Origin of the sequence: Pseudomonas sp. GM17, from assembly GCF_000282175.2 — a bacterium.
Classification (GTDB): Bacteria; Pseudomonadota; Gammaproteobacteria; order Pseudomonadales; family Pseudomonadaceae; genus Aquipseudomonas; species Aquipseudomonas chlororaphis.
The window spans coordinates 3,258,695-3,489,380 of the sequence record NZ_CP124732.1 but is presented as its reverse complement, the minus strand read 5'-3'; the positions used below and the strand labels follow the sequence as shown (position 1 = coordinate 3,489,380).

The window sequence follows — 230,686 nt, the reverse complement described above, 5'->3', positions numbered from 1 at the left end:
CTGACCAGGGTCAGGCAGAGGGTGCTGAGCACTTGCATCAGCAGTGGCGAGTCAGGTTCGAAGCGCAGCAAAAACAGCATCAGCAAGGCATTGCCGAGGTTGTAGCCAGCGGCCGTCAGGCAGAACCGCAGGGCCTGATCCGCCCTGGCCTGGCGGTCCGCCCGGGAGAAGGTCCAGCGCCGGTTGCCCTGGTAGCTGACCCAGGTGCCCAGGCCGGCCCCCAGCAGGCTCGCCAGCAGCGCCGGCATGCACGCGAGCAGGGCCAGGAACAACGCGTAGTGACTCAAGGTGGCGAGAACGCCGACCAGGGCATATCGGGAAAGTTGCTGCAGATAATGATTGAAGGAGGTTTTTAATGATTGCGACATCGACAATTCCCAGAATGGCGAGCCCGTTAATTCTTCGAGGAGTTGTGTCGAGGTTAAGTGGGGTTTTTGTGAAAATATTGTTTGTCGGGTCGGGGAAGATATTTCACGAAGTAACCTGACAAATAAGACATTATTTGTACGGCGTCAGTAAAGTCGCGGTGTTGCCGGAGTTGGAAACAACTAAGCTTACTGCAACATGTCGTGGCTGTTATCCAGCTGTCAGCTTGTCATGGTCAGTCCCGGGCAAGAGTTGAAAACCTGGTTCGATGGCCGAGGCTCGTTACAATGGCGCTCGACTTTCGTGACCCAGAGGCAACATGGACATCGACCTGGCCCGCACCTTTTTGCAAATCGTCCGCAGCGGCAGCCTGATCGCCGCGGCCGAACGCCTGCACCTGACCCAGACCGCGATCAGCGCCCGGGTGCAGAACCTCGAAGGCCAGCTCAACTGCAAGCTGTTCGTGCGCAACCGCGCCGGGGCCCGGCTGACGGCCGACGGCGAGGCGTTCATCGTCTACGCCAACCAGCTGGTGCAAACCTGGGAAGCCGCCCAGCGCGACCTGCCGCTGCTGGCCGGTTATCGCAACGTGCTGCACATCGGCGGTGAAGTCAGCCTGTGCAACCCGCTGATGCTCAACTGGGTAAGGCGCTTGCGCCAGGCGATTCCCAGCCACGCGGTGCGCAGCCAGATCGCCGAGGGCGCGAGCCTGCAACGCCAGCTGGAGCTCGGTGTGCTGGATGCCGCGCTGGTGTTCCAGCCGGTGTACGGGCCGGGGTTGCAGGTCGAGCAGTTACTGGAGGAAAAGCTGATCCTGGTGCGCCTGGCCGGCAAACCCGAGCCTTATGTGTACATCGACTGGGGCGAGGATTTCCGCCGCCAGCACGACGCGGCGCTGCCGGACCAGGCCAAGGCCGCGGTGGGTTTCAACCTCGGGCCGCTGGCCTTGCAGTTCATTCTCGAAGGCGGTGGCAGCGGCTACTTCCGCACCCGGGTGGTGCAAAGCTACCTGGACAGCGGCGTGCTGGAACGGGTGGAAAAGGCCCCGGAATTCAACTTTCCGACCTACCTGCTGTACGCCCGCGAACGGGATTCGGCGCAGCTGCAGCAGGCCTTCGAGGTGCTGCGCGAAGTCATCGCCAGCGACACCGACTGGTCGCAGCGTTGGGATCCGATGATCTGAGTCGTAAAACGCGGCGCCTGGATTTACGACCGCTTCGCGGTCGAGCGCAGCCTGCGGCAGCGGCTACAGGGATCGCGGAGTCTGTGTAGCCGCTGCCGAGCCCGCGAGGCTGCGATCGACAACGCAGTTGCCGCAAAACCTGGGTTCGCGATCTGTCCGGATAACCCGATCACACCCGCGGCGCCAACACCTCGCCAATACTGCGCCGGCGCGCATGGGCCTCACTGGCGTGGATCAGTTGCTCCAGATCTTGCGGGGTGACGTCGAAGAACTCCTGCATTTCATCCAGCGCCAGCTTGAGGTCGGCGGCGGTGATGGCCTGGGTATCGCTCGGCGGATGGTCGGCGGGCAGTTGGGTCGCGGGTTCGCTCTGGCCCTTGGGGTAGCGGATGCGGGTCAGGTTGTTGTAGGCCAGGGCGCTGAGCAACAGGCACAGGGCCGCCAGCATCACCGGGCCCAGGGCCTGCCAGTCGAGGGCGATGGTGGCCGGGTCGGCCAGCACCATCGTCAGGGCCACGGCGCCGGCCGGCGGATGCAGGCAGCGCAGCCAGCACATCAGCACCAGGGACATGCCGGCGGCCAGGCAGGCGCTGCCCAGGGTGCGCCCGAGCACATGGGCCACCAGCAACGCCAGGACCGCGGCGCACAGGTAGCCGCCGAGGATCGACCAGGGTTGCGCCAGCGCCCCCGACGACACCGCGAACAGCAGCACCGCCGAGGCCCCCAGCGGACCGATCAGGTGCAGCGCCACCTCCATGCCGAACACCCGGCCGCACAACCAGACACTGAACAGCGTGCCCAAGGCCATGCCGATCGCGGCGCGGCTCCATTCCGAGGGGCGGGTATTGATGGCGGCGGGTTTCCAGCGAGCGAGCATGACGAAGCGATCCAATTCCGGTTTTGCGGGCAAAAAGAAGGGCTTGTCTGGAGCACCAGAAAGCCCTGAAACGTTCCAACAGTTGGGGGGAGGAACCGGCACAGTGTGCCGATCAAACCAAGCGCCTACAAATTCATAATAATGCTGTTTAAGTGCATTATTTTTGTACTGTGGCGGCCTGGGCCACCCGCCGTCCGCTCATGAAACACAGCAGGCCGCCCAAGGCGGTCAAGCTGCTCAGGGCATAGAACATGGTCGGTGCCGGGGTATGCACCAGCAGGTAGCCGCAGATCACCGGGCTCAAGGCGCCGCCCAGGGCCGCGAGGTTCTGCGCGCCGTAATAGCTGCCGCGCAGGGCCTCGGGGGCCAGGGTGTCGATGAACAGGAATTCCGCCGGGTAGATGATCATCTCGCCAAGGGTGAAGACGAACATCGCCAGGCACCAGCCCAGCAGGCTGTCGGCCAGGCTGAAGCCGATCAGGCCGAGGATGAACAGGCTGGTGCCGACGGCGATCCAGTAGCGCAGCTGTTCGCGCTTGAGGAAACGGCCGATCTGGTACTGCAGCAGGATCACGCTGATGGCGTTGCAGGCCAGCAGGGCGGCCATGGTGTCGAGGGCGCTTTTCGCGTCTTCGGTGACCAGCAGGTACTGCGACAGGTACAGGGTGAAACGCCCGTGGACGATGGTGCTGAGCAGGCAGCCGCAGGTGAACATGATCAGCGTGCGGTCGTTTTTCAGGGTCACCAGGGTGTCGAGGAAACTCTGCGGTTTGCTCAGCGAGGGCAGGCCCGTCGTGGCTGGAATGCCGCGCATCAGCAGGGTGCTGAGAAAGGCGATAGCGCCAGCGATCAGGAACGGCGCCAGCGGCAGCTGCCCGGCGATCACCACGCCGAGCATGGGGCCGGTGGCGTAGCCGATATTGGTCAGGGTGTAGCGCAGGGAGAACACTCTGGCCCGCTGACTCACCGGCAGGTTTTCGCTGATGATCGCCTTGGAGCCGATCAGGAACAGCGCCGAGGCGGTTTCGGTGATCACCAGGATCGCGGTGGTCAGGTAGAGGTTGTGGGCGAAGGTCAGCAGTACAAAGCCGATGCCGCTGGAGAGCATGCTCAGGATCAGCAGCCGGCGCTTGTCCAGGCGATCGAGGATGTAGCCGCCATACAGCGCGAGCAGCGTGGCGATGAACACCGCGACCCCCAGCAGCAGGCCGACGTCCTGCTGGTCGAGGCTGAGTTTTTCGCTGAGGAACAGGGTGAGCAGGGGACTGGTGATGGCGCGACTGACGACAATGGTCAGCGAGCAGATCATCAGGCGGCGGATAACCAGCGAGTAAGTGGCCACGGTGGTGCACGAGTCCTTGTTGTCTGAGTGGGCGACAATCCCTAGCGATCCTGCAGCCCCAGGCTTGCCATCCTCTGACAGTTGCGCGAGCACTTCAAGACAGGCCCGCACCCCATCTCAAATACCGCACCCATCTTCCGTAGGAGCGAAGCTTGCTCGCGATAAGGCCGGCACATTCAACGGCGGCGATGTGGCCTGTCAGGCCGTCATCGCGAGCAAGCTTCGCTCCTACAGTTGCATGGGGTGGGCAGGCAGTATCAGGCGCATGGCGCAGCGCCGGGCCGCCGGCAGGCCATGGCGAGCTTCCTCGGCCAGCACCTGCCGCAGGCGCGGCCCCAATTGCTCGGCGTCCAGGGTGACGAAACCGCAGCGCTGGTAGAAGGGTTCATTCCACGGCAACTGGCGAAAGGTGCTCAGGGTCAGGGCGGTAAACCCCTGCTGGCGCGCCTGTTCGCCCACCGTCTGCAGCAGGCGACGGCCGATGCCGCGTCCTTGGGCGGCGCTGGCGACCGAGATCTCCCAGATATGCAGCGCGTCAGCGCAGGCTTCGGCGTCGAGGAAGGCGCACACCTTTTGGTCGAGCACCGCCACCCACACCCGCTGCTGGCGGATATGTGCGCGGTGCTGCGCGGCGTCGGACACCTCGGCGTCGGCCAGCCAGGCCAGTTCGGGGTCGCGGCGAAACAGCGCGGCGGCGCTGCGTTCGATGGCGGGGAGCAGGGGGGCATCGGCCTCTGTGGCCAGGCGGATTTGCAGAGTCATGGGGCGCGAGTGTAAGGAGCCAGGGCGCGACCGATCAACCGTTCAGGGGGGCGTGGTGGCGGGCAGGTGCAGCATGACGTAGTCGTTCTTGTCGAAACGCCCGCCGAGCACCGGGGTCAGTCGCGCCAACGGCGTGGCCTTGAGCGTCGCCAGGTCGCTTTGATCCATGATCACCCAGGCCGGGCCTGGTATGGCTGCAAGGGCTTCGGCGCGCTCGGTGAACAGCGGCTGCAGGTCCTGGTCGAGGTGGACCATGAACTTGATGGCCTTGGCGTCCTTGCCCATATGATGCAGTACCACTGGGGCCGGGTCTTGCTCGATCAGCTTCCAGGCGGCCAGGGTGAAGGTGCGGGTGTCGTAGAGCTGCCGGGCCAGCGGCTCGAACCCAAGGATATAGGCGCTCCAGACGGCCAGTACGGCGCCCAGGGCCAGGCCGCCAATCCGCCAGCGCGGGATGCGCAACAGGCCCAGCGCCGCCAGTTGCAACAGGCCGAGCAGCACCAGCAGAGGACTCAAGCCGGCCAAGGGTTCGGCGAAGCGCCGTTGCGCCACCAGCAACGCGGCTATCAGCAATCCGGGTGTCAGCAGCCACAGGCCCTGGATACCCCGGCGCAACCAGGCCAGGCCGCGGCCCTGGACGTCGTGGAAGGGATAAGCTGCGACGATCGCCAGCATGGGCAACATCGGCAGCAGGTAGCGGGCTTTTTTCGCCTGGGGAATCGACAGACCGATCAACACCAGCAGGGCCGCGGCGCTGCACAGCACCAACAACCTGCGCGCGGGGGCCTGCCGTTCGCGGGGACCGAGCCACACCGCCAGCCAGGTCAGGATCGCCAGCGGGTAGGCCAGGGCATAGTTGCCCAGGGAGCTGCTGAAGTAATAGAACGGGCCGCTGCTGCCTTCGCTGCCATCCATGCGCCCGGTGAACTGCATGCGGATCACCTCCTGCATGAAGGTTGGGCCGCCACTCAGCCGGGCCAGCCACAGCAACAGCGCCACGCATGCCAGCAACAACAGCAGGGCGCTGCCACCGAAGACCAGCATGCGTCGCCACTGGCCTTCGAGCAGGTAATAGCTGCACAGCATGCCGCAGGGAATCACCAGGCCGATCGGCCCGCGAATGGCGAACCCTGCGACCAGCAACGCGAAGATCAGCCACAGGCGGCGCGGCGCGGCGAAGTGATCGTGGGCATACCCCAGGTAGAACACCGCCAACGCCAGGGCGGCGAGTATCTGGTCCAGGGACACGGCGCGGGTTTCGCAGATAAAGGTATTGCTGAGCAGGAGCAGGGCGACACTGAGCAGGGCCCAGGTTCGGGAACAGGGCGCCAGCAGTCGATAGATCAGGCTGACTATGGTCGCCGAAGCCAGGGCCGTGGGCAGCCAGGCGCTCAGGCTGACGACCCGGCCGAACGGCAGCGAGAACAGATAGATCAGCAGCGTCGAGGCGCTGCTGTAGTCGGCATAGGGCTGGCCATAGGTGGTGGGGAAGAACCCCGGCCCATGGCGCAGCATTTCCTTGGCGAACAGGACGAACCTGGAGTCGAAACCGGTCACCGCCTGCTGGTAGACCCCGGCACAGAACAGCAGCAGGGCCAGCAGCCCCAGCCCCAACGCTTGCCTGTGCAGTGTCTGGGCGGGGACGGCGCGCGGGATCACTCAGGCTTCAACCGGTATGCCGGCCCATTGCCGATGAGGAATCGGCAGCTGGCGCGACTCGCCGCGGCCGATCGGGAAGTAGGTGAAGCCATTGCGAGCCAGGCGCTCGGCGTCGTACAGATTGCGCCCGTCGAAGATCACCGGGGCCTTGAGGCGCTGTTGCAGCAGCTGGAAGTCCGGCGCCTTGAACTGCTGCCACTCGGTGCAGATGATCAACGCGTCGGCGTCGTTGAGCACCGATTCCGGGGTGCCCATCAGCATCAGCTTCGGTTCGTCGGGGTACAGGCGCTGGGTTTCCTGCATGGCTTCCGGGTCGAAGGCGCGCACATTGGCGCCGGCGGCCCACAGCGATTCCAGTAGCACCCGGCTGGGGGCATCGCGCATGTCGTCGGTGTTGGGCTTGAAGGCCAGGCCCCAGAGGGCGAAGGTCTTGCCTTTCAGGTCGCCCTTGTAGAAGGCGTTGATGCGCTCGAACAGCTTGTGTTTCTGCCGTTCGTTGATGGCTTCCACCGCTTGCAAAAGGTCGCTGGAGCAATGGGCCTGCTCGGCGCTGTGGATCAGCGCGCGCATGTCCTTGGGGAAACACGAGCCGCCATAACCGCAGCCCGGATAGATGAAGTGATAGCCGATGCGCGAGTCGGCACCGATCCCCAGGCGCACCGACTCGATGTCGGCCCCCAGGTGTTCGGCCAGCTCGGCGATCTGGTTGATGAAGCTGATCTTGGTCGCCAGCATGCAGTTGGCGGCGTACTTGGTCAGCTCGGCGCTGCGCAGGTCCATGAACATGATGCGGTCATGGTTGCGGTTGAACGGTGCGTACAGGTCGCGCATCACGTCGCGGACTTCTTCGCGCTCGCAGCCGACGATGATCCGGTCCGGTCGGCGGCAGTCGGACACCGCCGAGCCTTCCTTGAGGAATTCCGGGTTGGAGACGATATCGAATTGCAGGGCGCGCCCGTCCAGGGCCTTTTCGATGTGCGCTTTCAAGGTGTCGCCAGTGCCTACCGGCACCGTGGATTTCTCCACCAGGATCACCGGCTGTTCACGATGCCGGGCCACGGCGTCGCCCACCGACAGCACGTAGCGCAGGTCGGCCGAGCCGTCCTCGCTGGACGGCGTGCCGACCGCGATAAACAGCACCTGGCCATGTTGCACCGCGAGCTTTTCGTCGCTGGTGAAACTCAGGCGCCGGCTTTCCAGATTGTCGCGCACCAGGCTCGACAGCCCGGGCTCGAAGATACTGACGTGCCCCTGTTGCAGCTGCTGGACCTTGTGTTCGTCAATGTCCATGCAGATGACATCGTGGCCGACTTCGGCCAGCACGGCGGCCTGTACGAGGCCGACGTAACCACTTCCAAATACGCTGATTTTCATGGGGTATTCCTGGGACTTGTCGCGGGAGCAGGTCGTGAGTTGATGGTAATGACGCCGAGGATGACCAGCGCCACCCCCAGGGTTTTCGAGAGACTGAACGGTTCGTTGAACAGTGGCAGGCTGGCGGCCAGCAGGTAGACCAGGGCGTAGCTGACGCTGAGCAGGGAATAGGCCCGGCCCAGTGGCAGGTCGCGCAGGGCCAGCAGCCAGCAGAGCATCGACAGGACATAGGCGAGGATCGCCGCCAGCACCACGCCCAGCGCCAGCAGGTCGACCTGGCCGCCGGACAGCGCCGCCAGCCAGTCCACGGGTACCGGCAGGCGGGTCATGCTCCAGCGCATGCCCAGTTGCGCGGCGCTGACCAGCAGCACGCTGCCCATGGCGAAGGTGAAGCCCAGAGCCCGGCTCATGCGTGGCGACTCAACAGCAGCACGCCTGCCAGTACCAGCGCGACGCCCAGCCAGTGGCGGCGGTCGATGGCTTCATGGAAGACGAAGCGGGCGATCAGGGTGATCAGCACGAAGTTCAGGCTCAGCATCGGGTAGGCGATGCCAACCTCGACCCGCTGCAGCACCAGCAACCACACCAGCAAGCCCAGGCCGAGGCTGGCCAGTGCCAGCCACAGCCAGGGCGAGTGCAGTTTGGCGAGTGCGCCGGAGGGCTGGCCACGCCAGCTTTCCACGGCGAACTTCTGCGCGATCTGGCCCAGGCAGGTCAGCAGGCAGGCGGCGAGCAGCAGCAACAGGCTCATGGCTGGCTCTGAGGGAAGATCAGGATCACGAGATTGCCCTGGTCATAACGTTTGAAATCCTGCGGCAACAGATCGATTTCGTAGTGCTCGTCGCCATTGACCCGCATCACCACGCCCACCTGGCCTTGCTTGCGGGCCTCGGGCATCCATTCGCCGACCTTGCGCAGGTCGATATAGCGATGCTGGGTGTCAGGATAGGCCAGGCCATATTTCACTTCGCCTGTCGTGTTGTACAAGGCGATATCCGGGCGCTTCAGGCGCCAGGCCAGGGCCGAGGCGGCGCCCAGGTCGTTGCTCACCAGGGTGTGGCTCTTCGCGAGTTCCTCGGCGTGATCGATGATGAATTGATCCGGCATCTTGTTGTAGACCACCGAGTTCGGCAGGCCGGCCGGCAGCAGGGCGATGAACAGCCAGCTGCCGAGCGCCGGCGCGGCCCACAGTTGCAACGGGCGGAAGGCCGGCAGCAGGTTGCTCATGTTCCAGCCAAGCAGGGCCAGGAACACCAGCACCAGATGCCCGGGCTCGTTGCTGTACAGCGGCTTCTTCAGTTGGAAGTACACCAGCGCCAACAGCAGCAACAGGCCCAGCACCAGGTTGAGCACAGCGTTGAGGCGGATGAGCCGGGTTTGCCCGGCGTGCAGCCGGTCGCTCAGGCTATTGCCCATCAACAGCGCCAGGGGCAGCAGGCACGGCAGGATATAGGCCGGCAGCTTGCCCTTGCTCAGGCTGAAGAACGCCAGCGGCAGGATCAGCCACAGCAGCAGGAAACCGATGCTCGCCTGGCGCCGGGTCTGCCAGGCCTGCTTCAAGGCACCGGGCAGCACCAGGACCCAGGGCATGCTGAACGCCACCAGCAACGGTAGGTAGTACCACCATGGCGAGGCGTGCTGGGCATCGTCACCGGCAAAGCGGCGGATGTGTTCATGCCAGAAGAAGAACCGCCAGTAATCCGCTTCCTGGGCATGTACCGCCAGGGCCCACGACAGGCTCACGACAATCGCCACCAGCACCGCGACGCCGCCGTAGATGAACAGTTCGCGCAGGCGTTTTTGCCAGAACATATAGGGCAGGGCGATCAGCACCGGCAGCAGCCAGGCGAGGAATCCCTTGGTCATGAAGCCCATGCCACAGGCGAAACCCAGGCCGGCCCAGGCCAGCAGGCGGCCGCGCAGTGTCTGGTTGTCCAGGGCGAACCACAGGGCCACCAGGCTCAGGTTGACCCAGAAGGTGAACTGCGGGTCGAGGTTGGCATAACCGCCGGCGCCGACCACCACGCAGAAACTCATGTACAGCAGGGCGCAGACCAGGCTCTTGCGCGGGTCGTTCCACAGCCGCCTGGCCATCAAATAGACCAGCAGTACGCTCAGGCCCATGCTCAGGGCCGAAGCGACCCGCACGCCGAACAGGTTCTGGCCGAACAGCGCCTGGCTGAGGGCGATCATCCAGTAGCCGGCGGCCGGCTTCTCGAAATAACGGATGCCCATGAAATGCGGCGATGCCCAGTGGCCGGTCAGAAGCATTTCCTGGCTGATCTGCGCATAGCGGGTTTCATCGGGAATCCACAAACCGTGGGTGGCCATCGGCAGCAGGTAGAACAGGCCGAAGGCAATCAATAGAAGAGGCAGGGCCCAGCGTCTGGTCATGCGCCTTGCACCCCCAGCCAGCCTTCGCGACCCTCGAGGGCGCCACGAATGACCTGCCCTTGGGGCAGGCTCTGCAAGGAGGCGGGCAACAGGTTGCCCAGGGTAGTGAAATGAATGTCGCGCTGGCGGGCTTGCGCCAGCAGTTGACGAAAATCGTTGGCCATCAGAATCCCTTCGACCTCGGCGTGAATGGTGTAGACGTTGAGCCTGTCGGGGCTGAACCGGTCCAGGATGAATGTGTTGAAGTCGTGGGCCGCGACGGCGGGCCCGACCACTTCGTCGAAGGTCGGCAGGTCGACCGGAATCTGCGGGGCGCCCAGGCCGCCATCCGCCAGCCGGGGCTGGAAGATCGACGTGCCGCGGCAATCGCTGTTGTAGCGAAAGCCGAAACCCTGCTTGGCCTCGATCACACGCTCGTCGGCGCGCCAGCCAGCGGCGGCCGAGCAGTCGACGCGCTGGCCGAGAATGTCATTGAGGGTGTCGACGCCCTGGCGGATCTGCTCGATCAGCTGCGCCTGGTTCCAGCGCCCGGCATTGGCCTGCCAGCCGTGGTGATCCCAGGCGTGCAGGCCGACTTCATGGCCGGCCTCCCGGGCCTGGCGCATCAGGTGCCCGAGGTCGCGACCGATCGGCTTGCCCGGCCAGGCGGTGCCGGCCAGCAGGATGTCCCAGCCATAAAGACCGGCGGCGTTGGAGCGCAGCATCTTCCACAAAAACTGCGGGCGGATCAGGCGCCACAGGTGGCGCCCCATGTTGTCCGGGCCGACGCTGAAGAAGAAGGTGGCCTTGATCCCGGCCTCGTCGAGCAGTTCCAGCAACCGCGGCACCCCCTCACGGGTACCGCGATAGGTGTCGACATCGATTCGCAGACCTGCCTGCATCAACATGCTTCTTCTTTAGAGTGCTCCGCGATTTCGAGCATGGCTTCGCGCAGGAAGAAGTCCAGCGTGTTGCCGATGGTTTCCTTCATCTCGACGGTCGGCTCCCAGTTCAGCAGGCGCTTGGCGTTGGCGATGCTCGGCTTGCGGTGTTCCACGTCCTGGTAACCGGCACCGTAGAAGGACTTGCTCTCGACCTCGCGGAAACCGGCGAACGGCGGGAAGTTGCCACGCAGCGGATGGGCCTCGAACTGACGCAGCAGCTCTTCGCCCAACTGGCGGATGCTGGCTTCGTTGTCCGGGTTGCCGATGTTGATGATCTGGCCGTTGCACGCGTCATTCTCGTTGTCGACGATACGCGCCAGGGCCTCGATGCCGTCGGCGATGTCGGTGAAGCAGCGCTTCTGCTCGCCGCCGTCGAACAGGCGGATCGGCGTGCCTTCCACCAGGTTGAGGATCAGCTGGGTGATGGCCCGGGAGCTGCCGATGCGCGCCGAATCCAGGCGGTCCAGGCGCGGGCCCATCCAGTTGAACGGACGGAACAGGGTGAAGTTCAGGCCCTTGCTGCCGTAGGCCCAGATCACCCGGTCCAGCAGTTGCTTGGACACTGAGTAGATCCAGCGTTGCTTGTTGATCGGGCCGACGATCAGGTTGGAGCTGTCTTCATCGAAGTTCCGGTCCTGGCACATGCCGTAGACCTCGGAGGTCGACGGGAAGATCACGCGCTTGTTGTATTTGACGCAGTAGCGGACCAGCTTGAGGTTCTCTTCGAAGTCCAGTTCGAACACACGCAGCGGGTTGCGGGTGTATTCGATCGGGGTGGCGATGGCCACCAGCGGCAGGACCACGTCGCACTTCTTGATGTGGTACTCGATCCACTCGGAGTGAATGCTGATGTCGCCTTCGACGAAGTGGAAATGCGGATGGTTGCGCAGGCGCTCGATGGCGTCGCAGCCGATATCCAGGCCGTAGACCTCGTACTTGTCGTCACGCAGCAGGCGCTCGGACAGGTGATTGCCGATGAAACCGTTGACGCCGAGGATCAGCACCCGGGTGCGCCGCGGGGCACGACCGGATTCGGCGCCGCGCAGCAGCGAGCCATCCACCAGGCCCAGCTCGTTGGCCAGTTGCGGGCCGCTGAGGTACAGGCCGTTGTCGTTGCGCTGGCCGGCGTTGATCAGCAGCGAGTCTTGGCCGCAGGCGATGCGCAGCGGGTCGACGCTGATCACCCGCCCCGGGGCCTGGCCTTCGTTGCCCTTGATGACCTCGGCGCTCCAGACGATCAGCTTGTGCTCGCCCACGGCGCAGAACGCGCCCGGGTAAGGCTTGGTCACGGCCCGCACCAGGTTGAACAGTTGCTCGGCCGGCTGGCTCCACAGCAGCTTGCCATCCGCCGCGGTACGGCGACCGAAGTAGCTGGCCTTGGATTCGTCCTGGGCGGTTTCGCTGACCTTGCCTTGCGCCAGGGCGGGCAGGGTGTCGCGCAGCAGGCTGGCGGCGGCATCGCGCAGCTTGCCGTGCAGGCTCAGGGTGGTATCGCTGCGCTCGATGGCCACCCGCTGCTGGGCAACGATCGCCCCGGCATCTGGGCGCTTGACCATGCGGTGCAGGGTCACGCCGGTTTCGCTTTCGCCATTGACCAGCACCCAGTTGGCCGGCGCGCGGCCACGGTAGCTCGGCAGCAGTGAACCGTGCAGGTTGAAGGCGCCCTTGCTGACGGTGGCCAACAGCGCTTCGCTCAGCAGGTTGCGATAGTAGAAGGAGAAGATGTAGTCGGGGTTGAGTTTGGCGATGCGCTCGACCCACAGCGGGTGGTTGGCGTCGTCCGGGGCATGCACCGGGATGCCCTTGAGCGAGCACAGTTGGGCCACGGAGCCGTAGAAGGTGTTTTCCTTGGGGTCGTCGGCATGGGTGAAGACCGCGCCGATTTCATAACCCGCGTTGAGCAGGGCTTCGATGCCCGCGCAGCCGATATCGTGGTAGGCGAAGACAACAGCTTTATGACTCATGGCGAAACCTGATCGGAGAGAGTGGAAGTTAGACCGTCGACGGTGACAGCGGGAGCAGGGGCGGCAGGCTGGCTGCGCAGAACTTTTTCAATGAAGAAGCGTGGGCGGGCGCGTACATCGCTGTACATGCGGCCCAGGTATTCGCCCAACAGGCCCATGCCGATGAACTGGCCACCGGTGAACACGAACAGGATGGCGAACAGCACGAACATACCGTCGCCGGCCCATTCGGAACCGAACACCAGGCGCAGGAAGATCAGCATCAGGGCGAACAGCACGCCGAGGCCGGCCATGCTGAAACCGATGATGCTCAACAGGCGCAGCGGCGTGGTGGTCATGCAGGTGATCAGGTCGAACATCAGGTTGATCAGGCGCATCGGGCTGTACTTGGAGTCGCCGTGTTCACGCTCGGCGTGGTTCACCAGCACCTCGGTGGTGTGGCGGGCGAAGCTGTTGGCCAGGATCGGGATGAAGGTGCTGCGTTCGCGGCAGGCGAGCATGGCGTCGACCACGCTGCGGCGGTAGGCGCGCAGCATGCAGCCATAGTCGTTCATGGCCACGCCGGTGGAGCGCTGCACGGCGAGGTTGATCAGCTTCGACGGCCAGCGGCGCCAGGCGGAGTCCTGGCGGTTGTTGCGCACCGTGCCGACCACGTCGTAGCCCAGCTCGGCCTGGGCCACCAGGCGCGGGATTTCTTCCGGCGGGTTCTGCAGGTCGGCGTCCAGGGTGATGACCACGTCGCCACGGCACTGCTCGAAACCAGCCATGATCGCTGCGTGCTGGCCGTAGTTGCGATTGAGGATCACCGCCACCACCGGGCTGCCTTCGCGGCCGGCCGCTTCCTCGAGGATCTGTGCCGATTCGTCGCGGCTGCCATCGTCCACCAGGACGATCTCGAAATCGTGCTTGAGCTGGCGGCAGGCCGCTTCAGTGCGCCGCAGCAGTTCGGGCAGGCTTTCTTCTTCGTTGTAGACCGGAATGACGATCGACACGAACTGGATTGGATAAGGTTTCAAGGTTTCAGTCCAGACAGGTTTTGATGGCGCCGACGACCCGCTCGACATCGTCGAGGGTCATGTCGGGGAACAGCGGAATCGAGCACAGGCGTGCCGAGTTCCATTCGGTGTTGGGTAAATGCACATCCGGGAAGCGCTGGCGGTAATAGCTGTGCAGGTGAGTGGCGACGAAGTGGATGCCGCTGCCGATATTTTGCTCTTGCAGGGCCTTCATGAAGCCGTCGCGATCAATGCCGCAACGCTCGGCGTCGATGCGCAGGATGAACAGGTGCCAGGCATGTTGCTGCGGATACTGCGGCAGGTGCAGCGGTTGCACCGGCAGGTCGCGCAGTTGCTCCAGATAGGCATTGGCCAGGATCTCGCGCTGGCGATTGATTGCGTCCAGGCGCTGCAACTGCACCAGGGCGATGGCGGCATTGATATCCGCCAGGTTGTATTTGAAGCCGGGCTCGATCACCTCGGCCTGGGGCTTGCGCCCGTGGGTCAGGCGGTCATAGGCATCGACGCCCAGGCCATGGAACTTGAGCATGCGCACCCGGTTGGCCAGGGCCTCGTCGTCGCTGACGAACATCGCGCCTTCGGCGCAGGTCATGTTCTTGATCGCATGGAAGGAAAAGATCGCCGTGCCCCGGGCGCCGACGGGCCGACCGCGATAGGTGGTGCCAGCGGCGTGGGCGGCGTCTTCGATCACCGCGATGCCGTGTTTGTCGGCCAGGGCGTACAGCGGATCGAGGTCGAAGGCGGCACCGGCGTAATGCACCGGGATGATCGCTTTGGTCCGCGGTGTGATCGCCGCTTCAATCGTGGCGGCATCGGTCATCAGGGTGTGCGGATCGACATCGACGAAGACCGGCGTCGCGCCCAGCAGGCAGATCATGTTGGCTGTGGAAACCCAGGTCTGCGAGGGGGTGATCACCTCATCGCCCGGGCCGACGCCCAGCGCCAGCAGGGTAATGTGCATGCCGCCGGTGGCCGATGACAGCGCCACCGCGTGCTGGCAGCCGACCCGCGCGGCGAATTGCTGCTCGAGCTCCTGGTTTTTCGGTCCGGTGGTGATCCAGCCAGAGCGTAGAACCTGCTCGACCGCAGCGATCTCTTCATCGCCAATACTCGGGCGCGAGAAAGGAAGGAAAGCCTGGTTCATTGAGACCTCGGGGGAAAAGGATTTCAGCAATCGAAAGGAGAAAAAGCGCCTGTGCCACAGCTGGGACTATTCAAAAAAGGCGTTTTTGGTTCGGTCATTGAAGCGCGTCCATAAGTGAGGTCGGTGTGGTCGTCCATGCCTGATTGCAGTAAAGACCATGCAGGGTAAAAGTAAAGCCAGATCAGTGTGTTAGCTTTTGTTTCAATTAGATGACCTGACTGATTCCCTGCGTCTATGAATGGATTCAGGTTAAGCGGAAAAATGTGAAACGAACATGAAAAAAAGGCCAACAGAGCGTTTATCTTTCACCTAGACAGCCAGTGTTCAGACTTCGCCACTAGTTGATCGGGAATCCCCCTGTTACAGCATCCCCAAGGTGTTTTTTTTCGCGGATAACATGGATGAAAGTCGCTTGACCGAGAGAGGTTTTTTGCCTTTGCAGATACCACTGTTTTTCAAGCACCACCTGAACCAAGGAGCATCCGTTTGCACGCCACCGATCCGTGGACGCTCTATCTTGCTGCCTTGACACCTTCGGGGCGCTCGACCATGGCGACCGATACGACCTTTGATAGGACCGTGGCGTTCCCGTCGTATACTCCGTCGGGCTTGTAGCGGCGCTCGATCGTTTGCCTGAAGTCAAACAATGTGGAAAAAACCGGCGTTATTGTCGGCGGAATCCGGGAGAGGGAAGGCGCTGGCAATAACACGGCTCTCATTCACCGCTGAATAACCACCGGCATTCAATAACGAATAGAAGCCAACAAGAGGCTCGTTGTGTGATTGACAGAACACCCGCCAAAGGCGTTTTTCTTTGCAGCCTGTTGTTACTGCCGCTATTCCCGGGAACGGTTCCTGTGCTCGAGGCGCACGAAGCCCTCGAGTTTCTGATCCCGGACGCGCCACCCCTGACCATGGTCAATCAGGGCGATCGTCACGGCATAGTCGGCGACATTGTTCTGCGGGCGCTGAACAACAGTGGATATGCCAGCGAGCCCAGAACCCTGCCGTGGGCGCGGGCGCAGAAATACGCCCTCGAAAAGGACAACGTCCTGATCGCGCCGCTCAGCCGCACACCCGAGCGGGAAGATCGCTACACCTGGATTGCCCCGATCATGCCGATGGATCGGGCGTTTTTCAGCCTCGAGCATAAAGTGACGAGCTTCGAAGAGGCCCGGCGGCGTTTCAAGGCCATCGCCGTGGGGCTGGGCAGTGCCCAGGAAGAAATCCTGCGTAGCAAAGGCTTCGCCCCGGAGCAGATCTATGCGATCAAGATCGGCGAGAACCCCGCGCAATTGTTGTTGAAGGGCAGGGTCGATGCCTGGTTCAACGGGGTTCAGGAAAGTCGGTATATCTGGAAGCACGTCTCCAGCCGGCCGCTGTTGATGAGCCCCCCCATGGTGAGTCATGAGCTTTACCTCGCCTGTTCCAAAGTGTGCGACGCCGAGGTCGTGACCCATGTTGCGAAGGCCATAGAGGCCATGCGCCGTGATGGTTATATCGAGAAAGTCAAAGACCGCTATCTGAATAACGCCCCTTTGATAAAGTCTGGCAATTTATAATTAGCCGCTTCAGGTTTACCGACCCAGGTAGTAATTAGAGTCTGTCCGGCGAGCAAGAAAAGTTTATTCGGACAGCGCATCCTCGTTGAGCCGAATGACCTCGTTGAGGCTTCTAAGGGTGTTGTTGAAGTTGTCCTTGGCATGGTTGAGTTTCTTGAATTGCTCCGCCAGCTCCCTGGTTTTTTGCTGCAATGCTTCTTCGCGTTTATCCAGTTCGCACTGACGCGCTTCTTGTTGCGCCCGTACCGTGCTGTCGGATTGCCGATCTTCATCAAGTTGCCGTTGCAGTTGCTGTAACTGCTCTTCCTTCTGTTCGAACGCGCGCTCTTTCTCCTGCAGTTGGGACTCTCTGGAGTCCAGGGTCTGCTGTTGCGCCTGGCTTTGCAGTTTCTGTTGCTTGAGCCGATTGGCGATGCTGGAAAACTCCATCAGGCTCGCCTCGACATCCTGCAGGAAGTGCTCGGGGTCGGTGCCCGGGAAAGGCCAGGCTTCATCCAGGGGTTCGACCGGGGACTGCTGTTCGTCCGGTATTGGCAGGGGGCCGGCATCGGAGTAGCGAATTTCGGCTTCGGGCGCATCTGGCTGGGGGCTTTGCGTTGCGCAGCTGCCCGCAGCCGCGGTGGATTCGTGGTGTTCTTGCTCGGCGCTGTCGTTTGCCTGTTCGTCGAGCTGCGCCAGGGCAGCGTCGAGTTGCTGGTCATCGATGGCTGTGGGCAAATGCTCGGCCGCCGGGCCGAATTGAGCCGAATTCTGAAAGCTCAGCAGCTTGGCGATCCACTCTTTCTTGGTGCTCAACAGGCGATGGTCCGCGGCGGCGGCAGGGGGTAACTGTTGTTTGTTCAGGTCCAGCAGATGGTAGGGCACATCGCTTTCACGGTGTTCGCCGGTGGCTGCCTCGCGCAGGATCTGGCTGAACACGCGAATCGCCAGCTGCCCGTCCTCGTCCGAGTCCAGGGCGCCCAGGCAGTAATTGCCCCCTTCGTTGAACAACAAGGCGATATAGACGCGCAGATTATCGTCATCAAGGCTTTCGTTCAGGCTATAGGCGAGAAAGTTTCGACCTGCTTCTGGAACAGAAAAACTGCAGAGCAAAGCCGCTGTCAGCATTTGCTGCTCTTTGTTTTCAATGAAGATAGTGCGTAAGAGCATATGTCACCCAGTAAACTCAAGTAAAAAACATGAGCGCTAGGATACTAGGAAATAATGTCAGCTGGCGTTAAGAGCAATACTCCGATTGCATAGGATAAATCTTATAATTCTATTGAATAGTCTTATTCATATGGATTTATACCCTCATTAAAAATACCAGCGTGTATTGTATTGCGCCCATTCCGGCACAACACAGCTGTTGATCCTGTTGCAACTATCCAATCTCAACCCCCTGCTGAATATGAATGGCTTTTAGCTGTTCACCTCAGACTTCTCTTGCTGAACCTGGAAGCCATGATCGAAATATCCAAACTAACCAAGTCTTTTTCCGGGCAGGTCGCGGTCGACGATCTGTCCTGTCATATCGGCCCGGGAGAAGTTCTGGGGATTCTTGGGCCAAACGGTGCAGGCAAATCCACCACGATGAAAATGCTCACCGGCTTTCTGGCGCCGACCTCCGGCACCGCGAGCATCCTGGGGTTCGACATCCGCACCCAGACCCGTCATGCCCAGCAGCAGATGGGCTACCTGCCGGAAGGCGCGCCCAGCTACAGCGACATGGCGGTACAGGGCTTTCTTGAGTTCATTGCCAGTGTTCGCGGCTATCGCGGTGCGCAGAAGCGTGAACGGGTGGACCGGGTGATCGACCTGCTGGAGCTCGGTGACGTCCGCCGGCAGACCATCGAAACCTTGTCCAAGGGCTTCACCCGCCGGGTCGGCCTGGGCCAGGCGATCCTCCACGATCCGCGGGTGCTGATTCTCGACGAACCCACCGACGGCCTCGACCCGAACCAGAAGCAACTGGTTCGCCAACTGATCCAGGACTTGGGCCAGGACAAGATCGTGATCATCTCGACCCACATCCTCGAAGAAGTCTCGGCCGTCTGTAACCGTGCCCTGATCATCAGCAATGGCCGCTTGCTGGCCGACAGCACGCCGTATGAGCTGGAGCGCAGTTCGCGCTATCGCCAGGCGGTGACCTTGCAGGCCGACGAGCCGCTGGACCTGCTGGCCCTGGTGGTCTTGCCGGGCGTGGCGGGCGTCGAGGAGAACCCCGCCGAGGGCAGCCTGACGCTGCTGGCGCGGCCCGGTGAGGTGATTTTCCCTCAGGTCAACGCGCTGGTGACCGCGCGTGGCTGGAAGATGAAGCGCCTGGAACTGGAGCAGGGCCGTCTTGACGAGGTCTTCCAGACCCTGACCCGGGGAGAGTCGGCATGAGACAGTTACCGGTAATTTTCAAACGTGAGCTGGGCAGTTATTTCGCCACGCCGCTGGCCTTCGTGTTCATCGAGATCTTCCTGGTGCTCTCGGGCGTCTTCACCTTCTACCTGGGCAGTTTCTACGAGCGCAACCAGGCGGACCTGGCGCCGTTCTTCGACGTCCATCCCTGGCTCTATCTGTTCCTGCTGCCGGCCCTGGCCATGCGCCTGTGGTCGGAGGAGCGCAAGTCCGGCAGCATCGAATTGCTGATGACCCTGCCGGTGAGCTGTTTCGAAGCGGTGGTCGGCAAGTTCCTCGCCGCCTGGGTTGTCGCCGGCATCACCCTGTTGCTGACCCTGCCCATGGTGCTCACCGTGAATTACCTGGGGAACCCGGACAACGGCGTGATACTGACCGGCTATCTGGGCAGTTGGTTGCTCGCCGGCACCTACCTGGCGATCGGCTCCTGCATGTCGGCCATGGCCAAGAGCCAGGTGATCGCCCTGATCCTCGCCTTCATGGTGTGTTTCCTGTTCGTTGCCTGCGGTTTCTCCCTGGTGCTGGATGCACTCAACCCGTGGGCACCGCAATGGCTGTTGGACTTGCTGGCCTCGCTGAGCCTGCTGACGCATTTCGGCGCGATCAGCAAAGGACTGATCGATCTGCGCGATCCGCTGTATTTCCTCAGCGTGATCGTCGCCTGGCTGATGGCCACGGTGGTGACGGTCAACCTGAAGAAAGCCGAGTGAGGACGATTCGATGAAACGCATGCTGTATTCCACTTCCGGTCTGTTGCTGATTGCCTTGCTGTTCCTGGCCTTCAACCTGGCGACCGGGCTGCTGCTCACCGGTGTCCGGCTCGACCTGACCCAGAACAAGCTCTATTCCATCAGCGCCGGCACCCGGCAGATTCTCGCGGAGCTGAAACAACCGCTCGACCTGTATTTCTACTTTTCCGACAGCGGCTCGAAGGAACTGGTGCCAATGCGCGGCTATGCCCAGCGGGTCCAGGAACTGCTCAAAGTCTACGAGCGTGAGGCCGACGGCAAGATCCGCCTGCATGTCATCGACCCGCTGCCGTTTTCCGCGGAAGAGGACAAGGCCGCCGAGTTCGGCCTGCAGGCCGTGCCGCTGGGGCAGGGCGGGGCGCCTGTGTATTTCGGCCTGGCCGGTACCGATGAGCAGAACAACGCCCAGGCGATCGAGTTTTTCGCGCCGGACCAGGAAGAGTTTCTCGAGTACGACATCAGCCGCTTGCTGCAGACCCTGGCCAACCCCAAGCGCCCGACCCTGGGCCTTTTGAGCAGTCTGCCGGCCAACGGTGGCTTCGATATCCGCACGCAGAGCAAGACCGAGCCGTGGATGCTGCTCCAGGAGCTGCGTCGGGAGTTCGATCTGCAACAGCTCAAGCCCGATACCCAGGACATCCCGAAAGACGTCGACATCTTGATGTTGCTGCACCCGAAAAAACTCTCGCAGCCGACCCTGTACGCCATCGACCAGTTCGTGTTGCGCGGCGGCAAGCTGGTGGCCTTCATCGATCCCTACAGCGAACAGGACTCCGGCGAGGAGTACTTCGGCATCCAGAGCAAGGACAAGTCCTCCAATCTCGAGCCATTGTTCAAGGCCTGGGGCATTCATATGCAGCCGGGCAAGGTCCTGGGGGACAACCTCTATGCCTTGCTGGAGAGTTCCGAGGAGGACGGGCGTCCGCTGCCGCGGCCGTTCACCCTGGGTGTACCGCAAGCCGCCTTGAGCCAGCAGGACCCGAGTACCGCCGGGCTGGAGTTCATTGCCCTGACCACCGCCGGCATCCTCGAACCGGTGGCCGGCGCCAGCACGCGCTTTACCCCGCTGATGTACAGCTCCGACTCGGCCAAGGCCTTCGAGGCGGACCGTTTCGACAAGCCAGCCGACCGCAAACAGATGTTGCGCGACCAGGAACAGCCCAGCCAGCGTTACGTGATCGCCGCCCGGGTGCAGGGCCCGGTAAGCACGGCCTTTGCCGACGGCATCGAGGGTCGCAAGGACGGCCTCAAGGAGGCGCAGCAGGTCAACCTGGTGGTGGTGGCCGATACGGACCTGTTGAGCGACCGGATGTGGCTGGAAATGCAGGACGTCAACGGGCGCCCGGCAGCACGGCCATGGGCCGACAACGCCTCCTTCGTGCTCAATACCCTGGACAACCTCGCCGGTTCGGACGCCCTGAACAGCCTGCGCTCGCGCGGCCCCTACAGTCGTCCGTTCGTGGTGGTGGAGCAATTGCGCCGCCAGGCCGAAGCCAGCTTCCGCGCCAAGCGCTTCGCCCTCGAGGAGAGTCTCGAGGAAACCGAAGGCAAGCTGCAGCAGTTGCAGGGTTCGCCGGACAAGGGCGAGACCCTCAGCGCCGAACAGCAGGCGACGGTGCGCCAGTTCATGCAGGAGAAAACCCGCATTCGCAAGGAACTGCGCGAGGTGCAATACCAGCTGAACGCCGATATCGATGAGCTTGGAAGGACCTTGAAGATGCTCAATATCGCCGCGGTTCCGCTGCTGTTGAGCCTTGGCATGCTGCTGGTCTGGGTCGTGCGCTACCTGCGCCGGAGCAAGGACCTGTCGCGCAAGCCTGCGCCGCTCGGCAAGGTAGCCAGCTCACGGTGAGCGTAAGTGACCAGGGCCCGACCTGCCATTCATGCGCCAGGTCGGGCCAGCGCCAGGGCGAGGCGCTGCTACGCTGGGAGCAACTCCCCGACCTGTGACCCCGACATGACTGACCCGCTCCCGCCCACGCCTGCTTGCAGCGCCCGACAACTGCTGACCGCCCTCAATCTGGAACCGCACACGGAAGGCGGTTACTACCGCCGGACCTTCCAGACGGACCAGCGGCCGATGCTCGCCAGCGCGGGCGGGCAGCGGTACTTGATGAGCTCCATCTATTACCTGCTGACCGGGGATTCGCCCATCGGTCACTTTCATCTGAACCAGTCCGACATCCTGCATTACTTCCACCTCGGCGATGCCCTCGAATACTGCCTGGTGTTCCCGGATGGCCGCCTGGAAACCCGGGTGATGGGCAGCGACGTGCGGGCCGGCCAGTGCTTGCAGCTTCACGTTCCCGGCGATGTATGGAAGGCCTCGCGGCTGCTGCCCGGCGCGGCGGGCTACGGCCTGATCAGCGAAGCGGTGTGCCCCGGGTTCGACTACGCGGACATGCAGCTGGGCTGCAAGCACCAGCTCAGCGAACGCTTCCCGCGGCACGCCAAATTGTTCGAGCAGCTCTGCCAGCCCTGAAGAAAGCCAGCACGCGGATTGCTCGTTGCGATCAGTCAAGTGTCACTTGCGATCATTGTTGCGCGCGGCGCCCGGCGCTTATGGTGGCTCGGTCAATCGCCGTCGAACGACAGCTCCCCGATCCACCCCTTGCAAGCGACAGGAGAACACCATGTCCGATCTGAAACTGCATCCCCAGGCTGCCGCCTCCCTGCAACGCTGGCACGCCATGCTGGCCCAGGGTGACCTGGGCGCCTTGCCTGACCTGCTGGATTCGAAAGTGGTATTCCGTTCGCCCATGGCCCATACGCCTTATCCGGGTGCGCCGGTGGTCTCGACCATCCTCAATACCGTGTTCAAGGTGTTCAGCGACTTCGCCTATCACCGTCAACTGGTCACCGCCGATGGCCTGAGCGTGGTGCTGGAGTTCAGCGCGCGGGTTGGCGAGCGGCAGATCAAGGGCATCGACCTGATCCGCTTCGACGAAGCCGGCAAGATCGTCGAGTTCGAGGTGATGGTCCGTCCCATGAGCGGCCTGCAGGCCCTCGGCGAAGAAATGGCGCGCCGCCTGGCGCCCTATCTGGCGGCGAGCAAGGCGTCTGGCTGAGCGGCGGCGAGAGCTGGGCCGCCCTGTGGAGGCCGGATCCTCGACTAGACTCACGCGATCGATGAAAGCGAGCATGAGGTTCCGGTCATGGCAAAAAACAAAAAGGGTGCCACCAAGGGTGCTCCCGCTGAACCCGCAAAACTGAGCAAAAAAGACTACGAGGACCAGTTGCGCCGCTTGCATGTGGAGCTGGTCAAGCTGCAGGAGTGGGTGCGCGAAAAAGGCATCAAGATCTGCATCGTCTTCGAGGGACGCGACGGCGCCGGCAAGGGCGGGACCATCAAGGCCCTGACCGAGCGCCTGAGCCCGCGGGTGTTCCGGGTGGTGGCGCTGCCGGCGCCGACCGATCGCGAGAAAAGCCAGATGTACCTGCAACGCTACCTGCCGCACCTGCCGGCGGCGGGCGAAGTGGTGATCTTCGACCGCAGTTGGTACAACCGCGCGGGTGTCGAGCGGGTGATGGGCTTTTGCAGCGAAGAGCAGGCGGACGGCTTCCTCAAGGCGGTGCCGCTGGTGGAGCGGGCGATCGTCGATTCGGGCGTGATCCTGCTCAAGTACTGGCTGGAAGTCAGCCAGGAAGAACAGACCCGCCGCCTCGAAGCACGGATCAAGGACGGGCGCAAAATCTGGAAGCTGACGCCCATGGACGTCAAGTCATACAGCCGCTGGTATGACTATTCCCGTGCCCGCGACGCGATGTTCAAGGCCACCGACACCGAACATGGGCCCTGGCTGGTGGCCGACTCCAACGACAAGCGCCGCGCGCGTCTCAATATCATCAGCGACCTGCTCAGCCGCATTCCCTACAAGGAAGTACCACGGGAGAAAGTGGTGTTGCCCAAACGCCAGAAGCCGGGCGGCTATCGGGAATCGGACCATCCGTTGCGACGGGTTCCGCAGAAGTTCTGAGCACCAGGCATAAGCCCATCTACCCGCCAAGGCCAGTGTCCGATGAACCATTCGGGGTCTTCTCCGCCCGTCCCGGAACCTGGCCGGATTGCCCGCCGGGACGCCGGCGACGAACAGCATCGCTGGAGCCGCTGGCTGCCGGGGCTGCGTATGCTGCGCGAATACCGCGTGGCCTGGTTGCGTCACGACTTCGTGGCCGGGCTGGTGCTGACCACGGTGCTGGTGCCTGTCGGCATTGCCTACGCGGTGGCGTCGGGGCTGCCCGGCATCTATGGCCTCTACGCGACCATCGTGCCGTTGCTCGCCTATGCGCTGTTCGGCCCCAGCCGGATCCTGGTACTGGGGCCGGATTCTTCGCTGGCCGCGGTGATCCTCGCCGTGGTCCTGCCACTGTCCGGCGGTGACCCGCAGCGCGCGGTCGCCCTGGCGGGGATGATGGCGATCGTGGCCGGGGCGGTGTGCATCCTGGCCGGCATCGCGCGCCTGGGGTTTGTCACCGAGCTGCTTTCCAAGCCGATCCGCTACGGCTACATGAACGGCATCGCGCTGACGGTCTTGATCAGCCAACTGCCGAAGTTCTTCGGTTTTTCGGTCGAGGCCAACGGGCCGCTGAGCAACCTGTGGGCCATTGCCACAGCAGTGCTGGAAGGCAGGACCAACTGGGCCGCCTTCATGGTCGGCGCGGCGACCCTGGCGGTGATCCTGCTGTTCAAGAACAGTAAGCGGGTGCCGGGCATTCTGATCGCCGTCACCGCGGCGACGGTCGCTGTCGCTGTGCTGGACCTTGCGGCAACCGCCGGTGTGTCGGTCCTGGGTTCTCTGCCACAAGGCCTGCCGGCGTTCGCCATCCCCTGGATCAGCCGCGCCGATATCGGCCCGGTGCTGATCGGCGGCTGCGCGGTGGCCTTGGTTTCGTTCGCCGATACCAGCGTGCTGTCCCGTGTCTACGCGGCGCGGACCCGCACCTACGTCGACCCGAACCAGGAGATGGTCGGGCTTGGCGTGGCCAACCTGGCGGCCGGATTTTTCCAGGGCTTTGCCATCAGCAGCAGCTCGTCGCGCACCCCCGTGGCCGAGGCCGCTGGCGCCAGGACCCAGGTGAGCGGAGTCATAGGCGCCCTGGCCGTAGCCTTGCTGCTGATGCTGGCCCCGAACCTGCTGGAAGATCTGCCCACCAGCGCCCTGGCCGCGGTGGTGATCGCATCGGCCATCGGCCTGATCGAAGTCAGCGACCTGCGGCGGATTTATCGCATCCAGCAATGGGAGTGCTGGCTGTCCATCGTCTGCACCATCGGCGTGGCCGTGCTGGGCGCGATCGAGGGCATCGGCCTGACCATCGTGATCGCCGTCATCGAGTTCCTGTGGGATGGCTGGCGCCCTTACTCGGCGGTCCTGGGCCGGGCGGAAGGGGTCAAGGGTTATCACGACATCACGCGCTATCCCGACGCGCGCCTGATCCCCGGCGTGGTGCTGTTTCGTTGGGACGCCCCGTTGTTCTTCGCCAATGCCGAGCTGTTCCATGACCGGGTGCTGGACGCCGTGGCGGCCTCGCCAACGCCGGTGCGCTGGCTGGTGGTGGCGGCGGAACCGGTCACCAGCGTCGACGTGACGTCCGCCGACATGCTGGCGGAACTGGACGACACCCTGCACCAGGCCGGCATCAAGCTGTGCGTGGCCCAGATGAAAGACCCGGTCAAGGACAAGCTGAAGCGGTTCGGGCTGTTCGCACGCTTCGGCGAGGCGGCGTTCTTCCCGACCATCGGCGATGCCGTCGACAGCTACCTCGCGCAGCATCCGCTGGAGGGGGAAGGGCGCGAGGATCGCTGAGCGGCAGTGGCGCGACTCAGTGGCTTGGTAAGGCCACGGGTGATCAGGTCCTGATCTTGACCGGGGCCTCGTCTTCCAGGGGCGACTCAGGCGAACCGCATTGACAGTTCCACGTCGCCGCCGAAGGGCACGGACAGGTAGCCACTGGCGGGCGAACGGACCCGGGCCAGGTAGTCCGGGCAATAGTCCGTGTTGTCGGCGACGATCAGCGCGCCCGGCCGCAGGCGGCTTTCGACCAGGGCCAGGATATCGGCATACAGCGCCTTGGCGCCGTCGAGCAGCAACAGGTCGATGGACTCGGGGAGGTCGACCGCCAGGGTCTTCAGGGCATCGCCCTCGCGGATTTCCACCAGGTCGGCCAGGCCACCTTCGAGCAGGTGCTGGCGCGCCCGCTCCACCTTGGACGCCTCGAACTCGCTGCCGATCAGGCGGCCGCCGCCGTTGTCGCGGATGGCCGCCGCCAGGTGCAGGGTCGAGATGCCGAACGAGGTGCCGAACTCGACGATGTGCCGGGCCCGGGTGCTGCGCGCCAGCATGTACAGCAGCTCGCCGGTCTCGCGGGAAACGGGCAGCCAGAGGTCTTTCAGGCGGCCATAGAAATCCAGGTATTCGGTCTTGCTGTGCATCAGGCGCTCGCGTTCCTCGCGGGAGATGCCGGCGACGGCCGGGCTGGTCGCCGTATCGGCCTGCTCGAACAGGCGATCGAGCAGGGGCGCGAGTGGGGAGGTGGTCAATGTGCTGGTCATGGGGGCATCCCGTCCGAAGTTGACGCCTTGCGGCGCGTGGCTAAAATGCGATCAATTCGTCGCATTCAGAGGATATGAGCAAGTGACCCCCTGCGCTATTCGCATTGGCTGCGGCCCTGTCGGGCCATCATGAGCAACCGCCGGACCCCGCAGGTTTCCTCGCGCAAAGCGCCTAAACAGGCACGCTCGACGGAGCTGGTGGCGGCGATCCTGGAAGCCGCTACTCAGGTTTTGGCCAAGGAAGGCGCGCAGCGTTTCACCACCGCGCGGGTGGCCGAGAAGGCCGGCGTCAGCATCGGTTCGCTGTATCAATATTTCCCGAACAAGGCGGCGATCCTGTTCCGCCTGCAAAGCGATGAGTGGCAACAGACCACGCAGATGCTGCGCGGCATCCTCGAAGAGGGTGGCAAAGCCCCGCTGGAGCGGCTGCGGGTGCTGGTCCGGGTGTTTATCCAGTCCGAATGCGAGGAAGCCAGGATGCGCGTGGCGCTCAACGACGCCGCGCCGCTGTACCGCGACGCCCCCGAAGCGCAGGCCGTGAAGGCGCAAGGGGAGCGGATCTTCCAGGCTTTCATGGAGGAGGCGCTGCCCGAGGCGCCGCAGGCAACCCGCGCGCTGGCCAGCGACTTGATCACCGCCACGCTCAGCAGCGTGGGCAAGGACTTTTCAGAAAGCCCGCGCACCGCCGCAGAGATCCAGACCTACGCCGACGCAATGGCAGACATGTTCTGTGCCTACCTCACGCAACTGGCGCGCCGCGCGGGCTGACTGACTGGTAAAGCCGCGAGGTGGCCGGCCTGGCGCGCGCGGGCAAGCATCCTGACAAGGGCGTTATTCAGCCATCAGCACCTGGGGCGACACCACCCATGCGCTGCAAGGCAGCTGGTACAGCAGCTGCTCCGCCGTGCTGCCGATCAGGCGCCCCAAGCCGCCGCGATGGCCAACCCTGCCCATGACAATCACGTCGATGTCATAGGCTGCGACGTAACTGGCAAGGACCTTGGCCGGGCTGCCCATGATCATGTGCTGGCGTTCCGGCGCAATGCCGTTGCGTTCGGCCAGTTCGTCGAAGGCTGCGGCCTGTGCGTCGAACAGGGTCTTGGCCTTGCTTGTCGAGAAAAACGTCGAGCTCTGGTCGAAGTTGAATTCGTCCGCGCCGATGGAGGACAGGTCATGGGCATAGATCACGTCGAGCTCGGCGTTACAGGCGCTGGCCAGTTTGGTCGCCTCATGCAGTATCCGGTCGTTGAAGTCCTGGTACTGGTCATCGCGATGGAACGGGTCGACCGCTGCGACGATCTTGCGTGGCAATGCGTGCTGTACATGGCTGACAAAATGCAGGGGCACGGGGCATTCGCGCAGCAAGTGGATATCCAGGGGAGTGAACATTACCCGCGACAGCAGCGATTCGTGTTGCAGTGCCTTGATCAGCAAGGCCATGGGCTGCTCCTTGAGGTGGATCAGGATTTCCTGCAAGGGCCTTTCGACCCAGACGACTTCAGTGGTGACGGTCAGCCCCAGTTTGCGCATCGGGCGGGCCTGTTCCTCGAGCCATTGGCGATGGCGTTCGACATAACCCAGGCGCATCTGCTCCAGGGCCTGTTCGTTGACCAGGCTGGCCGTGGCCAGGCCTTCCAGGTAGTCGAAGGCGACGATGTGCAGGGCTGCGTCTTCGGCCCTGGCCAGGGCGGCGGCCCGATCGAAGGCGGGGCTGTTCTCCATCAGCGGCGAGGCGACCAGCATGAAACGTGATTGCTCGGACATGACGACTCTCCCAGGGGTAATTGACGGCAACGCGTCTTTGGCCGTGAAACCCTCTGCGATCCTGCCTGCGGCCAGCAGTGCGCGCTTGATCTGTATCAACCCGTCCGGCAGTGGAGCGGGCCAGCTGACGTGTGGTCAGTCGCGAGGGGCCCATTGATGAATTATTGATCATGATCAAGCCCAGGCCCTTGCTCCCGGCGCAGCCTGAAAGCCTTGCCGGGCTCAGCGCGGGCTCAAGGTTGGAGGATCGTCATGGCCACCATGAAAGCGGCAATTTTCGTTGAAAAGAATCGGATCGTGCTCGATGAAAAGCCGATCCCCGAAGTGGGGCCGCTGGATGCCCTGGTGCGTATCACCACGACGACGATCTGCGGCACCGATGTGCACATCCTGCGGGGCGAGTACCCGGTGGCCAAGGGCCTGACCATCGGTCATGAACCGGTGGGTATCATCGAGCGGCTGGGCTCGCAGGTGCGCGGTTTTGTCGAGGGACAGCGGGTGATTGCCGGGGCCATCACGCCCAGCGGGCAAAGTTATGCCTGCTTGTGCGGTTGCGCCTCCCAGGACGGCCCGGACACCCGCCATGGCTTTCGCGCCATTGGCGGCTGGAAGTTCGGCAACAGCATCGATGGCTGCCAGGCCGAGTACGTGCTGGTGCCGGATGCCCTGGCCAATCTGTGCCCGATCCCCGACGGCCTCAGCGACGAACAGGTGCTGATGTGCCCCGATATCATGTCCACCGGGTTTTCCGGGGCAGAGCGTGGCGAGGTCAGTATCGGCGATACCGTCGCGGTATTCGCCCTGGGGCCGATCGGCCTCTGCGCGGTAGCCGGTGCGCGGCTCAAGGGTGCCAGCCAGATCATCGGCGTGGATGCCGTGGCCGAGCGCATGACGGTCGCCAAACGCCTGGGAGCCACCCAGGTGGTCAACTTCAAGGGCGGTAACGTGGTCGAGCAGATCATGGCGCTGACCGATGGCCGTGGCGTCGACGTGGCCATCGAAGCGCTGGGCACCCAGGGCACCTTCGAGTCCGCCTTGCGCGTCTTGCGGCCAGGCGGGCGGTTGTCCAGCCTCGGTGTCTATTCCAGCGACCTGCACATTCCCCTCGACGCCTTCGCCGCCGGGCTGGGCGACTACAGCATCGTCAGCACCCTGTGCCCCGGCGGCAAAGAACGCATGCGCCGCTTGATGGCGGTGGTGCAAAGCGGCGGGGTCGATCTGTCGCCCCTGGTGACCCACCGTTTCAAACTCGACGATATCGAAGCCGCCTATGAGTTGTTCGCTCACCAGCGGGACGGGGTCATGAAGGTGGCGATTACCCCGTGATGCCCGGCCGGGCGACGCGGGTGCTTGAGCGGAGGCGATCGATGATCATCGACATCACAGCGAAACCGACAGGCCACGGCTGGCTCGTGCACATGGATGCCCTGACAGTGGGCTTCAGCAGCCTGGAAGCCGCGACGGCTTTCGTCGGTCAACTCCGGGCGCGCATCGATGCGCCGCACCCCTGGCCGACCAGCCCTGGCCAGACGGAGGCCTCCCCTCGGACAGCCGGCGACCGATCCGCTCCGGCTACCAGGAAGGGGGCTTGCCCTGGCCTGCTGAAGTGACCCTCGTGGCCAGGGCGGCAAGGTTCGTCCGCAGGGAGGCTTTATGAGCGCGACCCTTGGCCTGGAAGGCGCGGCGGCTGCGCTGGGAATCGGCTTGCTCATCGGTCTGGAGCGCGAGCGGCACAAGGGGCGAGGAGACAGCCGTGCCTGTGCGGGGTTGCGCACGTTCGCCATTACCGCGCTGCTGGGGTATGTGGCGATGCAGGTCGGTGGTGCCCTGTTGCTGGGGATCATGGCTATCTGCCTGGCCTTGCTGATCACCGTGGCGTATTGGCGAAGCCTGGGCAGCGACCCGGGCGTGACCAGCGAAGTGGCGTTGCTTACGGTGCTGGCGCTGGGGGCTATGTGCAGTACGGCGCCGGAATTGGCGATTGCCATTGGCGTGGTCATGGCGGGGCTGCTGACGTATCGACAAAAGTTGCATCACTTCGCCCGCAGTCAATTGAGCGAAGCGGAAATGCGCGACGGGCTGGTACTGCTGATCGCCGCACTGGTCGTGCTGCCGCTGGCGCCGGATCGTTACATCGGGCCTTATGCCGCCATCAATTTGCGCACCATCTGCACCCTGACCGTGTTGCTGATGGCCGTGGGTGCGGTCGGGCATATCGCCGTTCGCACTCTGGGCACTCGTTACGGTTATGCGATCAGTGCCATCGCTTCGGGGTTCGCCTCCAGCACGGTGACCATCGCCGCCATGGGGCATATCGCTGCCAGAGAGCCGGACAACATCAAGGCCCTGGGCGCGGCGGCGTTGTTCTCCAACCTGGCCACCCTGACCCAGGTGGGCCTGATCCTGGGCGCGGTCGATACCGGTCTGCTGCACCCTATGTGGGGGCCGCTGTTCGCCGGCGCTGCCGCCACGGCATTGTATGGCCTGTGCCTGATGTTCCCCACGCCGGCCCAGGGCGCCCACCAGCCGATCAAGGTCGGCGGCGCGTTCAACCTCAAGCTGGCCTTGCTCGTCACGCTGGCCATGACGGGTATCACCTTCCTGTCGTCGGTGATGCTGAGTCACTTTGGCGAAGTCGGGGTGATGGTGACCGCGACCCTTAGCGGCTTTGCCGACGCCCATTCCTCGACAGCGTCGATAGCCTCCCTGGCCAAATCCGGCCAGTTGCCGTTCCAGGCCATCGCCGCGCCCGTGCTGATCGCGGTCAGCAGCAATTCCCTGAGCAAATGCCTGGTGGCCTGGGTCAGTGGCGGGCGTCGCTTCGCCGCCTATGTCATTCCCGGCCAGGTATTGCTGACGCTGGCGATGTGGGCCGGCATCTGGCTGTACTGAAACCTGTCGCTTCGGGTAGCTGACAAAGATCAAGTCACCCGGCCCGGGAACGCTCAATCTGCAATTCCATTCCGTGTTCTGAGATGGCCGCGTGCCGAGGTGCCTTATGTCGCAGACCCAGCGTTTACTGCTCATTGCCCCTCCCGCCATGACCCGCACACCGGCATTCGACCGCGCCGCGGCGTTGGCCCGGGCGATGCAGTTACCCTTGCATATCGTGGCCTTCGATTATCTGCAGGCGCTGGCGGTGGCCGGCCTGTTCGCGCCCGAACAGATCGCCCAGGCCCGGGACGGGTATCTGCAAAGCCATCGGCAATGGCTTGACGAGCAGGCTTGCTCGATGAGCGAACAGGGGATCGAGGTCACCCGCGAAGTGCTCTGGGTGCAGCATCCGTTCGAAGAAATCCTGCACTTCGTCAATGAGATGCCCCTGGCCCTGATCGTCAAGGATGCCGAAGAAGAGCCTGCCTTGAAGCGCGTGTTTTTCACTCCCCTGGATTGGCAGTTGCTACGGGACTGTCCGGTACCGGTGCACCTGGTGACCAATGCTCTCAACCCACGGCCACGCAACGTACTGGCCATCGTCGATGTGCTGCGCAGCGATGAGCAGGACAGGGTGTTCAACGACCAGATTATCGACGCCGCGGTAAAGCTGGCCGGGCAATGTGCCGCGGCACTCGAGCTGGTGCATGTGTATGACTGGGCCGCGGTGTATGCCCAGGACATGGGGGTTGGCGTGCTGCCGCTGAGCGTCGGGATCTACGAAGTGTTGGGCGAGGCGCAATTCGAGGCATTCGCAGCGCTGGCCGAACGCCATGGCGTGCCTCCAGAGCGTCGCCATTTCATCGAGGGTACGCCGCTGTCGTGTATCTGTGACTTTGCGACTGCCCACCGGACTGACGTCATTGTCATGGGAACCGTGCAGCACAAGGGACTGAAAAAACTCTTGGGCAGCACCGCCGAGCAGCTTTTGCACCGGGCTCCGTGCAGCGTGCTGGCGATAAAACCGGACAAGACGCTTTGATTGAGGATTGAATCGCCCGTGGCGGCCCGCTGGCCGGTACGCCACGGGGCGCTGGTTTACAGGTGGAGGCGATGGATGACCTGGCGGCTGTCGTCGGGATCGTGACTCCGTTCGAAACCCAGGGCCTTGGCCAGGTCGCGCATGGGCGCATTGCTGGCGGCGTCGATCGAATACATCTGGCGAAAGCCGTTCTTGCGGGCAGCCTCGATCAGATGCTCCATCAATAAGGTTCCCAGGCCCAGGTGCGTCCATTCGTCGGCGACGGTTACCGCGCATTCGCATTCGTGCTCGCCCGTGGCGGCGTAGCGGCTGATACCGATCTCGATCAGTTGTCCGTTCTCGTGAGCCAGCGCGACGTAGGCCATGTGCTGCTTGCCATCGGTGTACATCAACTGATCGAGCAGGGCGCCACTGGGGTCGTTGATCTGGGCGAGGAAACGCATGTGCCTGGATTCGGGAGACAGGCGCCTGATAAAGGCGTACTCCCGCTCGCGGTCCTTTTCCGCCAGTGGCCGGATCAGCACATGATGGCCATCCTTCAGCGTTTCGATCCAGTGTTCTCCGGGGACCGCGGCGTAGACGGCGGCGGCCCGTTCGTTGTGGTTTTTGACAGTGAGCATGATGGGGTTCTCCATACGGCCGAAAGGGGCCGCGCGGCAGGGCACACGCGGTTCGCTTCGTTTTACCCCGCTGATGACAGGCGGATCTGATCTGGATCAGACACCGGCGACAGGCGTCGCTCATCGAGTGGGATCTGATGTACATCAAGGCGCTTGCCGGCGGACAAGGCGCACTCTAGGTCTATGCCGGCCTGTTCGACCGGTGCCTGAGCGAGGTGTGTGATGGGGCATTACCAACGTTTGCTGCTGATCGCCGATCCAACCCTGCATCAGTCGCCAGCCTCGCTGCGGGCTGTCGCGCTGGCCAAGGCCAGCGGGGCTGCGCTGCATGTACGCGGTTTCGCCGAGCCGGCGCCGGTGGTGCATCTGTGGGAAGAGAGAATCGACGAGGCGGGCTATCAGCGTTATCTGCGTCGCCATCGCCGATGGGTGGCCGAAGAAACCCAGCGGCTCGGCGACCTGGGGCTGGAAGCGACGGTCGACGTGTTGTTCACCACCCATCCGCTGCTGGACATCCTGAAGACGGTCGAGGAGCTCGGTCCGGACCTGCTGATCAAGGATGTCAGCCTGGAACCGCTGCTCAAGCGAGTATTCATCACGCCCCTGGATTGCCATCTGCTGCGTGAGTGCCCGATCCCCGTGCATCTGGTCAATCAGGCCCGTTACGGATTGCCGCACCGGGTCGTGGCGGCGGTGGACCCATTCGATCCACCGACCCAGATCAGCGGCCTGAACGACACCATCATCCAGACGGCCAACGTCCTGGCCCTGCAATGCGATGCGCCACTGCACCTGCTGTACGCCTATGACCTGTCGCCGGCCTTCAATGGCGATGCACCGCTGGTCAGCGGTGGCTGGGGCATGGACGTCGTCGAAGAGCTGCGTGAGTCCTTGCACCTGGCGTTTGTCACCCTGGCGGAGCGCTACGCCATTGCGCCGGAACGCCGGCACTTCGTGTCGGGCCCGCCGGTGCCTGCGATCGGCGATTTCGTCGAGCAGTACCTGGCCGATGTGGTGGTGATGGGGACTGTGCATCGGGTGGGGATCGACCGCTTGATCGGCAGCACGACCGAACGGGCGCTGTACTCGGTGCCGGGCAGTATTCTGGCGGTCAGGTGAACGGTTCGGGCGTCACGGAGTGAGCACGATCGCCCCGTTGAACTGACCGGCCCGCAGGCGCTCCAGGGCTTGATTGGCATCCTCCAGGGCGAAGCAGGTGACGTCGCAGTGGACGGGGGTGTGCTGCAATTCTGCGAAAAACGCGCTGCCGTCTTCACGGGTCAGGTTGGCCACCGAGCGCACGCTGCGTTCGCCCCAGAGCAGTCGGTAAGGGAATGCCGGGATGTCGCTCATGTGGATGCCGGCGCAAATCACGCAGCCGCCCTTGACCGTGACGGCCAGCGCCGCCGGCACCAGCGAGCCGACGGGGGCGAAGATCAGGCTGGCATCGAGCGGGTGCGGCGGTGCTTGATCCGAGGGACCGGCCCAACGGGCCCCCAGCGAGCGGGCATAGTCCTGGCCCGCGCGGTCATCGGGCCGGGTGAAGGCATACACCTGCTGCCCCCGGCCCAACGCCACCTGAATCGCCAGGTGCGCTGCCGCTCCGAAACCGTAGAGGCCCAGGTGGCGCGCGTTCCCGGCCATCCGCAGCGCCCGAAAACCGATCAGCCCGGCACACAGCAACGGCGCGGCCTGGGTGGCCGGGAGCGCTTCGGGAATCGGCAGGCAGAAACGGGCGTCGGCGACCGTGTAGTCGGCGTAGCCGCCGTCCAGGTGACAGCCGGTAAATTGCGCCTGGTCGCACAGGTTTTCCCGGCCGGTGCGGCAGAACGCGCATTCGCCGCATGTCCAGCCGAGCCATGGAACGCCCACTCGCTGGCCGATCCAGCCGGGCGCGACGTCTGCACCCACCGCGGTCACCTGGCCAACGATTTCATGGCCGGGCACCCGTGGCAGCAGCGCCTGGGGCAACTCGCCATCGACCAGGTGCAGGTCGGTGCGGCAGACGCCGCAGGCCAGGACTTTGATCAGCAGTTGCTGGGGGCCGGGTGTCGGGACCGGGCGTTGTTCCTGTCGCAGCGGCTCGCCGGGGGTATGCAGGACCATAGCGCGCATGACGATTCTCCGGACGTGCAGGGTCAGCGCAGGGCCGAGCGGTGGCAACCTGCGACCAATTGCTTGAGCCCCTCCAGGTTCAGGACCTTGACTTCCCGCCCGGAAATTTCCACCAGCCCCTGGTCCCGCAGGTGCGCGATGCCCCGGCAAATGGTTTCCAGCCTCAGCCCCAGGTAGGAGCCGATCTCCTCGCGGCGCATTTTCAGGATGAAGTCCCTGGACGAGTAGCCTCGCAGGCTCAGGCGTTGCGACAGGTTCAGCAGGAAGGCCGCCAGGCGTTCGTCGGAGTTCATATTGCCCATCAGCATCAACATGCTGTGATCGCGGACGATTTCTCGGCTCAGGAGTTTGTTCAGGCTGTGTTGCAAGGATGGCAAGTCCTGGGCGAGTTTCTCCAGTTGAGCGAAGTGGATGGGACAGACTTCGCTGTCCTCCAGGGCGAACGCGCTGCAGGCGTGTTCGTCGGCACTGATGGCATCCAGACCAAGCATCTCACCCGATATCTGAAAGCCGGTGACCTGTTCACGACCGTCGATTGAAACCATGCTGGTCTTGAACGAGCCTATGCGGACCGCATACAGCGAGCGCAAGGGATCGCCGGCGCGATAGAGGGCGACGCCTTTCCTGACCTTGAAGCGTTGCACGATCAGGGTGTCCAGGCGCTCGATCTCCGCCCCGCTCAGGCCCAGCGGCAGGCACAGCTCCAGGACGCTGCAGTTGGCACAGGCAGCCTTGAGATGAGGATTGGGAGACGCTCGGGTGTCTGGCATGCCATGAGACCCCTTTCCAGATGGGTGAAGCATAGTTCCTGTGCCTTGCCAGGGCGGGCCGCTCGGCTGCTGGCGAAAAGCAGGCGACGAATGGGAAAAACACCTGCCCCCTCATCGAGCTCAGGCAGGACGCGCCAGGGGCGGGTCCTCAGGTTTATCTGCGCAGGGGCGCTTTTCGGCGCCTCGCGCGGGGATCTGACATAGATCAGAACCCTGGAGGCGCGCAGGGAGGAGTCTGGGTCGACACTGATGCCGATCCCGCGAGGGCGCAGCGGCTGCCTTCATCAACGGGCACCTGGCATCGAAGCCCACCTGTCTGGAGGTCGATCATGAGCCAGTACCAACGGTTGTTGCTGATCATCAACCCGGCTCAACGCCATTCCCATGCCATAGATCACGCCGCGGCCCTGGCCCGGGCCAGCGGCGCGAGCCTGCATATCGCGGCCTTGATGAGGTCGCTGGATATTCTGTGGTTGCTCGAAGAGGGCGATCGCCAACAGGCCCGGGAAAGCTACTTGCAGGACCATCGCGACTGGCTCAAGGCCCAGGTAGAAGACTTGCACGGCCAGGGGCTGGCCGTGACGATGGAGGTGGCATGGGTCGATGACATGCAGCAAGGCATCCTCGACCATGTCGTAGAAATGCAGCCCGACCTGTTGATCAAGCAGATAGAGCATGAGCCGCGGCTCAGGCGCGCGCTCTTTACCCCCCTGGACTGGCACTTGCTGCGCCATTGCCCGATACCGGTGTACCTGACTGGCGGGAATGGCAGCCTCTTGCTGCGCAAAGTCGTGGCCGCGGTCGAAGTGTCGGACACCAAGCCTGCGGACAACGAACTCAATGAGCGGATCATCCATGAGGCTTCCAGTCTCGCCTTGCAGTGCGATGCCGATCTGCACCTGCTGTACGCCTGTGATATCTCCGCGGCCTTTCTGGAAAATATGAGCGGCGTCGGTCTGACCCTGGCGGACCTTACCCGCAAGCTGCGCGAGGATCTGGAACAATCCTTCCTCGCACTGGCCGAGCGCTTCGGCGTGCCTGCCGACTGTCGACACTTCATCAAGGGCCCACCCGTCTCGGTGCTGAGCGAGTTTGCCCACGCCCAGGATGTGGATGTGATCGTGATGGGCAGGAACCAGTCCCGCGGGCTGGCCAAGCTGGTGGGCAGCACGATCGAACATATTCTGTATCAGGCGCCTTGCAGCGTTCTGGCGGTCTAGGGGAGGGCACCGGAGCGGGCTGCGGGCAGAGCAAGGGCAGAAGGGCGCGGCCCTGGCCGGGATCGGGCGCCGCGCATCGCCGATGACCCATCGGCAAGGGTACCAAGGCTCCGGCAGGAAGCCGGGCTTGCGGTAAGGCAGGTGAAGCGTTACCAGGACGAGGTGTGCGATGTCGAGAATCCAGCGTTTATTGCTCATTGCCCCAATCGAGATGACCCGCACCCCGGCATTCGACCGGGCGCAGGCGCTGGCCAGCGCAACCGGTGCGATGTTGCACATTGTCGCTTTCGATCATGTCAACGCGCTGGCGGTGGCCGGCCTGTTCGACCACGACGCCATGAGCCAGGCCCGGGAAGGTTACCTGCAGGTGCACCGCCACTGGCTTGAACAGCAGGCGCGCTTTCAACGCTGCGAGGGCTTGCGGGTGACCACTGAAGTGGTCTGGGCCAGGTTGAGCCCGGCCCACGTGCTTGAGTACGTGAACGACTTCCACCCGGACCTGGTGATCAAGGATGTGCAACGGGTGCCGGCACTCGACCGGGTCTTCCATCGGCCTCTGGACTGGCTGTTGCTGCGTGATTGTCCCGCTTCCTTGCACCTGGTCAGCCGCGCGGAAAACCCCAAGCCGCTGAAGATCCTCGCCGCCATCGACCAGTCCCACCTGGAAGCGCTGACCCATGGGCTCAACGAACGGATTCTCGACCTGGCCTCGACGCTGGCAACGTCCTGCGGTGCGACCTTGCACCTGCTCAATGTCAGCAACTGGTCGGTGGTGGGTGACGCGGTGACGAGTGTGCCGACCTCGAGCCTCGACACCAGCTTGCGGGATGCGGTCAACGATGCCCAGCAAGAGGCCTTCGATCTGCTTGCCGAGCGTTATGGCATCGAGGAGGGCCGCCGACATTTGCTGGCCGGCATTCCCCATCAGGCGATCGAGCATTTTGCCCGCAGGAACGCCTTCGACATGGTTGTGCTGGGCACGGCCTGCCGCCACGGCGTCGAGATGTTCGTCGGCAGTACCGCCGAGCGCCTGCTGCGCCATGCCCCCTGCAGCCTGATGCTGGTCAAACCGCCCGCCGAGACCGGCTGAAATGACCGTGGGCACAGCCACGGTTGATAAAAGTCAACGGTCGCCAGGGCGAAAGGAGCGATCAATAGCCCTCCCATGAAGGTTCAAGGAGACAGCCATGCGAATGTCATTTCTCGGCGCGGCTGGCACAGTCACCGGCAGCAAGTACCTGCTGGAGCATGAAGGCCAGCACGTGTTGATCGATTGCGGCCTGTTCCAAGGCTACAAGCAGTTGCGCCTGCATAACTGGGACCCGTTCCAGCTACCGGTTCGCGAGCTGGACGCCATTGTCCTGACCCATGCCCACCTGGATCACAGCGGCTACCTGCCGGTATTGGCGCGCAACGGTTACCGAGGCCCGGTGTATGCCACGGCCGCCACCTGTGAGCTGGTGAAAATCCTGTTGCGCGACAGTGGCCGCCTGCAGGAGGAAGAGGCTGAGTTCGCCAATCGCCATGGTTACTCGAAACACACCCCGGCGCTGCCGCTCTATACCGAGCAGGACGCGGAACGTGCCCTGAAGCTGCTGCGGCCGCTGGAGTTGCACCATCGGGTCGATATCGTCCCGGGTATGAGCATCCAGCTGCGCTGCGCCGGGCATATTCTTGGCGCGGCCACGGTGGAAGTCGTGGCCGGCGGCGTCACGCTGGTGTGCTCCGGGGACCTGGGGCGACCCAACGACCCTTTGATGTTCGCCCCGGAAACCATCGAACAGGCCGATTATCTGCTGGTGGAATCGACCTACGGCGATCGTCGGCACCCTGTCGAGTCGCCGGAGGAGCAACTGGCACAGGTCATCACCCGCACCGCGATGCGCCGCGGCATCACGCTGGTACCGTCGTTTGCGGTCGGGCGCGCGCAATTGCTGATGTATCACCTGTACCGGCTGCTGCAGAAACGTGCGATTCCCGACCTGCCGATCTACCTCAACAGCCCCATGGCCACCGATGTCACGCGCCTGTACCAGCGTTTTCGCAGTGAGCACCGTCTCTCCCAGGAAGAGTGTGAAGGCATGTGCCATGTCGCGCATTTCGTGCGCACGACCCAGGAGTCGATCAACCTGGATCTGCAACGCACGCCCGCGGTGATCATCGCCGCCAGTGGCATGGCCACCGGTGGCCGGGTGGTTCACCACCTCAAGGCGCTGGCCCCCAACCCGATCAATACGTTGCTGGTGCCGGGCTTCCAGGCCGGTGGCACCCGCGGCGCGCAGATAGTCGCGGGCGCCGAGTCGGTGCGTATCCACGGCAAGGATGTGCCAATCCGCGCCGAAGTAGTGCCGATGGAAACCTTGTCCGCGCACGCCGACGCCGATGAAATCATGCAGTGGCTGCGCGGGTTCAAGCGGCCACCGAAGCACACCTTTGTGGTGCACGGCGAACCCAACGCCTCGGACGTGCTGCGCCGGCGCATCAGCCAGGAGCTGGGATGGTCGGTCTCGGTGCCGGAGTATCGCGACAGCGTCGAGCTTTCCCTTATCGACCAGCCCCCACATCTGCCGTCCTGACAGCAAAAAGCCCCTTGCCGGTTTCCCGGCAAGGGGCAAACTGGCCCGGCTTCAAGTCGCCCCAGCCGTCCTGCCGGATTGTTTCGCCACCTTCAGATTCCGTTAAGAAACGCCACCGATACTCCTCCCGAACTTACCCAGGGAGGCATCCATCCATGCCTGATCACGACTGGCACATCGCTCTGCCTTTGCACTTCGGCCAAATCGAAGCGCCGCCGATGTGTCTTGCCAGGGCCTTGCCGGACGAGCCTCAGCGTCCGCTTTTCGAAGCCTTTATCCAGCGCCGTTTTCGCAAGGCCCACGGTGCCGACATCCGTCATTTCATGCCACAGCTGTTTGGCATGAGCAACAACGCATCGGGCGAGCTCTGTGCAGTGGCCGGCGTGCGCCTGGCAGGTCATGAGCAGCTGTTCCTGGAGCGCTATCTGGACGATCCGATCGAGCCATTGATCAGTGCAGCCGCCAATCGTGCCGTGGACCGGGCGGGCATCGTCGAAGTCGGCAACCTGGCCGCCAGCGACACGGGCAGTGCACGGCTGAGCATCATCGCCATGACCTATTTGCTGGCCATGGGGGACCTGGAATGGGTGGCGTTCACCGGCAACATCGGCCTGGTGAACAGCTTTCATCGCCTGGGCCTGAAACCCGTGACCCTCTGTGCCGCCGACCCACAGCGGCTGGGTGATGAACGGCACAGCTGGGGCAGCTATTACGAGAGCAAGCCTTGGGTACACGTCGGCAACATTCGCGCCGGCTTCATTCATCTGCGCAACATCGGGATGTTCGATCGCCTCGGGTTGCCGTCGTCTTTTGCGCAGGCCAGCCATGTCGCATGAAAAGGAACGCTTCAAGCAGGCGCTACGTGACCATGCCAAGCACCGGCCCAATGCCGTTGCCTTGTGGGGCGATCACCTGAAGCTGGACTACGCCACGCTGTACGCACAAGTGATGCAGCGCCAGCAGCGTTTGCGCGACGAAGGCGCCAAGGTGGTTGCCCTGGCCCTGGACAACGGCGTCGAAGCCATGCTCTGGGACCTGGCCGTGTTGTTCGAAGGCTTGACTTGCGTGCTATTGCCGCCGTTCTTCAGCCCGGCCCAACGGGCCCATTGCCTGGAACAGAGCCAGGCCGGGTGGGTGATTGCCGAGCCGGAGCTGGAAGCCGAGCTGAAAGCGGCCGGATACGTGCAAACCGCAACCTTCTGGCGGCGCGCTTTCAGTGGCCCGGACCGGATGTTGGAAGGCACCGCCAAACTGACCTTCACCTCGGGCACCACCGGCACCCCAAAAGGCGTGTGCCTGAGCGCCGAGAGCATGCTGCGGGTCGCTCGCGAGCTGGATCGGGCCAGCAAACCGGCAGATCCGCAGCACCACCTTGCGCTTTTGCCGCTGGCGATCCTGTTGGAAAACCTCGGTTGCTATGCCGCCTTGCACGCCGGCGCGACCCTGAGCCTGCCCAGCCAGAAAACCCTGGGCATCCAGGGCGCCAGTGGCGTCGATGTACCGCGCCTGCTCGGTTGCCTGGCCAACCGTGCGCCGCAGAGCCTGATCCTGGTGCCGCAGCTGTTGCAGGTGCTGGTCGGCGCCGCCGAGCACAAAGCCTTCAATCCCGCCGCGCTGCGTTTCGCCGCGGTGGGTGGGGCACGGGTTTGTGCTGCGCTGTTGCAGCGTGCGCAACGCCTCGGCCTGCCGGTCTATGAAGGCTATGGCCTGTCCGAATGCGCATCGGTGGTCTGCCTTAACCGCCCGGAGGCGAACCGCCCCGGCAGTGTCGGCCAGCCATTGCCCCATGTGCAGGTCTGCCTGGCCGAAGACGGTGAAGTGCTGATCAAGGGTTCGACCTTGCTCGGGTACCTGGGTGAAACGCCGCACGCCGATAAATGGTGGCCCAGCGGCGATCTTGGCGAGTTCGATCCCGATGGCTTTCTTTACCTCAAGGGGCGCAAGAAGCATCAGTTCGTCACCAGTTTCGGCCGCAACGTGAACCCGGAATGGGTCGAGGCCGAGTTGACCCAACGCCGCCATATCGCCCAGGCCTTCGTCTACGGCGAAGCCATGCCGCGCAATCATGCTCTGCTCTGGCCCCATCGCCCGGATTGTACCGACGACGAGCTGGCCGCCGCCGTGGCCGAGGCCAACGAGGCCTTGCCTGATTATGCCCAGGTCCACCACTGGTCCCGGCTGGATCAACCCTTCACCTTTGCCAATGGCCTGCTGACCGCCAATGGCCGACCGCGCCGCGACGCCATTGTCGAGCGTTACCGGGCGCAACTGACTGAACCCGTACTTTCCGAGGAATCCGCACCATGAGTTTTTTTGACCGGCTGCAAGAAGCTACCCAGCAGGAACGCAACGAGCTGTTCAACCTGCCGATCATTCTCGATGCCCTGCAGGGCCGGGTCAGCCTGGAAAGCTACCGGGCCTTCCTGGCGCAAGCCTATTACCACGTGCGTCACACCGTGCCCTTGATGATGGCCTGCGGCGCGCGCCTGCCACTGCGCCTGGAGTGGTTGCGCAAAGCGGTGTGCGAGTACATCGAGGATGAGTATGGCCATGAGCAATGGGTGCTCGATGACATTGAAGCCTGCGGTGGCGACAGGGACGAGGTGCGCAACGGTCGCCCCTCCTTGCCAATCGAGTTGATGGTCAGTTTTCTCTACGACCTGATCGCCCGGGACAATCCGGTGGGGCTGTTCGGCATGGTCAATGTGCTCGAGGGCACCAGCATCGCCCTGGCCACCCATGCCGCTGGCAGCATTCGCCAACGCCTGGGCTTGCCGGAAAGCGCTTTCAGCTACCTCAGCTCCCATGGTTCGCTGGATATCGAGCATATGCAGACCTACCGCCGGCTGATGAATACCCTCGACGATCCGGCCGACCAGGCTGCGGTCGTCCATGCCTCCAGGGTGGTGTACAGGCTTTACACCGACATGTTCCGCGGCTTGCCCCGCGGCGGGGAGAGCCTGCATGCGCCTGTCTGACGCTCGCGTAGTGCTGACCGGGGCCAGCGGCGGCATTGGCCTGGCCATCGCCAGCGACCTGTGCGCCAGTGGCGCCAAGGTCCTGGCAGTGGCGCGCCGACGCGAGCCCCTGGAGCCTTTGCTCGCCCGCTATCCCAGCCAGCTGTGCTGGGTGGCGGCGGACCTGACTTTCCTCGCCGACCGGCGCAAAGTGCTGACCGCTGCACAGGCCATGGGCGGCATCAACCTGCTGATCAATGCCGCCGGGGTCAATCACTTCGCCATGCTTGACCAGCTCGATGACAGCGACGTCAATGCGATGCTGGCGGTGAACATCGGCGCTCCGGTCTGTTTGACCAAGACCTTGCTGCCACTGCTCAAGCAAGCCGAGAGCGCGATGGTGGTGAACGTCGGCTCGACCTACGGTTCCATCGGCTACCCCGGTTACGCCGTCTATTGCGCCACCAAGTTTGCCTTGCGCGGGTTTTCCGAAGCCCTGCGCCGGGAACTGGCGGACACCCGGGTCGGAGTTCTGTATGTCGCGCCACGGGCCACCCATACGAGCATGAATAGCCCCGCAGCCCGGGCCTTGAATGACGCGCTCAAGTCCAATGTCGACGATCCGCAGACCGTCGCCGCGGCGGTGATCCATGCCATCGCCGGTGACCGCCGTGACCTGTACCTGGGCTGGCCGGAGCGCTTTTTCATGCGCCTCAACAGCCTGCTGCCCAATCTGGTGGACCGAGGCCTGCGCAAACAGTTGCCGCTGATCCGTCGCCTGAGCCACAAGCCCGATAACGAGCATCTCAAACCATGAAAAAACTCATCACATGCCTGCTGCTGGGGGCCTTGAGCCAGAGCGTCTGGGCGCTGGACCCCGCCGACCAGCAACGCCTGAACGGCATTCAGCAAAGCTGGGCACACATCCAATACGAAATCCCGGAAGGCCAACGCACCGCCGCGTTCGAACAACTGGCCAGCCAGACTTCTGCGTTCACCCGGGAGCGTCAATCGCTGGCCGAAGCCTGGATCTGGTCCGGCATCGTCACCAGCAGTTGGGCCGGCGCCCAGGGTGGCCTCGGCGCGCTGAGCAAGGCCAAGGCGGCGAAAGGCTATCTGGAGCAGGCCATGGCCCTGGACCCCAAGGCTCTGCAAGGCTCGGCCTACACGAGTCTTGCCGCACTGTACGACCGGGTGCCGGGCTGGCCCATCGGTTTCGGCGACGCGGAAAAAGCCGAGCAGTTGCTCAAGCAGGCCTTGCAGGTGAACCCCGATGGCATCGACAGTCTGTACTTCTGGGGTGATCATCTCTACCGTCAAAAACGCTACGGCGAAGCCCGCGACGCACTGCAAAAAGCCCTGCGGGCAGCCCCGAGACCCGGCCGGGAAACCGCCGACGCCGGACGTCGCAAGGAGATCGAGGCACTGCTGGTGGACGTGAACAAGAAACTCAACTGACAGGAGTCCGTGTGCGCTTATTACTGATTGAGGATGACGTGGCCCTCGGCGAGGGTATCCAGCATGCCCTGGAACGCGAGGGCTACACCGTCGACTGGCTGCAGGACGGCGGCAGCGCCTTGCATTCGCTGCTCAGCGAAACCTTTGATCTGGCGGTGCTCGACCTCGGCCTGCCGCGCATGGACGGCCTGGATGTGCTGCGACGCCTGCGTGACAGTGGCTCCAACCTCCCGGTGCTGATCCTCACCGCCCGGGATGCCACGGAAGACCGCATCGCCGGGCTCGACGCCGGGGCCGACGATTACCTGATCAAACCCTTCGACCTGGCCGAACTCAAGGCGCGCCTGCGCGCCTTGCTGCGGCGCAGCGCCGGCCGCGCCCAGATGCTGATCGAGCATGCAGGCATCAGCCTGAACCCCGGTACCCAGCAAGTCAGCTACCAGGGCGAACCGGTGGCCCTGACCCCCAAGGAATACCAACTGCTCCACGAATTGTTGTCGCCGCCTGGCCGCGTGATCACCCGCGATCACCTGATGCAGTTGCTCTACGGCTGGAGCGAGGAAGCGGAAAGCAACACCCTGGAAGTACATATCCACCACCTGCGCAAGAAGTTCTCCAGCCACCTCATCCGCACCGTCCGCGGCGTCGGTTACCTGGTGGAAGGCCGCCCATGACCTCTATCAGGCGTCGTACCCTGACGTTGATCCTCGGGCTGCTATTCCTTGGCCTGTTGATCATGACCGTACTCAACCTTCACGACAGCAATCATGAAATAGACGAGGTCTACGACGCCCAGCTGGCTCAGAATGCTCGCCTGCTGCAAGGGATCATGCGCATGCCGATGGCCAGCAAGGAGCACGCCGAGCTGTATCAGGCGTTCAACCAGGCGCTGGGCCAGGCCGTCCCCCAAGTCGATGGCCACCCCTATGAAAGCAAGATCGCGTTCCAGGTCTGGAACGCCCAGGGCGAGCTGTTGGTTCACACCTTGAGCGCGCCGGTCTTTTCAGCGGCGTCGGCCGCGCCCGGCTTCAGCGACGTGACTGATCCGAATAGCCGTAAATGGCGGGCATTCACCCTTGATGACACGCAGTACGGCCTAAAGATATGGGTCGGCGAGCGGGACGATGTACGCGCCGACCTGGTTGACCGGATTGTTCGTCACACCGTCGTCCCTAATCTGCTTGGCAGCCTGATGCTCGCTGCGGTGATCTGGCTGGCAATCGGCTGGGGCTTGAAACCACTGGTGGATATGGCGGCGACGCTGCGCGCGAGGCATCCCGGTTCTCTCGAACCGTTGCAGTTGATGCCGTTGCCCACGGAGCTTGAGCCCATGCAGGCGGCCCTCAACCGGGTGCTGGCACAGATTCAGGAAGTCATGGGCCGTGAACGGCGTTTTATCGCTGACGCCGCCCATGAAATGCGCACCCCATTGGCGGTACTCAGGGTGCATGCGCAGAACCTGATGGAGGAGGGGAGCGAGCAGGATCGCCGCGAATCGCTCGAGCATTTGATTGCCGGCGTGGACCGAACCACTCGGCTGGTCAATCAGTTGCTGACGATGGCGCGTATTGAACCGCAAACGGACACCCCTGCAGCACCCTGCATCGATCTGGCGGCGACGGTTCGCGAAAGCCTGGTCCAGCTGACGCCCTGGTTGTTGAACCAGGGGCTCGAGCTGGCTTTCGATGTCGACGAAGGCATCGGCCGTGTCAGAGTCAACGCGGCGGCCATCGACATCGCCTTGAACAACCTGGTGACCAATGCAGCAAACTTTTCGCCGCCCCACGGACTGATCACGGTGCGGCTGGCCAAGAAACAGGAACACTACGAACTGTCCGTCGAGGACCAGGGGCCGGGAATCGATGAGACTGAACGCGAGCGACTCTTCGAGCGTTTCTATAGTCGCGGAAATGCTCAGGGAGCAGGGTTGGGGCTGACTATCGTGCAGGCCATTGCAGCGCGCCTGGGCGGGCAGATCAGATTGGAGAATCGCCACTCTGGCGGGCTGCGGGCGACGTTGGAGATTCGTCGCTTTTAATGCGACGGCCGATTGCTCTGTATCTCTGATGAATGATTGCCGTGAGCCATTCAATGGATGCAAGACCTGTGCTAATGCATGCCACACTGGCTAGTTAACGCATCTGAAGGGACGGGGCTACCGTCCCTTTTGATATAGCTAGCTGAGCGGCTTTCATCGTCATGCCAATGATCACATTCCCCAAAATTGCCCAGGACTTGGTCTGGTACTCAGGATCAAGGCCTGCCGTCTCTCTGTCTTTGTAGGCTCTGGTATCGAAGCGTTTGGCCCATTGCGGTTCGCGGGAATGGCTCACCAGTGAATCAACCAAGACGTGTGTCTTGGCCGACAGAGTCATCAGGCCACGGACACCTCTTGCTCGCGGGCTTGCTTGGCATTCGAAATGTCGACGGCGTGGGGCAGGGCGACGCTGTTCTTGGCGGCAAGGATCTCGGCCATGACGCTCACGGCGATCTCGGCGGGGGTCTTGCTGCCGATGTAGATGCCGATGGGGCCGTGCAGGCGCTGGAGCGAGGCTTCGGTTTCACCGAAGTGTTCGATCAGGCGCTCGCGGCGCAGCTGGCTGTTGCGCCGCGAACCGATGGCGCCGATGTAGAAGGCCGGACTGTGCAGGGCCTCGAGCAGGGCCAGGTCGTCGAGCTTGGGGTCGTGGCTGACGGCGACGATGCAAGTGCGCAGGTCCGGGGCGAATTCGCGGACGATGTCGTCCGGCATGCCGACCAACTGCTCCACGCCCGCCACGCTCCAGCCGCCGATGTATTCGGGGCGGGGGTCGCAGACCACGACCTGGAAGCCGTTGAACAGCGCCATGGTCGCCAGGTATTCGGCCAGCGCGCCGGCCCCGATCAACAGCAGGCGGTAGCCGGGGCCCAGGGTGTTGACCATCTGCCGGCCATCGAAGATGAACTGCTCTGGGGTAGCGCTGATGGTCAGGGATACCTGGCCGCTGCCCAGGTCCAGGCTGCGGCGCACCAGCTTGCCGGCGTTGAGTCGGGTCAGCAGCCGTTCGAGGGCATCCCTCGAGGGGGTTAATTCGAGGATCAGCTCCAGCGTGCCGCCACAGGGCAGGCCGAAGCGGTGCGCTTCGTCGGCGCTGATGCCGTAGCGCACCACCTGCGGCGGCCCGTCCGGGAGGCCATTGCCGCCATAGGCGTTGGTGTAGCGGTGGATCAGGTCGTCCTCGATGCAACCACCCGACACGCTGCCGACCACCCGACCATCGCCGCGCAGGGCCATCATCGAGCCCACGGGGCGAGGCGAGGAGCCCCAGGTACGGGCCACGGTGGCGAGCAGCACGCGGTGACCGGCCTGGAGCCAGTCATGGGCGGTGCTCAGGACCAGTAGATCGATGCTTTCCATGGGGACCTCGGTTGTTCAGGGGAGGGGCGGCTGGCGGATCCGCTCCTGGCCAAGGGGATCGCCAGCACCTCGCTCCTTTTTTCAGCGCATGTGCAGGATGATCGGGCTGCTGCTGGCCGGATCGGTATGCCCGCGCAGCTTGCCGACCGCTTGCGCGTCGACCGCGCCGCCCGAATTGCCCCAGGTGCCGCGCACGAAGCTCAGGACCTCGGCGATTTCCCGGTCCGACAATTGCTCGCGAAAGGCCGGCATGCGGTAGGCATCCGGCACGCCGGCGGCGACCACGCGCTGCGAGCCGTTTAGGGTGATGTTGATCGCCGACGCGTTTTCCTTGGCCAGTGCCGAAGTGGCGCCCGCCAAAGGCGGCATCCACTCGGCCTGGCCCTGGCCGTCCAGGCCATGGCAGGAGGCGCAGCGGGTCACGTAGGTATGGGCTCCGGGGCTGTCCAGGCGGGTGGCGGCGGACACGGCCTGGTACTGCCAGGGCGCGCCGTCGCGCTGCGGATCGCCGGGCAGCGACTTGAGGTAGCGGGCGATCGCGGCCAGGTCCTCGTCGGCCATGAACTGGGTGGAGTTGTTGAACGCCTCGGTCATCGAGCCGTAGACCACCGCGTGCTGGTTACGCCCGGTCTTGAGGAACTGCACGATCTGCGGCTCGCTCCAGCGGCCCAGGCCGGTGTTGGAGTCCTGGCGCAGGCTCGGCGCGTACCAGCCGTCGAGCAGGGCGCCGGCGAGGAACGGCGCGCCGGACTCGTCCAGGGCCTGCTCGTTGAACGCCAGGCCGCGCGGGGTGTGGCAGCTGCCGCAGTGGCCCGGCCCCTGGACGATGTAGGCGCCGCGGTTCCACAACGCATCCTGCGCAGGCTTGGCCGCGTAGGGCGTGCTCGGGGCGAACAGGCCGTTCCACAGCGCGATGGGCCAGCGCATGTTCAGCGGCCAGGGGATAGCGCTGGGGACGTTGGGCTGGCTGACCGGTTGCACGCCTTTCATGAAGAACGCGTACAGCGCGCGCATGTCATCGTCGCTGAGCTTGACGTAGGACGGGTAGGGCATCGCCGGGTAGAGCCGCCGACCGCCCGGGGCGACGCCATGGCGCACGGCGCGGTCGAAGTCGGCCAGGCTGTAGGCGCCGATGCCGGTGTCCCGGTCGGGGGTGACGTTGGTGGCGTGGATGGCGCCCAGCGGCGTGGCCATTTCCAGGCCGCCGGCGAAGGGCGCCTTGCCCGGCAGGCTGTGGCAGGCCACGCAATCGCTGACCCGGGCGACGTACTCGCCGCGGCTCACCAAGGCGGGGTCGAAGCGGGTCGCCGCGGCCTGTTCCTGCTCGAAGGGCGAGGCGGGCTCGCGGGTGACATACCAGGCCAGCAGGCCTGCCGCGACCAGGCACGGCAAGGCCAGCCAGCCTGCGGTTCTTGCGAATCGGCGGTTATTCATGGGCAGTCCTTGTCGGTCAGCTGAAGGTGTATCGGCTCAATGGCAGGCTACGGATGCGCTGGCCGGTCAGCCGCGCCACCGCGTTGGCCACCGCCGGCGCCACCGCGGGCAGCGGTGGCTCGCCGACGCCGCCCATCTTTTCGCCACTCTCGACAATCCGTACATGCACCCGCGCCATGCGTGACGGCGGCAGGATCGGGTACAGGTCGTAGTTGCGCGCCCGGGGCTTGCCGTCCACGTAGACCGCTTCTTCCACCAACGTCTGGGACAACCCCAGGGCCACGGCACCATTGACCTGGGCCTCGACGATCGCCGGGTTGACGATGCTGCCCGGGTCGATGGCCTGCCAGATGTCGTGGACCTTGACCTGGCCATTTTCGATCGACACTTCGGCGATCGCCGCCGTGTGCGAGCCGAACGGCGAGGCCATGGCCACGCCGCGGGCGCGGCGAGTGCCGTCCTCGGCGGTGAACGGGCCGCGCTTCCAGCCGCCGGACAGTTCGCCCACCGCCTGCAGCAAGGTGGTCAGGCGCGGGTTGTCGCGCAGCAGGTGCTGGCGTAGCTCGTACGGGTCGCGGCCGCCTTTGTCCGCCAGTTCGTCGAGGAAGGCCTCGTAGAAGAAGTCGTTGAGCGAATTGCCCACCGAGCGCCAGTAGCCGAGCATGGCCGGCCCCTTGACGTAGATCTGCGCGATGCGCTTGTTGGCAATGGCGTAGGGCTTGCCCGACAGACCTTCAAGGGCCGAAGGGTCGAGTTTCTCGCCCTGTTTGCCGGCGATGGCCTCGGTGGGGCCTTCGGTGGCGCTCACCGCTTCGATCGCCACCGGCAGCCCTTGGGCATCCAGCGCGGCCTGGAACTTGACCACGGCGACCGGACGCAGCACGTCACGCAGGAACTCTTCCTCGCGGCTCCAGATCAGCTTGACCGGGCGGCCGACGGCCTTGGCCAGGGCGATGGCCTGTGGGTAGGGACAGGCCGAGTCATAGAGGAAATGCCGGCCGAAAAAACCGCCCAGCAACGGCGAGTGCAGGGTGATCCGCGAGGGATCGAGACCGGTGCGCTTGGCGATGTCGGCGCGGAACATGTCCGGCGCCTGGTTGGGCAGCCAGACCTCCAGCGAACCGTCGGGATTGAAGCGCGCCAGGGCCGAAGGGGGCTCCAGCTGGGCGTGGTTGAGGTACTGGTTGTGGTAGGTGGCCTCGACCCGGGTCTTGGCACTGGCCAGGGCGGCGGCCACGTCGCCTTCGTTTTCGTCGTCGCGGGCCGGGCCTTGCTGGGCGGCGAGAAAGTCGCGGAACGCATCGCTGGAAAAATCAGCGGGCATTGGCCGCACCTTCGAGTCGGCGGACGCTTCCTGCCAGTCGACCTGGATGGCTTCCACCGCGCGCTTGGCGTGCCACCAGCGTTCGGCGACCACCGCCACCGCGCCGGGCAACTGGTGAACGGAGTGCACGCCTTTCATGGCCTTGACCTGGGCCTCGTTGCGCAGGCTGCCCACGCTCATGCCCAGGCGCGGCGCGTGCTGCACGGCGGCGTGGAGCATGCCGTCGACCTTCAGGTCAATGCTGTACAGCGCCTTGCCGGTGGATTTCTCATAGGCATCGACGCGCCGCACCGGCTTGCCGATCCAGCGGAACTGGCTCGGGTCGCGCAGGGTGATGCTGGCCGGATCGGGCACCGGCATGTCCAGGGCGCGACCGGCCAATTCACCGTAGCCCAGCGAACGACCGGAAGCGGCATGCAGCACCCGGCCAGGCTCGGTGGACAGCTCGGCCAGCGGTACGCCCAGTTGCTCGGCGCCGGCCTGCAGCAGCATGGCCCGCGCCAGGGCGCCCAGGCGGCGCATGGTCGGGTAGCTCATGCGCACCGACATGCTGCCGCCGGTGATGCGCATGCCGTTCTCCATGACCACGTAGGCTTCGCCGGGCGGCGCGGCCTCGACCACGAAGGTGGCGGGGTCGGCGTCCAGCTCTTCACCGACGATCTGCGCCATGGCGGTGTGGGTGCCTTGTCCGCCTTCCATGAAGGGGCTGAGCAGGCGCACGCTGCCATCCGGGCGAATCTCCAGGAACGCCGGCACCTGGGTCCCGCGTTCCGCGGTGCTTGCCGTGGCGGCCAGGACCCTGGCCGAACCCAGCGGCAGGCCGAAACCGAGCACCAGCGCGCCCACGGCGGTGCCGGTCAGAAAGCGCCGGCGGGACAGGTTGACCGGTTCGTCCAGCGGCAGGTCCAGGAGGTCTTCAGCGAAATCGATGGGCTTGTTCATCAGGCGCTTTCCTTCTTGGCAGGCTGGGCGGCCAGGTCATGCACGGCGGCATGGATGGCGTTGTAGGTGCCGCAGCGGCACAGGTTGACCATCGCCGCCTCGATCTGCTCATCGCTGGGCGCGGGGCTGTGCTTGAGCAGCGCGGTGGCCGCCATGACCTGCCCGGACTGGCAGTAGCCGCACTGGGCCACTTGGTGCTCGACCCAGGCGGCGACCACGCGCTTGCCGACTGCGTCCGCCTCGATCGCCTCGATGGTGGTGACCTCGCGGCCGACCACACCCGCCACCGGGGTGACGCAGGCGCGCACCACATTGCCGTCCACCAGCACCGAACAAGCGCCGCACTGGGCCAGGCCGCAGCCGTATTTGGTGCCGGTCAGGCCCAGGTCATCGCGGATCACCCACAGCAACGGCGTGTCGGCGTCGGCATCGACCTGATAGGTCTTCTGGTTGATTCGTAGTTCCATGGCTCACCTGCTGATCATCGGTTGGTGTGTCGTTGTTTTTTCTTCAGGAGGCGCCACGAGGCGCGTCCTTGCTCAAGAAACGCGGGTAAAGGGGCGGATACGCCAATCCGCTGCCCCGTGCGCCGGGCTGGCCGCGAGCACGTCGGAGTGGGCCGGAAGGTCCAGCGAGAGAAAATGCGAGGAGGTGTCGAGGGTGTGTGCCAGGGGCGATGCCTGGCCGGCGCGGGCTTGGGTCATGGCAGCTGGCTCCTAGTGATCGGACTCTAGCCCAGGGGCCAAGGGTTTCCTATCCGATACCCGGCAAGCTCAGAGGATCAGGCAAGTATTCCAGAGGAATGCGCAATAACGCGGGGATGGGAGGCGTCTAGCAACTGCAACGAGTGACAGACAAGGCGGGGTTTATGGGCTGGCTACGGCTTGGGGGGAGGGCTTGGAAGGAGAGCGTCGCGATGAACCGTCGGGCCGCGCAACCTGTGCGCGACCCGACGGATTTGATCCCCGCTTAGATCCGGTGGATCTGGGTGATGTGCGGCTTGCCTTTAATAGGCGCGTAGATTTCCACTACGGCCTGCCAGCTGTCCGACGAGCCAGGCACCGTTGCTTTCGACAGATAACGATAGTTCGTGCCGTTGACGACTTGGGTCGAAACTTTTTCAGGGGTGTAGTGCACACCCACGAACCCGGCCAGGGCCTCTTTGAATACTTCCCGATCCTTTGGAGTCAGTTCGTGGTAAGGAGTCCATCCGCCAACAAAGTTCTCTTGAGCCGACATACGATATATCTCCATATATAAGTTCCTACTCGTCTGGCTTTTCGGAGTCCGCCCCGTTTATTGAATGGTTTCCGGGATCCATTGTGCCGAGTGGGTTTCCCAAACGCCTGCTCATCGTGAAACAGGGTATTGGGGAGAACACCGGCACGTACTGCACAAGTCGCGCACTGCAAGCCATCAAGTGGCGGGCGCGAACCGCTGGTCATGGAGGATGAGGTGGTCACCGGCTTCAGATCCTTGTGCCTGATGGAAACAGCCTTCGATGAATGATGACTGCCAGACCTCCGTGTCTTGCCTGCAGCAGCTGTGCTTATAGGGCATGCCGCTGGATGGCCTTAAGCTATCAGGCGGCAGTGAAAAGTATGTCCGCATTTGGCTGTGTGAGATGTAAGGCGTTGGCTATTGGCTACGAGCGGCCAGAGCCCTTGAACCTGCTATCAATATTGAGGTTTATCGAAGGGCACAGTGCCGTTATCGAGATATCGGTTCACCGAACGCGACTGTTTGGCTGAGAAGCAAGCCGAATGAAGACGCTTTAAGGGGTTAGCCTGTAGCCTTGAACGATTGCAACCTGCGAGTTTCTGTTTTGGCTAGAAGTGTAGATAGGCGCGACTATGAAAATGTAGACCGTCCCATCGTGGTCATGGCGAAGGACTACCCGGCCGCATATGCCGTGGCGCCGCATGCCCATTCCTGCGGGCAGCTCATCTACGCGGTTTCCGGCGTCATGGAGATCCGGACGGGCACGGGCCTGTGGCTGGTGCCGCCGCAACGCGCCTTGTGGATGCCCGCGGGAATCTCCCATGCCATGCAGACCCGAGGCAGCCCGGTGGCATTGCGCACAGCCTATGTTCGCCAGGATCGCTATCCCACTGATGCACCCCTGCACCCCGGCGCGGTACGGGTTTCGAACCTGCTGCGCGAACTCATCCTGCGTGCGGCGACGATTGCCCTTGATTATCCAGAGGACAGCCGGGATGGCCGCATCCTGAGCCTGATCCTCGAAGAGATTGCCTGGTCGCCGGAACAAGGGCTGCATTTGCCCACGGGCCGCGACAAGCGCTTGGTGGCCACCTGCGAAGCGATCCTGGCCAACCCACAGGATAATCGCACGCTGAACGACTGGGCCGGCCAGCATGGCGCGACAGCGCGCACACTGTCGCGGCTGTTCACTGCCGAACTCGGGGTGCCGTTTCAAGTGTGGCGACAGCAGGCCCGCGTGATGGCGGCGTTGCCGCGCTTGGCCGCGGGCGAGCCCGTGACGACTGTGGCGCTGGACATGGGCTACGACACGCCGGGCGCGTTCTCGGCCATGTTCAAGCGGCTGCTTGGAGCATCGCCCAGCCGCTACTTTGCGTAGTTGACCGGGCGTGCGCTTGTCCTGTTTGACGCAGAGGTTGTCTTTCTGCGCGAAGCGTGACGAGAGGCGGGGCAACACACTATCAAGTGATTCGGCGGCCTACTGTCCGCCGCCACGATTGATAGGGCCTCCATGGACTCGCATGCAGCACAACGGCGCTTTCTCCTGCTGATCCTCAGCTCCACCTTTCTGCAAGGCTCGTCCTTCGTCGCCAGCAAGATTGTCCTGAGTGAATTGCCGCCGCTGTGGCTGGCGGCGCTGCGGTTTTTCGTGGCGGCTCTCTCGCTGCTGCCCTGGTTGTGGCTGCGCCACCGTGCCCGGGTCGCTGCCGGCACAGCGGTTCCGGTCAAGGCCATGCCCTGGCTGCGACTGACCATCATCGGCCTGTTGCAGACGACCGGTGTCATGGCGTTCCTGACCATGGGCCTGACGCAGACCAGCGCATCCAAGGCGGCAATCCTGATGGCCAGCAATCCGCTGGTGGTGGCGCTGCTGGCCGGCATCCTGCTCAAGGAGCGGGTACGCCCCCTGGCCTGGCTGGGCCTGCTGCTGGCCTTCGCCGGAGTGGTGGTCTGCATCGGTGTGCAGTCGGTGATGAGCGGCGCGATCGGCCCCGCGGAAGCGCTGGTCATGGCGGGCTCGACCTGCTGGGCTCTCGCCACGCTGGCCAGCAAGCGCTTTCGCTTGGCCGTCGATACCTGGACGCTGGCGTTCTGGCAGATGCTCATTGGGGCGGTCGCGCTCGCGTTGCTGGCCGCCTGGCGTGGCGAGTCCTTCAGCTTGCCGGCCCAAACGATGGTTGCGTTCCTGTGGCTGGCCATTCCCGCTTCGATGGGGGCCATGGGATTGTGGTTCGCGGCCCTGCATACGGGCGGCGCCGTGCGCACCAGCGGCTTCCTGTTTCTGTGCCCTTTCTTTGCCGCGCTGATCACCTTCGCCATCAGCGGCGACATGCTTTCCACCCACGAAATGCTGGGTGGCGTGATGATCGCCGTAGGCATTGTCTTGCTGTCCCGGACACCGGCCGCGCGGCCGGCCAGCCATTCCTCGCCCCGGGAAACCTCTTCATGACCCCCACAAATCCGCGCTGCTGGTGAAGGGGAGGAGGGCATGGCTGCTTTTGGCCAACCTGTGGGGCAACCCAGTGTGGGCCGCGGCAATTGCCTGTTCGTTGACCCGACACGCCGTCGACGATAGTTCATCATTTTTATTGTGGCTCTTAAGAGCGTTTAGTTTTAGAAAAGTGGCATGGCACCGATCACCATTGACATCTTTGTTCACCCACTGGATGAATTTGATAAAGGGTGGATCGAAGCTATCCTCACCAAGGACAGTGAGCTTAATTATTTCCAAATACGTGTTAAATATCTGGGCAGGAGCCAAGAGACATGACAGGGGAAGATCTGATCAGGGCTATAAACAACAACACAACACTCATGGAATTGAAGAATTGTCCTGGTGTGCCAGCTCAAATGAGCTGCGCTGTTTACGGGAAGGTGCAAGATGATGTTGGAAATGATGTCATCGAAAACAATGCGAGCATGAAGTACCAAATCGAACAAGCACTTTTATTTCGTGGTGATCACTCGCAGACAGCTGTTTGGCACTTTCTTATTACGGGATCAGCGGTTCATCACTTTGTCGTTATCCCTTGGTACAAGCAGTCAGTCGGGACAGTGTATACGGTCTTTATGGCTTACGAGCATAAAAAGGGCGACGAGTATGGGTACTCGGTGGATAAGTATGTCAAGCATATCCATCCAGCCCCTGGCGAGATTAAAGGCTACAAGGCAGTTTGGACGGCAAGCGACCTAAGTACCATGCTCTCTGACTTGCTAACTAAGAGTAACGCTTGGGAAGAGTATTTCGGTAATGTTGGACCCGCTCAGGCAGATACAATCCGCTACTATCAATACAAAGCAACAGCACTAAACTCTGCAGTTTCCAACGTGAATCAATACAGAGAGCTCTGTCGGTAGGCTACTTGGCCATCCTGGCACTTGGCCCGCGGTTACCCAAAGCCCACTTTCAGTGCCTCGATGTGCAGGTGGGCCTCGGCCAGCAGCTTCTTGAGTTGGCATTCTCCGGCTCGATCTTTAGGCTCTGGTGCGCGCTTATCACGCAAGTCACGCACCAGGCCCGTCAATAATTACCATTGGCCGCTTATGAGACAGCCGACGATTTCCCAACCGCTGTATTCCCACCAGGAATATCGTTCATCGGAGCAACTTCTGGCCAGGCTGGCCATCTGGATTTCGCCAGCTTTTTGATGGGTTCCGAAAGGAGTGTCAATAGAAGCTGTCACCTGATTGACGGTCTGGGGAGACTTGATGGTGGTCGGATGCACGGAAGCGTTCGCGACAGTTGCGGTGAGAGCGAGCGTCGTGGATACGGCCAGAGCAGTTATGGACTTTTTCATGTTCGAATCCTTTCAGTAATCTGACATGCGGCTTATACATCGACCTGACCTGCCTTTATCCAATATCTGAACAGATCGGGCACTCGCGTAGTGTGGCGCCATGAAAGCCTATCATCGCACTGCCTCCCGGACAGTCGCTCAACAACACTATTGACAAGCTGGCAAAAGGCTGGATTTTTTCTGTGGAGAGAGCTGTCCAAGAGTTCGCGATTTCTATCGGTATGGCGCCAATTGCTGTCGTCATGGTTTGAGGCGGAGGGATGCCAACGGCGTTGTTTCTGAGGACGGCATTCAAGTGTGCAGCGGTAACCGACGCCACACCGTGCATGATTACGAGAATGGAGGCTTTGCCAGGCTGAAAATTTGGTCAACCCTAGCCTCGGCTCTGCATACGATGATTCGCATAATGTATATTATGTTAAACGACAGGTCATGTCATAGATGTTCATGAGCTGCCTAAGCGACTGATGGACTGCCCCCGCCCCCATAGACATTTTCCAGCCTCTACGTCGGTACGGACCATGTCACGGGTTTTGTAGATCCTCTTGCGGATACGTTCTTTTTTCAGGCTACTGAAAAAAGACTCCGCCACGGCATTGTCCCAGCAGTTTCCTCGGCGGCTCATACTCGGCTCGAGGTGGTTGGCCAGACAAAAACGTTTCCAGTCATCGCTACCCTGATCCGAATGCACGATGACTCTGGTTTTGGGTTTACGGCGCCATACCGCCAGCAGCACGTCCAGCGCCAGCTCCTTGCCTAGCGCTGGCTTCATTGACCAGCCGACCACCTTGCGAGCGTAGAAATCCAGTACGACGGCCAGATATAACCATCCCTGCCACGTTCGGATGTAAGTGATATCGGTCACCCAAGCCTTATTAGGGGCATCGACAGTGAAGGCCCGGTTGAGTCGATTGGGGGCAATGATCGATGGCCTCCCTTTGATTGCGCGCGGGGCTTTATATCCTCTGAGCGCCTTGATTTTATTGGTGCGCATCAATGCTGCGACACGGTGCTTGCCGCAACTTTCTCCAGCCTCGCGCAAGTCAGCAAACACCCTCCGTGCGCTAGGCTGGAGATGTCTACGGTGACGGGGGCAGTCCACTCACGACACTCACCGTTTTCTGTGTGGGTCGATCAGCTCCATGAGACTACTTATCGCTATACGACTCGGAGGACTGGGGACCTTCCTGATGATCCGTGAAGACGTCCAATCTATTTCTGTTACATCAAAAGTTTGGTCATCGTAGATCAAGGTATGGCGAAGGTTGGGGCTATTACGACAGAAGCCATCAAGATTGAAACCATCTATCATCCCATCGATCGAGCCGCCATGCATGACGACAAGATCAAAAGCCACGAGTGAGTACTCCACTAAATGAAGAAAATCGGCAAAGGCTGCCACCGGCGCTATACGATAGTAACCCTGTTCGTTCAGTAACCTTTCGACTTCCAGTCGTTGAGAATGACATTTGTCGAAAATCATAATTCGCAAGGCCTTTGTAGGCATGATCATATTCCATGAGCAAAGCTGCCATGCCTCGCTGCTTCCGGCGTTAGGCAAACAGTTTTATTTCTAAATCGAACAAAGCATACGAGTCACAAGAGAATTGATTAGTTATTTGCTTGGCGAATAGTTCTCTCAGAAGTCAGCGCATCCTTGATGCCTCCATTGCCTTGTTAAAAGGCTTGATCAGATAGCCCAATACGTTTGGAGCTGGACTTTATCTCCACCGTCGCGCTCATCCGGGGAGGATCGAAAACAGCTTACCGCTCGTGTTCGTTAGTTAGCGATAGTCTGTTTATACGTGTTTCGATCAATGGCTGGTTATCCACCCGGTTGACCAATGACCTGCGGTTCTCCAGTGGCTAGATCGAGCGCGCCGACGGCAGGTGGAAAGTATCGGGGCTTAGGGTTCGCTGGCGCCAAGCTGGAATAATCGCCGAATCTTCCAATGCCGCTCACTATTAATCAACGCTGCCTCTGCCGAATCGAGGGCGCTACCAGCCACATGCAGGTACATCCAACACCGAAAATCTTTTCTAAAGATAGAGAAGCTTCATTCTCCCTTGCATGGTACGTCAATGCTGCATAGAGATAGCCCTCAAACAATATGATCGATCCAGCTTTGAATACTGACGATTGAGGTAAAAAAAATCTCTAGGAATGATCCGAAATTTCTGTCGCCGTCAACACGATGCAAATTACGCATGATCTTGAGAACCTTCGACAAGCACATGACTGCCAGCCTCGACTCTCGCACATCACACGACGGCCGAACTGATCGCAGTCCGCCTAAGCTATGGCCTGAGCTACTTAGCGACGCGAAGGAAGTGGTAAAGACCGACACCTATGAAATGGGGCTGGCCTAGGCTGACACTGGTCCCACATTATAGGGAGGCATACGGAACCTCTGACAACAAATCCTGAAATTTCGCTGTTACAGCAAACATCTAACACAACAAATCACCACACCACCAACAGCGACCTTACAAAACCAAAAACAAAAATCAATAGGAAAAATCCTAAATCAAATTAAGATGCGAAATATAAAGCCTCTTGGTTTTTACCGAAATATTTTCTTTTGGCTTGTTGACAGCATTGCAATAAAACGGAAAAGAAAACCCCGCATAACGATCCCTTCCCAATAAGCCATACGCCACAGGAGGACTCATGCGATCAACAAACATATCCTTGAATACTAGCCCATCGGGCCAATACGCAGCTTTGAAATATGCACTTTTTCTCTGGATGCTTTCACCTTCATGTGTATTAGCTGGAGTTGAAACCGACATCGCTGAAGCACTGATCGACTCCAAAAGAAATACCTGGTTCAAGGAGCTCCAAAATAACGTCCTTACCGGCTATCCACAACCAGGCTCAGAATCATCCGAGCTTGATCGGATAGGTTCCATCGCCTACGTACAAGACAGTGGAGCTAGATACAAGCTCGCTAGGAGCGATAGATCGCAAGAGACCGCTTATCAACTATCGATAATGACGCAGTCAGCACTAGGTTCGCTCACCCCCGCAAAAACACCCACCATGCCGCTAGTTCTTTCAGATCTATCGTCTTACGACAGCTTGGTAGATCTATACGAACTGGCAGCCAGATCATATGACCCTAACAAACAAAGGAAACGAACCGCAGACTTCATATTAAAGGAACAGTTTCTTCGTGGAAGACCCTATGAGGTTCTGGAAAACTCACAATATATAAAAGATTACCTATCCATAAAAGGCTCATCCTTCCCAAGCGGCCACACTTGGGAAGGTTATACAACGGCGCTGCCCATGAGCCTGGTATTTCCAGAGCGTGGCAGCGAAATAATTTCCCGCGCATTGCAATACGGCGAGAGTCGTGTCGTGTTGGAAGCACACTTTCCAACCGACACTATTGCCTCCCGCATTGGCAACTACTACTACCTGTCGAAAATACTGTCAGACGACACGTTGGCAACTACCTTTTTTGAACTGAGCAAGGATGTTCGAACGCAGGTAGAAGAGTCGAAGCTTTGCTCGGGCCCTTTGCGTGGCTGCCTTGAGGCTCAAGACTCGCCCTTGACCGATACTCAAGCCAACGAAAACTACAGCATCGGCTATTACAACCAACTGCTCAAACGCCCTGTCGTAGCGCTCACCCCTGAACATATTCCGCAACAGTCAAGTGCCTTGTTGCGTTTTCGCTTTCCCTATTTGAAGTCACCCGAATGGCAGCAGATTCTGGCTAGCACAGCTTACCCCAGCAACTCGCTGGCGGGCTGGACCTTCGACGCCAACAACCCAGACGCCAACTGGGGCCTGATCAACCTGCCCCGCGCTTTTAGCGGCCCCACCTATTTCTATGAAGATTTCACAGTCAACCAGAACCCAGCTTCAGATATGGATCTGGCCGGCTTTTCTCAAACTGATACCTGGAAGGAAGATATTGGTGGCCCTGGTAGCTTGATCAAAAATGGTAGCGGTACGCTAATCCTCACAGGCAACAACACCTTCAGTGGCGGCATTGACCTGAACCAAGGCACCTTGCAGGTGGGTAACGGTGGAACGCAAGGCGCGGTGACGGGCAATATCAACAACGACGCCACGCTGGTCTTCAATCGCAGTGACGACACAGCCTTTGGCGGCGATATCAGCGGCGATGGCAAGCTGGTGAAAGATGGCGCTGGCCTGCTGATCCTTACAGGCAACACGGTCTCCAATGGCGGCATCGACGTGAACCAGGGCGCCGTGCAAGTGGGTAACGGCGGAACGCAAGGCTCGGTGACGGGCAATATCAACAACAATGGCACGCTAACCTTCAATCGTAGTGACAACATCGCATTTGGCAGCAATATCAGCGGCGGCGGCAGTCTAATAAAAGACGGCTCGGGTATGCTCGAACTCAACGGCAACAACAGTTCTACTGGGCACACCTACATCAACAAAGGTGCACTGAAGATCAATGGCACACTGAACCACGCATTGGTTTACGTAGAGTCCGGCGGCCAGTTGCAGGGCATCGGCGAAGTCGGCTCAGTCACCGTCAACAAAGGCGGGATCATCGCCCCCGGCAATTCGATCGGTACCTTACGCATCACCCAAAACCTGACCTTCAGGCCCGAGTCGATTTACCAGGTCGAGGTCGATGCGACTGGACGTGCCGACAAGCTGGACGTAGCCGGACATATTGACCTGCAAGGTGGTCTGGTTGACGTTCAGGCAGAGGCCGGCGACTACAAATCCAACACCAGCCTGCCTATTATCCAGGCGCAAAAAGGCGTCAGCGGCCAATTTGCCAGCGTCACATCCAATTTGGCCTTCCTCACGCCCAGCCTGACTTACGAAACAAATCAAGTAAACCTGAACCTGGTGCGTAACGACGTCAGTCCTCAAGCACTGGTGGAAACCGCAAACGAAAAAGTCTTGGCCACCCAGCTGCTGAACGAGGCCCCTATCACTATACCGCCCTCGACTTTGCCAGTCGTTATTACGCCCTCGCCCACCGTAACGCCAGTGCCTGTTCCATCAGCAACACTGCTGGCCGCTACCCCCTCCGTGGGCGCTCCGGAAACCGTACCTCTAACCTGGGCCGAAAAAGAAACCAATACCTTGATCGGGCTCTCCAGAGATGAGTTCAAGCACGTCATGCAATCCATGACCGGCGAGCTGCATGCCTCGCTCAAGAATGCGCTGTTGCAAGATTCAGGCTACGTGCGCAACGCCACGCTTAATCGTCTTTACCAAACAGAACAGAACCCGCGTGCTTTGGGCGCCTGGGGATATGCCTTCAACTCCAGTGGCGCGCAAAATCGCCAGGATGATGCTGCCAAACTCAATCGTTCGACTCACGGGGTAATCTGGGGGCTCGATCAGCAAGACGAAGATAGCGGCTTGAGAGCCGGTATCGCCGCCAGCTATCAAAGCAGCTCTGCCTCGCTCTCCATGCAGAGTGCTTCGGCCGATGTCGAGACCTACAGCCTTGCCGCCTATGCCGGTAAACAGTTGGACAGCGTTACAGTGCGCCTAGGCGCGGCCTACGCCTGGCATGAGATCGACAGCAAACGCGATATAGGCCACAAGAATGGCACCACGCGACTGAAAGGCAGTTACGATGGAAGCACCCGCCAGGTCTTTGCGGAACTGTCCAAGGCCATCAACTTCAACACCTTGACTCTAGAACCCTTTGTTGGGCTTAACTACACACACCTTGAAACCGAGGCCTTTACCGAGAAGCAAAACCTGTTCGCCCTCAGCGGCAAGAAAAGCCGCATGGACGTGACCTCGGCCCGACTCGGTGCGCGTGTGAACGCCACCCATCCACTGGCCAGAGGCATGACCTTGCGGCTGAGTGGCAGCACAGGGCTGCAACACACCTTCAGCGAACCATCCACGGAGACCCGACTGAAACTGCGGTCCCAAGGGGACTTCGTCAGTATCTCCGGTTTACCTGTGCAAAAAGACATGGCTCAATTGGCACTCAACGCCAGCCTTGACCTAACGCCGTCCTTTTCCATCGGCTTGGGGTACACAGGAGAAATAGGCCAGCGCTTTCACGACCAGAGCGCTTCTGCTACTGCCTCCTGGACTTTCTAGAGGTAACTAGATGCACCGCCGCCGCCCCAAGAAAACCTCGCGCTGGTGGAGTTAGCTCCTCACAGAGGGCTGAACAAGATAGGGGAGCCGATTGCAATATAAGAATGAAGCATTTCTTCGCCAGCAGGCATGTTCGTGTGGGCTAGGTGTCAACCCCATAGGAACATGCTCGCTCGCGGTACCTTCTTACACGCCGCCGAGCAGCTCGACGAATGCTCGGATTATCACCTTCGCGGACACCGGATACATTGATCAAAGGTAGATGAATAATGGTAGAAGCCCACTAATAGGATCATGGTGGAGCCATTGTCGCAGGGGGGCCGAAGAAAGGTCTTGCTCTGATCAACGGCACCCTGGTGTCCACCGCGCAGGTTTTCGCCTCCTAGACACGATTTATCGGCAACTCATCTCACTTTTAATCCTATTCCGATGTTTTGCTTAGTACCGGACTTTCATAATTCACCTCAATGAGCGCCCCATCTGAACTCATCGATTGGCGGCAATTCAATGAGGTATAGACATGACTATCTCCAAAAAACATTTGTGTGCCCTGTTGGCAGGTTCGGCTGCAGCGTTAGCCGCACCGTTCATTTGCGCGACCGGTATGCAGCCTGAGACCTCTGTGGTGATATTGTATGAGGCCGAAGGTGAAACCAGCATCAACGTCAAGAACACCGACGGCACTCCGGCGCTGTTGTATTCGACTATCGAGAATATCCCCGAGGACACCGAGCCCCTGGTAGTGCTGACTCCACCCGTCACCCGTGTTGAGGCCGGTGAAACCCAGCTTGTGCGTTTCCTGCGTCAAGGAGGCGAGCCGGTGACAACCCAGCGACTCAAGCGCGTAATCTTTGAAGGCATCGCTCCAAAACTCAACAGCCAAGGGCGCTCGACTGTCGGTGTCAGCATGCGTCAGAACCTGCCTTTGATCGTTCACCCCAAGGGTCTGGAGCCTAACCGTGAGCCTTGGAAGTTGCTGAAATGGGGTATCCATAACGGCAAGCTGGTGGTGATCAACAACAGCGCCTATGTCGTGCGGTTGTCTCAAGAGCTGAAACTCAAGCCTTCGGGCAAGACGGCCTTGCTGCCACGCACCTATGTCCTGCCTGGTGAGACATTGAAGATGGCGTTGGCACCTGAAGCTATCCACTCAAGCTCGGTAACCATCGGCCCTGGCACGGTCTATGGCTTCTCTGTCGATAAGTACGAAGCGCCTATCGATGCCACTACTAGTTACTGAGCACGCGCAATAGTCAACAGCTTTTGCCTCCCCGCCTGTTTCTACCTAGCAGTCCTAAACCATGAAAAAGCCTTTCCTGGCTACCTATAAGGGTGGCCGCTGCAAACTCGTGCCTGAACAAAACAAGCGCCCTTTCCTACCGATCTTTGCGCCCCTTGCGTACGCGATCTGGAACGCACTCTTGCTTACGCCGATTGCCGCCCAGGCGGACATGTCGCAGGGGGCTGGGCAAGCCAGCGGCGATTTCGCAAGGTTCGATATGCAAACCCTTAAAGCACGCGGCATTGACCCCAAACTGGCTGATTATTTTCGCGAGCCCGCGCGGTTTACGGAGGGCGCGCACGTAGTTTCACTGGTGGTTAACGGGGTCAAGCTGGGCAGAGTGGAAGCCCGGTTCGACAACCACGGAGAGCTGTATTTTGACGAGGCATTGCTGACCAAGGCCCGTCTGAAGGCTCCCGGTTCGCAGTACGTGCTGAGTTCAAAGAACGCCACCGAAAAGCGTTATGACTTTGTGGCGGCGTACCCGCAAACCGAGGTCAGCCTGCACCCGAACAAGGATGAGATTTTTCTGGTGGTCCCGCAGCATGCCTTACAGAGCGATGCGCCCCAGACTACGAACTTCAGCCGTGGTGGCACTGCTGCCCTTTTCAACTATGACGTAATGGCCATGCGTTCGGAGTTTGGTTCGCAGTCTAGCGACTACCTGTCGGGCTCGACCGATCTGGGGTTCAACATGGGTGACTGGATCGTGCGCAGTCACCAGCTTTATAGCAAGAGCGACGACAAAGAGAGTTTCGAACATTTATACGCATACGCACAACGCACATTCACCGAGCAAAAGGCCCTGCTGCAGGCCGGGCAGATCAATATCAACAACCCGCTTTTTTCCGGGGGAGCGATTACCGGCGTGCAGATACTGCCCGAAACGGCGCTGATGGGGTCGGCACGTTCCGGGGCACGGGTAGAGGGCATCGCCAATGCACAATCCACGATAGAAGTACGTCAGGTCGGTGCGTTGATCTACACCACGATCGTGCCGGAAGGACCGTTCAGCCTGAGCGATATACCGTTGCTCAACAGCAACTCCGATCTGGACGTCAAAGTGCGAGACATCACTGGCGCAGAGCGAAACTTCGTCGTGTCAGCAGCGTCATTTCGCAACGCTGTTACGGTCCGACCTGGTTACACCTTTTCTGCCGGCAAGATACGCAACCAGGGCGCCAATGATGAGGACCAACCCTGGGTGATTACCGGCACCGGCACCTGGAGCCTGAGTGAAAGCCTGACCGCTACTACCGGGCTGATGGCAGCCACCGACTATCAATCCACCGGATGGGGCGTGGACACCAACCTCGCAAAGGACACCAGCCTGAGTGTGCGTAACCTCTACTCCCACACAGCCAAGGAAGACGTAAAAGGCACCCAGGCCAGTGTCACCTTGAGCACGCGTTTCACCGAGACCGTGTCGGGCAGTGTGTCGGCTACCCAGCAGACCACCGGCTATCGAGAACTGTCCGACACCACATTGCATGCTGATGACGATTGGTACAACCGCCGCTACAAGAGCCAATACAGTGCCTCGCTGGGCTGGTCCAATAGCACGTTGGGCAGCTTCAACGTGTCCATTTCACCCAGCCGTACCTTCAATGGCGACTCTACCAACCGCCTGGTGGGCTCCTGGGGGAAAACGTTCAAACATGCCACTGTGTCTGCCACCGTGGAAACCGCATTAAGCGGCTCTTCCAACAGTCAGGGTGACAGCGACGACGCAATCTACTTCAGCGTCAGCGTGCCCCTGGGTCAGTCCCGTAGCGTGCGCACCTATGCCAGCCGACGCGGCGACAACCAGCGTTTTGGTGCAACGTATTCCGAAACCATCAATGACCAGTTCAATTACCGCCTTAGCACCGAGAGCACTGGCGACCGGGGTGACAACTATTCTACCGCCAACCTCTCGGCCATTCCTCGCTTCACCAGCGTGGACCTGGGTTATGCCCAAGGCCCGGACAGCAAGAACTACAACGCTCGAGTCTCCGGCGGCGCAGTAGCACATCAAGATGGGGTGACCTTCTCGCCATATCCGGTGCAAGACACCTTCGGCATCGTGGACGTCGGCGACCTGTCCGGGGTCAAGGTGTCGACACCTTATGGCCCGGTATGGACTGACTACAAAGGCAAAGCAGTGGTGCCACAACTGAGTGCCTATCGAGATAGCCGCGTCGAGGTGCAAACAAAATCGCTGCCGAAACGGATCGACCTACAGAACGGCTTCCAGAGAATTGGCGCCGGCCGTGGTTCGGTGAGTCACCTCGACTTCAAGGTCATCAAGGTTCAACGCATCCTGATTAACGCCTCCGACACAGCAGGACAACCGCTGCCCAAAGGTTCTTCGGTACTTGATGACAAAAACCACTTCCTTACGACGGTCCTGGACAAGGGCGTCATCTTTCTTTCTGACCTGGCCCCTACTGAAGTACTGAGGGTTTCTCTCACTGATGAAAAGTCCTGCCTGCTGAAGATCGACTTCCCCAAGGAGACTGACTATGACGCTTTTTACGATGTTGCACCGGCTGTTTGTCATGCGCCGTAGCACCAGTGCAGATTGCGCGCGATGGCTTGGCACTGCGCTTACCCTAGTTGCCAGTAGTACGTTCGCGGCCGACTGCGAAATGCGTTTGAGCAACCCGGAGGTCGATTACGGCACACTTAACCGGAGCGATATGGATATCCGCGGGAGTGCTCCGATTGCCCTCGGAAACCGGCAACTAAACCTGACGGTGGTCTGTCGCGAAGAAACCCGCTTTGGATTGCGGTTTGAGGGACAAGCGGCGGATTTGAATAGCTACCGGTTTGCCGATAAAGGCCATTTCACAATCACGCTGAGTAACGCAACGCTGGATGGAAATACCGTGCAACTCGCTCAGGCTGGCAGTGCCAGGCCGTTATCGCCAACGGAGCTACTGCGCCCAAATGAAGTGGTGACAACTATGGTTCAAGGTCAGCGGGCTGTTGGCAAAGTTTTTTTGGCTCAGGTTGAAATTCAAACGTATATCAGTGACACAGAGACATATGCGCGCGACATCACCGTACTTGAAGGGCTCGGCAGGTTGACACTGGATACACAATAGAAGATTGCATATCGACTTTTATTTTTAGGCTTACTCCTAGAGCTTCGCAAACATTATTAATAAGAAAATAGCATCCAGCTGGAATGGAAGCCAGCCACTCTGCCATTGGAGCAGACCTACCTAACTTTTCGTAACGGAGAAATAAAAATGCGTTTCAATCCAAAACTCGCCGCATGGGCCTTCGCCACTACTGCGACAGCCTTTTCTTTGGGTGCACATGCTGCATCGGTTGAGGTAAAAGTAATTGGCACTATTATTCCGAACGCCTGCACTCCGACATTGGCGGGTGGTGGCACTATCGATTACGGCACACACAGTTCTACTGACTTGAGCACAAACGATTTTACCCTGTTGCCTGAAAAAAAATGTTGCGTTCACTATTGTTTGCAATGCACCGACAAAAGTTGCGCTGAAGGCTATAGATAATCGTGCGGGCACACGAGTCCCTGGAGCAGTAAAGAAAATCAGGCCAGCCTTGAATGAAATCGGTGCCTTTGGTTTGGGCAATGCGTCCGGAAAAAATATTGGTGTTTATGCGATGACCTTAGCCGTAAATGACTTCACTGCTGACGGCGCCCAAGTTGAATCAACCTTCAGCAAAGACTCCGGCACTACATGGCTAAACTCAAGTTCAGGAGGTATTGCAAATGATGGTTCAGTTCTCATGTCATGGTCGGCAACAACTGCTGGCGCTCCAATCGCATTCAAGACTCTGTCAGGTACTTTAAACGTGCAGGCCGCGTTGAATAAAGGTTCCGAACTGGATCTGAGCAGCGATGTGTCTCTGGACGGTTCAGCCACGCTAGAGTTAGTCTATTTGTAATACAAAATCGGCCCGTAGCGTTTATTCGCTACGGGCTTTTGCCCCACGCTATTTCTCTACTCATTCCCGGGCCTAACAATCTACTTCAGATGGCGACTTAAAATTCCAAATGTATTATCGATTGCGTAACGCCAGATATTATCATGCCCGCGACATATAACATCGGTCGCAGTACCCCCTACGTTTATTATCGTTCCGTCCTCGCTGACACCACTAAGACTCCAATCAGAAATTTGCAAAGCCATATCGCCATAGACAAACAAATGTCGCCTGGTACTGCATACAGGAAATCCGAGGCTGAAGAACCCTTCCAACTCAAGGGCAATGGCGTCTTTACCACGATGCATTTTCCCCGCCGCATCAATCATGATGCTGTCGGCGTGAAATAATCCTAACGCTGCATTGATGTCTAGCGAGATAGATCATCTTCCATAATAGAGAAAAACTCCTCGCCGTTCTCGAACCTCCGCTTTTTTCTGAGATCATGATTTTCCTTTTACAGGTTTCATGTAGTTGCCGCCAACAAAAAAACTCACAGATAATAACTTGTGAGCTTTCTCAAATTCAAGAATGAACCTACGGACATGCGTAAAACTTCACAGGCTACTCTAGTGTCTTCATTATCTTGAACAACCCATTGTTAGAGGTTATTCCTAGTTTGCGAAAAGCTGTGGCCTTCTGCGTACTGATGGTTTTTATACTACGGTTGAACTTCTCGGCGATTTCCGTGATGGTCATGCCGTCGAGATAACAGCGGATCACCTCCTGCTCACGCGCCGACAGTAAAGCCAATTGCAGCACGTTAGTGTCACTGCTGATTAATTGAGGTGAATTGTCACTTTGCTGGATGCCATCGACTACTTTATAAGAAGCTTCTGCACTTAGGTAAACAGCTCCGGAAGCAACCACCCGGATAGCCTTGGCGAGGCATGTCAGATCCTCATCCTTGCCAATGAATCCGCGCGCTCCAACCCGCAGGGCCAGCGAGACAGTGGCCGGATCGTGGTGAGTTGACAGCACCAGGATCCGGCAGGCAGGAAAGCGAACCCGCAAAGCGCGAATCAGTGAAACACCATCAAGCTCGTCGCGACCGAGAACGAAGTCCAGCAAAAGCACATCGACGGGCACTGTAGACATGCCGCGCATCAGTTCCCGGCTGTTTTTATATATCCCGACGATCTCTATACCGGGGGCGTCGCCTAGGTGACTGGCAAGACCTTGGCGAACGACAGCATGGTCGTCGAGTAATGCAACACGTATAGACTTCATGGCGTTCAGACGTCACTCGGTATGGACCAGGTAACTCAAAGACTAAAATGAGAATAGTCAATACTGGTACCTGATCGAGAATTTTTTAAGTACAAACACACAGTTCTGGAAAGTCGCACCCAGGCTTTTGTCGTGCACTATCGCGCGACGAGTCTCAGGAAATCAGCCTGCTCCAATGGAGGGGCCAGAGCCAATCCTTGTCCGGCGCTGCAACCTAGACGGTTGAGCATCTCGATGCTGGATGGGTCCTCAATACCCTCGGTCACCAGATTCAAGTTGAAGTAGCGGGCAAGGTTAACGATGCCGGAAATGATCTCGCTCGATTGTGGCGATTGCTCAGCAATTCCAGCTAACTTTCCGTCGATTTTCATCTCATCGAAGGGTATGTGCGTCAACAGAGCGAGCGTTGCGGCGCCGGCACCGAAGTCTCCGAGCGAAATCAGAAAACCCTTCGCTCGGAGTGCCATGATGGACGCTGACAACACCAGTTCGTTTCCAGGGGTGATTTGCTCAGTCAGCTCGATCTTCAATCGCCGGGCAGGCAAACCGGCCTTGTGCATCTTGATTGCCAACCGGGTAGCCAGTCCGGTGGCACACAGCGTGCGGGCCGAGGCATTTATAGCGATGGGAATGTCTATACCCAGACGATCGAGCGTACCGAGGACTTCAATCACCGCTCTCTCGACATGACTGAACAACAAGAGGCCTAACCCTAACTGTTCGACCATCGGGATCAGGATCAACGGGGGGATGTCGCCGTGGATTGGGTGTTGCCAGCGTATCAGCGCTTCGGCACCGATCACTTGACGACTGGCCAAGTTATATTGCGGCTGCAGCACCACACGTAGATTTTCACCCGACGTTATCACTGACACGACATCGTCTTCGCTGATCAACAACTCAAATCTGTCAGATTGCGACAGCTGCGGTAGCAAGTGTTCGGCAGTAGCAAGCTTTTCGAGTACTTGTAGAAGTTGAGTGGGATGATTCTCGGCAACGATCTCAACCCGTATGCCCGATGCTCTGGCGAGTCGGGCATACGAGGCCAAGGCTATACTGGAAATACCTTTGACGATATCCGTACGGCCCTGCTCGATGGCAGCGGCCGACGAAGTCGCATCATCAAGCGCACTGGCCTTTATGGTCCAGACAATATGGGGAGCTCTGCGTACCCGGCCGTAGGCGTTAAGTTCACCGACCCAACACGGTAGCATCAGACTGTCGACATGATCAGCATGAATCTCGGCCATAACGATGTCTATAGGTTGCTTACGCAGGCGCAGCCTGCTCAGCGACTCAACGTGCTCGATATGGAAAAGACCACTACCGTTCAGGCGCTCTGTCATGCGTAACACATATTGTTCATCGTGGCTTAATACGACCAGATTGACTCGGGGGGGAGGCGTTAGAGTAAGGGGCGAGTTTTTCAACTTGACGATCGCTTCATGAGTGTACTGACAACTCATTTAAACAACGCCTGATCATTTCAGACTATAAGACTGCTCTTAAAAATAATGTGAGATGGCAACTCGTATTCTTATCTCGCTCGTGGCGTGCGAGCAGTACAGTATAATTGACGGCCGCTCATGCCAGCGGTAGGGTTTCGATCAAAAGCGTGAGGTCATTCACTGCTTTCCAGGAGGCATGGCCGTGAGAAAAAACGCAGAAAAATCCGACAGGTCAGCTGTTATCTTCAATATTGACTTTTTCCAACCGAAGTACCAGGTGAAAGCACCATGAAGCGGGGAGCGGCGTTTTGGCCAGCGATTTTATTGGTCTGGTTACCGTCCGTTTTCTCCCACCCTCTGGATCTCACCCCTGAAGAACGCGCCTGGATTGCTGCAAACCCGGTCGTCCATGTGGCGGTCGAGCCTAACTGGAAGCCGATACAATATGTGGAGGACGGTCAGCTCATGGGACTGGCCACCGAGTACATAGACTTCATCGAACACAGCACAGGCCTTCGATTTGAGCCTGTGCCCGACTCGGGTCTCGGTCGGAGGAGGATAGAGAAGTTTCAGCGGGGCGAAGTAGATGTTCTTCCCGGGATCATGCCGATGTTTGCGCAGCAATCGATTATCGATGCAGCCCTCTTCACCAACACCTATTATACGGGCGCAACAATAGTTGTAACACGTAAAAACAGTCAGGCGGTGTTCGATCTACATCGACTAGACGGGCATATTGTTGCCGTCAAGAAGGGCAGCTCATATGAGAGCGCAATCAGAGCACTCTACCCAGCTGTCAAAATCCTTGGGACGAAAACGTCCGAAGATTCGCTTACTGCAGTCATTGACAAGCAGGCTGATGCGGCGCTAGACGTTGCACCTGTGCTGCTGCCTTTTTTACGTAGCAAATATGATGAGGAGCTGTATGTATCCGGTGGGATAGCCCGTTTGCCAATGGAACTTTCCATGGCTGTACGACGTGATCTGCCCGTCTTACGTGACATTATAGACAAGGTGCTAGCATCTCTGACCGCGGAGCAAATCGATGCGATGGTCCAGAACGAGCTCGAGTCGGCCAACAACTATGGCAGGCCGTCGCTAGACGTACTATTGCGCTATTACGGCCTCCAAATGGCACTGGTCTTGACTGGACTATTGTTGATCGCAGGATTTGCGGTTCACGCTAGGCAGCAACGGCGACTGGCCATGCGAAGCGAGAAAGAGAAAACTATGTTTCTGGCCGTCCTCAGCCATGAGATTCGCTCGCCGATGAATGCCATCCTCGCCTCCATGGAGTTGCTGATGCAGCGTCCCGAGCTGCCAGAAGAGTCTCTTCGTTTACTGGCGGTTGCTTCCAGCGGTGCGGAGAACTTGCTGTATTTGTTGGATGACGTTCTGGACATTTCCAAGCTCGAGGCCGGACGGCTTCAACTGGATCTGGGGCCCGTCGATATCATGGAACTGACCCGCTCAGTTGTGGATTTGCTGGCGCTGAAAGCGAAGAACGGAGTTGAGCTTGAGCTGATACAAGAACACCCCATTGAACCCCATCTGATGCTGGATAGGTTTCGCGTTGAACAGGTGTTGCATAACCTCATCTCAAATGCGATTAAGTTCACGCCTGAAGGTGGCGTGACGATCAGTATACGGTTGGATCCCAGCCCTCCCCCGCTAAACCGGCATCAATTACAAATCCGCATAGTGGATACAGGTATCGGAATAGACGCCGACTCTCTTCAACGGCTTTTTCAACCATACACCCAAGCAAACACGAATACTGCGCGTAAGTTTGGTGGCACCGGGCTTGGCTTGACCATCTGCAGGCAACTGTTGGAATTGATGGGTGGTTCTATAGATCTCGAGAGCGAGCCTGGTAGAGGCTCTATCGCCTCAGTGCGGCTACCCTGTGATATTTACGTTCCGCCGCTCCATCTACAAGAACAGGGCCTATCCAGACAACAATTGGGTGTGCCAGCGACGGAGCGTGTACTCAGGGTCTTGCTGGTAGAGGATATGCCTGCGAATCAAGCTGTCCTCCACGCCCAGCTCGAAGTCTTGGGCTGCAGCCCGACACTCGCACCCGATGGGGAAAAAGCCTTGTTTGCACTTGAGCAAAACACGTTTGACATTGTGTTATTAGACTGTGATCTCCCGAGCATTTCCGGCTATGAGGTGGCCCGCCAGTGGCGAGCCATAGAGTCGTCGCTCGCCCTTGCACCTACGCCAATCATGGCGATCTCCGCATCGACCGATGATGAACACACCACCACCTGCTTCGAAGCAGGCATGGACGGCGTACTGAAAAAACCCATCAAGCTGGGCAAGTTAAGAGATGCACTTCAACTCTGGACAGATTTGTCACTGGCACATATTGATGATGAGGCCGCATTCGTTACAGATGAACGAACAGCTTTCGCGCACCTCTGGAGCGACGTGCATGCGTTACGGGCCGCAGTTGAAATGGCTGACATGGAAGACGCGACTCATTACGCGCATCGATTGTTTGGTGCCTTCGCAATATTGAAACAACCAGATATGGCATCGTTGGCGAAATCAATGGAGGCCCGCCTCAAGGTCGGGTCCTTTAGCTCTGTACAGACGGATCTTCTCACATTGGAGCAGCTACTGGGGCAATGTGCGTCATCCACAGGATCAGACAGAATTTCACCATGAGAGGATGATCGAACTCCTTTTAATCCCATTCCGATAGTCTGCACTCTGCACGACTACGTACAGTATTTGGCATCAATATATTTCTATGGGCAGATACGATGTCATCGAATCCGATGCAGACGGAGCATTACAAAACTTTGCCTCAGGTGCTGATTGTAGGAGCAGTTGACGTTATCGGCTACAGCCCATCTTTCACCTACGAGGCGCAGTTCGTAGCGAACTTGAGTGCAGCTGCAATCGTACTGGCCACGCGACGGTTTGACGTCGTGCTGAACAGTATCTCGGCGGAGCGTGCCGAGGGGCTAGCCTTGCCGTCATTGCTGCTGGATCTTAGGCGGCAATGCATATTGTCGAATTTGCCTGTTGTCATATGGTACAGCGCACAGGAGCAGGATTCCCTGGAATGGCATGTACGAGTAGCCGGACGTGCGGGTGTAAAAGTCCTGCTCTTCGACTTGGCTAGTGCAAATATCGATATGAATGTCGCCTGCGCGCTCTTGGAGAGCACTCATGTCGGGCCAGGCCAGCACAGCAAAAATCAAGCGCCCAGCGCAGTTGAGCTGATGCGCGCCCTGATGGCCAATATCGACCTCAGAATAGTGCTGCAACCACAACTCAACCTGCAAACCGGCGAGATCGTAGGTGCCGAAGCGCTGGCGCGTTGGAACCATGTATCCAAAGGCAATATTGCGCCGGCAACCTTTGTGCCGTTGGCGCGCCAAGCCGGTGTGGAGCTACTGCTCTTTCACACAGTGCTGACTAGAGTGATTGCGCTGTTGAGCGATCTGCACCGTCAGGGTATTGCGGTGCCGATAGCCGTAAATGCATCAGCCTCGATATTATCCACGACTGGGATTGGTCAATCACTCGCGCGAAGGCTTCGAGAAGCAGACGTGCCCACTTCACTGCTCACGATCGAATTGACGGAAGATGTGCCAGTTCATGATTGGCTTGCCTTGTCGATGGAGTTGGGTTCTCTGCGCATGTGGGGCTTTCCGATTGCAATGGACGATTTTGGTTGTGGCTTTGCTTCGATAGACCTGTTGACTCAAATGCCATTTTCCAAACTCAAAATTGATGGCCGCTTCGTACAAGGTATGGCCGATGACTGCGGCTGTTGTGCGGCAGTCTGCGCGGCGATTTCGATAGGCCAGGCCATGGACCTGGATGTCATCGCCGAAGGGATTGAATCTTCGTCGCAGGTTGAGGCGTTGCTCAAGCACGGGTACCGCACGGGACAGGGCTTTGCCTTGTCGTTACCTCTGGAGGTGGACGAATTCATACGCGCGCTCGCCACCGGAGCCTGAGAGCTATTACGGCGACGACGTATTCGAGCAACTGCGCCTGACGCTCGAAGAGTGGCAGATCAGTGTCTCGCTACTACCCGCCGGTCGTACCCCCTTCCCTGTACACCGCAAGCCACCAGTCATCCCGGTATCGCCTCCAAAACCCGGCAGTAATCCGCGAATCAGGCTGGGCAAGTAGGCTCACCATGGTCGAGGCCCTGGAGCAGGCGTTGGCTGTACAGGCTCGCCTTGCCATCGCGCCAGGTCAGGGTTAATACATATAGCGTGTCGAAATCATCACGCCTCCAATCCTCGGCGATCATCCCCTCCTCACCAAGGGCCTTGCCTGCTACGGCATTGATCAGTTCCGGGAGGTAACCACGAGACCAGGCGGTGTAGACCGTCGCGTTGTGATATTTCTTGCGCAGTAGCTCGTCCGCCAGTTCGTCAGTGTCGTTTGCCCCAAAGTCGATATTCACCGACAGGCCAAGGCGGATGGCGCTGGGGCCGATAGTCATTAGCGGGCGAATATAGCTATAGCGTTGGTCCTGACGCCCCTCCTTAACATATCGCAAGGGGTTGGCAGCGAACACGTAGTCGGCTTTGCCGAAACGCTCAGGCAGCATTATAGCGAGGTCCAGGGCGCGATTGAGCCCTTGGCAGTTCAACTGCCCCAAGCCCTCGCTGGGTTTTTCGGCGTGGCGCACGAATACCAGAGTCTGGGTGCCGTCCGTCGGTTTGACCTGACGTTCACTCCCCACTAGGGATGGCTGCACGGTTATGGCGGCAAGTCCCAGGATCGGCACCACGTGACGAAGGGACAGAAAGACAGATTTAAGGCGGGGAGGTAATTTATCCAACTTGAATATCGCTTGATGTTTAATAAGACAACATACTTAAGCAAAGACCATCATAGGGTTCTATAGGACTACACCTAAATTATTCAGCTTGCTGCTTTGAACCGATGGCGACGAATAAACAAACATATCAGCGCGCACTCTGCTCAGGTGGAGCGAGCACTGCCATGTCGGCCGGAACGCACAGGAATCAACGGCTCATCAAAACCGGTATAAGGTGTTCCGATAGGAACTGTCCCGCCCTCCTCATCCATAAGTCGACTATTACGCATCGGATGCCAGAGAGTAGGTTTTAATGCTGCCTTCAAGTGTCAACTGTGGCTGTAACTGTCATCGCCGCCCGGAGTCAGCACAGGGATACTCCTGATCAGGAGCGACAATTGTAAACCTGTGAGTCAATTTTGCGCAGGGCTGTTTATTCCATGCATCACTGTGGCGAGGGAGCTTGCTCCCTCGCCAAAGATTATCGCTGGACAACTTCCCTGGGTTAGAAGCGGAAGGTAAAGCCCGCGTTGATCCCGTTGTTGTTACCGCGGTTGGACAGCAAACCGCTATAGCTCAACGACACCAGCGTGTCCTGGGTCAGGGCCATTTCCGCACTGGCCTTGATCACCGCGCCATCACGGGCCACCGGCACGCTGTTGACGGCAAAGGCGGTGTCACTGCCGGCAAACTTCAGCGAAGCTTCACGATCGGTATTACCGAACTGATGTTCCCAACCCAGCTCACCGCGCAACGTCACGGCCGAGGTCGAGCTGACCGGCAATTGGGTATGCGCGCGCAGGCCCAACGTCGAGAGCGTGGCATCCTGGCTTTGCTTACTGGCATGCAGGGCTGCGGCGCCGCCTTTTTCCTTGAACAAATCGCTCTGATGGTTCAGGTAGGTCAGGTTGGCGAAGGGTTCGAACAGGCTCCATTGGGTGTAACCGATTTCGCCGAACACCTGGTCAGTGCGAGCACTGTAGTCGGCCTTGTCGTAGTCCGACTGGTTGGCGTACGTCACACGCCGCGAGCTGTCGATACGGTGCCAGGTGGTGGTGGCGCCCAAGCGCAGGGCGACGGCGTCGAAGCGTTTACCGCCGTAGACCGACAGGTGATAGTTGTCGCTGTCAGCCGATGCCGAGGCGTCGCCATTGAGGTGACTCTGGGTGTAGCCGGTCGCTGTGCCCAAACGCCAGCCGTCGCCGACCTCGGTGTCAAGGCCCAGCAGCACACCGCTGGTGGACGAGGAGTAGCCACTGGCGTTGTTGTCACCGCTGACGTTATTGCGACCGCCCAGCAGTTGCACCCAGCCGCCGTTGTCGCTGGCCTGGATCTGCGCGCTGGAATCCAGTGCCTGAGCCTGTTGCAGGCGGCCGTTGACGGCTTCGCGAATGTAACGACTGTCGGCCATTTGCGCCGCCGCCACATCCGAGTGCAGTTGCCCCGAGAGTTGCTTGAACGCTTCCCGCGCCTGGGCCGCCGAATCTGACGCCAGCAGGCTTTCATACACCGGGCTGCCGGCGCCCAATGTCTCGGCCACCGTCGCCACTGCACGTTCGTTGCGCGTTTGCGCAACGCTGGCGAAGGTCGTCTGGTTGCGTGCTACCGCCAGGGTCAGTTGGTTAGGTTGGTAATTGAGCTGGGTACCGATGAACAGGTAGTTGGGCGAAATCGCCGCAAACTGGCCATTGATGCCTTGGCTGGCACTGAGGATGTTGAACTGCTGGCCCAGCAAGCTACGTGCCTCGGTGGCGGTCAACAGGTTGGGACTGTTTTCCAGGGAAACCGTCACCACACCATCGTTGAAGGTGGCGACACCGCTGCTCTGGATCTGGTCGCTGCGGCCATTGGGCCCCACTTCCACGGCGTACACCGAGCCCGGGTTGAACGTCACATCGCCGGTATGCAGCGTGCCGATCGAATGACCTGGCGCCACACGGCCGCCAGTATTGACGGTCAAGGCCCCGACCGTGCCGTTGCCAGCCAGTGTGCCACCCAGGGTGGTTGTCACGCCGTTGTCCGCGTTCACGGTGCCTAAGGCGCTGCCATCCACGGTCACGGCAGAGGTCAGCGAGCCATCGACCGAAAGCTTGCCGCCGCGCACCCAAGTGCTGCCCGAGTAGGTGTTCTGGCCTTCCAGCACCAGTTCACCGTCCCCCGACTTGGCCAGGCTACCGACATAGGTCGTGCCGGTGAGCAGGTCCTTGGCACGCGCCAGCATAGCCAACTCCCGCGCGTTGCCGATTTCATATTGGAACTGATCGTCAGCCGAGGCATTGGCCGGCAGGCCGTTGAGCCAGCCTTTTTGCTGTTTGGTGGCCGCCCAGGTTGCCTGCTCGGCAGCGTCTTCTAGCCGACGGGCGCGGATCGCTTCATCGGAAATCGGGTTAGCCCAGATGTCACGAGTACCGGTGGGTAAGGCCACCGCCACCGAATCGAGGAACTGCCCCGGCCCCTGCATGGCTTTTTGCAGGTTGGGCAAGCCCCAGCCACTGACCACTCCCGGTACCTGCGGCGTACCCCGCGCAGCGTCGTGCACCGGTTGCAGTTCGCCGTAGGTGCGGCCGCCGTACAGGGTACCCACGGGCGTGTCCAGACCGTCCGGCGCTTGCAGGCTGGAGGTGGTCAGCAACACATCGCGGGCCTGACTGGCGGTCATGTAAGGGAAGCGCTGAATCACCAGCGCCAACGCCCCGGAGACGCTCGGCGCGGCGGCCGAGGTGCCGTTGGCATTTGGGATAATTTCGCCTTCCGGCCCCGTGGATGGAATCCCCGAAACGCCCATCACACACCACCACTTCGACGTGCCGCAACGGTTGTAGACCTGAGCGCTGGTCTCGTCGTAACCGGTGATCGAAAGGAATTTGGTTTCGATATCGGGTTTGAAAAACGGCAGGTTGGCGTTGGTATCCGGGTTGGCCCCGTGGCTGTCGTTACCCGCAGAAATGATCTGAATGAACGTGTTTTGCCGTGCTGCGTCGGCCATCGCGTCCATCCAGGTTTTCTTCCCGACGTGAGCCTTGTCCCAGAACGGGCGATAGGCGGCGGTCATGTCTCGCAGGTTGTCGGCCGCGCTGTCGCCGACGTTGCCGAAGTGGTTCTCCACGTCGTTGCGCGAGTTCTGCCCCCAGCTCTGGTTGACGATCGAGACATTCTTGGCGGCCAAGGCGTTGTAGCTGGCCATGAACGCGTTGTAGTCGAGGTCGTTGGAGCCCTGGAAGCGGTTGTCATCGGTGCCGCCGGTGTTGGCGACAAACAGGTTCGCGTCAAAGGCAATCCCGTGCATACCGGTGCCATTGCGACTGGCGCCCAGTACACCGGACATCTCCGTACCGTGGCCGTCGTTGATCACCGGGTCGTATTCGCCGGAAATACTGAAGCGCTCGCCCTTTTGAAATTCGCCGTCCGGGGTGTCGTGGATATAACGCGGGTGAGTGGCGTAGTACTCACCCGCGGACGTCACCGCCTGCACCCGATCCTGGCCCTGGGCGTTCTTGCCCTGGAACTCGAAGTGCTCGGTGAGGATGCCCGAGTCCAGCACGCCGACATTGACGCCTTTGCCGGTCATGCCCAAGGCATAGGCGTAATACGCGTTGGTGCGGTCCAAACCGGAGTTGACCTGGGCTTCTGGGGTTTTCCAGGTTTGCGCGTTGGCGCTCCAGTCACGCGTCGCGGCGGCCCAGGACTGGCCGGCGTTCAGTTGCCCGTTCAGGTTGCTGCTGACGCCCGGCTCTACATAGACATAGGGCTTGGCGGCGGGCAGATTGGCGATGATGGCCTTGGAGAAATCGAGAATACTGATGGTGTAGCGGCCACTGTTGCTGAAGAGCTGGCTGCGGTAGGAATCCCGCCACGAGGTATAGTCCAACGGCCGTTTGGTATCGCCGAGCATGGCGCCGATGGTCAGGTTTTCCGGTTGCAGCTCGTAGTTCTGCTTGAGTGCCGAATCGAACTTGCCGGACTGGGCCGCAAAGTCCTTGGCCGCAAGATCGACGATAGCCGAAGAGGCAAACCCCAGGTCCTTGAAGACATCGGTGTTGCGATCAAACGAGGCAACTGCTTTCCTGAACGCAGCTTCAAGCACTTGAGACGTATAGGGATTATTGGCTGCTGGCGCTTCTTGCGCAAAAGCCACGCCTGCCTGGCTCATCGACAAGGTAACAGCCCAAGTGATGGGTGTGAGCCTCCATTGTCGTGCTGTGAGTAGATGTTTTTTTATACGGCTTGAATCATGATCTGAAATACTCATTCTGCTCCCCTCGAACATGTAATTAGTTCTAAATGCGTGTCATCGGCTTTTTATTTTTTATAGGCAGAAAGTAACTTGATCATTTCGGGCTTCGAGCTCCGTATTAACATATTTATCACTGGTCAGCACTGCGACTTTTTTGTGCGGGCAACCAAGAAGCGGGGCGCCACTTGGTAACTTCAATAGCGCTTTTGTCGCTGCAACAGGGTTTGGCTTGAAATAAAATTCTGTAGTTATAATTCCCTCGTCAAAGTGGGTGCAGTAGGCCTTCTCAAGACAATACCGTGATACAAGTCTTTAAATATTTAGGAGTAGTCTGAAAAATGAAAAGCGAACGGATATTAGGGAGAGCACCTCAGCCGAAACCCTCTTCTTATTTGCAGTAAGGGGTGCCCTTCGAGGATCAGATTTAGGTCAACCTTGAACAGCTGCACTTTAGCCTTGCTGCCCACAGGACGGCAAAATACCGGGACTTCCAGCCAAAAGTTTTCACGCACGTAGTCCCTTCATAGGCGGTGCGATACTCACGACGTTTCCTAATGAAGCGCATGTAACTTTGATGCACATCTATATGGCACTGCCTGAAAAATTGGTTCAGCTAACCACGAACCAATCACCTACTCCCTCAAAGTCCTCCGTCAATCACTCCGTACGCTCACTGCCACAAACCCGCCACCCAGCAAGCGAACCAATTGCAATTGGCATCACGCTTGCACTCATCCCCCCATCGTAGATCGCTGACTCCCTCACCCCGGTATCCGTTTTTTGGCTAGCTGCTAAGTAGCATCCAAGATCCCGGCGTCACCAAAAACCGATGTGGCTCCGGAAAATGGTTGCCAGCAAGGGACACCTTGCCCCCCCCGAATCACGATTCCAGTACGACAAGAAATGCCAACACGTGCGGATACGGGAAATTGACCGCGGCGTTACCGATGATGTAGTGCTCGCGTGTAACCCGAGGCAGCGCGAGGTCGACCAATGGTTGAGCCAGCCCGGGGACGAGGCTAACGCGGGTCTCGGAAAACTCGGTCTATGAACATCAATCTATGAACAATTACGTTCATTTCGGGAACACTGAGCCAGTAATCTCGGCCTCATGAGCTGCCTATGAACATCTGACATCACCCACAAAAACCATATGCCATGAAGTCGAAGTGATTCGTCTCATTGCACTTTGCCAAAAGCACGCTATACAGAACCTGCATCCGTTTTTCTTTATTTGCCACTCACGATTTGCCACTCACGGACGAGTGCTCTTTTCCAGCATTAGGAGCAAAGAATCGGCAAGCACCAAGGAAGGTGAAATGATGCTGTTTACAACGGGTATTTCCGGCGGAGCGTTTGCCGACTTTTTTTTGCAGAATCCTGAGTTCGATCTCCGAAAACATGACTTTTTCAAAAAAACTCCTAGGTCCCAGGCACTACTCTCCAGTTTGTCTGCGGGTGACATAGAGTCCCTGAAAACCTATCAACGCTTGCAGCAGGTCACCGATGATCCGCATCTCGCTGATCGCCTGGTAAAAGCCGGGCTGGTTTCAGCGCATCATATCGCTCAACAGTCGGAGGATGAGTTTGTCGAGAAACAGGCGACTCGCCTCGACATCGACCCCGCACCGGCTCGCCTGCTCCACCGCGCCGCCGTTCAAGCAAAGTTACGCGCCCAGCTGACAGCCTTTGCGTTGAAGGGATCGGTGGGGTCTGCGTTTTACCGTGCGGGAGCGATGAATACTGCCAATACTGATCTTACCGAGTTGATTGAGGCGATCCCGAGTTATCAGGATTTTTTCGGATCGCTGGACTACTGCAGTTGCGATCCTGACCAATCAATCTTCAGTCCTTCGGCCTACATGGTCGACATGCTCCGCATCGTTTATCAGTACATAGACAACACGACCTACAATGCTGGGATCCCAAGTGGTTGGCACTTGAGTGAACGGCGCCCGGATATTGAGAATATTCCTCTGACCCCGGAGATGACCCGCCAGCTTGTTCCCTATCTGCAAGTCATCAACGAAGTGCTGGAAGCATCCATTGCGGCTTCTACCGATTGGAATGACGTATTCAGGGCCTTGACCGAACAGCCCTACCCGTTTGTATTGCCTTTCATTCTGCCTCTGGTCCAGACCCGGATTTACTGTGCAGCCCTTGGCCCTTCTTTACTCAACATCTACCAAACGTTCCAGGCGCGAGCTTCAACCCCCGCGGCGTCCGAACTCCCCGGGCCGCTAGCCATAGGCCGTGAGGCCCTTGGCTTGAGTCCCACGACCACGCAGATAGTCACAACCACGCTGACTACTGCTGAGACGATTGGCCCTTACTATGGCATCGGTGACGGACGTTTACTCAAGAGGGTACTAAGCGGGACAGTTAGCGTCGCCAAAGGCGTAAACACGGTTACCGGTGATGGCACGGACTTCACCAACCAGGTGAAAGTGGGTGACTTCGTCCAGCTGGGGCCTCAACGCGCCCAGGTGCTCAGTGTCGATAGCGCGACTCGACTCACCACTGTCCAGCTCTGGAGTATTGATGCCGCCGCATCGATCATGACGGATATCCCTTCCACCGATCTCGGCCTTTCTCTGGTTTTCACTCAGCGCACCGGTCTCGACTTTGAGCAACTGCAAGCGTTGCTGAACCAACAGCTGTCTGCGCAAGAGCGGGCTGCCGGGCTGGGCACCTCGTTGTTCATAAACAAGGGGCTCATGGCGGATAAGTGTCTTTCTGTCACGGTTGATCGTTCCGATTCGTCAATGCCTGTTTCCCGTATTGCCAATCTCGATCTGGCCGCTCTGGATAGACTCAATCGATTTATACGCCTGGCCAATGCAAGCGCACTCCCCTACGCCGATCTGGACTGGTTGATCCAGACCCTGGGACAAGGGAGTATCGACTCCGATGCGGTTTCCGCTGTTGGTAGAACCGTGGCCTTGGCACAGCGCCTGAATTGCTCTGTGGAGGAAACTCTCGGCCTGTTTCAACCGCTCAAGACGATAGGTGTCGACGATCCTGGTCGGCCCCTCGACATGTTTGACCAACTGTTCAATAGCTCATCAATACTCGGCTCTACGGCAGGTGCCCTGCCACCGTTCTCAGCCAAAGGAACTGTCTCGGTACAGGGCACCACAGTGACCGGCACCAACACGGCCTTCAAGCAACAAATCGAAGTGGGTATGCGGGTACGAGTCGCAGGAGAACTCAAAGTTGTCGCCACGGTTGCCAGTGATGTGGCGCTGACGGTGACAAGCGCATTCGCCCAGGCGACTCAACACGCGGCAATGGTGGTGATCCCGACGGCCAATACCCCTTCCGACGCACTCCCTGTTTACCACCCGATATATACGGGCAACATCCTCTATCAGGATATCGTCGCCGAGTGGGCTCCCGATGAGTCCACTGCTCCGAACTCGCAATTGGCGGAGCTGCGCAGCCGGCTTCGTGCAGGCCTGAATGTTGTCGACGATGATCTGACCGCAATTGGACAACGGGTTCTGGCATCGCTGAAGCAGTCAGGCGCCTTGCAGCAGAATGCAACACAGATCCCCCTCAGCGTGCCAAACCTGTCAGTACTCTATAGCTATGCGAAATTTGCGCGGCAGACCAAATTGACGGTCGGCGAGTATCTGATCCTGCTTGATCTGCTCGAGATCCCCGTGGTCGCCGATCTTGATGGCGCTATTGCCGTGGCGGACTGGGCAAGCTGGCTGAAAGAGTCGCACCTGAATGTCTACGCGCTGGATTATTCGCTGCGCGGCACCGTCAGCAAGCACTTCACGCCCATGTTCACCGTGGCGGCGTTGCCCGATATTCTTGCTGCGCTTTGGCAGACGGCACAGGACTGGCTGGTGCTTGGGACAGGTTTCATCAGTCAGGACATCACTGCCGAACAGTCACAGGTTTTCTTCGACCTGCTCTGCACACCACAGGCAGGCTTTCTCAGCGTGCATGGTGCCGTTCTCGAAAAGGCCGTGGACTTTACCAGTGTTGCTTTTGTCGATCCTCTTGATGTGTCGTCCTTCGTCTCCGCGCTGATTGACTCGCAGCAGTCCAAGGAGGCGTTCGACGAACTGGTCAGCCACAAAGTGCTGAGCAGCACAGGGGTGTTAACCGCAAGTTTTACCGCTGAAACCGATTTGTCATTTCTATTTGCCTCGCAGTCAGATCGTCAACCGATGATTGCCCAGGTACAGGCGCGGTTGCTGTTGGCCAAAGGCCGGATTGAGCATGTGGTCGCCGTGTTGCTGACCTATGGCGGTGCTCCCGACATCAATCACCCCAACCGTGGCGTACAGCGCTTTCAGCTGTCAGAGCAACTGGGCGTTGCGCTGGGGTCGGACACCGGCACGTTGCTGGCCCTTGGCCCGGATATCGCTGAGACGGTCGGCCTGCCTGACTATGTCGCTGCGTTCCTGCAGCCACCGGTAGGTCACCCAGGGCAGTGGGCCCCCCCCTCGACGGCGATACGTGACTTCATGGTGCTGATGGCCCGAATCGTTACGCTGAATCAGCAGTTGGGGTTCAACGCCAGTGACATAACCTTTGTGATCGACTGTCCTGCGCCCTTTGGGGTCGCCGCGTTGAATGCACTGACCTTGGACAATGTGCGGGCCATGTGGAATTACAAGCGCTTGCGCGAGGGCTGGGACGATACCAAAGAGCGCTTGTCCGAGTTTTTTTTCCTGCCTGCCGGGCAAGAGTGTCTGACCGACAAGAAAACCGAGGTCCTGTCAACCCTGAGCGGTTGGCCAGTGAGCCAGATCTGCCGATTGCGCTCGGCGCTATATGGTACCTCCGCGGACTACAACACCGTGCAGGGGCTTGTCGCAATGAAAGCCTGCTTCGACACGGCCACAGGTCTTGGGCTGGATATCGACGGAACCCTCTCGCTGGCACGGCTCAATGTCCAGCCGGCACAGGTTGATACTTCCACCTGGGCTGAGTACTCCGCGGCATCGACGGCGACGATTGGATCGCTAAAGGCGCGTTACGGTAACCAGCGTTGGGAGACCGTCTACCGTCCCATCGAGAACGCGGTGAATGAAGCCAAGCGTGATGTGCTGACGCCCTACGCGATTTATACGCTGAACCGCAAATTTGCCACCATCAGCAATGTTGACGAGCTCTATGCCTACCTGTTGATCGATACCCAAATGAGCGGATGCGCCGACATCTCCTACATCAAGCAAGCCCTTCTCTCGGTTCAGCTCTATATGCAACGCGCCCGAATGATGCTGGAGCCCGGTATTTCAAAACTGAGCATCCCGGAAACCTGGTGGAGCTGGATCGGGTCATACCCGTTGTGGGAGGCTAATCGCAAGGTTTTCCTCTACCCAGAGAACTACCTTGAGCCGCAGTTGCGCCTGGACAAAACCCCGCAGTTCCAGAACATTCAGGATAACCTCACTGCTAACGACATCACCCCGACAACGGTCAACGATGCCTATGTCGACTATTTCGAAACCTTTGAATCACTCGCCCAACTGAAGCCGGTCGGCTCTTACTATGGCATTGCACCGGATCCCTCTTCCCAGGGGGCGCTGACACCCATGCTGTACCTGTTGTCGCGCACGGCAACCGAGCCCTACACCTACTACCTGCAACGGCGGATTGATACCACTGGCTGGACCGCCTTCGATAAAATCGACTTGCTCATTCCCTCACCGATCGTTGCTCCGCTATACGCCTATGACCGACTGTTTCTGTTCTGGGTAGAACAGGACACGACTTCGGCCTCAATGGTCCAGGGAGGGAACGCGAACAACTCTGCCGACACCGGGGCAACACTGAAATACAGCTTCATCAATTTCAGCGGCAAGTGGACCAGCCCACAAACCCTTGACCACTTTGTCATCAATTTCGACCCCATGCAGGGAGGTTACAGCACACCGCAGATCAACCCGGCCGACTTCCACGTCAATCGCCCGGAATGGAGAACGGTGACGCCCATGTTGATCAAGGGTAAAAACGGTGTGCAGGACAGCATCATCGTCAACTATGGCTGGTTCTACGACCTGCCGGGCAGCGAACCCGTCCCGCCGAAGGCCCCTGATCCAACGGTCATCACCAATCCCGATGCCATGGCCTTGGCCCAGACGCTGTATAACTCCAGCAAGTACGCGGTGGCCGCCTCGAATCAAGGGGTGCGTGGTGCCACCTATGCCAACCAGTCGCGCCTGCTGCTGAGTGGACTTGATGTCTCTCCGACCTATCCGGTTCTCGGCGCCTATGACCTCGACTTCACAGCACCCAAACCTTACCTGCCACAGATTCCTCGAACGGTCGTCGCCTCCAATCAAGTGCCGTTGATGCGAATTACCGACTTCGACAACATCTTCCTGATCAATGCGGTCGGCCAGGGGGCCACCGATACCTGGGTGCCTTCAAATACCGTGGAGGTCTTGTTTAATGTCAGCGACCGGGCCGGTTTCACCAATCCGGTTATCAACCAACCACTATGGTTTCTGTGGGACAACGGAGACGAGTCGTTTCTCCTGCGCTCGACGGAGCCAGGCATCAAACGACTGGAGGAATATGTTTCAGTCCTCGCGGGCAGCGAAGTAAACCAGACAAAATTGGTCTCCGGGCACTACACCGATACCCCAACCCCCTTCAAGAGCATTGTCTGGTCTGTCGAACGGCTATCGACAGGTGCTATCGCTCGTCTGAGCCAGGCACTGTTTTCGGGGGGAGTACCCAAGCTGCTCTCGCCGTCCACCCAGGTCGAGCCCGCTACCCCGACGCTTCCATTCAGCCGGTTCTACAGTCAGGGGGGGCCCTCCCCCAGCATTAAGCCACCCCCGCTGCTTGATGGTGACGCCATTGACTACAAAGGGCCGTATGGCCTGTACTTCTGGGAAGTCTACTTCTATGGCCCCTGGATGATTGCCAGCCAATTGCAGGCCAACCAGCGTTTCGCCGAGGCCCGACAATGGTTTGAGTACATCTTCAACCCAACCATACCGGTCGGTTCAGATCCGACAGTGAAGGATCAGAACGATCGGTTCTGGCAACTGGTCGCCTTTCGCGGCCTATCGGTCGAGCACCTGAAAGATATCCTGACCGATCCATTGCAAATCCAGGCTTACAACAATCACCCTTTCGAGCCTCACGTCATCGCTCGCCTTCGTGGAACGGCCTACCCAAAAGCGATTGTCATGCGGTATGTCGGCCTGCTGCTGGACTGGGGCGATTTCGAGTACACCAAGGATACCTGGGAGTCGGTCAACCAGGCGACGTTGCTCTACATCGTCGCTCGTGAATTGCTGGGACCGCGTCCAGTCGACGTCGGGAGCTGCGCGACTGAAGTACCGGCGACGTTCAAAGATATACAAACGAAGTACGGTACGGATATCCCGCAGTTTTTGATCGATATGGAAAACGTCTCGAGGCTCGCCGAAACGGCCGCCATGCCACTGGACAGCAGCGATCGTTACGTACCGTTCAATGATCTGGACTCCTATTTCTGTGTGCCTGAAAACAGTGACCTGATGAAATATTGGGACATGGTGGAACAACGCCTGTTCAAGATCCGTCATTGCATGAACATTCATGGCGTTGTGCGCCAACTGGCACTGTTCGAACCGCCAATCGACCCCATGGCGCTGGTTCGGGCCGCCGCCGCGGGGGCAGGTTCCAAGGTGGTTGATCAGTTGCAGGCAGGCGCCCCACCCTATCGATTTACGACCATTTTCCGCATGGCCAAGGACTTCACCCAGCAGTTCAGCCAGATCGGCACCCTGCTGCTGGGCGCATTGGAGAAGAACGATGCTGAAGCACTTGCGCGCCTGAGCGCTGGGCAACAGATCCAGATACTTAATCTCACTACCAAGTCGATGGACTTGCAGATTGCCGAGGCGAAAGAGCGCATCGCCGGGCTGCAGATCAGCAATCAAGCCGTTACTGCGCGGCAGGATTTCTACCAGGCATTGATCGATGAGGGACTGATCCCGGCCGAGCGACTGCAAGTGGCCATGGTTATTCTGTCAAATGTCCTGAGTACCACCAGTACGGTCATGAATGGTTTGTCATCAGGCGCGTTCCTGATACCCAATGCGGGCTCACCTTTTGCCATGACCTATGGTGGACGAGAGATAGGTAACAGTCTGAAAGCGGCGGCCTCAATCTTTGAAGTGATGGCACAGATCACCAAGGGGGTCGGTGATGTCAGCCAGATGGTCTCCGGCTTCGAACGACGCGAACAGGAATGGCAACAGGCACTGACTCAAGCCAAGTACGATGTTCAGGTGCTCGACAGTCAAATAGTCGCCTCCAACTTGCAACTGCAAACTCTGCAACAGCAGTTGGCGACTCATCGCCAAACCTTGGCTAATGCCGCGGAAGTGGATGACTTCTTGCGCAAGAAATTCACCAATGTCGAGCTGTATCAATGGATGGTTGCGCGTTTGAGCACCGTCTACGGGCAGGCTTACCGGATGGCCCTGGAGTTGGCGGTTTCAGCGCAACAGGCTTACCAGTTCGAGATCAATGCAATTGATCGGTTCATCACGTTCGACTACTGGGACGGGCTGCATAAAGGGTTGCTGGCCGGTGAACAGCTGATGATCAGCCTGAGCCAGATGGAGGCAGCTTATTATCGCAACAACACCCGCAGTTTCGAGATCGAAAAAACCATCTCCTTGCTGGCTCTGGACCCCGAAGCGTTTGTCCGCTTTCAAAATACCGGCGTGTGCGATGTCCTGCTCAGCGAGTACTTGTTTGACCTCGACTATCCAGGTCACTACGCCAGGCAGGTCAAGTCGATCTCCATCACTATTCCGGCGATCCTGGGGCCGAATCAGAACATCAAGGCCACGCTCACCCAGACCGGCAGCCAGATTCTGATCAAGCCCGATATCGACGGGATCGATTACTTGTTGGGCCTCAGCTCTCAGACCCCAGATACCAGTGTGCTCCGGGCAAACTGGAGGGCCAGCCAGAAGGTGGCTCTGTCAAGCGGTATTGATGATGCCGGTATGTTCCAGCTTGATCTCAACGATGAGCGCTACTTGCCATTCGAAGGCACAGGCGCCATAAGCGCATACCGACTGGAGATGCCCAAAGAGAATAACCGACTCGACTACGCCAGCCTGACCGATGTAGTGATCAGGCTGCGCTACACCGCGCTGGACGGTGGCACACCGTTTGCCAACGAAGTGCGCAGCAAGATCAATAACATTCCTTATCGTGCTCAGCGCGCCTTCAACCTTGGCGCTAACTTCCCCACTCAATGGTTCGGTTTTGCGCACCCACCCAGCGATGCCGTGCAACAAACCTTTTCCGTAGTCATGGCCCGTGGATGGTTCCCGGCCAATCTGGGCCTCAACCAAGTGGTAGAGATCGACGCCATGCTGCAATTGGCCGATGGCATCTCGTTGGGAGGCAATCTTGTAGCGTCCTTGGAAATAGGTTCCGGCGCCAACGTAAATAAGGTTCCTCTCACCTTCAATGCAGCCAATGGTGTTGCGATGGCCACTGGCCTTGGCATCACCGGTTGGGTCGATCAGCCCTGGTCCCTGATCGTCACCAAAAGCGGTGTGCCATCCGGCATCGCCGCCCCCGATACAGGGTGGATTGCCCCGACCAAGTTGATTTCTATCGGCCTTCTGGTGAGCTACACCGCCAATCGACCGTAGATAACACCCTGGCGTTCATTACAAGGAGAAACACCATGACGGATATGTGCAGTGCCCAACACTGTAGCGGTGTGTCGGCGCAAATCAATAACACGTGTAAAGCAAATGGATGGCCAGTTAACCATCTTGTCCTGGTCTGCGACTCAACGGGGGCATGCTGTAATTGCACCTGTTCCTGCCTGGCCTTCGATACCCCGGTACGTCAGTCGGCCACGCAGACTAAATCCATTCAGACCTTTGTGGTCGGTGATCCGGTGCTGGCGTACGATCCCAATGGTCAGTCTCAAGTGCGTGACGTTGCCTTTTCCAACGGGACGACTGTGACCAGTGTCCAACCGGAAATGGCCTATGTTTCATTCCTTGTTGGCAAAGAAGAGATCACCGTCACCGTCACAATGAATCACACCTTTCTGGGAGCGGACCGCAAACTGATCCAGGCGCAGATGCTACGGCCTGGCTATCAGGTGCTGTTGGCCAACGGCACGCCCACCGAGGTCACCAGGCTGGAAGTCAAAAGCTACACGGGCGGAGTGTGGAATATCTCGACCTCCATCGGGCAGCCTATCAATCTGGATGGGCACCTGATCGACACGGATGGCATTCTGTCTGGCGACTTTTCCGTGCAGTTGTTCTACGACGAATTGGCTGACCAAGGCTTGGCGGTTCAGCGTGGTACCGAGCCCGCCGTGACGACCCAAGCCCATGACGCAGCAGTCAATGCCCACGCTGCGAGCATCAAGGGTGTGACTCTTTCGGCGCGCCCGAAACAGGCTCTGGCTACGTTCCTGGCTTCTGCCAGCAAAAGCGCCGCCACCTCATTGCGCAGCGCAGGCGCAGGTGTTGGTGGAATTACCTTGCAGGGCGACCATGGGTTTACCCTGGAGATCCCGCCACAGGCCATAAACCAGGGTTTCCTGACCCAGATTCAAGCTGAGGAAGCGCAACACTCCCAACAGGCTTATTCGGTACGTGACCCGCAACGAGCCGGCTATTGTTTGTGGTTGTTCAAACTCTTCCAGGCCATCTACCCGAACATCCACTTCATCCTGGATGCGTCAAGTCGCGAGGCCAACGCTTTTTCGCTGCAACTCGATAAAAAAGAGTATGTCCTGGTGCAAGGTGGCCTGGTACGTGCCGAAGCATTGCAGTGGCAAGGACTGGCGTTGGTACTGGGGTATCTGGTGAGCCGTTTCTCGGATTCGCAACCGGTAGGGCCTACAGGCTTGCTGTGCAAATCAGTCGCGGACTACCTGGCACCCTCCGTTCTGCAAAGCGTATTCAACCCGCTTTATCCATCCGTTATCTTTGATGCGATCAACCAGGTAGAGGCATTCTTCGGCTATATCCCGACCAAGGCAGACCATCCTGAAACCGGTTGCCATGCTACGGATCTGGACTGCCGCATTGAAACGTACCGTCGGGCGATTTCTTTTGAACCCTCCCCTCCCTGCGCCGGCGGCCCCCAGCCGGCCACGCTCAAGCTGCTCTATGCCATTCCAGGGGCGGACATAAAGGCGCCAGTGACGCTGACCTTCAGCGACCCGCTGGATCAAGCCGAGGCACAAAAGGTCGCCAACTACTTCCTTCATCCGACGGCCAAGGTGCTCAGCGTGGTTTGCCCCCCAGGCAAACCGAATACCGTCAACCTGACTGCCGACCTGAAACCGGGGGTAACGTACACCGTGACGGTCTCTGACCTGCTCTCCGTGGATGGAAATGCCCTGAATCCGCAGTATGTCCGGGCTGCCTTCCAGTCCCCTTCCTGCTGACGCTGTCGACTCAGAACCAAAGGGGTATCCATCCGGGTGGATACCCCTGGTTAGAGACAGCTCATGTACCTCGGCATAAAGGTGTTCAACATGACAATCAGCGACAATCAAACAATGCCTCCTGACTTTCAGGCGTTTACCAGCCTCGACGATGGCTGTTTACAGACAGGTCGTTATCTCGGCCTGGATGGGCCGGTCAGTAGAGCAGTATTCATCGCCATTATCGATAACCCCACGTACGCCACCACGCTGTTTACCGCACGCACTGCCCCTGCCTTTCGTGACCATCTGCTGGCGCATCCACAACCAGCCCAACGACTCGAAAACAGTGGCGAAACCTACCCGCTCGTCAGCGATGAAAGTTCCCGATCGTCGAGCATCGAGCTGAGTAACAGTGCGCTGCTGACAAAGGCGGCACGCTCTTTCGTCGCCTGGGGACGGGGAGGATTCAAGACCACCGACAACGATCTCTTCGAGCGACGGCTTAGCGCTTGTGAGGCCTGCCCGCATCACACCGCGACACCAGACAAACTGGCCTACCGGGTGGGCGCAGCCCTGACTGGTGACAGCAATCGCAAAATCTGCGAACTCTGTGGTTGTGTCACTGGGAAAAAAGCCCGGTTACGCGATGAGCAATGTCCAGGGGCGCATCCTGATCGTCCCGGCTATAGCCGTTGGGGTGATCCCCTTACGCATGTTCAACACGCTGGAACGATAAAATGATATCTCCCGAAACCGACGCCGCTGAAGACCCTCCTGCAGTGCAAGAGCCGCGAATCAAACCATCGAACGTTGTCCTGCCAAAGGGCGGTGGTGCCATTCAAGGTCTCGGTGAAACGTTTTCAGCCAATGCGTTCACAGGGGCGGCGACGCTGGTGGTTCCAATAGCTCTGACCGCTTGCAAGGACAGTGCTCCTGCGCTTTCACTGCAGTATCAGTCGGCAGCAGGCAATGGCATCTTCGGATTAGGCTTTAGCGTCGATATCCCGGCGATTGCCTGCCGTACATCCACCGGGCAACCTCGTTATGACGGTACCGAGACTTATGTTCTGCCTGATGGAACGCTGCTTGTTGAAGATCGTTCGACCCCGTCCCGCGAACAAGACGGCCACACTATCAAGTGCTATCTACCTTGCCGCGAAGGTGGTTTTGCCCTGATCGAACAATGGATCAACACGCAGACACAAAGCAGCTTCTGGAGAATCATCGACGCGGGCAACACTCAGACTCATTTCGGTCGAACGGCTGACGCACGTATCGCAGACCCTTCACAGCCTGAACACATTTTTTCCTGGTTGATCGAAGATCGAATCACCGCTCATGGCGATGCAACGCTGTACACCTATCAGGCTGAAAATACTGCCAATGTTGCCGCTGCCATTTACGAACAGGGACGCGTGCAGACAGCCAATCGATACCCTGAGCGTATTCTTTACGGGAATGACAAGCCGGTGTTTTCGTTTGATGATCTGGTCACCACCGAATGGCATTTCGAAGCCGTTTTCGATTACGGCCAATACACACTCGATCCACTGCCCCCACAGCCTTACTTTCCTGCAGAGCAAGCGCAATGGGCAGCCCGACAGGATCCATTTTCAACCTACACGGCCGGCTTTGAGATCCGGACTCACCGGTTGTGCCAACACATACTGATGTTTCATCGTTTCAAGGAGCTGGGCGACGAACCGGCGTTGGTCCGGCTGACTCGGTTCACCTACGATCAGAACCCGGTCACCTCGCGGCTGGTCATGGTCGAGGCTATGGGTTGTCAATCGACAGCGCAGGGTTACATCAGCCAAGCCTTACCACCGCTGGAGTTTGGCTACACTCAATTCGCCCCTCACAGTGGTCGCTTCGAGGCGTTGCTTCGGGACGATGAAGTGCCGGTTCCGTCAGTCGGAACCGCGCCTTGGTATCGTTTTGTCGATCTACAAGGGCAAGGACTCCCTGGCATTTTGTTTCAGTCGCAAAGTACCGTGCTGTACATGACCCCACAGGGACCTTGCAAGAGCGTTGAGCCGGATGGCGGTAGCGATGAAGTCATTCTCTACACCCCTCCTGTTGCGCCCATGACCCTCCCGAGTCTGGGACTCAAGGGGAGCTCGACGCTGCTGGACATAACCGGTTGCGGTCGTCCGGCGTGGGTCGCCGCCAGTGCTGATGGTTCGCGCTATGCCCAGGCCCTGGCAGACGGCGGATGGGCACCTTTCGAGGTATTACCTGCGGTCCCTCGCGATCTGCTGTCGCCCGACAGCTTGCTGGCTGATCTGACCGGTGACGGTCTGAACGATGTCGTGTACCTGGACGATCAATCGGTGCGTGTCTACCCCTCGCTGGGTGCCCAAGGTTACGGGCCGGTGCTCGTGCGACCACGCGATAGTGACGTACCGCAGGCAACCCAGCAGTCGTCTTCGGTGGTATTGCAGATGACCGACATGTTTGGATCAGGCCGAGAGCATCTGGTGAGAATTGCCAACGGTTCGGTGGAGGTATGGCCCAATCTCGGGTTTGGACGTTTCGGCAGCAGGGTCCAGTTGGGCAACGCTCCGCAGTTCGGTTCGGACTTCTCCATCGAGCGCCTGTTCCTTGCCGATATCGACGGCTCCGGTACGATCGACTTGTTGTATGCCCGCGCCGATCACATCGACCTATACATGAACCACAGCGGCAATGCTTTTGCCGATGCTATTGCGATACCACTGCCAAACACTTGGGGGCCAGCCAGCAAGATCCAGTTCGCCGACGTTCGTGGTAACGGTAGCGGCTCGCTGGTGTTCAGCGATACCCATCTGCCGGGACCGCTAGCCTATGATTTTGGCTGTCGCACCAAACCCTACCTGCTGAATCGGGTAGATAACAACATGGGAGCGTCGACCCATATCGCCTACCAGCCTTCCACTACCTATGCACTGCGTGATCGGCGCAATGGGCGTCCCTGGGTAACCGAACTGCCCTTTCCGGTCCAAGTCGTGGACCGGATAGATGCCATAGACAGCGTCTCGCAGACGAGATTGGTATCAACCTTCAATTATCGTCATGGCTACTACGACCCTATAGAACGCCAGTTCTGTGGCTTTGGACAGGTCGACCATACCGACACGCAAAGCCGGGAAGAGTACCTCGCCAGTAGCGCCAACACCGCAGAAGTCCACACCCCGCCGTCTTTGACCCGCACCTGGTATCACACCGGGGCCTGGATGAACGATGGCAGCCTGTGTGACACGTTTGCGAGCGACTATTTCGCGGCTGACGCCGCTGCACCCAAGGTTATGCCAGCCCGTTTCCAATGGCAGGGAGAGCCGGGTGCCGAGTCCGTCCGTCAGGCTCATCTGGCGCTCAAGGGCCTTCAGTTACGACAGGAAATCTATGGTCTGGATTCGACGGACGCGCAGAGCACGCCTTACCAGGTTGTGGAAAACAGCTATGACGTACGTCAAATCCAACTGCCAAACGGAAAGCAGCATGCGGTGTTTTTCGCTTATCCACTGCAAACGCTGAGCTTGCATTACGAACGTAATCCGGATGACCCGCGTACGACCCAGGATGTGACCTTGCAGGTCGATGACTACGGCAGTGTGCTGCGCCGCGCTAGCATCGCCTACCCGCGCCGCGCCGACATCGCCACTCGGTTGCCGGAGCAATCGCAACGTTACGTCACATGCAATGTCAACCGGTTCGTTGATTTGACGGGGATCGATGTGCGCTTACTGGGGCAGCCGGTGGAGTCATGCAACTGGTTACTGAGGTCTCCCCCGCCGGCCGCTTCAGGCCAGATCTATACGGTTGAGGAGCTTGCCCGCCTGGTCGACACAGCCCTGGCGGATCCTGAGGCCGACTTGACCTTGCTCGGCCGTTATCGCAGCTATTACTGGGACCCTGCGACACGAGCAGCACTGCCTTTGGGGCAGACGAGCGCACAGGGGCTGCTCTGTCAACAATGGACCGCACTGGCAACGCCAACTGATCTTCAAGCTGTCTATGACGGTGTCCTGAGTGCAGCCGACCTTACGCAGCTTTTGGCACAGAACGGAAAATACATCGAGAACGATGGCCTGTGGTGGAACCCGGGCCTGCTCCAGACCTTTCTGGACGCCAATAACTACTATCTGCCCAGCGACATTATCGATCCGTTTGGTGCGAGACAAGCCCTGGAATATGACCCTTATGACTTGATGCTTGTGCGCAGTGAAGATGCTTTGGGTAACGTGACCAGCGTTACCGGTATCGACTATCGAACGCTCACTCCGTGGGAAATTACCGACCCCAACCAAACGGTATCGCAGGCACTATGCGATTCGCTCGGTATGGTGTGGGCAACCTCGCTCAGGGGACTGCAAGGTAAACAACCAACAGGTTTCGAACCACTTGCCCTTGATCGCCAGGAACAGCCCTTTGACTTGGAGACGGCACTTGCTCAGCCACAAACCTACCTGCAAGGCGCTGCGACTTACACCACTTACGATCTATTCAGCTGGTGCGGGCGGATCGCACCTCAGGTACTGAACGGGCTTGGCGACACACTGTCCAGCGTGTGGGAGGCGCTCGTTGAGCAATGCTATATCAGCCGCAGTGGCGCCGTACTCAAGCGTTGGCGCGAACACCCCATCGGTATGCCATTGCAACTGCCAGGCTTGTCCTCTCAAGTCGCAGCAGGTGTTGAGGCACGGCTAGCGACGGTGCCCAGTCAAATCCCTGTCCACGCCACCACCCTGCAAGCTGAAACCTACGAGTTGACCGGCCGTGTCCAATACTCGATGCAGTACAGCGATGGCTTCAGCCGCCTTGTCCAGCGTCAGGCACTGGTCGATCCGGGGCCGAGCTGGCAAGTCAATGCCGACCACTCGGTCACCTCGACTCATGGCGCCGAGCGCTGGGTCGTTTCGGGGCGGACGATCTATGACAACAAGGGCAATCCGATCAAACAGTACGAGCCCTTCTTCAGTGCAGACCGAGGCTATGTCAGCAACGAAGAGCTTTCTAGCTTCGGGGTCAGCGCACTGATTCTGTACGATCCGCTCAACCGTAAGATCCGTGTCGACACCCCCAAGGGTTTTTTTACCAAGACCCTGTTTTGCCCGTGGTCCGAGCACTTGTTCGACACCAACGATACGGTGCTCGACTCTGATTATTACCGTACCCACATCGACGACCCGACACTCGACCCTCGGGAGCGCGCAGCGCTGCAGCAGGCTGCTGTTTTCTTCAACACCCCCACCGTTCGCCAGTTCAATGCTTTGGGTCAGGCAGTACGGGTTACCAAGTTGCTTACGCCCCTGGGCACGAACCAACGTCTGGAGGCTGCAGGGCTCACCTTATTCAACCACTTCGATGTCCAGGGACAGTTGCTGGACAGCGCAGACGACAGGATGCTTGCACAAGGTTTAAAAAACATCAGGGTGATCTTTACCCTTGATGGGCAGAAGGTCAAAAGTACCTGTGTCGACAGTGGCACTCGCTGGGTTATCAATAATGTATCCGGCAAGCCGATCTGGGGTAGAGATAGCCGGGGAGCAATCCAGACAAGCAGTTATGACCTCCTGGGACGCTTGCTGGAAGTTCAAGTTGCCGAAGCCCACGAGACAGTTCCTCGAACCGTACGCAAGATGCAATACGGCGAATCAGCTCCCGACGCCCAGGGACTTAACTTGCGCGGTCAGCTCTACACACTGTTCGACAGTGCCGGGGTGGAGGTCAATGCGGCCTATTCGATTCAAGGGCAGTTGTTGAGTCAGACCCGGCAATTGGCAATCGATTTCTCTCAGGAAGCCGATTGGCAGCAGCTGGACGACACGCAAAAATTCCAGACCGACTGGACCTACGATGCGCTGAACCGTGTAGAGACTCAGGCATTGCGCCGCGTGAACGATGCAACGGCGGATCGGGTGAGTTACTCCTATGCAAGAACCGGCCTGGTGTCCCAGGTCAGACTGACACCGGCAGACACCGATGTCACCCAAGTGTATGTCGACAGCATCACCTATGACGCCAAGGGGCAGCGCCAGCAGATCATCTACGCCAATGGCGTGGCAACGCGCTATACCTACGAGCCTAGGACGTTCAGGCTCCAGACGCTGGTGTCGCAGCATACCCTGGACGGTAGAACGCTCCAGGCGCTGAGTTACGTCTACGATCCCGCAGGCAACATTACCTCCATCGCCGACACGTCTCAGCAGGTGGTGTTCAACGCCAACCAGCAAGTCGACCCGCAGTCCAGCTACACCTATGACGCCGCCTACAGGCTGATCAGCGCAAGCGGTCGCGAGCACCCTGGGGTGGGTGAAGGTAGCAATGACTTTATCCCCCCCCTGCGTTGAATGACGGCCAGGCCTTGCAAAACTACACAAGGACCTACAGTTATGATCTCTCCGGAAACCTATTGCGCATACAGCATCAAGGAGCGATACCGACCACCCGGGAAGTGACGGTCTCGGCAACCAGCAATCACGGTGTAGACGCGACACTGACAATAGATCCTGCCCGGGTCGATGAATTCTTCGATGCCGCCGGCAATCAGATTCGATGGGCTGGAGTGCCGGGTGCACAGTGGTCCTATACCGACCGCCTTGCCAACGTCACCCTGGTTGCGCGCGCAAACGCTACCGACGACACTGAGTTCTACGTTTATGATGCCAATGGCGCCCGGCTGCGCAAAGTCTCCCGCACGTTTGGCAATACCGGCACGACCGAGATGCTGGACGATACCGTCTATATCAATGGCCTGGAGATTCGTCGGCGCCTGGTCAATAACAAACTGACCAATGAGTACCGCACGATTCGCGTGATGGATGGCGAGCATTGCCTGGCGCAGCGTCTGGTCTGGACTGTGGGCTCTCCAGGCGATGGCGTTGCTTCGCCACAGTTGCGCTACCAATTACAGAACAATCTGGGCTCGGCCGTGATGGAGCTGGACTCATCCGGCAAGATCATTACTTATGAAGAGTACTTTCCCTACGGTGGGACAAGCTTCATGGCCGGCGATAATGCAACGGACGTCCAACTGAAGCGTTACCGATATGCCGGCAAGGAGCGTGACGAGGTCACGGGGTTGTACTACTACGGCGCACGTTACTACCAACCTTCCATTGGTCGCTGGCTCAGTGCCGACCCATCCGGCCCGGACGATGGCCTGAATCTGTACTGTTATGTTGGTGACAACCCGATCATTTTTTCCGACCCCAACGGGATGATGCGGATTCTAATTGCCGGCGAAGGCAAAGACTTCAGCTACTCCGTTGCCCTGGCGAAAAAACACCCAGACGCTACGATCATCGTCACACAATACGATCTCATCCCCCCACCGAAAAACATGCCCACCAACCTTCACTACTACCCCTCCCAACTGGATGTTACATCGAAGGAAAGCTGGGGAGCGCTCGCCGACTGGGCCAAGGAGAGTACCGGTAGCGACCGCTTCGATACTCTCGTATTCAACAACCCCCACGCTGGCTACGGACTTAGCAAGTTGCAAGTGATGGGCATCGATAAAGGCTTCAAAGTGCTCCCGACGGATGAAGCCTACCTATACTCAAGCGCCTTGATACCCCATGGCTCCGGGAGTAAAGACCCGCAGATAACCGATATGTCCAGTCTTACGACGCTCATGCTCAGTGAGGTTTTTTCACCGCAACATAAAGCCACCAAGAGTGTGATGGGCATGAATGAAAGTATTCTGAACGGTTTCTTTAATCTGGGTCGTAGCGTTACCGAGCCGACGGGAACACTGATAGCTTTCCTACCGTCCGGATCTCGTAATGAAGCGCTTGTGAACGATTTCAAACGACGCAAACGTGCGCCTGTTGGTGAGGGAAGTTTCAGTGCCGATAAATTCAGTGAGGATACGGCCTACCGCACCGAGGCCGGCTATCACAGCCTGGGAGTGGCCTACACGAGCAACCTGACAGCAACGAGCCACGACGATTCTTGGGGGGCAACTTTCCATCCCGGGAGACCGAACCTGGGCAACATGAAAACTCATCAGTATCGACGTAGCAACTCACCCACACCAGGGATCGTTCGAAGGACGAAGACCGATTCCATTTCTCCTGACGTTAGCTCCTCCTCCAGTTCAAGAAGTCGCAGTCCTGAACGGCATTAGAAGCAACTTGAGAGTACCGCTCAGTAACTGGGTGACAAATTGATCAGCGCTCAGCCTTCGGAGATAAACCGGTAGCCCCCAGGATCATGCCTGGCCTTGAGCTGGGCTCTAAACTCAGGCTCAGGTCCGTGCAAGGTAAGGTCGTCGACACCTTCTGGAATGAGCCGCGTCCAAGTGGCTTCGCCACTCCACGCCAATGAAGCAAGCCAAGCAGCTACTGCGTCATGATACCGAAAGCCCCGACCAGTCCGCGCACCTGATCGGGTCATACTCCAAAGCTCAGGGTCAATTAGCAACTGCCGAGTTAACCTAGGAAATTCCATTTCTTGGCGTCTCTTTCAATTTTGTTGCTGAGCTTAATTGCGTTTGCTTCAAAGGTGAAAAACGGATCTCCGGCTTCCTTGGATCACTCTATGTGTAACAAATTACTTGCAACAGGGTGCGGACTTAGACGAGCAACATAGCTTTTTCATTGGAGGCGACGAATTAAACTCACAGGCCCAGACGTCCACTCTCTCAACGGGCCATGTCCTTCGTGTTCATGACGAGTCCTTGAGTGCCGCTTCTCTTCCGGTCAGCGTGTACCGCTGCTCGTGCGAACTGAAGATGCGGCACCGTTGCCGATACTTGTCCCGTTCATCTACGTCCAACTCAAACTCAGGTACCGCGCTTACAACACTATTGCTGCACATCTGCGGGCGATCCAGGCTTTCTATTCCTATGCCAAAAGCCGAAGCCTCAATTCAGATTGCTGCCTGAATGCTTGGATGACTTCGTTTGTTGAAAGATTATTTTGCAATAAGCACTCATGATAAGTATCAGCATGAAAGCATTATTAGCAATCAGAATGCTGGCCATAAGACTTCATCTAGATTTCGTTTCGCCTGCTTTTCGATTTCATGGGGGCGTCCAGCGAACTGCAATTTCGATACTTGCAAAACATTGAAATACATAAGAAAAAAAGAACAAAAAACAAAAGCATCTCTGCCCGGTCACGCTAAATGTGAAACACATACAAATTCCACACATTACATACCAACGGCTCATCGATAAATAATCGTTATATTCGGTTTCGTTGAAGTCAAACCTCGCCTTGAGCTACCGTTTCTCACTAATGGAAATCAATCACTGCAAATAACGGATTATTCAAAGTGAACACGCTGATCGATGACGCCCTTTATCGTTCAGCCAAATGCAAAGGATGTTTCGCCGCAAATTACCGGCGTTTGGCAGATTGGCTGACCCTCCCCATTGGTTCTCTCCGAAAGTTTCAAGTCCTTCCCGCACGCCGTGTGAAATGCCAACGAGCCCGTGATGTGCAGGCGCGTTCGAATGGAACCCAGGCGCTCGGCCCAGAAACCCGGCCGAGAACGTCCTCCCCTCGCTACCCCACCGGCACCAGTTCCCGCTGTCGGCGCCATGACGTGACCTCCCGCTCCCTCCGGGCGGAGCCCAATAAAAGGCGATCGACATGCTACCCACCCCCACTCCCCTGCCCTCCGAAACCTCCACGGAAGATCCCGTCGGATCCCTGCGCGACCTGCTGGAACGCAGCCGGACACCGCCCCGGCAGGAACTGGAAGCCACGCCGAGTCCCATCAGCGAACGCCCCCGGTCCCTGCTCGGCGAAGTCATCGATACCCATCATCCCGAGCTGCCCGGCTACGTGTTCGTGCGCTGGTCGGCGGGCAGCGAACAGGTCGCACGATGGCTCGAATGCGTCCGCACCGTGGTGCCGCAGCGGGGCGACCGCGTCCTGCTGGAGCAGCCCGCCAACTGGCCCGAAGCCCTGGTGGTCGCCACGCTGGAGCCACCCTGTCCCGGCGCAATACAGCCGCCCCCGAGCGAAGCGAGCCAGACGATAACGGTGCCCTCCGGCCAGTGCGTGCGCATCGCCGATGCCCGCGGCAACCCGCTGATAGAGGTCCAGGGCTCCAGCCAGGGGCCGGTGGTTCGCCTGATCGGCGACGATGTCGACCTGCAGGTCGACGGCAAACTGCGGCTGCGGGCCGAGGCCATCGAACTGCGTGGCGGGCGTGGCGGCGTCGATATCCGTACCGATGCCGAAACCGTGCTGCGAGGTCGCTTCATCCGGCTGAACTGACCACGGGGGCTGATGCATGCAGCGTGAATTCGCCACGATGGAAGCCGGCTTGCAGGCGTTCATCGAACAACCCGACCAGCCCACGCTCATCCTCGACATGGCCGACTGCGACAGTGCCTTCCCGTTGGGCGTCCTGAAAAACTGGGACCGGCAATGGCCCAGCCATATATTCCTGCTCTTTCCGTTCGACTGCCCGGACAGTGCCGCCTACCTGCAGCGCTGCATCGATTCGCTGGCCATGCAGATTCGCGCCGGCAACGAATTCCTCGTGGAGGACGAGCAAACACCGTGGCCGCCGCTGCCGCTGGCCTGCTCCGACCCTGCGGGCCAGCCGGCAGCGCGGCTGCAAGCCGCCATCGAGCACATTCGCCGCTGCGTGCCGGCGCACGCCTGTATCGTCTGGGGATTCGCGCCGGCTTCGATCGGCGACCCGAACGGCTACCTGGAACTGATTATCCGCCTGCTGGCGCTCGAGGATGTCGAGCCGTGGATGGAAGGCCAGCGCTTCATCGTCCGCGACGACCGAGCCGCGCCCTTCCTGCTGCCCCGGTTCGCCGACGCCCAGGCCCGCCACACCTGCGTCCTGAGCATCGATTTCTCCGTCGCCAGGGCAGCCGACGGTCTGGTCCGCAGCGTCAACGACCCCGCGCTGCCAGTGGCCGAGCGCATGCAGGCCCTGACCCAGCTCGCGGCCTTCGACCTGGCCCATGGCCGCCTCGATCAGGCGTCGCAGAAATACGCCCTGCTGCATACCTACCACCACCAGCAGAACGACAGCATCGGCCAGGCGCTGGCCCTCGGTGGCGCGGGTGACGTCGCGACCCGCCAGGGCAATCATGCCCTGGCCAGGCAGCGCTACCAGCAGGCGCTTGCGCAAGCCGCCGACGGTAATGACCTGAGCGTCACCCTGAACCTGCTGATGGCTGCAGGCGGTAGTTGCCTGCGCCTGGGGCGCTGCGGCGAAGCGCAAGGCTATCTGGAACTGGCCGAGCGCTGCGCCGGCAAGCTGATGTTCCTCAACGCCAAGCTCGACGCGCTGGAGCAGCTCGGCGAAGCGCAACGGGGGGCCGGCAAGCTCACCGAAGCGGCGCGCACCTGGGTGACGGCCAAGGACCTGGCCCTGCAGTTCGGCTGCTTCGAACCCTGCCGCTCGATCCTCGACCGCCTGATCGCCCTTTGTGCCGACGCCGGTTTGCGTGAACAGGTACGCGGCTTCACGGCAGAAAAAGCCGCCCTGGACGATGGCACGCCTAAAACCGCTCCGGTCGAGTCGGTCCAATGAACTGGAACACCACCGCCAAGCTCCCCGAAGCGGGCGAACAACCGGCCGCGGAACCGTTGATCGCCCCCACCGGCGATACCAGCGTCGATGCCCTGGCCGAGGTGGTCAATAACACCGCCCAACCGTTCCAGGAAGCGCCGCCGCCCGAACAGGGCGAAGTCGGTGTGGTCAGCCACTGGGTCAACGCCGCCCTGGCCGTGGTCGGCGCCCCCTTCGAGCTGCTCAACACCGGCCTGGCGCTGCTGGTCTCACCGCTCGACCACCTCACGCCGGGCATGCCCGCCGCAGTGCTCGGCGTGCCGCACCGGGGTGTGCCGCACGCCCATCCGCACCCGCCCAGCCTCAACGCGCCACTGCCCAGCCTCGGCACCACCCTGGGCTCGTGCTGCGTCAGCGTGCTGATCGGCGGCATCCCCGCCGCGCGGGCCGGCGACCTGGGCATCGCGCCCACCTGTGGCAGCTTCTTCCCCGGCTACGACATCTGGACCGGCTCCAGCAACACCTACATCGGCGGCTCGCGGGCCGCCCGCATGAGCCTGGACATCACCCGCCACTGCAACCCGGCCTCCGCCTTCGGCAAGTTCGGCATGGCCATGACCGCCGCCGGTGCGGCAGCGGGCGGCCTCTCGGCGGCGGCGCAGGCCGAGGGAGGCGAAGACGGCGAAGCGGCCATGACCGCCGCCCAGGCTGCCGCCGACGCCGCCACCATGGCCCTCGGCGCCTTGCTCGGCAAAGACCCCGGCGTCCCGCCGAGCACCGGCACCCTGGCGATGGGCAACCCCACCGTGCTGATCGGCGGCTTTCCCCTGCCCGACGCCATGGACGTGGCGGGCGGCCTGGCCAAGGCAGCGAAGAAGCTCCCCGAACTCGCCGCCCCCAAGAGCAAGAAAGCCAACCCCGATTGCGACCGCCCCGGCCACCCGGTAGACCCGGTTACCGGCGCCAGCGCGGACGAACTGGTCGATTATCAGGACCAGGGCCCCGGCCGCTTCACCTGGGAGCGCTACTACTACAGCCATTGGAGCGAGGAAGACGGCCCGCTGGGCTTCGGCTTCCGCCACAGCCTCCAGCACGAACTGCTCCTGCTGCGCACCCGCGCCCTGTACATCGACCCGCGCCGCCGGGAATACGAATTCCCGCGCCAGGCGGACGGCCGTTACACCGGCACCTTCGGCGGCTATACGCTGAGCCAGTCCAGCCCGACCCGCTTCATCCTCCGCCACGAGCGCCACGGCATCCTCGGCTTCGAACGCAGCGGCCCGGCGGACATCCAGGCCCGCCTGGCCGGGATCGTCATCGACAACATCCGCCGCACCCCGCGCTACCACCCCGACGGCCGGCTCGAATGCCTCTGCGACGTCGACGAAGCCGGCGAGCCCCTGCAAACCTGGTGGTTCCACTACGACACCCAGGGGCACATCACCGAGGTGCTGCGAGCCCGGCCCGACCACACCCTGAGCGTGGCGCGCTACGCATACGATGGCGCCGGCTGCCTCGCCACCTGGTACGACGCCCTCGGCCACAGCGGCTCCCACGGTTACGACGCCCAGCGCCGCATGACGCGGGTGACCGACCGCAACGGCTACTCCTTTTCCTACGCCTACGACGCCCAGGGCCGCTGCGTGCACAGCGAAGGCCAGGACCAATTGTGGCGGGTGGACCTCGCCTACGAACCCGGTCGCACCCGCGTCACCGAGGCCGACGGTGGCGAATGGCTGTTCCTCTACAACGAGGCCGGCACCGTCGTGTGCGTCATCGACCCCTACGAAGGCGAACGGAACATCCTCACCCACGCCGACGGCCACATCCTCGAAGAAGAGGATTCTGGCGGCCGCGTGATGCGCTGGCTCTACGACCCGGACGGCCATAACATCGGGCGCATGGACCGCTGGGGCAACGTCTGGGCGACCAAGGACGACGCCCCCAACCTGCCCAACCCACTGGAACACAAGGTGCCGGGCACGCCGCTCGGCCTGCAGTGGGGCGAAGCCTTCGAGCACCTGCCCGCCGCCCCCCTCGACCTGCCGGCCGAACTGGCCGAGTTGGCTACCGACGTGCTCGCCCTGCCCGAACCGCTGCCGCCGCAAACCCGCCATGACGTGCTGGGCCGGATAGTGGAGCGCCTCGATGCCTACGGCCGCCGCGAACACTTCGAACACGACCCGGCCGGCAACCTGGTGCGCTTCACCGACAAGGACGGCCAGGAGTACCGCTACACCACCACCTCCTGGAACCTGCGCGGCAGCGAGACCGACCTGCTCGGCCACAGCGTGCGCTACGGCTACACCCGGCGCGAAAAGGTCCGCCAGGTCATCGACGCCAACGGCAACGAAAGCACCTACGACTACGACTACAAGGACCGCATCACCCGCGTCGTCCGCCACGGCGTCACCCGCGAAAGCTACGCCTACGACACCGGCGACCGCCTGATCGAGAAGCGCGACGCCCACGGCGAGTTGCTGCTGCGCTTCGAAGTGGGCGACAACGGCCTGCACAGCTCACGCCTGCTGGCCTCCGGCGAAGAACACCGCTACCGCTACGACGAACGCGGCCACTTCACCGAAGCCTCTACCGACACCCACGAGGTGTGCATGAGCCACGACTGGGCGGACCGGCGCACCAGCGACCTGCGCGACGGCCAGGGCGTGCGCCACCAGTACCGGGGCCGGCACCTGGCACGGACCACCTACTTCGACCGTTTCACCGTGGGTTACGCCATGCAGCCTGACGGCTCTCTGCTGATCCACACCCCGGACGGCGGCACCCACCACCTGCAACGCGGCGCCGACGGCCACCTGCTGCTGGCCCTGGGCAACGGCAGCCGCGAACTGCGCCGCTTCGACCTCGACGGTCGCTGCATCGGCCGCCTGCACTGGCCCTCCGGCCAGCCCGAAGCGACCCGTTGGCAGCGCTACCACTACAGCGGCGAAGGCGAACTGCGACGGGTGGAGAGCAACGCCGACGGCCTCCGCGAATACCGCTACGACGCCGCCCACCGCCTCGTCTGGGAAATCCGCGACGGCTCGCCGACACGCCACTACGCCTACGACCCCGGCGGCAACCTGCTGGCCACCCCGGCCGTGCCGTGGATGCGCTACCGCGAAGGCAACCGCCTGGAAACCTCCAGCGCAGGCACCTACCGCTACGACCAGCGCAACCTTCTCTGCGAAGTGGTGGACGCCCATGGCCACAGCACCCGCTACCACTACAAAAGCATGGACCTGCTGGCGAAGGTCAGCTGGAGCGACCGCCCGGACGCCTGGACAGCGGAATACGACGGCCTCTGCCGACGTATCGCCAAGACCCTGGGCCAGGCCCGCACCGAATACCACTGGGACGGCGACCGCCTCGCGGCCGAAACCGCGCCCGACGGCCGGCTACGGCTCTACGTCTACGCCAACGAAGACGCCTTCCTGCCCTTCCTGTTCCTCGACTACGACACCCCCGACGCCCCGCCCGAATCGGGGCGTGCGTACTTCGTCTTCTGCAACCAGGTCGGCCTGCCGGAACGCATCGAGGATGCCCGGGGGCGGGAGGCTTGGCGAGCGGAAGACATCGACCCGTACGGACTGATCCGCGTCGCCGAGGGGAATGCGGTCGAATACGACTTGAGATGGCCGGGGCATTGGTTCGAGCGGGAGACGGGGCTGCATTGCAATCGGTTTCGGGTGTACTGCCCGAGGTTGGGACGGTATTTGCAGTCGGATCCGATGGGGCAAGAAGGAGGCATTAATCTCTATAGCTATCCGGCGAATCCCTTGGCAGCGGTGGATGTTTTGGGGCTAAAGGACGCTCATAAAGCCACTGAGGGCAACAATGAAGCTCCGTATGGAAGTGGAGTCGCATCTGAAGGCATGGATCTAACATCTCACGCTTCCCCTCGGCATGCTTCATGGAGCGAAAGACTCGCAGCGCAGGCCCATTCAGCTTGGGAGGTGATGAAAGCCGGACTCGCTAAACGCGAAGAAGAACGAGCCAGAGGGGAATCCGGACCAACCTATGTAACTCTCGAGGGAGGGCAGCAGCTTCAGATTGGCTCGAATATGGGGCCATGTCTTTCGGTAGTAATGGATATTACGACGGGAAGAGTATTTTATGGACAAAATCCTGATTATGGGAAAAATACTAAAAGAAAACCATCCAAATATCTTGAGTTGAGTGAGTTGGCTGAACTAAAGATACGGGTCGTGAAATCAGAGCCAGAAGATGGTCAACTAGATTTTATTGTAACCAAAGAAGAACCGGACATTGAGCCGCGCCCAATTCGAAGTGTGGGAACAGCAGGCACGCATTCCGAAGTGCATGCTATTTGCGCAGCACTTCAGGCGCGGCCTGAGGCGAAGCTGAGTGAGCTTGCTGTCTACAACATTCGCACACAGGCAACTAAAAATGAGCCTGCGGGCGAACCGATGCCGAGATGCGGAAACTGCTTAGAACTCACTCGTGGCGTTATAGCGTTGACAGATTGAGGAAAATTATCGTGAGACGAGTGGCAGAATCAGATCTAGATCATCGAGATAACGGCCTTCTTTATATGAATGGCGAACCCTTTTTCGGCATTGTTTTCACCATGCTTAGAAATGGGGTTATAGATGCGATGTTCAATCGCAGGCACGGCAAGGTGGGGCATTTGCTCCTGGGGCGGTTCAAGACATCCTGGTCGATCACAACGCTTACCTGCTGGAGGTTCCAGTCTCTGGGACGCCGTGATTTGGATTACTGATTACTTCTGTGGAGGGAGTTTTATCCTCGGTAACTTCCTTTGTTTCTAATGGCTTCTTGTCCATAACCAAATCATGGCGGGTCATTCGATTGCTAAAGCAGTACCTGTCCTGGTGTGCCACCCGATACAAACGGCGCCTTGAGCGCCATATCATCAATGCTCGCCCCAACCACACTCGTTACCGCAGCCTGTAGGCAACACCACCCTCAATCCTCAACCCGCCGCCCCTTTGACCACTGTCATTGTCGAATGAGCCCCATCCCGCCGATACTCAGCCCCGTCATTCAGCGACGCGCCAGCGCCTACACTCGATGGCAACCGGCCAGGACCCGCATTCTGGATCATTGCCGCCGATCATCATGGATACTTGAGAAGGACACTCAAATGGTACGTGCCGTCACTATTCTCACCGAGAGTTTCTCTGACTGGGAACCCGCACTCATCAACTCCACGGGGCGAGCCTACTATGGCTTCGACACTCGTTTCGCAGCCCCCGGTGGCCAGCAAGTGACCTCATCCGGAGGAATGACCATCATCCCGAACCTGGCCATCGAAGCCATCGAGCTGGACGATGTCGACTTGCTGATCGTGACGGGAGGCCCTGTCTGGAAAACAGACAAGGCGCCCGCAATCGAGGCGCTGGTTCGTGCGGCCCACGCCAGGAAAATCGTCGTTGCCGGCATCTGTGACGGCACTCGCGTCCTGGCCCAGGCCGGAGTGCTGGATCATGTGCGGCATACGTCCAACTCCGCCGAGAACCTGAAGCAGGTGCATTACCGCGGAGCGGATTATTACCAGGATGTGCCTTATGCCGTTGCCGACCAGGGTGTGGTCACCGCTCCTGGTAGCGCGCCTGTCAGCTTCATGGCGCAAATTCTCAGTACCTTGGGTTTGAACGACAAGAAGCTCGATGCCTACCTGGCCATGCATGCGGCTGAACACATTCACTGCTGAGCCCCCGCTTTCCTCTATTTCTCCCCTCCCCTGACGCCGCGGCCTATTACTTGGCCGTGGCGCACCTCCGGCTTTGCTGATGGCAGGTCCGCATGTTTTCCACGGCTGAACCGCAGCCTGGAGCGGTCCGATAATTTTTTTAAAAATCGGAAAAAACTTACTTGCACTTACGACATTACCTACTAAGGTTTTCCCCTATGGCGAGCAGGGTCATCCCCTGCCAAATCAGGGATTACCTGATGCCGTATCAAAGGATGCTTTATTTAGATCGCCCAAAAGGCGACATTTTTCCTACCCAAGCTAAGGAATGGCTTAATGTTTTTGTTTGCCGATATTGTTGTCCGGAACCTGCCAGCCCCCCTTGAAACCCCCGCTTTCAGCACCTCGGCCCATGAGCGAAATGCTGCAAGCAATGATTCCTACCCCCTCGGAACCCTGCCCGACATTCCGTCAGGCTCCCTCCTTTGCGTGCGCCTTAGAAACTGATCGGCCCGCTCGAAGCAAGTAAAAAGCCGACGCATTTTTACGATATGACCGACTAAGGCCGTCGTACAAAAAACGCTGCGCGCCTTATGGCCTTCCCGCAGGACGGGAGAGCTGCGGGTGCCCGGAAATGCGTTCTCCAATGGATCGAAATCGCCGCCGGATGATGCCTGCGCGCCGAGGATCGGACATGTCAAAAACAACAGCTCAAGGCCCGGCCACGGAATCGATCGAACGGCTGGGGATGATGCAGGCGCTTGCCGACGCCAGGCTCAGCGTCGAGGCCAGGGCCATGGTCGCCCAGGGCTTCTACACCGGGGTCGCCCAGGAAGTTTCCACGGTCATACCGTTCAAGGACGGGGCCGACCCGGATCTCGGACTCTTGCGCCAGCTGGTGATCGCTGGGTGGGGCGAAGAGCTGGGCCAGTATCTTGAAGTGCTCGATGTTCGTGGCAGCAGCGCTGCCGAGGCCTTGCGCAAGGCCCAGCTGGCTGTCAGATCCGGCACTGCGCTATTTGCCGCCGGCAGCCTGGCCACTGACACTGGATGGCACTGCCTCCTCTCGATCCATCATGGGTTGGCCGACGAACATAGCCTCGAGGTGCTGGCGCGGCGGCTGCAAGCAGCGCAATCCGCTGACGTCGGTTCAGCCCTGGCGCACATGCGTCGTGGGCGTGAGTGCTATGACGATTATGTCCAGGCGCAAGCCCTGCACGGGCACGATGAGGACGGGCTGCGCACAGTTGTTGCGCAACCGATGACGCCAGTGCGCCTGCTGCAAACCGGGCCCTTGGCCTTCAATGCCCAAGGGCAGCGAGTGAGTCTGCAACGCAGCCTGGACATCGCCACGATCAATGTCGGCAAGCCACCCTTGGCGACGCTCCTGGCCTGCCTGCGGCGGGCCGATGTCATCGCCGAGGGCGACACCCTGTGTTCCTCCCATGACTGGCGCCCGGCTCACCAGCTGGATGCCATCGGCATGATGACGGGCCTTGTCCCGCTCTCCTTCGCAGCCCCTGGAGAACAACTGCTGCCCGGGCAAACCAGCCTTGAGGCACGTGCTCGTCGCTGTCCCGCAGCGCGCCAGGCACTGGCCTGCTGCCGGGCGTCCGAGCTGTTCATCAACGGCGCGGGCAGGCGCGGCATCCCGGCCTCGCAGGTGATGAGCGCGACGTTTCCGGTGGGAATCGAAATACGCCGCACAGGTGCTTCGCAACTGCTCCTGGAGATCGAGGGGCCGTTTTGCGACGCCAGTGCCGCCACCCACCTGCTCAATGAACTCGCTGATGTACTTATGGATAGGAGTGAATGGAATGACTGAAAACATCCAGTTCGATGAACGCGTCCTCGCCGACGAAGTGGCTCGCGTCTCTGCCACGTTTGCCGAGGTGCTCAAGCTGCCGCATGTCGACCCTGCTGACAATTTCTTCAACCTCGGCGGCGACTCCTTCGACGCTATTCGGGTGATGTCGCGCTTGTCCTGCAACCTGCCCATCGTGACGCTTTTCGAGCACCCGACGGCCGTTGACCTGGCCCGGCGCATCCTCTGCGAAGCCACTCGACAAGCCGTGCGCCTGGTCTGTTTTGGCGATGCGCAAGCCGCCGCGGGTTCGACCGCGGTGGTTGCAGTGCCTTTCGGTGGCGGAGACGCCACGGCCTACCGCAGCCTGTTTCAAGGCACGCAGGATGTGCAGGTTTTCGGCGTGGATTTCGGTGACTTCAAGGTCGAGGACGCTTTGGACTTCCATGCCCTGCTCGACACCCTTGCCACCGAGATCGAAGAGATCGGCGCCGCCCGCCTGGTGATCTACGGCCACTGCGCCGGAGCGGCCACCGCGGCGTGCATTGCCTCGAGCATGGCCGACAGGCACGAGAGCCTGTCACTGGTGGTTGCAGCCTCGCGCCCGGTGCTGGATGCCGATGCCGCAATTCGCGCCGCCGAAACCACGGCGGACCAGACCTGGACCGACTACCTGCGTTCCCTGGGCGCCTTCACCGGACTGCTCGACAGCCAGGTCGAGAGCATGCTGGCCCGCGGCCGCAGAGACCATCTGATCGCCTGCGAGGCCTATCGCTACCTGGCGCAGCACCCGGCGCACGGCGTACCGGCATTGCTCCTGCTCGGCGATGAAGATCCGGCTACCGCCGAGCCCGAAGTGGTACTGGAGCAATGGCGCACGTTCATCGACGTTACCCAGGCCGCAACCCTGGCCGGTGGCGGGCATTACTTCGTGCGTACCCATGTGCGCGAGGTCGAGGAAACCGTGCTGGCGTTCGCAGCACACAACACCAAAGGAAGGGATAGCAAGTCATGACAGTCAATCATCAACCACTTCTCACCCAGGCCGATCTGCTCAAGCGCGGCTTGGCCGATCTTCAGGCACACGACGCCGAACTGGCGCAGATCCTGGACGCCGAGGTCGCTCGCCAGCAACGCACCCTCTCGCTGGTCGCCTCTTGCTGCGCGGTCAAGCCCCGCACCCTGGCGGCTTCGTCTTCCGCGCTGGTCAATGTCACCGCCGAAGGCGTTCCCGGACGCCGCTATCACGCCGGCTGCGAAAACGTGGACCTGGTCGAGTCCCTGGCGATCCACCGTGCCCGGGAGCTGTTCGGTGCGCAATATGCCGGTGTCCAGTCGCACTCGGCCTCCAGCGCCAACTACCAGGTGCTCGCCGCCCTGCTCGAACCTGGCGACACGCTACTGGGCATGGCCCTGGATAACGGTGGCCACCTGACCCATGGCAGCCCCGTGACGTTCTCGGGCACCTACTACAAGGCCATCGGCTATGGCACCACCAAGGAAGGCCTGATCGACTACGACGAAGTCCTCAGGCTGGCCCTCAAGCATCGGCCGCGACTGATCATCTGCGGCGCCACGGCCTACTCCAGGGTCGTGGACTTCGAGCGCTTCCGGCAGATCGCCGATGAAGCCGGCGCCATCCTGATGGCCGACATCTCGCATATCGCCGGCCTGGTGGCGACCGGGCGCCATCCGAGCCCGATCGACGCCGCGCACGTCACCACCACCTGCACCCACAAACAGCTTGCCGGCCCCCGCGGCGGCCTGATTCTCTCGGGCCGTGACGCCAATGAAAAAGTCCCCGGCCGCGATGCGACCTTCGCCCGGGTGCTCGAACTGGCAGTGTTCCCGAGGATGCAAGGCGCGCCGGCCGTCAACATGATGGCCGCCAAGGCCGCGGCGCTGGGTTACGCCATGACCCCCGAATTCGATGCCGAGATGCAACGCATCCGCGACGCGGCCGATGTGATGGCCAGCGAATTCCAGGCCCGGGACTATGAGGTGGTGGGCGGTCGCAGCGAAAACCACACCATTCTGATTCGCTTGCGCGCAGCGATGACCGGCGCTATCGCCGAGACCGCGCTGGAGCACTGCGGAATCATCGTCAACAAGAACCGGGTGCCCGGCGAAACACGTTCGTCCTTCGTCACCAGTGGCCTGCGCATCGGTACCGGCGCCCTCGCCCAGCGCCATGTCGACCCGCAGGGATGCCGGCAGATCGTCGACCTGCTCTGCCGGATCCTGGACCAGGTGACTCCGCTCGGCGAGAGCGAGTTCACCCTGGACCCGGCGCTGCGCAAGCAGTTCTGCGCGGAGGCCGAGGCACTGTGCGTGAAGTATCCGATCGCTGACTACCTGGCAGGCTGAAGCAGTCTCCGGCACCGCTGGAGACATGGCACGACGGTCCGGCGATCGTCGTGCCCGGCCAATACGCAAACGCTAAGAAGAGAGAAGCACCATGACGGACAAGATCAAATATGTCGCCATCAACGGCTCGGAACGCTTGGATGGCAACAATGCCAAGGCGCTGGAGTGGGCGGCCGAGTACCTGGAAAAGCAGGATGTGATTCTCGAGGTCTTTTCACTGGCCAGCGCCAAGATCGACCCCTGCGGGGCCTGCGGCGATTGCAATTTTCGCGACGAGCCCTGCGCGCAGAAGGATGACGCCGCGCGCGCCGTGCAACTCATGGAAGCCAGCGATGGGGTGATCTTCGCCTGCGCCGTCCATGGCTTTGGCGCCACGCCCTTGATGTCGGCATTCCTGGAGCGGGTCGGGACCGGGTTCCTGCGCCACGATCGCACCCTCACCAACAAGGTTGCCGGGGTCATGGTCACCGGCCGGCGCATGGGCCATGTGGAGGTCTACAACCAGATGCTCCAGTGCGCCTTGCTCAACCGCATGATCATGGTCGGCTACGGCTTCCCGGCCATGCTCGTGGGCGACAAGAAAGGCGAAGTACTGGGCGACAAGGAAGGCATGGAGATGCTGCGCCGGATGCTCGATCGCATGGTTTCCATGACCCGCCTGATGCGCGACTACGAACGAGTCACCGGGCAGGCGGCACTGCCGGTCTCGGTACCCGGGGAGCGCCATCGCGAGGGCAAGGACGGCACGTTCTTCGTCCCGGCCAAGTCCGACATGTACCAGCTCGAGGCCGCTCGCGGCTGCAACTTCGATGTCGTCGGCGACTGAACTGCGCAGCCCAACAGCTATCGAGAACCTTATGAGCATTAGAACTGCCTGCAATGGCCTCACCGACACCCACCTGCGGGAATGGATAGTGTCGGAACACTTCGAGCGCCTGGCGGATGCCACGGTGGCACAGATTGCACAGGCCTATGTCGGGGTCTATTCGGCCCGGCCTACCAGTTGGCTGGCGGTCATGGCGCGCAATCGCAACCTCGATCGCAAGACCGTACTGGCCATGGAAAACGCCAGCGACCTGCTGCGGATCCCGGGCATGCGGCGCTCCAAGTTCCTGCTTCCCGGCGAGCTGGCGGCCAAGGTCTTCGCCGCCACCCGCCTGCCCCTGGCCAACCACGAATGGCGCTTACGGGACGTAGGGCTCGGCCTGGACGATTACCGGCGACTGCTGCCGACGCTGCTCGCCTTCAGCAGTGGCGTCTCGATGCGCCTGCAGGACATCGGCAGCGCCCTCGACCTGCCGGCGCCCCAGGCGCGTGCGTTGACCTCGGTTGCCGCCTATGACGGCGCCTTGGTCCGTATACCGGCGGCCAACCAATGGTCCAACCGCTGGCTGTACTCGGCTGCACCCGAAGGGCTGCTACCCGGTGACGGCGTGCCACTGGACCGCGACCTGCTACTGCGCGATATCGCCGGGCGCTACGTCGAACACTACGGACCGGTCACGGTCGACGACCTGGCCTGGTGGCTCGGGGTTTCCAAGGAAACCGCGCGCACGCTGCTTCAAGCCTGCGCAGCCCGCCAGGTCGGAAACCAGATGTGGCACAGCACGGCCGGGCTGGCGCGCCTTGAGCAGTTCCTCGACCGCGCCAAGGCCCCCGCAACGGCGCAGATCCGTTTCCTGCCGGCCTGGGATCCCCTGGTCATGGGCTATGCGCCCGGTTCGAGACAGCGCGACTGCCTTGAGCTGGAACGGGTTGGCGGCTACGACGCGGCCGGTAACGGGCGGCCGGTGGTGCTCATCGGCGGCCGGGCTGTCGCCACCTGGAACACCGCGGCCAAGGGCAGCAAACGCTTCATCGCAGTCGATGCCTCGACACTCGCCGACCAGGAGCGTGAAGCCGTGCTTCAGGCTGCCTCGGTGCTGGCGGAGCAGATCGAGGCCATTCACCAGATCGAGAACAAAACCACAGCGTGACAACAGGGAAGGCATGAACAAGATGAGGGACGACATGACATCAGTACCCGCCGAGCCACAATCGTTGCCAGGCACCGAGCGCAGCCTGTGGGACGCGTTCGCGTGCCCGGCGGCCGGACAATCGGCCGACAGCGCACGGGAGCAGGAAGACATTGCCCTGCCCCCTGGCCTGACGGCCAGCATCAACGACCTGATTACGGCCGCCGCGGTCCTGGGCTCCCTGCTCAGCCCGGAAGGCCGGGTGACCCTGGGCATCCATGACGGCGGCAAGCCGTCGCAGCTCGGCGTCGATTGCACGGCGTTGAACCTTGCGCAAGACGCTCGGGGCTATATCGCGCAGTTGCGCGACAGTGCCGAAGCGCCCCATGACGACACGCCATTGCGTGCCGATATCGAGATCAGCGATGGCAACAACCTGCCCGCGGCGCAATCGCCGGTCTGGCTACTGGTGCAGGACGGCCGCTGCCAACTGTCGGTACGCAGCGATCGCATGACCCGGGCCGTACGTCTGGAACTGCTTGAACTGGTGGCCTTCGCTTGCGCCCGGGTACTGGATCCCAAGGCCCTTCCGGCTTCCTCTATCCAGCCCGCCTGCCCTGCCCCGGCCGAAACCGGCCAGCGCCCGTTCCTGGTGGAGCGCATCTACCGGCATGTACAGAGCAAGCCATCGGCCGTGGCGATCGTGGATGACAACAGCGACCGCACCCTGACCTACGCCGAACTCTGGGATGCCTCCGAGGCCTTGGTCCAGCACATACGCGAACGCGTCACTTCCCGGCGCTCGAGCCCGCGCCTGGCGCTGTTCCTGGAGCGCGGCTGGCAACACCTGGCCTCGATCATCGCCGTGCAACGCATGGGCGGCACCTGCGTGCTGATCGACCCGGCGCACCCCGATGAACGCATCCGGGCCTTTATCGAAGAGTGCAGCCCCCATGCGGTGTTGACCGCGGGCAGCACCACCGAGCGAGCGCGAGACTGGGCGAGCTGCCCGCTGCTGGATATCGACAAGGTGCAGATACGCCCTGCCCACGTCGACTGGGAACACGGCAAGTGGGTCGAAACCACCAACGAGGCCTGCTTTATCGCCGGCACTTCCGGCAGTACCGGACGGCCCAAGGCCGTATGCCTGTCCTATCGGGGAATGGCCGCAACCCTGGACGCCATTATCGATCAGGCCGGGTTGGGCGAGCATAGCCGCGGCTCATGGCTATCGTCGCCCGGCTACGGGATGGTCGAGGTCGACCCGCTGCCGGTCCTGTGCGCCGGCGGCACGGTGTGCATCCCTGCCCCGCAGGTGCTGCAGGACGTCAACCTGCTGGCGCGCTGGCTGCTCGAAGGCGACATGAACCATACGCTGGCCATGACGTCCATCGCCGAAGCGCTGTGGGCCACCGGGACCCGGACCGGCCTGCGCACCATGCTGATCGCCGGTGAACGCTGCAAGCAATGGCCGCCGACCGATCTCGGCTACCGGGTGATCAATGTCTATGGCTCCGCGGAGGCCGCGGTGGTGTCCATCGAGGACCTGTGCGCACCGCGCCGCACCTTGCTGCCCTCGGTCGGACGGGCGATACCCGGCGCCCGGATGTACGTGGTCGACCGCCATGGCCAGCCGCTCGCGGCCCGTTGTGTCGGCGAGCTGATCATCACCGGCGAGACGCTGTCGGTGGGCTACGTGAACCCCGAGGACACCAAGAAGGCGTTTCGTGGCAACACCCTGGACGCCACGTCGCCATTGCAATACAGCACCGGCGATCGGGCGCGCATGGCCGCCGATGGCACCGTGGAAATCTTCGGGCGGACCGACTCGGTGGTAAAGATCCGCGGACATCGGGTCGACCTGACTGAACTGGAGATCACCGCGCTGCAGGTACCGGGCGTGGTGAAGGCGGCGGCCACCTGCTTGAGCAACGACCTGGGCGCGACCCTGGCATTGTTCCTGGAGCTGGCTCCGGACGCCGCAGAGGTGATGGCCAAGGTCCGCAAGCACTTGGCCTCGCGCCTGCACCCGGCCGCTCAGCCCGGCCAGATCGTGACCGGCACCCTGCCCCTGGGGCGCAACGGCAAGGTGGACTACAACGCGCTGCAGGTTGGCCCGATCGAGCGCGATGCGGACCAGACCGTCTTTGCCCCGGAGACCCGGGCAGACCACGCGGTACGTGATTGCTGGCTGGCCTGGACGCTGTGTGAAGAGGCGACGCTGGAGTCGAGTTTCTTCGACGCCGGCGGCGATTCCCTGCGCGCCTTGCGCATGGTTGGCGAGCTGGCCTGCAAGCACGGCATCCATGTGCAAATGGGCGCGTTCCTCGAGGAGCCAGTACTGGCGAACCTGGTTCGCCTGGCCAATGCCTCGCGCAATACCCAGTTGCCGACGTTCGAGCACTTGCCGGCGCAGCAGCAACGGCTGCCGTTCGAACTCAACGAAAGCCAGCAGGCACTGTGGATCGGTCGTGGCTCGTTCTACGACTACGGCGGCGTCGGCTGCCAGGGCTATTTCGAATGGGAAGTGCAGGCCCTGGATCGCGAGCGCTTCACCCGTGCCGTGGGGCTGCTGGTCGAGCGCCATCCGATGCTGCGCATGACCATCGATGCCAGCGGACGCCAGAGCATCGGCGATGTCGACGGTACCCAGGCGGTGGAGTACGTCGATCTCAGCTCCCTGGATGCGGCGCAGATCGACCGGGAGATCGACCAGGTCCGCGAACGCATGGCCAACGAAGAAATCGGCACCACGCAATGGCCACTGTTCCAGTTCCGCATCAGCCGCATCAGCGCCGGCACCAGCCGTGTGCATCTGTGCATCGACATGCTGATCGCCGATGCCTGGTCGATCTTCCAGGTGATCATCCCCGACCTGATCGATCTCTACCTGGAAGATGACCCACAGCTGCCCGTGCTCCAGACCAGCTTCCATGACTACGTCGCCTATCGGCAAAAGGTGCTCAAGAGCGCCCAGTACCAGGCCGACCGCGAATACTGGCTGGACAAGATCAACTATCTGCCGGCGGCGCCGCGCTTGCCGCAGCTGGAGCCCGGGGAGTTCAGCGGCCCGTCGCGCTTCGAGCGATACGAGGGCAGCCTCGCCGTCGCGGCCTGGGAGCGACTCCAGGCCCAGGCCCAGGCACGCAATATCTCGCCATCCGGGGCGGTTGCGCTGGCCTTGTGCGAAGTGCTGCGCTGCTGGAGCGAAGAAGACCGCTTTACCCTGAACTTCCCGGTCTCGGACCGGATGCCCGTCAGTGCCGATATCGACCAGGTCGTCGGCGACTTTACCAATACCCTGCTGGTGCCTTACGAAACAGCGGCCGCCGATACCCTCGAGGCTCGCGGCCAGAAGTTGCAAGGCGCCATCTGGCAGGCACTGGACCATCGGCTGTTCAACGGTGTCGAGGTGCTGCGCGAGCTGGCCCGGGCCCGTCGCAGTGGCGGTGCGCCGCTGATGCCGATCGTCCTCACCAGCCTGCTCGGGCACCCGGGCCGCCATGATGCGGCGCGTCTTGGGCAAGAGGTCTACGGTGTCTCGCAAACGCCGCAAGTCACCCTGGATGTGCAGCTGCGCGAATCCGAGGGCACCTTGTACTTCAAATGGGACTACCTGTCCGGGGTCATTCGCCCTGACGTGGTGGAAGCGATGTTCGGCGCATTCCGCACTCTGCTGCAGCAACTGGCCGACGACAGCGAGGTCTGGCAACGCACCTGGCTCGACCTGCGACCTGCCGCGCAGATCGAAGTACGCCAGGCGGTAAACGCGACCCAGGCGCCGGTACCGGAGGTTCACCTGCGTGACCTGCTGCTGGCACGGATCGCCGAACGCGCCGGGGAAACCGCCGTCCTCGATCCCCGGGGCAGCTACAGCTGGGGCGAAATCGGCCGGGCCGCGGCACGGATCGGCCAGCTGATCCAGCAAGCCCGCAACCCCGGCGAACGCTTTGTCGGGATCGTGCTGCCCAAGGGCAGCGGCCACTATGCGGCGGTCTACGGCTGCCTGCTGGCCGGTGTCGGCTATGTGCCGGTGGATATCGACCTGCCGCCCGAGCGTATCCGCTCGGTGCTGTCCCAGGCCGGGGTGCGCACGGTTATCGCCGGTGCCGATACCCGGTTGCCGGAGCAGGCGCAGCGGCTCGTGCTGACGGACGAGGACCTGCGTGCCTGGGCCGGGCAACACACGGACCTGGCCCTGGCCCCCCTGCCCGCGGACTACTCGCCCTACGTGATCTTCACCTCCGGCTCCACCGGCAACCCCAAGGGGGTCGAGATTCCAGAGGCCGCGGTGGTCAACCACGTCTATGACGTCGTCGAACGCTTTGGCCTGGATACCTCCACCCGCCACCTGGCCACTGCCGCCCTGCACTTCGACATGTCGGTCTTCGATATCTTCGGCCCCCTGCTGCACGGCGGCTCGGTGGTGGTTCCTGCCCAGGCCGCGGGCCCGGACCCCGATACTTGGCTGCGACTGCAGCGGCGCCACGGCGTGACCTTCTGGGCCTGCGTGCCGGCCATCATGGACTTGCTGTGCAGTGTCGCGGAAAACGCGCGCAGCTTCTGCGCGGTGGAATCGCTGGCCAATATCGTCATGGCCGGCGACTGGATCCCTCTGCCATTGCTGCCGCGAGCCAGGGCGCTGTACCCGAAGGCACGGCTGTACTCCTGTGGAGGCCCCACCGAGACCACCAACTGGTCGGTGCTGCACGAGATCGACGAGCAAGAAGGCCAAATGGTGCGTTCGGTGATCTATGGCGCGCCGATGCGCAACTCGGCCTATCACATCGTGGCGGGCGACTGGACCGATTGCCCGGATTGGGTGCCCGGGGAAATGCTGGTGCAAAGCGATGTGTCCCTGGCCTGTGGCTACATCGGCCAGCCGGAGCTGACCGGCAAGGCCTTTGTCCTGCACCCGCGCAGCGGCCAGCGGATGTACCGCACCGGTGACCTCGGGCGCTACCTGCCCAACGGCGAAATCGAGATCCTGGGACGTCTCGACAACCAGATCAAGCTCAATGGCCTGCGCATCGAACTGGGCGAGATCGAGAGCGTGGCCGAGTCCTGCCCCGGTGTCTCGCGGGCCTGTGCCGTAGCCCTGCCTGGTCCCGACGGGCATCCCAAGCAGATCGCCCTGGTCTATGTCGGCGAGCCCGGACTGGCTCCTGCAATCACCCAGGCCCTGACCCTGCGCCTGCCTGCCTACATGGTGCCGAAAACTGTCCAGCCGTTGCCCCAATTACCCCTGTCGAAGAACGGCAAGGTGGATGTACTGGCCCTGCGTGAAACCCTGAGGAATGACATGAAAGACTCCACCAGCAAGACTCCGCAAACCATCCTGCGCACCGTTATCCGGGTTATCGCCAGCCATCTTGAGGAGCCGGTGGTACTGCCCGAGGACAACTTCTTCGACCTGGGCGGCGACTCGCTGTCGGCGATGAAGATCAAGATCGAACTCGAGTCCCAGCTGTCCATCAGCGTGCCCCTGGAGAACCTCATGCTCACCGAGACCATCAGTGAGTTCGCCAACAGCCTGGACGCGGGGAACCAGCCATGATCAAGGACAACCTGCACCGGCAATGGCTGGAGGATGTGGACGCCTACCTGGATGGACGCACCACGCCACAGGAACTGGAGGCCAAGGGGCAATTGCGGGCCCGGGAAGTCTTGCAGTATGTCCAGGAACGCTCGACGTTCTATGCCAGGCACCTGCGTTCGCAACTGGGTGGCCCCAGCGCGTTGCCGGCGCTGGACGGCATACCGTTCACCACCAAGGAAGACCTGCGCGCCGTGGGCCGCTCGGTCTGCAGCCTGCCTTTCGAGCAGATCGCGGTGTACTACGAGACGACCGGGACCACGGGGGCGCCCACCCCCTGCCCTCGGGCGGCGATCGACGTGGATACCAGCGGTGCCTATGTGCAGAAGGCCGTCTCCGACCTGTACCAGTCGACATTCGGCACCACCGATGCCCTTACCGCGATCATGGGGCCGTCGGAGCTGTATGCGTTCGGCGATACCTATGGCGAGGTCTGCCGCAACCTGGGCATCCCCTATGTGCGGCTGTGGCCGGAAAGCCCCCGGGTCGGCCTGGTCAAGGCCGCTCAGTTGATCAACGACCTTGGCGTGCGCTCGCTGATCTGCTCCCCCGCCGTGGCCCTGGCCCTGGCCCGGCTCTATGTGAGCCAGGGGATCGATCCGCGCGAGACCGCGGTGGGCCAGATCATGGTGCTGGGCGAACTGTGCACGCCGCAGATGCTGAGCAATATCGCCCGGGTCTGGAATGCCCACTGCACCCATGGCCTGTATGGCTCCCAGGAAGCCCATGCGGTGGCCACCGGCTGCGCCAACGGCAACCTGCACTTCTCCGAGACCAACTACCTGGCGGAGATTCTTCCGGTTCCCGGAATGGAGGGCGATATCGGCGAACTGTGCCTGACGATGCTGGTACCCGGGGCCAAGCCGCTGATCCGCTACCGCACCGGCGACCTGGCGCGACTGCACGCTGCCGAGGAATGCGGGTGCGGCAATCGTTCTCGTTGCCTGCGGGTCTTTGGCCGGGTGAGCGATGTGATGACCCTGGCCGGTCGCCAGGTACTGCCGGCACTGATCGAGTCGGCAGTGCTGGCTGCGGCCGAGTGGGTCTCTGGCTACGAGGTCAGGATCTGCACCGCCAGCGACGGCAGCGACCATGTCGAAGTGTCGATGGTGGCGGGTATCGGCGAGCGTTCGCTGGCCCAGGTACAGGAGCAGATGGCCGGCCATTTCGGCACCTCGGTCCAGCTGCAACTGGAGCAGAGCCTGGACCCGAGGACCGAGACCGGCGCCTACATTTCCTGGAAGCACGCCCGTATCCGCGATCAACGGGAGAGCGCCCTGTGAGCGCGTTACCAGCCACCGCCTGCCCGGACGATGGCGTGAACAGGGCGGCGCGCCAGCGTACCCGGCCGATCGAAAGCGTGCCGTTTCACCCCGAGAGCATCGGCACCGACTACGGGATCAAGATGATCCGTAACTCATTGGCCCTGGCCAACGTCAACCCCATGGGCTGATCGCTCTGGAAAAAAGCCTCGGGTGCCGGCCGGATGCCGGTCGACACCCATTAATCTAAGGATTGGATAAACATGACTCACACACCCGCGAATGCAACGCTCAATGAAAAACGATGGCAGGCACTGGCTGTCATCTCGATCATCCAGCTGATACTGCTGCTGGATGCCACCGTGGTGAACGTGGCCCTGCCACGGATCAAGCACGAGCTGGGACTCACGGACGGGTCCCTGACCTGGGTAGTCAATGCCTACCTCATCACCGCCGGATCGCTGTTGCTGCTGGGCGGGCGGATTGGTGACGCCTTTGGGGTGCGGCGCACCTTCCAGGTCGGCGTAGTGATTTTTGGCGCATTTTCCTTGCTGGCGACCTTCGCCGAAGATGCCACCGTGCTGATCGTCAGCCGTGCCGGGCAAGGGGTCGGCGAAGCCCTGGCTTCGGCCACCGGGCTGGCCATGGTGTCGTTGCTGTTTCCCGCAGGCCCCGAGCGCGGCAAGGCGTTTGGCATCTGGGCGGCACTGGGCGGCCTGGGCTCGATCATCGGCGTACTGCTGTCCGGCGTACTGACTCATTATCTGTCGTGGCGCTGGGTGTTCGGGATCAACGTGCCGATCGTCATGCTGCTGAGCGTGGCGACCATGGTCATGATTCCCAAGTTCACCCACCGCACTTCCACCCCTCTGGACCTGGGCAACGCACTGATCCTGGTGGTGGCCGTCGCCGCGACCGTCATGGCCGTGATGGGCTCCGGCATCGAGCACCTGCCCGGACAACGCGTGGCGCTCCTGGTGCTGGGCTTGCTGGGTATCGCCCTGGTGCTGCGTCGTTGCAAGCGCTCGGAAAACGGCATTATTCCCGCACGCCTGATGGCTCGCTCTCCCCGCCTGGCCGGCTACGCCATCGTGGCCATCCTGGCGGCGACCTCCGGCGCCTTGTTCTACCTGGGCGTACTGCTGCTGCAAGACTACCTCGGCCTGAGCCCGATGCAGACTGGCCTGGCCTGGCTGCCCTTCTGCCTGGGTTTCTTCCCCGGCATCTTCCTTTCGCAGTTCGTCATGCAGCGCTGGAGCCCGCAGGCCGCAGCGGTCGTCGGCCTGGCAACCTCGGCGCTGGGTTTCGCCTTGTTTGCCTTCGGCGTACCCCTGCATAGCTACTGGCTGGGAATGCTGCCGGCCATGCTGGTCACCTCCATCGGCTTCGGTTGTGTCGCACCGGTCGCTCAGTCGTTGGCCACCAGTGACCTGAGCGAGGCGGATGCCGGTGCCGGCTCGGGTATCACCACCACCATCCAGCAGCTGTTCCAGGTGTTCGGGGTCACCCTGCTGGCTGCCGTGGGCCTGGCGGTCTCCGACAGCACCGCAGTGCCGACCATCACCGCCAATGGTTTCGTCAGCGCTTTCGCACTGTCGGCGCTGGCGATGATCGGGGGTGCCTTGCTGATCTGGGCCGGACGCAATGCCCTGGCTCTCGAGCCGGCCCCCTCGAGCCCCCAGCCGTAGGTTATCGTCATGCATCAGAACTACCTGATCCCTCCCTTCAAGGGACCCCTGGCGACGCTTTCCAGCGTCGCGGGGCTGCGGGAAAAATGGACCGGGGCGATGCTTGACCAGACGGGGCGCGCCTATTCTGGCGCGCTGCGTCTGGACTTCAGCGAGCAGTGTTGCCACGCGCAAGTATTCGACGCCGTGGCCCAGACCCTGGCTCGGCATCCGATCCTGGCGGCCCGATTCGAGATCGAAGGAGAACAGCTGGTCGGCCGGGCCCCCAGCGAACAGGCATTGCGCCAGACGCTGCGTGAGCAACTGGGCAAGGTGCAGGCCGCCGTCACCGACCAGGACTTCCTGGCCTATCGGGCCAGGCAAGCCGCCGAACCCGGGCTGCGCATCGCCTCGGCGGTAGACGAGGCTGGCCTGCACATCTGGATCGGCTTCTGGATCTATACCTGCGATGGCGCGTCGATTGACCTGCTGCTGGAGGATATCGCCCAGCATTACTCGGGCCTGCCCCCGGTGTCCTGCAGCGCCTGGAACGACTATTGCCGGCTGCAGCACCTGCCGCCGCCGGCAAGCGCGGCGCAACGGCTTGAGATCTACCCGGGGACGGGGCCCTACGGGCTCGACGCACTGCGCGCCAAAGGCGCTGGCGGCATGGGGCGCATGCAGAGCCTGACGTTCACCTCCAGCGTGCCGCGCAGCAGGGTTCTGGACTATGCCAGGGCCCAGCGCGTGACGCCGTTCGTCCTGCTGTTGGCCATCTACCAACGGGCAATCAGTGCCGTCAGCGGTGTCGCCACGGTGGTGACCGGCGTCCCCTTCGCCAATCGCCCGGGCGCCGCGGCCCAGAAATTGGTGGGGCCGTTGTCCAATACCATCCCGGTCAGTACCCGGCATGAGCCCGGCGAGCCATTGGCCGCGGTGATCAAGCGCGTGCAGCGGGCGGTGATCAATGCCGCGGCTCGCCAGGACATGGAGCCGGCAGCCTTGTATCCCGAGGGTATGTCTACCCGCACCGCCGGCTTCGAACTGCCGTTTCCCCAGCTGTTCAACGCCTGGAACTCACGCAGCGCAGGCAGCCGCATCGCCCTGGGCGACAACCAGTGGATGAGCCTGCGGCTATTGCCCAACGATACCTGCCGCGTGGCTTTCGAAATCACCCTGGATGAGCACACCGAGCATATTTCGGGGCGGATCGACATGGACGCCGCAGCCTATGGCGACCATGCAGGACAGGTCATCGAACAGATGATCAGCGATCTGCAAAGCATTCCCGGCGACTGATCCGCAAAGCGTGTAGACCACCGCCAAGAGCGCAGTTCGCCCAGTCCTGCGCTCTTGGCGGATGGCCTGGCTGCAACGAGCCGGGCATCGCTCCTGCCGATAACGCGTGGGGGTGTTCAATCCTCACTGACCGGCTTGAGTTTCAACGAGACAACATGAAGGTTTCGTACTCCAGGTCATCCAGCGCCGTCGATAACCGCGCCAGCCCCAGCAGTACACAGAGCAGCAGCGAGAAGGTGAAGCCATAGCCGAAGAAACTCGGCCCCAGGTACAGGCTCAGCAGGGTCAAGGCGCCGTTGAGTGCCACGAACAAGAGGCACAGTTCCAGCACGATCATCCGTTTGTCGAGGTAGAAAAACACGTTAAGGATCGCCATGAACACCACCTGGATGCTCACCCCGATCAGGTCGATATAGAACAGCGGCAGGTAGTAGCTGGACATCCCCAGCCACTCCAGTATGCGCGGGCCAAAGAGAAACAGCAGAACCACCGTCAGCCCCTGGACCTTGCAGATTTCCAGCAGGCCCTGACGGATCGAGAAGGTCATCTCGGCTTTCAACGAACCGATATGCTGCAGGGTCTCGCCGTCGCGCACCGCCCGGAACAGACGCTCGTACCATTCGGCGAAGTCGGTTTCGATCCTTACCAGGAACACCGCCATGCCAGGAATGATCGCCAGGTAGGCGAGGAAGATCGGCAAGTCATAAAGAATCGAGGCGCGCATCGGCCCGATCACCTGGCTCGAGGTCTGCGGGTTGAACCAGAAGATGAACTTGTCGATCCAGATTCCCAGGTTGTAGCAAAGCCCGGTCAACAGCAGGCTGACAAACACCTGGCGCCGGTCCAGAAAGTCGAAGGCCACCAGTTTCTCGGCCCGGTATTCGCGCAGGATGTCGTAGAGAAACAGGAACAATAGGCTGCTGTGCCCCAGCAGCAACGCCAGCAGCAGCCCTTCCATGCCCAGGTGCCTGAGGAAGAATGCGCTGCCGACCATCAGTCCATAACCCACCAGCATCACCAGCAGGATGCGGTTATAAGCCTTCATCCCCGAGAGGAATATGATCACCAGCCACAGGTTGCAGAGCACCACGAAGTTGGCCAGGGTCAGCAGGCGGTAGATCAGCCCCTGGTCGAACAAGGTGATCAACAGGAGGATGCCCAGCACCCCGGCCCCCAGGGTCACCAGCAGCAGCATGCCCACCAGGTTCGGCAGGATTTGCTCGTACTTGCGCTCGAACAGGCGGTCGGAGACAAAACGGGTGAAGAAGAGTTGTAAGCCGCCGGTGAGGATCAGCGACGTGGCCATCAGGTAGGTCACGGTGATCAGGAACTGGCGGATCACCACCTCCGGAACCACCAGCCCAAGGCTGATGACCCCCACCAGCATCACGCTGAGAATCGACAGGACCCAGGGCCCGGAGCTGATCAGGCCGGCATAGACATAGGCATGCAGCGTCGCCGTGTAGGAGTCGCGCGAGAGAATCTTGCGCAGTTCGAAACCGATACCGGCCATTTACACGGCCTCCTTTTGAAGGGTGCCCATGGCGCTGTGATAAAGCCTGCGATAGCGCTCGATCATCAAGGTTTCGCTGTAGTAGCGGTGAACCCGCGACAAGCCGGCGGCCTGGGCGGACTTCCAGCGCTCGGGGCTGCGCAGCAGGTCGATGATTGCCTGGGACGTGGCCTGGGGATCGGCGATCGCCACCACCTCCCCGGCCAGCCCGAGATCGCGGTCGGACGCTTCGCCGCCCTCGATCAGCTCACGGCAGGAGCCCACGTCGCTGCTCACCACTGGAGTGCCGGCGGCCCAGGCTTCGAGAATCACCAGGGGCTGGGCCTCGCTAATGGAAGTCAGCACCATCAGGCCCAGTTGCGGCAGGATGTCCTGGATCTTCTGGAACCCGAGGAACAGCACCTTTTGCTCCAGCCCGAGGCTGGCCACCAGGCTGCGACACTCGGCGACGTACTCGGGATCTTCCTCTTGCGGCCCGACGATCCAGCCTTCGACCTGCGGCATCACACTGACCACTCCCCGCATGGCCCGCAGGAAGGTCTTCACGTCCTTGATCGGCACCACCCGGCCGATCAGTCCGACCACGGGGGCGATGCCTTCGGCCCGGGACTCAAGGACCTGGGTCCAGAGCTGCAGGTCGATGCCATTGGGAATCACCTGGGTGCACTCGGCCGGTGCGCCGTCCTTGATCTGTCGCTGGCGGTTGCCGTCGTACAAGGCAATGATCTGGTCGGCACTGTCGTAGACCAGATGACCGATGCGCTCGAAAAAGCGCACCCAGAGCATACGGATGTAACCGGTGCCGGTGTCCATGCTGTCGTTAAGCGCCTGGTTACTGGTTTCGGCGATCCAGCTGGCCTGGGCCAGGTCGATCTTGCGCTCCTTGGTGTAGATCCCGTGCTCGCTGAGCAGCAACTGGCCCCCCCACAGTTGCTTGAGGATGCAGCCCGCCAGCCCGGCATAACCGGTTGAAATCGAGTGCAGCACCCGCGCCCGCGGCATGCGTCGGGCGGCATCTGCCAGCATCAGCAACGGCGACTGCATGGTGCGCAGGGTCCAGAAATAATTGACGAAGGAAGGATCGGCGCAATGCTGCTCGTACCCTTCGGTCAGCGCCTCCCAGCTGGGGCGACTGTAGAGCACGTCATCCAGGGTGATCCGCGCCTGGGCCAGGGAATCGAGCACGCCAATGCCCAGCTCGGCGGCCGGTTTTTCCGGGTTGTGCAGGTAACGGTAAAGGTTGCTCAATTCTTCCAGGGACGCGGTGTGGGCGACTCGCCTGTGCTTCGGATTGCGCCAGGCTTCCTCCAGATACACCTCTTCGATGTGCACGACGTTGGCTGGAATCTCATAGCGGCGCTGACCGTAGGCTGCACGCTGGCCACCGATGAACAACACCGAAAAGGTCAGTTGCGGCAGCCCGAGGATCATCTGGTGAATCCAGCTGGACACACCGCCGCGCACATAAGGCCAGGTGCCCTCGAGCAACAGGCAGACATCGGCGATGGGCGTTGGGTTGACGGTTTTCTTCATGTCCAGGTCCTTATCAGCCCGGCAAAGGGCGGACGTTGTTGCATCTGCGGCGGCAAGCGGCTCAACAGCGCGGGAATCTCCGCATAGTTTCCGCTTTCAAAGGCGATTTCGGCACGGAATGGCAAGACCTTGGCCGGGTCCATGCCCGCTTCCTGGGCCTGGTGCAAATGCAGCCGCGCCTTGTCGATATCGCCGCGCTCAAGGGCGATACGCCCGGCCAGCAACAGCAACTCGCCGCCCTCTCCCGCCTCCAGCGCCAGCCTGGCATGTTCGCCGGCTTGCTCCAGCACGTGCAGCTGGACGCTGCCCTGGGCCAGGCCCAGGTAGGCCAGTTCCCAGTACCAGCGCGCCAGGGTGGCATGCAGGGCGCCGGCCTTCCTGGGCGCGGCACCGGGCAACTGTTCGAGGGAAAACTGGATCCGCTGGTTGATATCGGTTTCCTGCTTGTCGAGCATCGAGTACGCCAGGAGACGGACATCGTCGCTCGGATCGCCCAGGGCCAGCTTCAGAATCGGCACCGCTTCCTTGCCCGGCATCCTGCGGGTGGCGAGCAACGCCGCCAGGCGCTGGTCGGGGTCCGGCGCGTGGCGCAACACATCCTGCAAGCCACTGTCACCGAAGGTCGGCGAATGCAAATGGGACTGCGCGCGAAACGGCAGGCCGGGAATGCCGACGGCCTGCCACATCTGCGTATCGCGCTTGCGGGGCAGATACAGCGCCGGAAAGATCGCCGCAATCACCCCCACCGAGCCCAGCAACGGGACAAAGAACGCCAGGCTGAAAATGAACAGCGGACTCCACGGCAACGGCGTGCGATAGCGCGCCGGCAGCAGCCGCCAGACCGCCGCCGTCAGCAGGCCGCAGGCGATCCCGTGGGTCATTGCATACAGCAGCGCGATCTGCGGGTCGGGCAACTGCGCCGTCAGGCTGGCCCAGCTCCCCGCCTCGAAAAACAACGCCGCGCTAAACAGCCACTTGCTGATCATTCAGGCCACACTCGTTGTACAGGAAGTTACGCAGCCCATCCCGTTGCCGGGCCGACTCCAGGTCGTAAGGCAGCACGGTGACCCCCAGGCTGGCCAGTTCCACGCTCATGCCGAAATGCTCGTGAATCAGCTTGCCCAGGCGCGCCAGATAACCTTGGGCGCCCTCGGCACTGGTCAGTGGCAACAGCACCAGCAACAGAGCGTGCCCGCGGTTGTTGGCAAGGCCCAGGTGCAGGTCCAGTCCGCGCTGGCTGCGTTCGAAAAGCCGCGTCAGTTCATCGTTGGCCTGGGTCGATTCAAATGCATAGAGGCAACCGGACAGGCCGTGCTGCTCGACATCCACCAGCGAACGCTTGAGCTGGCGTGTGAAGTGTTGGGCATCGTCGCTTTCCAGTTGCAGCACCTGCAAGTCAGAGTGCAGCAGGTCGGCGATATGCCCGGCCAGCAGCGCCAGCAGGCTGAGGGTGCGCTCCTGGAAGGCGAAGAACGGCATCTGCCGTACCGCGAGGATTGCCAGCACCTGCCCCTGGGTGTCCACCAAGGGAATACAGGCCTGCAGGGACGACACCGAAGCCTGCCCGCCGCTATCGAGCAGCTCTTCACGCACACTCACCAGTTCCTCGCGCTCCAGGCACAGGCGCACCAGCAGGTCGTTGGGGTCCAGGGGTCCCATGGTCCCGGTGGCGGCCAGCAGGCTCAGGTTCGGCGACGCATGGCCGGCCTGCTCCACGCGATACAGCGCGGCGACCCGCAACGAGCCGTACTGACCAAGCAGGCTCAGCACGGGCTCGGCCAGCAGGCTCAGCGGGTCATCGCCATTGGGCAGCACGCGCAGGCGATCGCGCAGGCCCAGCAACGAACTGCGCAGGCTCTGGTCGCTGCCGGCCAGGCGCTGCTCCAGGCGATCATGGGACACCCGCAGAATCTGGTGCGCCCGGGTGAAATCGTCGAGCCGGTACTGGCGATACTCGTTGGCCATCTGCAAGCGCAGCAATCGCCGTTCCCACAGGTCTCGCACCTCGCCCACGAGCATGCCGCAGACCAGCACGCCGACAATGTAGGAGGGAGCGATCTGCGCGTAACCGGGCAGCCCCGACTGGCGCAGGATGAAGAACGCCGCCACCAGCAGGCTGGCGCTGATCAGGCCGCGGACAAACCCGTAGCGCACACCCAGCAACAGCGGCGCCAGCACCGACCAGGGAAACTCACCCTGCACCTGCAGCGGGTCTTGTGGCGCAAGCCACAGACCCACGCCGATGACCAGGGCCGTCACCAGGAAAGTTTCCAGCCATGACGCCGGACCGCTGGCGCGGGGCGCCAGCGCGTAGTCCATGTGTGGAGATCTCATGACAGTCACTCGATCCTGAGGCCACCGACAAGCTTGTCGAGCACCTTCTGCGCCGCGCCGGCCAGGCTTTCGCGGGACCAGCCGGCACGGGCGCCGCTATTGCTCCAGAGCACCTTGCCGGTACCCGCCTCGACCACCCGCAGGCTGATGCCCACCGCCGGCTCGCCATCCAGGCCGTTCTTGTACTGCCACTCTTCAATACTGCCGGACACCACATAGTCGAGATTCTGCTCGCGAGCCCAATCCATGGCACCGGCCAAGCGCTCGTTATCGTCGAGCAGGGCTTGTTCGCCCTGCCCCGCCGCGCCGTTGTAGACCTGGGGTTGCAGGCCCCGGCTGCTCAGTACGCTAAGCAGAATCTGCTCACTGCGCTCGCCGGCCTGGGGCGTCTGGGAATAGTTGACCAGCGGCAACACGCCCCAGCGGGCGGATTTCGACAGCTCGGGGCTGTCCTGACCGGTAAAACTGCTGCAGCCGGCCATCAGCAAGGCGACCATCGCCAGACTCACGCAACGAATGGATTGCATAAGGTTCACTCCTCTTTGAATTCCATGATCAGCGTCCAAAACGGACGCTGTAGCTGACACCTGCCGTGCCCCCGGACTTGCCCGTTCCGCCTTGTGGGGCCGACTGGTAGCCGAAGGTCACCGCCAATTCGTCATCCCCTATCACCTCGGTGCCGACACCGGTACTGACGGCGTAGTTGATGGTGTTGTCGGTCCACTGCCAGCCTGAGCTGACGTCTACCAGCCAGGTGTACTGCCCACGCGTGCGGTTCAGTGCCCCCGGGAAGCCACGCCGCCACGAACTGCCGAAGAACAGCTGGCCGTAGCGCTTTTGCAGCAGGGTCTGGCTGGTGATCTGGTTCGGATCCTCGAGGCCGGCCCCCGCCAGGTCGATGCCCCCGCCCAGGGTATTGGCCAGATTGGGCAGCGAACGGTGGTCCAGGCTGTTTTGCTGGTAATCGATGCCGCTGCGCAATGCCCAGTTCGGTCCTTCGAACTGCAAGGTGTGGTCGAACTCGATCTTCAATGCCTGGCCACTGCCCAGGTCATCGCCGCTGCGGGTCGAGAACCAGCGCTGGGCCAGGCTCCAGGACAACTGGTCACGGGCCGAATAGCGATGCCGCCCGCCGACCCAGACATCGTCCTGCTGGCCGAAGGCACGCATCAGTCCACTGTCCTCGTTCTTACGATGCCAGTCGGCGCCGACGTCCAGTTCGTTGCCGCTGTCCACCTGCCAGGTGCGGCTGGCGCCCAGGCCGTTGCGGTCATCGTCCTTGCGCAGGCTGCTGTCGAAGATCAGCGTGTAGTTGCCGTCCTCCAACTGCCGCTGCAAGGTCAATCCGGTATTGGTCTCGTTGCCCAGGTGTGATTCATCGAGGGTGTCGCCGCTGTATCGGCCCTGCTCCACCACAAGCCTGGCGTACCAGTCGTCATTCAGGTAACGCGCAGCGCTCAGGCGCGGGCCGTTGAACACCAGTCCGCCATAGTCCTGGCGTTCCCAGGCGATTTGTACGCCCTGGGGTGTGCGCTCGGTCATCTCGATGGCCTGGCGCCGCAATTGCTCACGGATCGCGGGAGGCTGGTCCTCGCCCAGCGCCGACAGGTCGACGGCCAGCGCTTCGCCGCCACGCCCCAGGCTGTTCAGGGCCTCGACCCGCTGCGCCGGGTCCAGGCCATCGCTGGCCACCAGGCGTTCCAGGGCTTGGCGATTGTTGCCGCGCAGGGCTTGCTGGATCTGTTCGTAGCGACTGACCTTAAGGCCACGGGCGCGGGCCCAGGCCAGCCAGTCATCCTTCTGCGCCGACTGATTGATGTCATCCAGGCGCACCAGCATTTGCTCGAACCACAGCTGCAGCATCGGCCTGGAGCCGTCCAGCCACTGCATCGCCTTGTTCTGCGCCTTGCGCGACGAGTAGCTGCTGGCCACCAGACGCAGCCAGGTCGCATAGCCCTGGGGCGTGGCGCGGATCTGCTCGGGCGTCACCTGACGATTGAGCTTGAGCCGCAGGCGCTGGGCCGAGTCGGCATAACCGGCGCCTTCCAGCGCATCGGCATAGGCCGCCTGGACCATCCAGTCCCGGGGATTGGCTTGCAGGTACAAGCGGTACCAGGCCAGGGCCTCGGTATTGCGCCCCAGCAACTGGCTGGCGGCGGCAAACGGCAGCCAAAGCGTGCTGTCACCGCGCGCCAGGGAACGCCATTGCTGCAGCAGCGGCTTGATCTCGCCCGTGCGCCCCAGGTCGACATACAGCCACATCAGGCGTTCGCGGAAGGTGTTGTCCTCCGGGAAGCGGCTCAAGCCCAGGCGATACAGGCGCAGGGCCTCGTCGTGATGACCCTGGTGGACCTGCAGCGCCCCGCGCGCTGCCAGGACCTGGGAATAGTCGGCGGCTTCCGGGTACTGGTCAGCCTCCTTGAGCAGATCGATCACCAATGGCCAGTCCTGAAGCTCCTGGGCCAGTTGCAGGGCCGCGACCAGGCGCCGCGGATTGTGCCCCTGGCGCCAGCTGTCGACGGTCAGCTGCAAGGCCTTGCGCGGATCGCGGGTGCGATAGAGGGCGATCAGCTCACTCTCGTCGCCGGTATTGAGCGAGCCCTTGATGGCCAGCATCTTCTCCAGTGCGAGCTGCAGCTCATCGTCCGACTCCAGGTCCCAGGCCAGCGCGGCACGGGACTGCCAGTAGTCGAGGTCGTTGATTTTGTTGCCGTCGACCGCGGTGATCACCTTCCAGGCCGACTGGCTGTCAAACAGCTTGAGGTGGTTGTTGGCCCAGTCCACCCGCTCGGCGCTGGTCAACGGATAACGGCTGGCGAAGTTCTTCCAGACCGCCAGCCGCTGTGGGTACTGCTCGGTGTTTTCCAGGTTCTGCAACAGGCGGACCCAGGCCAGGCGGTGCTTCGGGTATTTGGCGACATAGCGGCGCAACCACTTTTCCGCCTGCTCGGGCGTGCCCCGGGATTCTTCGGCGTACACCAGGGCATCGAGTTCGACATTGCTCAGGGCCCGGCTGTCCATGATCCCCGCCAGCAGCGGAATGCCCCGGTCAAAGTCGTAGCTCTGCATCGCCAGGCGCCAGGTGTGCTCGAACTCGGCCGGGTTGTCCCGCAGCTTGCTCAGGCTGATCCAGTAGCCCAGCGCCGAGGCCGAGTCGCCCCGCCATTCGGCGAGATGGGCCATCTGCTCCAGCAGCAACGGATCCTCCGGATGTTGCTCCAGCAGTTGCGAGCCCGCCGCATGAGCGCCCTTGAGGTCACCGAAGGCCAGTCGCTGCCTGAACTCCTTGGCCAGGATTTCCGGGTTGTCGGGCTGCGACTTGCGCCATGCGATGAAAAATGACTCGGCCAGGTCCGGACGCTTGTGCGCTACAGCCACATCGACGCCCCGGTCAAGCAGCGCAGCATCGAATTGCGCATCCGGCTGGGCGGCCAGTTCCCGGGCCAACAGCTGGGCCGCCTGAGCGCCGCGATCCGCCGCCACCAGGGTGTTGAAGGCTCCCTGCAGGAACTGGCGACGCGCTTCAGGCGTCTGGCTGGCATCGAGCAACTGCACATAAAGGTCGGCGGCGCGTCCGGGTTGCTCGCTGGCCTGGTACCACTTCGCCGCCTCGGGCAGCCAATGCTCACGCTGCCCTGGATCGCGACGCGCCAGTTCGGCATAGGTGTCCGCGGCCAGCCCCGGGGCCTGGACACTCAAGGCCAGCGTGGCCAGGCGCTCGAGCTGGGGGGATGGCAGCGTCTTGTAGTCAAAGGCCTTGAAACGTTCGGCCAGGGCCTGCAACGCTGCACTGTCGGTGCTGTTGGTCAGCGCCAGGGCATCCAGTTGCAGGCGGTAGTAGGACTTCAGCGCTGGATCGGCCTGCGGCCATTCGGCCAGGTGTTTTTCCGCCCTCGGGTAATCGCCCAGCTGAATCAGCAGGTCGAGCAGCTGGGTGCGCAATTCATTGTTTTCCGGATGGGCCGCCAGCAGCACCTCGGCATAGCTGGCGGACACTTCGTCCGGGGGGCCGAGCGTGGGACGGAAGGTATCTTCGTTGCGATAGGTCGCCCACAGCAGCACGCCGACGACCATCGCCACCAGCAGCAATGCCCAGGGGTTGAGCAGCCGTGCGCGTGGCGCCTTAGTTGCAGAAGAGTTGGGCATCACTCACCTGCTTCATGGGAAGTTGGAAATGCCACAGGCCCTGCTCGGACTTGCCGGCATAACGTTGGCCCCGGACCTCGACCCGACAGGCGCTGGCCGAACGCACCGAGAACTCCAGGTTGAATTGGCCGGCAAAAGAGAAGCTCACCTGTCGGTCACTCACATAACGCCAGTCACGCAAGGGAATATTCGCCAGCTCCAATGCCGGACGCGGGTCACGCTCGGGCCGCAGGGCCAGCAGCGCATGGTCGCCGCTCAAGGCCACATAACGGCCCTGGGGCAGATCGCGGACACCGGCCACGTTCCGCGAACGCCCCAGATCCGGCCAGCCCAGCTCCGGGTCCAGGCGCAGGGTACGCAAGCCGTCCATGCCGCGGACCTGCCAGTCGCCATTGGCGGTGCGGGCCAGGCTGGCCTGGTACAGGCCATGGACCCGATCGAGGTAGTCGCTCATCCACAACGACAAGGGCTGCTGGCCGCGCATGAAGCGGTAGATATTGGCCATGGCCTTGATCGACGCCTGCTTGGTGCCCGAATAGAAGTGGTAGTACAGGTGAATGCCGCGCAAGCGCCGTGGGCTGTCGGTCAGCTCGAACGTATCGATGACGTCGCGAAAGCCGTAATACGGGCCTTTCCAGAGGTTGGTGTACATGTTCTCGTTGATCACCGGGGCGTAGTACTGCAAGCCGCCTTCGGTGGGACGCAACAAGGGGTACAGGCCGGTCAGCGACGAATTGGCTTTGGTCAGGATGGTCTGCCCGCCGTTGACGTTTTTCAGCCCGGCGTCGTAGGCCAGCTTGATGGTCTCGGCGCTGGGCAGCGCATCCCCCGGCCAGAAGAGCAACTTCACCGGCTTCTGCGCAGTGGTCAGGCGGCTGTTGATGTAGTCCCGCGAACCGACGATCTCGCGCTTGAAGTCCAGGGTCTTGTAGCCCTGGATGTTCAGGCGCAATCCGTATTCGGCGTGGAAGTCCTCGTCCTGCCTGGCCTTTTCCGGCTGCAGGTAGAACGGGTGGCTGTAGGTGTGGCTGGCAACCTCGACTTTGGGATCGGCAAAGATCTCCTGGGCGAGGGGCTCCAGCTCCCTGGCGAGGAACGGCGACATGCCCTTGGGCCCGACCTCCCCTTCGATGATCGAAACCGAGGTCAGGTACGGGTTGGGACGAATGTAGTCATCCAGCACCTGGCGCCCGGAATAAGGGGTGCCGCGCACTTCGGCATGGGATGGGAAGCCATCCCCGTCAATATGCACCGTGGCGATCCGCCGGCCGTTCTCGGTGGTGGTGTCCGGGCGCGGTTGCGCCGGCAGGCGCAGGGCTTTCTGGATAAAGGCAAAGGGGTCGAGAATCCAGCGGCTGCGCTCGACATTGGTCTCTACCACATAAGGCGCCAGGGCCATGCCCCCCCAGGTGCCGATGGCCACGGGGGCGTACTTGCCGCCCTGCTCATCCCCCAGCAACAGGGCCGGTTGCGGCCCGTCGGGCAGCAGCGTCACACGGGTCAGCTCTCGGGTGCGCGCCACTACCGGCGCCTCGAAGCCACCGATCAAGGCCTTGTCCTGGCTCAGCACTCGCAGTGCGCCGCGAGCCCCTGGCGCCGCGAGGTTCAGCCCCAGGCGCTTGAGCAATGCGCGATCCTCGATCGGCAGGCCGGCCATGATGGCCAGCGGCACCTGTTCGTCCAGGCGTTGGCCAATCCAGCCATTAAAGGCACGGCTGTCCTGGGGTGGGCCGCTGGTCATCCACACCACCACCCCGGCGTACAGGCCGGCGAAGCTGTGGGACGGCAAACTGGCATCGGCCGGCAGATAGTCCACCCGATAGCCCAGGTATTCCAGCAGACCGCCAAGCATCCGGTGCCCGGCGTGATCGTAGAGTTCGCCTTCGCGCGGGTCGTAGAGCATGGCGATGCGCCGCGGCTGTACTTCCACGGTGCTCATGCCGATGGCGTTGAGGTCCGGGGTGGTGACCACCGGGATAAAGCCTTCCTGGCTCAATTGGCGAACCAGCTTGCGCGCTTCTTCGCGACGGTCGGGCGGCAAGTAGTCGATGGCCACCAACGGCATGTTTTTCGCGCGAAGTGGCTCGAGCTCACCTTCAAGCCAGTTGCGGTCGGACTCGGAAACCGGGCGATAACGCTTGGCTGAGGCATCCCAGCCGGCATGGATCGATTCGACGGCCACGGCCGAGGCAACGCCATCGAGCTCGCCCAGCACTTCGAAGCCCCGGTTGAAGAACAGTTTGAGGTTCGGCTGGCGGCTGTGCAGTTCCCGCAGAAACGATGCCAGGGCTTTGCGTTGCGGTTCGCGATGAGCCTCGGGGAGCAATTGAAAGCTGTCGAGCGTATCGAGGAACAGACCGGCATAACCCTGCCCTTGCAACGCCTTGGCACGCTTGAACAGATGTTCGCGCCAGGCCGGCGTCGAAATATCCATGACCTGGCTGTTCCAGGCCTTGTTACGCGTAGTGCTTGCGCTGCGGGTCAGCGACGCTTTGTCCAGGGCGACGCGGTCGCCATCGAACTCACCCACCGACAGGTAAGCGAACGGCTGGCTGCCAAGTTCGCGCAAGGTGGCAACATTGGCGGTGCTCATATGGCCTGGCTCGACCACAACCCATTCGAACTGCGCCAACTCTTGAAGCGGTGGCCGATCGGCGTACCAGAACCCGACACTGGTGGGCGCCGCCGGCGAGGCTTGCACCACCGAGTGGGTCGCACACAACGCCAGCGCGGTAAACAGCCGCCGTACCCCTTTGCAAACACGCCCCCTGCGAAACTTGATGTCCATAAATCACTCTTGAGTAGATCAATCCGCGCGATACCGGACCCGCGAGCCCTCTGCAACCGGGCCCGCAAGGCGTGGCATTAAAGACTGTGGTAAAGCCGTGCCAGGCCTTCAGCCACGGTGGTTGGCGACCCCAGGCCAAAGCGTTCGCGCAAGCGGCGATTGTCGGCCTTGGAATGCCGGATATCGCCCGAGCGGGCAGCGGCATGACTCACGCTTAGCGGTTTGCCACTGATCCGTTCCAGGGCCGTAATCAGGTCATTGAGCGTGGTGACCCCGCCGAGACCGACATTGGTGGCATCAGCCGCGGGCTGGGGGTGTTCCAGGCCCTGGAGCAGGATCTTCACCAGGTCTTCGACATAGACGAAATCGCGGGTTTGCTCGCCATCGCCGAACACCACGATCGGCCGTCCGGTTTTCGCCCGCTCGCTGAAAATGCTGATCACCCCGGAGTACGGCGACAACGGGTCCTGGCGGGGCCCGAAGATATTGAAGAAGCGCAGGATCACCGGCTCCAGTCCATGCTGGCGACGATAGAAATTCAGGTAGTGCTCGCTGGAAAGCTTGTCCGCGGCATAAGGCGTCAGGGGGGACGTGGGCGTGTCTTCATCAATCGGGGTGCCCTCCCCGTTATTGCCGTAAACCGCGGCACTGGAGGCAAAGACCACTCGACGGATGCCCGCGGCGATCATCGCCTCGCATACCCGCAGCGTGCCAATGAAATTACTCCGATGAGTAGCTGCCGGGTGTTCGACCGAGGCGTGGACCGAAGCGACAGCCGCCAAGTGCACCACCGCGCTGCACCCCTGCATGGCTTCAGTGAGGGTCGCGGCATCGGCGACATCGCCGACCACCAGTTTCAAGGCCGCACAGTCCATCGGCAGGTTGCTGACCTTGCCGGTAGAGAGATCGTCCAGAACCCGGACGGCATAGCCTCTTGCCAGCAACGCATCCACTAAGTGGGAACCAATGAAGCCAGCCCCCCCGGTTACCAGTACTCGTTTGGCAGACATAGATCATCCCTAAAAAATATCGCAACCCCATCGTCTAAAACCGGCACCCCCACGAAAATGAGCCATGGCTGTTGGCCTTATGGCTGATATTTCCGTGGATACCTGCTCTTTAACAAAGGCTGTATCGCCTTTTCCTGGAGGGCTTCAGAAGACTGGCGTCAAAAAAACATCAGTTAAATGACGCAAACAGAAGCGGATACTGGGAGACGAATGCCATCATGTCAATAATCCGTCTAAATTTTAAGATGAGGCTGTGAGCTTAAAAAAAGGTCAGTATATTGACGCGCACATTCCTGGGGCTCTGGGTTCCCCTTGCCCCTGGCAATGGAAAACTCATCTTCAAGGCGACGCGCTCGCCTTGAACCTCCGCATGCGAGACCTGAGTCGGAATCACGCCTCATTGATCTCAAAACACGACACCCGTATTGAGTGGGGCCCCCGACTGCTATAGAACCCCTTGGCGGTATTGGTCAGCGCGGCGCCATCTTTGCCCTGCTGCGTATTTACCCGCTCCGTTTCCATTCAGGTATCGAGTATGAAATCAAAAATAAACCAAGCCTTGATTACCCCTGCGCTCTTCTCGCTTCTGATGTTCCAGTGGACGCCTGTCTTTGCCGAAGAGGCTGCCAGTTCCCCCTCCAATCTCTTGACCGCGGCGGTTGCCTGGAAGCAGACGGCGGCTGAGTTCGAGGCGCTTTATTACCAAGGCTTCAACATCGCCAGGATGCGTCTGGACCAGGCCCTGCAAGCCCGCAAGGACGGCGACCGACCGTTGGCCGTCATCAGCGATGTCGACGATACCGTGCTGGGTAGCAACAGCTACTGGGGCTACATGATCAATTCGGGGAAAGAGTTTTTCGATGACGGCGCCTGGGACCAGTGGGTCGCCGACAATGGCCCGGTCGCCACGCCCGGGGCAGTGGAGTTCTTGAATTACGCCCAATCGAAGGGGGTCGAGGTGTTCTACGTCACCAGCCGCGACCAGGGCGAAAAAACCAAGGAATATGCGCTGGCCAACTTGCGCAAGAACAAGCTGCCGTTTGCCGATGAACAACACCTGACGGTCTATCGCGACAGCTCCAACAAAGAGCCACGGCAAACGGAAATCGCCAAGGACTACGAAGTGGTGGTCATGCTGGGCGACAACCTCAATGACTTCAAACGCAAGTACTACGTCGCGGACGTCAAGCAGCGCAACAGCCTGATGACGGAAGACAAAGAGCAGTTCGGCCGCAAGTTCGTCCTCTTCCCCAACCCTACCGACGGCCATTGGCTCAAGGCGATCTTCGGTGACTCCGAGCCCCCGGCCACCCCGGAAAACCGCGCCAGGTTCAAGGCGGCGGCCGAATCGACAGCCTGGCAACCAAAGCAGTAATCCTGGGCCACCTGCCCTGCCCGCGCCGTTCGAAAACCGGCGTTTTTTCGCAACCTTCTGAACGCTGCATATCCACTCAAAATGATTGGCCCTGCCAGCATTTTGAGTGGAACTGACTAGACCGCAATCGCCCCCGCCCGCCCGGACTCCACCACAAAGGACTTGAGGGTCGAGACACTGGCATACGGGTCCCGGGGATCGGAAATGATCCGCAGGTGGGTCAGCATCTTCCGTTCTTCCAGCTCCACCGCCACATACCCCCGCCAGCGGTTCTCGAAAAACCTTACATGGGGATTGAAGGGCAGGATGGCGTTGAACGACTGGCCGTCGGACGTGACCGAGGTGCCGACGAATTCAGTGGCGACGATCCGCGAGTCAGGGTCATGGGCGCGCGCATGCAGGTCCGTGACCCAGAACGAATGAATGTCGCCGCCCCAGAACACCGGGTTACTGGCTCGCCGGCGTTCGATGGAGGCCAGCACCCGTTCGCGAGTCGCCCTGTAGCCGTCCCAACCGTCGGTCCAGTGCCCCAGCGCCTGGCTCGCCGGGACGTGCTGGAGCAGCGGCGCCACCAGCAGGTCCTGGGCGATCACATTCCATTGCGCCCGGGACCGGGCCAGGCCCTGGTCCAGCCAGGCTTCCTGCTGCCAGCCCAGCATGGTGCGCCCGGGGTCGCGCAAATCCAGGCAACTGTCTTCGGCGATATGCCCCTGATGGCTGCCATTGGGCGCAATGCACGGTTGCTCGGAGCGGTACTGCCGGCCGTCCAATACATGGAATCGGGCCAGTCGCCCATAGTCCAGGTTCCGATAGATGCGCATGTCCGGCCCCCGCGGCAGGCTGGTGGCGCGCAATGGCATATGTTCGTAGAAGGCCTGATAGGCCGCCGCTCGCCGCTTGAGGAACGCGGCTACCGGAGTCCCCGGATCCTGGGACCAGCGATTGGCGTAGTCGTTTTGCACTTCGTGATCGTCCCAGGTCGCCACGCTGGGCGCGCTGGCATGCAGCGCCTGCAAGTCAGGATCGGTCTTGTACTGGGCATAGCGGTTGCGATAGCCCGCCAGGTCCAGCGCCTCGTCACTGCTGTGGGGGCGAATGATCTTGCCGGAGTCGGGCGCATAGGATTTTTCGTAAATGTAATCGCCGAGGAAGAACACCAGGTCAGGTTGCTCCGCGGCCAAGTGGCGGTAGGCACTGAAGTAGCCGCGCTCCCAGTGAGAACAGGAGACAAAGCCCAGCCGCGCCGACGCCATCGCGTGCACAGGCGGAGCCGTGCGCGACTGCCCTGTCGGACTCTGCGCCCCGAGGCTTTCAAACTGGTACCAATAGGGCCGCCCAGCCTCCAGCCCCGCGACCTCGACGTGGACGGAATGGGCGAAACGCAGAGTGGCCATGACTTCGCCTTGTTTCACGATCCGCCTCATCGCCGCGTCACTGGCCACCCGCCAGCGCACCGGCACCGAACGGTTCAAGCCACCACGTCCATCGGCCGCGTTGAACAACGGCGCCAGGCGGGTCCAGATGACAAAGCCATCCGGCAGCGGATCGCCCGAGGCCACGCCCAGGGTGAACGGGTAGTCGATGCCGGCACTACGGGCGAAGGGGCTGAGGATCGAAAAAGCCGTCGCCACCGCCAGGCCCGACAGCACCCGGCGACGGCCCGAATCCACCGGCTTGCGGATATCGTCGCTCATGATGCGGGCTGCCAATCGGCGCGCAACAGTTCGTACGATGGAATCGCTGCGGTGTTGTCAGCGATCCCGGGGCCGTTGGCCAGCTCGAACAGTGTCTCGGCCTGGTGTTTTTGCAGCGCTTTGAGCGCCAGTCGCGGGGTGAGTAACGAAGGAAGTGCAGCGCTCATGTCGGGGGGGCTCGCCGGATAAATGCGCAAAAATGCGCCCCCGGCATGTCAATTTCATGACCGTCAAAAAATGACTGACGGTTCTTCTGAAATCCGCGTCCTAGACACCTAAAAGCTTAAATTAAAGTTAACCAATCGGTCATTTTCCGTTGCTAGCGTGGCGCCCCTAATCAATGACGGGGTAACGGAATGAGAACCTGGGACGAACCGAAAAAACGCAAGGCGCACATCGAACTGATCCCGATGATCGACGTGATGATGTTCCTCTTGGTGTTTTTCGTACTCGTGAGCCTGAACGTGATTCCGGCACTGGGCATGAAGACCCAGTTGCCCAGCGCCAGCAGTTCGCAACAGCTCAAGCCGCAGAACAAGTTCATCCTCACCCTGGGCCTGGAAGGCCAGTTGCAGCTCGATGGCAAGGACCTGAGCGTCGAAGCCCTGGTGCCGGCGCTCAAGGCCGCGCAAAAGCCTGACAGCAAGTCGACCATCATCGTCAACAGCGACAAGGGCGTGGAAGTCTCCCGCCTGGTCGAGGTCATGGACACCCTGCGCCTGGGTGGCTTTACCTCGGTCTCCATCGCCACGCGCAAGTCCTGATCATGTACGCCCTGTTTCGTGCGCGTCAGTTGCTGGGCAGTGTCCCGGCCCTGATCGCCCTGGTGCTGATTGCACTGGGTATCCAGTCGCAAACCCTGAAAGTGCAGCCGGTGTATGACGAGTCGGCGGTTGAAATTGCCCTGGTCGAACCAGAACCGGAGGCCGTCCCCGAGCCCGTGGTGGAACAGGAACCGCCGCCGCCGGTCATCGAAGACCAGGAAGCCGAGCCGGCCCCTCCTCCACCGCCGCCGCCCAGCTCACAACCAAAGCCACAACCGAAACCTGAACCCAAGCCCAAGCCAAAACCGCTGCCCAAGCCAGCGCCCGTGGCCGCCAAGGCAACGCCGACACCCACGCCGCCGGCCTCCGCCAAACCCGTGCAGCCCGCCGTCGCCCCGACACCGACACCGACGCCTGCGCCACCTGCCCCGCCGAAAGTCGACGGCCAGGCCCTGGAAGGCGGCTATCTCAAAGGTTTGCGCAACGAGCTGGACACCTACAAGCAATACCCCACCGGACGTCAGGCGTCCCTCGAACGCCCCAGTGGCGAGGTGGTGGTCTGGTTGCTGGTGGATCGCCAGGGTCGCGTCCTCGACTCCGGGATCCAGACCCAGGCGTCAAGCATGCTGCTGAACCGGGCCGCCACCAACAGCCTGCGCCGGATCAAGCAGGTCAAGCCGTTCCCCGAGCAAGCCTTCGGTGGGCGCAACGAGCAACGTTTCACCGCCACCTTCAACTACAGCGTGCAGTAAGCACCCAACAGCAGGACGACAGTGATGAAGTTCACCCGGATTCATCTGGCACTCGTTGCCGCGAGCATGGGCCATGGGATCGCCATGGCAGACACCAGCGACAGCGACGTCGGCACCATTGGCGTGCAAGGCAAGGCCACGGCGGGCGGTGGCTACATGGTCCAGGAGGAGAGCGTCAAGGCGCGCTCCACGGTGACCAAGGAGGCGCTGGATAAACAGACCGCCACCGGCAACGCCGTCGACAAACTCAAATACACCCCGGGCCTGAACATCTCCAGCGAAGATGCCACCGGGCTTTCGGGTTTCCGCTTCACCATGCGCGGGCTCAACTCCGACCAGGTGGGGATGTCGGTGGACGGCATGCCGATCAACGACTCCGGCAACTACGCGCTGTACTCCAACCTGCTGGGCGACCCGGAAAACATCGAGCAGATATTCGTCACCCAGGGCGCGGCCGAAGCCGATGGCCCGCACATCGGCTCCAGCGGCGGCAACATCGGCATCGTGACCATCCGCCCGACCAAGGAAACCGGCGCCTTCGTCAAGCAGGTGGCCGGCAGCAACGGCACCTTCAAGACCTTCGCCCGGCTCAATACCGGCGAAGTCAACGGCCTGAGCAACTGGCTTTCGCTGTCCCACACCGAAGGCGAGAAATGGCGCGGCGACGGCGCGGTGCGGGCGGACAAGGTGGAATGGAACAGCTTCTTCGACATGGGCGGCGGCAACACGGCCAACCTGATCCTCAAGTACCACGAGCAGGACAACAACAGTTACAGCCAGTTGACCAAGACCCAGTTCCAGCAGAACGGTCGCAAGTACGACCCCTACCCTTCGACGCCGGCCCTGGGCAGCAACGGCAAGGTCAGCAGCTACTACGCCCTGGCGCAGAACCCGTTCCAGACCTTTACCGCGGTGCTCAACACGCAATTCAAACTGGCCGACAACCTGGCCCTGTCGGTCATCCCGTATTACTACTGGGGTAATGGCAGCGGCGTGGGCGCCTCCAGCTATGCGCTGAACAGCGGTTCGAACCGGGGCGGCGTGTTCGACCTCAGCAACCTGCAGACCGCCGCCCAGTACAACGCCGACGGCTCCTCCACCAGCGGCGTCTATTACCGCCCTTCGCGGACCCAGACCTGGCGTCCGGGCATCACCACCAAGCTGAACTGGGACCTGGGTGACCACAGCCTGCAATTCGGCTACTGGTATGAGCGTGCGCGCCAGAGCCAGACCCAGCCGTTCATTCCGCTCAAGAGCAACGGCAAGCCGGAGAGTACCTGGCCGGATTCGGATAACGTGGTGGACGCCAATGGCAACAAGGTCCAGGGTCGCGATCGCTTCACCATTACCCCGGCGCAGAAAGTCTGGGCCCAGGACACCTGGTATTTCGCCCCGGACTGGACCCTGGTGGCGGGCCTGGCCTACATGAACGTCAAGCGGGACGGCAGCAACCACGGCAGCCTCACCGAACAGCCGGAAAAGCGTCACCAGACCTATAACAAGTTGCTGCCCAACGTCGGCCTGAAATACCAGATCGACGAGCGCGACCAGGTGTTCTACAGCCTGTCGCGCAACATGCGTATCCCGCAGAACTACGTGCTTTACGACCAGGGTGTCGGCTCCATCGATTCCAAGCCGGAAACCAGCTGGAACCACGAATTGGGCTGGCGCTACAGCGGCGACGACATGACCCTGGCCGCCACCTTGTTCTACATGCAGTTCAAGGACCGCCAGGTCTCGTCCAGGGACATCAACGGCGACTTCGCCGACATCAACGCCGGCGCCGTCGACAACAGCGGCCTGGAACTGGAATGGAGCGGCCTGCTGCCCCACCACTTCAACTACTACACCTCCTACACCTACACCCGCGCTGAGCAGCAGGACGACCTGACTGTCTACAACGCCGGCAAGGCCATTGTCCTGCCCACCAGCGGCAAGCAGTTCGCCAACGTGCCGAAGAACATGCTGGCGGCCAACGTCGGCTACGACGACGGGCGCTTCTACGGCACCTTCGGCGGCAAATACACCAGCAAGCTGTATGGCGACCTGACCAACGACGAAGCCATTTCCGGACGCACCGTGTTCAACCTCGGCGCCGGTATCTACCTGCCGGTGGACAAGAAAGTGGTCAAGGACGCGACCCTGCGCCTGAACGTCGACAACCTGTTCGACAAGAAGTACCTGGACGGCGTGTACACCACCAAGACCAACGCCGCACCCTACGGCGGTTTCCGTGACGGCGACCCGGCCTACATCGTGGGCCTGGAACGGACCGTGACCGTCTCCCTGGAAGCGAATTTCTGATCGTCATCCGCCATATCGAAGAATGAGGTAAAGCATCATGGACATGAACCTGCTTCACGACATCACCTTCTATGTGATGTATGCCGCGGTGGCCATCGCGATCTTCATCGCCATCGAGCGCGGTCTCTACTTCGCCTATGTGCGGCGCCAGACCAGGGCGTTGATGGAGGCCCTGGGCGGTCAGGTGCACAGCGAGCGGGATTTGCCGCAAGGCGCCACCCGCCGCGACAGCCTGCCCTTGAGCATGGTCCTGCCGGTGCTGGCGCAAAAGGCTGCCCAGGGTTCGCGCAAGGACCTGGACGACGTGATCGAGAGCCAATACCTGTCGACCCGCGCGCCACTGGCCCGCAGCCTGTGGATCATCGAGACCATCACCACCGCCGCCCCCTTGCTAGGCTTGCTGGGAACCATCCTGGGGATCATCGACACCTTCAAGGCCCTGGCCAGCGCCGGGGTGTCCGACCCGGGCCAGATTTCCGGCGGTATCGGCACGGCGTTGTTCGCCACCGGCCTGGGGATCGCCATCGCCCTGTTCTGCGTGGTGTTCCATAATTTTTTCCAGGACAGCCTGGAGCGCATCAACGATCAACTGAAGATGCTGCTGATCCGCGCGGCCACCGGCGCCCGTGTGCAGGATGAGGTGCCGCATCGGGCGCCGAGCCCGTTGCACAGCCGTACCGCGTAATTTCCCAGGGCGGGCGCAGGCCGCGCCCGCCTTTTTTTCGACATGAGACGCCTATGTCCGTATGCATGAAGTTTCCACGAGCGCTGCCCAGCGTTCGGATCGCAGGCCTGGCTGGCTTGCTGATCAGTCCGCTGGCCCAGGCGGACTTTGCCGTTGCGGGGTTCGAATTGGTGCATACGGTGCCGGTGGAGACCGCGCTTGGCACAGCGGATCTGCGGCAACCCGGCCCCGTGTGGATCGAGCTGTTCGATGGCGCGAAAAGCCGGATCGACATCGGCCAGTTTTATGCGGCGGACCATCCCGGGTCGGTACTGGGCACGGTGATCGAACACCTTGAGGCAGCCGGCAAACGCGGCGTGAAGATTCGCTTCCTGCTGGAAGAAAAGGGCCTGAAGCTGTCAGACCCCGCCACCCTGGAGCGCCTGCGGGCGATTCCCAACCTGACCTTCCGGGTACTGCCCTATGCCCGGGTGAGCGGCGGGATCATCCATGCCAAATACATGGTGGTGGACGGCAAACAGGCGTTCATCGGCAGCCAGAACTTCGACTGGCGCTCGCTGGAACACATCCACGAAACCGGGTTGCGCATCAGCGATGAGGCCACCGTGGCCCAGGTGCAGGCGATCTTCGAACAGGATTGGCAGGCCCAGGCGGCCGTGGCGGCAAACCAGCCGGTGCCCCTGCCCGCCCCCGGCCAGTCGCCGCTACGCCGCGGCAATTACCTGGTGGCCAGCCCGCAACGCTACAACCCGCCCGGCGTGGGCGACTCGCAACAGGAGTTGCCGCGCCTGCTGGCCGAAGCGAAGAACGAAGTGCGGGTGCAACTGCTGGACTATGCGCCGCTGTCCTACGGGCCTGAGCGGACCCGGCCCTATTACGCGGTGATCGACAATGCTGTGCGGGCAGCCGCGGCGCGGGGCGTGTCGATCAAGTTGCTGGTGTCCAACTGGAACACCGACAAGCTGGAACTGCCCTACCTGAAAAGCCTGGCGGTGCTGCCCAATGTCCAGGTCAGGATTGTCACCCTGCCCCAGGCGTCCCAAGGGTTCATTCCCTATGCCCGGGTGATTCACAGCAAGACCATGGAGATCGATGGGCAGGTGGCCTGGGTCGGCACCAGCAACTGGCTCGGTGGCTACCTGGACAATTCGCGCAACCTGGAAGTGGTGATGCACGACAGCGCGATGGCCAGGCGCATTGGTGAGCTGCACGGGCAATTGTGGGATGGGCCTTATGCTAAGCCGCTGGAGGTGATGGCTGAGTATCCGGATCCGCATCCGGGCACGCCGTGAAGGCAAGAAAAGGCCGAGCCTTTCGACGGCTCGGCCTCCTGTCCAGCGTTCAGCGTTTTGACGCAACCATCGCCTCCACCGTGGTCGCTCTGTCCGCACTGGCTGTAGCCTGCCCTGCCCCGCGAACCGCCTGCGCCCGTGCTGCAACAGCATCCTGCAGGATCACCTGCGCCGCCTTCTCCGCCGCCACATAGATCGAGGTGACGATGAAGAAGCCGGGGATTTTCGGGAAGATCGAGGCGTCCACCACCCGCAGGTTGCCCACGCCGCGTACGCGGAAGGCGCTGTCGAGCACGGCCATCGGGTCGTCGTCGGCGCCGATCGGGCAGGTGCAGGAGGCGTGGTGGCCCCAGGCCTGGTTCATGACGAAGGTCCTGAGCTGTTCGTCGGTCTGTACTGCATCGCCGGGCAGTTCTTCGCTGGCGATCAGCCCGGCGTCTTTCAGCGGCTGGGCCAGGTTGCGCACGAACTTGATGCCCTCCACCACCGATTGCAGGTCTTCGCCCTGGGTGTCGCTGCCCTCCTCGAAGTAATGGAAGTTGATCAGCGGGGTGTCGGCCGGGTCTTTCGAACGCAGGGTGACGTAGCCGGCGTTGTTGTTGGTATGGGCCTTGAGTATGGCCCAGGTCAGGTAGTTCAGGTGCTCGACGATCAGCTTCGAGTAACCGGGGAAATAGCCGCGAAACAGCGCCAGCAGGGAGAAGCAGAACAGGTCCGGCAGCGGCCGTTGCTTCAGGGATCTCTTGATGATCGCCAGGACCGCGCCGTTGGTGCTGTAGACCCCGACCTTGCCCTTGGCCCACTCCTCGTACTGCGGATCGCCCTTGGCGTAGCGCGCGCCCTTGAGTACTTCCCAATTCTCGAAGTTCATCCGGTTGACCACCCCGACCTCGTAGCGGTCCTGCAGGTTGCGCCCGACGCCCGGCAATTCGACCCGCACCGGGATGTCCTTGGCTTCCAGGGTTTCGCGCGGGCCTATGCCTGAGAGCATCAGCAGTTGCGGGGTGTTGAAGGCGCCGCCGGCGAGTATCACTTCACGGCTGGCGTGCACCTGGCGCAGTTCACCGGTGGCATTGCGCGGCAAGGTGCAGGCCCGGTACAGCCGCGCGCCCTTGATGTACTCCACGCCATAGGCGCGCTGCTGGTCATCGAGCAGCACCCGGGTCACCAGCGCGTCCAGCTCGATGTGCAGGTTATCCGGGTGGCGCTTTTGCACATCCAGCAGGCGTTCGCGGGTGCCGTGGCGATGGTGGTGCCGGGTGGTCAGCGGCGGATAGCGCAGGCCGATGGCTTCCTCGCGCACCAGCCGCCAGTCGTTGGGGTCGCCCACGCCCTGTAATTGCCAGCCGATGCGCTTGAGGGTTTCGCCCAGGGTCTTGAACGCCTGCTCGGCGGACTTGACGATCGAGCGCACCAGCGACAGGTCGTCGATCACCGCTTCCGGCACGGCCTTTTCCACGTGCAGCCAGCCCTTGAAGCCGTGGCGCGACGGGTTGATGCCGAACCAGGAGAGAAACCGCTGGAGCGGCCGGTGATGGCAGTTCTCCAGGTTCTGGAAGTGCTCGCGCATGGCACTGGCGTTCCACGACGGGTCACCGGTGATCTGCGCGATATGGTCCCAGTCCTGGTTGTGCGGGTAGACGGTGATCATCGCGTTGTGCGCGGTGCAGCCGCCCAGGCAACTGGCCCGCGGGTACAGCACCCCGTCGACGTTCTCGCCCTGGAAGGTCCGGGTGAACTTGGGGTCCTGCGACTGGCGGGCATCGTTGCTGTAGTGGCGGACGAAGAAGTCCCAGCGCATCGCATCGTTCTCGGTGGAGCGCGGGTGGAACGCCGGCACCTGGTACTCCTCCGGCAGCCGCGGGGCGGTGGTGTCTGCCGCCGCCGGGTCGCTGCCCGACTCCAGCACCAGCACCTTGCGGCCCTGTTCGGCCAGGCGGGCGGCGACGGTGCCGCCCCCGGCCCCGGAGCCGACCACGATGTACTCGTAATCCGTTTCGTTGTTCATCGCTGGCCACCTAGAAAGTTTTCAACAGGGCGATCAAGGCCCGTTTGTCTGCATCACTCAGGGGCGCTTCCTCCTTGAGGAAGCTGGTGCCGAAGTAATGCCCCTTGTCCACCACGAAGTCCGGGCACTTGCTCACCTGCAGCAGCGGCTTGACCAGGCCGGCGAAGACCTTGCGGGCTTCCTCGTCGGAGGCACCAGGCGGCAGTTGCTTGAGGTCGTGCTTGATCTTCAGCAGCAGGTCCAGCACCTGGTCGCGTTTCTCCAGGTCGATGTTGGACAGCAGGCTCACCGGCGTACCTTGCGGGATCGGCCCGAGCTGGATGCCGTCCTCGCCGAACAGCCACGGCAGCCAGTGGCTGAACAGGCCTTCGAGCTTTTGCAGGAAGGTCGGCAGATAGCCGCTGCTGACCCGCAGATAGCTGGTCTCACTGGTGACGTCGACGGTGCCCATATGGGTCTTGCCGGAGCGGGTCATGACCTGGAAGTCGCCGGTGCGGTTTTCCGGCCACAGCAGCATCTCGATCGAGCTGTCGAAGGACGCCATGCGGTCCTCCACCCCGCCCTTCCAGTGGAATTGACCCAGGCGGTTGTTCAGCAGCAGCGGCGCGGTGGACCACACACTGACCAGCGAGGCTGGCCGCGTATAACCACGTCCGCCCGCCGGCATCGCGTACTCCCAGGGTTCGCCGGTGTAGGGGTTCTGCACCAGCACCGAGCCTACCGCCGGCAACTGCTTGTACGACTCCGACGAGAAGTTGTCCCAGATATTGCCGCCCAGGGCGTTGGTCGCCAGCGGGCTGCAGGCGTTGGTTTCGGTCAGGGTGACCGGCACCCGCAGCTCGGTGGAGAGGAAGTTGTCGGTCAGGAACTTCTCATCCTTGACGATGGCGCGCATCGCCGTCTTGAACTCCGGCGTCTTGCTCCAGGTCCAGTAATTGTTCCAGCACTTGAGGTAACCGTCGTTCACGCAGCCATGGTCGGGAAAGAAGGTCCAGGCCTTTTCCGGCAGTTTGCTGGAGTGGCAACGGGCGCAGGTGTCGGCGAAGACTTCCTTGCCGCGCTCCAGTACCGCCGCCGGTTCGCTCAGGTGTGCCGCGCCACCGGGGGCGTTCTTCAGGTAGTCCGGGGTCGCCGAGGCCAGGAAGAACAACGCCAGGTCCGGAGTCTGCGCCTCGTTGGCGTTCCAGTAGGAGGAGTTCTTGCGCGCCACGTCGATGCGGAACGGGGTGATCGGCTTGCCGCCGATCAGCGGCCGGAAGTGGGTGGTCCACTCCTCGCTGTACAGGCCGATATTGATGAACACCCGGTTCAAGGCCCCGAGCGCGCCCACCGAGTCGGCGCCGTCCTTGAGCACCCGCGGGGTGAACACCGTGTCGGGTTTTTTGTAGAACTGCGCCAGCGGGCTGTCCGGCGGTACGCCGGGCACCTCGTTGAACTGGCGGTTGTTCAGCCCGCCGCCAGCGAGTTTTTCCTTGCCCAGGTTCGAGGCCAGCTCGATGCGCGCCTTGAGGTTGTAGACCGCGTTCATGGTGCGTGGGTTGTTGATGTAGTCGGTGGAGACGAACGAGGTGTCCAGCGCTCCCGGTTTCGAGGTGTGGAACAACTGGTACGGGAAGCTGCTCGGGTCCTGGTTCCACATGAAGATCCGGTCGACCCAGAAGTACTGCGCGCCGGGGTTGGAGTTGAGGTTGGACCAGGCCGGATGTTCAGGGTCGGCCGGCGGGTTGGTCGGGTTCGGCCCGACATGGCAGAAGCCGCAGGACATGCCGACCCGGTAAGGTTTCACCAGCTTGTTGTCGTTGTAATAGGCCGGGTCTTCGTAATAGCGCTTGGCGTCCCACTTCTTCTGCGCGTGCTCGTCGAAGTCCGGGTTGGGGAACAGCCGCAGGCCGACGATCCCGGTGCCGTAGCCGTAGTAGGAGCCCACCGGCAGGTTCTTGCCTCGGGCGCCGATCTTCACCCCGGGGTATTTGGTTTCGTCCTCGAAAGGGTCGGCGGCGCAGGACGGGTCGCGCTTGTCCAGCCACAGGCCGTAGCGATCGTCACGCGGCCCCTCGCCCTTGACGTAGCAGGGTTCGTTGACCACCCCCAGCACTTGCCAGCGTTTATCGCGGTTGTATTTCAGGCTCGGGTGGTTGGAGACGGTCTTGAGCAGGTCCAGGTTGCCGACGCTGTCACGCGAGAGCTTGTCCCACAGCGCATCGTTGCCGGCGGTCCAGACGATCCAGTTGTTGCGCCCGCGGGCGAAGGCCTGGAGCGCCTGCTGTTCGGTAATACCGGGGATGAAGGGCGACAGTCGCTCGACCAGCAGTTGCGGTTGCCTGGACACGCCGTAGTCCATGTCGGCGAAATAGTCCTCGTCGGCGCCTCTGAGGCTGCCGGCATCGCGGCCGACGCATTTGGCTTCGTCGAGTCGCTCGCCGGGCTTGTTGCCGCAGGGGTTTTTCGTATCGCTGCTACAGGCCTGTAACAGCACCAAAGGAAGGAAAATGCTCAACATCAGCTTCACGGGTGTCATGCGCTGCTCCTTGCATGTGCTGCAGACCGGTCCCTCTGTCCTTGGGGACACCTGTGTCGCGACCGGTTCTTTTTCTGATGGCCGAACAACCGACTGCCTGCGCACCGGGCCGGTTAACCTCGGTGCGCCAGCCGCTTTAAAACGCCCTACAGCCGCCATACTAGGCCATGGCAAGCGGCTCAATACTTCCATTTGGCGATGAAAAGCCAGGGGTAATTGCGATTGGCTATCGGGCTTCACACTCAGCTTTCCGGCTGTCGGAAACGCTACTGGCAACCTGCTGTTTTCCTGCTTTAACTTACTCGTGAGGGACGGATCACCCTCCCTTTCGCGAGGGCTGCACATGGACAGGAAAAAGCCCGCTTCTTCGGCTCTTCACGCCGAACATGCCCGTATCGACTCACGTCAGGCTCTGCCGGGCCTGGCGCGCAAAGGCGTTGGCCTGCTCTACGGCAGCATCGATTTCGCCTTCATCTCGGCCGCGGTCAACGTGCGCCGCATCAGCCCGCCGGCCTTCGCCAGGGACTTCAGCCAGGCCATCGATCGCTTGAGCATCGACTCCCTTTGGGTATCCGCAAGCAAGGTTCCGTCGGAACAAGGAGGTGCATGAGGCAGAAACGTACCGCGCACTGTTGATGAAGATGACCGGTTTAAATCAAACATATTGGAGTACACCACATGAACGGACACACCAATCCTTCCTTTGACGAAGCCATGCCATTGGGGGCGTCTGATGCGCAATTCATCAATGACCTGCATGAGCTACTGGAGCGCCACGGCAACCTGGATCGCTTCGGACTCTGCCTGCTGCACGATCACTTCGCGATCGGCGAGGACGAGATCCTCCTCGAATGTAACGACCACGATTCCCGCACCCTGCATCTGGATGTGGTCAAGCGCGGCGCCCTGCCGGAAAGCAAGTTCACCAGCTGGCGCATCGGCGGCCCCCGGGCCGAGGCCCTAACCGCCTGTGCCATGGACAAGTGCAAGGTCGAGGCCCTGACCGCCTGCGCCATGGACAAGTGCAAGGTCGAAGCCCTGACCGCCTGCGCCATGGACAAATGCAAGGTCGAAGCCCTGACCGCCTGTGCGATGGACAAATGCAAGGTCGAGGCCCTGACCGCTTGTGCGATGGACAAATGCAAGGTCGAAGCCTTGACTGCCTGCGCCATGGACAAGTGCAAGTAATCGCGCTTCCCGCCGATGGCCAGTGGCGGGCACGGGAAGTCGATCGGCTGCCGTGCTCGTCCTGGCTCGCGCAGTTCTATGGGCGTCGCTACGGCGCCCTGCTGGGCTCCGGCACGGCGGCGTTGGAAGTGGCGCTGCGTCAATTGGGCGTCGCCGCGGGTTGGCGGGTCGCGGTTCCGGCCGCTACCTGCCATCAGGTGGTGGCGGCCGTGCTCAATGCCGGTGCGGTGCCGGTGATTATCGAAAACGCCGCCGAGCTGCTGCTCAGTCCTGCCGCCCTGGCGCCCCACATCAATGGCCTGGACGCGGTGATCGCGGTCCATCAATACGGCCTGCCCTGCGATATCCCCGCCTTGCGCCACCTGCTGGGGGAGCGCTTGCCGATCATCGAAGACAGCGCCGGCGCTTGGGGTCTGAGCGGCCCCGGAGCTTCGCTGGTGGTCACTTCCATGGGCCATGGCAAACCCCTGGATATCGGCGGTGGCGGCGCACTGTTTGGCGATAGCCCGGTGGATGGCGAGATCGATGTCTGGTCGCCAGGCCAGCGTTCGCGGGCACGGCCGGCATCGAGCGCTCCCTTGTCGATCCAAGCCTTGCCGGCGCTGATAACCGCCGTCGCCGCGGTCCAGGCGCGCACCCACAGGCTCAGACAACAGGTGCCGGAGCTGCTGGCGCGGTTGCGCGATTACGGCCTGGAACCCTGGGCCGTCGAAGGCACGCTGGCGCCGAGCTGGCAATTCGTGCCGATCCGCATCCGCGAGCGGCCGCTGTTCGAGCGGCTGCGCTACAGCCCCCATGCCGAGGCCCTCGGGGTTTGCGCCCCGGCCCGCGGCGCGCTGCGGGACCTGCCCATGCTCGGGCGCCATGGCGAGGTGGCCCAGGGGCCGGAACCGACCCTGGACCTGCACCACAGCTGGATTCTGCTGGACCCGCTCGCCGCTCTCGACCACCCACGGCGCCTCGCCGCCTGGGCCGGAGGCCACTGATGAAACGTTTCGACTCGCTCGATGAACCGAACCATGACCTGGACCTGCCCTTCGCGGCCGGCCCACGGGTAAGGCAGTTGGCGGACTACGCCGGCAGCGGCCAGGCGCTGGTCGAAGAACAGCTGCTGGGGGTGGCCGGCGCCCGGGTGCTGTTCGCCAGCTACGGGGCGATCCGCGCCGACTTTGGCAGCCTCTGGGCGACGCCACACGGCACCGACGAGCAGGCCGCGATCGACCTCTGGCTGCTGCACAACGCCGCCTTTATCTCCACCAGCCAGGCGGCGGCACGGGGCATCAACACCCCTATCGCCCTCGACGGCCGCCGGGTGGCAGCCTGGCGCCCGCCTCGCTATGGCCGCGCCGCGGTGCTGTGCTCCCCGGAAAGCGCGCAGGTGCTGTTCGACATCAAGGGCATCGGCGTGCCGCCGGACGAAGCCCCGGTGTTGCCCCACTCCAACGGTTTGCTGACCCTGGCCGAAGCGGTGCACGAAGTGCTGATGGAGCATCTGGTATTCGCCGCCATGAGCCACGCCGGCGGCGCGATCACGCCGTTGCCAACCTATGCCCTGATCGATCTGGGCTTCGACGCCTTGTGGCATGACGGGCGCCCGGCAGAACCGGCGGTGCTGCTGTTGCGCCGGCCCTGCACCCGCCCGCGCTGCCAGTGGCAACGCTACTGGCAAGGCGCCGAACTGGCCGGCGCCCTGATGCAGGCCGAACTGTTGCTGCGCCGTTATGGCCTGACCGCCAGCAGCTGTGGTGCGGTGCGCTTTCAGGTTGGCCGGGAGAACGGCGAACTGCGGGTACGGCGCGACGGCGAAGCGCTGCGGGTCAGCGCCGAGGTCGCCGAGCCCCTGCAGCGCTTGCTGGCGGACAACCAGGGCGCGCCGCTGCTGATCGATGGGGTCAATGTGCAACTGGCCGGAACAGCCAGCATCGAGCCGCTGCAATTGCAGGTGATGGACTTCGGCCGTTATCGGTTTGCCGAGGGTTTCGAGCATCACCTGTACGCCTGGATCGACGCTGACTACCAGAACCTCAACGGGTTGTACCTGGGGCCGGGCGATCCGCGCTACGTCCAGCCCGATCCGCGCGTGAGCCTGGCAAGGACCGCCGAGGGCCCGTGTTTCGTCGAACTGCAACGCCAAGTCAGCGGCTTTCGCCAGGGCGGCGAGCCGGATCGTCTGTGCCAGGCGTTGCGCGCCGCCCTGGAAGAAGCCTGCCGGCCGTTGCGCGGTTAGGCGTCAGTCCTGCCCGGAGCGCCGCAGCGGTACATGAAGTTGCCGGCGATCTTCACCACCGCGGCGCTCAGCTGTCGGCCGAACGGTTCCAGACACTCACCTGGTAACCGGCCTTGAGCAGGTTGCTGGCCATGGCCGCGCCCATGCCGCCCAGCCCGAGAAAACCGATGTTCATCTTCGCACTCCTTATTTCGTCAATAGGGGTTCAACAGGGCTCGCGGGCTCAGAGGGCCGGCTGACTGTCCACGGCAATCGCGGAAAGCAGGCAGACCTGGCGCTCCAGCACATGCTCGAGCGCCGCGTTGATCATGGTCTGTTAGTGAGGCATCTGCCGGTGGATCTCTATCGCCGCCCGGTCGGCCCAGGTTGATAATCCGGGCTCGGCAAAGGAGGCTGGCCAGTCATCCATGGACGACTGGCCACGGGCTCAGTCGTCGGCGCCGACGCGAATCACCAGCTTGCCGAAGTTTTTCCCCTGCAGCAGGCCGATCAGCGCCTGGGGCGCGCTTTCCAGTTCATCCACCACTTCCTCGCGGTACTTGATGCGCCCTTCGGCGAACCACTGCGACATGTCGCGGTAGAACTCGTCGTAGCGCGAACCGTAGTCGTCGAAAATGATGAAGCCCTGGATCTTGATGCGCTTGCGCAGCACCAGGCTCATCAGCAGCGAAAGACGGTCCTTGCCCTCTGGCAAATCGGTGTCGTTGTAATGGGCGATCACCCCGCACACTGGCACCCGCGCCGAGGTGTTGAGCAGCGGCAGCACCGCATCGAAGACCTTGCCGCCGACGTTCTCGTAATAGATGTCGATGCCCTTGGGGCAGGCCTTGCCCAGTTGCTCGGCGAAGTCCGCGGCCTGGTGATCGACGCAGCTGTCGAAACCCAGTACCTCGACCGCGTAGCGGCATTTCTCCGCGCCGCCGGCCACGCCCACCACATGGCAGCCCTTGAGCTTGCCGATCTGGCCCACGGTCGCGCCCACCGGGCCGGTCGCGGCGGCCACCACCAGGGTTTCCCCGGCCTGGGGCCGGCCGATATCCAGCAGCCCCATGTAGGCGGTGAACCCGGGCATGCCCAGCACACCCAGGGCATAGGAAGGATGCTCCGGCGCCGCGCCAAGCCGGGTCAAGCCCGTGCCGTCGGACAGCCCATAGTCCTGCCAGCCGCTGTAGGCCAGCACCCAGTCGCCCACGGCGTAATCCGGGTGATTGGACACCTCCACCCGGCTCACGGTGGCGCCGACCATCACCTCGCCCAGGCCCACGGGTGGCGCGTAGGAAGGTGCGTCGCTCATGCGGCCACGCATGTAGGGGTCGAGGGACAGGTAGACGCTGCGCAGCAACACCTGCCCGGCACCGGGTCGGGGAACCGGCTGGTATTCGAGGCGGAAGTTGGCTTCGCTTGGTACGCCATGGGGGCGCGAGGCGAGGACGATGCTGCGATTGATCTGGTTCGACTGAGACATATTCAAACTCCTTCACAGGCAGAGACGCGTTTCAAGAAGCATTCGACGGGTCGCCAGGCTCGGCACTTATTAGACCAGTCGTCTAGTTACCAGGCCAAAAATACCCGCTGGTTAGCAGCGGGTATCAAAGGATCTGTTTAATTCAGCTTTCCAGCATCGCCCGGGTAGTGATCATGGCGTCTTCCAGGGGCCGGACATCACGGTGCAGCTTGCACAGCAGGCTCGCCCCCAGCCACAGCTGATACAGGCCGGTGGCGGTCTGGCGGGCGGCGCTGGCCGGCAGGGAACCGTCGAGGTGGCCCTGCTCGATGCAGGCGGCCAGGCGGTCGATGATCTGCTCGGCGCCGTCGCGCAAGGTGAGACGCATCATCTCGGAGAGGTCCGCCACTTCCGCGCTCAGCTTGACCACCAGGCATTTCTGCTCGTCGCCAGGCACGCAGTAGTTGTCCAGCCAGCTCTGCCAATAGCTCATCAAGCCGCGACTTCGACGTCAACCTGCGACTGACCCGCTACGGCACCTACACCGAGGTCAACAGTTCGAGCAACCCGGACCTGGACCGCGAATACTCGGCCAAGTGGATCACCGACCTGGACGTGGCCTATGCCTTCGACAAACAACTGACCGTGGCGGTGGGCGCGCAGAACCTGTTCGACAAGTACCCCGACCCTATCGGCGTCAGCAACTCGTCGTTCGGCGACAACTGGGGCAACTACTCGCCCTTCGGCTTCACCGGCGGCTACTACTACACTCGTCTGCAATATGCCTTCTGAGTAGCAGCCCATGACCGACGTGTTCGCCAAGGTGGCCCTGGGGCCGCTGTTACTCGCCCAGGGCCTGTACACCCGCTGGGTCACCCCCAGGTTGCCGGAGGCCGAAGGCCCGCGCCAAGGCAGGCACGCCGACGCCAGCGGGCCGGCCCTGCGCCTGTTGATCCTCGGCGACTCCGCGGCGGCGGGCGTGGGCGCCCTTACCCAGGACGAGGCGATTGCCGGTCGGCTGGTGGCTGGCCTCGCCGGCGACTTCCAGCTGTCATGGCAGCTACGGGCACAGTCCGGGCTGGACTCGCGACAGTTGTTCCAGCTGTTGGAGGACGGCCCGGCCGAGCCCTTCGATGTGGCCCTGGTGTCCATCGGCGTCAACGACGTCACCAGCCGCATCGCCGCGGCCGAATGGCAGGCGCGGATCTCGCGCCTGATCGCACTCTTGAGCGAGCGCTTCGAGGCCCGGCACATCGTCTTCCTGCCCGTGCCGCCCATGCATCTGTTCCCCGCCCTGCCCCAGCCGCTGCGCTGGTACCTGGGCCTCAGGGCCCGGCGCTTCAACAGCCTGCTGGTCGAACTGCTGGCCGGCCAGGATCGCTGCGCATTGCTGGCGACCCGCTTCCAGCCGGCCGCCAGCCTGATGGCCGGGGACGGCTTCCACCCTTCCCCGGCGCTCTACCAGATCCTCGCGGATGAAGCGGCGCGGGTCATTCGCCAGCGTTGCAGCCGCTAAGCCGCTCCCTCTCTCCCACACACCCGCACCCGCCCTGGACGCCGGCCAACAAACTCCGGGGTTTCGCACATGGTGCCCGGCGGCGTGCCCGATATCATTTGCTGGCCGGTTCGCAGCAGCCTGCCGGCGCCGAACCGACGCCCTGACGTTCACCTCGATACTCAACGGACCCCATACCTTATGCCCGCATCCACGCTTGCCGGTGGACGGCGTTCGAGCAGCTTTTTGTTTTGCCTGGCGCTGTCCTTGACGGTGCCCCTGATGAACAGCAGTGCTCCGACGCCGCTCTACCCCTTCTACAAAGAGCAGTTCGACCTGAGCGCGCTGGACCTGACGCTGATTTTCGGCGCCTATGGCATCGGTGTGCTGATCGCCCTGGTGGCCATGGCGCGGGTCGCCGGCAGTGTCAGCGACCTGCGCCGCCTGTTCGTCCCCGCCAGCCTGCTGGTGCTGGTCGGTGCCGCGGCCTTTGCCCACGGCACCGCCCTGGGCCCGTTGTGCGCGGCGCGGTTGCTGGCCGGCCTCGGGTCGGGGGTGATGACCGCGGCGGTGAATGTGGCGCTGGTGCGTTTCAACCCGGGGCACAACGACAAGTTACCGGCCCTGGTGGCGACCCTGGCGATGGTCTCGGGCCTGGCCCTGGGGCCGCTGGTCAGCGGCGCGGCGTTGCAGCTGGACCTGCGTCCCCTGGCAGCGCCCTTCTGGCTGATCGCCGCGCTCGGCCTGGCTTCGGCGGTCGCGACCCTGATCCTCTGGCCATCCCGGGCGGCCAGCGATGCGACAGCACCCACTCAGGAAAACACCCACCCGGCCAGCCTCAGGCAAGCCTTGCGCGGCATCGGCCTGCCCTTTCACCTGTGCGCCTGGAGTGTGTTCTTCAGCTGGTCCTTCGCCGCCTGCGTGTTCGTGATCGGCCCGCAGGTGGCGCAGCAGGTGTTCGGCCTGGAGGACCGCGGAATCTTTGGTTATGTGGTCTCGGCCTATCTGCTGATCGCCGGCATCAGCCAGCTCTGTTGCCAGCGCATGGACGCGCGCCAGGCGCTGCTCAGCGGTTGGCTGTGCCAATGCCTGGCATTGCTGGTCCTGCTCCTGGCCTGCTACAGCCAGGCCCTGTACCTCGCCCTGCCGGGGCTGGCGATCGGTGGCTATGCCTATGGCGCGCTGTTCGTCGGCAATGCCCGTCTGGTCAACCAGCTGGCGCCCCGGCACAGCCACGGCAAATTGATTGCGTATTTCTACGCCACCGTCTACCTGTTCAACGCCACGCCGGTGCCCATGGGTTTGCTGGTGGACGCCTGCGGCATCGTCACCGCCAGCAACCTCGCGCTCGGGTTGTTCCTGGTCATTGGCCTGGCCTTGTTCGCCTTGGCTCGCCGTACGCGTTTTGTCGCAGGCGCCGAGCATGCTTGAGCGGGGCTGGTGAGTGGCGTTCAGAAACCTTTGCCGAAGACGGACAGAACGCACCCCGAAGGCCCTGTCCCTAGCGGCTAACCACTCGTCGTACGCCGCCGAACAAATTTCAACTTTTGAAAAAAACCGGCACTCCCAATTAGTGCCGGCAGAAAGCATCGGACGCCAACAAGAAAGGCGGCCAGCCCGGCGGCGCCCGTGAAGGTCGTAGCTGATCGTTGAGCCTTACCTGCGAGGGCCTGGGCCCTTGCTTTCATGCCGGGCCACAGCGGCCCGGCCTTTCGAGGAGAAGCATGATGAAGATCTCTGAAGTCATGACCCGTAACGTACAGACCGCACGCCCTGAACAGACGCTGCGGGAAGTCGCCAACATGATGGCCAGCATCGACAGCGGCGCGATCCTGGTGAACAACGAGGACCGGCTGGTCGGCATGATCACCGACCGCGATATCGTCATTCGTGCCGTGGCCAAAGGCCAAAGCTGCGATATGCCGATCAGCAGCGTCATGAGCAATGACATTCGCTATTGCTTCGACGACCAGGAGGTCGACGAAGTGGCCCGCAACATGGCCGATATCCAGCTGCGGCGCCTGCCGGTGGTCAATCGCCAGAAACGCCTGGTGGGCGTGGTGTCCCTGGGCAATATCGTCAAGGCCCACGATAGCCAGGCCAACAGCACGGTGCTGCAGGGCGTGGCCAAGGCCCATTGATAGCCTGGCCCCAGACGGCTGTGGCCGAGCGGCCACGGCCGGTATCTACCCGGTGGGCCGGCGCAATGGCGAGGCAGCCGTCGGCCCCGGGTTCTGTCGTCGCCCGGTGAGACGGCGCGACGGTTGCCCCAGAGGTTTTGCCCGGCGTGACCTCAACGCCGGACCTTCACCACGGCCATCAGCAGCGCCGAAGACAGCACGCCGAGGGTCATGAACACATAGGCCGCCCCGGGATTGCCGGTAAGGCCGATCAGATAGCCGACGATCCACGAACCGACAAAGGCCCCCAGCGCGCCGCAAGCGTTGATCAGGCCGATCGCCCCGCCGAACACATTGGCCGGGAGCACTTCCGGGATCAGCGCGAAAAACGGTCCGTAAGGCGCGTAGAGCGCGGCGCCAGCAACGGTCAGCAAGGCGAACGACAGCCAGAAGTGCGACGGCCCCAGCAAGTACGAACAGAAGAACGCCAGCGCGCCCACCCCCAGCAGCGGCCAGACAAACGACTTGCGCCGCCCGGAGCGGTCCGATGCCCAGGACACCGCGAGCATGGCGGCGACGGCGGCGACATAAGGCACCGCGCTCAGCCAGCCGACCGTGACGATGTCCGTGGCGGCCGCCTGCTTGATGATGGTCGGCAGCCACATGATGAAACCGTAGACGCCGATGCTCCATAAGGCATGCACCGCACAGAGCTGGATCACCAGCGGGCTGGTGAAGGCCTGGCGATAGTTACGCACGGCCTTCAGGCCTTTCTGCTCTTCGGCGAGGATGGCGGCCAAGCGGTCTTTTTCCTGCCGGCTGAGCCAGTCGACCTGCTCGGGCTTGTCCCGCGCCAGGCGCCACCAGACAAACGCCCACAGCACCGCCGGCGCGCCTTCGATGACGAACATCTCGCACCAGCCCCAGGCATGAATCAGGTAGCCCGAGACCACCGACATCCACAGCACCGTGATCGGGTTGCCCAGCACCAGGAAGGTATTGGCCCGCGAGCGCTCCTGGCGGGTGAACCAGTTGCTGATGAAGATCAGCATCGCCGGCATCACCGCGGCTTCGACTATGCCCAGCGACACCCGGATCACCATCAGCATCGGGATATTGGTCACCAGGCCGGTGGCCATCGCACACAGGCCCCACAGAATCAGGCTGCAGAACACCAGCTTGCGCACGCTGTAGCGCTGCGCGTAGATGGCGCCGGGCACCTGGAAGAAAAAGTAGCCGAGGAAGAACAAGGCGCCGATCAGTGACGAGGTGCTCTTGCTGATGCCCAGGTCCTGTTCGATGCCCGCCGCGCTGGCGAAGCCATAGTTGGCCCGGTCCAGATAGGCCAGGCTGTAGGTGATGAAGATCAGCGGGATCAGGTACAGCCAGCGCCTGGGCGCGAAGCCCGTGGCGGTGGTTGGCGCATGCCCGGCCTGGTCGCGGGTGTGCGGCGGCAGTGCCGGTTCGTTGAGATGGCTCATGGGTGTCCCCTGTTTGTTGTTGTTTTTCAGGTATGGGTGCGGGGCTCAAACGACGCTGGTCAATCCTCCGTCGACAAAGATCGTCTGGCCATTGATGAAGTCCGAGGCCGCCGAGGCCAGGAACACCGCCGTGCCGCACAGCTCCTCGACCCGGCCCCAGCGCCCGGCCGGCGTGCGTTTGCACAGCCATTGGGAAAACCCCTGGTCGTCGATCAGCGCCCGGTTCATTTCGGTCGCGAAATAGCCCGGGGCCAGGCCGTTGGCCTGGATGCCATGGCGCGCCCATTCGGCGCACATGCCTTGGGTGAGCATCTTCACCGCGCCCTTGGACGCCGCGTAAGGGGCGATGCTCGGCCGGGCCAGCGCGCTCTGCACCGAGCAGATGTTGATGATCTTGCCGCGGCGCCGGCCGATCATGTGCCGCGCCACGGCCTGGGACACATGGAACACCCCGTCCAGGTTGACCCGCATCAGCGCGTGCCAGTCCTCGGCGGCGAAATCCTCCAGCGGTGCGCGCCGCTGGATGCCGGCGTTGTTCACCAGGATGTCGATGGCCCCGACCTGCGTCTCGAAGGTGTCTATGGCCTCGAACAGCCCGGCGCGATCGGTGACGTCGAACACCGCGATCTCCGCGCCGATGCCCTCGTCGCGCAACTGCCGGGCAGCGGCCTGGGCCTTGTCTCTATTACGATCGTTGATCACCACCTTGGCGCCGGCGGCGCCCAGGCCCCGGGCCAGTTCCAGGCCAATACCCTTGCCTGAACCGGTGATCAGGGCCCTTCTCCCATCAAGCTGGAAACAACCGGGATTGAATGACATGCTTTTCTCCGCAAGACGGCCGCTGTTTTTTAAAGGGGCCTTGCGGGCACTTCAACGCAGCTGGCAGGTGCTGTCCAATCGTCATTGGTGATCTGGTAATCAACCCTCGTGATCACCGCCTCGAATCGTTTTCAGCCTGGAGTCGCCCGATGGAAATCAAACACCTGCGCTCGTTCGTGACCCTGGCAGAAGAGCTGCATTTCGGCCGCGCGGCGCAACGGCTGGCCATCGTCCAGCCGGCCTTGAGCATGCAGATCAAGCTGCTGGAGGAGGAATTGGGCGTGCGCCTGTTCGAACGCAACCGCCACGCCGTGGCGCTGACCGAAGTCGGGGCGATCTTCCTGCCCGAGGCCCGCGCGACCTTGCATCAGGCGGCTCATGCGATGGATGTGGCCAGGGCTTCGGGCCGTGGGGAAATCGGCCGCGTGCGCCTGGGGTTCGTTTCCTCGGTACTGCCGGAGTTCCTGCCGACGCTGATCCGCGCCCTGCATCAGCGCTTCCCGCGCATCGAGCTGGAACTCAAGGACATGCCGGGGCCGGACCAGGCCGCGGCGCTGAAAAACGGCCAGCTGGACTTCGGCCTGATGCGCCTGCCGGCGATCATTCCCGGCATCCAGACCCGGGAGGTGTTGCAGGAGCGTTTCATGGTCGCGCTCCCCAGCGATCATCCGCTGGCCTCGTGCGCCACCCTGCAACCGGCGGCGCTGGCGCAACTGCCGGTGTTGATCCTGGCCAGGCGTTACGCCCCGGGTTTTCACGATCAACTGATGCAAGTGCTGAACAGCCATGGCCGGCAACTGGAAGTCGCCGCGGAACTGGGCGAGTTCACCACCATGCTCGCCCTGGTGTCCGCCGGGCTCGGCATTGGCTTGCTGCCCGCCCACGCCGGACGCGCATTACCCGCCAACGTCGTGGTCCGCCCCCTGGAACTGGGGGATTACCGGGCGAGCACCGGCCTGGCCTGGGTGGAACTGGACAATGCCCTGAAAAGCACCGTGTTCGGGGTGATCGGCGACGTGTTCTTTCGGGGCCGCGGGCAATGACTTTCGGCGACAGCCCTGGACCGAGGATTTCCTCCTGGCAGCCCCGTTCCAGGATTATCGGCATGCTAAAGTCGGTTCAATTTTGCCAATCGTCCAAAAAGGTGCCCCATGGATCCGCTTTCCGGTGTCCTTTCGCTACTGAGAATCCGTAACTACCATTCGGCGGCCTTGAAGCTGGGCGGCGATTGGGCCTTCGACTTTCCCAGCCGGGCCGGCATCAAGTTCACGGCCGTGGTCAAGGGCAGCTGCTGGGTCAAGGTCAGTGGTGAACCCACGCCGCAGCACCTCCAGCAAGGCGATTGTTTCCTGATGACCCGGGGCCTGCCCTTTACCTTGTCCAGCGATCTGTCTGTGCCGGCCATGGATTCCGCAGGGTTCTTTCAAACCCCAGCCCCGGACGAACTCACCCTCGATTACGGCGGCGACGATGTACAACTGGTGGGCGGGCGTTTCGACTTCACCGGCATCCCCACCCGGTTCCTGCTCAGTACCCTGCCCTCGCTGGTGCATGTGCAGGGCCACTCGCCGCAGGCGTCGATCCTGCGCTGGGCGCTGGAACGCTTTACCGCCGAACTGCAACAGCAGCGGCCCGGCCGCTCGCTGATGAACGAACACCTGGCGCACATCATGCTGGTCGAGGTGCTGCGAGCCCACCTCGCGGCCCTGGAACGCAACGGCCTGGACCGCGATGACATGGGCTGGTTTTTCGGCCTGGCGGACCGCAACCTCAGCGCCGCTCTGAGCGCCCTGCACGCCGCTCCGGCGCGACGCTGGACAGTCGAGGAACTGGCGCGGCTGGCGGCCATGTCGCGCTCGGCCTTTGCCCTGCGCTTCAAACAGATCGTCGGCGCCGCGCCGATGGAATACCTGACCCACTGGCGCATGCTGCTGGCCGGCGATCGCCTGAGAAACTCCAGCGACTCGGTGGCGACCATCGCGTTTTCCCTGGGCTATGAATCGGAGAGCGCCTTCAGCACCGCGTTCAAGCGGGTCATGTCGCACTCGCCACGCCAGTACCAGCGCGAGCAGTCGGCCGCCGTCGAGGCTGATTCCAAGGCTGATTCCAAGGTTTAGTGCAGACCGCCGCCGATCACCAGGATTTCGCCGGTGATCCACCCGGCGTCACTGGACGCGAGGAAGGCCACCGCGGGTGCGATGTCCTCGGGCTTGCCGATCCGCCCCAGGGGGGTGATGGCTTCGATCTTCTGCCGGAAGGCATCCTCGAAAAAGCCGCTGGCATGCACGCCTTCGGTGACCACCAGCCCGGGGTTGACCGAGTTGACCCGGATGTTCTTCGGCCCCAGTTCGTTGGCCAGGGTCCTGGTGATGGCGTCCACCGCGCCTTTGGAGGCGGTGTAGACCGTCGAATGGGCCGGGGTGAACGAGGTGACGCTGGAGCTGATATTGACGATGCTGCCGCCGTCCGGGTTGAACACGCCGACCGCTTCGCGGGTGCACTGAATCAGGCCCAGGACGTTGAGGTTGAACTGGCGGTGGAACTCCTGTTCATCGATCTCGGCCAGGGGCGCGGTGGAATAGACGCCGGCGTTGTTCACCAGGATATCGAGATGGCCGTGCTCATGGACAATGGCCTTGAACAGCGCCTTCACTTCCAGGGCATTGGCGACATCCGCCTGGATGGCATGGGCGCGACCGCCCGCCTGCAGGACCTCTTCGACCACCCGCTCGGCCTCTTCGCGACCGCGGCTGTAGTTGACGATCACCGTGGCGCCGTCCCTGGCTAGTTGCTTGGCGATGGCGGCGCCGATGCCTTTGGACGAACCGGTGACCAGGGCGATTTTCTTGTGCAGTCTTTTCATTCTCGTGTGCTTCTCTTGCAGGTTCAGAAACGCTGACCAGGCCTTGAACAACTGGCCTTTGGTCGACGAACCCAGCTTATGAGCGACGCCACGAACGGGTAATAGCCGGTCCTCCAGAATAGCTTCGCCATCGTCCAGAGACGCGGCGACCCTTTGCACCACCGCTTCTTCGATGGCCCGCTCATAAGCTGCAGGGCGTGGCCAAGGCCCATTGATATCCTGGCCACAGCCGGTGTTTACCGGTGGGCTGATGGCATCCAGGCGTTGACTGGCCGACCTTCGGTCCCCAGGCGGGAACACCCTCTCTTCGGCGACGTCTTCTCTGTATCGACCCTGGCAATTCAGATCCTCTGCCTGGAAGGAGGCTGCGCCATGAACCCACGCAAAGGCCGGCAGGATATCTCCGGGCGTGGCAAGGAGCCCGTCAGTAGGCTCCAGGCGCTGCTGCGCCGCTACGCCGAACCCTTGCCCGCCCTCGAATCCGCGGCTTTCGGCGAGCTGTTCGACCGTTATGCCGACGCCAGGGTGGTGCTGATCGGCGAAGCCAGCCACGGCACCCGCGAGTTCTATCGAACCCGCGCGGCCATCAGCCAACGGCTGATCACCCACCACGGCTTCGGCATCGTCGCCATCGAGGCCGATTGGCCCGACGCCGGACACATCGACCGGCATGTGCGCGACCTCGGCCCATCCACCGCCGGGCAGCAGGCGTTCAGCCGCTTTCCGAGCTGGATGTGGCGCAACGTCGAGGTGTGCGACTTCATCCGTTGGCTGCACCGCCACAATCGCCCCCTGCCCGCGCAGCAGCGCGTCGAGTTTCGTGGGCTGGATGTCTACAGCCTGCGCAATTCCATCAGCGAAGTGCTGGCCTACCTCGATCGCACCGACGCCCGGCTGGCGCATGAAGCGCGTCACCGTTATGGCTGCCTGACGCCCTGGCAGGACGACCCGGCGCTGTATGGCCATTTCGTCGAGCGCGGGCACGAGGCTTCCTGCGAGGAGGCGGTGGTCCAGCAGTTGAACACCTTGTTGAGCGAACGCCTTGCCAGCAACCCTGAAGCGCTGTTCAGCGCCACTCAGAATGCCCGGGTTGTACGCTCTGCCGAACAGTACTACCGGGCCATGTACCGAAGCTCGGCCGCCTCCTGGAACCTGCGCGACAAGCACATGTTCGATACCTTGCAAGCCTTGCTCGCGCACCGTGGCGCGGGCGCCAAGGCGGTGGTCTGGGCGCATAACTCGCACATCGGCAACGCAGCGGCGACCGACATGGGCTGGCGCGGCGAATTCAACATCGGCCAGCTGTGCCGCACGGCCTACGGCGACGCTGCGGTGCTGATCGGCATGAGCACCGACCGCGGCCAGGTGGTGGCCGCTGATAACTGGGACGGTGACATGGGGATCAAGGAGGTGCGGCCTTCCCTTGCGGACAGCTGGGAGCAGCAGTTTCTCCAGGCGGGCATTCCCGCCTCGCTGACCGACTGGCGCGCCCCCGAGCGCGAAGACCTGCGCCAGGCGCTATCCGAGCCGCTGCTGGAGCGGGCGATCGGCGTCATCTACCGGCCCGCGACGGAGCGCCAGAGCCATTATTTCCAGGCGGTGCTGGGCGAGCAGTTCGATGCGCTGGTCTGGCATGAAACGACCGGTGCCGTTACCCCGCTGCCGGTGGCGAGCGGTCTCAGTCATGAAGAAGACACCTTTCCTTTCGGGGTATAGGCCTCCCCCTTGGCGATGAACAACCCCAGCGAGGGCCCCACCATGAACCCTGAATCGCACTATCCGAAAGCATCCACATCGGCCTCCGGGATCGCCCCCGAAGAACGCCCCGGGCAGCCGGACCCTGGCGACGAGGAAGAACAGAGCCGTGGCCTCGATGACGCCGCCACGCCTGGCCCTGCGCAAGGCAACGAGCAGGAGGCCGAGGACATCGCCAGGAAAATCGCCGAGATAGAAAGGAAGGTCGCCGACGGCAACTGAGCCCCTCGGCCCGGCAGCACTCAGCGCCCCTGCGGCTCTTCGAGCATGCGCTTGGGGTGCATGCCATTGACCATGCCCATGAACGGCGCGTGGATCGAGTACCCCAGCATGCGCTGGATATGTTCGCTGCACTGCCGGGCGACATGGCGCGGGGTCGACAGGATGAAGTTCTCCTGCTGGCGCGCCCAGGGTTCGCAGTACTGCGCCGTCAGCGCCAGGCGTGGCGCGCCGCTGCGATTGGCGCCGCCGCCGTGCCAGAGGGTGCCGAGGAAAAACACCACCGAGCCCTTGGGCATGACCACCGGCAGCACGGCGGCCTGTTCGGCGGCGGTGGGCAGGCGCCCGTCCCACAGATGGCTGCCGGGAATCACCACGGTGGCGCCGTTGTCGTCGGTGAAATCATCCAGGGCCATGATCGTCGCCGCGCCATAGGCCGGCCGCGGGCGGGCCATGGGATAGAAGGCGTCGTCGTAATGCAGGTGCTGGGCGCACTCGCCCGGCAGGATATTGATCGCCTGCAACTGCGACAGCAGGTAATTGGGCGCCAGGAGTCGGTCCAGCAGGCCCAGGATCAGCGGGTGCTCCACCAGCCCATCGCAGACCCGCGTTTTCGCAATCACCGCATACAACCGCTGGGTGCGTGCGCCCTCGAACGAGTTGCGCCCGGTCTGGCAGAAACGTCCCAGCAGATCCTCGCGCATGCGACTAACCTGCTGCTCATCGAACAGCCGTTCGAGCACCACGAAGCCGTCGCGTTGCAGGCGGGCCATCAGCTCGTCGAGCTGCGCGGCGGGCACGGCGGGCTGGGTACCGGCGGTGGACAGGTAGGTCCGGGCGCAGCCGTTGCGCAGGTAGTCGTGCCGCTCGGGCAAGGTTGTTGTAGTCATCGACTGGCTCCTGGGAGTGGGTCGCATCAATCTGCCGGACTCTGGAGTGCCCGCCAATGACGCTTTGCCTCAAATGACATGACCCGCCCTTACCCGCACTGGATCGTCGCCCCGACCATTCCCGCGCGTTTTGTGCGCGAGATGCTGGGGCAACTGCGTCTCGACGCCGACGCACGCGCCGCGCTGCTCGAACGCTGCGACTTGCCCAGGGAGGCCCTGCGCGACGGCTATCGCGTGGCGCCGCTCAACTACCGCGCCTTGAGTCGCCTGGCCGTGGGCGTCGGCGCCGACGAAGCCTTGGGTTTCTTCGCCCGCACCGTGCCGCCGGGCAGCTTCGAGCAATTGCTGCGGCTGCTGGTGCACCTGCCGACCCTGGCCGATGCCTTCGAAGAGGCCGCGCGCTTCTACAAGCTGTTCGACGATTCGCCGCCCTGGCGCCTGGAAAAGCACGCCAGGATTGCCCGCCTGTTGCTGACGCCGCGCCCCGGGGCGCAAACCGACTCGGTGCTCTGGCCGCATATGCTGCTGTTGGCGCTCTGGCACACCGGCAGCTGGCTCACCGGCGAAACCCTGCCGCTGCGGCGGATCGTCCTGCCCGGGCACCTCGGCGCCTTCACCGCGCAAACGCGCTTTCTGTTCGGCCGCCAACCGGCTTTCGCCACGCAGGCATGGCTGGAGCTGCCGGCGGTAAACCTGCAGGCGCCGCTGATGCGCCGGCCGGCGGAGGCGGCGCGCTTCGCCCGCCACCTGTTGCCGGCGGTGATCGCCCCCGGCCCGCTGGCCAGCTTCGAAGCCCACCTGCGCGCCTTGCTGTGCGCCGCCGAGCCCTTTGCCGGACTGTCGGAACTCGAGGCGGCCAGGGCCCTGGGCATTTCGCGGCAGACCCTGGCCCGCCGCCTGGCGGCGCTCGGCGTGACCTTCCTCGGGGTGCGCGATGAATTGCGCCGGGACCTGGCCTGCACCCTGCTCGCCCGCGGTTCGGTGAGCGTCGCCAAATTGGCCGAACGCCTGGGCTACTCGGAACCCAGCGCCTTCCAGCGCGCCTTCAAACAATGGACCGGGCTGCCACCGGGGGCCTATCGCGGCGGCCGGCGCTGAGCGGCCTGGTTTCCCCTTAAGGATTTTTTCACCGCCCCCGTTCTCGAACACCGCATAAACCGGCATGCTGCGCCACCCTGATCGCCACGGCAGCGGGCCACCCACCGGGGAATTTATGCCGCGATGGCGCGGTCTATGCTCGTCAGGGCTGGTGAACAGCAAAAGAGGACATGACAGATGCGGCGAGTGAGACAGAACCGCTGGGGGATGGGGCTGTTGGCCCTGTTGCTGTGTATTGCGCTGCCGGCCTTCGCGGCCCCGGCGTCCGGGCCGCAGAGTGTTGCCCGCAATCAGCTGCCGCTGCTGGCCGAGGGCGCGGATCTTGAGCAGCTCAACGACCGGCTGGAGCTGATCCGCCAGAGCGTGTCGGCGAGCGGTAACGACGACCTGCTCTCGGACCTGCGCCAGGCCGCGCTGCAAGTGCAGAAGCAGGCCGACAGCCTGATCGCCCTGCGCGCCACCGATATCGAGCGCCTGGACGACCAACTCAAGGTCCTCGGCCCACCGTTGCCCGACGAAGCGCCCAGCCTGACCAGCCAGCGCCAGGTGCTGAGCGTGCAGAAGGACAACCTGCTCGACGAAGAGCGCCAGGCCAACCTGCTCAGCCAGTCCGGCCGCGACCTCGCCGCGCAGATCATCAACCTGCGGCGCAGCCTGTTCAATTCGCAGATCAGCACCCGCTCGGCGAGCCCCCTCAGCCCGGCCTTCTGGTCTACGCTGATCCGCCCGACCGAAGATGACCTCGCACGCCTGAACCGTCTCTCCGATGAAGCCTTGACCGCGTTCGATACGGCGCTGGCCCCTGGCAATCGCGGGCTGTTCATTACCACGCTGGTCATCGTGGCGCTGATCTGGGTGGTCGGCCGGCGCCTGCTGGAACGCCTGGCGATCTGGTCGATGATCCGCTGGCTGCCCGAAGGCCGCCTGCGCCGCAGCGCCCTGGCGCTGACCGTGGGGCTGGCGACCGTCGTCACCATCAATGCCGCCGCCTCGCTGCTGCGCTGGGGGCTGGTCAACAGCGCGACGCTGAGCGCCGATGTGCTCAACTTGATCGGCCAGTGGCTGAGCCTGCTGATTTTCTGCTCCTTCATCGTCGGCCTCGGCCGCGCCATGTTGATGTTGTCGCGGCCGTCCTGGCGCCTGCCGCCGATTCCCGATCAGATCGCCACGGCCCTGGGGCCGTTCCCGCTGATCCTCGCGCTGGCGCTGCTGCTCACCGCCGGCGAGGAGCGGATCAACAGCGTGATCGCCAGCAGCCTGGCCCTGACTGTGGCGGTCAACGGCCTGACGGCGCTGGTCATCGCGCTGATCTTTTTCTTCGCCCTGCTGCGCCATCGCCGTACCCGCCGACGCTTCGAGCTGGAGCGCCCCACCGGCATCGCCGGGCTGCTGCCCTTCATCGTGACGGTCTGGGTGGCGGTGATCCTGCTGTCACTGCTCAGTGGCTACCTGAGCCTGGCGTACTTCCTCACCGTCAAGCTGCTGTGGATCAGTGTGGTGACCACCAGCGCCTACCTGCTGATCGCCTGCTTCGGCGACCTCTGCGAAACCCTGCTGTCGCCCAAGCAGCCCGGCGGCCTGGCGCTGGCGGCGGCCCTGGGCCTGTCGCCGCGCCACCAGGCCCAGGCCACCACTGTACTGGCGGGCATCGGCCGGACCCTGCTGCTGTTCACCGCGGCGCTGCTGGCGTTCATGCCGTCCGGGTCGAGCCCGGGGGAACTGCTGGAAGGCTTAGCCCAGCTGGATGTCAGCGGCCGGTCCCTGGGCAACCTCAACATCGTGCCCCAGGACCTGCTGCTGGCGGCGGCGTTCCTGGTCGGCGGGATGTTCGCCGTGCGTGTGTTCAAGCGCTGGCTGAGCGAGCGGCTGCTGCCGGAAACCAACATGGACGCCGGCATGCGCGCCTCGCTGGTGACCCTGGTCGGCTATATCGGCTTTGTCCTGCTGGCGATCGTGGTGATGTCGACCCTGCGGATCAACCTGACCAACCTGACCTGGGTGGTCAGCGCCCTGTCGGTGGGTATCGGTTTCGGCCTGCAGGCCATCGTGCAGAACTTCATTTCCGGGTTGATCCTGCTCACCGAGCGGCCGGTGAAGGTCGGCGACTGGGTCAGCCTGGCCGGGGTCGAGGGCGATATCCGGCGGATCAACGTGCGCGCCACGGAAATCCAGATGTCCGACCGCTCCACGGTGATCGTGCCGAACTCGCAGTTCATCTCGCAGAACGTGCGCAACGTAACCATGGACAACGCCCTGGGCGTGGTCGGCATCACCCTGACCCTGCCCCTGGAAACCGATGTGCTGCAGGTGCGCGAGCTGTTGCTGCAGGCCTATGCCGAGCACGAGGCGATTCTCAAGGCGCCGGCGACCTCGGTATCGTTCAAGGACTTGACCAGCAATGGCCTGATCATCAGCGTCAGCGGCTACGTCGGCAGCCCGCGCTCGGTGTCCGGTGCCCGCAGCGACCTGCTGTTCACCATCCTCGGGCGCCTGCGCGAAGTGGGCATCGCCCTGTCGTCGCCGCAGAACCTGATGCTGATCAGCGACAGCCAGGACAAGGCGGCTGGCGAGCCACCGGCCCAGCCTAGCGCATGAACCGGCCCCTGCAGGGCGCACCGCCGGCGAGCGCCCTGTTTTTTATCTTGCGGTGGGAAGCACTGAGCTATCGTGGCTAAGGCCCTGGCAACTTTTTTCAACGAGCCGCAGCTGTCATCAAGGAACCCGATGACAGCCCTGTTTCACTCCCGGCAAGACAAGGAACACCATGGACGGAAAACTCGACATCAGCCCCGAAGATATTGCCCTGGAGTCGAAACGACTTCCCGCACTGGCGGTCACCATCGCCTTCCTGATGGTGGTCGCGGTGTCGATTCTCAGCATCTATGGCATCCAGGTCATCAACAGCAAGGCCCATGAACTGGCGCAAGCCCGGCTGATCTCCGGCAACCTGGCCCTGTCCATGGCACAACAGGCGACCGATACCTTCGACGAAGCCAACCTGATCCTCGAAGAGCTGATCGAGCGCCTCGACGACCTGTCGCCCCAGGCCCTGGAAAAAACCCAGAAGCTGCTGAAAAAGCGCGTGTTCACCACCGAACAGTTGCACGGCCTGTTCTTCTATGACCGGGAAGGCAACTGGGTGCTCACCTCGTTCGACTACAAGCCGCCAAAGGCGAACAACTCGGACCGCGACTACTTCAAGTTCCACCGCGAGAATGCAACCCTGTCCCCCAGGGTTGGCGCGGCCCTGCGCAGCAAGACCACGGGCGACTGGGTGATCCCGTTCTCGCGCCGGGTCAACGACGCCCAGGGCAACTTCAAGGGCGTGGTGCTGGCGACCATCAAGATGGAGTACTTCGACAAGTTCTTCGATCGTTTCAGCATCGACGACAAGGGCGCGATCTTTCTCGCCCTGCCCCAGGGCACGATCATCGCCAGGCGGCCATTCGACGAGAAGCTCATCGGTGCGTCCCTGGCCCGGGGCGAAATCTTCTCCGTGCACATACCCCGTGCCCCCGCGGACACGGTCATGGTCAAGTCGATCATCGACGGCGTCGACCGCCTGTTCGGCTATCGGGTGCTGTACAAGTACCCGCTGGTGGTGGCGGCGGCCAACTCCCAGGAGTCCATTCTCAGCAGCTGGCGTGCCGATACCTACCAGCTGACCGCAATGATCGCCGTGGTGCTGCTGATCAATCTGCTGGTCGGCATCCTGTTGTTCAAACAGGTGCGCAAGGGCCTGCGGGTGGAAAGCCATTTGAAGAAAGCCCGCTCGGTGCTGGAGACCCTGGTGTTGCAGGACGGCCTGACTGGCCTGGCCAACCGCCGGCACCTGGAGCGCAACCTGGAACTGGAGTGGCTGCGAGCGGCCCGGCAGCGCTCGTCGATCAGCCTGATCATGCTCGATATCGACCACTTCAAGAGCTTCAACGACCGCTATGGCCATGTGGCGGGCGACCATTGCATCTGCGCCGTCAGCCGGGCCATCAGCCAGTGCGTGCGGCGCCCCTCGGACCTGGCGGTGCGCTACGGCGGCGAAGAGTTCGCGGTGCTGCTGCCGGACACCGAGCCTGGCGGCGCCTACGTGCTGGCCGAGAGCATCCGCCTGGCGGTACAGGAACTGGCGATCGAGCATGTCGACAACCCCGGCGGCGTCGTGACCATCAGCCTCGGCGTCTACAGCTGCGTGCCCGCCACGCCCGAGTTCAAGACCCTCTTGATGCAGGCCGACTCGGCGCTGTACATGGCCAAGCACGCGGGGCGCAACCAGACCGTGCCGACCTTGTAAGCGGCTCTAAGCTCTAAGCTCTGAGCGGCAAGCTGCAAGAACTACAAGCTCTAAGCTTGCCGCTTCAGACCCCACGCTCCTCCAGCAGGCGCACGAAGTGGGTCAGGCTGCGCGATACTGTGCCGCGGCGCCAGATCAGCCAGGTCTGCAGGAAACGGAACGGCTGCGCCAGCTGCCAGATGCTCACCGTGCCGCAGCCCGGCATGCTTTCCAGCATGCTGCGCGGCATCAGCGCCAGGCCGGCGCCGGCACTGACGCAAGCCAGCATGCCGTGGTAGGACTCCATTTCGTGGATCTTGCCGGGCACCGCGCCATCCTCGCTGAACCAGCGCTCGAAGTGATGGCGGTACGAGCAGTTGGCGCGAAAGGCGTAGATGCTCTCGCCGTTGACGTCGCGCCCGCGGGTGATGGGCGCATGCCCCAGCGGCGCGATGATGAGCATTTCCTCGTCGAACACCGGCACGCCTTCCAGGCTCGGGTGCAGCACCGGGCCATCGACGAAGGCCGCGGTCAGGCGCCCGGACAGCACGCCATCGATCATGGTCCCGGAGGGGCCGGTGGACAGGTCCAGCTCGACCTTGACGTGCTTCTGGTTATAGGCCGCCAGCAAGGCCGGAATCCGCACCGCCGCCGTGCTCTCCAGGGAACCCAGGGAGAACGGGCCCTGGGGTTCTTCGCCGGCGACCGTCAGCCGCGCTTCCTGCACCAGGTCGAGAATCCGCCGGGCATAGTCGAGGAAACTCCAGCCGGCCGGCGACAGGCGCAGGCGGCTTTTCTCGCGGATAAACAGCTCCACCCCCAAATCCTGCTCCAGCTGCTTGATCCGCGTGGTCAGGTTGGATGGCACCCGATGGATGAGTTGCGCCGCGGCGCTGATGCTGCCCTGCTCGGCCACCGCCTTGAAGATTTCCAGCTGCACCAGGTCCATCTCATTCTCCAAACGTGAAAGATAGGCTCTTTATTATTCAGTTTTCATAAGCCCTGTACCAGCCTAACCTGCGGCCATTCCCCAGCCCACAGGACGCTGCCATGACCCCGGTTTCCAGCCAGACCCACGCCCTTTCGATCAACCCCGCCAACGGCGAGCAGATCGCCCACTACCCCTATGAATCCGCCGAGGCGCTGGACGCCGCCCTCGCCCGCGCCGCCGCGGCCGCCGCCCAGTGGCGCCGCAGCAGCCTGGAACAGCGCTCGGCCCTGTTGCTGGCCCTGGCCAAGGCCCTGCGCGACAACGGCGAAACCCTGGCCCGCAGCATCACCCTGGAAATGGGCAAGCCGATGACCCAGGCCCGCGGCGAGATCGAAAAATGCGCCCAGCTCTGCGAGTGGTACGCCACCGAAGGCCCGGCGATGCTCGCCCCCGAGCCGGCCCCGGTGCCGAGCGGCAAGGCGCGCATCGAGTACCGGCCGCTGGGCCCGATCCTTGCGGTGATGCCGTGGAACTTCCCGATCTGGCAGGTGCTGCGCGGCGCGGTACCGGCGCTGATCGCCGGCAATACCTACGTGCTCAAGCATGCGCCGAACGTCATGGGTAGCGCCTACCTGCTGCTGGAAGCCTTCCAGCGCGCCGGTTTCCCGCAAGGCGTGTTCGAGGTGATCAACGTCACCGCGGACGGCGTCTCCCGGGCGATTGCCGATCCGCGGATCGCCGCCGTGACCCTGACCGGCAGCGTGCGCGCCGGCATCGCCATCGGCGCCCAGGCCGGCGCGGCCCTGAAGAAGTGCGTGCTGGAACTCGGCGGTTCCGACCCCTTTATCGTGCTCAACGACGCCGATCTGGACGCCGCCGTGCAGGCCGCGGTCATCGGCCGTTACCAGAACACCGGGCAAGTCTGCGCCGCCGCCAAGCGCCTGATCGTCGAGCAAGGGGTGGTCGAGGCCTTCACCGAGAAGTTCGTCGCCGCCACTCGCCGGCTGGTAGTCGGCGATCCGCTGGCCGACGCCACCTACATCGGCCCCATGGCGCGCTTCGACCTGCGCGACGAACTGGACGAGCAAGTGCAGGCCACCTTGAGCGAAGGCGCGACCCTGCTGCTGGGCGGCGCCAAGGCCGAGGGCCCGGGCAATTTCTACCTGCCGACGGTGCTGGCCGGCGTCACCGACCGGATGACCTCGTTCAAGCAGGAACTGTTCGGCCCCGTGGCCTCGATCATCAGTGCCCGGGATGCCCGACACGCCCTGGAACTGGCCAACGACAGCGAATTCGGCCTGGCCTCGACTATTTACACCCGGGATGTCGCCCTGGCCGAACGCCTGACCGCCGAGCTGGAAACCGGCGGCGTGTTCATCAACGGCTATTGCGCCAGCGATCCGCGGGTGACCTTCGGCGGCGTGAAGAAAAGCGGCTTCGGCCGTGAGCTGTCGCACTTCGGCGTCCGCGAGTTCTGCAACGCGCAGACTGTGTGGCTGGACCGCAACTGATCCCCCACCCCCGATATCCTGTTCCTTCAGCCACCCGTCGTGTCACGGTCAGCGGCGGTCATCGGACAGTGGCGTCGGCTCGTTCGGTTCCGGCAGATCGGGGATCATTGGCCGTTCCCTGTCATCGTCACGCCGCTTATCGCGTTCGGCATCGCCGTTGACGTTGGGATCGACCACCGGGTCGTGCCGGCGAGCCGGTTGCAGAGGGTCGGGTTCAGGAGTGCGGGGCTCGCTGGGGTCATGCATCGACTGGGACATGGTGCACCTCACGGCAGGCCCGGTGAATCCGGGCCCTACTCCGTTAGGCAGCGGGCCGGGCCAGGGGGTGCAAGGCAATGGATGAGCGGTCGCCCGGCCTCCTGGCCAGACACCTGCTCAGCGAAACTTTCGCCGCCACCCGGGCTCAATCGTAGAGCCAGGTCACGCACCGTGGCCCGCACCGGGAGGCCGTCCGATGACCGAGCACATCGTGCATTTTCACTGCCAGATCGACCAGGGCACCACCGAACGCTTTCGCGACAGTTGCCTGGAAGCCATCGAACAAGGCGCCACCTCGCTGCTGCTGAATCTTTCCACCACCGGCGGCAGCACCAACTTCGGCTTCACCCTCTACACCTTTCTCAAATCGCTGCCGGTGCCGCTGTGCGCGATCAACGCCGGCAACATCGAGTCCATGGGCATCATCATGTTTCTCGCCGCCAACCGGCGCATCACCGCGCCGCATTCGCGCTTTCTGATCCACCCGATGAACTGGTACTTCAGCCAGAGCTCGGTGGATCATCAGCGCCTGCGCGAATACCTCTCCAGCCTGGACAACGACCTGGCGCGCTACGTGAAAATCTACGAGCTGGAAACCGCCGACGCGGCGACCCAGCTGGACATTTTCAAATGCCTGTCGGCCGAGGAAAAGGTCATCGCCGCCCATGAGTCGCTGGCCTACGGCATCGCCCACGAGGTGCGCCAGGTGGTCTTCGCCGACGACGTCAGGCACTGGAAAGTCTCGGGCGGCTGATCGCGCAGCCCCAAACACATGGCCCATGGCCCGAGCACCCAACCGATGCTCGCCCGCTACGAGCACTATAAAAAGCGCCGCCGAAGCGGACGGGCCATGGGCATGAACGCGCAGGCTGGAACCGGCATGTATACGCACCCTCGCGGCCAGTCCATTCGTCGTTCCGCAAGAAACTTTTTCAAACTTTCGTTTGCGGTTGTGTTTCCCAATCTTGCGAGGTGTCAAATCGCTCACTATCGAGGATTGAAAAAATGGCTACCAGCGGAAAAAACCCACTCATGGGCAACAAGGACACTCAAAAACCCTCCCCGGCCGGCAAGAAATCCGGCGGCCAGGGCTCGGGGGGCAACATCCCCGCCGATCGGCAAAAAGCCCCTGACGCAGGCAAGAAAGGTGGCACCCAAGGCTCTGGCGGTGGTACCCGCAAAGCCTGATCCACAACGCCGGAGTGTCGTCCCTGACGCACTCCGGCTTTTTTTGCCCGGACCGCCCATGCCACCGGCCTGCCCGCGCCGGTTGCCGTCGAGCGCGACCGGCTATGCTTGCACCACGGCGAAACCACGTTAGCCAGCCTTCGATGAAAAGCGACGCATGAAAATAGGCCTGATCTCCGACACCCATGGCTTGCTTCGTCCCGGCGCGCTGGCGGCGCTGCAGGGCTGCGCGCATATCCTGCATGCCGGTGATATCGGCGACCCGCAGATGCTCGCCACCCTCGGACACCTGGCGCCGGTGACCGCGGTATTCGGCAATGTCGATCAGCCCCATGACTGGGCCCGGGCATTGCCCCATCACGTCACCGTGCAGCTCGCTGGTGTCGACCTGCTGCTCTGCCATGTCCTGGCCGAGGTGCCGAAACCTCTGCCGCCGGGCGTGCGGGTGGTGGTCACCGGCCACTCCCACCGACCGCTGCAGTTCTGGCAGGACGATGTGCTCTACATCAACCCGGGCAGCGCCGGGCCAAGGCGCTTCAAGTTGCCGGTCAGCCTCGGCTGCCTGACCATCGAGGCCGGCCAGATCGAAGGCCGGTTGATCGAACTGGCTGTCTAGCGGCCTGGCCCGGGCATGACCGGCTATCGGAGCGCGCCCATCGGCCGGGCTTTGCAGGGTCCACACTTAATCCAGCGATTGGCGGCGTTCATGACGAAAGCCGTGCGAAGCCACTTGGCCGGGCCGCGTTGCGCCCTCGAGCAGAAGATTCCGTACCCGGCCCCGCGCCCCCGAGAAGGTGGCGCGCAAGGATGGCCGAGGGCGCGCAATGCGCAGGAGAAAAGCGATGACCTTTTATGTCGTGGCCCGCCTCGACCAGTTGCCCGAAGACCGCGGCACCCGGGTCCAGGTCGGCGCCGAAGCCGTACTGCTGATTCGCACCGGCGATCAGGTCCGGGCCTACCAGGCCGATTGCCCCCACGCCGGGGCGCCGCTGGAACAGGGCGCGGTGTATCAGGGGCGGCTGATCTGCCCCTGGCACAAGGGCGCCTTTGCCTGCGACAGCGGGCTGGTCTGCGAGCCGCCTCCGCTGGCGAGCCTCAAGCGCTACAAAGTCGACATCCGCCATGACAACCGGGTCTGGGTTGCCGACCAGCCCATGGCCGAACCCGCCCCGCCACGGCAGGCCGACTCGCGCCGGCTGTTGGTAATCGGCGCCGGCGCTGCCGGGGCCGCGGCCGTGGCGACCCTGCGGGCCAGGGGTTACGCCCGGAACCTGACCTGGATAGACAAGGAGGCGCGACCCGCCTATGACCGCACCGCCTTGAGCAAATACGTGCTGGCCGGCGAAATGCCACCGGCGGAGGTTCCGCCCCTGCTCGAGCCGGAGTTCTATCGCAAGGCCGATCTACAGATGCTGCAGGCCGAGGTCCTGCGCCTGGACCCACGTCGGCGGCAGATCCTGTTGGCCGACGGCCAGCGCCTGGACTACGACGCCGCGCTCCTGGCCACCGGCGCCGAGCCGCACCTGCCGGCCATCGAAGGCGCCGACCTGCCGGGGGTGTTCATGCTGCGCTCGCGGGAGGATGCCGCGCGCCTGCTGGAACAGGCCCGTCCCGGTAAACGCGTGGCGATCGTCGGCGACAGCTTTATCGGCCTGGAAGCCGCCTCGGCCCTGCGCAAACGCGGGCTGATGGTGCACCTGATCGGTCGCCACCCGGTGCCGCTGCAACGCCAGTTGGGCGAACGCATCGGTAGCACCATACGGGCCCTGCACGAACGGCACGGGGTGATCTACCACGCCGGTTGCGAAGCCCGGGCCCTGGTCGGCGAGGGCCAGGTGCAACAGGTGGTCCTCGATAACGACCAGCGCATCGCCGTCGATCTGGTGCTGTTCGGCATCGGTGTCAGCCCTGCCACGGCCTTCGTCGAAGGCCTCGACCGGGCCGAGGACGGTTCGCTCAAGGCCGATGCCGGCCTGGCCGTGGCCGATGGCCTGTGGGCGGCCGGCGATCTCGTGAGTTACCCCTGCGACGGCCGCTCGCAGCGCATCGAACACTGGCGCGTGGCCCAGCAACAAGGCCAGCTCGCCGCCTGCAATATGCTCGGCGAACAGCTGAGTTTCAGCGTGGTGCCGTTCTTCTGGACCTACTTCTACGACCAGACCTTCGAGGTGCTCGGCCATGCCCGCCGCTGGAACCAGATCGTCTTCGAGGGCGAGCCGGAGCAGTACCGCTTTATCGCCCTGCTGTGTTTCAACGAACAGGTGGAGTCGGTGGTCGCCTGCGAATACCCGCGGGCCATGGCCCTGTTGTCGCAGCGCATGCAGCGGCCGCTGTCGCGCAGCGAGGCCCTGGAGCTGATCCATGGCACGCCGGAATAGCCTTGACCCGCGCCCATCCGCGCGCTGCCGACAACCACTCGGCAGAGCCATGGAACCCCCGGTAAAAGGCGATTCTCCAAATTCAGGCAGGGTCTCGATATCTCGGCCAGCGGCCGAGGCACCCGGTGCAAGGTGAATACCCATGGGCTCAGGTGTCTTGCCGTGGCCGGCCCTATGCAGGATTAAGGAGGACGATGCATCCATGAGCAGGACAGAACGAATCAACCGCGAGCTGGCGAACAACGCCCGGCTGTTTGCCGAAGCCGACCGCCTGGATGTCCAGGCCTATGAGCTGCTTAACACCGACCATGTCGACGACGACCGCCTGGCCCTGTTCAGCAGCGCCAAGCAGCGGGCCAACGAAAAATACCTGGAAGCGCGCAACGACTGGCTGCGCATCAAGCAGTTGATGGACGGCACCGACTGAAGCCCCCGCGCCGGCGGGAAGATCCGGGATGCTGGGTTTGCGGTCGCTGCGTCGGAATGCCGCCCAAACCGAGCGCAGCCTCGCAGGCTCGGCAACGGCTACAGGAGCCACGTTGCCTGTGTAGCCGCTGCCGCAGGCTGCGCACGACCGCGCAGCGGGCGCTGGACCGGACACCGCGTTTTTCCAGGCAGACCACGGACTCAGGCTTTGCAGCAACTGCGTTGCCGTACGTAGCCTCGCGGGCTCGGCAGCGGCTACATCGCCCCCTGTCGTCAGGTCGCTAGCGGGCGTTTGCGCAGTTGTTCCAGCAGAGCCTGGAGTGGATGCTGCAGGCCCTGCCCCTCCTGGCGCTTGACCTGGCTGCGGCAGGAATAACCGTCGGCCAGCAGCCGGCCGCCCTGGCCGTGACGGGCCACCAGCGGCTGCCAGGACTGCTGGTAGATCACCTGCGAAGTCGCCAGGTTGCGGGCCTCGTGGCCGTAGGTACCGGACATGCCGCAGCAACCGCTGGCCAGCACTTGCAGCTTCAGGCCCATGCGCGCGAACACCTGTTGCCACAGGCCGATGCTGCCCGGCTCGTTGGTTTTCTCGGTGCAGTGCGCGAGGAACTGATAGGGCTCGGCCTCGGCGGTCGGGCTCGCTTCAGCCGACAGCTCAGGCAGCACCCGGGCCAGCCATTCCTGCGGCAGCAGCACTTCGGGCGCCTGAGCCGCCCCCAGGGTCTTGCGGTACTCCTGGCGGTAGACCAGGGTCATCGCCGGATCGAGCCCGACCAGGGGCACGCCGCTGGCTTGCAGCTTCAGCAGCGATTGCGCGTTGTAGCGCGCGGTCCGGGCAAAGGCGCCGAGGAAGCCCTGGACCTGCAAAGGCTTGCCGTTAGGCGCGAACGGCGCGAGGTAGATCTGCAAGCCCAGGCGCTCGATCAGCTCCAGCCACTCGGCCGCCAGCGGCGTCTCGAAGAACCGGGTAAAGGCGTCCTGCACCAGAATCACGCTACGTTCGCGCTGTTCGGCAGACAGCGCCGCCAGTTGCGCGGCGTTGGCCATGCGCACGTTGCGCCGGCGGCACACCGCCTGGAAATCCAGGGTGCTGAGCAACGGGCTGTCGACCATCCCCGCCAGGTGCTGGAGCGCCCGGCTCACCGGCGCCGCGCCGATCAGCGCGTTGTACAGCCGCGGCAGGCGCGCCAGATAGGGAACGCTGAACTCCAGGGAACCGATCAGGTAGTCCTTCAGCGGGCGCAGGTAACGGCCGTGGTACAGCTCGAGGAAGCGCGAGCGGAACTCCGGCACATTGACCTTGACCGGGCACTGCCCCGCGCAGGACTTGCACGCCAGGCAGCCGGCCATGGCGTCGTACACCTCATGGGAGAAGTCCTCGCGCCCGGCCAACCGCGCCGCGCTGTTATAGACGCGCCGGGCCAGGTTGGAAAGCCGCGCGCCACCGCCGTTCAGCACGTCCACCCCCTGCTCGCCCTGCAGGCGCAGCCACTCGCGGATCAGCGAGGCGCGGCCCTTGGGCGAATGAATGCGGTTGCGGGTGGCCTTCCACGACGGGCACATGGCGTCGTCCGGATCGAAGTTGTAACAGGCGCCGTTGCCGTTGCAATGCAGGGCGCTGTCGTAGCTCTGCCAGACGCGCTCGTCGATGGTGCGGTCGAGCTCGCCGCGCAGCACCACTTCGTCGACCCGGGTCAGGCGCGCCTCCGGCACCGAGGCCGGGGTGGCGATCTTGCCGGGGTTGAGCTGGTTGAACGGGTCGAACGCGGCCTTCAGGGCCTGCAGCGACGGGTAGAGCTCACCGAAATAGTCCGGCACGTACTGCGAGCGCAGGCCCTTGCCGTGCTCGCCCCATAACAGGCCGCCGTGCTTGTGGGTCAGCGCCGCCACCGCATCGGAGATCGGCCGGATCAACGCCGCCTGCTTGGGGTCCTTCATGTCAAGGATCGGCCGCACGTGCAGCACGCCGGCGTCGACATGGCCGAACATGCCGTATTGCAGGCCGTAGCCATCGAGCAGCGCACGGAACTCGAGGATGTAGTCCGCCAGGTTCTCCGGCGGCACCGCGGTGTCTTCGACAAAGGGCTGCGGCCGCGCCTCGCCCTGGACGTTGCCCAGCAGGCCCACCGCGCGCTTGCGCATGGCGTACACCTGGTTCACCGCCTGGGCGCCGATGGCCAGGGTATGGCCCAGGCGCAGCACCGAGTTGTCCTGTTGCAGGTGGCGGACGAAGGCGTCGACCCGCTGCTCCAGCTCTTCCTGGTCGTCGCCGCTGAACTCGATCAGGTTGATGCCCAGAGTCGGGGCGTCCGCCTGCTCGGGGAAATACCGCGCCACGCCATGCCAGACGATGTCCTGCATGGCCAGCATCAGCACCTTGGAATCCACCGTCTCGATCGACAGCGGCTTCAGCGCCATCAGCGCCTTGGCATCGCGCAGCGCATCCATGAAGCCGGCGTAGCGCACGTTGACCAGGATCGAGTGCCGGGGAATCGGCAGCACATTCAGCCGCGCCTCGACGATAAAGCCCAGGGAACCCTCGGAACCGCACAGCACGCTGTTGAGGTTGAAGCGCTCCGGACTCTCGCGCAGGTGCGCCAGGTCATAGCCGGTCAGGCAGCGATTGAGCTTGGGAAAGATCGCCTCGATCAGCTCGGCCTGGTGGTCGGCGATGTCCTGGGCACAGCGGTAGACCTCGCCGATGCGCCCGGGCTGCGCGGCCTCCTCGGTCAACTGGCGGTTGTCGATCGGCGCGCTGTCCAGGCGGCTGCCGCCCAGCAGCACGGTGCTCAGCGCCAATACGTGGTCGCGGGTCTTGCCATAGGTGCAGCTGCCCTGGCCGCTGGCGTCGGTGTTGATCATGCCGCCGACGGTGGCACGGTTGGAGGTCGACAGCTCCGGGGCGAAGAACAGGCCGTGGGGCTTGAGGGCGGCGTTGAGCTGGTCCTTGACCACCCCGCTCTGCACCCGCACCCAGCGTTCCTCGACGTTGATCTCGAGGATCTGGTTCATGTGCCGCGACAGGTCGACCACGATACCGTCGGTCAGCGACTGGCCGTTGGTGCCGGTGCCGCCGCCACGGGGAGTGAGCACCACCGCGCGGTGTTCCGGGCTCGCCGCCAGCCGCGCCAGGCGTTCCACGTCCGCGACATCCCGGGGGAAGACCGCGGCCTGCGGTAGCCGCTGGTAGATCGAGTTGTCGGTGGCCAGCACCGTGCGCAGGCCCAGGTCACGGGCGATCTCGCCACGAAAACCGTCGGCGGCCAGGGCGTCGAGGAAGCTTTGGTAGTGGGCCAGCGGGTCGCGTTCGGGGGCAAGCAGAGCAATCATCAAAAAGGCTTCCAGGCAGAGAAAAGGCGCAGCGGTGCATGCAAAACACGTATGCTTGCACGCAGCCCGAGGGGCGGTGGCCAGCCGAAAACGCCTATTTTCCTAGAGCCTTGCACCGTGGGCAAATGTATTTCATGTGCTTTTTTCATGAGTTTTATGAATGAACCCCAGACGTCTCACTCCGTCGATGTCGGTGCTGGTGGCTTTCGAGGCCGCGGCGCGGCATGGCAGCTTCACCAAGGCCGCCGAAGAACTGGCGCTGACCCAGAGCGCCGTCAGCCGCCAGGTCCAGGCCCTGGAGTCACTGCTGGAAGTGCCGCTGTTCAGCCGTGACGGCCGGCATATCGAGCTGACCGCCGCCGGCGCCCTGTATCACCACGAACTGGCCGCGGCCCTGGCACGGATCCGCAACGCCACCTTGCAGACCATCGCCCACAAGGCTGGCGGCGGCCCGTTGCACCTGGCGGTGCTGCCGACCTTCGGCTCGAAATGGCTGCTGCCGCGCATGCATGACTTTTACGCCAGCCACCCGGGCACCCTGGTGCATATCCATTCGCGGATCGTCACCAGCGACCTGTCGAAGGACACCGCCGACATGCACGCGATCATCTGCGCCGGCACCGGCCACTGGCCCGGCTACGAGGCCCATCGGCTGCTCTCGGAAAAGCTCACGGTGGTGGCCAGCCCCAAGGCCCTGCCCGAGCACGCTTCGATGTCCGTCGGCGACGTGGCCGGGCAGTTGCTGTTGAATGTGGTGTCGCGTCCCGATGCCTGGCCCGAATGGTTCGAGCAGAACGGCCTGCATCCGCGGGCGATGCGCATGGGCCCGGGGTTCGAGTTGACCGCGCACCTGATCCAGGCGGTGGTCGCCGGCATCGGCATCGGCCTGGTGCCGCGCATCCTGGTGCAGGACGAGATCCACAGCGGCGAGCTGGTGGCGCTGTTCGAGCCGGTGGACAGCGGCCGCGGCTATTACCTGGCCTACCCCAGCCGCTATCAGCACCTGCCGTCGTTGCAGGCGTTCAGCCGCTGGCTGCTGTCGATTCCCTTTCCCGACAGCTGACGGCGCCGCCGCCCGGTTCAGTCGTATTCCGCTTCCTCATGCTCGCCCAGCAACCGCCGCTGGCGCGCCGAGGCCGCCGCCAGCACCTCGGGGTTGAAACGCCAGTGCAGGTACGGCGAAAACTTCTGCGCCACCATGCGCCGGCCATAGTGCACCTGCAGCAGGTAGCGGATGCGTTCGGCGCTGCTGTTCTCGCTGCCGGCATGCCACAGTTCGCTGCGAAACATCAGCGCGTCGCCGGCCTGGCACAGCACGGCCTGGGCAGTTTGGCCATGCCAATATTCCTCGCCGGCCCGTGGCGGCCGCCCGGCTCGATGACTGCCCGGCACCACGCGGGTCGGGCACAGGTCCTGGTCGATATCGTCCAGGTACAGGTGGCAGGTGCAGATCTGCATCGGCAGCACGAAGGCCGGATCGCGGAGCAGGCTGCGGGGCAGCTGTAGCGCCAGGTAATCCAGATGCAACCCTATCCCCTGGAACCCCGGATGACAGCGCCAGGCGGTCTGGCCGATGACATGGCAATCGTCGCCCAGCGCCGCTTCGGCCAGCTCGATCACCCCCGGCAGATCGAGAAACGCCAGCCACAGCGGGTCGCGGTTGAACACGCATTTGTAGTGTTCGAGCAAGCCGCTGTAGTCCCAATGCTGGGGCTTGAGGCGGTCGATAGCGCGGCGCAGCAGCTGGATCTGCACCCCGTCGAGCACTCCGGGCAGCAGCACGAAACCCTCACTGTGCAATGCCCGCAGACGCTCGGCGGTCAGCGCTGGCGGGGGCTGGACGTGGGCCATGGCGGCTAGTCGATGGGGCCGATATTGATCAGCCGGTCACTGCCCAGCCCCGGCACCCTGGCCAGCACCCCGACCGGCGTGGCGGCGGAAAACTCGATGACATAGCCCATGCCGCTGCCGTCCTCTTCCATGGCCACCACCCAGCGCGCCACTTCGTCGGGGTTCAGGCTCAGCGCCCGCGCCACCCGGCGCTGACGGCGTTCCTCGAGCGTTTCGTCCAGGGAGTCGTCGTTCATCTGGCTCAACCTCCGGCGGATAGCAGCCCCTCCGGGCCTGGTGCGGCCCTTACAACGGCTGTGAAAATCATTGTGGGCAAAAGTTGAATCCCGCTCCGTGCGCCGTGACGAACGGCAGCTTTTAGCGCCAGAAACGGATCGCCGGTTTTATCGCCGGCCCACAAGCGAGTTTTCTTTCGAGCGTTTCAGAAAGGGCCTAAAGCGCCGCGCCAGGATGGCCCCCTAGCATGCGTGGCTTATCCAGAAGCCGGGGCCGCTCATGCATCTACTGATTTGCGCTTACTGACATGCGCTTGTTGAAAGCCTCCGACCGGCAGGCATGGAACGCGCACGATCCGTATTTCGCCGAAACCCAGGTGCGCATGGCGCTGCAACGCAACAGGTCAAGCCTTGAAGGGTTGGACGAGCTGTTGCGCGAGCACTACAGCATCCACAGCGACCGGGAGATTCTGGCCGCCGTCAGAAACGGCGACTGGGTGCTGGTCACCGACAGTTCCGCCGCCACAGCCAGCGGCAGCCTGCTCTGCCCCGCGCCCGAACCGCAGCCGGTCTACCTTCGGCAAGACCCGTGGCCCGATCCCGTTCCTCGCACCGACCTGGTCTTCGCCAAGTCCATCAGCAGCGCGCCCTGGGGCACCACCCAGGCCGGCAGCGCCAGCGAGCCCGCGGGCAATTTCGGCAAGACCATGCTGATGGCCTCCTCGGCCACCGAGGTCGGGCTCGGCAGGGTCGCCGGCGAACTGCTCCTCAGGAGCTTCGCCTGGTCAGTGCAGATGGCCGGCACCGCGGCCAGGACCGTCGGCGGCCCGGCGGGACAGGTGCTGCTCCTGGCCATGCCCCCGACCCGGCTCGGCTCGGCGACGACGCCTTCTACAGCGAAGAACAATTGCGCGAGCTGCGCGCCGCCACCACCCGGGTGCGCTTCCAGTTCCGCCGCGACAGCCAGGGCGCGCTGCACATCCACGGCATCCACACCAGCGCCCAGTCGGGCCAGGACAGCGTCCCGGTGATCAAGGCCCACTGGAACGCCGACAAAAACGCCATGCAGGCCCACCTCGGCACGCTCACCATCACCTGGACACCGCACAACGGCCCGGTGGTCACCGCCCCGACCCCCTACCCGGGGGTGACCGACGAACTGGCCAACCTCATGGTCCACCCCATCGCCGAAGGCGGCGACAGCCAACTCCAGGGCGCGCCCCTCGACGAGCTCAAGGTCGAAGACTGCATCATCACCTTCCCGATCGGCAGCGGCCTCCGCTCGCTGTACCTGGTCTTCGCCAAGCCCATGGTCAACCCACTGGAAGTCGGCCCGGCGAATGATCTTTCCAGTAGAAGCGCCAAGGATGGGTTGGATATTGATCACACACCATCGCAGAAGGCGTTGGAGACGTTTCTGAAATCCAACGTGCCGGATATACATGAAAACCACATGAAAGAAGCTCTACGAAAAGCCCCAAGTATCGCTATTCCTAGCGTGGTACATCAAAAGTACAGTGAGACGTACGGTGGCAGAAACAACAAGGCCCGCCAGGCAAAGGATGCTTCTGACCTTCGGACCACCGTAGACGCCAACCTTGATGCCATCAAACCCTTCTTGCAGGAAGAGGGCTTCACCGAAGAACAGATTGATACGGCACGCTCTGAGCTGCACAACCTCCATCGGAAACAAGGCTGGTATTGATATGAACGCAGCACTAATTGATGACTTGGTTAAGAGCCTTGGCCGTACCTATCCTGAAATGATCGCCTCCGGAATGTATCTCCCGGGTGGGTCACCAAAAGGCATCTTCGAGGACAGCGATACCATAGCCATGTCACCGGAGGCAGGTATCGAACTTGAGTTTTGGGCCAGTACCCAACGCTTTGAAGCCTTATATATTTCCTTGCTAAAGCGCTTCCCAGAACAGTCAACCTACAAGGGAAAACTGCCCTACCACCTCGAAACCAAGATGAATCAGAAATGGGTCAGATCCCATCACGGCGAACCTCTGGAGTCAGGAGCCCCCTACAGAATTCCGGTGCTGGGCATGACTGGCGGCTGGGATACTTATCGTTTTGCAGGTTTCCCCAAACATATCCATGTGCGGTTCAAGTACACCGTCGACATGGAAGTGGAAGGGATCGTGTTCAGGCTGAACGAAAAATCCCACCCTTAGTTTTACGGGGCACAGCTGGCACGAATATGAACGCCGCAATGATCGATGACCTGATTAAAAATATGGGGAGGACCTATTCCGAGTTGATCGCATCTGGAATGTATCTCCCTGGCGGGCCACCTAAAGGTATGTTCGAGGGCGATGAGACCTCGTTCATGTCACCTGCAGCCGGAGTAGATTTGGGCTTTTCAGGCACTCAGCTCTTTGACTCTCTCGCTATCTACTTGCATAAGACCTCCGACGACGACTCAGTTTACGAGAATGGATTGCCGTACCAGCTTCAACGTCGAATGAACCAAGCTTGGGTAAGGTCCCATTACGGAGAGCCTTTGGAGTCAAAAGCACCTTTCAAAATGCCGGTACTTGGAATGACTGGTGGCTGGGATACTTACCACCTTCCCGGCACGGCAAAAAACATTACAGCCGTATTCCAGTACAACACTGAAATGAACGTGGAAGGGATCGCCTTCAGACTAAACCAGGAACCCCTTCTCTGACCTCGATTCAATCCCCGCGAATATAGTGCTCCAACTGCCGAATCAGGTCCGCCTGCTCGACAATCGCTTCCTTCACCAGATCACCAATCGACAGCAAGCCAATCAGTTGCTCGCCTTCCAGCACCGGCAGGTGGCGCAGGTGGCTGTCGGTCATCACGGCCATGCAGCGTTCGATGCTGTGCTGGCTGTCGGCGGTGACCACGGGGGCGCTCATGATGGCGCGGACCGGGGTGCCTACCGATGAGCGGCCTTGCAGCACCACCTTGCGCGCATAGTCGCGTTCGCTGATGACGCCGACCACCTGCCCGGCTTCCATCACCGGCAATGCGCCGACGTTTTTCTGCGCCATCATCTGCAGTGCTTCGAGCACCATCTGGTCCGGGCCGATGCTGTGCACCTGGCGGTGTTCCACGGCCTTCAACTTCAGCAACTGAGCAGCGGTTTTCATGGGCGTCTCCGATACCTTGAGCAACAGGGGTTCCGGCCCCGCGCCACAAGGCGCGGAGTCAGGCATGGATCTGGGTTGCGCGCGGCTTAGCGCACGCCGATTTCCACCACGTCGCCACGCAGCCGCGCCGGCCAGGTGCGCAGGCGTTGCTCCGGGTATTCCAGGCAGGTGCCGTCGGCCAGGCGAAAGTGCTGCTTGTACAGGGGCGAGGCGATCACCAGCTCATCCTTGATGCAGCCCACCAGGCCGCGGCCGATCACGTTGGCGCCGGACTGCGGGTCGTGGTTGTCGATGGCGTAGAGGGTCTGCTGCGCGGCATCCGGCAGGTAGATCAGCGCCACCTGGGCGCCGTCGTGCCAGACCACCACGCCGCTGTGGCTAACCAGGTCCTGGCGGCTGCACACCGCCCGCCACTGCACGCCGGGCTGCTCGGCGAATTCACTTTCGATGCGTTGCGGGCTTGGCGACAGGCTCATCAGAGCACCTCCTCGGTGACAGGGATCAGGTTGAGTTCGGCGGCCATGATCGGCCGGCGCTGGCCGCGTTCCTCGACAAAATGAATGTCCGGGTCGGGGCGCTGGTCGTTGACGAAGGTGCGGAAGCGCTTGAGTTTTTCCGGGTCCTTGAGGGCGTTGGCCCATTCGCATTCGTAGCGGTCCACCACCAGCTGCATCTGCGCTTCCAGCTCGGCGCCCAGCCCCAGGCTGTCGTCGATCACCACCGCCTTGAGGTAATCCAGGCCGCCCTCCAGGCTTTCGCGCCACACCGAGGTGCGTTGCAGGCGGTCGGCGGTGCGGATGTAGAACATCAGGAAGCGGTCGATGTAACGGATCAGCGTCTGGTCGTCGAGGTCGGTGGCGAACAGCTCGGCGTGGCGCGGACGCATGCCGCCGTTGCCGCAGACGTACAGGTTCCAGCCGTTCTCGGTGGCGATCACGCCGACGTCCTTGCTCTGCGCCTCGGCGCATTCGCGGGTGCAGCCGGACACCGCGAACTTCAGCTTGTGCGGCGAGCGCAGGCCCTTGTAGCGGTCCTCGATCTCCAGGGCCATGCGCACGCTGTCCTGCACGCCGTAGCGGCACCAGGTGCTGCCCACGCAGGACTTCACGGTGCGGGTCGACTTGCCATAGGCATGCCCGGTCTCGAAACCGGCCGCGATCAGCTCGGCCCAGATATCCGGCAGCTGGTGCAACTGGGCACCGAACAGGTCGATGCGCTGGCCACCGGTAATCTTGGTGTAGAGCTCGTATTTCTTCGCCACCTGGCCGATCACGATCAGCTTGTCGGCGGTGATCTCGCCACCGGCGATGCGCGGCACCACCGAGTAAGTGCCGTTCTTCTGCATGTTGGCCATGAAGGTGTCGTTGGTGTCCTGCAGCGGCACCAGGGAGCGGTCCATGATCGGCTGGTTCCAGCACGAGGCGAGGATCGAGCCCACCGCCGGCTTGCAGATATCGCAGCCAACGTGGCCGCGGCCATGCTTGGCGAGCATCTCGTCGAAACTGAGGATGCCCTCGACCCGTACCAGCGCGTACAGCTCCTGGCGGGTATAGGCGAAGTGTTCGCACAGGCTCTTGTCGACGCTGACGCCGCGGGCGATCAGCTCATGCTCGAACACCTGCTTGAGCAGGCCGGCGCAACCGCCGCAACCGGTGCAGGCCTTGGTCCGGGCCTTGAGCTGGCCGAGCTCGGAACAGCCGCCGTCGATGGCCGAGCAGATCGCGCCCTTGGTCACGTTGTGGCAGGAGCAGACCGTGGCCGACTCGGGCAAGGCGCCCGGACCGAGGGTCGGCGCGCCGGCGCTGGACGGCAGGATCAGGCCGGCCGGCTCGGCGGGCAAGGCGATGCCGTTCTGCATGTATTGCAGCAAGGTGTCGTAGTAGCTGTTGTCGCCCACCAGCACCGCGCCGAGCACCTGCTTGCCGCTGGCATCCACCACCAGGCGCCGGTAGCTGGCCGTGGCCTCGTCGATGAACTGGTAGCTGCGCGCGCCCGGGGTCAGGCCCTGGGCGTCGCCGATGGAGCCGACATCGACCCCCAGCAGCTTGAGCTTGGTCGACATGTCCGCGCCCATGAAAGGCTCGCCCGGCTCGCCGCACAGCTGCGCGGCGACGCTGCGCGCCATCTGGTAACCCGGGGCCACCAGGCCGAAGAGGCTGCCGTTCCAGCTGGCGCACTCGCCGATCGCGTAAATGTGCGGGTCGCCACTCAGGCACTGGTTGTCCACCACCACGCCGCCGCGCGGGCCGATCTCCAGGGCGCAGTCGCGGGCCAGGGCATCCTGGGCACGAATCCCGGCAGAGAACACGATCAGGTCGGTTTCGAGGAAGTCGTCGCCGGCGAAGTTCATTCGGTAGCGGTACTGCTCGCCGGCGCCGATCGACTGGGTGCCCTTGCCCAGGTGCACGCCGACGCCCAGGGCTTCGATCCGCGCCTTCAACGCGCGACCGCCCTGCTCGTCCAGCTGCACCGGCATCAGCCGCGGGGCGAACTCCACCACATGGGCTTCCAGGCCCAGGCTCTTCAAGGCATTGGCCGCCTCCAGACCGAGCAGCCCGCCGCCCACCACCACGCCGCGCCGGGCATTGGCGGCCGCGGCGCGGATGGCGTCGAGGTCTTCCAGGGTGCGATAGACCAGGCGCGAATCGCCTGCGGCGCCGTCGATCGGCGGCACGAAGGGATAGGACCCGGTGGCCAGCACCAGCTTGTCGTAGTGCACCGGGCCGGCGGCGGTGATGACCTGGCGGTGCTCGCGGTCGATGCGCAGCACCGCCACCCCCAGGTGCAGGGTCAGGCCCGGGGCCTGGTACAGCGCGGCATCGCCCAGGGCCAGGGATTCGGCGTCGCGACCACTGAAATACTCGGACAGGTGCACCCGGTCGTAGGCGCGCATCGGCTCTTCGCTGAAGACGTGCAGGCGGTACTGCTCAAGCGCGCCGCGCGCCACCAGCTGTTCGACGCAATGATGTCCGACCATGCCGTTGCCGATCACGATCAGGGTTTTGTGTGTGTTCAAAGGGGCAACAATGGCATTCATAAATAGCACCCGACCCAAGCCAATCACGGTTTTTTTAAAGCAAAAAAAAGCGCCTGAAACCTCACGGTTCCAGGCGCCTTTGCCTGTTATTTGCGGTGTGCGATCGGGCTGCTGTGCCTGACTCACCGAGTGCCCATGGCCGGTTGGCCGATCGATCCGCGTTGACCGAGTGGGCGGCCCGCCCGCGACATGCGCGGTGGGGCGTTAGCGGCTGTCTTGCAGCCTTTGTGCCAGGCTGCGCCGCACGCCTTGAAAGGCCCTGCTGGCGGGCTTGCGCGGCAACTTTGCAAGGTTCCCGGAGAGCCTACCCTGGGCCAGGAATCGCCTTAGCCTGGTGCAAGGCCGGAGCCGCGAGCCTTATAAAAGTGCAAACCCGGCCGGTTCGCCGACGCGTCAGCGGGTGGCGGCCAGGCGCTGCAAGAATGCCGCGCGCCGCTCGCGGTCCTGCTCTTCCTTGGCCAGCAGCTGCGGCAACAGCGCCTCGGCCCGTTGCCGGTCGAGGATGAACACGCCGTCGTCGTCGCCGATGGCGATATCCCCCGGCTTGACTCGCACCCCGGCCACTTCGATGGGCAGGTTGACCTCCCCTTGCTCGCCGATGCCGCGGGTGGTGTAGGCGCTGACGCCACGGCTGAACACTGGCAGGCGATGCTCGCGCAAGGCGGCGACATCGGTGACCGCGCCCTCCACCACCACCCCGGCCAGGCCCTTGATCAACCCGGCCAGGGTGCGCAGTTCGCCCCAGCAGGCGCACTCCTGATCGCCCACGCACTGGATCACCAGCACATCCCCCGGTTCGCTGAGCAGCAGTGCGTCGCGTAGGATGGCGCCATCCGGGGCGAAGACCTTGACCGTGACCACATTGCCGAGCATGCGCAGGCCGTCGAACAGCGGGCGGATGCCGCGCAGGTAACCCTCATCGCCAAAGTGGCCGAGGGTCGAAGGCGCGATGCCGCGGTAATGCTCGAGCAAGGCGGCGCTGGCGTGGTGTTGGCGGGGAGCGATCATCGGCATTTCCTCGGACGCAGCAGCGGGCAGGTCGAGCAGTATTCGGCGGGCTCGGTGGCCTCGTAATAGAAGCAGCAGGTGCGGCGAAAGCGGATGCTCTTGCCCTCCTCCAGCTGCGTCGGCGGCCGACGGAAGTGCCGCAGCGGGTTGTAGTCCAGGCCGAACAGCGCTGGCGCGGCCTCTTGCAGCAGCCAGTCGAAGTCCGCCTCGTGGCGCAGGCGGATCAGCGGATCCTCGACCTTGCCCATGCGTTTTTCGTACAGCGAATAGACCCGCACCGCAGTGTTTTCCCAAAGGATGCGCCGGGAAATGCCGCTGACCCGATTGAAGGTCTGCCACAGCGGCGCCAGCAGCCCGGCGAACAGCGACTCGACAACGGAAGCGCGCCAGGCTTCGCGCTCACCCGCGGCATACGCCTGGGGCGGCCGGTCCGCCAGCGGCATCGACGACGTCCAGAGCCCGTCGTCGTGGCCGTACTCGATCACGCAATCGTCCAGGGACAGCAGCAGGCCCTGGTCGCACACCGACATGGCGTACAGGCAGGCGCCGGTGGCGAGGAAGGAAAAACGCTTGGCCAGCAGCGAGGCGGTGATCGCCCGGGTCGGCGAACCGATCACCGGCCCCAGCTGGTCGAGCAGCGCGATACAGGTTTCATCGTCGAGCAAGGCCCGGGCGCTGAGGGAGTGCTGGCGGTCGCGTTGGGCCATGGGTTTCAGGCGCAGCGGCCCGGATAGCACGCTCCAGTCTTGCGGGTTGAAGGCGGCTTGCAGATTCATTGCGGCAGTTCCCGGCCAAAGGGAATGCACAGCGGCGTGCCGAAAAACGGATCGGGGATGATCCGGCAGTTGAGGTCGAACACCTGCTTGACCAGTTCCTCGGTCAGGATCTCCTCGGGCCGGCCCTGGGCGAACGCGGTGCGCTGGTGCACCGCCACCATATGGTCGGCGTAGCGGCAGGCCAGGTTGAGGTCGTGCAGGACCATGACGATGGTCTTGTTCTCCTGGCGATTGAGTTCGCGCAGCAGGTCCAGCACTTCGATCTGGTGCGCCAGGTCGAGAAAGGTGGTGGGCTCGTCGAGCAGCACGATCTCGGTGTCCTGGGCCAGGGTCATGGCAATCCACACCCGCTGGCGCTGGCCGCCGGACAAGGCGTCCACCGGCCGCTCCGCCAGGGCCTGCACGCCGGTCTGCAACAGGGCGCGCTCGACCATGGCTTCGTCCTGGGCCGACCATTGCTGCATCCAGTTCTGGTAGGGATAACGCCCCAGGGCCACCAGCTGGCGCACGGTGATGCCTTCGGGGGCGCTGGGCATCTGCGGCAGGATCGCCAGTTCGCGCGCCACCGCCGCGGTGGATTTGCGCTGGATATCCTCGCCATTGAGGATCACCGAACCCTGCTGCGGCTTGAGCAGCCGCGCCAGGGATTTGAGCAGGGTGCTCTTGCCGCAGCCGTTGCTGCCGATCAGCACCGACACCTGGCCCGCCGGCAGTTGCAGGTCCAGCCCGTCGATAATCACCTGGCGCTGATAGCCCAGGGTCAGTTGCTGGGTTGCCATCGAGGACATCGGGAATTCCTTAGTGCCGCTGGTTGATCAAAAGATAAAGAAAGAACGGCGTGCCCAGCACCGCGACAAAGATCCCCGCCGGCAGGTCCAACGGCAGGAACAGGGTGCGCCCGATCAGGTCGGCGAGCATCACCAGGTTGGCGCCGACCAGCGCCGCCATCAGCGCCTGCCCGGCAAAGCCCGGGGCCACCAGGCGCTTGGCGATGTGCGGCGCGATCAGCCCGACAAAGGCAATCGCCCCGCCCCAGGCCACCGCCGCCCCGGCCAGGGCCACGCTGACCAGCAACAGGCCGGCGCGCAGCCACTGTACCCGCACGCCGATGCCCTGGGCCAAGGCATCGTCCAATTGTTGCACCCGCACCTGGCGCGCCAGCCACACCAGCAATGGCAGGATCGCCAGCAACCAGCCGCCCAGGGCCCGCGGCTCCGGCCAGCTGGCGCCGTAGACGCTGCCGGTGAGCCAGACATAGGCCGACAAGGTGGTGGTCAGCGGGCTGAACACCAGGACAAAGGTGGTCACCGCCGCCAGCAGCGCCGACACGCCGACGCCGATCAGCACCAGGCGCAGCGGCGAGGTGCCCTGCTTCCAGGCCAGCAGGTAAATGGCCAGGGCCGCCAGCCCGGCACCGAGCATCGCCGCCAGTGGCAAGAACTGCGGGCCCAGCAGCAGGGAAAAGAACGACAGGTACAGCACCGCCGCGGCACTGGCGCCGCTGGTGATGCCCAGCAGATCGGGGGACGCCAGCGGGTTGCGGATGATGCTCTGCAAAATCAGGCCGGACACCGCCAGCGCCGCGCCGACCAGGGCCGCCAGCAGCAGGCGCGGCAGGCGCAGTTGCTCGACGATGAACAGCAGCCGCGAATCGCCGCCGCGCCACAGCAGCTCCAGCACGGTCAGCGGCGACAGGTTGAGCTTGCCCAGGGACAAGGCGCCGAGCATCACCAGTGCCGTCGCCAGCACGGCCAGCAACAGCCGCCACAGGGTCGCCAGGTCGATGCGCCGCGAAAAGCCGGCGGTGCGCAGGGTCAGGGTGTTATTCATAACGACCTCCACGACGGGCCAGGAAAATAAAGAACGGCGCGCCGAACAACGCGGTCATCACCCCCACCGGCACCTCCTGCGGCAGAATCACCAGGCGCCCCAGGGTGTCGGCCAGCAACAGCAGGATCGCCCCCAGCACCGCGCACCCCGGCAGCAACCAGCGATGATCGATGGACAGCCCCTTGCGCACCATGTGCGGCACCAGCAGGCCGATGAAACCGATGCTGCCCGCCAGCGCCACCGCGCTACCCGCCAGGCCGATGATCAGCACGCTCATCAGCCAGCGAATCAACCCGGTGCGCTGCCCCAGGCCGATGGCGATGGCTTCGCCGGCGTTGAGCACATTGACCTGCCCGGCCAGCAGCAACGCGCCGAGCAAGGCCAGCAAGACGCCCACCAGCAGCGGCGCGGCCAGCGCCAGGTCGCGCTCGGACAACGACCCGGCGAGCCAGAACAGCACGGTGTCCAGCCCCTCCTCGTTGACCACCAGCAACGCCTGGCTGAAGGCGGAAAACAACGCGGTGATCGCCGCCCCCGCCAGGACGATGCGCAGCGGGTTGAGGCTGCCCTGTCCGCGATTGCCGATCAGCCACACCAGGCTGCCGGCCAGCGCGGCGCCGATAAAGGCGCACCACAGCCACTGGCTCATGGACGACAGGGCAAACAGCGACGAGCACAGGATGATCGCGAAGGTCGCCCCGGCATTCACCCCGAACAACCCCGGCGATGCCAGCGGGTTGCGGGTCAGCGCCTGCATCAGCGCCCCCGCCACCGCCAGGCTTGCACCCACGGCGACGGCCATCAGAGTGCGCGCCAAGCGACTGTTGAAGATCAACTGCTGGCCGGCGCTGAGGCTGTCCGGTTGCAGCAGGCCCTTGAGCAACTGCGACGGTTCGATCCAGGTCGCCCCGGCCGCCAGGCTCAGGCCAGCGCACAGCAGCAGGACGACCAGCGCCAGGCCAAGTTTCAGCCCACGGCTCATGAAGACGCCACCAGGCGGGCAATGTCGTCGAGCATCAGGTTGGCCCCGAGGATCCCTCCGGAGAAACTCCAGGCGATGCCATCGACCCGCCACACCTGCTGCTGTTGCACGGCGCGCAGCTGCTGCCAGAACGGGTAATGCACCAGCCGTTCATAGTTGTGCTGCACCGCCTGGCTGTCGCGCTGGAATACAAAAAACAGGTCGGCATCGACCACGGGCAAGTTCTCTTTGCTGGTGAGTTTGATATAGGTGCCCCGGGACTCGCGGGCGACCGGGTTCCAGGCGAAGCCCAGCTCCGTGAGCACCGAGCCGGCGAAACTGCTCGGCAGATAACTGCGGACATGGTCTTCACGCACATCCAGCACCGACACCGTGGGCGGCCAGCGCCCGGCGAAAGTCACCTGCAACTGCTCGCGCAAACGCGCCACCCGCTGCTGCCATTGCCCCAGCAGGCTGCTGGCCTGCTGCTGGCGGTTCAGGACCGCGCCCATCAGCGCCAGGGTGCGCTTGAACTCGAAGACTTCCTCGAGCATCAGCACCGTGCCCATGCGTTCGAGCAGCGGCGCGATGCGCTGGTGGCGAAAACGCGAGGCGACAATCACGTCCGGCTCCAGCAGCACGATGTCCTCAAGGCTGGGCTGGGTTTCCAGGCCGACATGAGGAACCTTCGCCAGCGCCGGGCGCAAATAACGGAAGGTCGGCTTTTCGCTCGAAGACTCCACCACGCCGCAGGGCGTCACGCCCAGCGCCACGGCGCTGTCGGTGGCGCCCTGGAACAGGGTGACCAGGCGCAGCGGTTCGGCGCGGGCGATCTGCGGCAATGCCAGCAACCCCAGGGACAGGCGCAACAGCGTGCGCCTGCAAGGATGGATCAGCGGGTCAGGCATCGGGAGCCAGCCGCTGGAACGGGTTGACCACTTCGCCCTTGCCGAACGGCATGCTGCCCGGGCCACCGGCGCGTTCGATCATCGGCGTCAGCAGCAGCTTCTGCGGCCAGCGCGGCGCTTCGAACAGCTGGCGCTTGATCATCGCCCGGGCCTCGTCGTCGAAGTCGATGCTCTGCAGCAGCCCGTCCAATACCTGGCGCAAGGCGCTCCACAATGCAGTGGCCGGCACGGCGTAGACCTGGGCCAGGGTGTCGATGATCGCCCGCACGTTGACCTGGATCGCCAGGGTCTGCAGCCAAAACAGCAGGTCTTCGGGACGCTGGTGGTACAGGGTATTGGCGTGGCCCTTCTTGATCCGGTACTCCGGGTCGGCCATGCCGTTGCGCTCCAGCCACGGCACGAAGATGCGCAGCGAATCGTGGTCGCGCAGCAGCAGGCCCTGGGCCTGGCCGGCCTTCCACACCAGCACCGCGTTCTGCCCGTGCACCTCGCCGAGCATGCCCAGGCGGAACATTCGCAGGTTGACGTCGAAGAAGCGCTGGCACAGCTCGCTGAACAGGGTCAGCACCGAAGCCTGGGTCGCTGGCAGTTCGCGGTACTGCATCCACTCATCGAAGAAGTGCCGGTTGCTGCCGGGCAATGGCGTGCCCAGGGCGGCCATCGGCAGCAGGCGGCAGTCCGGGTCGTCGAGCAAGGCTTGCGGGTAACCGCGGACCATCGCCGACAGGTGCCGCGGCGCCTCGTCGAACAGGGTCGCCTGGGGCGGCATGAAGGCCCACCACTTGCTCTCGTCGCACAGGTGCAGGCTCTGCTCCAGCACCGGATCGAGGCGCCGCACCTGATGCAGCAGCGCCTCGCTGAGGCCGCCGTTGATCATCTTCACCGCCGGCAGGTAGCGCGAGGCGCCCAGGGAATAGATGGCCATCGGCAGCTTGAGGTAGTCGGCGCTGGCGAAACAGGGGGTCATCGAGCGCAGCGACGAGGTGGCGAAGACCGTGGCCTCGCTGAAGTCCAGGCGCTGGCAGTCGCCACGGGCGAAGGCATCGCCCAGCTGCGTCGGCAATATGTGCTCGAACTGCCACGGGTGCACCGGCAAGGCCACATGGCTGTCGCCAATGCCGCGCTCGCGCAGCTCCCCGGCCAGGTGTTCCTGCAAGGTTTCGGGCAACAGGTAGCGCGCCGGGTAGACCTGTTCCAGGTCCGCCACGCCCTCGCCGCCTTGCAACAGGCTCTTGTGCACCGCCACCCAGTTCAACGCCACCGGCCGGGCGAACTCGGCCTGGTACTGCTGGTATTCAGCCTGCAGCAAGCCCTGCTTGGCCTTGGCCAGCGGGTGGTACGGACGATCGCGCAGCGAAGCCCACTGCTCCATGGTGCGGAAAAAGGTCGCGCCGTCCTGGGCCATCAGGCCCTGGTGGTCAACCCGGTGCTCCAGGGACAAGGCCGTCTGCCAGACGCTGATATGCAGCACTTCGAGAAACAGCGTCAGGCCCTTCTCGTTGTCCTGGAAACGCGGGCCCATGCCGGTGAACACCCGGCGCATGAAGTCCACCGGGCCCAGCGCCGTCCAGCGCTGCTCCTGGCGGGCCAGAACCTGCGTGCCCGGGACCTTCTCCCACTGCTGGGTGATGCCCGGGCGCAGGGCGATGCTGATAAAGCGCTGTTCCTGGGCGTCGCAGCACCATTCCCAGACCCGCTGCCGGGCATCCGCGCCTTCAAGGGTTGGGGCTTCGAGGGCTGGCGCTTCTGGATGGGCCTGGCGCCATTGGCTGGCGGTCAGCAGCGGCAAGGGTTCGCGGCCAAAGAAGTCTTCGGCGAGCAGGCAATCGATCAGGTCCTGCATCACCAGCTCGGCGGCCATGGTTGTGAAGTTCATCGGATTATTTTCCTTCTAGAGAAAGGGTGGCCAACCTGGCCTGGAGAGCACGAAAGGCAATGCCGCGTTCGTCGCCGAGGACAAAGGCCCGGACCCCGCGCTCGCGCCAGCGTCCCAGGTCGCCCTGCTGTCGGGGAATGGCGCAATACGGCACGCCGGCATGGTCCGCCGCCTGCCAGCTGTCGAGCAGGGCCTGCTGGACCGCCGGCTGGTCGATCTGCCAGGGCATGCCGAGGGATTGCGAGAGATCGGCCGCGCCTTCGAGGATCATGTCCAGGCCCGGCACCGCAGCGATCTGCGCGGCGTTGCGCACGCCGGCGGCGCTTTCGATCATCGCCACCAGCATGATCTGCTCGTTGGCCTGCCCCACGTACTGCGCCAGGCTGTGCTTGCCGAAACTGCCGGGGCGCCCGGCGTTGAGGCTGCGCTGGCCCAGCGGGTGGTATTTGCAGGCGGCAATCGCCGTCTGCAACTGCCCAGCGGACTCGATCATAGGCAGCACGATGCCCTGGGCGCCGCCGTCGAGCAGGCGCAGCATTGTCTTGGGGTTGAGGTCGGCGACCCGCACCAGCGGCGTCAGCTCGTAGGCTTCGGCGGTGCGGATCATGTGCTCGACGGTTTCCGGGTTGATCAGCACGTGTTCCATGTCGATGATCACGAAGTCGAACCCGGCCTCGGCGATCAGCTCGATGGCCGCCGGCGCCGGAATCGAGCTGATCAGCCCGTACACCGTTTGCCCGGCCGCCAGTTTGCGTTTCAGCTGGTTGCTTCTCAGCATGCTTGCGGCCTGTAGGCATGGAGTGGATTGGGCACCGACTTGAAGCGCCGCTCACCGTCGCCCAGCAGGCGGCGCTTGGTCAGCTCTTCGACCTCGTAGCTCGGCGCGAACACGTCGAACAGGCCGAAACGGTCGCGGTGCTGCGGATGGGCGTCCTGGTAGTCGAGGATTACCTCGGCGGTCATTTGCCAGAACTGGCCTTCGTCGAGCTGGTAGTGCTGGCGCAGGAAGATCGCCATTTCCGCCAGGCAGATAAAGAAGAAGCAGTCGCAGGAGAAATCCCGTACCGCGTTGACATCGTCGGTGAGGATGAAGGAGTTGCGATTGAGCTTGGCGTGGCTGGCCGGCAGCGGCACCAACTCCGGGCACAGCTCGGGGCGCGCCAGGTGCGCCGGCGAGTAGCGCACGCCGTCGTGGAAGTCCTTGAGGGCGATGCGCTGCGGCCAGCCCTGCTTGACGATCAGCACGATGTTCTGGCCGTGGGATTCCATGCCGATGCCTTCGGCGTAGAGCATGTGGATGATCGGCGGCACCGTCACCTGCAGCAGCTGGCGGGTCCAGGCCTGCAGGCCGTACTGGCGGATCCAGGCGTCGATGAACGGCTGCTGCGGCCCAGTGCCGTAGCGGTTCTCCACATGGCTCAGGCCGTTGAACGGCACCGCCTGCTCGTCCGCCTTGAGGTACTGATGGAGGCTTTCGCGCCAGATCGCCCCCAGGGTGCCGTAGGCCTGGGGACTGCGGGACTCAGGCAGGTGCTGGTAGTCGAAGCTGACCCCGGCCACCTCGCCGAGGATCACGAAATCCAGCTGGCGCGCGGTGCTGTCGCTGGCGATCAGCTGTTGCAGCCAGTCGGTGATGATCGGCCCGTTCAGCACCGTGTGCCGCGCCAGGATGCGCGTGCTGGAGGTGTTGGTCATGCTCATGGCCAGCTTGACGTACGGCCGCTTCTTGGCCGTGGCGTTGGCCAGGGTGCGGATCGACTGCTGGGCCTTGTACTGGTCATCCGAGGTGCCGAGGTAGATCAGCTCGCCGCTGAGCAGCTCCGGGTAGAAGGTCGAGACAATCTGGTTTTCCCACTGCCATGGGTGCACCGGCAGCAGCTGGTAGTCGTCCAGCGCCCGGCCCTGGCTGGCCAGTTGCTGCTCGACCTGCCGCCAGCGCTCGGCGCCCAGTTCCTGGCGGATAAAGGCCGGGAAGTCGAGTTTCCGCGAATGGTTGAGCGAAGCCCGGTTGCGCGCGACCGCCAGCCACACCACGGCGATCGGCGTGGCGAACTCCGGGCCGTAGGCCTGGTTGTCCGCCAGGGAAAAGCCGATGCGCGACTTGTAGCACGGGTGGTAGCTGTGGGCGTCCATGAAGTGCTGCTCCAGGGCGTCCACGTCCAGCTGGTGGGCCGGCTTTTCGGCCTGGTAGCCCTGGCTGCGCGCTTGCAGATCCTTGAGCTGGGTCTGCTCCAGTTCCTGGATGAAACGCCCCAGGTGCGGGCTGTCCTGGTAGTCGCCGAGCAGCTCGGCCAGGGCCTGGTGCAGGTCCGGCACGCTGCGCTGGCCACGGCTGTCGAGGCGTTCGAGGCTGGCGGAATCGAGGCGGATCAAATCGAAGCTGGCGCTGAGCAGGCCGTTGCAATGGTACTCCACCCGCTGCTGCTGGCCGTCGATGCCGAGCACCACGAAACGGCGCTGGCCGCTGTCATGGCCGTGCGGGCCGCCCTCCAGCGGCTGGCTGTCGAACGGCAGCACGCCTTCATACAGCAGGGTCTGCAACAGCTGGCCAACCACCCGCTGCTGGACTTTTTCGTCGATACGCCCATCCACCGTGGCCAGCCAGGCACCGGGACCGGAGGGCTGGCTTGAGGTTGTCGAGATTGCAGTCGCCATATTCATACCTTGTGCGAAGAAGGGTTAACGGTGTTCGAGCGCGCCGGGCACAGCCTCGGCGGTCTCGTCGGAAAGGGGAAAACGCCAGGCGCAGGGCAACGCCAGCAGGATCAGCAGGCCGGTGACCACGAACACCTCGCTGATGGCGGACGACATGCCCGCCTGGGCCTGCACGCCGCCATCGACCAGGCGGAACTCCAGCCACAGCGAGGCGATGACAATGCCCAGGGACGACACCAGGCGCCGCGAGATGTTGTTCATCGCCGCGCCCTGGGTGACCATCGGCTCGGGCAAGGCATTCAGCCCGGCGGTGGTCACCGGCATGTAGGACAGGCCCAGGCCGGCGCCGCGCAGCATCATCAGCGCGAACACCAGGCCGATCGCCGCATTGGCCGGGAGCAGGCCCAGGGCCAGGGTCGACAGTCCGGTCAGCAGCAGGCCGATGGACACGACAAGACGCGGCCCGTGGCGATCCAGGGCGCTGCCGCCCATGCGCCCGAACAGGCTGGCGAACACCGCCGTGCAGAGCAGCGCCAGGCCGGTCCAGATGGCGCTGTAACCGAGCACCGTCTGTACCAGCAACGGCAGCAGCACCAGGCACTCGAACATGCCCACCGACTGCACCACGGCGATGATCACGCTCAGGCGGTAACCGCGCAGGGCGAAGATCCGCAGGTTGAGCAGCGGCGCCTCGCGGCGCAGCTCCAGACGGACAAAGGCCACCAGGCACAGCACCGCCACCAGCAGCATCAGCAGGTTCAACGGGTCCAGCAGCCCGGCGGCGTGGTGCAGGCGGCTGATGGCGACCATCAGCAGACCGATGCCCGAGGCGATCAGCAGGTAGCCGGCCAGGTCGAACGGCTTGCGCTCGGCCGGCTCGGAAGGCGGCAGTATCGCGAGGCCCATCAGCAGCGCAACGACGCCGATCGGCACGTTCATCAAAAACAGCGAGCGCCAGCTGAACCACTCCAGCAGCAGGCTGCCGCACAGCGGGCCCACCGCCGGCGCCAGCATCACCGCCGCGCCCCACAGGCCGGTGACCCGGCCGCGCTCGTCCTTGGCGTACACCGCGAAGATGATCGCCAGGGACAGCGGGATCATCAGCCCGCTGGCGATCCCCTGCACCACCCGCGCGGCGATCACCAGGGCGATGGAATCGGCCAGGGCACCGAGCAGCGAACCGCCGATAAACAGCGCCACGCCCCACAGGTACAGGCGTCGCCGGCCCAGGCGCTGGCTGAGGAAACTGGTCAGCGGCATGGTCATGCCCATGCTGGTCATGAACGCCGCGACTATCCAGGTGGCCATCAGCGGGCCAATGGCGAACGCTTGCATGAACGCCGGCAGCGCCGGGTTCAGCGAGCTGTTGTTGAGGCTGACGGTCATAGTGCCGAGCAGCACGTTGACCACCACCCAAGCGCGCGGTGCCTTGAAACTCACAGACCGGCTCCTTCGAGCAATTCACCCTGGCGCAGGAAGTGCTGCGCCGGCCGTGGATGGCAGAGGAAGTCGGCGTGGGAAATGTTGTAGCCATAGGCCCCGGCCATCGGCAGCACCAGCAGGTCGCCGACGCTGACGCCCTTGAGCGGCTGGGCTCGGCTCAGCACATCCTTGGGCGTGCACAGCTGGCCGACCACGGTCCAGGCCTGCTCCGCGCTGTGCGCCGGCTGCGGCGTGCGCGGCAGGTGAATCAACGGGTGGTCGTGGCTCTGCGCCGCGGGCAGGCGGAACTGGTGGGTGCCGCCGCGGCACACCAGGAAGTGCTCGCCGTGGCTGGTCTTGGTGTCCAGCACCTCGATCACGTAGTAACCGCAAAAAGCACTGATAAACCGCCCCGGCTCGAAGCGCAGGATCGGTGCCTGAGCACCCTGCTCCGCCAGCCGGCGTTCCAGGTAGCGGCACAGGCGCTGCCAGTCGAACTGCTGGCCGCTGAGGTAGTCGACGCCGATGCCGCCGCCGACATTCAGGTGGGTCAGTTGCTCGGGGTGCGCCGCCAGGGCCTTCCACAGCGGCCAGCGTTGCAGATAGAAATCCAGCAACTGCTCATGGCGCTCCACCGACTGCTGGTGGGACATGGCGTGCACATGGAAACCCTTGAGGCGCAGATGGCTGGCGCGGTCGACCCGCCGCACGGCCTCGGCCAGTTCCGCCTCGTCGATGCCGAACGGCGTGGCGGTGCCGGCCATGGCCAGCCGGCTCGACTGGTTCTGCGGCAACTGCGGGTTGATGCGGATGAATACCGGCTGCACCCGCCCGGCTTCTTCGGCCAGGCGTTGCAGGCGCTCGATCTCGTTGAGGCTTTCCAGGTGCACCGCTTCCACCTGATGGGCCAGGGCCGCGCGCAGGTCGGAATCGAGCTTGCCCGGGCCGGAAAACACATAGGGCTTGCGGGTCGGACAGGCCACCACCCGCTCGATCTCGCCACCCGAGGAAATCTCGAAACCACTGACCAGCGGGGCCAGCGCCGCCAGCACTGGCGCCTCGCTGTTGGCCTTGATCGCGTAATACAGCTCGACCCCGGCCGGCAACGCCGCCATCACCTGGCGCACATGGGCCTGCAAGGCGTCCAGGTCGTAGATAAAGGCCGCCAGCGGGTCGGCACTGCCGGCCCGGGCCTGGTCGATGGCGCGCAGGACCGCCTGGGACAACTCAGCCATAACGGGCCTCCTCGCTCCACGGCGAACTCAGGCTGACGTAGCCGGCCTGACGGTCGGCCTTGGCGGCCAGGCGCACCTTGAGGTTGGTCTTGCAGGCGATCGGCTGGCCGGCGATCAGCGCGTCCAGCTCCGGCGCCGGGCGTACCAGTTCGTCACGGATGCGCCGCAGCTGCTGCTCGACCCGTTGCCACATCAGCGGTGCCAGGTGCGGGCGTTCCCAACTCAGGGCCAGCACCGCTTCCGACAGGTTGTTGATCAGCAGGCAGTAAGTAATGCGGCTCCAGCCCTGCTCGCGGGAATACAGCAATGACTGGCGCACCCGCGGGTGCAGGCCGACCTCGATCTGCGCCATGCCCAGTTCGTCGGTGAGCTTGACCCCCTCGAAGTCCCGCAGCAGCAACTGTCGCGGCTGGCCCTGGTCGTGGATCAGCACAGTGTTCTGCAGGTGCGGCTCCATCACCACGCCGTGGTTGAAGAACAGCGCCAGCACCGGCCGCAGCAGCAACGCCTGATACTGGTCGAACCAGTCCACCAGTTGCTCGTCCGCCAGTTCGCTGGCGTTGAAGCCTTGCAGGAAGTCATGCACCAGCGGCCGCGAATGGATGTCGCGGGCAAACAGGGTGCCGGCCATCACGCTGCGCTCGGCGCCGGCGCGGCGGCAGAAGTTCTCCCGCAGGATCGCCCCGGTCTGTTCGCGAAACCAGTGGGCGTCGGCTTCGCTGGCCTGGGCCGGGGCCCAGCTCATGGAACCCGGCTCGGCCACCGCCGACAGCCCGCCGAGGGTTTCGGCCTGGGTCCGCTGCAGGCGCTGGAACAGCTGGTCGATGATCAGCGTGCTTTCCAGCTCGTACCAGGCGTTCTTACGCACGCAATTGGTGATGCGCACGTTCAGCGAGCCCTTGATGAAAAAGTCGTGGTCCTCGATGTACCAGGTGCGCATCGAGGCCGTCGGGCTGGCGAGCGGCCCAGTCGGCCCGTGGTCGATCACCTCGCCCAGCTCCAGCAAGCGCTGCACGCGGCGGTCCTGCATGAACAGCTCGGCCTGCACCGGGTGCATGCAGATCATCGCGTGCCCCGGGCGCGCCCGGCCCTGGTCGGCGAAACCGGCCATCACCTGCTCTTCGCTGAGGCCGCTGGCGGTCACCCGCAGGCCCTGGCGCGGCACCTCGAACAGGTGCAGCGCGGTCTCGGCCTGGAATTCCGGGGCGTAGGTTTCCTGGGCCAGGTGCGCCGGCCACAGCCGCGCCTTGGGCGCCGGATGGTTGGGGTGGCCGAACCACAGGCCCTGCTCGCTGGCCAGGTAGCCGCTCAGCGGCGCCGGGCCCTGGCCGTCCATGTTGTGGGCGACGATGGCGGCGGTCAGCGACTGGCTTTGCAGCACCTGGTCCAGCAGCTCGTCGTTGCTGGCCCGGGTCATGTGCTCGCAGGCACCGAGCAGTTGCTCGACGAACTCGGCAAAGGCCAGGCAGCGCCAGGTCTCGCCTGCTTCGCGCCGGGCATACACGTCCGACAGGTAACGGTGGCTGCCCAGGTGGTCGCGGCGGTCGACCATGACGAAGAACTGCTGCCGGTTGGGCAGGTCGATGGTCAGCGGGATGCCCTTCCATTCCAGGCCGTCCAGGTAACTGCCGGGGGCGATGCCCTGCATCTGTGTCGGCCAGCTGTAACTGAGGCAGTTTTCCGGCAAGGCGAACTCTTTGATCAGGCAATTGAGCAAGGCGCGAGTGGTCGCCAGCTCACTGACCATCTTCGATAAAACATGCTTTGATAAAACATCGCGATCTGAATAATTCATACATGCTCCACAGTAGCCCGTGCGGTCACTGGCTGCGTACTGTCGCGGCAAATGGTTAGTTGCTCTTCGGCCGTACCGAATGCCGACAGATACCCGTCGAACGAACTCGTCCGCTTGCACTTTCCTGCAACCTTTAACAAGAAAAACCTGTCGCCTGACAGTTATTCAATCAAGACTTGAAAGTGTGAAAAACGACACACTTTCATCGAATACGGTTCACTTCAAAAACAGCACTTCAAGCACGTGCCTGCAATAAGGCGTCCGCCATTGCGCGAGTAAATCGCTGGATAACTTGCTGGCACTGTTCGTCGTCGATGACCAGCGGCGGCAACAGGCGGATCACATTGCCGCGGCGTCCGCCGCGCTCCAGCAGCAGGCCCTGTTTGAAGCAGTGCTGCTGGATGGCCACGGCCAGGCCCGGGTCCGAGGGGAAATGCCCGTGGCGGTCGGCCGGCTGGCGTTCGTCGACGATCTCGATGCCCAGCATCAGGCCACGCCCGCGCACCTGGCCCAGGGCCGGATAGCTCGGCTGCAAGGCCGTCAATTGCTCCTTGAGCCACTGCCCGCGGCGCTCGGCCAGGGCCGCGATGTTCTGCTCGCGCAACACCTGCAGGGTCGCCAGGCCCGCGGCCATGGCCATCTGGTTGCCGCGGAAGGTGCCAGCGTGGTTGCCCGGCTCCCAGGCATCGAATTCGCGCTTGATGCCCAGCACCGCCATCGGCAGGCCGCCGCCCACCGCCTTGGACATGACGATCATGTCCGGCTCGATGCCGGCGTGCTCGAAGGCGAACATCTTGCCGGTGCGGGCAAAGCCGGCCTGCACCTCATCGAGGATCAGCACGATGCCGTGCTGGCGGGTCACTTCGCGGATCGCCCGCAGCCAGCTGGCCGGCGCGCAGTTGACCCCGCCCTCGCCCTGCACCGCCTCGAGAATCACCGCCGCCGGCAGCGACACGCCGCTTTCCACGTCTTCGATGAACTGGGTGAAGTAATGGGTCAGCGCCTCGACCCCGGCCTCGCCGCCGATCCCCAGCGGGCAGCGGTATTCGTGGGGGTACGGCATGAACTGCACGCCCGGCATCAGGCCGGCGATGGCGTGCTTGGGCGCGGTATTGCCGGTCAGCGCCAGGGCGCCGTGGGTCATGCCGTGGTAGGCCCCGGAGAAACTGATGACGTTGTGCCGCCCGGTATGGGTCTTGGCCAGCTTCAGCGCCGCTTCCACCGCGTCCGCCCCGGACGGCCCGCAGAATTGCAGGCAGTAGTCGCGGCCCTGGCCCGGCAGCAGGCTGAGCAGGGTTTCGCTGAAAGCGTCCTTGACCACGGTGGTCAGGTCCAGGGTGTGCATGGGCAGGCCCGAGGCCAGGAAACTGTCGAGACTGGCCATGATCGCCGGGTGGTTGTGCCCCAGGGCCAGGGTGCCGGCGCCAGCCAGGCAGTCCAGATAGGTCTTGCCTTCGACGTCGGTGACCCAGACCCCATGCGCCTTGGCGATGGCCAGTGGCAACTTGCGCGGGTAACTGCGCACATTGGATTCGAACTTGCCTTGCCGGGCCAGATAGTCGGCATTGGTCTTTTGCAGAGGACTAGTGCGCAATATGCCATCATTCAACATCTGTTCACCCTCGTTAAATTCGACATGCAAATTATTATCATTAATAAAAACGCGCAACTACTTATTCAAACTTATTTGGAATAGTCGCACGGCACTTGCGGATATAAGTCAACTATCGCGCCCACGCCAAAAACCAAGTTGATAAACTTGGTAAAACGTCATTTATGACGTATGAAACTGCCATGTTATTGCCATCTTTCCGACAACTTCATTAGTTGCCATTAAATGGCCAATACCTCATTCAAGAGGCGAGCAAGTTGATCAACTGATAACGGGCATACTTTCTTCCTCGACCAAAGGAACCGGTCATGACCAACACGGCGGTGCGCCCTTCCCTGTGGCGCCGGTCCGCATCGTTTCTTAGAAACCCACGGTTGCCGAAAGCAACAGGGTCCGCGGTGTCGCCAGGGTCAAGCCCGGCTCGCTGTCGTCCGAGGCCCCGGCCGAACTCCAGTAACGCTTGTCCAGCACGTTCTCGACATTGGCGCGCAAGGTGATGTCCTTGTCGTCGAGCTTGAAGGCGTAGCGCGCGCCCAGGTCGAAACGCTCCCAGGAGTCGATTTCCTTGCTGTTGGCCTGGTCCAGGTACTGCGAGCTGGAGTAGATGCCGCGTGCGGTCAGGGTCAGGCCCTGGACCTTCGGCACGTCCCACTCGGCCCCCAGGTTGACGTTGTACTTCGGCGTGGCCGGCGCGCGGTTGCCGTCGAAGGTGCCGTTGGTGGTGTCCTTCAGTTCGCTGTCGATGTACATCACCCCGCCCAGCAGGCGGAAGCCCTTGAGCGGTTCGCCGAACACGCTGAGCTCGACGCCGTCGTTCTGGCGCTTGCCGTTCGGGCCGAAGACCCGGGTGGTGGCGTTGGTCTCGTAGGCCGGCTGCTTGATGCGGAACACCGCGGCGGTCAGGGCGAAGGCCCCGGCGTCATACTTGGCGCCAGCCTCGACCTGGCGGCTGATGAACGGCGGGAAGATTTCGTCTTCGTTGATCGAGGTCGACGGCGCGATCTTGCCCTGGCTCAGGCCTTCCATGTAGTTGACGTACAGCGACAACTGATCGGTGGCCTTGAACAGCAGGCCACCCGAAGGCGAGACCTTTTCCTCGTCGTAGGCGGTGTCGCCTTTGACGCCGTCGCTCCAGTCGTCGACCTTGACCCGTTGCCAGCGTGCGCCGAGGGTCAGCAGCAGGCGGTCATCGAAGAAGCCCAGGGTGTCGGACAGCGCCACACCGCTGAAGCGGTTCTCGGTGTAGACCTTGGGGTCGAAGCGCGTCGGCCGCGACGGGGTCGGCGTCGGCCGCGGGTTGTAGAGGTTGCTGGGGGACGCGGCATAGCGCGCGCCGCCGTTTTCGAAATCCATGTAGAAGTAGCTGGCCGCCAGGTTGACCTCATGGCTCACCGGGCCGGTGTGGAACCAGCTGCGCACGCCCGCCGTGGTGGTGCGCACGTTTTCGTCGCGGGTGAAGTCGCGCGGCTGCACGCTGAAGTCGCCGGCGTCGTTGGTGATCGACACGGCATGGCGCAGGAAGTCGTGGTTGCTTTTGCGCGCGCCGACGCCGCCGTACAGCATGATCGAGTCGTTGACGTCGTATTCGGCATTGACCGTGCCGAAGGTGTCCTTGGTACGTGCCTTGCTCCAGGACTGCGCATAGTTGTGCCGCACGTCATCCGCGTCCGGCACCTTGGCGTTGGCGCCTATCTGCACCCGCTCCTGGGGCGCGTCGGTGTCGCGCTCGGTGTGGCCGATGTCGGTCGACAGGCGCAGGCGTTCGCCACGGAAGTCCAGGCCCAGCACCGCCATTTCACGATCGACGCTCTGGTGATCCCATTCGGTGTCGCCGGACTGCTTGACCGCGTTCAGGCGCACGCCGAACTTGTTGTCCTCGCCGAAGCGCCGGCCGATGTCCACCGCGCCGCCGAGCTGGCTGTCGGAGGCATAGCTGCCGGTGAATTCGGTGATGGGCTTGTCGGTGGCGCGCTTGGGCACCACGTTGATCCCGCCGCCGACGCTGCCCCGCGGCGAGATGCCGTTGATCAACTGGGTCGGGCCCTTGAGGATGTCCACCCGGTCGGCCATTTCCATGTCGATGGTGTAGGTCGGCAGCACGCCGTACAGGCCGTTGTAGGCGACATCGCTGTTGAACAGGCTGAAGCCGCGGATGGTGAACTGCTCGTAACGGCCGCCCGCCGGGTTGGTGGCGCGCACCGAGGGGTCGCTGGCGATCAGGTCGCCGAGGGTCCGCGCCTGCTGGTTCTTCACCACTTCGCTGGTGTAGGTGGTCATGCTGAACGGCGTTTCCATGAAGTCCTTCGAGCCCAGCAGGCCTTGCGAGCCACGGCGCGCCACCTGGCCACCGGCGAAGACGTCGCTGTCGGTCGCGCCGCTGGCGCCGAGAATCGAAGTCGGCGCCAGTTGCAGGCTGCTGCCTTGCGGAGCCGGGGTCAGGATGTACGCCTGCTCACCCACCGGTTGCAGTTGCAGGCCGGAGCCTTGCAGCAAGCGGGCAAAGCCCTCCTCCACCCCGTACTCGCCGGACAGGCCGCTGCTGTTGCGGCCGCTGACCAGCTGCGGGTCCACCGACAGGTTGACCCCGGCGAGGCCGGCGAAACGGGTCAGCGCGGCACTCAGCGGGCCGGCCGGCACCTGGTAGCTGCGCCGCGCAGCGTCGTCGGCCCAACTGGCCTGGATGAATAACGGGCTGGAACTGAGTGTCAGGATGAGGCCCAACTGCAACAGTCCGGGGGAAACCGGACGCAAACGGTATGGCAATACTACGGGCATGGGAGGAAGCTCTCGTTTTTTTGTTCACTTACCTGGAATGACCGGCGAGGCGAAAAAAAGGGACAGGCTTCAGCCAATATTTTTTTGCGAGGTGTTTGTCGGCGGCGTTTCTTTGGCCGAAGTCAGGGTGACCCAATAACGGGTGCGCGAATGCACCTCCAGCGGCAGGCTGGCGGCCAGCAGCGACAGCACGCGGTCGGTGTTGTCGAGACGGAAGCTGCCGGTGACGCGCAGGGCTTCCAGTTCCGGTTCCCAGCGCAGCAGGCCCGGGCGATAACGACCGAGCTCGCGCAGGAAATCCCCCAGGGGCTGGTTCTGCGCCATCAGCACGCCGTCGCGCCAGCCCGGCAACTGCGCGTCGAAGGCATCGATCTGCCCGGCGCCGTCCACCCGCAGCCGCACCCGCTGGCCTTCGCGCAACTGCAGTTGCGGGCCGAACAAGGGTTGCAACTGCACCGAGCCGCTGACCACCGACACGCGGCAATCGTGTTCATTGAGGCGCACGCAGACTTCGCTGCGGCTGACGACGATGCGGCCATAAGGCGCCTGGATGGTCAGCGGCGCGCTGCCGGTGACCTTGAGCGCCATCTCGCCGCGCACCAGGGTCACCTGCCGGGCGCCCAGGTCGACGTTGACCGCGCTGGCGGTGTTCAACTGCAAGGCGCTGCCATCGGCCAGGGACAATTTGCGATGTTCGCCAGTGCCGGTCTGCAGGTCGGCGCGCCATACGTCCAGGGGCAGTTGGCGCCCCAGCAGCCAGGCGGTCGGCACCAGTGCGGCGACGCCGAGGGCGCGCTTGAGTACCGCGCGCCGCGACGGCTCGGGACGATCCAGGGTGGCCAGCGCCAGGGCCGAGGGTAGCGCTGAGAAACGCTGGCGCAGCAGCTGCGCTTTCTGCCAGGCGCTTTCGTGACGGCTGTTGCTGTTGCGCCAGTGCTGCAGGCGTGCGTGATCGTCGGCGTTGGCCGCGCCGGACTCCAGCAGCGCCAGCCACTGGGCCGCCGCGCGGGCCACCTCGCGGGTTTCGCTGGACGGCGCCGAGCGCATCACAGCTCCACCAGCAGGCAGTGTTCGTAGGCCTGGGCCATGTAGCGCTTGACCGTGCGTTCCGAGACGTCGAGGCGTTCGGCGATCTCGCGATAACCCAGCCCTTCCAGCTGGCTCCAGAGAAACGCCCGGCGCACCAGGGGCGGCAGGCCGTCGAGCAATTCGTCGAGGGCTTGCAGGGTTTCCAGCAGCACCCAGCGCTGTTCCGGGGACGGCACGCTGTCTTCGGGCAGGCTGGCCAGCGCATCCAGGTAGGCCTGCTCCAGTTTGCGCCGGGTGTAGAAGTTGCTCAGCAGACGCTTGCCCACAGTCACCAGGTAGGCCCGCGGTTCGCGCAGGTCGACCAGCTGCTGGGAGCTGGTGAGCACGCGCAGGAAGGTGTCCTGGCTCAGGTCCGCCGCATCCCAGGCGTTGCCCATGCGCTGGCGCAACCAGCTCTCGAGCCAGCTGCGATGGTCGCGGTACAGGGCATGTAGGCTTTGCTCCGGTGGCGTCGCTGCTTCAATCATGTCAAGAGCCCTGCGCGAAGGATTATTCAAATGAGACTGATTCTAATTAATATTCATAAGGCAAACCAAGTCCTTTCGTGTGATTGGGTTCTGGTTTTCGTCTGCTGGGGAACATCGGCGGGTGCTCTGGAACCATGGTCCCAGGGGCTGAAGAGATCCAGGTGAAGCACCCGGTCGGCTGCTGAAACAGCGCCCGGCCCCTTGCGGGCCGGGCACGGGTGCGCGCTTACACGCCCATCAGCGGGTCGCTGATGCTGTGCGCACCGGTTTCCAGGCGCCCGGCCAGGCGCCGCAGCCAGCCGCCCTCGCCGCGCAGGGTCAGGTCGTACCAGCCGCCGCTGGCCTGGCAGGCGAACATCTGGTGGACCTCGCTGCGCCCGGGCACGTCGAAACGCCATGGCCCCTGATGGGTGTAGGGGCAACGCTCGATAGTGATCGATACCGGCTCCTTGCCCGGGTTGCTCAGGGTCAGCTGCAGGTTGTTGCCGCGGCTGAACATCGACACCTCGGGCTGACGCTCCAGCAGGTTGCCGTGGAAGCTGCGGTGGAAGCCGTTAGGCCCCAGCAGCCACAGCTTGTAGCGGCCCGCGGTCTGCCAGCTGTCCTTGAGCTGCTTGCCCGCCTCCACCGTATAGCGACGGGGAATGTCCAGCAGGTGCAGGCGATCGTAGACATGGAACACCGCACCCTGCTCGCCGCTGTTCTGCAGGCTCAGGGTCAGGCTCAACGCCTTGCGCTTGGCCTTGGCCTCGACATTCAGCCGATATGGCAAGGCCCGCGATGGCCGGGCCACGCGTTGCTGCTGCGGCAGTTGCTGGCGGCTGGGGTCCGGCAGCGGCACCTGGGCCAGTTGTTCCTGGCGCTGGCGCAAAAGGTCCGCGGCCTGGCGGGTGGTGGTGTGCAGCGGCGGGAGGATTTCGCTGTTGGGATTGACGAAGTTGAACGCCGAGGTCAGGTCGCCGCACACGGCACGGCGCCAGGCGCTGATGTTCGGCTCGCGCACGCCGAAGCGCTTCTCGAGAAATTGCAGGACCGAGGTGTGGTCGAACGCCTGGGAGTTGACCCAGCCGCCGCGGCTCCAGGGCGACAGCACCAGCATCGGCACCCGCGGGCCGGGGCCGTAGATGCCGCCGTCCGGACGCGGTTGCTGGGTGGTCCCCGGTGGCGCCGGGTGGGTGAACACCTCACTGTCGAAATCCACCGTGGACTTGCCGGCGAAGCTGCCGTCCAGGCGCCGTGAAGGTGCCGAGGGCGACGGCAGATGGTCGAAGAAACCGTCGTTCTCGTCGTAGTTGACCAGCAGCACGGTCTTGCTCCAGACCTCGGGGTTGTCGGTCAGCGCCTTGAGGATTTCCTGGGTGAACCAGCCGCCCTGCACCGGGCTCGACGGCCCCGGGTGCTCGGAATAGGTGGCCGGGGCGACGATCCAGCTGACCTTGGGCAGCTTGCCCTGCTGCACATCGTTGCGGAACCCGGCGATCATGCCCTCCAGGTCGCTGCCGCTGCGCGCCGGCAAGGTGTTGCCATTGCCCTTGTACAGTGGCACCCGGGCATTCAGCGCATCGCTGTACGGCACGAAGGCGGTGAAGTCTTCCGGCGGCTGCGCCGGGTTGCCGGCCGCCACGCTGGCACGGCGGTACTGGCGGAAACCGGCCAGCGGGTTGTCGCCGAAGTTGTCCGGCAGGTACTGGTAGATCTTCCAGCTGACGCCCCGCTCTTCCAGGCGCTCGGGGTAGGTTTTCCAGGTGTAGCCGACGTCCACCGCGCCCGGGCCGTCCCATTCGTTGACCACCGCCGCCACGTTGGCGCCGGTCGGGCCGTTGGTGCCGGTCCAGTGGAACAGACGGTTAGGGTTGGTCCCGGCGTGCACCGAGCAGTGGTAGGCATCGCACAGGGTGAAGGTGTTGGCCAGGGCGAACTGGAACGGCAGCTCCTGCTCGCGGTAGTAGCCCATGGACGTGTTGGTCTTGAAAGTCGGCCAGGCGCTCATGCGCCCGCTACCCCAGGCCGCGTGCTCGTCGATCCACGAATGCGGCGTGCCGTTGACCCGCTGCGCGTTGCCCCGCGAGCTGTCCAGGTGGTACGGCAACACCACTCGCCCGATGCCCTGCTGCTCCCACACCGAACGCTTGCCGGGCAGCGGGATGGTGAAGCGGTCGCTGAAACCGCGAACCCCGGGCAAGGTGCCGAAGTAATGGTCGAAGGAGCGGTTTTCCTGCATCAGGATCACCACGTGCTCGACGTCACGGATAGTGCCGGTGCGGTTGTTGGCGGGGATCGCCAGGGCCTGACGGATGGAGTCTGGCAGTAAGGTAAAGGCCGAGCCGATGGCGGCGGCCTGCATGAGCTTCCTGCGAGTGAGAGTAGGCATACGCGGTTGAATTCCTTGAAGTTACAGGGCGGGAAATAGCGACCCACGCAAAGTAGTGACCTCAAGTAACAAGCAAGTTACACGGCGGTTGCAGGCTGCGGTCAAGGCATTCACAGATCTTGATACAGCCGCATTAACTCTCTAAGCCGATGATTTTTAATTACATTTCTAAATAAAGAATATTTCGTGAACTTCATCCCGAGTTGCTCCTTGTATTCGGAAAAATGTGACGGCGTTCTGCTTTAATCCTATTTGCACAATGCCACTACTTCAGTTTGCAAGGAGCAATCATGGACTCGACCCAGCACTACGAGGGGGAAAGGAAGCGCATCGAGAACCGCCGTACTGCATTGGGTCTCAAATACCTTGCCGCGCCGGCCGGCCAGCCTCCCAGGATCTGGGGGCTGGCGCTGTCCGGGGGCGGCATCCGCAGCGCCACCTTTTGCCTGGGGGTGCTGCAGGCGATGGCCCGGGCCAATGCGCCGGAACAGGCCAACCCACGACCGTCGAAGACACCGCAAGACAACCTCACCACCACCCTGCTGCCGCGTTTCGACTACCTCTGCACGGTCAGCGGCGGCGGTTATATCGGCAGTTTCTTCTCCAGCCTGTTCATCCCCAATCGCCTGCGCCGGGAGCAGGCCCAGGAGCGCGCCGAAGCCTCGCCCCTGTCGCCCGCCCAGCAAGCGGCCAGGACCGCGGCGGTCAACGCCTATGAGGTCCTGCACTACGAGCCGCCGGGACGTATCAGCACCCACACCGACTACGCCAGCGTCAGCGACAAAGACATCGGCAAGGGACCCACGGCCTGGCTCCGGGAGAACGGCCGCTACCTGACCCCGACCGGCTCGGGGGACGCGCTCTACGCCCTGGCGATCACCTGGCGCAACTGGCTGTCGCTGCACTTCGTCATCGGCATGCCGATCGTCCTGATCCTGTCGTTGCTGATGCTGTTGCAAGTGAAGTACCTGCCCAATCTGTTCCTGCTGCCCGGCGCGGTGTTCCTCCTCGGCTTGCTGCCCTGCTGCCTGGCCTACTGGCTGGTGCTGCCGAAAAACAGCCTGAGCAATCCTCCGGCCCTGAGCAACCTGGCGGCCGTGGCTTGCACGGTGATGGCACTGGTCTTCATCGGCATCTGGGCCGTGCTGCAACAGCCGGACGACAGGCCCAACGTGCGCCACCTGTTCCTCGGGTTCGCGGCCATCGCGCTGCTGGGCATCGCCTACGCCTGGCTGCTGATCTGGCGCCTGAAATACCGCACCCGCAAGGCCAACGACGAAGACGGGATCTTTACCGTGCGCAACTACCGGGTCGAGGTCACCCGGGTGCTGTCGCAGATCATCATGGCTCTCGGGGTACTGCTGTTCGCCGCGTTCCTGGTGTCGCTCTCCGAAACAATCTACCTGCACCTGCAGACCCTGACCCAGGGCTCCATCGGCATTCTTCCGCTGCTGATCTGGCTGGTGCGCCGCCTGGCGCTGTTGCGGGACGAGAAGAGCCTGCCGGACTGGCTGCGCCTGCTGCCCCTGGAGGTCATGAGCCTGGTCGGTGGCCTGCTGTTGCTGGCGGCGGTCTGCCTGGCGTGGATGCTGTTCGTGGTGTGGTTCGCTGCCGATGGCAGCTTCAACCTGCTGGAAAACGGGCATGTGCTGCGGCTGGCCCTGCTGGCCGGGGTGGCGGCGGCCCTGACCTGGGTCAGCAGCCGCTTCGTCGGTTTCCTCAATACCTCGTCGTTGCAGTCCTACTACAGCGCGCGCCTGGTCCGCGCCTACATGGGCGCCACCAACGGCAAGCGCTTCGACGGCACGCCCGAGCAACGGCGCAAGCACATGAGCGTGGCCGAGCCACTGAGCAACGACGACATCAGCGTCGAGCACTACTACGGCACGCCGAACGCCGGCCCGCTGCACCTGATCAACGTGACCATGAACCTCACGGTCGACCCCGCCGAACAACTGGTGCAGCGCGACCGCAAGGGCAAGCCGCTGTGCCTGGCGCCGGGCAGCGTCAAGGGCGAAGGGGCCTTCATCCTCGATGGCAAGGTCTATCAGCGCGACCTGGAGAATATCCCCGCTTCGGAAATCGCCTACCCGCTGACCATCGGCCAGTGGATCGGCGTTTCCGGCGCGGCCTTCACCACCGGCCTGGGGCGCGCCACCAGCCTGGGCATGTCGCTGCTGCTGGGCCTGGCCAACGTGCGCCTGGGCAACTGGTGGCCCAGCCGCTTTATCGACGCTAAACCGGAAAAGCCCAGGCAATCCCTGGGCCTGAAGCTGTCGCGCTGGCTGCCGACCCAGACCTACCTGTTCTACGAACTGACCGCGCACTTCCATGGCCATCGGCGCGCCTATCAGTACCTCTCGGACGGCGGCCACTTCGAGAACACGGCGGCCTATGAACTGCTGCGCCAGGAGCGCCAGGTCGAGCTGATCGTGATGTGCGACTGTGGCTGCGATCCCGATTACCGGTTCGACGACCTGAGCAATCTCATCCGCCTGGCGCGTATCGACCACGGCCTGGAGATCAGGGAAGACGCAGAGATCACCGGGGACGATGTACTGGGCAAGGTGTTCGGGCGCATGGAGGACTTCAAGATCGCGCCGTCGCCGGCGGACCCGCATTGCGCGCTGCTGCTCAACGTCTACGCCTGCACCGAGCCGGACACCCTGGTCAGTCGCATCCTGGTACTCAAGCCCCGGCTGATCCCCTCGGTATCGCCGGACGTGCAGAACTACGCGCTGATCAACACGTCCTTCCCCAACCAGCCCACCGTCGACCAGTTCTTCGACGAGGCGCAGTTCGAAAGCTACCGCCAGCTCGGCTTGAGCATCGGCCAGCAGGTCTTCGGCAAGGGGGTCAACAGCGATGCCATCGCCCAGGCGCTGTGGCGCTACCTGCGCGAACACCCTGCGGGAAGCGCGCATGAGGATGACCAGCCCAAGCCGCCGCGGCCGAGCCGCAATGGCCAGCGCCGCCCTTCGGCAGACAGGCATCCCCGCGCATGACACTGGAAATGGCGCCGACCCTGCGGGCCCGCGGTCAGGAACAGCTCAACGCTGGCCGCGGCGCAGGGTCTCGCTCGGCAGTTCCTTGAACAGCGCGCGGTAGCTGCTGGAAAACCGCCCGAGGTGCCAGAACGACCAGCGCATGGCCACCTCGGCCACGGTGGTTTCGTCCGGACCGCGGCGCAGCAGTTCGCGGTGCGCACTGTTCAGCCGGCGCAGGCGCAGCCACTGGGTCGGCGCCATGCCGGCGAAGGCCTTGAACGCGCCTTGCAACTGGCGCAGGGAAACCCCGGCCACCTGCGCCAACTCCAGCAGGTTGAGGCTGTCTTCCGGGCCGTCCGCCGCCCACTGGGCCACCCGCTGCATGATCGCCCGCTCCTCGGCGCGCCGGCGCAGGCCGCCACCGTCCAGGCGTACGCAGGCGTTGTCGAGGATAAACAGGCAGTCCTCGAGCAACTGCTGGGTCAGGGCTTCGCGGCTGGGTGGGTCGAGGGTCTGCGACAGGCGCGTCAGGGTCGTGCTGAGCCAGCGGCTGAACAAGGCGTTCTGCCCGCAGTTGAGCGGCGCCAGGAACAGGCCGTCGAGGCGCTGCGCGTCGAGGCCATGGCCGCGGACGAATTCCGGGCCGAACACCACGGCGATTTCCTGGTAGTTCTCCGGGGTGATCCAGATGTTGCGGCTCTCGCCGTTGAGCAGGTACAGGGCGTTGTCGCTGCGATCGAAACAGAACGCCAGGGAGTCCTGCGGCGCGCTGAAATTCTGCTCGACCCGGGTGTTCATGCACTCCTCGTAGATCTGCACCCCTTGCAGGTCCAGATAACGCACCTGCCCGGCGAAATGCCCGGGCGACATCTGCTGGTAATGCTGCACCCAACCCGGGGTGGCACGGATCTGATCGGCCACATCGAAGGTGTTGAAGGCCTGGACCTGGAGAGCTGTCGACGCTGTCATGAAGGGACCTTGCGCACTCTTTTGGTGCGCTTTGGTGCTGCTTAAAGTGGATAGATGGAACCGCGAGGCTTGCCCAAGATAGTCGTCAACGCGCCACAGGGGAAGCCTTGATGGGCGACTCCAAGTGCTGGCGCGTCACCGACAATCATTGACGAGGTCCTTATGAATGCCCCTTTCGATCAGCTGTCTACCTGGCTGAAAGAACACAAGATTACCGAAGTGGAGTGTGTGGTCAGCGACCTGACCGGCATCGCCCGCGGCAAGATAGCGCCCACCAACAAGTTCCTGCATGAGCGAGGCATGCGCCTGCCGGAAAGTGTGCTGTTGCAAACGGTAACCGGGGACTTCGTCGACGACGACATCTACTACGACCTGCTGGACCCGGCGGACATCGACATGGTCTGCCGCCCCGACGCCTCGGGCATTTACCTGGTGCCCTGGGCCATCGAGCCGACCGCCATCGTCATCCACGACACCTTCGACAAGTTCGGCAACCCCATCGAGCTGTCGCCGCGCAACGTGCTGAAGAAAGTCCTGCAGCTGTACGCCGACAAGGGCTGGCAGCCGATCGTCGCGCCGGAGATGGAGTTCTACCTGACCCAGCGCTGCGAAGACCCGGACCTGCCGCTGAAGGCGCCGCTGGGCCGCTCCGGCCGGGCCGAAAGCGGACGCCAGTCGTTCTCCATCGACGCCGCCAACGAATTCGACCCGCTGTTCGAGGATGTCTACGACTGGTGCGAAGCCCAGGGCCTGGACCTCGATACGCTGATCCACGAAGACGGCCCGGCGCAGATGGAAATCAACTTCCGCCACGGCGACGCCCTCGACCTGGCCGACCAGATCACCGTGTTCAAGCGCACCCTGCGCGAGGCCGCGCTCAAGCACAACGTCACCGCCACCTTCATGGCCAAGCCGGTGGCCGACGAACCCGGCAGCGCCATGCACCTGCACCAGAGCGTGGTCGACAGCGCCACCGGCAAGCCGATCTTCGCCGACGCCGAGGGCCGCATGAGCGAGCTGTTCCGCCACCATATCGGCGGGTTGCAGAAGTACATCCCCCAGGTGCTGCCGATGTTCGCGCCCAACGTCAATTCGTTCCGCCGCTTCCTGCCGGACACCTCGGCGCCGGTCAATGTCGAATGGGGCGAAGAGAACCGCACCGTCGGCCTGCGGGTGCCGACCTCCGGCCCGGAAGCCATGCGCGTGGAAAACCGCCTGCCCGGCGCCGACGCCAACCCTTACCTGGCCATCGCCGCCAGCCTGCTGTGCGGCTACCTGGGCATGGTCGAGGGCCTCGAGCCGAGCGCCGCGGTGGAAGGCCGGGCCTATGAGCGGCGCAACCTGCGCCTGCCGATCACCATCGAAGACGCCCTGACCCGCATGGAAGAGTGCCCGACCATCGAGCGCTACCTGGGCAGCAAGTTCGTGCGCGGCTACGTCGCGGTGAAACGCGCCGAGCACGAGAACTTCAAGCGCGTGATCAGTTCCTGGGAGCGCGAGTTCCTGTTGCTCAGCGTCTGAGGCCTGCGCGATTCGGGCGCTGCCGCGCACTCCGTTGTAGCCGCTGCCGAGCCTGCGAGGCTGCGATCGATGGCGCAGCCATCGCCAGACCGTCGCACGCGGTGTACCTGATGCAACGCGGTGGCCGGGTTTACGACGGCTGCGCCGCCGATCGCAGCCTCGCGTTGCTCGGCAGCGGCTACAGGGCTACAGGGCTTCATGAATTTGGCAAACCAATAACAACCGCAAAAAGGGGTATCGCTATGCGTCTATGGAAATCAGTGGTTCCGCTGGCCCTGACGGTGCTGTTCGGCGCCACGGCCCAGGCCGAATCGACAGTCAGCGTGTACAACTGGACCGACTATATCGGCGAGACCACCCTCGCCGACTTCCAGGCCAAGACCGGGACCCGGGTCATCTACGACGTCTTCGACTCCAACGAAACCCTGGAGGGCAAGCTGCTGGCCGGGCGCACCGGCTATGACCTGGTGGTGCCGTCCAACCACTTCCTGGCGCGGCAGGTCAAGGCCGGGGCCTTTCTCAAGCTGGACCGCGCGCAGCTGCCGAACTGGCGGAACCTCGACCCGAAACTGCTGGCCCTGCTGGAGCAGAACGACCCCGGCAACCAGTACTCGGTGCCTTACCTGTGGGGCACCAACGGCATCGGCTACAACGTCGACAAGGTCAAGCAGGTGCTGGGCATCGACAGCATCGATTCCTGGGCGGTGTTCTTCGAACCGGAGAATCTGAAAAAACTCAGCCAGTGCGGGGTGTCGATGATGGACTCGCCGGACGAAGTGTTCCCGGCGGTGCTCAACTATATGGGCCTGGACCCGCGCAGCGAAAACCCCGCGGACTACAAGAAAGCCGAAGCCAAGCTGCTGGCGATCCGTCCCTACATCACCTACTTCCACTCCTCCAAGTACGTCTCGGACCTGGCCAACGGCAACATCTGCCTGGCCTTCGGTTACTCCGGCGACGTGTTCCAGGCTGCCAACCGCGCCAAGGAAGCCAAGAACGGGGTGAAGATCGCCTATTCGATTCCCAAGGAAGGCAGCAACCTGTGGTTCGACCTGCTGGCGATCCCGGCGGACGCCAGCAATCCCAAGCAAGCCCATGCCTTCATCAACAACCTGCTGGACCCGCAAGTGATCGCCAAGGTCAGCGCCTATGTCGGCTACGCCAACCCCAACCCGGCGTCGCAGCAATACATGGACCCCGAGCTGGTGAACAACCCCGAGGTCTACCCACCCCAGGCGGTGCTCGACAAGCTGTACATCTCCAGCACCCAGAGCCCGCAGACCATGCGCCTGATGACCCGCGCCTGGAGCAAAGTGAAGTCCAACCAATGAACCAGCACAGCCCTGCACAACACACCCGCTCCTACTACGCCGCCTCGGCCAACGCGCTGCCGGACTACCCGCCGCTGAATGTCGACCTCAGCGCCGACGTCTGCGTGATCGGCGGTGGTTTCACCGGGGTCAACACCGCCATCGAACTGGCGCAGCGCGGCCTCTCGGTGATTCTCCTGGAAGCCCGGCGCATCGGCTGGGGCGCCAGCGGGCGCAACGGCGGGCAACTGATCCGCGGCATCGGCCACGACGTCAGCGGCTTCGCCCGCTACGTCGGCGCCGAGGGCGTGCGTTACCTGGAGCAGGCCGGCATCGACTCGGTGGCGCTGGTCGGCCAGCGTGTGCGCGAGCACGGCATCGACTGCGACCTGCGCTGGGGCTTCTGCGAGCTGGCCAACACCCCGGCCCAGTTCGCCGCGTTCCAGGCCGAGCAGGAACACCTCGCGGCCCTGGGCTACGTGCATGAAACCCACCTTGTCGCCCCGCAGGACATGGCCCGGGTGGTGGCGTCCTCGGCCTATGCCGGGGGCCTGGTGGACATGGGTTCCGGGCACCTGCACCCGCTCAACCTGGTGCTCGGCGAAGCCGCCCTGGCACGGACGCTGGGGGTGCGGATCTTCGAGCAGAGCCCGGTGCTGGAGCTGATCCACGGCGACAGCGTGCGGGTGCGTTGCGCCAGCGGCACGGTGCGCGCCGCAAGCCTGGTGCTGGCCTGCAACGCCCACCTGGATGACCTGGAGCCGCGCCTTGCCGGCAAGGTGCTGCCGGCGGGCAGCTACATCATCGCCACCGAGCCCCTGGCGCCCGCCCTGGCCGCCGAACTGATCCCGCAGAACCTGGCGCTGTGCGACCAGAAGGTCGGCCTCGACTACTACCGGCTCTCGGCGGACCGGCGCCTGCTGTTCGGCGGCGCCTGCCACTACTCCGGGCGCGACCCGGCGGACATCGGCGCCTATATGCGGCCGAAGCTGCTCAAGGTGTTCCCGCAACTGGCGAATGTGCGCATCGACTACCAATGGGGCGGCAAGATCGGCATCACCGCTAACCGTTTTCCCCAGGTCGGGCGCCTGCGCCAGTACCCCAATGTGTATTACGCCCAGGGTTATTCCGGGCATGGGCTCAACGTCAGCCACTGGACCGCGCGCCTGCTGGCCGAGGCCATCCACGCCGGGCACAGCCAGGGCCTGGACATCTTCAGCGCAGTGCCGCACATGACCTTCCCTGGCGGCCCCGCCCTGCGCGCGCCGCTGCTGGCGCTGGGCATGCTGTGGCATCGGTTGCGTGAGGTGCTGGGCTGAAAGCTCAGCGGCTTTGCCCGCGGTTTCTCGGCTGAGGCGCCCGACGCCTTCGCCGGCAAGCCTGGCTCCTACGCAAGCGCGTGCCAGCCGCACATTAGCGAACGCCCTCCGACCCCGTAGGAGCCAGGCTTGCCGGCGATGGCGATTGCAAAGACGCCGCCGGCAGCTCACTGCGAACATTGCCATTCAAGCTGGCCTGATACCTCGTGCGATGCGAAGATGCGCGCCGCAAATCGGCTTGCTAAGGAATGGCATCATCAAAGCGCTCACTGCTCTCGTCCTGCTCGGCACACTCGCCCTCTCGGGCTGCGGCACCCTGATGGCCCGTGCCAGCAATCAATACATTTCCTACGACTTCTACAAAGGCACCCAGCAAAATATCCAGCTGCTGACCATGCGTGACGCCCGCGGCTACGACGGCTACGCCACTATCTACTGCTGGATGAGCATCGTCTGCCCGCTGGTGGCGGTGGTAAGCCTGCCGGTGGATGCGGCGGTCGATACCGTGCTGCTGCCCTACGACGCCAAGGGCGTTTATTACTGAAGCCGCGGCCGGTCGCTGGCGGCATGGGTGAATGGACTGCCGCTGTCATCTCTGACAAGCACCGGCAAACCGCCCCGCTCAGTCCGCCACCACTCGCTCGGCCACCCCCCCACGCAACCGGCACGGCACGCCCAGGCGGTCGAGCCGTGGCCGGCCGAACAGGTAGCCCTGGCCCCATTCGCCACCGCAGGCCGTGGCCAGGGCGCGGTCGGCTTCGCTCTCGATGCCTTCGATGATTACGCAGGGCGCCAGGGTCTTGCACAGCTGCACCAGGTGTTTCAGGGTCTGCACGCTGTTGGGTTCGCTGCGGGCGCGTTGCAGGTAACCCTGGTCGATCTTGACCATGTCGGGGCAGGTCCGGCGGATGAACTCCAGGGTGCCGAGGCCGGCGCCAAAGTCGTCCACCGCCACCCGGCAACCCAGCTCGCGCAGGCACAGGACAAATTCGATGGCCGCCTCGGTGCTCGGCGGCGTGGCGCTTTCGGTGATTTCGATCACCAGCCGCGCGGCCACTGAAGGCGCGTCGCGCAACTGCGCGAAGGTGGCGGACCAGAACGGATCGACGATCGCGCTCTGCGCCGAGATGTTGCAGCCCAGGCGCAGGTGCTCGTCCTCCAGCAGGCGCTCGATCACGCCCCCCACCACGCTGCGGTCCAGCTCGCGCATCCGCTGATGGCGTTCGAGCATGGCGAACGGGTAGACGCCATTGCCGGGCTGTTCGACATGGCGCAGCAAACCTTCCAGGTACAGCACCCGGCTAGTGTCGGGCAGCCGCACCACCGGCTGGAAGGCCAGCGCCAGTCGCCCCTGCGCCAGTTCCCGATAGAAGTCTTTGACGCTTTGCATGACAGATCCGTAGTCGAAGCGGCGACAGCGCGCCGGGTGGGCTTGGCCAGGATGCGTCGGCGCGCCCGACGTGATAATGGCTCATTGCTATTTATGATCCCCCCTGCCCGGACGGCTCGAAAGTGTTCCCGGATACCTTTCGTTTGTCCTTGGAAACACCGCACCGCCCTTTCTCGACTGTGGCCCGAGGTTTATTGCGATCATGCGCCAGCGCCAATGACATCAATTAGCCACCAGTCCAGGAAGTACTATGCACAGAATGACCGGCACCAGTTTCCGGGTGCTTGCCGATGTCCTGAGCGACGCCGGAGTCAAGGTCGAGGCCTTGCTCAAGCGCCACGGCAGCAGCCACCAGGAGGCCTGTGAAAACCCCATGGGCGTCAGGCTGGAGCTGGTCTACGCGGTGCTGCAAGACGCCGTGCAGCTGTGCGGCAACCCGGACCTCGGCCTGCTGGCGTACACCAAGGCCCACCCGGCCAACCTGGAAGTGCTCGGCTACGCGCTGATGTCCGGCGCCACCCTGGACACCGCGCTGCAACGCCTGGTGGACTATCACTCGCTGGTCAGCAACGGCTTCTACCTATGCCTGGAGCGCAGCCCCCAGGCCGTCACCCTGATCGGCTTCGACATCGCCCTGGAACCGGGCCTGGTGCCGCGGGCCTTCATCGATGCCGGCGCGGCGCAGACCCTGGGCCTGGTGCACTGGCTGCTGCCCGGGCACAAGCCGCAACCGCTGGCGGCGAGCTTCACCTACCCGCGCCCGCCCGACACCCGCGCCCTGGAGCACCTGCTGGGCGCCAACCTGCAGTTCGACGCGCCCTACAACAGCCTGAGCTTCAGCCCGCGCGATTGCGCCATGGCCCTACCCAGCGCCGACCCGGCCCTGGATGTGCTGCACATGGAATACGCGCGAACCCGCCTCAAGCTGCTGCTCGACGGCTCGATGACCGCGCGGGTAAGGCGGGTGTTGTCCGAGCGCCTGGCCCAGGGCGGGCCCAGCGACCTGCGGCACATCGCGCAGTTGGTGGGGGTCAGCAGCCGCAGCCTGCAGCGACGCCTGGGCAACGAAGACATGCACTTCTCGGCGCTGCTCGACGAGGCGCGGTTGATGCTGGCCCACAGTTTCCTGCGCAACTCGGCGCGCAGCGTCAAGTACATCGGCGCCCTGCTCGGCTTTCGCGACCAGAGCAGCTTTCACAAGGCCTGCCGCCGCTGGTTCGGCATGACCCCGGGGCGTTATCGCCAGGAAGGCTGAAGACAGCAAAACGCCGGGCACAAGTCCCGGCGTTTTTTTTCAAGGTGCGGCAGCGCTTGCTCAGCGATGGCTGGCCTGCAATGGCGGCTGCGCCTGGGGCATGGCCGAGGAATGGTGGTTGAGGATCTTCCACTGGCCGTCGATGCGCTCGTAGAGGAAGGTGTAGCGCGCCTGCACCTGGCGGGTCGCACCACCGGCCTCGTGCAGGGTGAAGGTGTAGACGCCGCTGTCCATGGCCGCATCCGCGCCCAGGTGGCGGATTTCCCGGTAGTTGATCTGGCCCACCGGCTTGCCCGCGAGGAAGTGCTCGAAGTAGTCCTGGATCTGCGCCGGGGTGGTGCGCACCTGGTTCGACACGGTCGGCTGGAGGATCGCGTCGGCGGCGTAAAGACTGGTTACGTTTTTTGCGCTGCCGGTTTGCAGGGCCGCGTTCCAGCGATCGAACAGGCCGGCGATCTCCCGGTCGCCCTGGTTCTGCGGCTGCGCGGCGACAGTGCGGTACACATAAGGCGTGGCGTCCAGGGCCTGGGCCAGGGGCGCGGTCAGCGCCAGTAACAGGGCGATGGCGGTGGTTGGCAGTTTCATCGGAAGGCTCCAGTGGGTTTCAATGCGCCCACTTTGCCCACCCGTTGCGGCCTCGCCATCGGCCAACCGGTGCCGGCGGCCTATGCCATTCGGCAGATAGGCCCACAGCCGGCAACCGGGTCTAATGCCTGCTCGCGAGCGCACGCCCTTCACGCTGGAGCCTGTTTTTCATGCAAAGCCCGACCCACGACCCCGGCAGTGCCCTGGCCATTCGCAGCCAGTATCGCCAGGCGCAAAGCCGCGCGGCGCGCCTGCGCCTGCTGGTGGACACCGGACAGGAACTGACCCAACTGCCGCCCGCGGCCATGCGCCAGCGCGCCCTGCAACGGGCCTGTGCCTTTATGGCCATGGACCACGGCCTGCTGCTGGAATGGCACGCCGTCCAGCCGCCCCAGGCCACCGCCCAGCACGGCGGCAGCGAACGCCTGGCCGCCCTGCACGAGCTGGCCAAGTCTGCGACCCTGCACCCCGAATGGTTGCCGCAGACCGATGCCGCCCTGCCCCAGGTGCTGCGCATTCCCCTGCCCGGCGCCGACGGCCAGGCCTTCGGCGCCTTGCTGCTGGCCAACAGCGTGGCCCTGGCCGCGCCCGACAGCGAGGACCTGGAATCCCTGCAACTGCTGGCCACCTTGCTGGCGGCGCACCTGGAAAACCAGCGCTTGCTCCAGGCCCTGCAAGCCCGGGAACGCACCATGTCGGAACTGGTGCACCGGCTGTTCAGCGCCCAAGAAGACGAACGCAAGCGCGTGGCCTACGACCTGCACGACGGCCTGGCGCAAACCCTGGCCGGGCTGCACCAGCGCCTGCAGGGGTTTGCCGGACACTGCCCGACATTGCCACAGGAGCTGCACAGCGAGCTGCAAACCATCCTGACCCTGGCCCAGGGCTGCGTCGGCGAGGGCCGGCAATTGATCGGCGGCCTGCGCCCCAACGTGCTGGACGACTTTGGCCTGTACAAGGCCATCGACAAGGAAGCCGACCGCCTGCGCGACGCCGGTCTCGAGGTGCACTGGCGGCAACAGTCCAGCGCGCGCCTGCCGGGCGCCAGCGAGATCGCCCTGTTCCGCATCGCCCAGGAAGGCATCAACAACATCCTCAAGCATGCCCGCGCCAGCCGCGTCGAACTGAGCCTGCAACTGGCCGACGGCCAGGCCGCGCTGGCGCTGGCAGACAACGGCGTCGGCTTCGCCCTGGGCACCTCGCTGTCCAGCTGCAGCGGCCAGCACCTGGGCCTGGCGGCGATGCAGGAACGCGCCAGCCTGCTGGGCGGCGAGCTGTCCTGGCACAGCGCCCCCGGCCACGGCACCCGCCTGCTGGCCCGGGTGCCGCTGCCCGCTGCTGGAGAACAGCCATGAGCCCTGCCCTGCGCCTGGTGCTGGCGGACGACCATGAAGTCACCCGCACCGGCTTTGTCGCCCTGCTGGCCGGCCACCCGGAATTCGAGGTGGTCGGCCAGGCCCGGGATGGCCAGGAAGCCCTCGACCTGTGCGAGCGCCTGCAACCGGACATCGCCATCCTCGACATCCGCATGCCGCTGCTCAACGGCCTGGGCGCCGCGCGCCTGCTGCACCAGCGGCAACCAGCGATCAAGGTGGTGATCTTCACCATGGACGACAGCCCCGACCACCTGGAAGCGGCGATTGCCGCCGGCGCCGTCGGCTACCTGCTCAAGGACGCCAGCCGTGGCGAAGTGCTCGGCGCCCTGCAGCGGGTGGCCCGGGGCGAGGAAGCCCTCAACAGTAGCGTCAGCGCCCGGCTGCTGCGGCGCATGGCCGAGCGCAACGCCGGCGGCAGCGCCCAGGCCGCGACCCTGACCGCCCGCGAACGCCAAGTGCTGGGGTTGGTGGCCGGCGGTTTCAGCAACCGCGAGATCGGCGAAAAGCTCGGCATCACCACCGGCACCGCCAAGGCCCATGTGGAACGGGTGATCGGTAAGCTCGGCGCGGCGGACCGCACCCAGGCCGCGGTGCGCGGCATCGCCCTGGGGCTGGTGGCGCAGCCCGCGGGAGACTGGCCATGAGACTGCTGGCGAGCCGGCACTGGCTCGACCTGCCCCTGCGCGGCAAGGCGCTGGTGGTGATCTCCCTGCCGCTGGTGATCCTGCTGCTGTCGCTGGTGCTGATCTACATCACCGAACGCCAGACCGCCCGCGCCGAGGAAGACGTGCGCCGGGTGCTGCTGGTGCAGGGCGACATCCAGACCGTGCATACCCTGCTGGCCGAAGCGGCGGCCAGCGTGCGCGGCTACCTGCTGACCCGCCGCGAAGACTTCCTGCCCAGCTACGAACGTGCCCAGCCGCTGATCCAGGCCGCCCTGCAACGGCTGGACAGCAACATTCGCGATGCACGCATGCGCGACCACCTCAAGGCCATCGCCCCGCTGATCGGCCACAAGCTCGACGGCCTGGTGGCCCTGCGCAACGGCCGGCCCGACGACAGCGCCAGCATCACCGCGATCCTGATCGAGAACAAACAGGTGCTGGACGTGCTGCGCGAGCAGATCAGCGCCATGCGCATCCGCGAAGACGGCTTGCTCGCCGAACGCAGCGCCGCGGCCTCGGCAACCCGTATGCGCCTGCTGCTGGCCACGCTGCTGGCGGCGCTCTGCGGCCTGTTCGGGGCGATTGTCGCGGTGCTGTTTTTGTCCAAGGGCATAGTCGCGCGGGTGCAGCAGGTGCAAGGCAACGCCCAGCGCCTGGCCCTCGGCCAACCGTTGCGCCCGCAAGCCCCGGAACAGGACGAAATCGGCCAGCTCGGCACCCGCCTGGTGGAAGCCGGGCAACTGCTGGCCGAGCGCGAGCGGGCCCTGCGCGACAACGAAGAACGCCTGCGGCTGATCATCGACGGGGTCAAGGACTACGGGATCTTCGCCCTCGACACCCAGGGCCGGGTCACCACCTGGAACGCCGGCGCCGAACGGATCAAGGGCTACAGCGAACAGGAAATCCTCGGCCGGCACTTCTCGCTGTTCTACCTGGCGGAAGAATGTCCGGCGCACCCGGACATGGCCCTGCGCGAAGCCACCCGCGACGGCCATTACATGGAAGAGGCCTGGCGCTGCCGCAAGGACGGCAGCCGCTTCTGGGCCAGCGTGGTGATCACCGCGCAGTACGATGCCAGCGGCGCGTTGCGCGGCTTCTCCAAGATCACCCGCGACATCACCGACCGCCGCGCCGCGGAAATAGCCCTGCGCACCGCCCGCGAGGAAGCCGAAAGCGCCAGCCGCGCCAAGAGCGAATTCCTCTCGCGCATGAGCCACGAACTGCGCACCCCGCTCAATGCCATCCTCGGTTTCGCGCAACTGCTGGACATGGACTCACCGAGCGGCCAGCGGCCCCAGGTCGGCCATATCCTGCGCGCCGGCCAGCACCTGCTGACCCTGATCAACGAGGTGCTGGACATTGCCCGCATCGAGGCCGGGCACCTGGCGCTGAATGTCGAGCCGATCGCCCTGGCCGCGGTGCTGCACGAGGCCCTGACCCTGGTCTCGCCGATGGCCACCGACGCCGGCATCCAGCTGGCCGCCCTGCCCGCGCTGAGCGAGCACAGCGGGGTGATCGCCGACCGCCAGCGGCTGATCCAGGTGCTGCTCAACCTGCTGTCCAACGCCATCAAGTACAACCGGCCCCAGGGCCAGGTGCGGATCGCGGTCAAGGTCCTGGGCACCCGGGTCGAGGTGGCGGTCAGCGACACCGGCGCCGGCATTCCCCTGGAGCGCCTGGACCAGTTGTTCCGTCCCTTCGAACGCCTGGGCGCCGACCCGCGGGTGGAAGGCACCGGCCTGGGCCTGGCCCTGAGCAAGAGCCTGCTGGAAATGATGGACGGCAGCCTGCGGGTGCACAGCACGCCGGGCCAGGGCTGCTGCTTTACCTTGCAACTGCCCTTTGTCCAGGTGGCCGCGGCCGGCACGCGCCTGGCCCTGGAGCAACAGCTACCGGCGGCGGTGCTGCCGGCCCGGGCCGAGGCCGTGGCATACCGGGGCCAGGTGCTGTGCATCGAAGACAACCTGTCGAGCCTGGCGCTGATCGAAACCCTGCTGCAACGCCGCCCGGGCATTCGCCTGCTGTCGAGCATGCAGGGCCAGATGGGCCTCGACCTGGCGCGCCAGCATGCACCGCAACTGATCCTGCTGGACGTCAGCCTGCCGGACCTTGCAGGCCTGGAAGTGCTGCGCCGGCTGCGGGAATCGCCGACCACCGCCAGCACCCCGGTGCTGATGATCACCGCCGACGCCAGCGCCCTGACCCACCGCGCCCTGTTGCAGGCCGGGGCCACGGCGATCCTGACCAAGCCCATTCATATCCCGGCGTTTCTCGCCCACCTTGAGCAACATTTACCGGAGCCCGCATGAACCACGATTTGCGCATCCTGATCATCGACGACCAACGCCCCAACCTCGAGCTGATGGAGCAATTGCTGGCCCGCGAAGGCCTGCACAACGTGCTGAGCAGCACCCAGCCGCTACGCACCCTGGAGCTGTTCAACAGCTTCGAGCCGGACCTGGTGATCCTCGACCTGCACATGCCCGAATTCGATGGCTTCGCCGTGCTCGAACAGCTCAACCGACGGATCCCGGCCAACGATTACCTGCCGATCCTGGTGCTGACCGCCGACGCCACCCGCGACACCCGCCTGCGCGCCCTGGCCCTGGGCGCCCGCGACTTCATCAGCAAGCCGCTGGACGCCCTGGAAACCCTGCTGCGGATCTGGAATCTGCTGGAAACCCGCGCCCTGTACAAAGCCCTGCGCCAGCAGGTGCCGGCGCAGCAGATCGAGCTGCTGCGCCGGCATCGGCAGTGAGTGGGCGAGCGCCCCTAGAGGTTGTACTCATCCAGCCTCGGCGAGTCGCCCACCTGCTCGATCAGCGCGGCATCGATGCGCAGCAGGTTTTCCGGCTGGTACGTCAGTTGGCTGCCCCAGGGCTGGTCGTCGGCCAGGGAACCTTTCAGGCGAACGGCCACGGAGTCATGCACCCGGACTTTCTGCCCGGCCCCAGGCGTGAGAATCTCCCGCGACCTGGGTTTGCCGAACGGCGGCATCGAACCGTACTCACGGACCCGCTTGTGGGTCTTCGGGTTCCAGACCAGGCGTGGCACCCACTCGGCGATCAGCCAGTTGCGGGTCAGGGAATCGTGGGCCTGGGCCAGCGGATCCTGTAGCACAGAGGGTGGATAGAGTTCTGCGCGACAGGCTTCGGCATCGATGCTCAACCCGGCCTCCAGGCACTCGCCGACCATCCAGCGCAAGGCAATCAACGCCAGCTGCGATTCGCCGGCGGGGTAACCGCCGCCCACATCCGAATGCACGCCGGCGAACCAGACCTGCTTGAGGTTCACGCCCTCGTCCTCTGTCCAGAGGTTCTGGCGGAAAAAGCTGCGGCGTTCGTCCAGGGACACCGCATGGCGGATGATCTTCACGTCCTTGTTCCGGCGGGTGTAGGGAACGATCAGCGGGTCGTACACCCAGCCCACCGAACTCACGGTGTCGAACAGCCCGAGAAAGTGAATGTGCACCTTCCGGGCAAAGCTGGCCTTGAACGCGTCCATCAAATCGAAATCCGGTTTTTTATCCGCGCTCATGCGCCACCAGGCGTAACTCATGGCGCGTTGGCGATTCGGTTTGGAACTGTTTCCATCGGGTTGCAGGCGCGTGGTCAGCAGCGACCAGGCAAAGTCCATCAACTGGACCTGATGGGCCGGCAACAGGCCGATGGTATGCAGCAGCGCCGCCAGCACCCGCACCGCGTAGGAGCCGCGGGAGAAACCGAAGAGGAAGATCTGATCGCCGTCCCTGTAGTTCTCCATCAGGAAGCGGTAGGCATTGAGCACGTTGCGCTTGATGCCCCAGCCGAACATCAGCCCGGCGATGCGCGACGGCACCTTCTGCCACTCGAACAGGGTTTCGCTGAGCCCGAAGGTGCCCACGCCCTGGTCGTAATAGGCCAGCAGCGTTTCGCTGTCCTTGGGTAGCGAGCGAAACAGCCGGACCACGTTGGTCGGTTCGTCACTGAAACGGTTGTTGGTGCCATCGATGCAGACGATCAGCTGGCGCGCCTTGATCCTTGTGTTCTCCACGACCTGGTTACCCCATGGCAGTCAAGTGAGGTTCCCGCGCGGCCAATCGGCCAGGCGAGGACCGGTGTCACCCTACGTCCGTGTCATGACAACTGCTGCGGTAAAGCCTGAAGGGCTCTCCAAGGCATAGCAGCATTAACGGCGCCCGGCCATAAAGCCCCGGGCAATAAATGTCCGGACCATGAAAACCCCTCCGCAAGGAGGGGCCGGGCGCTGACGGGCCGTGCCTGGGCCCTAGAACCTGCCGCCCAATGGATACTCGATCGCCAGCCGCAGCTGGTCGGCATCCAGCTCCGCCTGGGCTGTATTGCCGCGGTGCACGGCGTGGCGCAGGGTGACGGCGAGGTTTTTCGCCGGCCCGGACTGCACCACGTACTTGGCCTGC

General features: G+C 62.9%; 174 protein-coding genes and 5 pseudogenes (2 of these 179 cut by a window edge). 97 read left to right on the top strand and 82 right to left on the bottom strand.

Annotation, left to right across the window (positions count from 1 at the left end; all coding sequences use genetic code 11):
* Nucleotides 1-368 carry the 5' portion of a GtrA family protein gene (locus PMI20_RS15720; protein ID WP_007925720.1) on the bottom strand. The gene continues 46 nt to the left of window position 1, outside the view, so the window shows 368 of its 414 coding nt (coding positions 1-368); the start codon lies at nucleotides 366-368; its stop codon lies off the left edge, out of view.
* A gap of 317 nt (nucleotides 369-685) precedes the next feature.
* Here PMI20_RS15720 and PMI20_RS15715 point away from each other — a divergent pair, with 317 nt between their 5' ends.
* Nucleotides 686-1,549 carry a LysR family transcriptional regulator gene (locus PMI20_RS15715; protein WP_007925718.1) on the top strand — a complete coding sequence of 288 codons (864 nt, stop codon included), beginning with the start codon at nucleotides 686-688 and terminating at the stop codon, nucleotides 1,547-1,549.
* 169 nt (nucleotides 1,550-1,718) lie between these two features.
* Here the strand turns inward: PMI20_RS15715 and PMI20_RS15710 are convergent, their stop codons facing one another.
* The 12 genes from PMI20_RS15710 to arnB all read right to left on the bottom strand — a co-directional run bounded on the left by PMI20_RS15710 (nucleotide 1,719) and on the right by arnB (nucleotide 15,004).
* Nucleotides 1,719-2,426 carry an HPP family protein gene (locus PMI20_RS15710; protein WP_007925711.1) on the bottom strand — a complete coding sequence of 236 codons (708 nt, stop codon included), beginning with the start codon at nucleotides 2,424-2,426 and terminating at the stop codon, nucleotides 1,719-1,721.
* Between the two features lie 157 nt (nucleotides 2,427-2,583).
* Entirely contained in the window at nucleotides 2,584-3,768 is a 1,185-nt protein-coding gene (locus PMI20_RS15705) for an MFS transporter (protein ID WP_037034630.1), read from the bottom strand.
* A 228-nt stretch (nucleotides 3,769-3,996) separates the two neighbouring features.
* Nucleotides 3,997-4,530, bottom strand: coding sequence for a GNAT family N-acetyltransferase (locus tag PMI20_RS15700; RefSeq protein ID WP_007925707.1), 534 nt, complete (start codon nucleotides 4,528-4,530; stop codon nucleotides 3,997-3,999).
* Between the two features lie 42 nt (nucleotides 4,531-4,572).
* Nucleotides 4,573-6,189: an ArnT family glycosyltransferase gene (locus tag PMI20_RS15695; RefSeq protein WP_502945108.1), complete on the bottom strand. Its 1,617-nt coding sequence runs from the start codon at nucleotides 6,187-6,189 to the stop codon at nucleotides 4,573-4,575.
* Nucleotides 6,190-7,563 carry a UDP-glucose dehydrogenase family protein gene (locus PMI20_RS15690; protein ID WP_007925702.1) on the bottom strand — a complete coding sequence of 458 codons (1,374 nt, stop codon included), beginning with the start codon at nucleotides 7,561-7,563 and terminating at the stop codon, nucleotides 6,190-6,192.
* Nucleotides 7,560-7,973, bottom strand: a complete 414-nt coding sequence (arnF, locus tag PMI20_RS15685) for a 4-amino-4-deoxy-L-arabinose-phosphoundecaprenol flippase subunit ArnF (protein WP_007925701.1) — start codon at nucleotides 7,971-7,973, stop codon at nucleotides 7,560-7,562. The genes PMI20_RS15690 and arnF overlap by 4 nt, the downstream gene beginning before the upstream one ends.
* Nucleotides 7,970-8,314: a 4-amino-4-deoxy-L-arabinose-phosphoundecaprenol flippase subunit ArnE gene (gene arnE, locus PMI20_RS15680; protein ID WP_007925700.1), complete on the bottom strand. Its 345-nt coding sequence runs from the start codon at nucleotides 8,312-8,314 to the stop codon at nucleotides 7,970-7,972. Before arnE ends, arnF begins: the two co-directional genes overlap by 4 nt.
* Nucleotides 8,311-9,957: a lipid IV(A) 4-amino-4-deoxy-L-arabinosyltransferase gene (arnT, locus tag PMI20_RS15675; RefSeq protein ID WP_007925699.1), complete on the bottom strand. Its 1,647-nt coding sequence runs from the start codon at nucleotides 9,955-9,957 to the stop codon at nucleotides 8,311-8,313. The genes arnE and arnT overlap by 4 nt, the downstream gene beginning before the upstream one ends.
* Entirely contained in the window at nucleotides 9,954-10,838 is an 885-nt protein-coding gene (gene arnD, locus PMI20_RS15670) for a 4-deoxy-4-formamido-L-arabinose-phosphoundecaprenol deformylase (RefSeq protein WP_007925697.1), read from the bottom strand. Before arnD ends, arnT begins: the two co-directional genes overlap by 4 nt.
* Nucleotides 10,838-12,844 carry a bifunctional UDP-4-amino-4-deoxy-L-arabinose formyltransferase/UDP-glucuronic acid oxidase ArnA gene (arnA, locus tag PMI20_RS15665; protein WP_007925696.1) on the bottom strand — a complete coding sequence of 669 codons (2,007 nt, stop codon included), beginning with the start codon at nucleotides 12,842-12,844 and terminating at the stop codon, nucleotides 10,838-10,840. The genes arnD and arnA overlap by 1 nt, the downstream gene beginning before the upstream one ends.
* Entirely contained in the window at nucleotides 12,841-13,860 is a 1,020-nt protein-coding gene (arnC, locus tag PMI20_RS15660) for an undecaprenyl-phosphate 4-deoxy-4-formamido-L-arabinose transferase (protein WP_007925693.1), read from the bottom strand. The genes arnA and arnC overlap by 4 nt, the downstream gene beginning before the upstream one ends.
* A 4-nt stretch (nucleotides 13,861-13,864) precedes the next feature.
* Nucleotides 13,865-15,004 (bottom strand): UDP-4-amino-4-deoxy-L-arabinose aminotransferase, encoded by a 1,140-nt coding sequence (arnB, locus tag PMI20_RS15655; protein WP_007925687.1) that lies wholly within the window; start codon nucleotides 15,002-15,004, stop codon nucleotides 13,865-13,867.
* Between the two features lie 779 nt (nucleotides 15,005-15,783).
* On the opposite strand from arnB, the gene PMI20_RS15650 reads away from it, so the two are divergent.
* Nucleotides 15,784-16,566, top strand: coding sequence for a substrate-binding periplasmic protein (locus tag PMI20_RS15650; RefSeq protein ID WP_007925685.1), 783 nt, complete (start codon nucleotides 15,784-15,786; stop codon nucleotides 16,564-16,566).
* A 63-nt stretch (nucleotides 16,567-16,629) separates the two neighbouring features.
* On the opposite strand, the gene PMI20_RS15645 is transcribed toward PMI20_RS15650, so the two are convergent.
* Nucleotides 16,630-17,673, bottom strand: coding sequence for a hypothetical protein (locus PMI20_RS15645; RefSeq protein WP_157173158.1), 1,044 nt, complete (start codon nucleotides 17,671-17,673; stop codon nucleotides 16,630-16,632).
* 336 nt (nucleotides 17,674-18,009) lie between these two features.
* Here PMI20_RS15645 and PMI20_RS15640 point away from each other — a divergent pair, with 336 nt between their 5' ends.
* The 7 genes from PMI20_RS15640 to PMI20_RS15610 all read left to right on the top strand — a co-directional run bounded on the left by PMI20_RS15640 (nucleotide 18,010) and on the right by PMI20_RS15610 (nucleotide 25,507).
* Nucleotides 18,010-18,933, top strand: coding sequence for an ABC transporter ATP-binding protein (locus PMI20_RS15640; protein WP_007925682.1), 924 nt, complete (start codon nucleotides 18,010-18,012; stop codon nucleotides 18,931-18,933).
* The gene (locus PMI20_RS15635) at nucleotides 18,930-19,664 is read left to right on the top strand and encodes an ABC transporter permease subunit (RefSeq protein ID WP_007925681.1); all 735 of its coding nucleotides are present in this window, start codon (nucleotides 18,930-18,932) and stop codon (nucleotides 19,662-19,664) included. The genes PMI20_RS15640 and PMI20_RS15635 overlap by 4 nt, the downstream gene beginning before the upstream one ends.
* A 10-nt stretch (nucleotides 19,665-19,674) precedes the next feature.
* Nucleotides 19,675-21,555 carry a GldG family protein gene (locus PMI20_RS15630; protein ID WP_007925680.1) on the top strand — a complete coding sequence of 627 codons (1,881 nt, stop codon included), beginning with the start codon at nucleotides 19,675-19,677 and terminating at the stop codon, nucleotides 21,553-21,555.
* Nucleotides 21,556-21,660: 105 nt separating this feature from the next.
* Nucleotides 21,661-22,185 (top strand): cupin domain-containing protein, encoded by a 525-nt coding sequence (locus PMI20_RS15625; RefSeq protein ID WP_007925679.1) that lies wholly within the window; start codon nucleotides 21,661-21,663, stop codon nucleotides 22,183-22,185.
* Between the two features lie 151 nt (nucleotides 22,186-22,336).
* Nucleotides 22,337-22,771, top strand: a complete 435-nt coding sequence (locus PMI20_RS15620) for a nuclear transport factor 2 family protein (protein ID WP_007925678.1) — start codon at nucleotides 22,337-22,339, stop codon at nucleotides 22,769-22,771.
* Between the two features lie 87 nt (nucleotides 22,772-22,858).
* Complete coding sequence (gene ppk2, locus PMI20_RS15615) at nucleotides 22,859-23,680, top strand: polyphosphate kinase 2 (RefSeq protein WP_007925677.1); 822 nt, start codon at nucleotides 22,859-22,861, stop codon at nucleotides 23,678-23,680.
* A gap of 42 nt (nucleotides 23,681-23,722) precedes the next feature.
* Nucleotides 23,723-25,507 carry a SulP family inorganic anion transporter gene (locus PMI20_RS15610; RefSeq protein ID WP_007925676.1) on the top strand — a complete coding sequence of 595 codons (1,785 nt, stop codon included), beginning with the start codon at nucleotides 23,723-23,725 and terminating at the stop codon, nucleotides 25,505-25,507.
* An 86-nt stretch (nucleotides 25,508-25,593) separates the two neighbouring features.
* Here PMI20_RS15610 and PMI20_RS15605 read toward each other — a convergent pair whose 3' ends face one another.
* Complete coding sequence (locus tag PMI20_RS15605) at nucleotides 25,594-26,253, bottom strand: O-methyltransferase (protein WP_007925674.1); 660 nt, start codon at nucleotides 26,251-26,253, stop codon at nucleotides 25,594-25,596.
* A 129-nt stretch (nucleotides 26,254-26,382) separates the two neighbouring features.
* Between PMI20_RS15605 and PMI20_RS15600 the strand changes: the two genes are divergently transcribed.
* A complete protein-coding gene (locus PMI20_RS15600) occupies nucleotides 26,383-27,021 on the top strand; it encodes a TetR/AcrR family transcriptional regulator (RefSeq protein WP_007925671.1) in 639 nt (212 codons plus the stop codon).
* Between the two features lie 63 nt (nucleotides 27,022-27,084).
* On the opposite strand, the gene PMI20_RS15595 is transcribed toward PMI20_RS15600, so the two are convergent.
* Nucleotides 27,085-28,017 carry a universal stress protein gene (locus PMI20_RS15595; protein WP_007925670.1) on the bottom strand — a complete coding sequence of 311 codons (933 nt, stop codon included), beginning with the start codon at nucleotides 28,015-28,017 and terminating at the stop codon, nucleotides 27,085-27,087.
* A 252-nt stretch (nucleotides 28,018-28,269) separates the two neighbouring features.
* Here PMI20_RS15595 and PMI20_RS15590 point away from each other — a divergent pair, with 252 nt between their 5' ends.
* The 4 genes from PMI20_RS15590 to PMI20_RS15575 all read left to right on the top strand — a co-directional run bounded on the left by PMI20_RS15590 (nucleotide 28,270) and on the right by PMI20_RS15575 (nucleotide 31,933).
* Nucleotides 28,270-29,343, top strand: a complete 1,074-nt coding sequence (locus PMI20_RS15590; RefSeq protein ID WP_007925669.1) for an NAD(P)-dependent alcohol dehydrogenase — start codon at nucleotides 28,270-28,272, stop codon at nucleotides 29,341-29,343.
* A gap of 41 nt (nucleotides 29,344-29,384) precedes the next feature.
* Nucleotides 29,385-29,627: a hypothetical protein gene (locus PMI20_RS15585; RefSeq protein ID WP_037034661.1), complete on the top strand. Its 243-nt coding sequence runs from the start codon at nucleotides 29,385-29,387 to the stop codon at nucleotides 29,625-29,627.
* A gap of 43 nt (nucleotides 29,628-29,670) precedes the next feature.
* Nucleotides 29,671-30,909: an MgtC/SapB family protein gene (locus PMI20_RS15580; RefSeq protein WP_007925668.1), complete on the top strand. Its 1,239-nt coding sequence runs from the start codon at nucleotides 29,671-29,673 to the stop codon at nucleotides 30,907-30,909.
* A 106-nt stretch (nucleotides 30,910-31,015) separates the two neighbouring features.
* Nucleotides 31,016-31,933: a universal stress protein gene (locus PMI20_RS15575; RefSeq protein ID WP_007925667.1), complete on the top strand. Its 918-nt coding sequence runs from the start codon at nucleotides 31,016-31,018 to the stop codon at nucleotides 31,931-31,933.
* 56 nt (nucleotides 31,934-31,989) lie between these two features.
* Here the strand turns inward: PMI20_RS15575 and PMI20_RS15570 are convergent, their stop codons facing one another.
* Complete coding sequence (locus PMI20_RS15570) at nucleotides 31,990-32,553, bottom strand: GNAT family N-acetyltransferase (protein WP_007925666.1); 564 nt, start codon at nucleotides 32,551-32,553, stop codon at nucleotides 31,990-31,992.
* Nucleotides 32,554-32,775: 222 nt separating this feature from the next.
* Between PMI20_RS15570 and PMI20_RS15565 the strand changes: the two genes are divergently transcribed.
* Nucleotides 32,776-33,672: a universal stress protein gene (locus PMI20_RS15565; RefSeq protein ID WP_007925664.1), complete on the top strand. Its 897-nt coding sequence runs from the start codon at nucleotides 32,776-32,778 to the stop codon at nucleotides 33,670-33,672.
* A 12-nt stretch (nucleotides 33,673-33,684) separates the two neighbouring features.
* Here the strand turns inward: PMI20_RS15565 and PMI20_RS15560 are convergent, their stop codons facing one another.
* Both PMI20_RS15560 and fnr read right to left on the bottom strand, forming a co-directional pair.
* Nucleotides 33,685-34,668 carry a zinc-dependent alcohol dehydrogenase family protein gene (locus PMI20_RS15560; protein WP_007925662.1) on the bottom strand — a complete coding sequence of 328 codons (984 nt, stop codon included), beginning with the start codon at nucleotides 34,666-34,668 and terminating at the stop codon, nucleotides 33,685-33,687.
* A 23-nt stretch (nucleotides 34,669-34,691) separates the two neighbouring features.
* Nucleotides 34,692-35,438, bottom strand: coding sequence for a fumarate/nitrate reduction transcriptional regulator Fnr (gene fnr / locus PMI20_RS15555; protein ID WP_007925660.1), 747 nt, complete (start codon nucleotides 35,436-35,438; stop codon nucleotides 34,692-34,694).
* Nucleotides 35,439-35,767: 329 nt separating this feature from the next.
* Here fnr and PMI20_RS15550 point away from each other — a divergent pair, with 329 nt between their 5' ends.
* The 10 genes from PMI20_RS15550 to PMI20_RS15505 all read left to right on the top strand — a co-directional run bounded on the left by PMI20_RS15550 (nucleotide 35,768) and on the right by PMI20_RS15505 (nucleotide 45,687).
* Complete coding sequence (locus tag PMI20_RS15550) at nucleotides 35,768-36,658, top strand: universal stress protein (RefSeq protein WP_007925658.1); 891 nt, start codon at nucleotides 35,768-35,770, stop codon at nucleotides 36,656-36,658.
* Between the two features lie 169 nt (nucleotides 36,659-36,827).
* Complete coding sequence (locus PMI20_RS15545; protein ID WP_007925656.1) at nucleotides 36,828-37,748, top strand: universal stress protein; 921 nt, start codon at nucleotides 36,828-36,830, stop codon at nucleotides 37,746-37,748.
* Between the two features lie 97 nt (nucleotides 37,749-37,845).
* On the top strand, nucleotides 37,846-39,234 hold the full coding sequence (locus tag PMI20_RS15540; protein ID WP_007925655.1) for an MBL fold metallo-hydrolase RNA specificity domain-containing protein: 1,389 nt from the start codon (nucleotides 37,846-37,848) through the stop codon (nucleotides 39,232-39,234).
* A gap of 155 nt (nucleotides 39,235-39,389) precedes the next feature.
* Nucleotides 39,390-40,070, top strand: a complete 681-nt coding sequence (locus PMI20_RS15535; RefSeq protein WP_007925653.1) for a thermostable hemolysin — start codon at nucleotides 39,390-39,392, stop codon at nucleotides 40,068-40,070.
* Entirely contained in the window at nucleotides 40,060-41,541 is a 1,482-nt protein-coding gene (locus PMI20_RS15530) for an AMP-binding protein (RefSeq protein WP_007925652.1), read from the top strand. The genes PMI20_RS15535 and PMI20_RS15530 overlap by 11 nt, the downstream gene beginning before the upstream one ends.
* Nucleotides 41,538-42,212, top strand: a complete 675-nt coding sequence (locus PMI20_RS15525) for an iron-containing redox enzyme family protein (protein WP_007925651.1) — start codon at nucleotides 41,538-41,540, stop codon at nucleotides 42,210-42,212. Before PMI20_RS15530 ends, PMI20_RS15525 begins: the two co-directional genes overlap by 4 nt.
* Complete coding sequence (locus PMI20_RS15520; RefSeq protein ID WP_007925650.1) at nucleotides 42,199-43,008, top strand: SDR family oxidoreductase; 810 nt, start codon at nucleotides 42,199-42,201, stop codon at nucleotides 43,006-43,008. Before PMI20_RS15525 ends, PMI20_RS15520 begins: the two co-directional genes overlap by 14 nt.
* Nucleotides 43,005-43,649 carry a tetratricopeptide repeat protein gene (locus tag PMI20_RS15515; protein ID WP_007925649.1) on the top strand — a complete coding sequence of 215 codons (645 nt, stop codon included), beginning with the start codon at nucleotides 43,005-43,007 and terminating at the stop codon, nucleotides 43,647-43,649. The genes PMI20_RS15520 and PMI20_RS15515 overlap by 4 nt, the downstream gene beginning before the upstream one ends.
* An 11-nt stretch (nucleotides 43,650-43,660) precedes the next feature.
* The gene (locus tag PMI20_RS15510) at nucleotides 43,661-44,323 is read left to right on the top strand and encodes a response regulator (RefSeq protein ID WP_007925648.1); all 663 of its coding nucleotides are present in this window, start codon (nucleotides 43,661-43,663) and stop codon (nucleotides 44,321-44,323) included.
* Complete coding sequence (locus PMI20_RS15505; protein WP_007925646.1) at nucleotides 44,320-45,687, top strand: sensor histidine kinase; 1,368 nt, start codon at nucleotides 44,320-44,322, stop codon at nucleotides 45,685-45,687. Before PMI20_RS15510 ends, PMI20_RS15505 begins: the two co-directional genes overlap by 4 nt.
* Before the next feature lie 336 nt (nucleotides 45,688-46,023).
* On the opposite strand, the gene PMI20_RS15500 is transcribed toward PMI20_RS15505, so the two are convergent.
* The 6 genes from PMI20_RS15500 to PMI20_RS15475 all read right to left on the bottom strand — a co-directional run bounded on the left by PMI20_RS15500 (nucleotide 46,024) and on the right by PMI20_RS15475 (nucleotide 51,985).
* Nucleotides 46,024-47,046, bottom strand: a complete 1,023-nt coding sequence (locus tag PMI20_RS15500; protein WP_007925644.1) for an XdhC family protein — start codon at nucleotides 47,044-47,046, stop codon at nucleotides 46,024-46,026.
* 81 nt (nucleotides 47,047-47,127) lie between these two features.
* Nucleotides 47,128-48,480 (bottom strand): c-type cytochrome, encoded by a 1,353-nt coding sequence (locus tag PMI20_RS15495; RefSeq protein ID WP_007925639.1) that lies wholly within the window; start codon nucleotides 48,478-48,480, stop codon nucleotides 47,128-47,130.
* 16 nt (nucleotides 48,481-48,496) lie between these two features.
* On the bottom strand, nucleotides 48,497-50,746 hold the full coding sequence (locus PMI20_RS15490; protein WP_007925637.1) for a xanthine dehydrogenase family protein molybdopterin-binding subunit: 2,250 nt from the start codon (nucleotides 50,744-50,746) through the stop codon (nucleotides 48,497-48,499).
* Complete coding sequence (locus PMI20_RS15485; protein ID WP_007925635.1) at nucleotides 50,746-51,213, bottom strand: (2Fe-2S)-binding protein; 468 nt, start codon at nucleotides 51,211-51,213, stop codon at nucleotides 50,746-50,748. The genes PMI20_RS15490 and PMI20_RS15485 overlap by 1 nt, the downstream gene beginning before the upstream one ends.
* A gap of 72 nt (nucleotides 51,214-51,285) precedes the next feature.
* Nucleotides 51,286-51,450: a hypothetical protein gene (locus PMI20_RS15480; protein WP_007925629.1), complete on the bottom strand. Its 165-nt coding sequence runs from the start codon at nucleotides 51,448-51,450 to the stop codon at nucleotides 51,286-51,288.
* A gap of 265 nt (nucleotides 51,451-51,715) precedes the next feature.
* Entirely contained in the window at nucleotides 51,716-51,985 is a 270-nt protein-coding gene (locus PMI20_RS15475; protein WP_007925627.1) for a hypothetical protein, read from the bottom strand.
* 643 nt (nucleotides 51,986-52,628) lie between these two features.
* Between PMI20_RS15475 and PMI20_RS15470 the strand changes: the two genes are divergently transcribed.
* The 3 genes from PMI20_RS15470 (at nucleotide 52,629) to PMI20_RS15460 (ending at nucleotide 55,324) form a co-directional block, all read left to right on the top strand.
* Nucleotides 52,629-53,345, top strand: a complete 717-nt coding sequence (locus PMI20_RS15470) for an AraC family transcriptional regulator (protein WP_007925626.1) — start codon at nucleotides 52,629-52,631, stop codon at nucleotides 53,343-53,345.
* A gap of 132 nt (nucleotides 53,346-53,477) precedes the next feature.
* On the top strand, nucleotides 53,478-54,416 hold the full coding sequence (locus tag PMI20_RS15465) for a DMT family transporter (protein WP_007925625.1): 939 nt from the start codon (nucleotides 53,478-53,480) through the stop codon (nucleotides 54,414-54,416).
* A gap of 317 nt (nucleotides 54,417-54,733) precedes the next feature.
* Entirely contained in the window at nucleotides 54,734-55,324 is a 591-nt protein-coding gene (locus PMI20_RS15460; protein ID WP_007925623.1) for a hypothetical protein, read from the top strand.
* Nucleotides 55,325-55,494: 170 nt separating this feature from the next.
* Here the strand turns inward: PMI20_RS15460 and PMI20_RS15455 are convergent, their stop codons facing one another.
* The 4 genes and pseudogenes from PMI20_RS15455 to PMI20_RS15440 all read right to left on the bottom strand — a co-directional run bounded on the left by PMI20_RS15455 (nucleotide 55,495) and on the right by PMI20_RS15440 (nucleotide 58,599).
* A complete protein-coding gene (locus tag PMI20_RS15455; RefSeq protein WP_007925621.1) occupies nucleotides 55,495-55,764 on the bottom strand; it encodes a hypothetical protein in 270 nt (89 codons plus the stop codon).
* Between the two features lie 445 nt (nucleotides 55,765-56,209).
* Nucleotides 56,210-56,824: pseudogene (locus PMI20_RS15450) on the bottom strand (IS3 family transposase); the annotation flags it as partial.
* Between the two features lie 51 nt (nucleotides 56,825-56,875).
* The gene (locus PMI20_RS15445; RefSeq protein WP_052034479.1) at nucleotides 56,876-57,271 is read right to left on the bottom strand and encodes a hypothetical protein; all 396 of its coding nucleotides are present in this window, start codon (nucleotides 57,269-57,271) and stop codon (nucleotides 56,876-56,878) included.
* Nucleotides 57,272-58,287: 1,016 nt separating this feature from the next.
* The gene (locus PMI20_RS15440; protein ID WP_238543428.1) at nucleotides 58,288-58,599 is read right to left on the bottom strand and encodes a hypothetical protein; all 312 of its coding nucleotides are present in this window, start codon (nucleotides 58,597-58,599) and stop codon (nucleotides 58,288-58,290) included.
* Here PMI20_RS15440 and PMI20_RS15435 point away from each other — a divergent pair.
* The 6 genes from PMI20_RS15435 to PMI20_RS15410 all read left to right on the top strand — a co-directional run bounded on the left by PMI20_RS15435 (nucleotide 58,514) and on the right by PMI20_RS15410 (nucleotide 67,031).
* On the top strand, nucleotides 58,514-61,837 hold the full coding sequence (locus tag PMI20_RS15435) for an autotransporter domain-containing protein (protein ID WP_349775293.1): 3,324 nt from the start codon (nucleotides 58,514-58,516) through the stop codon (nucleotides 61,835-61,837). The genes PMI20_RS15440 and PMI20_RS15435 overlap by 86 nt on opposite strands.
* A 520-nt stretch (nucleotides 61,838-62,357) precedes the next feature.
* Complete coding sequence (locus PMI20_RS15430; protein WP_007925614.1) at nucleotides 62,358-63,077, top strand: fimbria/pilus chaperone family protein; 720 nt, start codon at nucleotides 62,358-62,360, stop codon at nucleotides 63,075-63,077.
* A 61-nt stretch (nucleotides 63,078-63,138) separates the two neighbouring features.
* Nucleotides 63,139-65,670, top strand: a complete 2,532-nt coding sequence (locus PMI20_RS15425; protein WP_007925612.1) for a fimbrial biogenesis usher protein — start codon at nucleotides 63,139-63,141, stop codon at nucleotides 65,668-65,670.
* The gene (locus PMI20_RS15420) at nucleotides 65,624-66,208 is read left to right on the top strand and encodes a DUF1120 domain-containing protein (RefSeq protein WP_007925611.1); all 585 of its coding nucleotides are present in this window, start codon (nucleotides 65,624-65,626) and stop codon (nucleotides 66,206-66,208) included. Before PMI20_RS15425 ends, PMI20_RS15420 begins: the two co-directional genes overlap by 47 nt.
* A gap of 147 nt (nucleotides 66,209-66,355) precedes the next feature.
* On the top strand, nucleotides 66,356-66,634 hold the full coding sequence (locus tag PMI20_RS15415) for a DUF1120 domain-containing protein (protein WP_202949039.1): 279 nt from the start codon (nucleotides 66,356-66,358) through the stop codon (nucleotides 66,632-66,634).
* Between the two features lie 49 nt (nucleotides 66,635-66,683).
* Nucleotides 66,684-67,031, top strand: a complete 348-nt coding sequence (locus tag PMI20_RS15410) for a DUF1120 domain-containing protein (RefSeq protein ID WP_202949038.1) — start codon at nucleotides 66,684-66,686, stop codon at nucleotides 67,029-67,031.
* A gap of 603 nt (nucleotides 67,032-67,634) precedes the next feature.
* Here PMI20_RS15410 and PMI20_RS15405 read toward each other — a convergent pair.
* Nucleotides 67,635-68,300 carry a response regulator transcription factor gene (locus PMI20_RS15405; RefSeq protein WP_037034627.1) on the bottom strand — a complete coding sequence of 222 codons (666 nt, stop codon included), beginning with the start codon at nucleotides 68,298-68,300 and terminating at the stop codon, nucleotides 67,635-67,637.
* A 137-nt stretch (nucleotides 68,301-68,437) separates the two neighbouring features.
* Nucleotides 68,438-69,766 carry an EAL domain-containing protein gene (locus PMI20_RS15400; RefSeq protein ID WP_007925601.1) on the bottom strand — a complete coding sequence of 443 codons (1,329 nt, stop codon included), beginning with the start codon at nucleotides 69,764-69,766 and terminating at the stop codon, nucleotides 68,438-68,440.
* Nucleotides 69,767-70,036: 270 nt separating this feature from the next.
* Here PMI20_RS15400 and PMI20_RS15395 point away from each other — a divergent pair, with 270 nt between their 5' ends.
* Together PMI20_RS15395 and PMI20_RS15390 are read left to right on the top strand one after the other, a co-directional pair.
* On the top strand, nucleotides 70,037-72,421 hold the full coding sequence (locus tag PMI20_RS15395; protein ID WP_007925599.1) for an ATP-binding protein: 2,385 nt from the start codon (nucleotides 70,037-70,039) through the stop codon (nucleotides 72,419-72,421).
* Between the two features lie 98 nt (nucleotides 72,422-72,519).
* On the top strand, nucleotides 72,520-73,728 hold the full coding sequence (locus PMI20_RS15390; protein ID WP_007925598.1) for an EAL domain-containing protein: 1,209 nt from the start codon (nucleotides 72,520-72,522) through the stop codon (nucleotides 73,726-73,728).
* Between the two features lie 161 nt (nucleotides 73,729-73,889).
* On the opposite strand, the gene PMI20_RS15385 is transcribed toward PMI20_RS15390, so the two are convergent.
* Both PMI20_RS15385 and PMI20_RS15380 read right to left on the bottom strand, forming a co-directional pair.
* Nucleotides 73,890-74,504, bottom strand: coding sequence for a histidine phosphatase family protein (locus tag PMI20_RS15385; protein WP_370686824.1), 615 nt, complete (start codon nucleotides 74,502-74,504; stop codon nucleotides 73,890-73,892).
* Between the two features lie 547 nt (nucleotides 74,505-75,051).
* The gene (locus PMI20_RS15380; RefSeq protein ID WP_238543425.1) at nucleotides 75,052-78,696 is read right to left on the bottom strand and encodes an autotransporter domain-containing protein; all 3,645 of its coding nucleotides are present in this window, start codon (nucleotides 78,694-78,696) and stop codon (nucleotides 75,052-75,054) included.
* 1,403 nt (nucleotides 78,697-80,099) lie between these two features.
* Between PMI20_RS15380 and PMI20_RS15375 the strand changes: the two genes are divergently transcribed.
* The 19 genes and pseudogenes from PMI20_RS15375 (at nucleotide 80,100) to PMI20_RS15285 (ending at nucleotide 123,280) form a co-directional block, all read left to right on the top strand.
* Nucleotides 80,100-88,424 (top strand): Tc toxin subunit A-related protein, encoded by an 8,325-nt coding sequence (locus PMI20_RS15375; protein ID WP_007925595.1) that lies wholly within the window; start codon nucleotides 80,100-80,102, stop codon nucleotides 88,422-88,424.
* Between the two features lie 35 nt (nucleotides 88,425-88,459).
* Entirely contained in the window at nucleotides 88,460-90,193 is a 1,734-nt protein-coding gene (locus tag PMI20_RS15370; protein WP_007925594.1) for an Ig-like domain-containing domain, read from the top strand.
* A gap of 63 nt (nucleotides 90,194-90,256) precedes the next feature.
* A complete protein-coding gene (locus tag PMI20_RS15365) occupies nucleotides 90,257-90,916 on the top strand; it encodes a hypothetical protein (RefSeq protein ID WP_007925593.1) in 660 nt (219 codons plus the stop codon).
* A pseudogene (locus PMI20_RS30975) lies at nucleotides 90,913-93,756 on the top strand (SpvB/TcaC N-terminal domain-containing protein); the annotation flags it as partial. The gene PMI20_RS15365 and the pseudogene PMI20_RS30975, both read left to right, overlap by 4 nt.
* Nucleotides 93,757-96,521: 2,765 nt before the next feature.
* Nucleotides 96,522-98,288 (top strand): RHS repeat-associated core domain-containing protein, encoded by a 1,767-nt coding sequence (locus PMI20_RS15355; RefSeq protein WP_284173251.1) that lies wholly within the window; start codon nucleotides 96,522-96,524, stop codon nucleotides 98,286-98,288.
* 1,471 nt (nucleotides 98,289-99,759) lie between these two features.
* A complete protein-coding gene (locus PMI20_RS15350) occupies nucleotides 99,760-100,392 on the top strand; it encodes a hypothetical protein (RefSeq protein WP_007925591.1) in 633 nt (210 codons plus the stop codon).
* A 16-nt stretch (nucleotides 100,393-100,408) separates the two neighbouring features.
* Nucleotides 100,409-101,674, top strand: a complete 1,266-nt coding sequence (locus PMI20_RS15345; RefSeq protein ID WP_007925590.1) for a tetratricopeptide repeat protein — start codon at nucleotides 100,409-100,411, stop codon at nucleotides 101,672-101,674.
* Nucleotides 101,671-106,143, top strand: coding sequence for an RHS repeat-associated core domain-containing protein (locus PMI20_RS15340; protein WP_007925589.1), 4,473 nt, complete (start codon nucleotides 101,671-101,673; stop codon nucleotides 106,141-106,143). The genes PMI20_RS15345 and PMI20_RS15340 overlap by 4 nt, the downstream gene beginning before the upstream one ends.
* A gap of 638 nt (nucleotides 106,144-106,781) precedes the next feature.
* Nucleotides 106,782-107,351 (top strand): type 1 glutamine amidotransferase family protein, encoded by a 570-nt coding sequence (locus PMI20_RS15335; RefSeq protein WP_007925578.1) that lies wholly within the window; start codon nucleotides 106,782-106,784, stop codon nucleotides 107,349-107,351.
* Nucleotides 107,352-107,976: 625 nt separating this feature from the next.
* Nucleotides 107,977-109,155 carry a hypothetical protein gene (locus PMI20_RS15330; RefSeq protein WP_157173157.1) on the top strand — a complete coding sequence of 393 codons (1,179 nt, stop codon included), beginning with the start codon at nucleotides 107,977-107,979 and terminating at the stop codon, nucleotides 109,153-109,155.
* The gene (locus PMI20_RS15325) at nucleotides 109,148-110,149 is read left to right on the top strand and encodes an alpha/beta fold hydrolase (protein ID WP_007925575.1); all 1,002 of its coding nucleotides are present in this window, start codon (nucleotides 109,148-109,150) and stop codon (nucleotides 110,147-110,149) included. Before PMI20_RS15330 ends, PMI20_RS15325 begins: the two co-directional genes overlap by 8 nt.
* Nucleotides 110,146-111,501 (top strand): serine hydroxymethyltransferase, encoded by a 1,356-nt coding sequence (gene glyA / locus PMI20_RS15320; protein ID WP_007925572.1) that lies wholly within the window; start codon nucleotides 110,146-110,148, stop codon nucleotides 111,499-111,501. Before PMI20_RS15325 ends, glyA begins: the two co-directional genes overlap by 4 nt.
* A 91-nt stretch (nucleotides 111,502-111,592) precedes the next feature.
* Entirely contained in the window at nucleotides 111,593-112,327 is a 735-nt protein-coding gene (locus tag PMI20_RS15315; RefSeq protein ID WP_007925567.1) for a flavodoxin family protein, read from the top strand.
* A gap of 31 nt (nucleotides 112,328-112,358) precedes the next feature.
* The gene (locus PMI20_RS15310) at nucleotides 112,359-113,477 is read left to right on the top strand and encodes a DNA glycosylase AlkZ-like family protein (RefSeq protein ID WP_007925565.1); all 1,119 of its coding nucleotides are present in this window, start codon (nucleotides 112,359-112,361) and stop codon (nucleotides 113,475-113,477) included.
* A gap of 34 nt (nucleotides 113,478-113,511) precedes the next feature.
* Entirely contained in the window at nucleotides 113,512-119,013 is a 5,502-nt protein-coding gene (locus PMI20_RS15305; protein WP_037034622.1) for a non-ribosomal peptide synthetase, read from the top strand.
* On the top strand, nucleotides 119,010-120,335 hold the full coding sequence (locus PMI20_RS15300) for a phenylacetate--CoA ligase family protein (RefSeq protein ID WP_007925561.1): 1,326 nt from the start codon (nucleotides 119,010-119,012) through the stop codon (nucleotides 120,333-120,335). Before PMI20_RS15305 ends, PMI20_RS15300 begins: the two co-directional genes overlap by 4 nt.
* The gene (locus tag PMI20_RS15295) at nucleotides 120,332-120,505 is read left to right on the top strand and encodes a glutamine amidotransferase-related protein (RefSeq protein ID WP_007925558.1); all 174 of its coding nucleotides are present in this window, start codon (nucleotides 120,332-120,334) and stop codon (nucleotides 120,503-120,505) included. Before PMI20_RS15300 ends, PMI20_RS15295 begins: the two co-directional genes overlap by 4 nt.
* 72 nt (nucleotides 120,506-120,577) lie before the next feature.
* Nucleotides 120,578-122,002 carry an MFS transporter gene (locus PMI20_RS15290; protein WP_007925555.1) on the top strand — a complete coding sequence of 475 codons (1,425 nt, stop codon included), beginning with the start codon at nucleotides 120,578-120,580 and terminating at the stop codon, nucleotides 122,000-122,002.
* 9 nt (nucleotides 122,003-122,011) lie between these two features.
* The gene (locus PMI20_RS15285; protein WP_007925554.1) at nucleotides 122,012-123,280 is read left to right on the top strand and encodes a condensation domain-containing protein; all 1,269 of its coding nucleotides are present in this window, start codon (nucleotides 122,012-122,014) and stop codon (nucleotides 123,278-123,280) included.
* A 142-nt stretch (nucleotides 123,281-123,422) separates the two neighbouring features.
* Here PMI20_RS15285 and pelG read toward each other — a convergent pair whose 3' ends face one another.
* From pelG to pelX, 8 genes are all read right to left on the bottom strand, one after another.
* Entirely contained in the window at nucleotides 123,423-124,793 is a 1,371-nt protein-coding gene (gene pelG, locus PMI20_RS15280; protein ID WP_007925551.1) for an exopolysaccharide Pel transporter PelG, read from the bottom strand.
* Nucleotides 124,794-126,326: a GT4 family glycosyltransferase PelF gene (gene pelF / locus PMI20_RS15275; protein WP_007925550.1), complete on the bottom strand. Its 1,533-nt coding sequence runs from the start codon at nucleotides 126,324-126,326 to the stop codon at nucleotides 124,794-124,796.
* Complete coding sequence (locus PMI20_RS15270) at nucleotides 126,323-127,312, bottom strand: HEAT repeat domain-containing protein (RefSeq protein ID WP_007925547.1); 990 nt, start codon at nucleotides 127,310-127,312, stop codon at nucleotides 126,323-126,325. Before PMI20_RS15270 ends, pelF begins: the two co-directional genes overlap by 4 nt.
* Nucleotides 127,290-128,660: a PelD GGDEF domain-containing protein gene (locus PMI20_RS15265; protein ID WP_037034620.1), complete on the bottom strand. Its 1,371-nt coding sequence runs from the start codon at nucleotides 128,658-128,660 to the stop codon at nucleotides 127,290-127,292. Before PMI20_RS15265 ends, PMI20_RS15270 begins: the two co-directional genes overlap by 23 nt.
* A gap of 5 nt (nucleotides 128,661-128,665) precedes the next feature.
* Nucleotides 128,666-129,187 carry a hypothetical protein gene (locus PMI20_RS15260; RefSeq protein WP_007925542.1) on the bottom strand — a complete coding sequence of 174 codons (522 nt, stop codon included), beginning with the start codon at nucleotides 129,185-129,187 and terminating at the stop codon, nucleotides 128,666-128,668.
* Nucleotides 129,188-129,215: 28 nt separating this feature from the next.
* Nucleotides 129,216-132,806: a tetratricopeptide repeat protein gene (locus PMI20_RS15255; protein ID WP_007925541.1), complete on the bottom strand. Its 3,591-nt coding sequence runs from the start codon at nucleotides 132,804-132,806 to the stop codon at nucleotides 129,216-129,218.
* A complete protein-coding gene (locus PMI20_RS15250) occupies nucleotides 132,784-135,594 on the bottom strand; it encodes a bifunctional glycoside hydrolase/polysaccharide deacetylase family protein (protein WP_007925538.1) in 2,811 nt (936 codons plus the stop codon). Before PMI20_RS15250 ends, PMI20_RS15255 begins: the two co-directional genes overlap by 23 nt.
* A gap of 77 nt (nucleotides 135,595-135,671) precedes the next feature.
* A complete protein-coding gene (pelX, locus tag PMI20_RS15245; protein WP_007925536.1) occupies nucleotides 135,672-136,604 on the bottom strand; it encodes a UDP-N-acetylglucosamine C4-epimerase PelX in 933 nt (310 codons plus the stop codon).
* Nucleotides 136,605-137,139: 535 nt separating this feature from the next.
* On the opposite strand from pelX, the gene PMI20_RS15240 reads away from it, so the two are divergent.
* Nucleotides 137,140-137,979 carry a 5'-nucleotidase, lipoprotein e(P4) family gene (locus PMI20_RS15240; RefSeq protein WP_007925533.1) on the top strand — a complete coding sequence of 280 codons (840 nt, stop codon included), beginning with the start codon at nucleotides 137,140-137,142 and terminating at the stop codon, nucleotides 137,977-137,979.
* 116 nt (nucleotides 137,980-138,095) lie between these two features.
* Here the strand turns inward: PMI20_RS15240 and PMI20_RS15235 are convergent, their stop codons facing one another.
* Together PMI20_RS15235 and PMI20_RS15230 are read right to left on the bottom strand one after the other, a co-directional pair.
* On the bottom strand, nucleotides 138,096-139,673 hold the full coding sequence (locus PMI20_RS15235) for an alkaline phosphatase D family protein (protein WP_007925530.1): 1,578 nt from the start codon (nucleotides 139,671-139,673) through the stop codon (nucleotides 138,096-138,098).
* Nucleotides 139,674-139,708: 35 nt separating this feature from the next.
* Nucleotides 139,709-139,840 (bottom strand): annotated as a pseudogene (locus PMI20_RS15230) (GNAT family N-acetyltransferase); the annotation flags it as partial.
* A 189-nt stretch (nucleotides 139,841-140,029) separates the two neighbouring features.
* Between PMI20_RS15230 and PMI20_RS15225 the strand changes: the two are divergent.
* The 5 genes from PMI20_RS15225 to PMI20_RS15205 are packed head-to-tail and all read left to right on the top strand — an operon-like array spanning nucleotide 140,030 to nucleotide 145,470.
* On the top strand, nucleotides 140,030-140,437 hold the full coding sequence (locus tag PMI20_RS15225) for an ExbD/TolR family protein (protein WP_007925526.1): 408 nt from the start codon (nucleotides 140,030-140,032) through the stop codon (nucleotides 140,435-140,437).
* A 2-nt stretch (nucleotides 140,438-140,439) separates the two neighbouring features.
* Nucleotides 140,440-141,189, top strand: a complete 750-nt coding sequence (locus PMI20_RS15220; protein ID WP_007925523.1) for an energy transducer TonB family protein — start codon at nucleotides 140,440-140,442, stop codon at nucleotides 141,187-141,189.
* 24 nt (nucleotides 141,190-141,213) lie between these two features.
* On the top strand, nucleotides 141,214-143,493 hold the full coding sequence (locus tag PMI20_RS15215; RefSeq protein WP_007925522.1) for a TonB-dependent receptor: 2,280 nt from the start codon (nucleotides 141,214-141,216) through the stop codon (nucleotides 143,491-143,493).
* A gap of 37 nt (nucleotides 143,494-143,530) precedes the next feature.
* Complete coding sequence (locus PMI20_RS15210) at nucleotides 143,531-144,178, top strand: MotA/TolQ/ExbB proton channel family protein (RefSeq protein WP_007925520.1); 648 nt, start codon at nucleotides 143,531-143,533, stop codon at nucleotides 144,176-144,178.
* A 53-nt stretch (nucleotides 144,179-144,231) separates the two neighbouring features.
* Nucleotides 144,232-145,470, top strand: coding sequence for a phospholipase D-like domain-containing protein (locus PMI20_RS15205; protein ID WP_007925519.1), 1,239 nt, complete (start codon nucleotides 144,232-144,234; stop codon nucleotides 145,468-145,470).
* A 49-nt stretch (nucleotides 145,471-145,519) separates the two neighbouring features.
* On the opposite strand, the gene PMI20_RS15200 is transcribed toward PMI20_RS15205, so the two are convergent.
* Both PMI20_RS15200 and PMI20_RS15195 read right to left on the bottom strand, forming a co-directional pair.
* Complete coding sequence (locus PMI20_RS15200; RefSeq protein WP_007925518.1) at nucleotides 145,520-147,478, bottom strand: GMC family oxidoreductase; 1,959 nt, start codon at nucleotides 147,476-147,478, stop codon at nucleotides 145,520-145,522.
* Between the two features lie 10 nt (nucleotides 147,479-147,488).
* Nucleotides 147,489-149,996 (bottom strand): hypothetical protein, encoded by a 2,508-nt coding sequence (locus PMI20_RS15195; RefSeq protein ID WP_007925516.1) that lies wholly within the window; start codon nucleotides 149,994-149,996, stop codon nucleotides 147,489-147,491.
* A gap of 343 nt (nucleotides 149,997-150,339) precedes the next feature.
* Between PMI20_RS15195 and PMI20_RS15190 the strand changes: the two genes are divergently transcribed.
* From PMI20_RS15190 to PMI20_RS15175, 4 genes are all read left to right on the top strand, one after another.
* Complete coding sequence (locus PMI20_RS15190) at nucleotides 150,340-150,606, top strand: hypothetical protein (protein WP_007925514.1); 267 nt, start codon at nucleotides 150,340-150,342, stop codon at nucleotides 150,604-150,606.
* A 68-nt stretch (nucleotides 150,607-150,674) separates the two neighbouring features.
* Entirely contained in the window at nucleotides 150,675-151,184 is a 510-nt protein-coding gene (locus PMI20_RS15185) for a hypothetical protein (protein ID WP_007925512.1), read from the top strand.
* Complete coding sequence (locus PMI20_RS15180) at nucleotides 151,175-152,170, top strand: DegT/DnrJ/EryC1/StrS family aminotransferase (protein WP_037034602.1); 996 nt, start codon at nucleotides 151,175-151,177, stop codon at nucleotides 152,168-152,170. Before PMI20_RS15185 ends, PMI20_RS15180 begins: the two co-directional genes overlap by 10 nt.
* The gene (locus PMI20_RS15175; RefSeq protein ID WP_007925508.1) at nucleotides 152,170-153,411 is read left to right on the top strand and encodes a hypothetical protein; all 1,242 of its coding nucleotides are present in this window, start codon (nucleotides 152,170-152,172) and stop codon (nucleotides 153,409-153,411) included. The genes PMI20_RS15180 and PMI20_RS15175 overlap by 1 nt, the downstream gene beginning before the upstream one ends.
* Before the next feature lie 67 nt (nucleotides 153,412-153,478).
* On the opposite strand, the gene PMI20_RS15170 is transcribed toward PMI20_RS15175, so the two are convergent.
* The 3 genes and pseudogenes from PMI20_RS15170 to PMI20_RS15160 form a co-directional block, all read right to left on the bottom strand.
* Nucleotides 153,479-153,586 carry an NAD(P)-binding domain-containing protein gene (locus PMI20_RS15170; RefSeq protein WP_007925505.1) on the bottom strand — a complete coding sequence of 36 codons (108 nt, stop codon included), beginning with the start codon at nucleotides 153,584-153,586 and terminating at the stop codon, nucleotides 153,479-153,481.
* A gap of 252 nt (nucleotides 153,587-153,838) precedes the next feature.
* On the bottom strand, nucleotides 153,839-154,876 hold the full coding sequence (gene curA, locus PMI20_RS15165; protein ID WP_007925504.1) for an NADPH-dependent curcumin/dihydrocurcumin reductase: 1,038 nt from the start codon (nucleotides 154,874-154,876) through the stop codon (nucleotides 153,839-153,841).
* A gap of 142 nt (nucleotides 154,877-155,018) precedes the next feature.
* Nucleotides 155,019-155,351, bottom strand: a pseudogene (locus PMI20_RS15160) (TetR family transcriptional regulator C-terminal domain-containing protein); the annotation flags it as partial.
* Nucleotides 155,352-155,353: 2 nt separating this feature from the next.
* Here PMI20_RS15160 and PMI20_RS15155 point away from each other — a divergent pair.
* The 4 genes and pseudogenes from PMI20_RS15155 to PMI20_RS15140 all read left to right on the top strand — a co-directional run.
* Nucleotides 155,354-155,647, top strand: a pseudogene (locus tag PMI20_RS15155) (TonB-dependent receptor plug domain-containing protein); the annotation flags it as partial.
* Between the two features lie 10 nt (nucleotides 155,648-155,657).
* Nucleotides 155,658-156,371 (top strand): SGNH/GDSL hydrolase family protein, encoded by a 714-nt coding sequence (locus PMI20_RS15150; protein ID WP_007925501.1) that lies wholly within the window; start codon nucleotides 155,658-155,660, stop codon nucleotides 156,369-156,371.
* Between the two features lie 180 nt (nucleotides 156,372-156,551).
* Complete coding sequence (locus PMI20_RS15145; protein ID WP_007925500.1) at nucleotides 156,552-157,781, top strand: MFS transporter; 1,230 nt, start codon at nucleotides 156,552-156,554, stop codon at nucleotides 157,779-157,781.
* A gap of 296 nt (nucleotides 157,782-158,077) precedes the next feature.
* Nucleotides 158,078-158,491, top strand: coding sequence for a CBS domain-containing protein (locus tag PMI20_RS15140; RefSeq protein WP_007925499.1), 414 nt, complete (start codon nucleotides 158,078-158,080; stop codon nucleotides 158,489-158,491).
* Between the two features lie 152 nt (nucleotides 158,492-158,643).
* Here PMI20_RS15140 and PMI20_RS15135 read toward each other — a convergent pair whose 3' ends face one another.
* On the bottom strand, nucleotides 158,644-159,951 hold the full coding sequence (locus PMI20_RS15135; RefSeq protein ID WP_007925498.1) for an MFS transporter: 1,308 nt from the start codon (nucleotides 159,949-159,951) through the stop codon (nucleotides 158,644-158,646).
* 45 nt (nucleotides 159,952-159,996) lie between these two features.
* Entirely contained in the window at nucleotides 159,997-160,770 is a 774-nt protein-coding gene (locus PMI20_RS15130) for an SDR family NAD(P)-dependent oxidoreductase (protein WP_007925497.1), read from the bottom strand.
* Between the two features lie 149 nt (nucleotides 160,771-160,919).
* On the opposite strand from PMI20_RS15130, the gene PMI20_RS15125 reads away from it, so the two are divergent.
* Together PMI20_RS15125 and PMI20_RS15120 are read left to right on the top strand one after the other, a co-directional pair.
* Nucleotides 160,920-161,813 (top strand): LysR family transcriptional regulator, encoded by an 894-nt coding sequence (locus tag PMI20_RS15125; RefSeq protein WP_007925496.1) that lies wholly within the window; start codon nucleotides 160,920-160,922, stop codon nucleotides 161,811-161,813.
* A 108-nt stretch (nucleotides 161,814-161,921) separates the two neighbouring features.
* Nucleotides 161,922-162,887 (top strand): AraC family transcriptional regulator, encoded by a 966-nt coding sequence (locus tag PMI20_RS15120; protein WP_007925495.1) that lies wholly within the window; start codon nucleotides 161,922-161,924, stop codon nucleotides 162,885-162,887.
* Here PMI20_RS15120 and PMI20_RS15115 read toward each other — a convergent pair.
* Entirely contained in the window at nucleotides 162,884-163,633 is a 750-nt protein-coding gene (locus PMI20_RS15115) for an SDR family NAD(P)-dependent oxidoreductase (protein ID WP_007925493.1), read from the bottom strand. The two genes, PMI20_RS15120 and PMI20_RS15115, sit on opposite strands and share 4 nt — an antisense overlap.
* 372 nt (nucleotides 163,634-164,005) lie before the next feature.
* Here PMI20_RS15115 and PMI20_RS15110 point away from each other — a divergent pair, with 372 nt between their 5' ends.
* Together PMI20_RS15110 and PMI20_RS15105 are read left to right on the top strand one after the other, a co-directional pair.
* On the top strand, nucleotides 164,006-165,349 hold the full coding sequence (locus PMI20_RS15110) for an erythromycin esterase family protein (RefSeq protein ID WP_007925492.1): 1,344 nt from the start codon (nucleotides 164,006-164,008) through the stop codon (nucleotides 165,347-165,349).
* A gap of 42 nt (nucleotides 165,350-165,391) precedes the next feature.
* The gene (locus PMI20_RS15105) at nucleotides 165,392-165,610 is read left to right on the top strand and encodes a hypothetical protein (protein ID WP_007925490.1); all 219 of its coding nucleotides are present in this window, start codon (nucleotides 165,392-165,394) and stop codon (nucleotides 165,608-165,610) included.
* Between the two features lie 20 nt (nucleotides 165,611-165,630).
* Here the strand turns inward: PMI20_RS15105 and PMI20_RS15100 are convergent, their stop codons facing one another.
* Complete coding sequence (locus PMI20_RS15100; RefSeq protein ID WP_007925488.1) at nucleotides 165,631-166,497, bottom strand: phytanoyl-CoA dioxygenase family protein; 867 nt, start codon at nucleotides 166,495-166,497, stop codon at nucleotides 165,631-165,633.
* A 78-nt stretch (nucleotides 166,498-166,575) separates the two neighbouring features.
* On the opposite strand from PMI20_RS15100, the gene PMI20_RS15095 reads away from it, so the two are divergent.
* The 3 genes from PMI20_RS15095 (at nucleotide 166,576) to PMI20_RS15085 (ending at nucleotide 171,883) form a co-directional block, all read left to right on the top strand.
* Nucleotides 166,576-167,595: a helix-turn-helix domain-containing protein gene (locus PMI20_RS15095; RefSeq protein ID WP_007925486.1), complete on the top strand. Its 1,020-nt coding sequence runs from the start codon at nucleotides 166,576-166,578 to the stop codon at nucleotides 167,593-167,595.
* A gap of 177 nt (nucleotides 167,596-167,772) precedes the next feature.
* Entirely contained in the window at nucleotides 167,773-170,190 is a 2,418-nt protein-coding gene (locus PMI20_RS15090) for a DUF3772 domain-containing protein (protein WP_007925483.1), read from the top strand.
* A 169-nt stretch (nucleotides 170,191-170,359) separates the two neighbouring features.
* Nucleotides 170,360-171,883, top strand: a complete 1,524-nt coding sequence (locus tag PMI20_RS15085; protein ID WP_007925481.1) for a sensor domain-containing diguanylate cyclase — start codon at nucleotides 170,360-170,362, stop codon at nucleotides 171,881-171,883.
* 64 nt (nucleotides 171,884-171,947) lie between these two features.
* Here PMI20_RS15085 and ptrR read toward each other — a convergent pair whose 3' ends face one another.
* A complete protein-coding gene (gene ptrR, locus PMI20_RS15080) occupies nucleotides 171,948-172,811 on the bottom strand; it encodes a putrescine utilization regulator PtrR (protein WP_007925480.1) in 864 nt (287 codons plus the stop codon).
* Between the two features lie 101 nt (nucleotides 172,812-172,912).
* Here ptrR and PMI20_RS15075 point away from each other — a divergent pair, with 101 nt between their 5' ends.
* Nucleotides 172,913-174,304 carry an aldehyde dehydrogenase family protein gene (locus PMI20_RS15075; RefSeq protein ID WP_007925478.1) on the top strand — a complete coding sequence of 464 codons (1,392 nt, stop codon included), beginning with the start codon at nucleotides 172,913-172,915 and terminating at the stop codon, nucleotides 174,302-174,304.
* 48 nt (nucleotides 174,305-174,352) lie between these two features.
* Here PMI20_RS15075 and PMI20_RS15070 read toward each other — a convergent pair whose 3' ends face one another.
* Nucleotides 174,353-174,562, bottom strand: coding sequence for a hypothetical protein (locus PMI20_RS15070; RefSeq protein WP_007925476.1), 210 nt, complete (start codon nucleotides 174,560-174,562; stop codon nucleotides 174,353-174,355).
* Between the two features lie 196 nt (nucleotides 174,563-174,758).
* Here PMI20_RS15070 and PMI20_RS15065 point away from each other — a divergent pair, with 196 nt between their 5' ends.
* The 5 genes from PMI20_RS15065 (at nucleotide 174,759) to PMI20_RS15045 (ending at nucleotide 178,555) form a co-directional block, all read left to right on the top strand.
* Nucleotides 174,759-175,316: an ATP-dependent Clp protease proteolytic subunit gene (locus PMI20_RS15065; protein ID WP_007925475.1), complete on the top strand. Its 558-nt coding sequence runs from the start codon at nucleotides 174,759-174,761 to the stop codon at nucleotides 175,314-175,316.
* 251 nt (nucleotides 175,317-175,567) lie between these two features.
* Nucleotides 175,568-175,750 carry a hypothetical protein gene (locus tag PMI20_RS15060; protein WP_007925473.1) on the top strand — a complete coding sequence of 61 codons (183 nt, stop codon included), beginning with the start codon at nucleotides 175,568-175,570 and terminating at the stop codon, nucleotides 175,748-175,750.
* 157 nt (nucleotides 175,751-175,907) lie between these two features.
* Nucleotides 175,908-176,366 (top strand): metallophosphoesterase family protein, encoded by a 459-nt coding sequence (locus tag PMI20_RS15055; RefSeq protein WP_007925471.1) that lies wholly within the window; start codon nucleotides 175,908-175,910, stop codon nucleotides 176,364-176,366.
* Nucleotides 176,367-176,592: 226 nt separating this feature from the next.
* Entirely contained in the window at nucleotides 176,593-178,128 is a 1,536-nt protein-coding gene (locus PMI20_RS15050) for an FAD-dependent oxidoreductase (RefSeq protein ID WP_007925469.1), read from the top strand.
* A 202-nt stretch (nucleotides 178,129-178,330) separates the two neighbouring features.
* Entirely contained in the window at nucleotides 178,331-178,555 is a 225-nt protein-coding gene (locus PMI20_RS15045; protein ID WP_007925467.1) for a hypothetical protein, read from the top strand.
* 272 nt (nucleotides 178,556-178,827) lie between these two features.
* On the opposite strand, the gene ydiJ is transcribed toward PMI20_RS15045, so the two are convergent.
* The gene (gene ydiJ, locus PMI20_RS15040) at nucleotides 178,828-181,884 is read right to left on the bottom strand and encodes a D-2-hydroxyglutarate dehydrogenase YdiJ (protein ID WP_007925464.1); all 3,057 of its coding nucleotides are present in this window, start codon (nucleotides 181,882-181,884) and stop codon (nucleotides 178,828-178,830) included.
* Between the two features lie 160 nt (nucleotides 181,885-182,044).
* Between ydiJ and PMI20_RS15035 the strand changes: the two genes are divergently transcribed.
* Nucleotides 182,045-182,947, top strand: a complete 903-nt coding sequence (locus tag PMI20_RS15035; RefSeq protein WP_007925463.1) for a LysR substrate-binding domain-containing protein — start codon at nucleotides 182,045-182,047, stop codon at nucleotides 182,945-182,947.
* Nucleotides 182,948-182,964: 17 nt separating this feature from the next.
* Here PMI20_RS15035 and PMI20_RS15030 read toward each other — a convergent pair whose 3' ends face one another.
* Both PMI20_RS15030 and PMI20_RS15025 read right to left on the bottom strand, forming a co-directional pair.
* Nucleotides 182,965-183,735: a phytanoyl-CoA dioxygenase family protein gene (locus tag PMI20_RS15030; protein ID WP_007925462.1), complete on the bottom strand. Its 771-nt coding sequence runs from the start codon at nucleotides 183,733-183,735 to the stop codon at nucleotides 182,965-182,967.
* Nucleotides 183,736-183,740: 5 nt separating this feature from the next.
* Nucleotides 183,741-183,971 (bottom strand): hypothetical protein, encoded by a 231-nt coding sequence (locus tag PMI20_RS15025; protein ID WP_007925461.1) that lies wholly within the window; start codon nucleotides 183,969-183,971, stop codon nucleotides 183,741-183,743.
* 293 nt (nucleotides 183,972-184,264) lie between these two features.
* On the opposite strand from PMI20_RS15025, the gene PMI20_RS15020 reads away from it, so the two are divergent.
* The 4 genes from PMI20_RS15020 to PMI20_RS15005 are packed head-to-tail and all read left to right on the top strand — an operon-like array spanning nucleotide 184,265 to nucleotide 186,627.
* Nucleotides 184,265-184,981: a hypothetical protein gene (locus tag PMI20_RS15020; protein ID WP_238543423.1), complete on the top strand. Its 717-nt coding sequence runs from the start codon at nucleotides 184,265-184,267 to the stop codon at nucleotides 184,979-184,981.
* Entirely contained in the window at nucleotides 184,867-185,655 is a 789-nt protein-coding gene (locus PMI20_RS15015; protein WP_238543426.1) for an S-type pyocin domain-containing protein, read from the top strand. The genes PMI20_RS15020 and PMI20_RS15015 overlap by 115 nt, the downstream gene beginning before the upstream one ends.
* A 1-nt stretch (nucleotide 185,656) precedes the next feature.
* Nucleotides 185,657-186,130, top strand: a complete 474-nt coding sequence (locus tag PMI20_RS15010; protein WP_007925457.1) for a DUF6392 family protein — start codon at nucleotides 185,657-185,659, stop codon at nucleotides 186,128-186,130.
* A gap of 26 nt (nucleotides 186,131-186,156) precedes the next feature.
* Entirely contained in the window at nucleotides 186,157-186,627 is a 471-nt protein-coding gene (locus PMI20_RS15005) for a DUF6392 family protein (RefSeq protein ID WP_037034599.1), read from the top strand.
* A gap of 7 nt (nucleotides 186,628-186,634) precedes the next feature.
* On the opposite strand, the gene PMI20_RS15000 is transcribed toward PMI20_RS15005, so the two are convergent.
* From PMI20_RS15000 to PMI20_RS14905, 20 genes are all read right to left on the bottom strand, one after another.
* A complete protein-coding gene (locus PMI20_RS15000; RefSeq protein ID WP_007925455.1) occupies nucleotides 186,635-187,075 on the bottom strand; it encodes a CBS domain-containing protein in 441 nt (146 codons plus the stop codon).
* Between the two features lie 86 nt (nucleotides 187,076-187,161).
* The gene (nirD, locus tag PMI20_RS14995) at nucleotides 187,162-187,551 is read right to left on the bottom strand and encodes a nitrite reductase small subunit NirD (RefSeq protein ID WP_007925447.1); all 390 of its coding nucleotides are present in this window, start codon (nucleotides 187,549-187,551) and stop codon (nucleotides 187,162-187,164) included.
* The gene (gene nirB / locus PMI20_RS14990; RefSeq protein WP_007925445.1) at nucleotides 187,551-190,112 is read right to left on the bottom strand and encodes a nitrite reductase large subunit NirB; all 2,562 of its coding nucleotides are present in this window, start codon (nucleotides 190,110-190,112) and stop codon (nucleotides 187,551-187,553) included. The genes nirD and nirB overlap by 1 nt, the downstream gene beginning before the upstream one ends.
* A 393-nt stretch (nucleotides 190,113-190,505) precedes the next feature.
* Nucleotides 190,506-191,120, bottom strand: a complete 615-nt coding sequence (locus PMI20_RS14985; RefSeq protein WP_007925444.1) for an RraA family protein — start codon at nucleotides 191,118-191,120, stop codon at nucleotides 190,506-190,508.
* Complete coding sequence (locus PMI20_RS14980) at nucleotides 191,117-191,896, bottom strand: IucA/IucC family C-terminal-domain containing protein (RefSeq protein WP_007925443.1); 780 nt, start codon at nucleotides 191,894-191,896, stop codon at nucleotides 191,117-191,119. The genes PMI20_RS14985 and PMI20_RS14980 overlap by 4 nt, the downstream gene beginning before the upstream one ends.
* Nucleotides 191,893-192,684 carry an ABC transporter ATP-binding protein gene (locus PMI20_RS14975; RefSeq protein ID WP_007925442.1) on the bottom strand — a complete coding sequence of 264 codons (792 nt, stop codon included), beginning with the start codon at nucleotides 192,682-192,684 and terminating at the stop codon, nucleotides 191,893-191,895. Before PMI20_RS14975 ends, PMI20_RS14980 begins: the two co-directional genes overlap by 4 nt.
* Nucleotides 192,685-192,694: 10 nt before the next feature.
* On the bottom strand, nucleotides 192,695-193,726 hold the full coding sequence (locus PMI20_RS14970; RefSeq protein ID WP_007925441.1) for a FecCD family ABC transporter permease: 1,032 nt from the start codon (nucleotides 193,724-193,726) through the stop codon (nucleotides 192,695-192,697).
* Nucleotides 193,719-194,708 (bottom strand): FecCD family ABC transporter permease, encoded by a 990-nt coding sequence (locus PMI20_RS14965; protein WP_007925440.1) that lies wholly within the window; start codon nucleotides 194,706-194,708, stop codon nucleotides 193,719-193,721. Before PMI20_RS14965 ends, PMI20_RS14970 begins: the two co-directional genes overlap by 8 nt.
* Nucleotides 194,705-195,595, bottom strand: a complete 891-nt coding sequence (locus PMI20_RS14960; protein WP_037034594.1) for an ABC transporter substrate-binding protein — start codon at nucleotides 195,593-195,595, stop codon at nucleotides 194,705-194,707. The genes PMI20_RS14965 and PMI20_RS14960 overlap by 4 nt, the downstream gene beginning before the upstream one ends.
* The gene (locus PMI20_RS14955; protein WP_007925438.1) at nucleotides 195,588-197,471 is read right to left on the bottom strand and encodes an IucA/IucC family protein; all 1,884 of its coding nucleotides are present in this window, start codon (nucleotides 197,469-197,471) and stop codon (nucleotides 195,588-195,590) included. The genes PMI20_RS14960 and PMI20_RS14955 overlap by 8 nt, the downstream gene beginning before the upstream one ends.
* Before the next feature lie 4 nt (nucleotides 197,472-197,475).
* A complete protein-coding gene (locus tag PMI20_RS14950) occupies nucleotides 197,476-198,249 on the bottom strand; it encodes an HpcH/HpaI aldolase family protein (RefSeq protein WP_007925436.1) in 774 nt (257 codons plus the stop codon).
* Nucleotides 198,243-200,132, bottom strand: a complete 1,890-nt coding sequence (locus tag PMI20_RS14945) for an IucA/IucC family protein (protein ID WP_177323791.1) — start codon at nucleotides 200,130-200,132, stop codon at nucleotides 198,243-198,245. Before PMI20_RS14945 ends, PMI20_RS14950 begins: the two co-directional genes overlap by 7 nt.
* 18 nt (nucleotides 200,133-200,150) lie before the next feature.
* Nucleotides 200,151-201,566, bottom strand: a complete 1,416-nt coding sequence (locus PMI20_RS14940) for a DHA2 family efflux MFS transporter permease subunit (protein ID WP_007925432.1) — start codon at nucleotides 201,564-201,566, stop codon at nucleotides 200,151-200,153.
* A complete protein-coding gene (locus PMI20_RS14935; protein ID WP_007925430.1) occupies nucleotides 201,563-202,783 on the bottom strand; it encodes a type III PLP-dependent enzyme in 1,221 nt (406 codons plus the stop codon). Before PMI20_RS14935 ends, PMI20_RS14940 begins: the two co-directional genes overlap by 4 nt.
* Nucleotides 202,776-204,578 carry an IucA/IucC family protein gene (locus PMI20_RS14930; RefSeq protein ID WP_007925427.1) on the bottom strand — a complete coding sequence of 601 codons (1,803 nt, stop codon included), beginning with the start codon at nucleotides 204,576-204,578 and terminating at the stop codon, nucleotides 202,776-202,778. Before PMI20_RS14930 ends, PMI20_RS14935 begins: the two co-directional genes overlap by 8 nt.
* A gap of 235 nt (nucleotides 204,579-204,813) precedes the next feature.
* A complete protein-coding gene (locus tag PMI20_RS14925) occupies nucleotides 204,814-206,190 on the bottom strand; it encodes a diaminobutyrate--2-oxoglutarate transaminase (RefSeq protein ID WP_007925426.1) in 1,377 nt (458 codons plus the stop codon).
* A 360-nt stretch (nucleotides 206,191-206,550) separates the two neighbouring features.
* Complete coding sequence (locus PMI20_RS14920; protein WP_007925425.1) at nucleotides 206,551-208,965, bottom strand: TonB-dependent receptor; 2,415 nt, start codon at nucleotides 208,963-208,965, stop codon at nucleotides 206,551-206,553.
* A gap of 69 nt (nucleotides 208,966-209,034) precedes the next feature.
* The gene (locus tag PMI20_RS14915; protein ID WP_007925424.1) at nucleotides 209,035-210,012 is read right to left on the bottom strand and encodes a FecR domain-containing protein; all 978 of its coding nucleotides are present in this window, start codon (nucleotides 210,010-210,012) and stop codon (nucleotides 209,035-209,037) included.
* Complete coding sequence (locus PMI20_RS14910) at nucleotides 210,012-210,521, bottom strand: sigma-70 family RNA polymerase sigma factor (RefSeq protein ID WP_007925423.1); 510 nt, start codon at nucleotides 210,519-210,521, stop codon at nucleotides 210,012-210,014. Before PMI20_RS14910 ends, PMI20_RS14915 begins: the two co-directional genes overlap by 1 nt.
* Before the next feature lie 226 nt (nucleotides 210,522-210,747).
* Nucleotides 210,748-212,892, bottom strand: a complete 2,145-nt coding sequence (locus PMI20_RS14905) for a phosphocholine-specific phospholipase C (RefSeq protein WP_037034589.1) — start codon at nucleotides 212,890-212,892, stop codon at nucleotides 210,748-210,750.
* A 290-nt stretch (nucleotides 212,893-213,182) separates the two neighbouring features.
* Between PMI20_RS14905 and PMI20_RS14900 the strand changes: the two genes are divergently transcribed.
* Complete coding sequence (locus tag PMI20_RS14900) at nucleotides 213,183-215,897, top strand: membrane protein (protein WP_007925421.1); 2,715 nt, start codon at nucleotides 213,183-213,185, stop codon at nucleotides 215,895-215,897.
* A 45-nt stretch (nucleotides 215,898-215,942) separates the two neighbouring features.
* Here the strand turns inward: PMI20_RS14900 and PMI20_RS14895 are convergent, their stop codons facing one another.
* Nucleotides 215,943-216,848 (bottom strand): helix-turn-helix domain-containing protein, encoded by a 906-nt coding sequence (locus PMI20_RS14895; protein WP_007925420.1) that lies wholly within the window; start codon nucleotides 216,846-216,848, stop codon nucleotides 215,943-215,945.
* A 162-nt stretch (nucleotides 216,849-217,010) separates the two neighbouring features.
* Here PMI20_RS14895 and PMI20_RS14890 point away from each other — a divergent pair, with 162 nt between their 5' ends.
* The 4 genes from PMI20_RS14890 to PMI20_RS14875 all read left to right on the top strand — a co-directional run bounded on the left by PMI20_RS14890 (nucleotide 217,011) and on the right by PMI20_RS14875 (nucleotide 221,542).
* Nucleotides 217,011-218,369 carry a glutamine synthetase family protein gene (locus PMI20_RS14890; RefSeq protein WP_007925419.1) on the top strand — a complete coding sequence of 453 codons (1,359 nt, stop codon included), beginning with the start codon at nucleotides 217,011-217,013 and terminating at the stop codon, nucleotides 218,367-218,369.
* 242 nt (nucleotides 218,370-218,611) lie between these two features.
* The gene (locus PMI20_RS14885) at nucleotides 218,612-219,700 is read left to right on the top strand and encodes a polyamine ABC transporter substrate-binding protein (RefSeq protein ID WP_007929005.1); all 1,089 of its coding nucleotides are present in this window, start codon (nucleotides 218,612-218,614) and stop codon (nucleotides 219,698-219,700) included.
* Complete coding sequence (locus PMI20_RS14880; protein WP_007929013.1) at nucleotides 219,697-220,998, top strand: NAD(P)/FAD-dependent oxidoreductase; 1,302 nt, start codon at nucleotides 219,697-219,699, stop codon at nucleotides 220,996-220,998. The genes PMI20_RS14885 and PMI20_RS14880 overlap by 4 nt, the downstream gene beginning before the upstream one ends.
* A 238-nt stretch (nucleotides 220,999-221,236) precedes the next feature.
* Nucleotides 221,237-221,542: a YceK/YidQ family lipoprotein gene (locus PMI20_RS14875; RefSeq protein WP_028684074.1), complete on the top strand. Its 306-nt coding sequence runs from the start codon at nucleotides 221,237-221,239 to the stop codon at nucleotides 221,540-221,542.
* 78 nt (nucleotides 221,543-221,620) lie between these two features.
* On the opposite strand, the gene PMI20_RS14870 is transcribed toward PMI20_RS14875, so the two are convergent.
* The gene (locus PMI20_RS14870; protein ID WP_007929017.1) at nucleotides 221,621-222,388 is read right to left on the bottom strand and encodes an EAL domain-containing protein; all 768 of its coding nucleotides are present in this window, start codon (nucleotides 222,386-222,388) and stop codon (nucleotides 221,621-221,623) included.
* Nucleotides 222,389-222,638: 250 nt separating this feature from the next.
* Here PMI20_RS14870 and PMI20_RS14865 point away from each other — a divergent pair, with 250 nt between their 5' ends.
* Nucleotides 222,639-223,643, top strand: a complete 1,005-nt coding sequence (locus PMI20_RS14865; protein WP_007929019.1) for an AraC family transcriptional regulator — start codon at nucleotides 222,639-222,641, stop codon at nucleotides 223,641-223,643.
* 60 nt (nucleotides 223,644-223,703) lie between these two features.
* On the opposite strand, the gene PMI20_RS14860 is transcribed toward PMI20_RS14865, so the two are convergent.
* Nucleotides 223,704-224,228: an SgcJ/EcaC family oxidoreductase gene (locus PMI20_RS14860; RefSeq protein ID WP_007929021.1), complete on the bottom strand. Its 525-nt coding sequence runs from the start codon at nucleotides 224,226-224,228 to the stop codon at nucleotides 223,704-223,706.
* A gap of 170 nt (nucleotides 224,229-224,398) precedes the next feature.
* Here PMI20_RS14860 and PMI20_RS14855 point away from each other — a divergent pair, with 170 nt between their 5' ends.
* The 4 genes from PMI20_RS14855 to PMI20_RS14840 are packed head-to-tail and all read left to right on the top strand — an operon-like array spanning nucleotide 224,399 to nucleotide 229,027.
* Nucleotides 224,399-225,583: a sensor histidine kinase gene (locus tag PMI20_RS14855; protein ID WP_007929023.1), complete on the top strand. Its 1,185-nt coding sequence runs from the start codon at nucleotides 224,399-224,401 to the stop codon at nucleotides 225,581-225,583.
* Nucleotides 225,580-226,248: a response regulator gene (locus tag PMI20_RS14850; RefSeq protein WP_007929024.1), complete on the top strand. Its 669-nt coding sequence runs from the start codon at nucleotides 225,580-225,582 to the stop codon at nucleotides 226,246-226,248. Before PMI20_RS14855 ends, PMI20_RS14850 begins: the two co-directional genes overlap by 4 nt.
* Nucleotides 226,245-228,578: an ATP-binding protein gene (locus PMI20_RS14845; RefSeq protein WP_007929026.1), complete on the top strand. Its 2,334-nt coding sequence runs from the start codon at nucleotides 226,245-226,247 to the stop codon at nucleotides 228,576-228,578. The genes PMI20_RS14850 and PMI20_RS14845 overlap by 4 nt, the downstream gene beginning before the upstream one ends.
* Nucleotides 228,575-229,027, top strand: coding sequence for a response regulator (locus PMI20_RS14840; protein ID WP_007929028.1), 453 nt, complete (start codon nucleotides 228,575-228,577; stop codon nucleotides 229,025-229,027). Before PMI20_RS14845 ends, PMI20_RS14840 begins: the two co-directional genes overlap by 4 nt.
* A 14-nt stretch (nucleotides 229,028-229,041) precedes the next feature.
* Here PMI20_RS14840 and PMI20_RS14835 read toward each other — a convergent pair whose 3' ends face one another.
* Both PMI20_RS14835 and PMI20_RS14830 read right to left on the bottom strand, forming a co-directional pair.
* A complete protein-coding gene (locus tag PMI20_RS14835; protein ID WP_007929029.1) occupies nucleotides 229,042-230,301 on the bottom strand; it encodes a T6SS phospholipase effector Tle1-like catalytic domain-containing protein in 1,260 nt (419 codons plus the stop codon).
* Nucleotides 230,302-230,535: 234 nt separating this feature from the next.
* Nucleotides 230,536-230,686: the 3' portion of an OprD family porin gene (locus PMI20_RS14830; RefSeq protein ID WP_007929030.1), read on the bottom strand. Its footprint extends 1,205 nt past the window's final position; 151 of the gene's 1,356 nt are visible here — the last part of the coding sequence; its start codon lies off the right edge, out of view — the gene reads right to left on this strand; it ends in the stop codon at nucleotides 230,536-230,538.

Excerpts from the sequence above, each read along its gene's own strand:
- PMI20_RS15715 (WP_007925718.1), top strand. The coding sequence starts at position 686 with ATGGACATCGACCTGGCCCGCACCTTTTTGCAAATCGTCCGCAGCGGC.
- PMI20_RS15710 (WP_007925711.1), bottom strand. The coding sequence starts at position 2,426 with ATGCTCGCTCGCTGGAAACCCGCCGCCATCAATACCCGCCCCTCGGAA.
- PMI20_RS15700 (WP_007925707.1), bottom strand. The coding sequence starts at position 4,530 with ATGACTCTGCAAATCCGCCTGGCCACAGAGGCCGATGCCCCCCTGCTC.
- PMI20_RS15690 (WP_007925702.1), bottom strand. The coding sequence starts at position 7,563 with ATGAAAATCAGCGTATTTGGAAGTGGTTACGTCGGCCTCGTACAGGCC.
- arnF (WP_007925701.1), bottom strand. The coding sequence starts at position 7,973 with ATGAGCCGGGCTCTGGGCTTCACCTTCGCCATGGGCAGCGTGCTGCTG.
- arnE (WP_007925700.1), bottom strand. The coding sequence starts at position 8,314 with ATGAGCCTGTTGCTGCTGCTCGCCGCCTGCCTGCTGACCTGCCTGGGC.
- arnT (WP_007925699.1), bottom strand. The coding sequence starts at position 9,957 with ATGACCAGACGCTGGGCCCTGCCTCTTCTATTGATTGCCTTCGGCCTG.
- arnD (WP_007925697.1), bottom strand. The coding sequence starts at position 10,838 with ATGCAGGCAGGTCTGCGAATCGATGTCGACACCTATCGCGGTACCCGT.
- arnA (WP_007925696.1), bottom strand. The coding sequence starts at position 12,844 with ATGAGTCATAAAGCTGTTGTCTTCGCCTACCACGATATCGGCTGCGCG.
- arnB (WP_007925687.1), bottom strand. The coding sequence starts at position 15,004 with ATGAACCAGGCTTTCCTTCCTTTCTCGCGCCCGAGTATTGGCGATGAA.
- PMI20_RS15645 (WP_157173158.1), bottom strand. The coding sequence starts at position 17,673 with ATGCTGACAGCGGCTTTGCTCTGCAGTTTTTCTGTTCCAGAAGCAGGT.
- PMI20_RS15640 (WP_007925682.1), top strand. The coding sequence starts at position 18,010 with ATGATCGAAATATCCAAACTAACCAAGTCTTTTTCCGGGCAGGTCGCG.
- PMI20_RS15635 (WP_007925681.1), top strand. The coding sequence starts at position 18,930 with ATGAGACAGTTACCGGTAATTTTCAAACGTGAGCTGGGCAGTTATTTC.
- PMI20_RS15630 (WP_007925680.1), top strand. The coding sequence starts at position 19,675 with ATGAAACGCATGCTGTATTCCACTTCCGGTCTGTTGCTGATTGCCTTG.
- PMI20_RS15625 (WP_007925679.1), top strand. The coding sequence starts at position 21,661 with ATGACTGACCCGCTCCCGCCCACGCCTGCTTGCAGCGCCCGACAACTG.
- PMI20_RS15620 (WP_007925678.1), top strand. The coding sequence starts at position 22,337 with ATGTCCGATCTGAAACTGCATCCCCAGGCTGCCGCCTCCCTGCAACGC.
- ppk2 (WP_007925677.1), top strand. The coding sequence starts at position 22,859 with ATGGCAAAAAACAAAAAGGGTGCCACCAAGGGTGCTCCCGCTGAACCC.
- PMI20_RS15610 (WP_007925676.1), top strand. The coding sequence starts at position 23,723 with ATGAACCATTCGGGGTCTTCTCCGCCCGTCCCGGAACCTGGCCGGATT.
- PMI20_RS15605 (WP_007925674.1), bottom strand. The coding sequence starts at position 26,253 with ATGACCAGCACATTGACCACCTCCCCACTCGCGCCCCTGCTCGATCGC.
- PMI20_RS15600 (WP_007925671.1), top strand. The coding sequence starts at position 26,383 with ATGAGCAACCGCCGGACCCCGCAGGTTTCCTCGCGCAAAGCGCCTAAA.
- PMI20_RS15595 (WP_007925670.1), bottom strand. The coding sequence starts at position 28,017 with ATGTCCGAGCAATCACGTTTCATGCTGGTCGCCTCGCCGCTGATGGAG.
- PMI20_RS15590 (WP_007925669.1), top strand. The coding sequence starts at position 28,270 with ATGGCCACCATGAAAGCGGCAATTTTCGTTGAAAAGAATCGGATCGTG.
- PMI20_RS15585 (WP_037034661.1), top strand. The coding sequence starts at position 29,385 with ATGATCATCGACATCACAGCGAAACCGACAGGCCACGGCTGGCTCGTG.
- PMI20_RS15580 (WP_007925668.1), top strand. The coding sequence starts at position 29,671 with ATGAGCGCGACCCTTGGCCTGGAAGGCGCGGCGGCTGCGCTGGGAATC.
- PMI20_RS15575 (WP_007925667.1), top strand. The coding sequence starts at position 31,016 with ATGTCGCAGACCCAGCGTTTACTGCTCATTGCCCCTCCCGCCATGACC.
- PMI20_RS15570 (WP_007925666.1), bottom strand. The coding sequence starts at position 32,553 with ATGCTCACTGTCAAAAACCACAACGAACGGGCCGCCGCCGTCTACGCC.
- PMI20_RS15565 (WP_007925664.1), top strand. The coding sequence starts at position 32,776 with ATGGGGCATTACCAACGTTTGCTGCTGATCGCCGATCCAACCCTGCAT.
- PMI20_RS15560 (WP_007925662.1), bottom strand. The coding sequence starts at position 34,668 with ATGCGCGCTATGGTCCTGCATACCCCCGGCGAGCCGCTGCGACAGGAA.
- fnr (WP_007925660.1), bottom strand. The coding sequence starts at position 35,438 with ATGCCAGACACCCGAGCGTCTCCCAATCCTCATCTCAAGGCTGCCTGT.
- PMI20_RS15550 (WP_007925658.1), top strand. The coding sequence starts at position 35,768 with ATGAGCCAGTACCAACGGTTGTTGCTGATCATCAACCCGGCTCAACGC.
- PMI20_RS15545 (WP_007925656.1), top strand. The coding sequence starts at position 36,828 with ATGTCGAGAATCCAGCGTTTATTGCTCATTGCCCCAATCGAGATGACC.
- PMI20_RS15540 (WP_007925655.1), top strand. The coding sequence starts at position 37,846 with ATGCGAATGTCATTTCTCGGCGCGGCTGGCACAGTCACCGGCAGCAAG.
- PMI20_RS15535 (WP_007925653.1), top strand. The coding sequence starts at position 39,390 with ATGCCTGATCACGACTGGCACATCGCTCTGCCTTTGCACTTCGGCCAA.
- PMI20_RS15530 (WP_007925652.1), top strand. The coding sequence starts at position 40,060 with ATGTCGCATGAAAAGGAACGCTTCAAGCAGGCGCTACGTGACCATGCC.
- PMI20_RS15525 (WP_007925651.1), top strand. The coding sequence starts at position 41,538 with ATGAGTTTTTTTGACCGGCTGCAAGAAGCTACCCAGCAGGAACGCAAC.
- PMI20_RS15520 (WP_007925650.1), top strand. The coding sequence starts at position 42,199 with ATGCGCCTGTCTGACGCTCGCGTAGTGCTGACCGGGGCCAGCGGCGGC.
- PMI20_RS15515 (WP_007925649.1), top strand. The coding sequence starts at position 43,005 with ATGAAAAAACTCATCACATGCCTGCTGCTGGGGGCCTTGAGCCAGAGC.
- PMI20_RS15505 (WP_007925646.1), top strand. The coding sequence starts at position 44,320 with ATGACCTCTATCAGGCGTCGTACCCTGACGTTGATCCTCGGGCTGCTA.
- PMI20_RS15500 (WP_007925644.1), bottom strand. The coding sequence starts at position 47,046 with ATGGAAAGCATCGATCTACTGGTCCTGAGCACCGCCCATGACTGGCTC.
- PMI20_RS15495 (WP_007925639.1), bottom strand. The coding sequence starts at position 48,480 with ATGAATAACCGCCGATTCGCAAGAACCGCAGGCTGGCTGGCCTTGCCG.
- PMI20_RS15490 (WP_007925637.1), bottom strand. The coding sequence starts at position 50,746 with ATGAACAAGCCCATCGATTTCGCTGAAGACCTCCTGGACCTGCCGCTG.
- PMI20_RS15485 (WP_007925635.1), bottom strand. The coding sequence starts at position 51,213 with ATGGAACTACGAATCAACCAGAAGACCTATCAGGTCGATGCCGACGCC.
- PMI20_RS15480 (WP_007925629.1), bottom strand. The coding sequence starts at position 51,450 with ATGACCCAAGCCCGCGCCGGCCAGGCATCGCCCCTGGCACACACCCTC.
- PMI20_RS15475 (WP_007925627.1), bottom strand. The coding sequence starts at position 51,985 with ATGTCGGCTCAAGAGAACTTTGTTGGCGGATGGACTCCTTACCACGAA.
- PMI20_RS15470 (WP_007925626.1), top strand. The coding sequence starts at position 52,629 with ATGGCGAAGGACTACCCGGCCGCATATGCCGTGGCGCCGCATGCCCAT.
- PMI20_RS15465 (WP_007925625.1), top strand. The coding sequence starts at position 53,478 with ATGGACTCGCATGCAGCACAACGGCGCTTTCTCCTGCTGATCCTCAGC.
- PMI20_RS15460 (WP_007925623.1), top strand. The coding sequence starts at position 54,734 with ATGACAGGGGAAGATCTGATCAGGGCTATAAACAACAACACAACACTC.
- PMI20_RS15455 (WP_007925621.1), bottom strand. The coding sequence starts at position 55,764 with ATGAAAAAGTCCATAACTGCTCTGGCCGTATCCACGACGCTCGCTCTC.
- PMI20_RS15445 (WP_052034479.1), bottom strand. The coding sequence starts at position 57,271 with ATGCCTACAAAGGCCTTGCGAATTATGATTTTCGACAAATGTCATTCT.
- PMI20_RS15435 (WP_349775293.1), top strand. The coding sequence starts at position 58,514 with ATGCTTTCACCTTCATGTGTATTAGCTGGAGTTGAAACCGACATCGCT.
- PMI20_RS15430 (WP_007925614.1), top strand. The coding sequence starts at position 62,358 with ATGACTATCTCCAAAAAACATTTGTGTGCCCTGTTGGCAGGTTCGGCT.
- PMI20_RS15425 (WP_007925612.1), top strand. The coding sequence starts at position 63,139 with ATGAAAAAGCCTTTCCTGGCTACCTATAAGGGTGGCCGCTGCAAACTC.
- PMI20_RS15420 (WP_007925611.1), top strand. The coding sequence starts at position 65,624 with ATGACGCTTTTTACGATGTTGCACCGGCTGTTTGTCATGCGCCGTAGC.
- PMI20_RS15415 (WP_202949039.1), top strand. The coding sequence starts at position 66,356 with ATGCGTTTCAATCCAAAACTCGCCGCATGGGCCTTCGCCACTACTGCG.
- PMI20_RS15405 (WP_037034627.1), bottom strand. The coding sequence starts at position 68,300 with ATGAAGTCTATACGTGTTGCATTACTCGACGACCATGCTGTCGTTCGC.
- PMI20_RS15400 (WP_007925601.1), bottom strand. The coding sequence starts at position 69,766 with ATGAGTTGTCAGTACACTCATGAAGCGATCGTCAAGTTGAAAAACTCG.
- PMI20_RS15395 (WP_007925599.1), top strand. The coding sequence starts at position 70,037 with ATGAAGCGGGGAGCGGCGTTTTGGCCAGCGATTTTATTGGTCTGGTTA.
- PMI20_RS15390 (WP_007925598.1), top strand. The coding sequence starts at position 72,520 with ATGTCATCGAATCCGATGCAGACGGAGCATTACAAAACTTTGCCTCAG.
- PMI20_RS15380 (WP_238543425.1), bottom strand. The coding sequence starts at position 78,696 with ATGAGCCAGGCAGGCGTGGCTTTTGCGCAAGAAGCGCCAGCAGCCAAT.
- PMI20_RS15375 (WP_007925595.1), top strand. The coding sequence starts at position 80,100 with ATGATGCTGTTTACAACGGGTATTTCCGGCGGAGCGTTTGCCGACTTT.
- PMI20_RS15370 (WP_007925594.1), top strand. The coding sequence starts at position 88,460 with ATGACGGATATGTGCAGTGCCCAACACTGTAGCGGTGTGTCGGCGCAA.
- PMI20_RS15365 (WP_007925593.1), top strand. The coding sequence starts at position 90,257 with ATGTACCTCGGCATAAAGGTGTTCAACATGACAATCAGCGACAATCAA.
- PMI20_RS15350 (WP_007925591.1), top strand. The coding sequence starts at position 99,760 with ATGCTACCCACCCCCACTCCCCTGCCCTCCGAAACCTCCACGGAAGAT.
- PMI20_RS15345 (WP_007925590.1), top strand. The coding sequence starts at position 100,409 with ATGCAGCGTGAATTCGCCACGATGGAAGCCGGCTTGCAGGCGTTCATC.
- PMI20_RS15340 (WP_007925589.1), top strand. The coding sequence starts at position 101,671 with ATGAACTGGAACACCACCGCCAAGCTCCCCGAAGCGGGCGAACAACCG.
- PMI20_RS15335 (WP_007925578.1), top strand. The coding sequence starts at position 106,782 with ATGGTACGTGCCGTCACTATTCTCACCGAGAGTTTCTCTGACTGGGAA.
- PMI20_RS15330 (WP_157173157.1), top strand. The coding sequence starts at position 107,977 with ATGGATCGAAATCGCCGCCGGATGATGCCTGCGCGCCGAGGATCGGAC.
- PMI20_RS15325 (WP_007925575.1), top strand. The coding sequence starts at position 109,148 with ATGACTGAAAACATCCAGTTCGATGAACGCGTCCTCGCCGACGAAGTG.
- glyA (WP_007925572.1), top strand. The coding sequence starts at position 110,146 with ATGACAGTCAATCATCAACCACTTCTCACCCAGGCCGATCTGCTCAAG.
- PMI20_RS15315 (WP_007925567.1), top strand. The coding sequence starts at position 111,593 with ATGACGGACAAGATCAAATATGTCGCCATCAACGGCTCGGAACGCTTG.
- PMI20_RS15310 (WP_007925565.1), top strand. The coding sequence starts at position 112,359 with ATGAGCATTAGAACTGCCTGCAATGGCCTCACCGACACCCACCTGCGG.
- PMI20_RS15305 (WP_037034622.1), top strand. The coding sequence starts at position 113,512 with ATGACATCAGTACCCGCCGAGCCACAATCGTTGCCAGGCACCGAGCGC.
- PMI20_RS15300 (WP_007925561.1), top strand. The coding sequence starts at position 119,010 with ATGATCAAGGACAACCTGCACCGGCAATGGCTGGAGGATGTGGACGCC.
- PMI20_RS15290 (WP_007925555.1), top strand. The coding sequence starts at position 120,578 with ATGACTCACACACCCGCGAATGCAACGCTCAATGAAAAACGATGGCAG.
- PMI20_RS15285 (WP_007925554.1), top strand. The coding sequence starts at position 122,012 with ATGCATCAGAACTACCTGATCCCTCCCTTCAAGGGACCCCTGGCGACG.
- pelG (WP_007925551.1), bottom strand. The coding sequence starts at position 124,793 with ATGGCCGGTATCGGTTTCGAACTGCGCAAGATTCTCTCGCGCGACTCC.
- pelF (WP_007925550.1), bottom strand. The coding sequence starts at position 126,326 with ATGAAGAAAACCGTCAACCCAACGCCCATCGCCGATGTCTGCCTGTTG.
- PMI20_RS15270 (WP_007925547.1), bottom strand. The coding sequence starts at position 127,312 with ATGATCAGCAAGTGGCTGTTTAGCGCGGCGTTGTTTTTCGAGGCGGGG.
- PMI20_RS15265 (WP_037034620.1), bottom strand. The coding sequence starts at position 128,660 with ATGAGATCTCCACACATGGACTACGCGCTGGCGCCCCGCGCCAGCGGT.
- PMI20_RS15260 (WP_007925542.1), bottom strand. The coding sequence starts at position 129,187 with ATGCAATCCATTCGTTGCGTGAGTCTGGCGATGGTCGCCTTGCTGATG.
- PMI20_RS15255 (WP_007925541.1), bottom strand. The coding sequence starts at position 132,806 with ATGCCCAACTCTTCTGCAACTAAGGCGCCACGCGCACGGCTGCTCAAC.
- PMI20_RS15250 (WP_007925538.1), bottom strand. The coding sequence starts at position 135,594 with ATGGACATCAAGTTTCGCAGGGGGCGTGTTTGCAAAGGGGTACGGCGG.
- pelX (WP_007925536.1), bottom strand. The coding sequence starts at position 136,604 with ATGTCTGCCAAACGAGTACTGGTAACCGGGGGGGCTGGCTTCATTGGT.
- PMI20_RS15240 (WP_007925533.1), top strand. The coding sequence starts at position 137,140 with ATGAAATCAAAAATAAACCAAGCCTTGATTACCCCTGCGCTCTTCTCG.
- PMI20_RS15235 (WP_007925530.1), bottom strand. The coding sequence starts at position 139,673 with ATGAGCGACGATATCCGCAAGCCGGTGGATTCGGGCCGTCGCCGGGTG.
- PMI20_RS15225 (WP_007925526.1), top strand. The coding sequence starts at position 140,030 with ATGAGAACCTGGGACGAACCGAAAAAACGCAAGGCGCACATCGAACTG.
- PMI20_RS15220 (WP_007925523.1), top strand. The coding sequence starts at position 140,440 with ATGTACGCCCTGTTTCGTGCGCGTCAGTTGCTGGGCAGTGTCCCGGCC.
- PMI20_RS15215 (WP_007925522.1), top strand. The coding sequence starts at position 141,214 with ATGAAGTTCACCCGGATTCATCTGGCACTCGTTGCCGCGAGCATGGGC.
- PMI20_RS15210 (WP_007925520.1), top strand. The coding sequence starts at position 143,531 with ATGGACATGAACCTGCTTCACGACATCACCTTCTATGTGATGTATGCC.
- PMI20_RS15205 (WP_007925519.1), top strand. The coding sequence starts at position 144,232 with ATGTCCGTATGCATGAAGTTTCCACGAGCGCTGCCCAGCGTTCGGATC.
- PMI20_RS15200 (WP_007925518.1), bottom strand. The coding sequence starts at position 147,478 with ATGAACAACGAAACGGATTACGAGTACATCGTGGTCGGCTCCGGGGCC.
- PMI20_RS15195 (WP_007925516.1), bottom strand. The coding sequence starts at position 149,996 with ATGACACCCGTGAAGCTGATGTTGAGCATTTTCCTTCCTTTGGTGCTG.
- PMI20_RS15190 (WP_007925514.1), top strand. The coding sequence starts at position 150,340 with ATGGACAGGAAAAAGCCCGCTTCTTCGGCTCTTCACGCCGAACATGCC.
- PMI20_RS15185 (WP_007925512.1), top strand. The coding sequence starts at position 150,675 with ATGAACGGACACACCAATCCTTCCTTTGACGAAGCCATGCCATTGGGG.
- PMI20_RS15175 (WP_007925508.1), top strand. The coding sequence starts at position 152,170 with ATGAAACGTTTCGACTCGCTCGATGAACCGAACCATGACCTGGACCTG.
- PMI20_RS15170 (WP_007925505.1), bottom strand. The coding sequence starts at position 153,586 with ATGAACATCGGTTTTCTCGGGCTGGGCGGCATGGGCGCGGCCATGGCC.
- curA (WP_007925504.1), bottom strand. The coding sequence starts at position 154,876 with ATGTCTCAGTCGAACCAGATCAATCGCAGCATCGTCCTCGCCTCGCGC.
- PMI20_RS15150 (WP_007925501.1), top strand. The coding sequence starts at position 155,658 with ATGACCGACGTGTTCGCCAAGGTGGCCCTGGGGCCGCTGTTACTCGCC.
- PMI20_RS15145 (WP_007925500.1), top strand. The coding sequence starts at position 156,552 with ATGCCCGCATCCACGCTTGCCGGTGGACGGCGTTCGAGCAGCTTTTTG.
- PMI20_RS15140 (WP_007925499.1), top strand. The coding sequence starts at position 158,078 with ATGAAGATCTCTGAAGTCATGACCCGTAACGTACAGACCGCACGCCCT.
- PMI20_RS15135 (WP_007925498.1), bottom strand. The coding sequence starts at position 159,951 with ATGAGCCATCTCAACGAACCGGCACTGCCGCCGCACACCCGCGACCAG.
- PMI20_RS15130 (WP_007925497.1), bottom strand. The coding sequence starts at position 160,770 with ATGTCATTCAATCCCGGTTGTTTCCAGCTTGATGGGAGAAGGGCCCTG.
- PMI20_RS15125 (WP_007925496.1), top strand. The coding sequence starts at position 160,920 with ATGGAAATCAAACACCTGCGCTCGTTCGTGACCCTGGCAGAAGAGCTG.
- PMI20_RS15120 (WP_007925495.1), top strand. The coding sequence starts at position 161,922 with ATGGATCCGCTTTCCGGTGTCCTTTCGCTACTGAGAATCCGTAACTAC.
- PMI20_RS15115 (WP_007925493.1), bottom strand. The coding sequence starts at position 163,633 with ATGAAAAGACTGCACAAGAAAATCGCCCTGGTCACCGGTTCGTCCAAA.
- PMI20_RS15110 (WP_007925492.1), top strand. The coding sequence starts at position 164,006 with ATGAACCCACGCAAAGGCCGGCAGGATATCTCCGGGCGTGGCAAGGAG.
- PMI20_RS15105 (WP_007925490.1), top strand. The coding sequence starts at position 165,392 with ATGAACCCTGAATCGCACTATCCGAAAGCATCCACATCGGCCTCCGGG.
- PMI20_RS15100 (WP_007925488.1), bottom strand. The coding sequence starts at position 166,497 with ATGACTACAACAACCTTGCCCGAGCGGCACGACTACCTGCGCAACGGC.
- PMI20_RS15095 (WP_007925486.1), top strand. The coding sequence starts at position 166,576 with ATGACCCGCCCTTACCCGCACTGGATCGTCGCCCCGACCATTCCCGCG.
- PMI20_RS15090 (WP_007925483.1), top strand. The coding sequence starts at position 167,773 with ATGCGGCGAGTGAGACAGAACCGCTGGGGGATGGGGCTGTTGGCCCTG.
- PMI20_RS15085 (WP_007925481.1), top strand. The coding sequence starts at position 170,360 with ATGGACGGAAAACTCGACATCAGCCCCGAAGATATTGCCCTGGAGTCG.
- ptrR (WP_007925480.1), bottom strand. The coding sequence starts at position 172,811 with ATGGACCTGGTGCAGCTGGAAATCTTCAAGGCGGTGGCCGAGCAGGGC.
- PMI20_RS15075 (WP_007925478.1), top strand. The coding sequence starts at position 172,913 with ATGACCCCGGTTTCCAGCCAGACCCACGCCCTTTCGATCAACCCCGCC.
- PMI20_RS15070 (WP_007925476.1), bottom strand. The coding sequence starts at position 174,562 with ATGTCCCAGTCGATGCATGACCCCAGCGAGCCCCGCACTCCTGAACCC.
- PMI20_RS15065 (WP_007925475.1), top strand. The coding sequence starts at position 174,759 with ATGACCGAGCACATCGTGCATTTTCACTGCCAGATCGACCAGGGCACC.
- PMI20_RS15060 (WP_007925473.1), top strand. The coding sequence starts at position 175,568 with ATGGCTACCAGCGGAAAAAACCCACTCATGGGCAACAAGGACACTCAA.
- PMI20_RS15055 (WP_007925471.1), top strand. The coding sequence starts at position 175,908 with ATGAAAATAGGCCTGATCTCCGACACCCATGGCTTGCTTCGTCCCGGC.
- PMI20_RS15050 (WP_007925469.1), top strand. The coding sequence starts at position 176,593 with ATGACCTTTTATGTCGTGGCCCGCCTCGACCAGTTGCCCGAAGACCGC.
- PMI20_RS15045 (WP_007925467.1), top strand. The coding sequence starts at position 178,331 with ATGAGCAGGACAGAACGAATCAACCGCGAGCTGGCGAACAACGCCCGG.
- ydiJ (WP_007925464.1), bottom strand. The coding sequence starts at position 181,884 with ATGATTGCTCTGCTTGCCCCCGAACGCGACCCGCTGGCCCACTACCAA.
- PMI20_RS15035 (WP_007925463.1), top strand. The coding sequence starts at position 182,045 with ATGAACCCCAGACGTCTCACTCCGTCGATGTCGGTGCTGGTGGCTTTC.
- PMI20_RS15030 (WP_007925462.1), bottom strand. The coding sequence starts at position 183,735 with ATGGCCCACGTCCAGCCCCCGCCAGCGCTGACCGCCGAGCGTCTGCGG.
- PMI20_RS15025 (WP_007925461.1), bottom strand. The coding sequence starts at position 183,971 with ATGAACGACGACTCCCTGGACGAAACGCTCGAGGAACGCCGTCAGCGC.
- PMI20_RS15010 (WP_007925457.1), top strand. The coding sequence starts at position 185,657 with ATGAACGCAGCACTAATTGATGACTTGGTTAAGAGCCTTGGCCGTACC.
- PMI20_RS15005 (WP_037034599.1), top strand. The coding sequence starts at position 186,157 with ATGAACGCCGCAATGATCGATGACCTGATTAAAAATATGGGGAGGACC.
- PMI20_RS15000 (WP_007925455.1), bottom strand. The coding sequence starts at position 187,075 with ATGAAAACCGCTGCTCAGTTGCTGAAGTTGAAGGCCGTGGAACACCGC.
- nirD (WP_007925447.1), bottom strand. The coding sequence starts at position 187,551 with ATGAGCCTGTCGCCAAGCCCGCAACGCATCGAAAGTGAATTCGCCGAG.
- nirB (WP_007925445.1), bottom strand. The coding sequence starts at position 190,112 with ATGAATGCCATTGTTGCCCCTTTGAACACACACAAAACCCTGATCGTG.
- PMI20_RS14985 (WP_007925444.1), bottom strand. The coding sequence starts at position 191,120 with ATGATCGCTCCCCGCCAACACCACGCCAGCGCCGCCTTGCTCGAGCAT.
- PMI20_RS14980 (WP_007925443.1), bottom strand. The coding sequence starts at position 191,896 with ATGAATCTGCAAGCCGCCTTCAACCCGCAAGACTGGAGCGTGCTATCC.
- PMI20_RS14975 (WP_007925442.1), bottom strand. The coding sequence starts at position 192,684 with ATGTCCTCGATGGCAACCCAGCAACTGACCCTGGGCTATCAGCGCCAG.
- PMI20_RS14970 (WP_007925441.1), bottom strand. The coding sequence starts at position 193,726 with ATGAATAACACCCTGACCCTGCGCACCGCCGGCTTTTCGCGGCGCATC.
- PMI20_RS14965 (WP_007925440.1), bottom strand. The coding sequence starts at position 194,708 with ATGAGCCGTGGGCTGAAACTTGGCCTGGCGCTGGTCGTCCTGCTGCTG.
- PMI20_RS14960 (WP_037034594.1), bottom strand. The coding sequence starts at position 195,595 with ATGCCTGACCCGCTGATCCATCCTTGCAGGCGCACGCTGTTGCGCCTG.
- PMI20_RS14955 (WP_007925438.1), bottom strand. The coding sequence starts at position 197,471 with ATGAACTTCACAACCATGGCCGCCGAGCTGGTGATGCAGGACCTGATC.
- PMI20_RS14950 (WP_007925436.1), bottom strand. The coding sequence starts at position 198,249 with ATGCTGAGAAGCAACCAGCTGAAACGCAAACTGGCGGCCGGGCAAACG.
- PMI20_RS14945 (WP_177323791.1), bottom strand. The coding sequence starts at position 200,132 with ATGAATATGGCGACTGCAATCTCGACAACCTCAAGCCAGCCCTCCGGT.
- PMI20_RS14935 (WP_007925430.1), bottom strand. The coding sequence starts at position 202,783 with ATGGCTGAGTTGTCCCAGGCGGTCCTGCGCGCCATCGACCAGGCCCGG.
- PMI20_RS14930 (WP_007925427.1), bottom strand. The coding sequence starts at position 204,578 with ATGAATTATTCAGATCGCGATGTTTTATCAAAGCATGTTTTATCGAAG.
- PMI20_RS14925 (WP_007925426.1), bottom strand. The coding sequence starts at position 206,190 with ATGTTGAATGATGGCATATTGCGCACTAGTCCTCTGCAAAAGACCAAT.
- PMI20_RS14920 (WP_007925425.1), bottom strand. The coding sequence starts at position 208,965 with ATGCCCGTAGTATTGCCATACCGTTTGCGTCCGGTTTCCCCCGGACTG.
- PMI20_RS14915 (WP_007925424.1), bottom strand. The coding sequence starts at position 210,012 with ATGCGCTCGGCGCCGTCCAGCGAAACCCGCGAGGTGGCCCGCGCGGCG.
- PMI20_RS14910 (WP_007925423.1), bottom strand. The coding sequence starts at position 210,521 with ATGATTGAAGCAGCGACGCCACCGGAGCAAAGCCTACATGCCCTGTAC.
- PMI20_RS14905 (WP_037034589.1), bottom strand. The coding sequence starts at position 212,892 with ATGCCTACTCTCACTCGCAGGAAGCTCATGCAGGCCGCCGCCATCGGC.
- PMI20_RS14900 (WP_007925421.1), top strand. The coding sequence starts at position 213,183 with ATGGACTCGACCCAGCACTACGAGGGGGAAAGGAAGCGCATCGAGAAC.
- PMI20_RS14895 (WP_007925420.1), bottom strand. The coding sequence starts at position 216,848 with ATGACAGCGTCGACAGCTCTCCAGGTCCAGGCCTTCAACACCTTCGAT.
- PMI20_RS14890 (WP_007925419.1), top strand. The coding sequence starts at position 217,011 with ATGAATGCCCCTTTCGATCAGCTGTCTACCTGGCTGAAAGAACACAAG.
- PMI20_RS14885 (WP_007929005.1), top strand. The coding sequence starts at position 218,612 with ATGCGTCTATGGAAATCAGTGGTTCCGCTGGCCCTGACGGTGCTGTTC.
- PMI20_RS14880 (WP_007929013.1), top strand. The coding sequence starts at position 219,697 with ATGAACCAGCACAGCCCTGCACAACACACCCGCTCCTACTACGCCGCC.
- PMI20_RS14870 (WP_007929017.1), bottom strand. The coding sequence starts at position 222,388 with ATGCAAAGCGTCAAAGACTTCTATCGGGAACTGGCGCAGGGGCGACTG.
- PMI20_RS14865 (WP_007929019.1), top strand. The coding sequence starts at position 222,639 with ATGCACAGAATGACCGGCACCAGTTTCCGGGTGCTTGCCGATGTCCTG.
- PMI20_RS14860 (WP_007929021.1), bottom strand. The coding sequence starts at position 224,228 with ATGAAACTGCCAACCACCGCCATCGCCCTGTTACTGGCGCTGACCGCG.
- PMI20_RS14855 (WP_007929023.1), top strand. The coding sequence starts at position 224,399 with ATGCAAAGCCCGACCCACGACCCCGGCAGTGCCCTGGCCATTCGCAGC.
- PMI20_RS14850 (WP_007929024.1), top strand. The coding sequence starts at position 225,580 with ATGAGCCCTGCCCTGCGCCTGGTGCTGGCGGACGACCATGAAGTCACC.
- PMI20_RS14845 (WP_007929026.1), top strand. The coding sequence starts at position 226,245 with ATGAGACTGCTGGCGAGCCGGCACTGGCTCGACCTGCCCCTGCGCGGC.
- PMI20_RS14840 (WP_007929028.1), top strand. The coding sequence starts at position 228,575 with ATGAACCACGATTTGCGCATCCTGATCATCGACGACCAACGCCCCAAC.